Here is a 224,870-nt window from a genome sequence, read left to right as displayed (position 1 = left end):
CGTCCAGATCGACATGGGCTGACCCTTTGGTATTCGGCCCCCAGCTTAACCGCTGGCATCGGGGAAGTCAGGATGCAGTCAGCGTTTTTTGCATCAAGATGAGATCGAGCCATTGGCCATGTTTGCGCCCCACCTCGGGCATCCGCCCGACCTGCGCAAAGCCCAGTTTTTCATGGAACGTCACAGCGCCGGGATTGGCGCTGCTGATCGCTGCGACCATAGTATGACGGCCCTGCGCCGCTGCCGCCTCTATGGCCTGTGTCATCAGGTCGCGGCCCAGCCCCCGCCCCTGCGCCGCCTCGGAGAGAACGATGCTATGCTCCACCGTCGCGGCATAGCCCGGCCCGCCCCGAAAGCTGCCATAGGTGACAAAGCCCAGCACCGCGCCCTCCCCTTTGGCCACCCAAAAGGCATCGGCGCGGGCGGCGATCAGCGCCGCGATTTCCTCCGGTGTCTTTTCGTCGGTGGTGAAGGTCGACAGGCTGTCGCGGATCATGCCGTTCCACAGCGCCGCCACGGCGGCGGCATCCTGCGCCATGGCGGGGCGGATCACGCCGCCCTTCAGGGCGACGCTCCCGTCTTCTTGCATCACTTCCGCGTCTCGCGGATCAGCTTCAGGATGTCCTGCGCGGCGGTCGGGATATTGGTGCCGGGACCAAAGATCGCCTTCACGCCCGCGTCTTGCAGGAACTTATAGTCCTGCTGCGGGATCACCCCGCCGCAGATCACGAGGATATCCTCCGCCCCCGCGTCCTTCAGCGCCTGAATGAGCTGCGGCGCCAAAGTCTTGTGCCCCGCCGCTTGGCTGGAGATGCCGATGACATGCACGTCGTTGTCCACGGCGTCCTGCGCCGCCTCGGCGGGCGTCTGAAACAGCGGGCCCACGTCCACGTCAAAGCCGATGTCGGCAAAGGCAGTGGCGATCACCTTGGCACCGCGGTCGTGGCCGTCCTGACCCATCTTGACCACCAACATGCGCGGGCGACGGCCTTCGGCCTCCGCGAACTCATCGACCGATTTCTGAATGTCGGCAAAGCCCGCGTCGCCCTCATAGGCCGCGCCATAAACGCCCGAGAGTGTCTTGACCTCGGCCCGGTGCCGTCCAAATTCCTTTTCCATCGCCATGCTGATTTCCCCCACTGTGGCGCGTGCGCGCGCGGCCTCGACCGCGGCGTCGAGCAGGTTGCCGCCCTCGGCCGCCCGCCGTGTCAGTTCCGCCAAGGCCGCGGTGCATGCCTCTTCGTCGCGCTCGGCGCGGATGCGCTCCAGACGCGCCACCTGTCCTGCGCGCACCTTGACGTTGTCGACGTCGAGAATGTCGATCGGCTCTTCCTTGTCGCGGCGGTACTTGTTGACGCCCACGATCACTTCGGTCCCGCGGTCGATGCCCGCCTGTCGCTGGGCCGCGGCTTCCTCGATGCGGAGTTTCGGCATCCCCGAAGCCACGGCCTTGGTCATGCCGCCCATCTCCTCGACCTCCTCGATCAGCTTCCACGCCGCCTCGGCCAGATCGGCGGTCAGTTTCTCGACGTAGTAGCTGCCCGCCAGCGGGTCGACGACATTGGTGATGCCGGTCTCTTCCTGCAGGATCAGCTGGGTGTTGCGGGCAATGCGCGCCGAATGGTCGGTGGGCAGGCCGATTGCCTCGTCGAGCGAGTTGGTGTGCAGCGACTGGGTGCCGCCCAGCACCGCCGAGAGCGCCTCATAGGCCGTGCGCACCACGTTGTTGTAGGGGTCCTGTTCGGCAAGGCTCACGCCGGAAGTCTGGCAATGGGTGCGCAGCATCGAGGACTTAGGGTTCTTCGGCTCGAACTCCTCCATTACCCGCGACCACAGGAGGCGCGCGGCGCGCAGCTTGGCAGCCTCCATGAAGAAGTTCATGCCGATGGCGAAGAAGAACGACAGACGCGGCGCGAAGCGGTCCACGTCCATCCCCGCCGCAATCGCCGTGCGCACATATTCGCGCCCGTCGGCGATGGTGAAGGCCAGTTCCTGCACGAGGTTCGCCCCCGCCTCCTGCATGTGGTAGCCCGAGATCGAGATCGAATTGAACTTCGGCATGTGGTCCGAGGTATATTCGATGATGTCCCCGATGATCCGCATCGACGGCTCCGGCGGGTAGACATAGGTGTTGCGCACCATGAATTCCTTGAGGATGTCGTTCTGGATCGTGCCCGAAAGCTTGGCGCGGTCATGGCCCTGCTCTTCGCCCGCGACGATGAAATTGGCGAGGATCGGGATCACCGCGCCGTTCATCGTCATGGAGACCGAGACCTGATCAAGCGGGATGCCATCGAAGAGGATCTTCATGTCCTCGACGCTGTCGATGGCCACCCCCGCCTTGCCGACATCGCCCTCAACGCGGGGGTGATCACTGTCATAGCCGCGGTGGGTGGCGAGGTCGAAGGCCACCGAGACACCCTGCTGGCCCGCCGCCAAGGCGCGCCGGTAGAAGGCGTTGGATTCCTCGGCGGTGGAGAAGCCCGCATATTGCCGGATCGTCCAGGGACGGCCGGCGTACATCGTGGCCTTCACGCCGCGCGTAAACGGCGCCTCGCCGGGGATGCTACCCAAGTGCTCCAGCCCGTCCACGTCCTCGGCGGTGTAGAGCGGCTGAACGTCGATCCCCTCCAGCGTTTTCCACGTCAGATCGTCAAGGCTGCGCCCACGCAATTCGCCGGTAGCCAGTTCCTGCCAACGCGCCTTCGCGTCCTTTTGGTCGGATGTCATATGCTTGTCCTTCTCCCTTAGCGCCCGGCGGCAGGCATCGGCCTGCGCAACTGTGGCGGCTGAATTGTCAAAGGCCGCGCCCCTAGGGGGATAAATTCCCCCTGCGGCGCTTTGCCCTTCGCAAACTGGCACATGCCCCCTATATTTGAGGGGACAGGAGCCTTGATGAAACGTTTGATCTCACTAGTTTTTGCAGGATTGATGACCACGGCGGCCATCGCCCAAGGGGCCGATGCCCCGGTGGAGGATCCGTTGTTCCTGCCTGCTGATATGGCCGATCTCAGCACCTTCCAATGGACCAAGCGGCCCGTGCTGGTCTTTGCCAATTCCAAAAACGACCCCGCCTTCGTTGCGCAGATGGAATACCTGCGCAAGCGCGAGGATGAGCTGCGCCTGCGCGATGTCGTCGTGCTCACCGATACCGATCCCGCTGCGCAGAGCCCGCTGCGGATGCGGATGCGCCCGCGTGGTTTCATGCTGGTGCTGGTCGACAAGGAAGGCCAGATCGAACTGCGCAAACCCTTTCCATGGGACGTGCGCGAGATCACCCGCAGCATCGACAAGATGCCGCTCAGGCAGCGGGAGATCAGAGAGGCGAAGGAGCGCGACATCATCCGCTGATGCCCCGCCCCCTGCCCGCCATGATCGCCCCCGCGTCGCACCCTATTCGAACTCCATGATCACATCGTCCACCGCAAGGCTGTCGCCCGCACCGGCGTTGACCTTGCTGACGACGCCCTTCTTCTCAGCGCGCAGGATGTTTTCCATCTTCATCGCCTCGATGGTGCAGAGCGCTTGGCCCTCCTGAACCTCGTCACCCACTTCGACGTCGAGCTTCACCACCAGACCCGGCATCGGGCAGAGCAGCATCTTCGACGTGTCAGGCGGCAGCTTTTCGGGCATCAGGGCCGCCAGTTCCGCCTGACGCGGCGTGCGGACATGGACTTTCAGGTCTGCACCGCGGGTGCGGATGCGGAAGCCGCCTGAGATTTTGCCGACCTTCAGCACCAAAGGCGCGCCATCGACGGTCATCTCGGCCAGTTGGTCGCCCGGGGTCCAATCACCGCTGACCCGCATTTCGCTGCCGTCAGAGAAAGCCACCGTCGCCCCTTCGGGATCGGCCTTGGTGATCACATCAAAGTTCTCACTCTGAAGCTTCACGTTCCAGTCGCTGCCGACTTTGCGCTCGTGGTTGTCCATCCGGCCCGAGACGCGGGCGCGGCGGATTTCGCCAACCCGGTGCATGGCGGCACAGGCGGCGGCGATGCGGCGCAGCTCGCTCTCCGGCAGGGACACCCCTTCGAAACCATCGGGATATTCCTCGGCGATGAAGGCGGTGGTCATCTCGCCCGAGACGAACTTGGGGTGATCCATCACCGCGCTGAGGAACGGCAGGTTGTGCCCGATGCCCTCGACCTCGAAACTGTCGAGCGCCACGCGCATCTTCTCGATCGCCTCGGCGCGCGTCGGCGCCCAAGTGCAAAGCTTGGCGATCATCGGGTCGTAATACATCGAAATCTCGCCGCCCTCGTAGACGCCGGTATCGTTGCGCACGGCCATGTCGCCGGCGGGGGCGTCGCCCTGCCATGTGCCCTGCTCCAGAAGCGGCCCCGCGGCTACTTCCTGCGGCGGGCGGTAGCGGGTCAGGCGGCCGATGGAGGGAAGGAAGCCGCGGTAGGGATCCTCGGCATAAAGACGGTTTTCGATGGCCCAGCCGGTCAGGGTCACGTCGTCTTGGGTGATCGACAGCTTCTCGCCATTGGCCACGCGGATCATCTGCTCGACCAGATCGACGCCCGTGATCAGCTCGGTCACCGGGTGCTCCACCTGCAGGCGGGTGTTCATCTCGAGGAAGTAGAAGTTCTTGTCGCCGTCGACAATGAATTCCACCGTGCCCGCACTGGTGTAGCCCACGGCTTGGGCCAGCGCGACGGCCTGTTCACCCATCGCTTTACGGGTGGCTTCGTCAAGGAAAGGGCTCGGCGCCTCTTCGACGACCTTCTGGTTGCGGCGCTGGATTGAACATTCCCGCTCGCCCAGATAGATGCCGTTGCCGTGGGCATCGCAGAGCACCTGAATCTCAATGTGGCGCGGCTGCGTCACGAATTTCTCAATGAAGATACGGTCATCGCCGAAGGAATTAGCGGCCTCGTTCTTCGACGATTGGAAGCCCTCGCGCGCTTCTTCGTCGTTCCATGCGATCCGCATGCCTTTGCCGCCGCCACCGGCAGAGGCTTTGAGCATCACCGGATAGCCGATCTCATTGGAGATCTTCACGGCCTCTTCGGCGTCTTCGATCAATCCCATGTAGCCCGGCACGGTGGAAACACCGGCCTCTTTGGCGATCTTTTTGGATGTGATCTTGTCGCCCATCTTCTCGATGGCCCCTTTCGGCGGGCCGACGAAGGCCACGCCAGCGGCCTCCAGCGCCTCGGCGAACTTGCTGTTTTCGCTCAGGAAACCATAGCCCGGATGCACCGCCTGCGCGCCGGATTGCTTGACCGCCTCCATCACCTTGTCAATGACGATATAGGACTGGTTCGCGGGGGGCGGGCCGATGTGAATGGCCTCATCCGCCATTTCCGCATGCAGCGCCTGTGCGTCCGCATCGGAATAGATCGCCACGGTGGTCAGACCCATTTTCTTGGCGGTCTTGATCACGCGGCAGGCGATCTCGCCTCGGTTGGCAATGAGGATCTTGTCAAACATCAGCAGTTCCTTTGACGGTGACAGGCCACGCAAAATGCCGCGTCAGCCGGAGCTGCGCGGGTGCCTGTAGGGTAAGGTTGGAAAGGGGAGCCGCCCTGCCCGCGCGAATGGCGGGCAAAGCGGCTATTGCGGCGTGATCAGTTACACTTGCCGGGGTTGAGTTGGCAGTAGCCGACGTTGGCTGCAGCGCCAATGGCTGCGCCCTGCGCCAGCGACCCGCCTGTGACGGCTGCCGCACCTGCGCCGACGGCTGCGCCGCCCAGACCCTGCTCGCCGATGTTGTCACCGCATGCGGCCAGACCGGCTGTCGCGCCAAGCGCGAGAATGATGTTACGAATGGACATGTGCCTGTTCCTTCACTGCTGTCTACTATCCGACCAACGCCCTGCCGTTTGACAAGTTCCCGGTCGGTTTTTCGGTCTGCTGCCCTGTGGCGCGAAAACCACCCTTTCGAAAAGTCGGGCAGCCCCGCACAAGCGCGCGACTGCCCGATAGGGGAAGGGGTATGGTCTTCATGTCCAGCAGCACGAAGAACAAATGATGTGCCGCCAGCCATGGCAAGCTTGGCCCAAGCCCGCAGCGGCGCCAAGCCTGCGCCAGTCCCGAACGGAACTTCGGCAAAGCCATGCTGATCTGTGAACAGGCGCGGCGACATCATGCCGATCAATCCTCGAAAGCTTCGGGGAATGCGGCGCGGGCAGCAGGCACGTCGAGCACCAGCAGAGCTTCGTAATCGGCAGGATCGAAAGGATCGGTCGCGGGCAGAACCTCACGGCCAAAAAGCCAAGACAGACGGCCCGCATCCAGATTGCCACGCTCGAAAGGATGCTCGCCAAAGGCCTCCCAGAGGGCTTTGACAAAGGCGGTATCGGCACGGCGGTCCGGGGCGCGGCGGTCGGGGCGACGCTCACGCCGGGTGATGGGCGTGACCCCTTTGGGGTTCGGACGGCGAATTGTGAATTGGAAATCGGTGCCGGGCAGACGCCCGGGGAACCCGCGGTGTTTCAACATATAGGCGGGCATCAGACACCCCTCCCGGTTGCAGGGGTGGCTGGGATCAGGGCAGGCGCAAACGCCTGCCCTGCGACGGCATTACTTGTACTTGCCGGTGTAGACGGGCTCAACCGAGATGGGCTCGGGCTCAACCACGACGTACTCTTCTTCTTGCTGTGCGCAGGCCGAAACCGCTGCGACGAAACCGATAGCTGCCAGCAACTTGATGCTCTTGGACATGTATATCTCCTATTAATGTTAAATGAACCTGACACGACAACACGCCGGCCAAGCCCGGGTTCTGAGGTAAGGGATACGTGGGTATTCCTTGACCGCATCATATGCGATTCACATGGCAATGGATACGGTTGCAAGTGCAATCGGTCACGTTGTGACTCCAAAGCATCATTCCAATCCGAGGATCGGCGGATTCTTGCAAGATATTGCCTGCGCATCACAAACCCTCCCAAATGCAGGTGTCATCCTGCGCCCGGAAAGCTTCAAAATACTGGGTCGCTTCGGGGTCGGCCGCGCCGAATTCCACCGGACGGTCGGCGAGGGAGACGACAATCACCTGCCCCGCCAGCGCATGTTCGGTCATGTAAGGAAGTGCGACGACCGCGCAGAGATGTTCCATATCCGGCGCGGCGCGGTCATAGGCGATGGCCCCCGGCCCTTTGGCGATCTGCGGCGCGATAAAACGGAAGCGAAGCCAAGTCTCACCGCCGAGTTCCTCGACCAAGACCTCTTGCAGATCAACGGTTTGGCCAGAGGGGACATCAATGGCCCGCGCGGGGGCTGCAAGCCCGACCGCCAGCAGGGCTGGCAGCCAGGCCCGGCGCAGAAGAGCGCCTAGTGGTTGCGCAGCGCGTCGATCAGCGCGTCCTTGTCCATGTCCGAGCGCCCTTCGATCCCGAGCTCCTGCGCCCGGTCGTATAGATCGTTCTTGGTCCAATCCTCGTAGGGCGGCTGTTTGCCCCCCTTCTTGCCGGGGTGCTGGCTGTCGTTGGCCTGCGCATTGGCGATCCGGGCGGCTTTCTCCTTGCTCGCCCCATCTTCGCGCAGGGACTTGTAGGTCTCTTCGTCCTTGATGGATGAATTCGGCATGATCCGGTCCTCCTTTGCAAGGAAAACCACCCAGCCCGCCGAGGGTTCCGCGCGCGGCCCTCGTGGGATCGGTATTTGAGAAAGGATGAAGCTGCATGATGGCGCTCAGAGCGGGATGTTGTCGTGTTTCTTCCACGGGGTCTGCACTTTCTTGTTGCGCAGAGAGGCGAAGGCGCGGGCGACCCGTTTGCGGGTGCTGCGGGGCTGGATCACCTCGTCGATGAAGCCACGTTCGGCGGCGACGAAGGGATTGGCGAAACGATCCTCGTAATCCTTGGTGTGTTTGGCGATCTTTTCGGGGTCGTTCAGATCCTTGCGGTGAATGATCTCGGTTGCGCCTTTGGCGCCCATCACGGCGACTTCGGCGGTGGGCCAAGCGTAGTTGAAATCCGAGCGCAGGTGTTTCGAGGCCATCACGTCATAGGCGCCGCCATAGGCTTTGCGCGTGATGACGGTGACCATCGGCACCGTCGCCTCGCCATAGGCGAAGAGCAGTTTCGCGCCGTGTTTGATGACGCCGCCGAATTCCTGACCGGTGCCGGGCAGGAAGCCGGGCACGTCCACCAGCGTGAGGATCGGGATCTCGAAGGCGTCGCAGAAGCGCACGAAACGCGCCGCTTTGCGCGAACTGTCGATGTCGAGGCAGCCGGCCAGCACCATCGGCTGGTTGGCCACCACGCCAACGGTACGCCCCTCAAGACGGATGAAACCGGTGATGATGTTCTTGGCGAATTCCTCTTGGATTTCGTAAAAGTCGCCCTCATCCGCCAGTTTGAGGATCAATTCCTTCATGTCATAGGGGGTGTTGGCGTTCGACGGTACCAGCGTGTCGAGCGAGGGCTCGATCCGATTGGGATCGTCGAAGAAGGGGCGGACCGGTGGTTTCTCGCGGTTGTTGGCGGGCAGCAGATCGACGAGGCGGCGCACCTCGGCCAATGCCTCAACATCGTTCTCGAAGGCCGCGTCGGCGACGGAGGATTTGCGCGTGTGGGTCGTGGCGCCGCCCAGCTCTTCGGCGGTGACGACTTCGTTGGTGACGGTTTTCACCACGTCCGGACCGGTGACGAACATATAGGAGCTGTCTTTGACCATGAAGATGAAGTCGGTCATCGCGGGCGAATAGACTGCCCCGCCCGCGCAGGGGCCCATGATGACGCTGATCTGAGGGATCACGCCGGAGGCTTCGATGTTGCGCTGGAAGACCTCGGCATAGCCTGCAAGGCTGGCCACGCCTTCTTGGATCCGCGCTCCGCCGGAATCGTTGATGCCGATCACCGGGGCGCCGTTTTGCACTGCCATGTCCATGATCTTGCAGATTTTCTGAGCATGGGTTTCAGATAGGGAGCCGCCGAAGACGGTGAAATCCTGACTGAAGACATAGACGAGGCGGCCGTTGATCGTGCCCCAGCCGGTGACCACGCCATCGCCCGCGGGCTTTTGATCCTGCATGCCGAAATCGGTGCAGCGGTGGGTGACGAACATGTCGAATTCCTCGAAGGAGCCTTCGTCGAGCAGCAGATCGACACGCTCCCGCGCGGTGAGCTTGCCGCGGCCGTGCTGCGCATCAATCCGTGCCTGACCGCCGCCCAAACGCGCATCTTCGCGACGCCGCTCCAGTTGTTCGAGAATGTCTTTCATGACGCACCCCTATTGTGATTTCGACCAGTCTACCGGAGGAGCGCAACCGACCAAAGCGCAATTTTGCAAATTTGCAAAATCACTACAGGCGTTGCGAAGCAAAATGAAAAGTTGCAAAACAATCTAGTTAACATGGACATTTCCCATACCCGCGACTACTTGCATTTGCATGAGCGATATCCCCCTAGTCCGGTATTTAGACCGGACGACCCCGCCCCATATTTCAACGCTGATCCTGCTGGCCGGGCTTTCGGCCATGGTCATGAACATCTTTCTGCCCAGCCTGCCGAAGATGGCAGAGCATTTCGGCACGGATTATGCGGTGATCCAGCTTTCAGTGCCGCTCTACCTGTTCTTCAGCGGGATACTGCAAATCTTCATCGGGCCGATTTCGGACAACCTCGGGCGGCGGCGGGTGATGCTTTGGGGCTTGGGCGTCTTTTTCGTGGCCACGGTGGGCTGTCTGCTGGCGCCGAACATCGCCGTGTTTCTGGTATTCCGCATGGCGCAGGCTGTGATCGCCACGGGCATGGTCCTGAGCCGCGCGGTGATCCGCGATCTCTATACCCAAAACGAATCGGCCTCTATGATCGGCTATGTCACCATGGGCATGGCGCTGGTGCCGATGATCAGCCCAGCCTTGGGCGGGTTGCTGGAGCAGGGTTTCGGCTGGCAGGCTTCCTTCTGGGCGATGCTGATCCTTGGCGGGCTGGTCTTTTGGGTGGCTTGGGCGGATTTGGGCGAGACCGCCCGGGCCAGCGGCAAATCGCTGCGCCAGCAGTTCGGCGAATACCCCGAGCTGCTCCGCTCGCCGCGGTTTTGGGGCTATGCGCTGGCCACGGGCTTTTGCTCGGGCGCCTTCTTTGCCTATCTCGGCGGCGCGCCCTTCGTGGGGACCGTGGTCTTCGGGATGGAGCCTGCGGTGCTGGGCCTCTATTTCGGCGCGCCCGCGATTGGCTATTTCATCGGCAACTTCGTCACCGCGCGGACCGCGACCCGTTTCGGCGTCAATACGCTGGTGCTTTGGGGCTGCATCTCCAATGCCGTAGGTGGCACGGTGTCGCTGCTGATCTTCCTTGCGGGCTACGGCTCTCCACTCAGCTTTTTCGGGCTGATGACGCTGGTGGGCCTGGGCAACGGGCTCTGCATCCCCAATGCCACCGCCGGGATGCTGTCGGTGCGCCCGCATCTGGCGGGCACGGCCTCCGGGCTGGGCGGGGCAATCATGATTGTCGGCGGCGCGGCCTTGAGCGCGCTGGCGGGCGCCCTGCTCACCCCTGAGACCGGGGCCTATCCGCTGTTGTGGCTCATGTTGTTGACGGCCATCGCCTCGGTCGCCTCCATCTGGGTGGTGATCCGGCGTGAGAAAGCTTTGGGCCTCTAGGCCCACGCTCTCCGCGCTTGTGACCCCGGCTTTGCAAAGCTAGGCTGCACCCGACTGCAAAGTTGCAAAGGTGCGCGGATGGCGATCCAGAAACTCTATGCCGGTGTAAAACTGCGTGAGACCCGCACCCGCGCGGGGCTGACGCAGAAAGATTTCGCCGCTCGGCTGGGCGTGTCCTTGCCCTATCTCAACCAGATGGAGAACAACAACCGACCCGTCAGCACCAATGTCGTGCTGGCCTTGGCGTCGGAGTTCAGGCTGGATGTGACGGAGCTTTCCAGCGGCGATGGGGAGCGGTTGGTGAGCGATCTGCGTGAGGCGCTGGCCGATCCGGTTTTCGCTGGAAAGGCACCCCCGGTGGCTGATCTGCGCCTCACCGCCTCCAACGCGCCGGGGCTGGCACATGCCTTTCTTGCGCTGCATCAAAGCTACCGACAGGTGCATGAACGGCTGGCCTCGCTGGACGAAGCATTGGGCCGTGAGGATGCCCGCGCGATGCCCTCCCCTTGGGAAGAGGTGCGGGACTTCTTTCACTATTGCGACAATTACATCGATGCCGTCGACCGTGCGGCAGAGCATTTCGCGACCCGCGAAGGCAGTGGCAGTGACACGCGGGCGACCGCGGCGCGCGCGCTTGAGAGTGCCGGGGTGCGCGTGGTTTTTGAGGATGACGACCGGCTGCGCGCCTATGATCCCGCACGCAAGGTGCTGCATCTATCGGCCCGTGCAGCGCCTGAGACGCAGACCTTTCAGATGTTGTTGCAGGTGGCGCTGACCCAGCAGGATGCGCTGCTGGAGGCGACGCTGGACCTCGCCCGCTTCCACAGCGCCGCGGCGCGGGATATCGCAAAGATTGGGCTGGCCAATTACTTCGCGGGGGCGGCCCTGTTGCCCTATGGGCGGTTTTTGCAAAAGGCGCAGGATTGCCGCCATGATCTGGAGGTGCTGGCCGGGCATTTCGGTGCCTCAATCGAACAAGTGGCGCATCGGCTATCGACGATGCAGCGCCCCGGCGCGAAGGGGGTTCCCTTTTTCTTCGTCCGGGTCGATCAGGCAGGAACGATCACCAAACGCCATTCCGCGACCCGACTGCAATTCGCGCGTTTCGGCGGCGCCTGCCCGCTCTGGAACGTCCACCGCGCCTTTGAGACGCCGGGGCGGTTCCTGCGGCAACTGGCCGAGACGCCGGATGGGGTGCGCTATATCAGTTTGGCGCGGGACATCTCGAAACCGGCGGGGCGGTTTGGCGCCCCGGTGCGGCGCTACGCGATCTCACTCGGCTGCGAGGTGCGCCATGCGCCCGCGCTGGTCTACGCCGATGGGATGGACGTCACCCGCAGCGATGCCTTTGAACCGATTGGCATTTCCTGCCGGATTTGCGAACGCCGGGATTGCCATCAACGCTCCGTCCCGCCGCTGGAGCGGCAGTTGGTGGTCGACCCGCATCTGCGCGACACCCTGCCCTACCGGGTGGAGTGATCAGCGCCGCGCGCGCCGCCACCCCGCGCCGCGGGCCTCGGCTTCGGAACAGAACCAACGCTCGCCTTTGCGGGCGCTGATGCGGGTGCGGCTGTAAAACTCCTGCCCCGGCATATGGTAAATCTTGACCCCCTCGGCGCTGATATTGCCTTTGATCTGGCAGCTCCCCTCGGGCCGGGCAGGCTCGGACCCGCTGCGGCGGGTCACGCGGTAGCGGGCGGGGGAAACCGTCTTGAACCCGTGAATCCCACGGCCTGCGACAAAGGCGGCCTTCTCATCCAGATCATAGTCCATCGAATATTTACGATAAGCAAAGGCCAGCCCGTCACGCACCAGCGCCTGCCCCACGTCAACGTCGCCCACATGGCAGCGGGCGACGATGCGATCATAGCGGTCGCGGTCCAGTGCCTCACAATGCGCGTTGGCCCCTTGGTATCTGTCGCGCACCTCCCTCGTTGTCCAATCACCGCAGGCCCAAGCCTGCCCGCCATCGGTTTCGCAGGTCTGGCTTGCCTCAAGCGCGTCGATTCCGTGCAAGCGGATGCGCGTGCCGCCAAGATCGAAGGTATCCCCATCGATCACGCGCACCACACCCGACACGGTCTGCGCCCCAGCCGATACTGCTGCGAAACTCAGCGTGAGACTGAGGGCGAAAAGTGAACAAATCTTTAACATGGGGCAGGTATGACGCCCCGCCCCGCGGCCTTCAAGACAGGATGTTAAGGCAGGTTAACGATCAACGCTGCGCCACCTGCCAGTTCGGATGCAGCCAAGGTTCGTCATTCGCGCGCGGCAGCGGATCGCGGCCCAGAAGGAGGTCCGAGACCTTTTCGCCGACCATGATCGAAGGCGCATTAAGGTTGCCATTGGTGATCCGCGGGAAGATCGAACTGTCGGCCACGCGCAGCCCCTCGACCCCGATCACCCGCGCCTGCGGGTCCACCACGGCGTTCGGATCGTCCGCCGCCCCCATGCGGCAGGTGCCGCAGGGGTGATAGGCGCTTTCCGCGTGTTCGGCGATGAAGGCGTCAAGCTCCGCGTCCGATTGCAGCGCTTCACCGGGCTGGATCTCGTGTTTGACGAAGGGCTTGAAGGCGTCCTGCGCGAAAATCTCCCGCGTGAGGCGGATACAGGTGCGGAACTCCTCCCAATCGTCGGGATGCGACATGTAGTTGAAGCGGATGCGCGGTGCCTCGGCAGGATCGGCGGAGCGCAGGGTGATCTCGCCCCGTGATTTGGAGCGCATCGGCCCGGTATGGGCCTGAAAGCCATGCCCCTCGGCCGCCGCCTGCCCGTCGTAGCGCACGGCAATGGGCAGGAAATGGTATTGGATATCAGGGTATTCCACGCCGGGCTTCGAGCGGATGAAGGCCGCGGATTCGAACTGGTTCGAGGCCCCCATCCCGGTCTTGGTAAAGAGCCATTGCGCGCCGATGACGGCCTTCGACAAGAGGTTCCAGTGCTTGTAGAGCGTGATCGGCTGGCGCGAGGCCATCTGGATGTAGAGCTCCAAATGGTCCTGCAGGTTCTGACCCACCCCGGGGCGGTCGGCCAGCACCTCGATCCCGTGTTCGGCCAGATGCGCGGCGGGGCCGATCCCCGAAAGCATCAGCAGTTTGGGCGAGTTGATCGATGAGGCCGCCAGCACCACCTCGCGGCTGGCGCGGATCACCTCCGTCGCGCGGCCACGCTTGACCTCGACACCCACAGCACGGCCCTCTTCGATCACCACGCGCTGCGCCAACGCGCGGATCAGGGTGACGTTGCCGGTCTTCTGCGCCGGGCGCAGATAGGCATTGGCCGCCGACCAGCGCCGCCCGTTCCAGACGGTCTGCTCCATCGGGCCGAAACCCTCTTGCTGCTCGCCGTTATAGTCATGGGTCACCGGGTAGCCCGCCTGCGCCCCGGCCTGCACGAAGGCGTCGAAAAGCGGGTTCTCGCGCGGGCCGCGGCTGACGTGCAGCGGGCCGTCCTTGCCGCGCCATGCAGCATCGCCGCCGTGGCCGTTCTCGTGCCATGTTTCCATGCGTTTGTAGTAGGGCAGCACATCCGCGTAGGACCAGCCGCGCGCGCCGGACTCCTCCCAATGGTCGAAGTCCTTGGCGTGGCCGCGGACGTAGACCATGCCGTTGATCGACGACGAGCCGCCGATCACTTTACCGCGCGGGCAGACCAATTCGCGGTTGTTCAAATGCGGCTCGGGCTCGGATTTATAGCCCCAGTCGTAGCGCGGCATGTTCATCGGATAGCTGAGCGCCGCGGGCATCTGGATGAAAGGCCCGGCGTCGGTGCCACCATGTTCGATGACGATGACCTTGCGGCCCGCCTCGGCCAGACGGTAGGCCATGGCGCAGCCCGCGGAGCCCGCGCCGACGATGACAAATTCAGCTTCCATAGCTCTTCCTTCCGTGATTCCGCGCCGGGTCAAGGATGCGCAGCACCGCGCGAAGACGCGGCTTGTCCTTGAGGCGGTGGGGAATCGCTCCCCAGAATTGACGCGGTGACTTGAGGATCAGGCTGATCCCTCAAGCACCTCTCAGCAAATTCACCCCTTAGAAGGGCGCCTCGACATCACCCATGCGCACGTAAACCGACTTCACTTGGCTGTAGTGCTCGATCGCCGCCTTGGCGTTCTCGCGGCCCACGCCGGAGTTCTTCATGCCGCCGAAGGGCGCTTCGACCGGCGCGTCGTTGTAGCTGTTGATGTAGCAGGTCCCGGCCTCGAACCCCGCCGCCACGCGATGCGCGCGGGCAAGATCACGGGTGAAAACACCGGCGGCGAGGCCGAACTCGGTGGCATTGGCGCGGGCCATGACCTCGGCTTCGTCCTCGAAGTCGAGCACCGCCATGACGGGGCCGAAGATCTCCTCGCGGGCGATGATCATGTCGTCGGTCACATCGGCAAAGACGGTCGGCTGCATGTAGAAGCCATCACGCTCGATCCGCGCGCCGCCATAGACCAGCCGCGCGCCCTCGGCTTTGCCCTTCTCGACGTAGTCCAGCGCGATCTGCATCTGCCGCTCGCTGACCATCGGGCCAAAGCTGGTGTCGGGGTCCATCGGATCACCGATCACGGCGTTGTCCAGCCGCTCGGAAAGCCGCGCGAGGAACTTCTCCTTGATGTCGCGGTGCACGAAGACGCGGGTGCCGTTCGAGCAGATCTGGCCCGAGCTGTAGAAGTTGCCCAGGATCGCGCCGCCGACGGCATTGTCGATGTCCGCGTCCTCGAAGACGATCAGGGGCGACTTGCCGCCCAGTTCCATCGTCACATGTTTGATGCCCTCGGCAGCCGCGGCATAGACCTTGCGCCCCGTCGGCACGGAGCCGGTGAGCGAAACCTTGTCGACGCGGGTGTCGGTGACCAGCGACTGGCCGACCTCGCCCATGCCCTGCACCACGTTGAAGAGACCCGCGGGCAGCCCGGCCTCGATCAGGATCTCGGCGACCTTCAGGGCGCAGAGCGGCGTGGTCTCGGACGGTTTGAAGATCATCGCATTGCCGCAAGCCAGCGCGGGCGCGGCCTTCCAGCAGGCGATCTGGGTGGGGTAGTTCCATGCCCCGATGCCGACACAGACGCCCAAGGGCTCGCGGCGGGTATAGACCCAGTCCTCGCCCAGTTGGATATGTTCGCCCGTCAGGCTGCCGGCGAGACCGCCAAAATACTCCAGCGCGTCCGCGCCGCTGGTGGCATCGGCGACGGAGGTCTCCTGATAGGGTTTGCCGGTGTCTTGGGTTTCCAGCACCGACAGATCGTGGTTGCGGTCGCGGATCATGTCGGCGGCGCGGCGCAGGATGCGGCCCCGCTCGGTGCCGCTCATCGCGCCCCATGCGGCCTGCGCGCGGCGGGCCGAGGCGATGGCCTGTTCGACGATCTGAGGCGTGGCGGCATAGACCGTGGCGATCTTTTCGCCCGTGGCGGGATAGATCACCGGGATCGGCGTGCCGTTGGTGTCTTCGACATAGACGCCGTCGATAAAGTGGCTGGCGGTGGGTTGGGGATCATAGGACATCAAAGGGACTTTCTTGCCTGAGGCGAGGAGTGTTCAGAGAGGCGGAGCGCGGCGGTGCCGCCCGTCTCCGCGGTGTTCAACGGCCCGCTTTGAGCAGCAGGTCGAGTGTATAGAGCGCGCGAGTCATAGCCTCTGCCGCGCTGACGCCATCCGACAGCGCCGCGCGCAGGTAGAGCCCGTCGATCAACGCCGCCAAGGTTTCGGCGTCGCCTTCGGGCTGAGGGCTGATCGGGCGCAGCGCATGTGTGAGGTTGGACCGCAACCGGCTTTGGTAAGCCGTCAGCAGCCGCCGGGTTTCGGGGTTGGTGCGGGCATGGGCGTAGAGTGTCATCCACGCGCTGATCGTGCCGGGGTGAAAGCCGGTATCGTCGAAACTGGCGACGATGATTGCTGCCGCGCGGTCATGCGGCGTGCGGGCCGTGGCCAAGCGTTCGCGGACCCCGGCGGCATATTCCGACAAGATGTGCCGCATCGCCGCCAGAAAGATCTGGTTCTTACCGCCGAAGTAATGATGCGCCAGCGCGCTCGACATGCCTGCCCGCTTGGCGATCTGGCTCACCGTCACATCCAGCGACTGGGCCTCGCCGATCTCGGCGATGGTGGCTTTGACCAGCGCAGAGCGGCGAATGGGTTCCATTCCGACTTTGGGCATTGGATTCGGATCCTTGGGGCAGTGTTGACCGCCTCAGGATAGGGGAATCTTTATTGACTCGTCAATCAAGTACCAACCTACGGGGCGGAAGGTCAGAATTTCGTCGCATGCGAGGGGGGCGTGACCTGCCGTTTCAGCATCGCTTCGCGCCATGTGATAAAGGTGACAGAGCCCAAGATCACCGCCCCGCCCAGCACGACCCAGAGGTCCACCGGCTCGGCAAAGACCACCACGCCGAGGATCGTGGCCCAGACCAATTGCAGGAAAGTGACCGGCTGCGTCACCGTCACCGGGGCGGCGGCAAAAGCCAGCGTCATGGTGAAATGCCCCGCCGTTGCGAAAAAGGCGACCCCGGCGAGGATCAGCAGTTCCTGCGGTGTCGGCGTGATCCAGACGGCAAAGGCGAAGGGCGCCAGCCCGATGGTCACGAAGATCGACAGCATGGTCACGATCATCACCGGGCGCGCCTCATCCGCCAGCACCTTGGCCAAGAGGTAGGACCCGGCAAAGACCACCGCCGCCAGCAACATCGCCAAATGCCCGGTAGAGACTTCGCGAAAACCGGGCCGCAGGATGATCGCCGCCCCCGCCAGCCCCAGACAGACCGCCACGATGCGCCGTGCGGCCAGCTTCTCCCCCAGAAAGATCGCGGCACCCACGGTGACATAGATCGGCGCGAGGTAGTTCATCGCGGTCACCTCGGCGATGGGCAGGCGGGTCATGGCGTAGAACCACAGGATCACCCCGCCCGCGTGGCACAGGCCCCGCATGCCGAAAAGCCCCCATTGCCGCCGGCTCACCGGTGTGGCCAGCAGCGACCGCAGGACCGGCAGGACAAAGACCAACCCCATGGCGTAGCGCAGGAAAGCGGCTTCTGCCGAAGGCAGCCGCGGCCCCATGTATTTCACCAGCGCGGTCACGCCGATGAAACAGGCCCCCGTCACCAACATCCAAAAGACCCCGACAAGCGGGCGGTTGGGCGGAGCGGGAATGTCGGGGGTGGTGGCGGGAGAGTGTGTCATGCCGCGACCCTTTCCCAAAGCGCTGCCAAGGGCAAGATGGGCGCGGCATTTTTATTCACATCGCAAGCAATTTGATGGCAATCGCCCACATGGTCACGGCGATGATGGCGTCCAAGACCTGCCAACTGCGCGGTCTGGCAAAGAGCGGCGCCAGCAGCCGCGCGCCATAGCCCAGTGAAAAGAAGAAGACGAAGCTTGCCAGCACCGCCCCGATGCCAAAGCTGAGCCGGTCCGGATATTGCGCCGAGATCGAGCCGAGCAGCACCAAGGTGTCGAGGTAGACATGCGGGTTCAGCCACGTCAGCGCCAGCAGTGTTAGGATCGCCTTGCGCAGGCTGCGGGTGGATTGCCCCTCGGCCTCCAGCGCCTCCCCGCCCTGCCATGCGGAAACCGCGTTGCGCCAGCCGTACCACAGCAGGAAGGCCGCGCCGCCATAGCGCATCAGCGGGCCGAACCACGGGGCCGCCTCGGCCAGCGCGCCAAAGCCTGCGACCCCCGACATGATCAACACCGCGTCCGAGGCAGCGCAGACCAGCACCACCGGCAGCACATGTTCGCGGCGCAGCCCTTGGCGCAAGACAAAGGCGTTCTGCGCCCCGATGGCCATGATGAGGGTGAGGCTGAGGGCGAAGCCGGGAAGGAGAGAGGTGAACATTAAAGGCGTCCTATAACATGGGTTGCCTTTGCCTAACCCGGCGGTTCAGATTACTCAAATTCAATAGTCTATGTCAGGATTAGCAAAACTTATGCAGCTCGACAGCGCGCAGCTAACCGCCTTGGCCCATATCCTGCGGCTCGGCAGTTTTGATGCCGCGGCGGCGGTGCTGGGGGTGACCCCCTCGGCAATCTCGCAACGGGTAAAAGCGCTGGAGGATCGTGTGGGGGCCACCCTCGTTCTGCGCGGCCAGCCCTGCACCGGCACGCCCATGGGCCAGCGTCTTGCCAAACATGCGGAGGATGTGGCCCTGCTCGAAGCGCAGGCGCTTGGCGCGGGCGATGCCACCGCCCCGCCCCGGCTGCGCCTTGCCGTGCCTGCGGATGTCTTGGCCACATGGCTGATCCCGGCGCTGGCGCAGGTGCCCGACATGCTCTTCGATCTGATGATCGACGACCAAGACACCTCTGCCGATTGGCTGCGACGGGGGGAGGTCAGCGCGGCGGTGACGGGGCAAGCCCGCGCGGCACCGGGCTGCGATGTCCTGCCCTTGGGGGCGCTGCGCTATCATGCCACCGCCAGCCCCGCCTATCGCGAGACCTGGTTTGCCGAGGGCGTCACGACCGAGGCGCTGGCCCGCGCGCCGATGCTCACCTTCGATCATAAGGATCAACTGCAAGGGCGGTGGCTGATGCGAAAGACCGGGCAACGGCTGACCCCGCCGAGCCACCACCTCCCCTCAAGCCACGGCTTTGTCGCGGCGGCGCGGCAAGGGCTGGGCTGGGGGATGAACCCCGCGCCGCTGGTGGCCGAGGATATGGCGGCGGGGCGGCTCGTGTCACTTGACGACGCGCTGCCGCTGGATGTGCCGCTTTACTGGCAGGTGGCGCGGATCATGGCGCCCGCGCTGGCCCCGCTCACCGCCGCCATAAGGGCCGCGGCGCGCGAGGCGCTGGTGCAAATGCCGCGTTAAAGCTGCGACATAACCTCGTCGGAGGCCTCAAAGTTGGTGGTGACGCGCTGCACGTCGTCATCTTCCTCAAGCGCATCGATCAGCTTCATCAGCTTTTCCATGTTCTCAAGATCCATCTCGGTGGTGGTGGTCGGACGCCAGATCAGCTTGGTCGATTCCGACTCGCCCAATTCGGCCTCAAGCGCGGTCGACACGTCGTTGAGATCGGTGTCGGCGCAATAGATCACATGGCCTTCTTCGGAGCTTTCCACGTCTTCGGCGCCCGCTTCGATCGCGGCCATCATCACGGTGTCGGCGTCGCCCACGGAAGCCGGGTAGATCACCTCGCCCTTGCGCTCGAACATGAAGCCGACCGAACCGGTTTCGCCCAGATTGCCGCCGTTCTTGGTGAAGGTCGAGCGCACGGTCGAGGCGGTGCGGTTGCGGTTGTCGGTCATCGCCTCAACGATCACCGCCACGCCATTGGGGCCATAGCCCTCATAGCGGATTTCCTCGTAATCCTCGCCCTCACCGCCGACGGCCTTCTTAATGGCGCGTTCGATGTTGTCCTTGGGCATGGACTGGCCCTTGGCCTCTTTCACCGCCAGACGAAGACGCGGGTTCTTGTCCGGGTCGGGGTCGCCCATCTTGGCCGCGATGGTGATTTCCTTGGAGAGTTTGGAAAACACCTTGGCGCGCAGCTTGTCCTGACGGCCCTTGCGATGCTGGATGTTTGCCCATTTGGAGTGACCGGCCATGAATACCTCGTTCTGGCAATGCGTTTGCGCCACTCTATATGCCAGCATCACCGCTGGAACAAGCCACCCGGCCTGTGCTTAGCTTTCCGCCAATGGGGCAACCACGTTAGACCGGATTTATGACCACTGATCAGATCATCCTTTTCACCCTCTTCGGCGCGGTCTTTGGTCTGCTGCTCTGGGGGCGGTTTCGCTATGACATCGTGGCCTTCGGGGCGCTGATGCTCGGCGTGGTGCTGGGGGTGGTGCCCACGGAAAACGCTTTTGACGGTTTCGGCCATCCGGCCACGCTGATCGTGGCGCTGGTCTTGGTGGTTTCGGCTGGGTTGGTCCGTTCGGGCGCGGTGATGCTGATCACCCGCACGCTGGTCGACAGTTCGCGCAGCTTGGGCGCGCATATCACCATGATGGGCGCCGTGGGCGGGGTGCTGTCGGCCTTTATGAACAATGTCGCCGCCTTGGCCCTGCTGATGCCGGTCGACATCCAGACTGCACGCAAGGCGGGCCGCGCGCCGGGGCTGAGCCTGATGCCACTCAGTTTCGCCACCATCCTTGGCGGCATGGCCACGCTGATCGGCACGCCGCCCAATATCATCATCGCCTCCATCCGGCAGGAATCCTTGGGCGCGCCTTTCAAGATGTTCGATTTCGCCCCCGTGGGCGGGTTGGCCGCCATTGCGGGGCTGATCTTTGTCGCGCTGATCGGCTGGCGGCTGATCCCCGCCCGCGAAGACGCGATGATCGAGGCTGAGGACATCGCCCAATATATCGCCGAGCTAACCGTGCCCGAAGGCAACAAACAGATCGGCAAACGGCTGGCCGAGTTGCAAGAAGAGGCGCATCGCGCCGATGTGGCGATCTTGGGCCTGATGCGCGACGGCAAGCGGCGCTATGGCACGGCGCGCAACGTGGTGCTGCAAGCCGGAGACGCGATCGTGCTCGAGGCCACGCCCGACGCGCTGGACGAATTCCGCAGCACGCTGAACCTCGCGCTGGCCGACCGGGACCGCGAAGACCTGCTGCTGGCTGACGGTGACGGGGTCGAGATTGTCGAGGTCGTGGTGACCGATGGCTCGCGGCTCAACGGGCGCACGGCGCAGGCGGTGGGCCTGTCGTGGCGGCAGCGCACGGTGCTTCTGGGCCTGTCGCGACAGGGCCGCAAGATCACCTCGCAACTGCGCACGACTGAGCTGAAACCGGGGGATATCCTGTTGCTGCTGGTCCCGCGCGACACGGTGGCCCATGTCACCGACTGGCTGGGCGTGCTCCCGTTGGCCGACCGGGGGCTTGCGGTGACGCAAGACAGCAAGACATGGCTGGCCATTGCGATGTTCGCGGGGGCCGTGGCGGCGGCCTCTTTCGGGCTGATCTACCTGCCCATCGCGCTTGGAATCGTCGTGGTCGGCTATGTGCTGGCCAAGATCGTGCCGCTGTCGGAACTCTATACCCATATCGAATGGCCGGTCATCGTGCTGTTGGGCTCCATGATCCCGCTGGGCGCGGCCCTGGAGACCTCGGGCGGGACCGAATTGATCGCGGGCGCGCTGGTGGGGCTGACCGAGGGACTGCCCGCTTGGGTGGTCCTCACGGTTCTGATGGTGGTGACCATGTCGCTGTCGGATGTGCTCAACAACACCGCGACGACCATCGTCGCGGCGCCGGTGGGCATCCAGATGGCGCAGTCGCTCGGCGTTTCCCCCGATCCGTTCCTGATGGCGGTGGCGGTGGCGGCCTCCTCGGCTTTCCTCACGCCGATTGGGCATAAGAACAACACGCTGATCCTTGGCCCCGGCGGCTATTCCTTCGGCGACTATTGGCGCATGGGGCTGCCGCTGGAGATCATCGTGGTCGCCGTCTCGATCCCCGCGATCCTGTTTTTCTGGCCGCTGTAATCCCGGCATCCCCGCGCGTGACGCTTGCCAGAACGTATTTGCCGCCCCTAGGCTGATTTCCAGCTTTGGGGGGACAAATGGACATTCTAATCAACGTCGTACTGCCGCTGTCATTGGCGATCATCATGCTGTCACTGGGGGTGGGCCTCACGGTCCCAGACTTCACCCGCGTGGCGAAATACCCGCGCGCCTTTGCCTTGGGCGCGCTTTGCCAAGTGGTGCTGGTGCCCGCTGCCGCATGGGCGGTGGCCATGGCCTTTGGCCTGCGCGGAGAACTGGCCGTCGGGCTGATGATCCTCTCCTTCTGCCCGGCCGGCGTGACCTCGAATATGATCAGCAAATTCGCGCGGGGCGATGTGGCGCTTTCAGTGACTTTGACGGCGGTGGTCTCGCTTCTGAGCATCCTGACCGTGCCGGTCTTCACCGCCATCGCTGTGCGGCATTTCATGGGCGATGCCGCGCCGGATGTTTCGGTCGCGGCGCTGGCGGTCGCGATGTTCGTGATCACCACCCTGCCCGTGGCGCTTGGGCTTGCCCTGCGCCACCTCGCCCCCGGCTTTGCCGCGCGGATCGAGCCGGGTCTCTCCGCTCTCGCCGCGCTGCTCTTCGTGCTGATTGTCCTCGCCGCATTGGCCGGAAATTGGAGCGTTTTCACCGAGAATCTCGCCCGCCTTGGTCCCGCGCTCATCAGCATGAACGCGGCGCTGTTGTTGCTGGGGCTGGGCATTGCCGCAGCGGCCGGGCTGGCGTGGCAGACGCGCAAGACGATCTCGGTCGAAGTGGGCATCCAGAACGCGACGCTTGGCATCACCCTCGCCGGATTGATCTCGGGCCAAGCGTCGGGATTCAGCGCCTATGCTCTGCCCTCGGCGGTCTATGGCATCACGATGTATCTGGTGGCCCTGCCCTTCGTCCTTTGGATGCGCGGACGCTGAGGGCGACGCCCGCCAAGCAAAAGGCGCGCCCCGAGGGACGCGCCTTTCGTCTTTAGACTGACGGCCCCTTAGGCCATGTCGAAAGCGTCATCCTCGCAGGTGTCCACCCCTTCGTCTTCTTCCTCCGGCACGGAGGCGAGGGTCAGCGCGTCCATGAGGGCGCTCGTGGGGTCGGAGGTATCGGCCTCGGAGCCCTCCATGTCAGGGTCGACCATACCAGACACCTCAAGCACCTCGCCGCCGCTCTCATCCGAGTCCACCACGACACGCATGCCGCTCAGATCGATATCTTCGAAAGACAGCGAGCCGGGATAGGTCCAGAGGGTGAAGTTCGTGCTTGTGACCTCATCATCGGAACTGTCAGCGGTCGTGCCGAACTGCAGACCCACATCGAAGCTGCCCCCCGCTTGGGGACCACCCGCGAAACCCTCGACACCGTCATCCACGGCCTTCACATCCGTCAGGTGATAGCCTTCGGCGTTCACATCAGGGAAGAAGTTCAGTTCTTCGATTGCGCTGCCATCAGTCACATTGAAGAAAAGCCCGTTGATGTCAGCGTGGGATTCCGCTTCGGGATCAGTGGGCGAGAGGTTGAAGTGCAACTGCCCCTCCGGCGTTTCCGTGACGGCGATTGTGATCTCCCCACTCTCTCCCATCAGGAAATTAAGAACGGACTTATCGTCGCCACCGGTATCACCCCCTTGCGTACCACCCGAACCAGACCCCTTAGTGCCGCAAGAGCCGGAACCTTTGGTGCCGCCGGAGCCGGAGCCTTTAGTCCCGCCGGAGCCGGAGCCTTTCGTACCGCCAGAACCGGAACCCTTGGTGCCACCAGAACCGGAGCCCTTCGTGCCGCCAGAACCGGAGCCTTTCGTACCGCCGGAACCGGAACCCTTGGTGCCACCAGAACCGGAGCCCTTCGTGCCACCCGAGCCGGAGCCTTTCGTGCCACCCGAGCCGGAGCCCTTGGTCCCACCCGAGCCGGAGCCCTTCGTTCCGCCGGAACCGGAACCCTTAGTGCCACCCGAGCCGGAGCCTTTCGTGCCGCCAGAACCAGAACCCTTCGTGCCACCCGAGCCGGAGCCCTTGGTGCCACCAGAGCCGGAGCCCTTCGTACCGCCGGAGCCCGAACCTTTCGTGCCACCAGAACCGGAACCCTTGGTGCCGCCCGAGCCAGAGCCCTTCGTGCCGCCAGAGCCAGACCCCTTCGTGCCACCCGAACCGGAACCCTTTGTACCACCCGAGCCGGAACCTTTCGTGCCGCCAGAACCGGACCCCTTGGTCCCACCCGAACCAAAGCCTTTGCCGTCATCGTTCCCGTCGAACTTCCCGGCCAAGTGCTTGTCATACCACTTCGCGAAGGAGGAGCCCTCTACCCCGCCGTTGTGATAGGACTTCGTTCCGCTGGCATCGCAACCGCTGCCCGCTTCACCGCCAGTGGACCAGCTATTGTCCTTGCTGTTCCAACCCTTTGAGAATCTGTAACCCATGACGCCAATCCCTCATATGCATTTGCAGCCGCGGCCGCTTTGCAGCGCCGCATCCCCCACTGACCTGTGAAGCTAGCAGCGGCGCCTATTTCCGCCAAATTCTTTCCATTTTTTGGGTAAATTGGGCCGACAAAGCGTGATAAATCGAAACAGTGAGACACCCTGAGAGGGCATTGTTCTTTCGTGCAGGTCAAATGCGCTGATGGGGTGCGAATCACTCCCGTCGGGATAGGTGGAAATTGCCTTTGTTTTGCCCAAAACCCGCCGTACCCTCGTCAGCCAGCCGACCTAGACAGGCGAAAACACCAGCGGAGGCCCCATGGCACGACCCAAGGAACAAAGCGCTCAGGCCCAGATCGCCGCGGCGGCGCGCAAGCATTTCGGGCAAGATGTGGCGCGGGTATCGGCGCCGGGCGGCGAAAACCGGTCGAGCTTTCGGCTGCATCTGACCGACCGCACGGTGATCGCCACCCTGCGCCCGAACTTCCGCCGCACCCATCTCGAAGCCCATGTGCTGACCGAGCTTGGCCGCCACTGCAGCGACCTGCCCGAATGTCTGGGCGTTGTGGGAGAGATCATGTTCCAATCCGACGTCGGCAAACGCCGCCTCAACGTCGAGGTCGCGCGGGTGGAACGCGCCGAACAGCTTACCCTCGCAGCCGAGGCCGTCTCGGCCATCTTCCGCATCCACGGCGCCGCGCGCCAGACCGAGTTGAACGCGATCATGCCGCATCTGGGCAACAACCGCGACTGGGTGCTGAACTTCGTCGATGCGGTGGATTTTCTGAAAGACCTCGGCGGCGGCATCTCGGACCAGTTCGACCGCACCGCCGCCTATGAACGCATCAACGCCCCGGCGCGGCAATTCGTCAAATGGGACTGCCGCTCAGGCAATGCCGCGATTGGCGCGGATGACAAGCTGCGCTGGTTCGACTTTGAATATGCCGGTCTGCGCCACGGGGCCGAAGACATCGCTTGGCTGATCGGGGATGAGGCATGGCCCATCGCCCCGCCGGATATGGTGGATGTGGTGATCGACGCCTTCGATCCGACCTGCGGCATCGCCCTGCCCGACTACCTCGATTACCTCTCGGTCTACCTAACCTTCCACGCGGTGCAGCGGCTCAAACTGATCAGCAAAGAGGCCAAGAAGCGCGGCTGGCTGAGCAAGGACCGCATCCGACGCTATGACGACGCCGGGGTGCATCCTGAATTCGCGGCCCATATCTGTCGGGTCGGGGCCTATTTCTCGGACCAATCCGAACTCACCGCCCCGCTGACCCGTAACTTCCTTGAGGCGCAAGCGGGCTTTGACGCAATCGTCGCCCAGTCCGACGTGCCGCGCAGCGCCTAAGCTACCAAATGAGCGGGATCACCGCGCTGACCAGCACCGACATGCTCAGGTTCAGCGGGATCCCGATGCGCATGAAATCGGTGAAGCGATAGCCCCCCGGCCCGTAAACCAGCGTGTTGGTCTGATAGCCGATGGGCGTGGCAAAGGCGCAGGAGGCAGCGATCATCACCGCCACCACCAGCGGGCGCGGGTCCATGCCAAGCGCGGTGCTGAGGCTGATGGCAATCGGCGTCATAATCACCGCCACGGCATTGTTGCTGACGATCTCGGTCAGGATGGTGGTCAGCAGGAACACCGCCCAGATGATGAAAAACGGCGGCAATTGCGCCAGCCCCGGCGCGATATTGTCGACGATTAGCGTGATCGCGCCGGAATTCTGCAAGGCCGCGCCAACCGCCAACATGGCAAAGATTAGCGCCAGCAAACGCCCCTCCACGAAAGAGAAAGCCTCCTCCGCGTCGATACAGCCCGTCACCAGCACCACGGCCACGGCGATCACGGCCAGCAGGAGGATTGGCGCCACGTTGAAGGCCGCCAGCGCCACGATCCCCACGAGGGCGGCAATGGCGATCGGCGCATGCCCCCGGCGGAACGCCCGGGCCGAAGGTTGGGTCACATCGACAAGGTTCATCTCGCTCGCCAGCCGCTGGATGTCTTCGGCAGCCCCTTCCAGCAGCAGCGTATCGCCGACCTTGACGATCAACTGGTCAAGCTGCTGGCCGATGTTCTGGTTCCGCCGATGCACCGCCAGCGGATAGACCCCATAGCGCCGCCGCAGCCGCATTGAGCCCAAGCTGCGCCCCACCATCCGGCAACCCGGCGTGATCAGCACCTCGACGGTCGTGGTCTCCACTGCCGAAAGCTGGTCGACCCGGCGGAGTTCCTTGTTGTTTTGCAGACTGAGAAGCTCGGTCATCTGGGTGCGCAGCACGACACGGTCGCCGACCTGAAGCGCGACTCCTTTGAGGTTGCGACGCAATGAATCGTCGCCCCGCACCACGTCGATCAACCGCACGCCCTCGCGTTTAAAAAGCTGCACGTCCAGCACTTCACGGCCAATTAGGTTGCTTTCGGGCGGGATCACCGCCTCGGTAAAGAATTTCATCTTGGATCGGTCAGAGAGCATATTCGCCATGCTGTCGCGCGCGGGCAGCAGCCGGTCGGCGAGGAGCAGCATGTAAAGCAAGCCCCAAGCACAGACCACAAGGCCCACGGGCAGGATCTCGAAAATGCCGAAAGGGGCCATGCCCTGCGACCGCGCCACACCATCGACCAATAGGTTGGTGGAGGTGCCGATCAGCGTCAGAGAGCCGCCCATGATCGCGGCATAGCTGAGCGGTATCAACAGCTTGGAGGCCTTGGTGTTCAGCGTGCGGGTCAACTGTACCACCACCGGGATCATGACCACCACCACGGGCGTGTTGTTCATGATCGCACTGGCCGCCATGACCGACAGGATCACCCCCGCCACCGCCGTCTTGGGGTGGGTCTTGGCCGAGCGTTCGGCCAACCGCGTCAACACATCCAACGCCCCGGTGCGGACCAAGGCCCCCATGATGATGAACATCGCCGCGATGGTCCAAGGCGCGGGGTTTGAAAGCACCTCAAGCGCGTCATCATAGGGCAGCACGCCAAGGGCCAGCAGCAAGGCCGCCCCGGCGATGGCGACGACTTCGGTCGGAAAGGCTTCGCGCAGGAAAAGCACGAACATCATGCCGACAACCACGAGGGTAAGCACCGCCGTCTCCATCGGAGAGAAGCTGAAAAATTCCATCAAGAACCTGTCATTCGGGCAAAAGGCCGTTGTCCAGTTACGCCGATTGCAGCCCTCGGTGCAAGCGCGACGCACGGGCCGCGCCTTGCTGATCTTAAGGGGCGCTGGCCTGAAGGGCACCGCCCTCACGCACCGGGACGATCCGCGTGGCGCGGCCCGTGCGGTCGTCAGTCTCGATATAGACGCCCGACAGGGTTGCTTCGCCATTGGCGGGAGTAAAACGTTCGCGCGGCATGCCGGTGATGAAACGGCGCAGCGGCTCGGCCTTGTCCATGCCGATCACCGAATGATAATCGCCGCACATGCCGGCATCGCTCAGGTAGCCCGTCCCGCATGGCAGGATCATCGCATCCGCCGTGGGGACATGTGTATGGGTGCCGACCACAAGGCTCGCACGCCCGTCGCACCAATGGCCCATGGCCATCTTCTCACTCGTGGCTTCGCAGTGCATATCGACAATGATCGCCTGCGCCATGCCGCCCAAAGGATGGGTTTTCAGCACCGGCTCCAGCGCCGAGAAAGGGTCATCGAAGGGCCGCTTCATAAAGACCTGCCCGAGCGCTTGGGTGACCAGAACCTTCTTGCCGTTCTGCGCCGTGAACAGTTTAGCCCCCTTGCCCGGCGCGGATTTGGAGAAGTTCAGCGGGCGGATCACCCGCGGCTCCTGCTCGATAAAGCTGAGCATGTCTTTCTGGTCGAAAGCGTGATCGCCAAGGGTCAGACAATCGGCCCCAGCATCGAGGAGCGTCTTGGCATGTGCGCCCGAAAGCCCCATGCCGCCGGTCGCATTCTCGCCGTTGACCACAATGAAATCGAGCTTCCAGTCGCGCCGCAGCCGCGCCAGATTTTCGGTGATCGCCCGCCGTCCGGCCCGGCCCATCACATCGCCAAGAAACAAAATCTTCATAACTTATGGACTAGGACGCGCGCGGCTTGGCGGCAACCCTTATTCCGCGTGGGACGGAGGTTGGCCCGGCGTCACCTCGATCACCCCGGCTTCGGTCACGATCAGATCGAGCGGCGCGTCGGTGTCTTCTAGCGGAATGTCGTCCCACTCCTGCCCCGCGAAGGCAAAGCCGATGGCCAGCGTGGCCCGCCGCCTGCGCAGCATCGCCAGCGTACGGTCATAAAAGCCGCCGCCATAGCCCAGCCGCCCGCCCGCGCGGTTGAAGGCCAATAGCGGCACGATCACGATCTCGGGCTCAAAAAAGTCGGTTTCTGCGGGGATCATCGCGCCGAAGGTGCCCGGCACCATCGCTGTCTCGGGGGTCCAACGGGCAAAGGACAGCGGGTGGTTCGGCTTTTTGATCACTGGCACGCCGACGGGACCATGGGCGCAAGCCTCAGCCATGGCGGGGCGTGGATCAATCTCCGTTCGGATCGGCATGAAACCCGACAGCGGCACGCCGCGGCAGCCTGCCAAAACCTCGGAAAGATAGCCCGCCTGCGCCGCATTCGCCTGTTCGAACAAGGGCTTACGGCGGACAAAGGCCGCCTTTCGCGCCTCGGCCTTCCGGGCGGCGCAATCGCTCACAACAGCACCAAGGCGGCAAGGCCGAGGAAGGCGAAAAAGCCTACCACATCCGTCACCGTCGTCACAAACGCGCCTGAGGCAAGCGCCGGGTCCACCCCGAACCGCTCCAGCAAGATCGGGATGCCGGTGCCCGCAAGCCCCGCTACCACGAGGTTGATCACCATGGCCGTGGCGATGACATAGCCCAGCCCCGGCGAGCCGAACCAAAGCACGCCGACGATCCCCATGATCACCGCGAATATCAGCCCGTTGACCAGCCCCACCAAGACCTCACGCCGGATCACCCGCCAAACGTTGGAGCCGGTGAGGTCTTTGGTCGCGATGGCGCGCACCGCCACCGTCAAGCTCTGCGTGCCTGCGTTGCCACCCATGGAGGCCACAATCGGCATCAACACGGCCAGCGCCACGATCTGCGCAATCGCCGCCTCGAATTGCGAGATCACCACCGAAGCCGCAATCGCCGTCACAAGGTTCACCGCCAGCCACGGCAGCCGCTGCTTCGTCGTCTCCGTCACCCGGTCAGAGAGCGACCCCTCGCCCACACCCGCCAGTCGCAGGATGTCTTCTTCGTGTTCTTCGTCGAGCACGGCCATGGCATCGTCAATGGTGATGACCCCAATGAGCCGCCCCTCTTCATCGACCACGGGGGCCGAAATCAGGTGGTACTGGTTGAAGGCATAGGCCACATCGCCCTCATCGCGCATGGCAGGGATGATCTGAAAGGTCTCTTCCAGAATATCCGCCAGACGCGTCTCGCGGCGCGAGCGCATGAGCTTGCCTAAGGTCACATTGCCCACCGGGTGCAGGCGCGGGTCGACCATGACGATGTGATAAAACTGATCCGGCAGGTCTTCTTCCTTGGTGGCGCGCAGATGGTCGATGGCTTGGCCCACCGTCCAATGCTCTGGCGCCATGACAACCTCGCGCTGCATCAGACGACCGGCGGAATATTCGGGCCAGTTCAGCGCCTGTTCCACCGCGACGCGGTCGGTCTCTTCCAGCGCGTCGAGAATGGTTTCCTGCTGTGCGTCTTCCAGATCTTCGATCAGGTCGACCACATCGTCGCTGTCCAGCTCGCGCACCGCTTGGGTCAGAACCTGCGGCGTCAGGATGCTGATGACTTCCTCACGGACCGACTCGTCGAGTTCCGACAGGATCTCCCCGTCGAACTCCTGCCCGTAAAGCCGGATCAAGGCGGCGCGGTCGTCCTCGTCGATCTGCTCAAGAAGGTCGGCGATATCTGCCGCGTGTAGCGGCTCCATCAGTTGGGTCAGATGGGCCTGATCATTGGCCTCTACCGCCTCAAGGATCGCGGCCACCGCTTTGCGGTCCAGCACATAGGCCTCGGCACGCTCTTCAGGGGAGGCCGCCGGATCCAGCTCTTCGATCTGCTCTGACATCCGCTGCTCTCCGTCTCTGCGCCTTTGTTGAGAACGATAGTATGCGAGCGCCCAAACCGATACAACGGCACCAGCGACGCTTCGGTATTGTTCCCCGTCCCGCCCTCACCTAAACCACTGGCATGACAAATCAACGACTCCTTTTGGGCGCGACGCTCACCTATTCCGGCAACCCGATGCAAAGCGCTTGGGAGGATGCCGTGAAGATCGACACCCAAGGCGGTGTGCTGATCGAAAACGGCCGGATCGCCGCCGTCGGCAAGGGGGACGCGCTGCGCGCCGCGCATCCGCAGGCCGAGGTGACGCGCTACGCCGATGCGCTGATCTGCCCGGGTTTTGTCGATGCCCATGTGCACTACCCGCAGACCGCGATCATCGCCTCATGGGGCAAGCGGCTGATCGACTGGCTGAACACCTATACTTTCCCCGAGGAGATGCGCCTGTCGGATCCCGCCTACGCGGGCGAGATTGCCGCGCGCTATCTGGACCTGACGCTGGCCCATGGCACCACCACGGTCGCGTCCTATTGCACCATCCACCCCCATAGCGCCGATGCGCTGTTTCAGGCGGCGGCGGAGCGGGGCCAGCGGATCGTCGCGGGCAAGACCTGCATGGACCGCAACGCGCCCGAAGGGCTGCGCGACACGGTGCAATCGGCCTATGACGACAGCAAAGCGCTGATCGAGCGCTGGCACGGCAAGGGCCGCGCGACCTATGCGATCACGCCACGTTTCTCGCCCACCTCCACGCCCGAGCAGCTCTCCACCCTCGGCGCGCTTTGGGCCGAGCATCCGACCTGCCTGATGCAGACGCACCTCAGCGAGCAGACGGATGAGATCGAATGGGTCCGTGACCTGTTCCCAGAGGCGCGCGATTACCTTGATACCTATGAGGCCCACGGCCTGCTGGGCGAACGCGGCCTCTACGGCCATGCGATCCATCTGGAACCGCGCGAGATTGACCGGCTGGCGGAGGTCGGCGGTGCGCTGGTGCATTGCCCGACCTCAAACACCTTCATCGGCTCGGGGCTGTTCGACATGACCGGCCTTGCCGCGCGGGGCATCCCGCTGGCGCTGGCGACGGATACCGGCGGCGGCTCGTCCTTTTCGATGCTGCGCACCATGGCGGCGGCCTATGAGGTCGGCCAGCTGCGCGGCACGCCGCTGCATGCGGCACAGCTCATTTGGCTGGCCACCGCAGGCTCGGCCTGCAGCCTGCATTTGCAAGATCATGTGGGTTCACTGGCCGAAGGGATGGACGCCGACATCACCGTGCTGTCGCTCGACTCCACCCCCGCCATCGCGCAACGTCACGCGGCGGCCAAAGACATTTGGGAAAGCCTTTTCGCCACGATCATGATGGGCGACGACCGCGCGATTGCGGATGTTTGGGTGGCGGGCGCACGGCGGGGCGGCACGGCGTAACGCGCCTCCCGCCGAGGGCTGGGCTCAGCAGGGCGCGCCCAGCACCATGACCCAGACCGCGTCATCGGCCCGGACCAGCCCCATCTCCTCGGCCCGGGCGTCGACCATGTTGCGGTAATGCCCCGGCGAGTTGGTCCAGCCGGTCATGACCTCATCAAGCGACTGCTGCCCCTTGGCAATATTCTCGGCCACGAAACACCATTCATAGCCCGCCACCGCCGCGCGGCGGCCAACATCGGTGCCATCGCGGCCTTCGTGGCTGAAATAGTCATGCGCAGCCATGTCGCGGGCGTGGTCTTGCGCCGCCTGCTCCAGACGGCTGTCATAGCTCAGGGGCTGCAACCCCTTCACATCGCGCAGGGCGTTCACCCTGTCCAAGCCCATCGGGTCGGCCAAGGCGGGCATCCCCGCCAGTATCAGTATCGAGAGTAAAACCGGCTTCATTCAGCCAAGCCTTTCGCCAAATCATTCTGCCGCGCCACCTGAGCGGCCATGTCGATGGTGGTGATTTGACCATCGCGCACCACCTGTCGGCCTTCAACGAAAAGGTCGCGCACCGCCGTGGGACCGGCAAGAAGCAGCGCAGCCGGATCCCAACTGCCCGCGCTGTGCACGCCCGAGACATCCCAGATCGCCACATCTGCCCGTTTGCCGGGCATCAGCCGCCCGCAATCAGGCCGCCCCAACACATCCGCCCCGCCCCGCGTGGCCAGTTCGAGCGCCGCGCGCGGGCTCATCGCATCGGCACCGCGGGCCACCCGCTGCAACAGCATCGCCTGCCGCGCCTCGGCGGCCAGATTGCCGCTGTCGTTGCTGGCCGAGCCATCGACGCCCAGCCCCAGCGGCACGCCCGCATCCAGCATCGCCCGCACCGGCGCGATGCCCGAGCCAAGACGGCAGTTTGAGCAGGGACAATGCGCAACCCCCGTACGGGTCCGGGCAAAAAGGTCGATCTCGGCCCCGTCCAACTGTACGCAATGCGCGTGCCAAACATCATCGCCCAGCCAGCCGAGGCTTTCGGCATATTCCCCCGGGCTGCAGCCGAACCTCTCCTGTGAATAGGCCACATCCTCGGCATTCTCGGCCAGATGGGTGTGCAGCATCACGCCCTTGTCGCGCGCCAGCAGCGCCGTGTCGCGCATCAACTCCCGGCTGACCGAAAAAGGCGAACAGGGTGCCAGTCCGACCCGGCACATCGCCCCTTCGGCGGGGTCGTGAAAGGCGTCGACCACGCGGATGCAGTCTTCCAAAATGGCCGCCTCACGTTCCACCAGCGCATCGGGCGGCAGGCCGCCATCGCTTTCGCCGATGCTCATCGAGCCGCGGGTGGGATGAAAGCGCAGCCCAAGTTCGGCGGCGGCGTGAATCGTATCCTCCAGCCGCACGCCGTTCGGGTAGAGATAAAGGTGGTCCGAACTCAGGCTACAGCCCGAAAGCGCCAGTTCCGCCAGCCCAATCTGGGCCGAGACGAACATATGCTCTGGCCCCATGCGCGCCCAGATGGGGTAGAGCCGTTGCAGCCAGCCAAAGAGCAGCGCATCCTGCGCCCCCGGCACGGCACGGGTCATGCTTTGGTAAAGATGGTGGTGGGTGTTCACGAGGCCCGGCGTGACGACACAGCCCGTCGCCTCGACAATCTCACCCTTTGTCCGAAGGCCCTGCCCGATCTCGGCAATCATCCCGTCGCGCAGCAGCAGGTCCGCGCCTGCAAGCTCCCGCCGGGTGTCGTCCATCGTGATAAGGTAATCCGCGCCGCGGATGAGGGTCTCTGCCATAGGTCACACTTTCGCTATGCCCGTCTCATGCAAAGTGTGTGTGGCCGATGGAAAACGGGCGAGAGAACCGACCTTCTGGGGGATTTATCGCATCCCGCCGGGGCCGGTCAATCCGGGGCTTCCCGACAATTGGATCAATAGGCGGAAAGGATCGCAAGCGCTTGGGCGTGAATGTCGCGGTTGGCCGCGGCCAGCGCCCTGCCCCCTTCATGCACCGGGTTGCCCTGCCAATCGGTGACGATCCCGCCTGCGGCTTGGATCACCGCGATGGGCGCTTGGATGTCATAGGCGTTCAGCCCCGCTTCGATCACCAGATCGACCTGCCCCGCCGCGACCAGCGCATAGGCGTAGCAATCCATGCCATAGCGGGTCAGCAACGCCTGCGAGGCGACGGCGCGAAAGGCGCTGGCCTCCTCGCTGCTGCCGACCTCGGGGAATGTGGTGAATACGATGGCCTGACGCAAATCCCGCGCCGCACGTGTCTGCAAAGGGTGGCTGCCGTGCGGCCCGCTTAACAGCGCGCCATCCGGCGCCCCCTCGAACCGCTCCCCGATATAGGGCTGGTCGATGATGCCATAGAACGGGCCCGAGGCGTCGGAAACCGCGATCAGCACGCCCCAAGTCGGCGTACCGCTAAGAAAGCCGCGCGTCCCGTCGATGGGGTCGAGCACCCATGTCAGCCCCGACGTGCCGGGCTGCGCGCCATATTCCTCACCCAAGATGCCATCTGCAGGCCGCTCCGACGCCAAGATATCGCGCATCGCCCGTTCGGCGGCGCGGTCGGCTTCCGTCACCGGATCAAAACCGGTGCCGAGCTTGTTGTCGGCCTGCAGATCAAGCCTGCGGAAATAGGGCAGGATCACCTGCCGCGCCGCATCCGCCATCAGATGGGCGACGCGGCGGATATCGGGATCGAAGTCACTGGTGTTCATCATGGCGAAGACCTGACAGTTTGCGCCCCTCTGCGCAAGCCTGTCATGGCGTTAAAGCCGAGCCTTACCGCCGCGAAGGGGTGGGCTCAGGCCACGTCGCTCAAGACGCGGGCCAGTTCGAACAACCGGCGGCGCTGGTTCTCTGGGATGGCGTAGTAAGAGCGCACGAGTTCCATCGCTTCCTTGTCGGCCATCAGATCGGCAGGCAGCCCATCCATCGGCGCGCCCTCGCCGACTTCCTCATCCTTCAGCCCTTCGAAGAAAAAGGACACAGGCACCCCAAGCGCATCGGCGATATCCCACAGCCGGGACGCGCTGACGCGGTTCGCGCCGGTTTCATATTTCTGTATCTGCTGGAATTTGATCCCAACCAGTTCCGCCAGTTTTTGCTGGGTCATCCCCGTCAGCCAGCGGCGCTGTCGGATACGCTTACCTACATGTACATCTACCACATGCACCATATTCTCTAATCCTTATAGGGCACATGTGACCGTGCCAATCTCAGTTCCAAACAAGGACGAAGTGTGCCGTTGCCTCGCACGATACCGCAGGGGTTGCGCGAAAGTTCTACCTCCTATCATAGCGGTTGCGTTGAATTCGGCCAAGAAATTTCACGTGATGGTAAAATTCGGCCCTGTATCGACTGCAACCTCAGGCGGTGCACTGCCCCTCTCATTCTACGGCCGGCGGGCATAAAATCCCCAATTATCTTTGGGTCTGTCGGCTTCCCGCTCGGCAACCAATAGATGAACGCAAAGGATATCAATCGGTTCCCCTCGGAATGCCTCAAATGCCATGTTTCCGCAGTTGAGGCGGTGGGACAGCCCGCCGCGCGGACGCGCGCCTGCGCGAAACGCATCGGTGCTTTTCCGCCGACGGGCCAACTGCGAACGCGCCGGGCGCGGTGACCGCAGGCCATGCCGCCCCGCCCTGCGCTCCCCGAACAACTTACTCCCGCGAAACCCGCGATTATTGCCGTGATATCAGGCTGCAAGACACTTGAAATTCGCCCTCTCAGGCCCGATATTCAAAGCCAAGAACGTGTCGGCTTGGTTTTTGACACGCAACTTTGCCAATGGGAGTCACTAAATGGCTGACGTCAATTCAATTCGCTCTGCTGCCGGGTCGCGCGTCTCCGCGATCGACGAGGGTCTGCGCGCTCATATGAACAAGGTGTATGGCACCATGTCCATCGGCATGCTCATCACCTTCGCCGCGGCCTGGGCCATCTCGGGCCTTTCGGTCACTTCCGACCCTTCCGCAGCCGTGGCCCAACTCAGCCAGGATAAATACCTGACGCAATTGGGTTATGCGCTCTATGCCTCGCCGCTGAAATGGGTCGTGATGTTCGCCCCGCTGGCCTTTGTCTTCGGCTTTGGCGCGATGATCAACCGCATGTCCGCCGCCACGGCGCAGGTCGTTTTCTACGCCTTTGCCGCTGTCATGGGCATCTCGATCAGCTCGATCTTTCTGGTCTTCACCGGCTATTCCATCGCGCAGGTCTTCCTGATCACCTCCATCGCCTTCGCGGGTCTGTCGCTCTGGGGCTACACCACTAAGAAGGACATCTCCGGTTGGGGCAGCTTCCTGATCATGGGTGTGATTGGTCTGGTCGTCGCGTCGATCGTCAACATCTTCCTCGCCTCCTCGGCGCTGATGTTCGCGATCTCGGCAATCGGTGTTCTGATTTTCGCGGGTCTGACCGCCTATGACACCCAGAAGATCAAGACCGAGTATCTGGCCCACGCCCATCATGGCGACACCGAGTGGCTGGGCAAGGCCGCGATCATGGGCGCGCTGAGCCTCTATCTGGACTTCATCAACATGTTCATGATGTTGCTGTCGCTCTTCGGCAACCGCGAGTAATCGCATTGCCAACCGATACGAAAGGCCGGCTCCGAAGGGGGCCGGCCTTTTTCTTTGGTGCTATCTCAGCCTGCGGTCATCCAATTGCACCAAAGAGATGCCCGACCCCGGCGGTCACAGCCATCGCCAGCCCTCCCCAGCAAAGCACGCGCCCGATGGCGGGCCGCTTTGGCGCACCGCCCAGTTGCGCGCCGCCCGCGCCGAGCAGTATCAGCGCTAGCAACGCCACCAAGGCAATGGTCACGCCGCGCAGCCCCGCCGGGGCCAGAACCGCCGCAAACAGCGGCAGCCCGCCGCCCAGGGCAAAGGCCAATGCCGAAGCGCCCGCCGCCTGTAACGGATCGGCCTGACCGGCGAGGCCGAACATGCCCAACTCTTCGCGCGCATGGGCGCCGAGGGCGTCATGGTCGGTCATCTGGGTGGCGACCTCTAGAGCCAGGTCGCTTTGCACGCCCCGGTTCTCCAGCCCTTCGGCCAGTTCGCTGAGTTCATAGTCCGGGTCTTCGATCAGGGCGACGCGCTCGCGCTCCAGATCGGCCTTCTCCACATCCGCCTGCGCCGAGACCGAGACATATTCCCCCGCCGCCATCGAAAGCGCCCCGGCGGTAAGCCCCGCAAGCCCCGTCAGCAGGACGTTGCCCTGCGTCATGCCCGCCGCGCTCACCCCGACCAGCAGGCTGGCCGAGGAGACGATACCATCATTGGCCCCCAAAACGGCGGCGCGCAGCCAATTGCTGCGGTTGATGAAGTGACCTTCTTTGGGCATCTGACCCGCCTTGCGTCTACTGCGGCTGATACACCAACAGATGCGCCGGGAAGATGACCGGCCTGTCGCCGCCCACCCCGGTAAAGCCGACACTGCCGGTGGGCTCCGCCCGGCTCAACGGGGCGCAGGCCCCCAGTGTCAGCAGCAAGATCACGGCAGTCGATTTGGCAAACATAGCATTCCCCGGCAGTTCCTTCAGGTATCCCCCGTTCCGCCCCGGCGCGCAAGGCGTCGGGGCGGAGGAGGATCAGACGGTGATCGGCTGCATCACCTGCGGCTCCACCACATCGACGCCCGGAAGCCCGTCAATCAGCGTCTGCGCAGATTGCTCCAACGCGTCGAAGGTGCGGTAGTGGCAGGGAATGACGGTCTTGAAATCGAAATAGCGTTTGGCGGCATAGGCGGCCTGCGCCATGTCCATCGTGAAATGCCCGCCCGCCGAGAGAATGCCGATATCAGGTTTGTGGTAGTCGCCCATCCAATCCATATCCGCCATGATCGCCGTATCACCGGAATGGTAGATCGTATGCCCTTCGCCCGAGATCATGAAGCCGGTCTCCATCCCGGTGTAGATCGGGCCGTTCTCGCCATCTACCGATGAGGAGTGCGATGCCGGGACCATGGTGATCGCCACCTCGCCCGCGCGGATCGTCCCGCCTTTGTTGAAGCCCGTGGTCTGCTGCACGCCTTTGCTTTCCAGCCAGCCCATCAGCTCGACCATCCCCGCGACCGGAGCGTTGGTGCGGCTGGCGACGTCGGCGATATCTGCCGTGTGGTCGAAATGGCCATGGGTCACGAGGATCTGCGTGGCGCCTTTGATTGCATCGGCATGGTGCGCGTCGTCCAGCATGGGGTTTTCTTTGAGCCAAGGGTCGATCAGCAGCACTTGGTCTTCGATCTCGATGCGGAATGAGCCATGGCCGAGCCAGATGATGTTCATGGGGGTCCTCCTGATTGCGGTGGGTCTAACATCAGATTTGACCCTATGCTGCGCGGAATCAAGTAACCCCGAACATGCCACCCTAGCCCGGAATCAAGGGCGCATGCCCGCCGGGCTGCGCCAGTCCGGCCCGACGGGCTGGCGCTTGCGCAACCCGGACGCCATCCCGACATCACCGAATACCGCCGCGGCCATAAATTGCCCAACTGCCTCCGAGCAAAGCACCATCCCCCGGTCTGGCGCCGCCCGGCTCCGTTCCGAACCTCTCAAACCCTTGCGAGGCCCGCCCCCAAACGGTAGAGGAGCCTCAAAGAGATGGAGATGTTCATGTCGATCGACGAAAACACCGCCGCACGCGTGGCGAAACTGGCCCGGATCAAGGTTGAACCCGACGCGCTGCCGGCGCTGGCGGAAGAGTTCAACACCATCCTTGGCTTTATCGAACAGCTGTCCGAGGTGGATGTCGACGGCGTCGAGCCCATGACCTCCGTGACCCCGCAGCGCCTGAAACGGCGCGAAGACGTGGTCACCGATGGCGACCAGCAGGACCGCGTGCTGGCCAATGCCCCCGATGCCCGTGAAGGGTTCTTTGCCGTGCCGAAGGTGGTGGAATAATGACCGATCTGAACAAATTGAGCCTGGCCGAGGCCCGCGATGCCCTGCGCAAGGGTGAGACCACCTCGAAAGACCTGACCGAGGCCTGCATCCAAGCCATCGACGGCGCCGGCGCGCTTAATGCCTTCGTGCACCGCACGCCAGAGATCGCGATGGAACGGGCCGCCGAAGCCGACGCCCGCATCAAACAGGGCGACGCCCCCGCGATGTGCGGCCTGCCCATCGGCATCAAGGACCTTTTCTGCACCAAGGGCGTACCGAGCCAAGCGGGCAGCCGCATCCTCGAAGGTTTTTTGCCCGAGTATGAAAGCACCGTCAGCCAGAAGCTGCGCGACAGCGGCGCGGTGATGCTGGGCAAGCTCAACATGGACGAATTCGCCATGGGCTCGTCCAACGAAACTTCGGTCTACGGCAACGCGGTGAACCCGTGGCGTCGCGAAGGTGACACTGCAGAACTGACACCCGGCGGCTCCTCGGGCGGCTCTGCTGCCGCCGTGGCAGCCGACCTCTGCCTTGCCGCCACCGGCACCGACACCGGCGGCTCGATCCGCCAGCCCGCCGCCTTCACCGGCACCGTGGGGATCAAGCCGACCTATGGCCGCTGCTCGCGTTGGGGCATCGTGGCCTTCGCCTCCTCGCTCGATCAGGCCGGGCCGATGACCAAGACAGTGCGCGACGCGGCCATCATGTTGGAGGCCATGTGCGGCCATGACGCCAAGGACAGCACCAGCGCCGATCTGGCCGTGCCGGACTTCGAAGCGGCGCTGACCGGCGACATTCGCGGCAAGAAGATCGGCATCCCGCGCGAGTACCGCATGGATGGCATGCCCGAGGAGATTGAAAAGCTGTGGGCCGACGGCATCGCCATGATGAAGGACGCGGGCGCCGAGATCGTCGACATCTCGCTGCCGCACACCAAATACGCCCTGCCCGCCTATTACGTCATCGCGCCCGCCGAGGCGTCGTCGAACCTCGCGCGCTATGACGGCGTGCGCTTTGGCCACCGCGCCAAGCTTGACCACGGCGACGGCATCACCGAGATGTACGAAAAGACCCGCGCCGAGGGCTTCGGCCATGAGGTTCAGCGCCGCGTGATGGTCGGCACCTATGTGCTCTCCGCCGGTTTCTACGACGCCTATTACAACCGCGCCCGCAAGGTCCGCACGTTGATTAAGAAGGACTTCGAAGACGTCTTCGCCCAAGGCATCGACAGCATCCTGACCCCGGCAACCCCTTCCGCCGCCTTCGGTCTGGGTGAGATGAAGGACGCCGATCCGGTGGCGATGTATCTCAACGATGTCTTCACCGTGACGGTGAACCTCGCCGGTCTGCCCGGCGTGGCGCTGCCCACCGGGCAAAGCAGCACGGGTCTGCCGCTGGGTCTGCAACTGATCGGGCGCCCGTGGGAAGAGGCAGACCTGCTGTCCTCCGCCTATGCGCTGGAGAAGGCCGCCGGTTTTGTGGCCAAGCCTGAGAAATGGTGGTAAGCCGCAGAGCGGTGAACAAGAAGCGAGAGCGGGTCAGATGATCACACGGACACTTCTAGCGATGACGGCAGGCGGTCTTTTGGCAGCCTGCCAACCGGCGATCCCCGATTCCGGGAACGTCAACACCGGGCGCGGTGTCGGTTTTGGCGACGGCAGTTTCGAGGCCGAGCAGCGCGCGCGCGATGCCGCGCTGGCGGGCGACGGCAGCTACATGCCCGCCGCCTCAGAGGTGACCGCCCAGCCTTTGGATGACGGCTCTCCCGAAGCGACGGCGGCGGAAACCGCCCGCGTTCTCGCCGCCACCCGTCCGGGTGGGGCCAGCAACGGTCTGGGCAATGATGCGGCCACCAACTCGGGCGTGGCCCCGGTGAACGCCAGCCCGTCGAACCCGCCCCCCGCCGCGGTCAACGCCGTGGGCATCTCGAACGAGAACAACTTTGACGCCGTGTCGGGCCAGCGCAGCATTCAAGACGACGCCGCCCGCGTGGCCGCCAACCGCGCGCAATATGAGGTCGTCCAACCCGAGGCCCTGCCCGAGCGCCGCAATGTCGGCCCGAATATCGTCGCCTATGCGCTGCAAACCAATCAGTCGGTCGGTCAGCAGATTTATAGCCGCATCGGTTTCAACAAGGCCCGCAAGTTCGAACGCGCCTGCGCGCAATACGGCCACGCCGACCAAGCACAGATCGCCTTCCTAGAGGCCGGTGGCCCTGAGAAGGACCGCCTTGGCATGGACCCCGATGGCGATGGTTTCGCCTGCGACTGGGATCCCACCCCTTTCCGCCGGGCTGCACAGGGCTGATAGATGCCCGCCGCGCCTGACGTGACGGCGCATCCCTCGCCCAATTGCGGCCCGCGACGCGACGGGCTGCGGCCCCGGCTGATCGTCCTGCACTACACCGCCATGACCAGCGCCCAAGCGGCGCTGGATCGGCTGTGCGACCCCTCTGCCGAAGTCTCGGCCCATTACCTGATTTCAGGGCGCGGAGAGGTCATTCAGATGATCGAGGAAGAGCAACGCGCCTGGCATGCAGGCGCAGGCGAATGGGCGGGGTTGGAGGACATCAACTCACGCTCCATCGGGATCGAGTTGGACAACCGTGGCGACCACCCGTTTTCCGAGCCACAGATGCGGGCGCTGGAAACCCTCCTGCCCGGCATCATGGCGCGCCACGACATCCCGCCCGAAGGGGTGATCGGCCATTCCTGCATGGCACCGGGCCGCAAGATCGACCCCGGCCCCCGATTCGATTGGGCCCGGCTCGCAGGACGCGGACTGGCTCTGCCTGCGGGCGATGCCCCCCGCCCTGACAGCGTAACCACCGCAATCTTTCGCGCCGCCGCGCAGGCCGCAGGCTTCACCGCGCCCTGCGACGATGACACGCTGCTGGGCGCCGTTCGGATGCGGTTCAGGCCATGGGGGCGCGGCCCTCTCACCCCCGCAGACCTTGCCGCCCTGCCCGCCCCCATTGACGCGCCGCGCGGCGGCGTCTAGGGCGGGACTGCGCGGAAGGCTGGATGGCCGCTGCGTCGACTCGCGTCGCATGACCGACATCCGCTCTCGTCACACGCATGTTTGACATCCGCGGCGTCGCTTTTGCGAGGCAAAAGCGACGTAGAGGAAAGTCCGGACTCCAAGAAGAAACGGTGCCGGGTAACGCCCGGGCGGGGTAACCCGACGGAAAGCGCCACAGAAATGAAACCGCCCCTACGGTCCGGCTTGCCGGAACACCCGAGGGGTAAGGGTGAAACGGTGGGGTAAGAGCCCACCGCGGGGCTGGCAACAGCTCTGGCACGGCAAGCCCCACCGGGAGCAATGCCAAATAGGGACCGCGCGCCGATGATCTTCGGGTCAAAGGCGGGGCTCTTCTGCCCCAGCAGGTCCGGGTTGGCAGCTATAGCCGTACCGGCAACGGTGCGGTCAGAGGAATGGTCATCGCCTGTTTTCGGACAGGTACAAAATCCGGCTTATAGGCCTTCCGCGCATATTCCTGCTCTTTCGAGGCTGAAAGGCAGGTTTTTCGACGAAACCGGCGTCTTTCGGCACCGGGCGGGCAAATAGCGGTTGACTCGGGCGCGGGTCTGACTAGAACCCGAAATTCAGAATTCACGCAGGCCTGCGCGGCGCTGCAGCAGGAGAAGACACATGGCGAAGCCAACCACGATCAAGATCCGCCTGAACTCGTCCGCGGGCACAGGCCATTTCTACGTGACCAAGAAAAACGCACGCACCATGACCGAAAAGATGGTCATCAAGAAGTACGACCCCGTTGCGCGCAAGCACGTCGAATACAAAGAAGGCAAGATCAAGTAAGATCGCCTGACTTTTGAGTTTCAAAGGGCCACGCGGTTTCGCGTGGCCTTTTGCATTGTGCAGGGCTGGATCGCGCCCGACCCGAGGCCGATGGCCGTCTCGCAAAAGGTCCGGTGGACCTTTTGAGGCCAGCGGGTGCTTCAGCACCGGGGGCGCATAGCGCGCTCGCCCTGGGGGCGGGTCGGGCGCGATCCGGACGCGGGGCGTCCGGATAATCGTTGAGACGCCTGAATGCCATCCCCGGTCCGGCGCTGCCCGGCTAATGGCCTCGCTTCTCGCGGAAGAACCTCACGAGCACCTCTTCCGCCTCTCCCGCCGCGATCCCGTCGAACACCTCGGGCACATGGTGACATTGGGGATGCGAGAACACCCGCGCGCCCTGCGCCACGCCGCCTGATTTGGGGTCCGCCGCGCCGTAGTAGAGCCGCTCCACACGGGCGGCGGCGATGGCACCGGCGCACATGGCGCAGGGCTCCAGCGTGACGTAAAGCGCGTGACCGATCAACCGTTCCGAGCCGACGGCGGCGCAGGCGGCGCGCAGGGCCAGCATCTCGGCATGGGCGGTTGGGTCATTGCGGGCGCGGGTCTCATTGCCTGCGGCGGAAACGATCTGCCCTTTCGGAGAGACGACCACTGCCCCCACTGGCACTTCGCCGCGCGCGGCGGCGGCGCGGGCCTCGGCCAAGGCCTGTCCCATATACGAGCGAAACTCCATCCCGTCACATGGCCGCAAACGCCACCCTTTCGCAAGCCCGTGAAACAGGGTAAGCGCAGTGCATGAACGCAAAAACGCCCCCCTCCGGCTCCGGCCCGCAAAACTCTGACACCGATGCAAGTGCAGGCGCCCCCACCGGCGACCGCATCGCCAAGGTACTGTCGCGCGCGGGCATCGCCTCGCGCCGCGAGGCCGAGCGCATGATCGAAGCGGGCCGCGTGCGCGTGAACGGGGAGCAGATCACCTCGCCCGCGCTGAACGTCACGCCCGAGGATAAGATCACCGTTGACAACACCCCCGTCGGCGCGCCCGAACCGCCGCGCATTTGGCTGTATCACAAGCCTGCCGGACTGGTGACCACCGCCCGCGATGAAAAGGGCCGCGAGACGATCTTTGACGCCCTGCCCGAGGATATGCCCCGCGTGATGACCGTGGGCCGGCTCGACCTCAACTCCGAAGGGCTGTTGCTGCTGACCAATGACGGCGGGGTGAAGCGCAAGCTGGAACTGCCCAGCACCGGCTGGCTGCGCCGCTACCGCGCACGGGTGAATGGCCGCCCCACGGATGAGATGCTGGAGCCGCTGCGCAAAGGCATCACCGTGGAGGGCGAGAACTTTCAGCCGATGGACGTGACGCTCGACCGCCAACAAGGGGCCAATGCCTGGCTGACCGTCGGCCTGCGCGAAGGCCGCAACCGCGAGATTCGCCGCGCAATGGAGGCCGTGGGCCTGACCGTGAACCGGCTGATCCGCATCTCCTACGGCCCGTTCCAACTGGGCGAATTGAAGATCGGCGAAGTAGAAGAGCTGCGCCGCAAGGTCGTGCGCGATCAACTGGGGCTCGAGTTGGAAGACCCCAGCGGCACCGCCACCAAGAAACCCACCGGTCTGCGTCGCCCGCCGCGCCGCAAGCCCGGCGGTTTCGGCGGCGCGGGCCAACCGGGCCTGCCCGTGCAACGGGGCGAAGACGACGAACCGCCGCCCCGCCGTGGCGGCGGCAAGGCAAAGAACGCACCGCGTGGCAAGGCCGCGATGGGCAAGACGGCTGGCAAAGCAGGCGGCAAACCGGGGGCACGCCCCACGGGGCGACCGAACGGCAAACCGGGGCCAAAACCCACAGGCCGGGGGCCAAAACCCCGCCGCTGAACGGCCCTGCCCCGAGCTGCCCCTGCGCGTTTCCGGAACGCGGCCGACCTGCGTGCGTTGAATAGAGAACGGCAGGCAAGATCAGCGCGAAACCGCTGTCAGAAAAGGGCAATATGGCGCGAATAGTGATGTTTTTGGTGGCCTTAGCCGCGCTCGTGGTTATCATCCTCGGCGCAGCCTCGCTCGTGGGGCGCGCGGCTGACAGTGCCGGTACGGCGCTGCGCCCGATCTGGGGCAGCAAAAGGGGAAACATGATGGCGCCAACGACCTTTCAGAAAATCGCCTTTGCGGCGTTGCTGGTGCTGCTGCTTGGGCTCACCAGCGGTTTTCTCGGGGGGCTTTGACCTATGGCGCAGCGCTTTGGCGGCAAATATAGCCCTGACACCGACGCCACCCCCGGCAGCGCCCCGCGCAAAACCGCGCGCCTGCGCGTCGATCCGGCGGGCGGTCGGGTGAACCTGATGTTCTTGCCGCCGGTGCTCTTGGCGGCGACCTCGCTCATCGGGGGCGCGGGCACGCTGGTGCTTGGCCTTGGTGGCGCGTTCCTGCTGGCTTCGGGCGTCTGGTTGCTGCGCGATGGCTTGCTGGCCGAGGCGGAATACCACGAGCGCAAAGTCGCCCGCCGCCCCGTCCTGCCGCGCAAGATCCTCGCAGCTCTCTTGGCCGGTGCGGGCGCGGCCCTCGCCGCTTATAGCAACGATCCCACTCTCGCCGCGGCCCTGCTCTATGGCATCGCCGCCACTGCGCTGCACCTCGCCGCATTCGGCATCGACCCGCTACAGAACAAGGGCATGGAGGGCATCGACACCTTCCAGCAAGACCGCGTCGCCCGGGTGGTGGATGAGGCCGAAAAACTGCTCTCGGGCATGAGCCAAGCGATCCTGCGCGCGGGCGACCGCCGCGCCGAAGCGCGGCTGGCGGAGTTTCAAGAAACCGCCCGCCATTTGATCCGCACCGTCGAAGAAGACCCCCGCGACCTGACCGCCGCTCGCAAATACCTTGTCGTCTATCTGCGCGGGGCGCATGATGCGACGGTGAAATTCGCCGACCTCTATGCCCGCAACCAAGACACCCAAGCACGCGATGACTACCTCGCCTTGCTGGACGATCTGGATCAGAACTTTGCCGCGCGCACGGCCAAATCGCTGCTGGACGACCGCAGCGATCTGAACGTGGAAATCGACGTGCTGCGGGCGCGCCTCTCTCGCGAGGGGGTCCGACTGGAGCAACCCACCCCTGCAAATACTAAGGAAGATCAGTGATGACCGATGCCCTCCGTGACAAAGCTGCCCAATCGCAAGGGTTGGTGGAAGAAGTGAACGCAACCGTCTTGCCGGAACCGGCGGATGCCAATGCCATCGTGCCGCTGAACAAAGCCGATCCCGAACAGAGCGCGGAAATCCAAAAGCGCATGGCCGAGATCGACGTGACCGATACCCAGTCCATCGTCAGCTTCGGCTCTGCCGCGCAGGCCGAGTTGCAAGAGATCAGCCAATCCATGCTGGCGGATGTGCGCAACAAAGATGTCGGCCCCGCGGGTGATAGCCTGCGCACCATGGTCAGCGCGATCCGCGGCTTCTCGGTCTCGGAATTGGACGTGCGGCGCAAGCAAAGCTGGTGGGAGAAACTGCTGGGCCGCGCCACGCCCTTTGCCAAGTTCACCGCCCGTTTCGAAGAGGTGCAGGGCCAGATCGACCGGATCACCGACAACCTGCTGGCGCATGAGCATACGCTGTTGAAAGACATCAAATCGCTCGACCTGCTTTATGAAAAGACGCTGCAATTCTACGACGAACTGGCGCTCTATATCTCTGCTGGGGAGGCCAAGATCGAAGAGTTGGATCACAAGACCATCCCCGCCAAACAGACCGCGCTGGATAAGGCGGGCGAGGACGATCAGGTGATGCGCGCGCAGGAGCTGCGCGATCTGCGTGCCGCCCGTGATGATCTGGAGCGTCGGGTGCATGACCTGAAACTGACGCGGCAGGTCACCATGCAATCGCTGCCCTCGATCCGTCTGGTGCAGGAGAATGACAAAAGCCTTGTGACCAAGATCAACTCGACCTTGGTCAACACCGTGCCCCTGTGGGAGACGCAATTGGCGCAGGCCGTCACCATCCAGCGCAGCAGCGAGGCGGCAAATGCAGTGCGCGAGGCCAATGACCTGACCAATGAACTGCTCACCTCCAACGCCAAGAACCTGCGCGATAGCAACAAGGTGATCCGTCAAGAGATGGAGCGCGGCGTCTTCGACATCGAGGCGGTGAAACAGGCCAATGAAGACCTGATCGGCACCATTGAGGAATCCCTGCAAATCGCGGATGAGGGCAAGGCGAAACGCGCCAATGCCGAGAAAGAGTTGCAGGAGATGGAAGGCCGCCTGCGCGACACGCTCGCCGCCGCCAAGGCCCGCGAAACGGGGTTGGGCGATACCACCGGCAACGCGGTGCCAAGCTAAGACCGACGTGAGGGAACAGGCCATGCAAGGACGTCTGCGCAGAAATCTGCGCGCCGCAGGGGCGCTGGCGCTGAGCACGCTGCTCTTGGCCTGCGCCGAACCTGCGCCCGTCTTGCAAAAGGTCGCCAAACCGCAGGCCCGCCCTGCCGCCGCCTCGCCCTCCCCGGCAGCGGTGGCCAAACCGACCTCGCAAAAAAGCGCCATGCTGCGCAGCTATCTGCATCAGGTCGAAAAGGCGCAGTTGGGCCAAGATCTGCTGCGCCAAGACGGGGGCGGAGAGGACACGCCCTTTACCAGCGAAATGCTGGCGCGCAATTTCGAGCAGATCGCGCTATATAACGAATATGACGGCAATTTCTCAGGCCAAGGCGGCGCCAGCCCGCTGCGCCGTTGGGATGCCCCGGTGCGGATGCAGATCATCTTTGGCGACAGCGTGCCGCCCTCGCAGCGCCGGTCCGACACCGCTAAGATCAACGCCTTCGCCCGCCGTTTGGCGCGGGTGACCGGGCATTCGATCTCGATCGGCGATAGGCCCAATTTCATGGTGGTCGTGGCCTCGGAAGATGACCGCGTCGATGCGCTGGCTCAAGCGGCAGAAGAGGTCGCGGGCGTGAGCAAATCCTCGCTCCGGGCCATGCGCAACATGCGCCGCGACACCTATTGCGCCGTGGCCGCCTATGCCGCGGGGGACAACCCCAATGTCTATACCGCCGCCGTGGCCGTGATCCGCTCGGAAAACCCCGAATTGCTGCGGCTTTCCTGCATTCACGAGGAATTGGCGCAGGGCTTGGGCCTTGCCAATGACAGCCCCGCCGCGCGCCCGTCGATTTTTAACGACGACGACGAATTCGCCCTGCTTACCAAACATGACGAACTTCTGCTCAAGATGCTCTACGACCGGCGCCTGCGCCCCGGCATGACGGCAGAGCAGGTCAACCCGATCACCCGGATCATCGCGCGCGAGTTGACGGACGGCCCGGTGTAACGCAGCATTACGACGAAAGAATAAGGACCATCCCCATGGGCATTTTCGATTTCCTCTCTGGCCAGTTCATCGACGTCATCCATTGGACCGACGACACCCGCGATACGATGGTTTGGCGGTTCGAGCGTGAGGGTCATGAGATCAAATACGGCGCCAAGCTGACAGTGCGTGAGGGGCAAGCGGCGGTTTTCGTGCATGAGGGGCAGCTGGCGGATGTCTTCACCCCCGGTCTCTATATGCTTGAGACCAACAACATGCCGATCATGACGACCCTGCAACACTGGGATCACGGCTTTCGCAGCCCGTTCAAGTCTGAGATCTATTTCGTCAACACGACCCGCTTCAACGACCTAAAATGGGGCACCAAGAACCCGATCATCGCCCGCGACCCTGAGTTTGGCCCGGTGCGCCTGCGGGCCTATGGCACCTATTCCGTGCGGGTGAGCGACCCCGCGAAATTCCTGACCGAGATTGTCGGCACCGATGGTGAGTTCACCATGGACGAAATTTCGTTCCAGATCCGCAACATCATCGTTCAGGCTTTCTCGCGCACGCTCGCCTCCTCCGGCATCCCGGTGCTCGACATGGCCGCCAACACGCGCGAGTTGGGCCAGTTGGTGGGCAAGGATATCGCCGCCCAGATTGCGGAATACGGGCTGGCGATGCCCGAGCTTTACATCGAAAACATCTCCCTCCCGCCCGCGGTCGAGGCGGTGATGGACAAGCGCACTTCGATGGGCGTGGTCGGCAACCTCAACGAATACATGCAATTCCAAGCGGCTGAGGCACTTGGCCGCGAAGGTGCGGGCGGGGCCGCGATGCAAACGGGCCTCGGCGCGGGGCTGGGGATGAGCATGGCCCAAGCCGCCACCGCGCAGGCTGGCCCTTGGGGCGCGCGCCCTGCCCCCACCGCCGCCGCCCCAGTGCCGCCGCCCCCGCCGCCGGTCGAAAAGGTCTGGCATATCGCCAAGGATGGCGCGACTTCCGGCCCCTTCTCCAAAGCCGCGATGGGCCGCAAGGCGAGTGAGGGCAGCCTTACCCGCGATTCTCTGGTCTGGACACCGGGGCAGGATGGCTGGCAGCGGGCCGAGGACGTGGCCGAACTGGCGCAGCTTTTCACGGTGATGCCCCCGCCTCCGCCGCCCCCGGCCTGATCCGCAGGCGCGTGGGCCCACGCCCTTCGCGCGCGTCCCGCCCGTGGCCTCTCAGGTCCACGGGCCACCCCCATCCGCCCCGCCGCGATTGACCTTGCAAAGCACCCCATATGTCCGCCACCGATCTGCCCCCCGCCGCCCCGCTTGAAGAGCACCGTTTCCCCTGTGACACCTGCGGCTCGGACATGCGCTTTGACCCGGCGCAGGCGCTGCTGATCTGCGATCACTGCGGCAATGTGGAGCCGATCGACGGCAGCGGACGCCACGCCCATGCCATCGCCGAACAGGACTTTCGCGCCGGATTGCAGGCCGCCCTGCCCGCCGCCGAGATGGAAGAGACCCGCGTCACCACCTGTCCCAACTGCGCAGCGCAGGTGGAATTCGAACCCGGCAAACACGCCGCCGAATGCCCCTTCTGCGCGACGCCCGTCGTGATCGACACCGGCACCAACCGCCATATCAAACCCCGCGCCGTGCTGCCCTTCGCCCTGCCCGAAGAACGCGCCCGCGATGCGATGAAAGACTGGCTCGGCAGCCTTTGGTTCGCCCCCAACGGGCTGCAACAATATGCCCGCAAGGGCCGCCGGATGCAGGGCATCTATGTGCCCTTCTGGACCTATGACGCGCAAACGGCCTCAAGCTATCGCGGGGAGCGGGGCACGGTCTATTACGTCACGCGCACCGTCATGCGCAACGGCAAGCGGGTAAAGCAGCAGGTGCCGAAAGTCCGCTGGCGGGCGGCGTCGGGGCGGGTGGCACGCTTCTTTGACGATGTGCTGGTGCTGGCCTCCCGGTCGCTGCCCAAGAAACACACCGACGCGCTGCACCCTTGGGACCTCTCGGCGCTGGAGCCCTATGCGCCCGAATACCTCGCCGGTTTCCGGGCCGAGGCTTATGGCATCACGCTGGAGGAAGGCTTTGTTCAGGCCCGCGCCCATATGGACCGGGTGATCGAGCGGGACGTGAAGTTCGACATCGGCGGCGACCGCCAGCGGGTGCATGACATCAACACCCAAGTCAGCGATGTGACCTTCAAACATATCCTGCTGCCGGTCTGGCTTGCTGCCTATAAATACCGCGGCAAGACCTATCGTTTCGTGGTGAACGGCCATTCCGGCAAGGTGCAGGGCGAACGCCCCTATTCCGCCGTCAAAATCACCTTTGCCGTGGTGCTGGGGCTGATCGCCGCCGCCATCGTCGGCTATTTCATGGCCCAGCAATGACCCAGACTTACGACCAGCTCACCGATCTTTTGCAGGCGCGCTATTCCTGCCGCGCCTTTCGGCCCGATCCCGTCCCCAAAGAGAGCATCACTCAGATCGTCAGCGCCGCGCGCCATGTGCCCTCGTGGTGCAATGCGCAGCCGTGGCAGGTGACCATCACGCGCGGCGCGGGCACCGATGCCTTTCGCGCCGCACTCCTTGAAGCCGCCAGCGCCGACACCCCGGTCGCGCCAGACCTGCCATGGCCCGCGGGTTACTCCGGGGCCTATGCCGAACGCCGCCGCACCTGCGGCTTCCAGCTTTATGATGCGGTTGGCATCGCCAAATCCGACCGCGCCGCGCGTCGGGCGCAGATGCTGCGCAACTACGCGCTTTTCGACGCGCCGCATGTGGCCATCGTGACCGCCCCGGCCGAGCTTGGCCCCTATGGCGCGATGGACTGCGGCGGCTTCATCACCGCCTTCACCCTCGCCGCGACGGCCCTTGGCGTGGCCAGCATCCCGCAGGCCGCCATCGCCGCCTATGCGCCCTTGGTACGCGAGACGCTGGCGTTGCCCGAAGACCGGCTGGTGCTCTGCGCGATCTCCTTCGGCTATGCCGATGAGACGCATCCCGCGAACGCCTTTCGCACCGAGCGGGCCGCCCCTTCTGACATCATTGATTGGAAAGACTGACATGCGCGCATTGCTGCAACGGGTGACCGAGGCTTCGGTCACGGTCGAGGGCGAGGTTATCGGAGAAATCGGCCCCGGCCTCCTGATCCTCGTCTGCGCCATGCCCGAAGACACCGAAGAGACCGCCGAGAAACTGGCCCTAAAGATCTCCAAACTGCGGCTGTTCAAGGACGAAGGCGGCAAGATGAACCTGAGCCTAGCCCAGACCGCTGGCGGCGCCTTGGTGGTGAGCCAGTTCACCCTTGCTGCCGACACGTCGCGCGGCAACCGACCCGGCTTTTCCGGCGCAGCGAAGCCCGAGATGGCCGAGGCGCTCTATTCCCATTTCGCCCACAGCCTCGCCGGGCTCGACATCCCCGTGCAGACCGGACGGTTCGGCGCGGATATGGCCGTGGCGCTGGTCAACGACGGGCCGGTGACCCTCTGGCTCGATACGGCGACGCACTGATAATTCGGTGGAAAGCATGGGCCGGCAAGCTTGGGAGGAGGTAAGCTTGCCGGCCGGTATAACGGGTCCGGGAGGAGGAGGACCGTTAATATGCGGTGTCAGATCAACCCGGGAAGGAGCGGGGTCCGGCACCTGACAATGCAGCGCGTAAGGCGCGACATTGATGGCTGAGGGTCTAAAAGCGCGGCGGCTTAGAGACCGTCGTATTCTTCGGTCACCAGCGCTTGGGCGTGCTGGGGAATTTGGTTGCGGTCGATGCCCGCGCGCTCAAGCTGTGCGTCGCTCATGCTGTTGAGGACGGACTGCATGCGCGAGATCTGCATCTGAGTGACGCCGCGTGCCAGCAGGGAGCCGACTTTGCCCGCAGCGGTACCAAAGGCACCGAAAACCGGAGCGGTTGCATCACGCAGGGAGAAACCATGGGGGGCGGATAGGGTGTTGTCATACTTCATAGGTCTGTTCCTTTGAAAGTTCTTCCGACGCCACACGCCGGATCTCGCACCGTGCGATGCCGATATCGGACAGTTCGCGATCGCTCAGTACGTTGAGTTCTGTGAAAGTTCGGTTGTAAGCTGCGCGCCGGGCTTTGATCTGGGCCACGCGACGGCGCATGCCGTCAACGCTGTGATGAAGCCCATCGAGCGCGGAGCTCAGGGTAGTGCCACGTGAGATTGCCATCGTCATAAGCGCAACTCCTTTCAGAATGCTGCAAGTGCATTATCAATGCTGCAATGCAGAAGTAGTACGCTCTGACCCTATTTTGAACCCGCAGAATTTGCATAGGCGCTATGCCCGAAACGAAAGGCCGGGGGCTAACTACAGGTAAACAGCCTAAAATTTTTGCGCCGATACACAGGAAATGTGCATCGGCGCAACGCAGCGGGGCTGCAATCAGGGGATTTTGGGATGGGCGGCGGCGTGCCGCCCTTTCTTGCGTGAGTCGTTTAGCTGACCGGTTCCCAAGGGCGTGTGTAGACGCTGAGCACCTTTGACACCTCGTCATGGGTCGCGTCGTTCATCGTGACCTGCGCCACCAACCCGCGTTTCTTGTCGTCCACCACCTCGGTCACCCGCGCGGCACAGCCCGCCTTTTCAAGGCTGCCGTTATAGACCCGCGTGATCGCATCCTTGCGCAGATCGGGTTTGAAGATCTTGCCAACAGCCGTCTTGGGCAGCTCGTCCATGATCTTAAGGTGCTTGGGCTGGGCTGCGCGTTCGGCGACATGCTCGCGCGCATAGGCCAGCAGCTCCTCTTCGGTGACATTGGCACCCTCAACGAGTTCGACAAAGGCGCAGGGCACCTCGCCCGCGTGGGGGTCGGGCTGGCCGATGGCACCCGCAAAGGCGACGGCCTCATGGCCCAGCAGCGCCTCTTCGATCTCGGCAGGGTCAATATTATGACCGCCGCGAATGATCAGGTCCTTGGCGCGGCCCGTGATCCAGATATAGCCATCGCTGTCGATCCGGCCCAGATCGCCGGTGCGCAGGTATTTGCCGTGGTAGAAGAGGTCTTTGTTCTTGTCTTCCTCGACATAGGTATGGCCCGAGAAGACGCCGGGGTTCGACACGCAGATCTCGCCAATCTCATCCGTCTCCGCGTCGATCGGCCCATCCACAGGGCCCTTGATGATCCGCACGTCTGAATAGGGGAAGGCGATACCGATGGAGCCAACCTTCTTGATGCCGTCCGTCGGGTTGCAAGAGACAAGGCAGGTCGCCTCGGTCAGGCCGTAGCCTTCGACCAGCGTGACGCCCGTGGCCTTCTCAAACCGGCGGAAGAGTTCCAGCGGCAGCGGGGCGGAGCCGGAGAAGGCGGTTTTCACCGTGCTGACATCCGCATCAATCGGGCGCTGCATCTTGGCCGAAATCGCCGTAGGCACGGTGATGATAAAGGTGATCTTCCACCGCTCCACCAACTTCCAGAAGTTGTCAAAGACACCATCCCCGCGATAGCCCTGCGGCGTCGGGAAGACCACATGCGCGCCGGACGAGACGGCGGCCATCAGGATCACATGGCAGGCAAAGACGTGGAACAGCGGCAGCGGACACATGATATTGTCTTGCTCGCTGAACAGCAGCCGATGCCCCAGCCAGCCGTTGTAAATGAGGCCCGAATACTTGTGCTGCGCCACTTTGGGCATGCCGGTGGTGCCGCCAGTGTGGAAATAGCAGGCAACGCGATCTTCTTGCACATCCTCGAAGTTGAGCGAGGTGTTCTGCTTGGCGATCTCGGCGTTGAAGTTGAGGTATTTAGCTTGGTTGTTCACCATCCCCTTGGGCCGCACCAGCGGGACGATCCAGCTTTTCGGCGGGGTGAGATAGCGCACGAGATCAACTTCGAGCACCGTGTGCACCTTGGGCGCAAGCCGCACCGCTTCGGCGGTCTTTTGGGCCACATCCGTTTTGGGGAAAGGCCGCAGGGTGACGACGACGGAGGCGCCCACTTCGCGCAGGATGGCACCGATCTGTTCGGCGTCCAGCAGCGGGTTGATCGGGTTCACGATACCGGCCACGGCACCGCCCAGCAGGGTGATCGTCGTCTCGTTACAGTTGGGCAGCACATAGGCCACCACGTCCTTCTCACCCACGCCGAGGCTGCGGAAGAGGTTTGCCGCCTGCGTCACGCGGCCATGCAACTCTTTCCAAGACAGCGTTTCGGCCTTGTCCTTGGGGCCCGAGAAAATCTGATAGCTGACGGCATTGTGGTTGGGGAATTTCGCGGCCGTATTGCTCAGCATTCCGTAAAGCGTCTTGGCCACATCGCGGTCTTCCCACGGCATTTCCGCCGCGATGGCATTGCGGTCTTCGATCCCGGCGAATGTCATGGTGTCTCCTCCCCTGTGCCGGTGTTCCGGCTTATTCTCCTCGCGCCAGATTGCGGCGAAACGCGCCGTTTCGCAAGCAATCGGCGGCAACAAACGCGACGTCACACTAGGGTGACGTAACGCCGGACTTGCACTGTTCAAGGGCGGCTCAGGCCGCGGCGGCGGCCCCATCGGTGAACTGAAGCCGCGCCAGACGCGCATAAAGCCCGTCACTGGCGACCAATTCGTCATGGGTGCCGATGGCCGCGATGCGCCCGGCCTCCATCACCACGATGCGGTCGGCCTTTTTCACGGTGGCCAGCCGGTGCGCCACGATCAGCGTCGTGCGATCAGCACTCAGACGGTCGACGGCGGCCTGCACCAGCCCTTCACTTTCCGAATCCAGCGCGCTGGTTGCCTCATCCAGCAACAGAACCGGCGCATCGCGCAGAATAGCGCGGGCGATGGCGATGCGCTGTTTCTGCCCGCCCGACAGCATCACGCCGCGTTCGCCCAGATAGCTGTCATAGCCATCGGGCAGCGCCGTGATGAAGTCATGCGCGGCGGCGGCGCGGGCGGCTTCCTCGACCTCTGCGTCACTGGCATCGGGGCGTCCGAAGCGGATGTTCTCAGCCGCCGTGGCGGCAAAGATCACCGGGTCTTGCGGCACCAGCGCCACTGAACGGCGGAAGTGGTCCCGGGCCACATCGCGCAGGTCGACCCCATCCAAGGTGATCCGCCCCGACTGCGGGTCATAAAAGCGCAGGATCATCTGGATAATCGTCGTTTTCCCCGCGCCCGAGGGGCCGACAAAGGCCACCGTCTCGCCGGGGTTGATCTCAAGGTCGACACCATCAAGCGCCGCGACATCCGGGCGCGCGGGATAGGTGAACTGCACGTTCTCAAAGGCGATCCGGCCCGCTACAGGCTGCGGCAGGCTGCTCTGGCTTGCGGGCGCCGGGTCTTGCACCGTGTCCTCGCTTTGCAACAGGTCGATCAACCGTTCTGTGGCGCCCGCGGCGCGCTGCAACTCGCCCCAGATTTCTGACAGGGCAGCGACCGCGCCCGCGACCATGACCGCGTAGATCACGAATTGCACCAGCGCGCCTGCGCTCATCACATCCGCCCGCACGTCGCGCGCGCCGATCCACAGCACGCCCACCACGCCCGCGAAGACCAGAAAGATCACGATCATCGTCATCACGGCGCGGGTTTTGATCCGGCGCTGCGCAGCATCGAAAGAGGCTTCGGTCATCTGCGCGAATTGGCCCCGGCTTGCGGCCTCATGGGTAAAAGCCTGCACCGTTTGCACCGCGCCCAGCGTCTCAGAGGCATTACCCGAACTTGCCGCGATCCAATCTTGGTTCTCGCGGCTGAGCACCCGCAGGCGGCGGCCCAACGTCAGGATGGGGATCACCACGGCGGGCACGATCAGCAGCACCAGCCCGGTCAACTTGGCTGAGGTCAGCAGCATCAGCCCCAAGCCGCCCACAAAGATCAGCAGGTTGCGCAGCGCGATCGAGACCGAGGAGCCGATCACCGAGAGGATCAGCGTCGTGTCGGTGGTGATCCGGCTGAGCACTTCGCCAGTCATGATGCGCTCATAAAAGGCGGGGCTCATGCCCACGACACGGTCAAACACCGCGCGCCGGATATCGGCCACCACCCGTTCGCCCAACCGTGTCACCAGCGCATAGCGCAGCCCGGTGCCAAGGGCGAGCAGCCCCGCGATCAACAGCGCGGCGATGAAATAGAGGTCGAGCAATTCGCTCTCCCCCGTGCCGAAATTGTCGATCACCCGCCGCACGGCCAAGGGCAAGGTGAGCGAGATCATCGCGGTCAGCACCAGCGCCGCCCCGGCTGCGGCCATCAGCCAGCGATAGGGCGCCATGAAGGGCATCAGCGCCGCCAAAGCCCCGATCCGCCGCGACTTTTCGCGTTCGTCTTTGGCGCTTGGTGCGGGGGCTGGGGTGCGTGCCATGGGCTTTCCTTTGTCTTTCCACATCGGTCATGGCGCGGGGGCTGGGCGGGGTCAAGCAAGACCGCCCCGATAAGGACAATCTGCCGCCCCCGACAGACAGCGGCGGGCGCATCTATCCCGCGCGGCGGCGGTCATGAAAGCTTCGGGGAAAGAGTGGAGCGGGCGACGGGAATCGAACCCGTATCATCAGCTTGGAAGGCTGAGGTCTTACCATTACACAACGCCCGCGCTACGGCTCCTCTCCTATTTTATCGCTCCCTGAGCGTCAAGTGGAGCGATGCCCCTTTGGCAAGATCAATCACATGAGCCTGCTCTCGCCTGTGGCCCGTGATGAAGGTGGCAGCCCGGCCCAAGGGGCACTAGCTTAACCTCACGGGATGAAAACGAGGCATTGGAATGGACGCCAGACCGGCCCAAGACCAAAAGCGCGAGGTCGTCATGACCCACGGTGTTCTCAGCGAGGACCCCGAGGATCTGTTTCACGGCACCGGGTTGCGGGTGGTGCGGGCCGTTCTGCACGAAGCGGTGCTGCGGCTGTGGAGCGATGATGCTTTCGGCATGGCCGGAAACGTGGCCTTCCGCGCGCTGCTGGCGATTTTTCCGTTTCTGATCTTCACCAGTTCGCTCACTGCCTTTGTCGGCGACCGGTCGATGGCCGATGACCTGATCCATTTCCTGATCGCCATCGTCCCCCCTGCCCTGATCGAGCCGATCGTGTCGGAGGTGGAAAAGGTCATGACCGTGCCGCGCGGCGATCTGCTGAGCGTGGGTATCCTGCTGACCGTTTGGTTCGCCGTGGGCGGGGTCGATGGGGTGCGCGTGGGGTTAAACCGCGCCTATGGGCTGCGCGAGACGCGGTCGGTCTTCACGATCTACGCGGTGCAGGTGGCCATGGTGCTGCTGGCGAGCCTGATCCTCGTGATCGTGGGGTACCTGTTGGTGCTGGCTCCGCGTGCCGGGTCTTGGCTGCATATGCTGATGCCGGGCTTCGATCCGCGCTCAGTCACCGTGGGGCTGGTCCGTTTTCCCGCCTCGGCGACGATCCTGCTGGTCGCGCTTTTTGCCGCCCATGTGATCCTGCCCGCACGGCGGACGCGGTTTAACAACATCTGGCCCGGCGTCGTCGCCACCGCCGCCGCTTGGACGGTGCTGGCGGTGCTGTTTTCATCCTACCTGCGCAGCTTTGGCACCTATGCCAGCTATTACGCAGGCATGGCGGGGATCATCGCGGCGCTCTACTTCATGTATCTCGCGGCACTGGTGCTGATCTTTGGCGGTGAGTTGAACCGCGCGTTGCGCATCCGCAGATTGGCCCGCGCGATGAGCGATCAGCCCTGATCTCCTTCGCAGGGCGTGCCCGCAGCGCCCCAAACCGTCACCTCATGCACCAGCGCGTCGAGCGACCCTTCGGGCACCGACCGCCCCGCGCCGGGGGCGAACCCCCAATTCACGAAGGCCGAGTTTTGCAGGTGATCGACCAGTGACGCGATGTCGTGCCCGTCATTGGTCTCAGGATCGCGCAGCTGGGTGCAAACCTCTGCCGAGGTCTTGCCGAACCACGCCAGTTCCACGGGAGGCAACCGCCAAGCATCGTCGATATGCGGTGGCGCATGGGGCACGGTGTTCGCGGCGGCAGAGGTGACGTGGCAGGCGTCGCAAGGGATGCTCTCGGCCCCGATCCGGCTCTCGCCCGCGCGCACATTCATGCCGTGCTCCGCCTCCGGCCCATAGCCCAAGCCCTGCCACATCGGCTGCCCCTGTTCGCCGACATGGCAATTGGTGCAACGCGGATGCGCGGTGACGGTGAAAATCCGATCCCAAGCCGCCAGCCCTTCGGCGCGATCAGGCGCCTCCTGCGCAAAGACGGGGGCGGCCAGCATGAGTGCGGCGCAGATCGATAGATATCTCATGCGAAATCCACGGATCTGGAGAGGGGGAGTTCACGGATCCGCTGGCCCGTGGCGGCGAAGATTGCATTGGCCAGTGCGGGGGCGGCGGGCGGCACCCCCGGCTCACCAATGCCGCGCAGCTTGCCGCCATTCTCCAACCCGCGCACCTCGATCTTCGGCGTCTGATACAGCCGCAGCCCTTCGTAGAGGTGATAATTGTCCTGCTGCGGCACCCCGTCGCGATAGGTAAGCTCGCAGTTCATCGCATGGCCCAGACCCCAGATCACCGCGCCGGAGAGTTGCGCCTCGAAGTTCACCGGGTCCATCACGCGGCCCACTTCGGCGACAACGAAAACGCGGTCGATCTTGAGACCCGCGTCGGTCTGGCTGACCTCGACCACCTCGGCCACCGGCACGCCGAAGGACAGGCAGAACGCCAGCCCCCGGCCCCGCCCCGGCCCAAGGTCAGCGCCCCAATCCGCCATCTCGCCCACGGCCTCCAACACCCCGCGCGAGGGCGCATGGGTGCAGAGCCGCAACCGCTCCTCCAACGGATCGACGCCTGCAGCATGGCACATCTCATCCATGAAGCTTTCGTGCAGGAAACCGTTGCCCGACGCCCCGACCGAGCGCCACGAGCTTACCGGCACCATCGCGGGCACCCGGTGGCCGGTCACACGGTAGTCGGGGATCGCGAAGGGCTGATCCCATGCGCCCGCCACGATGGCGATGTCAGGGCCGAAGACCGGTTGGTTCAGCCGCGCCATCTGCGATTCCGCTGTCGAAGGTGCCGCGATGGCCAGATCATAGGCCTCGATCTGCCCGTCCGAGACCTTGCCACGCGCCCGCGCCATGGCCAGCGGGCGGGGGAAGTCATGGGTGAAATCCTCTTCGCGCGACCAGACCATCTTGATCGGCGTGCCGGGCAGTTGCATCGCCACTTCGACGGCGCGCAGGGTATAGTCATCCTCAAGCCGCCGCCCGAAACTACCGCCCGACATCAGCACATGGATATGCACGTTCTCGGCATCGATTCCGGTCAGCGCGGCCACATTGGCCTGCATGAAACGCGGGATCTGCGTGCCGGTCCAAATGTCGACGCGGCCCTTCTCAAGTTTCACCACCACGCTCATCGGCTCCAGCGGGGCGTGGGCTAGATAGGGGATGCGGTACTCGGCCTCCAGCACTTCCCCACCCGTCAAAGCGGCGCTCACATCGCCGTCATCGCGAAACCGGCTGTCCTGCCGGTCATCAGTGAAGGAGGCCGACACGGCTTTGAATTGATCCGCCGTGTCGCCGATATAGGGCGACGGGCCCCAATCACATTTCACCGCCTGCGCGGCCTGAAAGGCCCGCCAGGTGTTGTCGGCCACCACCGCGACACCGCCGGTGATGGGCAAGACCGCCTTCACACCGCGCATCTTTTCGGCGCTGCCTGCGTCAAAGCCCATGATCGCCCCGCCCTGCGCCGGGTTGGTGCGGGTCGTGGCGTGGAGCATCCCCTCCATCGCCATGTCGATGCCATAGGTCTGGGTGCCGGTGGATTTCGCCATGATATCCGTGCGCATCTGCGGCTTGCCAAGGTGCCGCCAGTCGCCGGGATCGCGCAATATCACCTCGGTCACCGGGTCGATCTCCGCCGCGGCGGCGGCGAGGTCTTGATAGGCCAGCCGCATGCCGTCGGGCAGCACCACCGCGCCCGCCTCGGTCTTGAACTGTTCGCGCTCCAACCCGGTCTGCGCCACGGCAGCGGCCAGCAGCGTTTCGCGCGCCACGGCCCCGGCCATACGCAGCCGGTCATACATATCCGGCACGGTCGAACTGCCGCCGGTCAATTGCAGGCCAAGCAGCTTTCCCGCCACATCCGAGGCGCCGCGCCCGGTCCGCGCCAGCAGCGTTTCCGAGGTCGCGGCAATCGGCATCGCCTCAACCCCGACCACGCCGTTGTAATAGACCGGCGAGGGCGGCCCGGGCGTGATCTGCACCGTGTCGAGGTCGACATCCAATTCCTCGGCAATCATATGGGCTTGGATCGAATAGGCCCCCTGCCCCACATCGGCGCGCGGGGTGATCAGGGTGACGCCGCTTGCATCAATCTTGACATAGGGCGTGATCGCCGCCGCACCGGGCGGTAAGCCTTCAAGCAGCGGGTTCTTCAGGTCACGTTTGTACAGATAGGTGCCAAAGGCCACGCCCCCGGCAATGGCGGCGGAGCCAACGATAAAGCTCCGGCGGGTGATGGTGCGCAGGCGCGACATGTCAGGCCCCCCGCAGCCGCGCGGCGGCGCTGTGAACAGCGGCACGAATGCGCGGATAGGTGCCGCAGCGGCAGAGGTTCCCGCTCATCGCGGCGTCGATCTGATCGTCGGTCGGCTCGGGGTTCAGATCCAGAAAAGAGGCCGCCTGCATGATCTGCCCCGATTGGCAGTAACCGCATTGCGCGACCTGATGCTCCACCCATGCCGCCTGCACCACATGCAGCGCTTCGGGCGTGCCCAAGCCTTCGATGGTGGTGACATCGCCGTTCACATCCGCCGCTCGCAATTGGCAAGATCGCACGGCCAGCCCGTCGACATGCACCGTGCAGGCACCGCATTGCGCGATGCCGCAGCCGTATTTCGGCCCGGTGATTCCCAACTCGTCGCGCAAAACCCAGAGCAGCGGCATGTCGTCTTCCACGTCCACCTCGTGGACCGTGCCGTTAACCGTCAATTCCATCGGTGATCCTTCCGCGCTGGTGCCCCCCAATGTAGCCGGCAGCGCCTATCGCGCAAGACCGCGCGAAGCGGGTCGCGCAGCGTCACCTTGGCGGGGCGGGCATGGTGGCGGGTGCCGCCGCTTCGCTTATTCGAGGTCTTGCGCCGTCAGCGCGCGGTGAATTTCGCGGCGGACCAATTTGCGTACATTGCGGGTGATCCGCTCGCCCAAGGCACCCTGAAGCTCGGCGCGGACGATCTCGGTCACCATGTCGCGCAGTGCTTCCTCGTCGAGGAACTGATCCTCACCCGCGCTGCCCGCCTCCTGCGCGGGGGCGGCATAGTCGAATTCCGGCGCGGTGGCGGCGGGATCGGCCACACGCGGGCCGCTGTCTGCGAAACGGCGCACCTGCTCTTCGAGCTGCGGTGTCGTGGGCTGCGGGCGGTTTGGGGCGGGCGTCTCAGCCTCTACCGTCGCCGTATCGGCAATCGGGGCCTCAGGCGCGTCAAGCTCCGCATCGTCTTTCCACTCCATCGCCGGAGGTTCGGTGCCGGAATAGTCATTATCGCCGGGCGCGTCCGGATCCCAATCATCAGAAATCTTGCCAATGGCCGTCTCAAGCGCCGCCAGCTTGTCGCTACGGCTGGCCCCGGTCGCCTTGGCCACGGCGTCGGAGACGGCGCGGGCCCGGGCCTCATCCGCGGTCTCCGGCGCGGGGGCGCGATAGTCCTCCGCATGCAGATCGCTCGGATCGTCATGCAGCATGTCATAGTCCAAGGGCGAGACCTTGGCCGGATCAACGGCAGCGGCCTTTGGGTGATCCTCGCCATCCGACGTGGCGACTCTAAGCGCGGGGGTCAGCACCAACCGGTCGCTCGACGCCGCGGGAACCTTCTCGGCAGGCGGGGTCGCGGGGTGACGGGCCGAGACGAATGGACGCTCTGCCTCATCGACACTGTCTTCCGCTTCGGTCTGCATGGCTTGGGTCAGGCTCAGCGGCTGCGGCGTGGCTTTGGATACTTCACCGACGCCCTCGTCAGAAGCGGGACGCGGCGTGCCGCCCGAGGCTGTGCGCAGCGACAGATGCGGGGTGAAATCCTCGGACGTGACGCTGTCCGATGTCGGCTCGTCCAATGCGCCCCGCATGCTTTTGAACGCGGCCCCGGTGTCATCAGCAGAATTGCCAGCCTCTGGCTTGGAAACCGGCGTAGGGTTGGACGTTTGCAGGGGACGCTTGTCTTCGGACACCAATCGGCGAATCGACGACAGGACGTCTTCCACCTCCGCGTTTGTGACGGGTTCGGACATATTTCTCTACCACTCTTGCCTCGCGGATAGCTTAACCGCGTGGGAGGATTCTCACAATGGGGCGGTGTAAAATGCCAAACGACCGCGCAAACCGTCAGTCTTTTTGCAGCGCGCGCAGCACGCGATCCAACGCTTGGCCCTCTTTGGAGTATTTAGCAGGGGCGTCCTTAACAAGGTTGTAATAGGCCCCCGCGTCATAGATCTGCACCGGCAGTTTCAGATCCTGAGCGGTCAGACGGCCCGTGGCAGCCAGCACGGAATAGGCCGCCACATAGAGATTGGCACGGGCCGATACGCGGGTCGATTCCGCATCGAGCAACGATTGCTCTGCATCCAGCACGTCCAAGGTGGTGCGCGCGCCGAGGGTGGCTTCCTCGCGGACGCCGCGGAAGGCGATACGCGCCGCCCGGATCTGCCGGTCGGAGGCTTCCAACTGCGCCCGCGCCGAGGCCAGCGCGGCATAGGCGTTGCCCACTTCCTGCTCGACGTCTTGGCGCACCACATGCAGGTTCGCGCGCTGCGCGTCCCGCTGCGCCATCGCGCTGCGCACGGCCGAGGACAGCGCTCCGCCCTGATAGATGGTCTGACCGACCTCGACCCCAACGCTGCCGCTGCGGGTATAGGCTTCGCTGTCGAAAGTCTCGTTCAGACCATATTGCCCGTTCAGCGTGATCCGCGGGGCCATGGCGGCCTCATTCGCTTCGACGCTCAGATCGGCTGCCGCCACCTGATGCTGTGCGGCGATGATCGACGGGTGAGTGCGCACAGCCAAAGCCTTGGCAGAGGCGAGATTGCCACCGACATTCGGCAGGCTCGGTGGTTGGCTGAGGTTGCCGGGCGCATGGCCCACGGCGTTGCGATATTCCTCGACCGCGCGCAGCAGCACGCCTTCGGCGCCCGCCAGTCCGCTGCGGGCATTGGCAAGCTGCGCTTCGGCCAAGGCCACATCGGTGCGGGTGACTTCGCCCACGTCGAAACGATCCCGCGCGGCGCGCAGCTCTTGGGTCAGCAGACGCAGGTTGTTGTTGCGCAGCTCAACCGTTTCCGAGGCTTCGATCACGCCCATATAGGCCGCAACCGCGCGCAGCAGCACCTGCTGCTCTAGGTTGACCAAGGTCTGGCGGGTGGCCAGCACGGCCTCTTTCGCCGCCTCCACCCGATAGGCGCTCGCGCCGAAATCATAGAGTAGCAATTCGCCAATCAGGCTGATCGACGCCTTGAGGCTTTCCGTCGACTGGGCTGGCAAAAGGGAGGAACTGCGCGTGGTGCCAAAGCTCTGCGTCAGCCCGGCGGCCCACCGCAACACGGGTTTCAGCGCCGATTTCGCCGCGGCCACATCCTCATCGGCGGCGCGCAAAAGCGCACGGTTCTGTTCCAGCAGACCGGAATGCTCATAGGCCCCCACCAGCGCATCGGCCAATGTCTCGGCGGCAGCCACACGCGGCAGGGCAGCGCCGCTGGCGAGGACAAGGCTCATCGGCACGGCGATGGCAAAACGTTTGAGGGATTTCGTGAAACTGTTCGCGCTCATGGCTCAATGCCCCTGAATGGCTTTTATAGACCTTTGGACCGGCCCGTAGGCCGATCGGGGCGGGTGCCCCTCCCCTGAAGGCGAAGTGGCGCGCGGTATGATCGGCGCGCCATCCTGTCGCTTACAGCTGGAATTCTGCCTGACGTTCAAAGCCACGCAGCACCGGCGCACCGGCGTTGAATTCGGGCCGCCAAGACACCTGACCGCCGCGTTTATAGCCCAGGCGTACCTCGCCCAGACCCCGATCCATAAAGAGACAAGCGATCCGCCCGCCCTCTTTCACCTGTTCCACCAGCGCTTCGGGCAGCTCACCTACCGCACCCTGGACGATGACTACATCATAGGGCCCATGCTGCGGCGCGCCTTCGGTCAGCGGGGCGACATGGACGATCACATTGTCTGCACCCGCCTGCGCCAGCGCCTCTTGCGCCTCGGCGGCCATGGCTTCGTCTTCCTCAACGGCGACGACGGCCTCAGCCATATGCGCGATCACGGCGCTGGAATAGCCCATGGCGCAGCCGATATCGAGCACGAGTTCTTCGTTGGTGATGTCGAGGTGATCGAGCATCTTGGCCAATGTCCGTGGGTCGAGCAGCACCCGGTCCTGCCCCAGATCGAGGTTTTCACCCAGATAGGCAGCCTCGCGCTGTGCCGCCGGCACGAAGTCTTCGCGCTGCACGGTCAGCATCGCGTCGATGATTGGAAACTTGGTCACATCCGAAGGACGAACCTGCGTATCTACCATGGTTACGCGGCGGGCGGCGAAATCACTCATCAGCTAAACTCATTCGTTCAGGGTGTCTGAAGAGTGATGTGCCACATTGCCGGGCCAGCGGCAACGCCCTGACCGCATTTTCGCGCGCATATGGGACTTGCGGCCTCCTTCGTGATCCGTTAGCAGTGCGCCAACCACCGGTCGGCGAGTTGGCGGAGTGGTTACGCAGCGGATTGCAAATCCGTGTACACCGGTTCGATTCCGGTACTCGCCTCCATTTCCTCCAGCATGAGCGGTTACGCGATACCGCCCCCCCCCGGCGAAACCACTATTCGCGCGCGCTCCTCTTAAAAGCCACCCAGGACCCCTCGTCATCAACGGCGCGGCCATGCCTCACCCCCCACCACCTTTCCCCGCCGCCGCCAAAACCTCGCGCAACTCATCCTCATTCCGATAGCCGATCAGAATACCCGCCGTCGCCTCGCCCATCGTGGCATCGCTGGCTGCAATCTTGGCGTCGGAAATGGTGGTGCGCTGAGCGGTGCGGCGCGTCCAGCGGAACAGCAGTTGCTCCAGCCGGGCGCGCTCAGGCGCATGGGCGGGGTTGGCCCCCAGATCGACCAGCTCATCGGGGTCGCTTTCAAGGTCGAACAGCATCGGGCGGAACCCTTCGGCAAAGACGTATTTCCACCGCCCGTCGAATAGCATCGTCAGCTTGGCGTCCCTCACCTCGACCCCCAAGCGTTTGCGCACGTCGCGCTGCGCGTAGTCGTATTCCGAGACCACGAAATCACGCAACCGCTCGGCCTTGCCATGTAACAGCGGCAAGAGGGATCGGCCCTCGATGATATGCGGCACGGCGGCGCCGCCGAAATAATCAAGAATGGTGGGCACCACGTCGATCGCCTCGACCAGTGCCGAGGATTTTGCGCCGCGGGTCGCATCGGCCTCGGGGCGGGGATCAACGACGATCATCGGAATGCGGGCGGAGGGGTCGTGAAAAAGCTCTTTCTCCCCCATCCAGTGGTCGCCAAGGTAATCGCCGTGATCCGAGGTGAAGACGATCATCGTATCATCCGCGACTCCCTCTTCGGTGAGAAACGCCATCAGCCGGCCGATCTGGTCGTCGAGCTGTTTGATCAGCCCCATATAGGCAGTCAGAACCCGGCCTCGGGTGGCATCATCGGAAAAGGCTTGGGAAACGCGCTCCTGCATGAATGCGCCATAGACGGGATGCGGATCGCGCTTCTCCGCCGCGCTTCGCACCGGGTCCAGATGGCTCTCGGGCCCATAGAGATCATGGTAGGGCGCGGGGACGATATAGGGCCAATGTGGTTTGATATAGCTCAGGTGCAGACACCACGGCTGATCGCCGGCCTCGCGGATGAAATCCATGGCGCGGCCCGTGATATAGGGTGTCTCACTCTCTTCATCCGCCGCGCGGGCCGGTTTGTCGGCGTGGTCCAAAAACCAACCACTCAGGATATTGCCCTCTGCATCTTCGGCGCTGTTGGCGACGGAATGCCAAGGGTTCTCATCCTGCCAACCGCGATCCTTCATATGCGCGTCATAGGCGGGGTTGCGGGCGTAGGGCCCGCCGTCGGGGTGCAGCCCGTCGTCACGCTCATAGGGCTCGAACCCGCATTCCGAAATCAGCACGCCAATCTCGCTGTCGGGCGCTAGGCCAAGGCGGCGCAGCCCTTCGATATCGGCGGCCATATGGGTCTTGCCGCAAAGCGCTGTGCGCACGCCCAAGGGGCGCAGATGGTCGCCCAGCGTCATCTCCCCCACTTTCAGCGGGATGCCATTCCAAGACGACCCATGCGAGCTGACATAGCGGCCCGTGTAGAACGACATGCGCGAGGGGCCGCAAATCGGCGATTGCACATAGGCGCGGTCAAAAAGCACCCCGCGCGCGGCCACCGCATCGATATGCGGCGTGTGCAGATGCGGATGGCCCGTGCAGGACAGATAATCCCAGCGAAGTTGGTCGCACATGATGAAAAGAACGTTCTTGGGCATGGGGCGCTTTCCCTGCGATGGTCCTTCGCGCAGCTTAGCCCGCGAAGCATTTCGTCTTGCTGTGATTTGATTTTTGGCCTGCCTGACAATGCCTTGCAGTTTCTAGCCCAAGTTTAACCAAATTTTTAGCATTCACCGCCCAACCTCTACCAGGACATTGGGAAAGGCAACTCAAGCCGGACCAGCGAGGATGCCAGAATGAACAGCACGCAAAGGATACTTGTCACCGGCACGGGCGGTTTCATCGGCTTTCACCTTGCCCGTTTGCTGCTGGCCGAGGGCGCGCGGGTGCAGGGCTATGACGGGATGACCGATTACTACGATGTCGCCCTGAAACAACGTCGCCACGCGATGTTGCTTCAGCATGAGCATTTCACCACCAAAGAAGCCCTGCTGGAAGACCGCGAGACCTTTGACGCGCTGGTTGATGACTTTGCCCCCGACATGATCGTGCACCTTGCCGCACAGGCGGGCGTGCGTCACAGCATCCACCACCCCCGCGCCTTTCTGGAGGCGAATATCACCGGCACCTTCAACGTGATGGAAGCCGCGCGGCGGTTGGAGGTGAAACACCTGCTCATGGCCTCCTCCTCGTCAATCTACGGGGCCAATACCGATATGCCTTTCGCCGAGACCGGGGCCACCGACCGGCCCCTGTCGATCTACGCCGCCACGAAAAAGGCGAATGAGGGGATGGCCCATGCCTATGCCCATCTCTGGGGTCTGCCGACGACGATGTTTCGGTTTTTCACCGTCTACGGGCCTTGGGGGCGGCCCGACCTTGCCTTGAGTAAATTCGTCGAAGCGATCCTCGATGGCCGCCCGATCGATATTTACAACCACGGCGAGATGTACCGCGATTTCACCTGCGTCGACGATCTGGTGCGCGCCATCCGGCTGCTGATGGATTGCGTCCCGCCGCAACCAGGCACGGCGCCACCGCCGCCGGACTGGGATTCGCTCTCTCCCGCGGCCCCCTACCGCGTGGTGAATATCGGCAATTCCGAAAAGGTACGCCTGCTGGATTTCGTCGAGGCGATCGAAGCCGCGCTCGGCAAGCGGGCGGTCCGCAATTACATGGGGATGCAGATGGGTGACGCCCCCGCCACATGGGCCGATGCGACCCTGCTACATAGGCTCACCGGCTACCGCCCACAGACCGACATTCACGAAGGCATCGCGCGTTTCGTCGCTTGGTTTCGGGATTATCACGGCAGATAGCCGCAGCGCTTAGTGCTGGTGTTGCTGGCGGACGTAGTCCATCACCGCGCCCCTGACCGACATCTCGCCCTGCTCTCGTGCGGCATGGATGACCGCGCGCACGTCATCAAGATTGCAACGCCGCAGCAGGCTTTTGACCGGCCCGATCGATGCCGGGCGCATCGACAGGGTCTTGAGCCCGATGGCCGCGAAACACAGCGCCTCGACCGGGCGGCCCGCATCCTCCCCGCAGAAAGACAGCGCAGTATCTGTTTCGGCGCAGCGTTCTACGATGCCCTCAAGGAAGGTCAGGAAAGAGACGTTCAGCGTGTCATAGCGCCGCCGCACCCGCTCATTCTCACGGTCGGCGGCGAAAAAGAACTGCTTCAGGTCATTGCCCCCAATCGACAGGAACTCGACCTCTTCAAAGAATTTCTTCGGCGCGAAGGCGAGGCTGGGCGTCTCTAGCATAGCGCCGACTTCCAGCTTTTCGGGCAGGACATGGCCCAGAATACGCTCACGCTCCATCGCCTTGTCGACCTCGGCGCGCGCGGCGCGGAATTCTTCGAACTGAGCGATAAAGGGAAACATTACCGCCAGCGGGCGGCCTGCGGCGGCGCGGATCAGGGCTTGCAACTGCATCCGCATGACACCGGGCTTGTCCAGCCCCACCCGGATCGCGCGCCAGCCCAAGGCCGGGTTCGGCTCATCATGGGGCTTCATATAGGGCAGCACCTTGTCCGACCCGATGTCGAGCGTGCGAAAGACCACGCGGCGGCCATGGGCGGCATCAAGCACGCGCGCGTAAAGCGCGGCAAGCTCGGTCCTGCGGGGCATCTGGTTGCGCACCAGAAACTGCAACTCGGTGCGGAAGAGCCCGACCCCTTCGGCCCCCGACCCTTCGAGCGAGGGCAGATCGGCCATCAGACCTGCGTTCATCTGTAGGCTGATGATCCGCCCGCATTTCGTCTCAGCCGGTTTGTCGCGGATAGAGGCATAGCGTTCCTGCGCCGCCGCCTGCATCGCGATCTTGTCACGAAAGGCCGTGGCCACGGTATCGTCGGGGCGCAGATGCACCACGCCCTGCTCACCATCGACCATGATGTGATCGCCGTTCAGCGCGTCATTGGTCACGCGGCTGGCATGGACGATCAGCGGAATCGCCAGTGCCCGCGCGACGACAGCGGCATGCGAGCCGACCGAGCCACCCTCCAGCACAATGCCGCGCAGCGACCGCCCGTAATCCAGCAGTTCCGCCGGGCCGATGTTGCGCGCCACGAGGATCGGATCGACCGGCATCTCGGCCCCGGTATCGCTGCCCTGCCCCGTCAAATTGCGCAGCAAGCGGTTCGACAGATCATCCAGATCCGACAACCGCTCGCGCAGGTAGGCATCATTGACCTGCCCCAGACGGGCGCGGGCCATGGATTGCTCTTTCTCGACCGCGGCCTCAGCACTCAGCCCGCTTTGAATATCCTCCACCATGCGCCGCATCCAGCCTTTGGAATTGGCGAACATGCGGTAGGCTTCGAGCACCTTCTGCTGCTCTTTGTCGGCGGTAAGGCTTAACAATTGGTCAACGCTGAGCCGCAATTGCTCGACCGCTTCGGTCAGCCGCTCCGTCTCACGTTCAGGATCGTCGGCAATGGGGTTGGAGACCACCACCCGCGGCTCATGCAGCCAGACGTGCCCCTCGGCCACGCCCTCCTGCCCCACGGTACCGCGCAGCAGCACCGGCTGGCTATGCCGGGCCGACATCGCAGCCCCCTCGCCGACAAAGGCGCCAAGCTCGGCCATTTCGGCCAGCACCATCGCCACGACCTCAAGCGCATAGACCTCATCGGCGGAGAACTCCCGCGCGACTTTGGACTGCACCACCAGCACGCCCAGCGTCTCACCCAGACGTTGCACCGGCACCCCAAGGAAGGAGGAATAAATCTCCTCCCCCGTCTCGGGCATGAAGCGGAAACCGGCGGCTTGGGGCGCATCGGGCGTGTTGATGACCGTGCGCCTCTTGGCGACCCGACCGACCAGACCTTCGCCCAGTTTCATGCGCGTTTCATGCACCGCCGCTTCGTTCAGACCTTCGGTGGCACAAAGCTCAAGCGTGTCTTCGTCGCGGAACAGATAGATCGAGCAGACTTCGCAGCCCATGGAATTGGCGATCAACTGGGTGATCTTGTCCAGCCGCGCTTGGCCCGCCACATCGCTGGCCATCGCATCACGCAGCCGCCCCAGCAGCTTGCGGCTTTCTGTCTCAACCCGTTCGGCCATATGATCCGGTCCCTGTCCCTCTGGAGCAGGGTTTAGCGCACTCGCGCAAGGATAGAAATGCTATTCGCGCCATACCCTACATCCTCAGCCAGCATATCGGCGGGATGCTGCAGATTTACGCAAGGGGTCACCTTGCGTAAAACCCGTGTCATCGCAGGTGTTTAGGCCGCTTTATCAAGCTCGAAAGCGTCGTGCAGCGCTTGCACGGCCAATTCCATATACTTGCGGTCGATCAACACGCTGATCTTGATCTCGGAGGTGGTGATCACCTTGATGTTGATCCCCTCGTCCGAGAGCACCTTAAACATCTTGGCGGCCACGCCGGTATGGCTGCGCATGCCGATCCCCACAACGGAAACCTTGGCCACGGCCTTGTCGGCGATCAATTCCTGATAGTTGATGATCCCCTCTTCATGGGCCTTTTCCATCGCCTTTTCGGCGCGGATCACCTGATCGACGGGGCAGGACCACGTCATATCGGTGCGCCCCTCTTCCGAGATGTTCTGAACGATCATATCGACGTTCACGCCGCCCTCGCTGAGCGCGGTAAAGATCGTCGCCGCGATGCCGGGGCGGTCCGCCACGGACACCAAGGTCATCTTTGCCTCATCACGGGAAAACGCGACCCCGGCCACCACATTGCTTTCCATGATTTCCTCCTCATCGCAGACGAGCGTCCCGGCGTCGTCAGATTGTTCTTCGAAACTGCTCAGCACCCGCAGTTTAACCTTGTAGCGCATCGCCAGTTCGACCGAACGGGTCTGCAAAACCTTCGCCCCGAGAGAGGCCAGTTCCAGCATCTCTTCAAAGGAAATCTTGTCAAGTTTGCGGGCCTTGGATTCGACCCGCGGGTCGGTGGTGTAGACACCATCGACGTCGGTATAGATATCGCAACGCTCCGCGCCAAAGGCGGCGGCAAAGGCGACGGCGGTCGTGTCAGACCCGCCCCGGCCCAGCGTGGTGATCCGGCCCTGCGGGCTGATGCCTTGGAAACCTGCGACCACGGCCACCTTCATGCCTTCGCCGAACTTGGCATTGATGTTGTCTGTGGGGATCTCTTCGATCCGCGCGGCGGAATGGGCATCGGTGGTGCGCACCGGCACCTGCCAGCCCTGCCAAGACCGCGCGGGCACGTCCATTTCCTGCAAGGTAAGCGCCATCAGGCCAGCGGTGACATTCTCCCCGCTCGACACGATGGCGTCATATTCGCGCGCATCATAGAGTGGCGAAGTCTCATTGACGAAGCCCACCAGCTTGTTCGTCTCACCCGACATGGCGGATACGATGACGATCACGTCATAGCCCTTGGCCACCTCGACGCCGACGCGCTTTGCCGCGCGGCGGATACGGTCCAAAGTGGCAACCGAAGTCCCACCGAATTTCATAACCAGAACAGGCATATTGTCCCCCGCGCAACAGTCCAGCGCGGTCTAAGCCCACGGCACGGCAAGGGCAAGCCTATTTAACATGACGTTATGTAGCGCCGCCTAGAACGGATGCGCGCGGCCGTCCCATGTCTCGAAGCAGCCCGTTTGAGCAAGGTCCAGCGTGGCGATCCGTTGTGCAAGACCTTGGGCAGACTCCGCCACGCTGATTTCGCCCTGATCACCGCCCATATCGGTGCGCACCCAGCCGGGGTGATAAATCCCCACCGCGATGCCCTCGGGCTTCAGGTCCACCGCCAGATTGCGCCCCAGATTGATCGCCGCCGCTTTGGAGGCGCGGTAGATATAGCTGCCCCCCGGCGCCCGCGTTTGCGACCCCATCTGCGAGGCGATGATCGCGATTTTCGCCCCCTGCGCCGCACGCAGGTTGGGCAGCAGGGATTGCACGGTGAGGAAAACCCCGGTCACATTGGTCGCGAAACTCTGCGCCCAGAGGTCGGGGCCAAAGCCGGTATCCAAGTCATCGCCCTTGTCCAGATACACACCCGCATTGCAGATCAGCAGGTCCAGCGGACGGTCTTGCAGGTTTGCGGCGAAGGACGCGTGGCTTGCCGGGTCGGTCACGTCCAGCACGGCCTGCGCGCCTGCGCCGCGTGCGGTGCCGATCACCTCTTCGCCCGCGTCTTTATACTGGCGGGCCAGCGCCGCGCCGATGCCGCGGCTGGCGCCTGTGATAACGATGGTCATGGGCGATCCTTTATGAAAATGGGCTTTTAGGAAAGTTGGCGTTTGGGTTTGAACGGGAGCGGCATCAGGGGCACGCCCTCGGCCACCAATTCCCGCGCCTGATCCAGCCGCGCCTCGCCATAGATCGGGCGCTCGGGGCTGCGCCCTGCGTGCATGTCCCGCGCCTCGCGCACGAAATTCTTGCCAACGTAATCGGAGGTGGATTCGACCTTTTTGCGCAGGGCCGTCAGTGCCTTTTCCACATCACTTGCCTGATTGGACAGGGCCGGGGCGGGTGTCTCGGCAGGCTTCGGTTTCTCCGCCGCTTCCGGCGCAGCCGGAGCGCTGCCGCCTGAGGTCACCCGCGGGGCCATCAGCGATTTGCTCACCTCCGTCGAGCCGCAGACCGCACAGCTCAGATGGCCCGCACGGGCGAGGCTGTCAAAGGCCGCCGCGGATTGGAACCAACTTTCGAAACCATGCCCGGCCTCGCATTTCAGTGCATAACGGATCATTCGCCCGGTCCTCAAACTCTCTGCTTTAAATGGGCTGCGGCGCAAAAGAGGTCAAGACAAGCGCGGGCGCGGCGCGGATCGCAACGCGGCGCGGTCAGCCCGCCAAACCACCGCTGCGCGGATCGAAATCACGGATCAGCCGCGCCAGATCGGGGGCCTCCACCAGCCGGGCGGCCTTGCGGCGCGAACACCACATCCGCTTGCGCTGTCCCTTCTCGGGGAAGTGTTTGGCCAGCGCCTTGACCTTTACCGGGTAGAGCATCGCCAGACAGGGCAAGGTCCCATCCGCGCCGGTTTTGGCATAGCTGTAGACGCCCAGACATTGCCCCCGCGCCTGCCCCACGACGCCGCCTTCCTCCCAAGCCTCGACCAAGGCCGAGGCGGCGGGGGTCTTGCCTTCCATCGGCCAACCCTTGGGAATGATCCAACGTTTGCTCCCGCGCGAAGTGATCAGCAGGATCTGCAACTTGCCCCGTTTACGACGCCAGCAAAGCGCCGCGAACTGAATGCGCAGCTCATCCTTCTGTCCGCCGTTCAAGGATATCGGAGCCTGTTTCACCATCCGTTGCAGCCGCGCCCCTTGGCAGGTTGTTTCCCCTTGACCCTAGCGCGGCGATCCCCGTCTGGCCATATCCCCTTGCCCCCTTTCATCGCATCAAAGATACTACCAAAATGATAAGATTTTCCGCTCTTCTGACAGTGCTTTGCAGCCTTGCCCTGCCCCTTCGGGCCGAAGCACCCGTGACGGTCTTTGCCGCCGCCAGCCTGCGCGGCGCGTTGGAGGAGGTCACGGCGGATTTCCACACGCCGGTGGTGCTGTCTTACGGCGGGTCGGGCACGATGGCACGGCAAGTCGCCTCCGGAGCGCCCGCCGATGTGGTCTTGCTGGCCAATAGCGACTGGATGACATGGCTCGCAGATGAAGGCGTGGAGGGGGCCGGGAATGCGCAGATCATCGCCCGCAACCGCCTCGTGCTGATTGCCCCCGCCGACAGCGCCCCACTTGCCGATCCCGCCGAGCTGCCCGCCCGGCTCGGCGCCGAAGGGCGGCTTGCCATAGGGCAACGCGACGCCGTTCCCGCAGGCAGCTATGCCCGTGCATGGCTCACCCATGCGGGGCTTTGGCAACGGCTGCAAAGCCGCTTGGCCGAGACCGACAATGTCCGTGCCGCACTGGCGCTGGTCGCGCGGGGCGATGCGCCACTTGGCGTGGTCTATGCCAGCGATGCGCAGGCCGAGCCGGAGGTGCAGACCATCTACGAGGTCCCTGCCGAGGCCCATGCCCCGATTACCTATCCTGCCGCGGCGCTGACGGCCAAGGGCAGGGCACTGGTCGATTTTCTGACCACCGACGCGGCTCAGGCGATCCTTGTGGACCACGGGTTCCTTCGGGCCGATCATGGATCTTGACGCCGCCGCTTGGGCCGCGCTCTTGCTGTCGCTGCGGGTGGCGAGCGTGGCGATGCTTTGTTCGCTGCCGCTGGCGCTCTGGGTCGCGTGGATTCTCGCCCGGAAAGAGTTTCGCGGCAAAGGCGTGCTGAGCGCGCTGGTCCATCTACCGCTGGTGCTGCCGCCGGTGGTGACGGGCTATCTGCTGCTGCTCAGCTTTGGCCGCAACGCCCCTTTGGGCCGCCTGTTGGAGAGCCTCGGCATCGGTCTTGCCTTTCACTGGACGGGCGCGGTGCTGGCGGCGCTGATCATGGGGTTCCCGCTGATGGTCCGCGCCATGCGGCTGGCGATCGAGGCGGTCGACCCCCGGATCGAAGACGCCGCCGCAACCCTCGGCGCGCCGCGCCTGAGCGTATTTTGCCGCGTCACCCTGCCGCTGATCTTTCCCGGCATCCTCGCCGGGGCAGTGATGGGCTTTGCCAAGGCGATGGGCGAATTCGGCGCCACGATCACCTTTGTCGCCAATATCCCCGGCCAGACCCAGACCCTGCCAAGCGCGATCTGGACGGCCTTGCAGGTGCCCGGCGGTGAAAACCGTGCACTGGCCATGGCCGGGCTGGCCGGGCTGGTGGCACTGGCCGCCGTGTTGCTGTCCGAAGCCTTGGCACGGCGGGTCGCCAAACGCATTTCGGGGGCGCGCTGATGCTTGAGGTCACGCTGCGCCATGGGTTCGACGGCTTCGATCTGGACCTGTCTTTCACCACCCAAGGCGGGATCACCGCGCTCTTTGGCCGCTCTGGCGCGGGCAAGACGACGGTGATCAATGCGCTTGCCGGATTGCTACGCCCCGATGTCGGGCGCGTGGTGCTGGACGGTGAGGTGCTTTTGAATACGCAGCGCGGCATCTGGGTGCCCCCGCATCGCCGCAGGCTGGGCTATGTCTTTCAAGACGCGCGGCTTTTCCCGCATCTGGACGTGCGGAGGAACCTAACCTTCGGCGCGCGCTATGCCCCGCGCGGCAGCCAAGGCGCGGGTTTTGCGGATGTCGTGGCGCTTCTGGGGCTATCGCCCCTGCTCGACCGAGCGCCGGCAACGCTTTCGGGCGGAGAAAAACAGCGCGTCGCCCTTGGCCGGGCGCTGCTGTGCCATCCGCGTATGCTGTTGATGGACGAACCGCTGGCCAGCCTCGACGGTCCGCGCAAGCAAGAGATCCTGCCCTATCTCGAACGGCTGCGCGACGGGGGGTTGGGCCTGCCGATCCTCTACGTCAGCCACGCGGTGGACGAGATCGCGCGCCTCGCAGATCGCTTGGTGCTGCTGCAGAACGGGCGGCTGAAGGCTCAAGGCGCGCTGTTCGACGTGATGGCCGACCCGGCAGCCGTGCCGCTGCTCGGCGTGCGCGAAGCGGGCGCGGTGCTGGAGGCCGATGTCATCGCTCATGCGAAAGATGGGCTCTCGACCCTCGCCGTGCGGGCGGGGCAGTTGGAGCTTCCCGGCGTGCAAGCGCCAGTGGGCGCGCGGGTGCGGCTGCGGGTCTTGGCGCAGGACGTGATCCTGTCGCGCGCGCGGCCCGAGGGGCTGTCTTCGGTCAACATCCTGCCCGTCCGGGTCGAGGCCGTGCATCCCGGCGACGGCCCCGGTGCGGCCATCGCGCTCAACGCTGGCGGAGACCGCCTTTTGGCGCGGGTGACGGCGCGGGCGGTGCGCGATCTTGATCTGCGCGAGGGCATGAGCTGCTATGCCATCCTCAAGGCCACCACCGTGGCCCCGGGCAGCATCGGGCGCTGATCACAGTTTGGGCGGCGTCCTGCCCATTTTCTTTCGTAGGCGGGCGACCAGTTCCTCTTGCGGGATATCCGCCTCTATCGCCAGTTTGCGCAGGCCGAAATGCACATGGGCCATGTCTTGGTAATAGCTGGTATAGGCATAGTTCGTCGCAGCCCCAGCCACTGCACCCAGCACCGGCACCGCCTGCGCGGCAAGCTTTTGCCCCAGCACCAGCGCCAGACGCGGCGCCACCCGGGCGATCACCGCATTCATCGCGCGGCCCGTGAGCGCCATGCGCACGGTAAGAAACCCCAGATCGGCGCTATCGTCATCCGCCAGCGGCCCGGCGGCGGTAAAGACATGCACGCAGTCGAATTGCACATTCTCCGCCGATGGATCGAACCCATGTTCCGCCGCCACCCCTTGGATGACCCGCAAAAGCAGCGTGGTGGTCACCGGCAGTTCGGCCAAGGCGGTCGGCAGCCCCCCGGCCCCGCCTGCGGCGCCCATCGCGGTCGAGACCGCTTGGTTCAGCCAACCCTGCTGGTCTTTCACATAGCTGCGGCTGGAATGGGCGGCCTGCATGGCATGGCCAAGCGCCTTCATCGTCGCTCCTTCGAGGTTGCGGCGCACCGCCCCCGGCAAACGGTCGATCAACCCATCCGCGCTGCCGCCGATAAGGTTGAGCACATGGATGCCCACGCCGCCCGCCTGTTTATAGCGGCGGGCGATCTCATCCAGCCGGGCATCGACATCAATGGTGCTGGGCAGGTTGCTTTCGATCTGCATGGGCGTCCCTCTTTGAGCTTAGGCTCAATGTGGGTCGCGGGCGGGGTAAAATCAATCGTGCCAGCGGCGAACCTTGCCCGTCACCCCGGCCCAAGCCCCCTCGGTCAAGGCGCGGCCCAAGATGCGCGCGGGGTTCGTGGGCGGCGGCATCTCGACCCCCTGCAACAGGGCAAAGCCGAAGCGATTGTAATAGGGCGCGTCGCCCACCAGCATCACCCGTTCCCACCCCAGCGGGGCCGCCTGCGCCAGCGAGGTCTCGATCAGCCCCGCGCCCAGCCCTTCGCCCTGCCTTGTGGGGTGCACCGCCACCGGCCCCAGCAAGAGCGCCTTCGCCGCGCCGATGCGCACGGGCCAATAGCGGATCGCCCCGGCCAGAATTCCGCCGCTGTCACGGGCCACATGGCTGAGCCCTGCCACCGGCGGCACGCCATCGCGCAGACGGTAAGACGACAGCGCCTCGCGTCCCGGCGCGAAACAGGTGTCATAGAGCGCTTCGACCTCCCAATGGTCGGCGGGCACCTCCGGGGTCATCTTGTAGGGCGTCTGATGCAAGGCCGGAGGCTTTCAGGAGCAATTGCGGGTGGCGCTGGACGTAGCATGAGGCTAGCCATGGGTGCAAACCATCAAGGAGTGTACATGTTCTATCGTCCCGAAGACGGCCATGGTCTGCCGCATAACCCGTTCAACGCCATCATCAGCCCACGCCCGATCGGCTGGATCTCTACCCGTGATGGCGCAGGCCGCGACAACCTCGCCCCCTATTCCTTTTTCAATGCCGTCGCCTATGTGCCGCCGCAGGTGATGTTCGCCTCGACCAGCGCCAAGGAAGACGTGGACGGCACCAAGGATTCCGTGGCCAATATTCGGGAAACCGGGGTGTTCTGCGTGAACGTGGTGGAATATGCGGCGCGTGACGTGATGAATGTGAGTTCTGCCATGCTGCCTCATGGCGAGGATGAATTCGCCCGTGCCGGGATCGACAAGGCCGAATGCGAACAGATCGCCTGCGCGCGGGTGGCCAATGCGCCCGCGAGCCTCGAGTGCAAGCTGACCCAGATCGTGCAACTGCCGGGCGAGGCGAATTTCGCGGTTTTCGGTGAGGTCGTAGGCGTGCATATGCGCGACGATTGCGTGGTCGATGGGCGGTTCGACGTGACCCGGTTCCAGCCGCTGTCGCGTTTGGGGTACCGCGATTACACGGTGGTGCGGGATGTGTTCGAGTTGAAGCGTCCGGATGATTGATAAGGGCCATCGCCTGCCCGCGGGTGGGTGATCCAACGCTCAGCTCGGGCCACTTTATTGCTCAGCCGTGATGTGCGTTCTCAGTGTCGCGCCTCGCCTCGCCGGATCGCCTACCCGTGGGGCGGGCAGGCGATGGCCCGGCGCCTGCGGCTTGTTCCGGGCCGGGTGGCAAACTTGACCAAGAAGTTGCTGACTAAGAAGGCTACAAATAACCCGGCACCTCTCGGCGCCGGGTTTTCCATTCAGTGCCCGCCCAGAACCCCGGTGCGCACATCGTAATCAACCGCCAATTCGTAATCGGGGTCGTCATCGCTATCGACCATCAGATGCCCCGCCTTGGTCAGCAAACGGTGGCAATCACGGCTCAGGTGACGCAGTTGCAAACGTTTGCCCGCAGCCTCGTATTTCGCGGCCATCGCCTCGATCGCCTGTAGCGCGGATTGGTCCACCACCCGGCTGTCGGCGAAGTCGACGATCACCACCTCGGGGTCGTTCTCCACATCGAAAAGCTCGGCAAAGCCGTCGGAAGAGCCGAAGAACAACGGCCCGTGGATCTCATAGACCTTGGCGCCCTTCTCGGTCACCGAGTCCCGCGTGGTCGCGTGGATACGGCGCGCGTTGTTCCACGCATAGGCCAGCGCCGAGACGATCACGCCGACAACCACCGCCACGGCGAGGTCTTCCATCACGGTCACCACGGTCACCAGAATGATGACGAAAGCATCCATCAGTGGCACTTTGCGCAGGATGGTGAGCGAGTTCCAAGCGAAGGTGCCGATCACCACCATGAACATCACACCGACAAGAGCGGCCAGCGGGATAAGCTCGATCACCGAGGAGCCGACGAGGATGAAGAGCAGCAAGAACACCGCCGCGGCGATCCCAGCGACACGGGTGCGACCGCCGGATTTCACGTTGATCATAGACTGACCGATCATCGCGCAGCCGCCCATGCCGCCGAAGAAACCGGTGACCGTATTGGCCACACCTTGGGCGATACACTCTTGGCTCGCGCCGCCACGTTTGCCGGTGAGGTCACCGACGAGGTTCAGGGTCAGCAGGCTTTCGATCAGACCGATGGCCGCGAGGATGACGGCGTAAGGCAGGATGATCTCAAAGGTCTCCCAAGTCAGCGGCACCATGGGGATATGCAAGCTCGGCAAGCCACCTTGAATCGACGCCAAGTCACCCACCCGCGGCACGTCGAGGCCGAAACCGATCACGAGGGCGGCAATCACGCCGATGCCCGCTAGCGGCGCGGGGATGACCTTGGTGATGCGCGGGGTGATCCAGATGATCGCCATGGTCGCCGCCACCAGCGTCAGCATGAGGTAGAGCGGCTGGCCCGAAAGCCATTCACCACCGCCCACGCCATGACCGGTGTCGACCATGGTGCCGGGCACTTTGAACTGACTCATCTGGGCGAGGAAAATCACGATGGCGAGGCCATTGACGAAGCCCAGCATCACCGGATGCGGCACCAACCGGATGAACTTGCCCCATTGCATGACGCCCGCGAAAATCTGCAACAGCCCCATCAACACGACGGTGGCAAAGAGGTATTCGACCCCGTGCTGCGCCACCAGCGCCACCATGACCACGGCGAGCGCCCCGGTCGCGCCAGAGATCATCCCGGGCCGACCACCGATCAGCGCGGTGATGAGGCCCACGAGAAAGGCGGCATAGAGCCCGACCAGCGGGTGCACCCCGGCGACGAAGGCAAAGGCCACCGCCTCGGGCACCAGCGCCAGCGCCACGGTCAGCCCTGACAGCAGTTCGATCCGCAGCCGACCGATGGAGAAACCGTCATCCGGCATCCAACGCAGATCGGTCACATCGAGGTTCTTGGCGAAATTGTGCAGCGTGGCGCGCATGGGGGCGTCCTTTGACTTTCGGAAAACGGATATAGCGCCCTGACCGCGGATGCGGGGCGCTTTTGGCTGCACCTAGAGGAATTTCGCCGCAAAGAAAAGCGTCTTGGCGACGGGGCCACGGAAGTTGCTGCAATGCAGAAACACTTTCACCCCCTCGCCTGACGCAGTCGTGTTTTGCCTCTCGGCAAAAACACTTGATCCCCGTGGCATTCTATGAGGTTCTTTGACCCTTACCCGCAACCATCCTAGGCACAGGCTTACCCCTCATGACAGATACGAAAATCGCCGTGATCGGCGGCTCCGGCATTTACGACATCGACGGGCTTCAGGATGCCGATTGGGTCACCGTGGAGACCCCATGGGGCGCGCCCTCGGATCAAGTGCTGACTGGCACGCTAGATGGGGTCGCCATGGTCTTTCTGCCGCGCCATGGCCGCGGGCATGTGCATACGCCGACCTCCGTCCCCTACCGCGCGAATATCGACGCGCTGAAACGGCTCGGCTGCACGGATGTGATCAGCGTCTCGGCCTGCGGGTCGTTCCGCGAGGAGATGGCCCCGGGCGATTTCGTCATCGTCGACCAATTCATCGACCGCACCATGGCGCGCGAAAAGAGCTTCTTCGGCCCCGGCTGCGTGGCCCATGTATCCATCGCCCATCCCACCTGCCCGCGGTTAAGCGACGCCTGCGAGACCGCCGCGCGGGAGGCGGGCATCAACGTCCACCGCGGCGGCACCTATCTGGCGATGGAGGGGCCGCAATTCTCGACGCTCGCGGAATCCAAGATGTACCGCGACAGCTGGGGGGCGGATGTGATCGGCATGACCAATATGCCCGAGGCGAAACTCGCCCGCGAGGCGGAGCTTTGCTATGCCAGTGTCGCGATGATCACCGATTACGACAGCTGGCACCCGGACCACGGCGAAGTGGATGTGACGCAGATCATCGCTACGCTGATGGGCAACGCCGACAAGGGCCGCGCCATGGTTTCGCGCCTGCCCGCGCTTCTGGGGGCCGAGCGCGCGCCCTGCCCGCACGGCTGTGACCGGGCGCTGGAATTTGCGATCCTGACCCAGCCGGATGCGCGGGATCCGGAATTGCTGGCCAAGCTGGATGCGGTGGCGGGGCGGATGCTTTGACCGCAGGCGGCGGCTTTGCTTGGCTGAGTGCGGAAGGTATTTAAGAAAGGATGAAGGGAGGGGGTTGGCGCCCCTTCTTGGATGTTGTGCGGTGGGCGCAGATGGGGGGTTCGCCCGGGCGGCGCGTTGCGCTAAGACGGGTCCGGTCAAACACGCGGAAGGGCGCCATGAAACAGGTTCAGGACTATATTCGCACGATCGTAGATTTTCCCCATGAGGGGATCATGTTTCGTGACGTGACAACGCTTTTCGCCGATCCGCGCGGGTTTCGCATGGCGATCGACCAGATGCTGCACCCCTATGCGGGAATTGCGATTGATAAGGTCGTGGGGCTGGAGGCGCGCGGTTTCATTCTTGGCGGGGCGATTGCGCATCAGCTGAGCGTGGGTTTCGTGCCGATCCGCAAGAAGGGCAAGCTGCCCGGCACGGTGATCAGTCAGGAATACCAGCTTGAATATGGCGAGGCCATTGTCGAGTTGCATGACGATGCGATCAAACCGGGCGAGAAGGTTTTGGTTGTGGATGATCTTTTGGCCACCGGCGGCACGGCGGAGGCCGGGATCAAACTGATCGAGCGTTTGGGGGGCGAGATCGTCTCCTGCGCCTTTATTATCGATCTGCCCGAACTGGGCGGGCGCAAGCGTTTGGAAGCGCTTGGCAAAGAGGTGCATGCGCTCTGCGCTTTTGACGGGCTTTAAGCCCTTAGGACGGCGCCGGGGTTCATGATGCCCTTGGGATCAAGGGCCGCTTTGATGGCGCGCATGGCGGTGAGTTTGGCGGGGTCGCCGTAGCGTTCGAGGTCATCGACCTTGACTCGGCCCACGCCATGTTCCGCGCTGAACGAACCGCCGAGGTCGTGGACGAGGTCATGGACCAGACGTTTCACCGCGTCGCGTTGGCCTTCGTAATCGGTGCGGTCTTTGCCCTTTGCGGGGAAGACGTTGTAGTGCAGGTTGCCGTCCCCGACATGGCCGAAACAGTTGATGCGGAAGTCGCCGAGGGCCGAGAGCGCATCGGTGGCGCGGGTGATGAATTCGGGGATCGCGCCGAGGGGCACCGAGATGTCGTGGCTGGAGACCGAGCCGATCAGGCGGTTGGCCTCGGGGATGGTTTCGCGGATGGTCCAGAAGTCTTGGGCCTGTTGGGCGTTCTGGGCGATGAGGCCGTCGGAGACGAGGCCGGCGTCGAGGGCTGCAGCGAATAGGGCCTCTAGGGCGGCGTCGGTATCGATCTCTCCGGGGGTGCCGATGTCGATCAGGACGCACCATTGCGGGGTTTCGGCGAAGGGTTGGCGGATGTTGGGCAGGGTTTCGTTTAGGAAATCGAAACCTCTTCGGTGCATCAATTCGAAAGCGCTGATCATTTCGCCCAAGTGATCGCGCGCGAGGGAGAGGAGCGCCAATGCGGCGGCGGGGCTCTCGATCACCATGAGTGCGGTACCACTGCGGGCGGGGCGCGCGTAGAGTTTGAGGGCCGCGGCGGTGATCACGCCGAGGGTGCCTTCGGCGCCGATCAGCAGGTTGCGCAGATCGTAGCCGGTGTTGTTTTTGCGCAGGCGGGTCAGGCCGTGCCAGATTTGGCCGTCAGGCAAGACGGCTTCGAGGCCGAGGCAGAGGTCGCGGGCGTTGCCGTAGCGCAGCACGCCGGTGCCGCCTGCGTTCGTCGAAAGCGTGCCGCCAATGCGCGCGGTGCCCTCGGCGGCGAGGGACAGGGGGAAGAGGCGGTTTACCTCTTCGGCGGCGGTTTGGACATCGGCGAGGATCGTGCCTGCTTCGGCGACCAGCACATTCTCTTCGGGCAGGACGGCCCGGATGCGGTTCATGCGTTCGAGGGAGAGGATGAGCGGTGCGGGACCATCGCTGCTGATCTGGCCGCCGACAAGTCCGGTGCCGCCGCCATAGGGCACGACCGGCACGCGGGCGGCATGGGCGGCGCGGATCAGGGTGGCGACCTCTTCGGTGCTGCGCGGCAGGGCCAAGACGCCCCCCTGCCCCGCGTAGCGGCCGCGGGGTTCTTCGAGGTAGCGCTGCTCGGGGTCGCGCAGCACATCGTCTGGCAGTTGCGCGCGCAGGGTGTCGATGAAGGCGGTGTCGGCGGGGTTCAGTGTCATGGGCCTTTGATCCTGCGCGGGGCGCGCAGATGCAAGGGCAAAGCGCCGGACCGGCGGGGAGAATGCGGGGCGTGAGGCGGGGCGATCATGCCCCGGCGATGCTTATGTTGTCAGCGAGGCGTTTCGCGTTGAGCCTTAGCCTACGTCCGTGCGGCCCCGCCGGTCTTTGCGGAGAGAAGCGTAGAGCACATGGGTCCGCCAGCGGCCATCGATCTGTAGATAGCTCTGCGCGACGCCCTCGTATTTGAAGCCCGCCTTTTCGAGCAGGCCGCGGGAGGCTTGGTTTTCAGGCAGGCAGGCGGCCTCGATGCGCGACAGGTCGAGGCGGGTGAAGGCCTGATGCACCGTCGCTTCGATCGCCTCGCGCATGTAGCCTTGGCGGGCAAAGGGTTCGCCCGTCCAATAGCCCAGGGTGCCGGATTGAGCCGGCCCGCGACGGATGTTGTCGAGGGTGATCGCACCGACGAGGTTTTGGTCGCTGCGCCGGATGAGAAAGAGCGGCATGGCGTTACCCGAGGAGACCGAGCGCTGCGCCCAGTAGACACGGTTTGTAAAAGCCTTGCGGGTCAAATGATCCTCGGCCCATGTCGGCTCCCACGGGCGCAGGTAGTCGTTGCTGGCGCGGCGCAGGGCCGCCCAGGCGCGGAAATCGGCGTGGATCGGCGGGCGCAGGGTCAGCCGTTCCGTCTCTATCCGCAGTTTGCGTCGCCCCAGCATCAGGCGGCGCGTCTGTTGTGAAGGTCGTCCAGCGTCGGGGCGGCGTCGACCGGACCGTAGAGCGCGAGAGCCGCAGGGGCTTGCGTGGCCATGCGTTCGGCGAAATCGCGCACGTCGCCAGTGGTGACCGCGTCGATCTGGGCGACGGTTTCTTCCAGCGGCGGTACACGGTCCCAAATCTGGATGAGCCGGGCAAGTCGTTCGGCACGGTTGGAGGGGCTTTCCAGCCCCATGAGCAGCCCGGCCTTCATCTGCGCGCGGGCGCGGGCGACTTCGGCAGGCGACATGTCAGAGGCCGCGCGCTTCATCTCGTCGATGGTGATATTGGCCAGTTCGGGCAGTTGCTCGGCGCTGGTGCCGGCGTAGATCGTGGTCATGCCCGTGTCGGCATAGGCGCCTGCTTGGGCGAAGATCGTGTAGCAAAGGCCGCGATTCTCACGAATCTCTTGGAACAGGCGGGAGGACATGCCGCCGCCCAGAGCTGAGGCGTAGATTTGGGCGATGTAGATGTCGTCGGAGCGGTACCCGGGGCTTTCAAAGCCAAGCGCGAAATGGGCCTGTTCCAGTTGTTTGACCTGTCGATATTCGCCGCCGCCGAAACGGGCGCTGTCGATCTGGTAGAGCGTCTTGGCGGGCATGTCGCCAAAGAGGCTTTCGGCGAGTTTGACGATTTTGTCGTGGTCCACCGCACCGGCAGCCGAAAGGATCATCTGCTCCGGCCCGTAGTGATCGGCGATGAAACGTTGCAGGTCGTCACGCGAGAAGGCCGAGACCCGCTCGCTTGGCCCAAGGATCGTGCGGCCGATGGGCTGATCCGGGTAGGCCTGCTCTTGCAGCCAGTCGAAAATCACATCGTCGGGCGTGTCGAGCGCTTGGCCGATCTCTTGCAGGATCACGCCGCGTTCGACCTCGACTTCCGAAGGGTCCAGCACCGGGTTGCGCAGAATGTCGGCGATCACGTCGAGGCCGAGCGCCACGTCATTTTCCAACACGCGGGCATAATAGGCCGTCACTTCGCGCGAGGTATAGGCGTTGATATAGCCGCCCACATCCTCAATCGCCTCGGCGATTTGCAGCGAAGAACGGGTCGCGGTGCCTTTGAACGCCATATGTTCGAGGAAATGCGCGATGCCATTTTGCTGCGGCGTCTCATGCCGCGCGCCTGCGTTGACCCAGACGCCGATGGCGGAGGAGGCAAGCCCTTCCATATGTTCGGTGACGATGCGAAAGCCGTTGGGCAATGTGGTCTGTTGTAGGCTCACGCGGAGAGGTTTCCTTTGATATGCGCTTTGAGCGCGTCGAGGTCGTTGGGCAGCCGGGTGAAACGTTCTTCCCGGTCGAAAAGGTCCGCCATGCGGGGCGGCAGGCCCGGGCGAATGCCGGTTGCGGCTTCGACCGCGTCGGGGAATTTTGCCGGATGGGCGGTGGCGAGGGTCACCATCGGGGTTGCCGGATCGCGCAGATCATCCGCGACTTTCACGCCGACAGCGGAGTGCGGGCAAAGCAGCTCACCCGTGGTCCGGCGACGGTCAGCGATGGTGGCGGTGGTTTCCTCTTCGGAGACGCGGCCCGAGCGGTAGATGTCTTGCAGCGCTTGCATCGCCCCTTGAGAGACGTCGAAACCGCCCTGCCCCAACTCGTCCATCAACTGCGCCACGGCACCGGCATCGCGATCATAGGCGTCAAAGAGGGCGCGTTCGAAGTTCGAGGAGACCTGAATGTCCATTGACGGGCTGATCGAGGGGGTCACGCTCCCCTTGTGATAGCCTTGGCCCGAGAGGCAGCGGTGCAGGATGTCGTTCTGGTTGGTGGCGACGACCAGATCAGCGATGGGCAGCCCCATGCGCTTGGCGATATAGCCCGCGAAGATGTCGCCGAAATTGCCGGTGGGCACGGTGAAGCTGATCTCACGCAGGGGCGCGCCGAGGCTCGTAGCGGCGGTGAAGTAATAGACCACCTGCGCCAGCACCCGGCCCCAGTTGATCGAATTCACCCCTGCCAGCCGCACGGTATCGCGGAAGTCGAAATCGTTGAACATGTCCTTAAGGCGGGCTTGGCAATCGTCGAAATCACCGTCGATGGCCAGCGCGTGCACGTTGGATTCCGCGGGCGTGGTCATCTGGCGGCGCTGCACGTCAGACACGCGCCCATGAGGGTAGAGGATGAAGACATCGACATTGTCGAGCCCCTTGAAGGCTTCGATCGCGGCGGAGCCGGTGTCACCCGAGGTGGCGCCCACGATGGTCACCCGCTCGCCCTTGCGGCCCAACGCGGCTTGGAACATCTGGCCGATAAGCTGCATGGCGAAGTCTTTGAATGCCAGTGTCGGCCCGTGGAACAGCTCAAGCAGGAAGTGGTTCGGGGCGAGTTGCACCATGGGCGCACGGGCGGCATGGCCGAAACCCTCATAGGCGCGGGCGATGATGGCGCGGAATTCTTCATCCGTAAAAGTGTCACCGATAAAGGGGCGCATGACGGTAAAGGCCACCTCTTCGTAGCTTTGGCCCTGCATGGCCGCGATCTGTTCCGCGCTCAACGTCGGGATCGTTTCGGGGACGTAGAGGCCGCCGTCACGGGCAAGGCCGGTCAGCATCGCCTCTTCGAAGGACAGAACAGGGGCGGAGCCACGGGTAGAGATATAGCGCATAGGGTCAGTCGACTTTCGGCGTTGCAGGGGCGCGGCGGCGGCGCAGGAAAAGGACGGTCATCGCCAGCCAGATGGCGGCGAGGGAAAACCAGGTGATCGCATATTGCAAGTGATCGTTGGGGATGCGGGCGGTATCGACGGGCAGCGGGGTGATCTTTGGGTCCGGCCCGGCGCCTTCGCGCATGACGATCAAAAGCGGTTCGGTGTCGAGTGTTTCGGCCATGACCTCAACATCGCGGGCGAACCAGATGTTGCGATCCATGTCGGCCTCGGGCGTGAAACTGTCGACCTCCTGAGGCCATTGCAGGTTGCCGGTCAGGGTGGCGGTGCCTGCGGGGGCGATAGCGTCTTTGTTCGATGTGGCGGTAAAGCCGAGGTCGATGAGCACGCGCCGTCCGCTCTCCAACGCCATGGGTGCAATGACGCGGTAACCTGCGCCTTTCTGCTTTTGGCTGACCAGCACATGCAGCGCCTGCTCCCCGATTTCTCCGCTGACGGTGACGGGCAGATAGGCGTCGGCTTCTGGATCGGGATCGGCGGGCAAGGCCACGGGTGTTGCGGCGATGCGGTTGTTGATGTCGGCTATGATCGCCTCTTTCCACGCCAGCCGCTGCACCTGCCAGACCCCGAGTGCGACGAGGATGGCTGCCCCGCCAAGGCCGACGATGATGAAGAACAGGCTGCGCCGCATTCGAATCTCTCTGGCTGAAACGACAAACGCGCGAAGAGGGCTTCGCGCGTTTGGGTTTTACGGGTGTGGGGCGCGGATGCAACCCCGCCCTATGTTCAGGGCTGGCCCCACATGTAGACGGCGAAGAAGAGGAACAGCCAGACCACGTCAACGAAGTGCCAGTACCACGCTGCCGCCTCGAAGCCGACGTGGCGTTCGGGGGTGAAGTGGCCGCGCATGGCGCGCAGCAGGCAGACGAAGAGGAAGATCGTGCCGATGATCACGTGGAAACCGTGGAAGCCGGTCGCCATGAAGAAGCTGGAGAAATACATGTCGCCGCCGAATGTCCAATCGTCATGGACCAGCAGTTCATAGTATTCGTAAGCCTGCAGCGCGGTGAAAAGCACGCCGAGGATCACCGCGATGGTCAGGCCCGAGATCAGGTCTTTGCGGTTGTTTTCATGGGCCAGCGCATGGTGCGCCCATGTCACGGCACAGCCCGACAGCAGCAGGACCAGCGTGTTGATCAGCGGCAGGTGGAAAGCGTCGACCGCGTGAATGTCGGGCTGGACGTATTCCGTGCCGACATATTCATACATCGGGTAAAGGGCCTGTTTGAAGAAGGACCAGAACCACGCGACGAAGAACATCACTTCGGACATGATGAAAAGGATGAAGCCATAGCGCAGGCCGATGCGCACCACGCCGGTGTGGTCGCCCACTTCGCTTTCCGAGACGACTTCGGCCCACCAGCCGAACATGACGTAGAGTGTGGCCACCAGACCGCCCAAGAAGACGAAGGGGGTCATCCCGTGCATCCACAGGACAGCGCCCGCCAGCATGACAAATCCGCCTACCGACCCCAGCAGCGGCCAGGTCGAGGGGGGGAGAATATGGTAGTCGTGGTTTTTTGCATGGGCCATGGTTGCGGGTCCCTCACCTTTGTTCAATCAGGTCGTTAATTGGTTGTTGTGGCGCTGTCCTGATCAAGGGCGGCATAGCCCTCGGGCAGGTCAATTTCGTAGAATGTATAGGACAGAGTGATGGTATGTACAAACTTCCCATCACGGTCTTCGACCATTTCCGGGTCGACGAAAAAGCTTACCGGCATCTGCACGCGCTCGCCTGGGGCCAGCACCTGTTCGGTAAAGCAAAAGCAGTCGATCTTCTCGAAGAAGGCCCCGGCGGTATACGGGGTGACGTTATAGCTCGCCTGCCCCGCCACCGGTTTGTCGGTCGGGTTGTACGCCTCGTAGAAAGCCAAACCGGTCTCGCCGATGCGGATCTCCATTTCGCGGACGACGGGTTTGAATTCCCACGGCATACCGTCGTTCAGGGAGCCGTCGAACCGCACCTTGACTGTCTGATCCAGCACATCGGCGCTGGCGGCAGAGACCTGACCCGGCGTGCCGCCAAAGCCGGTAACGCGGCAGAACCAGTCGTAGAACGGCACCGACGCCCAGGCGAGCCCGCCCATGAGCACCACCACGCCAACGGTTTGCATCACTGTTTTCTGAGGACCGGAAAGCGCCATTACTGTGTCACCTCGCGTTGCTCCGGGGGGAGTTCGAAATCGGTCTGGGTGATCTTGACGTAGGTCAACGCCATGATCAGTACCACGAAGGCGCCCAGCATCAGGCCCACGCCGATGTTGCGGCCGCGGCGGCGATTGTGAAGCTCATGCTCTGGTCGGATGCCCATTACCAGCCTCCCAAGCCAAAGGTGCGCAGGGCCGCTTCGCCCAGGATCGCGCCGAAGTGCAAGAAGAGATAGGCCAGCGACAGGCGGAAGAACTTGCGCTCTTCGTCATAGTCGTCACCCTCGGCCATGACCTCATCCCGCTTCCAGATGCGGTAGGCCCCCAAGAGGAAGGCCGCGTTCAGCACCAGCGCCACGGCGAAGTAGAAGATGCCGCCGATGGCAGTGAAGGCCGTGCCGATGGCCAGTGCAGCCAGAAGGACGGTGTAGACGAAGATATGCAGGCGCGTGGCCGGACGGCCATGGGTCACGGTCAGCATCGGCACCTTGGCGTCGTCGTAGTCCGAGCGCATGAAGAGCGCCAGCGCCCAGAAATGCGGCGGGGTCCACATGAAGATCAGCGCGAACATCAGCCATGCCTCGACCGAGAAGCTGCCCGTGGCCGCGACCCAGCCGATCACCGGCGGGAAAGCCCCCGCGGCACCGCCGATGACGATATTCTGCGGCGTCAGCCGTTTGAGCCACATGGTGTAGAAGACGGCGTAGAATAGGATGGTAAAGAGCAACATCCCCCCCGCCAGAAGGTTGGTCGCCAGCGCCAGCATCATCACCGACAGACCCGAGAGCGCCACGCCAAGCGTCAGCGCCTCTCCGGGTTGAACCCGGCCCGAGGGGATCGGGCGCCCGCGCGTGCGGCGCATCACCGCGTCGATATCGGCGTCCCACCACATGTTCAGCGCGCCCGAGGCTCCGCCGCCGATGGCGATGAACAAGATCGCGCAAAAGCCGATGACGGGATTGACCGAAACCGGCGCGGCCAACAGCCCTACGAAGGCCGTGAAGACGACCAACGACATGACGCGCGGTTTCAGCAGGGCGAAGTAATCCCCCAGCTGCGCGTCGTATTCACTTGTTGGCGTATTGGTGATGTCAGTCATCCCGAACCTTCCAAGGATAAACACGGGGCACGGGCCTGCGCCCTGCCCCGTGGCACTGGCTTACTTAGAGGCGACGGTCAGCGGCTGTTCGATGCCGGCATATTCCGCCTTGGCGTTGCCAAGCCATTCCGCATAGGCCTCTTCCGAAACCACTTTGACGGTGATCGGCATATAGGCGTGCGCCTGACCGCAAAGCTCGGAACACTGGCCGTAGTAGACGCCCTCCTGCTCGGCGGTGAACCACAGTTCGGCCAGACGGCCCGGCACGCCATCCTGTTTCACGCCGAAGGCGGGGATGGTCCAAGAGTGGATCACGTCGCTGGCGGTGACCTGCACGACGATGGTCTTACCCACGGGGATCACGACCGAAGTATCGGTGGCCAGCAGGAAGTCATCGCGGCTGTAGCCTTCGTCTTCAAGCTTGGCGACCATCGCGTCATTCAGCACGAAGGGTGTCACGTCCTCATCGCCATCGCCCAGCGTGGCCGGAGCGCCGATCATGTAGCTGTCAAAGGCGATCTCTTCGTCGACATATTCATAGGTCCAGTACCACTGGTTGCCGATGGCCTTGATCGTGATGTCCGCTTCGGGAATTTCCTGCTGACGGAACAGGATCGGCAGCGAATAGGCACCGATCAGCACAAGGATGAGAATCGGCCCGATGGTCCAAGCGATCTCGATCGGGGTGTGGTGGGTGAAGGACGAGGGGTTCGGGTTCCGCTTTTTGTTGTAGCGGATCATGACCCAGATGATCAGGCCGGTCACGAAGACGGTGATCGCGGCGATGATCACCAGAATCAGGTGATCCAAATCATGGATATCCCGCGCCAATTCGGTAACGGCGGGTTGAAAGCCTGTCTCGCCGTCAACAGGTCTGCCGATGACATCAAGCCCGTCAATGCGCAGGCTGTCCTGTGCCAATGCAGGCAGGGCGGCAAGGCTGGTCAAAAGACCGGAAAGGGGGAGTAGATGTTTCATATGTCGTCCTGATCTTGTGACCATTAAGAAGCCGATAAGCACCCCAAACCGCTGCTGCGATCCGGTGCCGTTGTAATCCTGGGTGCTTACAATCATATTCTGCCTACAAGATAAAGTCACATGCTTGCGTCATAGAGCCGCGCGAGACAGTTTTGTGACAGCAAGCAAGGATACCCCCGATGAGCCGCGCGCATTTCACCCCCTTCGAGGCCGATCTGGACCGAGAAACCGCTCTGAGCGTGCTGCGCGAGGCCGTGGCCGGTGCCGATGACGGCGAATTATTCCTCGAACGGCGCCGCTCTGAGGCGCTGGTTTTCGACGACGGACGCCTCAAAACCGCCAGCTATGACGCCGCCGAGGGCTTTGGCCTGCGCGCCGTGCGCGGCGAAGTCGCAGGCTACGCCCATTCGACCGAGATGAGCGAAGCGGCCCTACGCCGCGCGGCGGAAACGGCGCGGCTGGCAGTGGGCGATGGCGGTGGCACTTGGGCCGATGCCCCTCAGGCCAGCAACAAGCGGCTTTATACGGACGAAGACCCGATCGCAGGCCACGCCTTCCCGGTCAAGGTCGATACCCTGCGCGAGATCGACGCCTATGCCCGAAGCCTCGATCCCCGCGTAGTACAGGTGAGCGCCACGATCGCCGCCAGCATTCAGGAGGTCGAGATTCTTCGCCCCGAAGGGCATTCGGTGCGCGACGTGCGCCCCATGACGCGGGTCAATGTCTCGGTCATTGTCGAGCAGGATGGCCGCCGCGAGAGCGGCGGTGTCGGCGGCGGCGGGCGGATCGGGCTCGACGGTATGCTCGCCCCCGAAGACTGGCAGGCCAAGGTCCGCGAAGCCCTGCGCATCGCCTGCGTGAACCTTGAAGCCGTCCCTGCCCCCGCGGGCGTGATGGACGTGGTGCTTGGCCCCGGCTGGCCCGGCATCCTGCTCCACGAAGCCATCGGCCACGGGCTTGAGGGCGATTTCAACCGAAAGGGCTCCAGCGCCTTTGCCGGGTTGATGGGCCAACAGATCGCAGCCAAGGGCGTGACCGTGCTGGATGACGGCACGATCCCCGACCGGCGCGGCTCAATCTCTGTCGATGACGAGGGCACCCCCTCGGCGCGCAATGTGCTGATCGAAGATGGTAAGCTGGTCGGCTATATGCAGGACCGTCAGAATGGGCGGCTGATGGGCAGCGCCTCAACGGGCAACGGGCGGCGGCAGTCCTATGCGCATATCCCGATGCCGCGCATGACCAATACCTATATGCTGGGCGGCGAGGCGGCACCGGGCGATATCGTGGCTGACCTCAAGGACGGGATCTATGCCGTGGGTTTCGGCGGCGGTCAGGTCGATATCACCAATGGTAAATTCGTCTTCTCCTGCACCGAGGCCTACCGCGTGCAAAACGGCAAGATCGGCGCGCCGGTCAAAGGCGCCACGTTAATCGGCGATGGGGCCACGGCCTTGCAAAAGATCCGCGCCATCGGCAATGACCCGACGCTAGACCCCGGCATGGGCAACTGTGGCAAACAGGGGCAATGGGTGCCGGTGGGTGTGGGCCAGCCCACTTTGATGATCGGCGGGCTGACTGTCGGCGGCGCTGCGACCTGACGGCACGCTGGGGTTGAATCAAATACGCGGGGAAATGTTCATAGGTTGTTAAGCACTAAATCCTATACCTGATTCTGCAACGGACGGAGTTTCGGGATGACTGACAAGGACCTACATCCTTCTTCCACTCACCCCCCACTCCCACCCACCCAGGAAGATGAACAGTTTGCCCGGCTTCGTCTGTTGCGCTCTCGCCGCGTGGGTATTTCGACCTATCGGCGCCTGCTGGATGAACATGGCTCTGCCCAAGAGGCGCTGAAGGCGCTCCCGGAAGTCGCGCGTGCCGCCGGGATATCAGACTACCGCATCTGCCCCGAAGGGGTGGTTCAGGCGGAACTCAACGCCGCCCGCCGCGACGGGGCCCGGCTACTGGTCGAGGGGGAGGCACCCTACCCGCGCCTGCTCGGCGACCTCCCCGATGCGCCGCCCTTCCTATGGCTGATCGGCGACCCGGCATTGCTGGCCCGTCCGATGATCTCCCTCGTGGGCGCGCGAAACGCCTCTTCGCTTGGTCTACGCATGGCCCGCAGCCTCGCCGCCGAATTGGGGGAAGCTGATTTTGTCGTCGTCTCCGGACTAGCCCGGGGGATCGACGCGGCGGCGCATGAGGCCGCATTGCCCCGCGGCACCATCGCCGTGCAGGCGGGCGGGGTCGACATTATATACCCTAATGAGAACACTGCGCTGGCCCGTCAAATTGCCGCGCAGGGGCTGCGGCTGTCAGAGCAACCGATGGGGCTGCAACCGATGGCCCGGCACTTCCCCCGCCGCAATCGCATCATCTCGGGCCTGAGCCGCGCGACGGTGGTGGTTGAGGCGGCGGCCCGCTCGGGCAGTTTAATCACCGCTCGCGACGCTCTCGATCAGGGCCGTGACGTGCTGGCGGTCCCCGGCCACCCGATGGACGCCCGCGCGGCAGGCTGCAACATGCTGATCCGCGACGGCGCGGTGCTGGTGCGCTCTGCCGCGGATGTGTTGGAGGTTTTGCCGGATGAGAAAACTCAGCCCCCGCTACCCCGCAGCAAGCCCCCCGCGGCCCCGCGCCCGGAAACGCCGCCGCGAAACCAAAGCCCTGTCGCGAAGCTCCATGCGCAGATCCTCTCTCGTCTCGGCCATGCGCCGGTTGCGGAGGATCAATTGATCCGCGACCTGCAAGTGCCCAGCAGCGATGTCGCCCCCGCGCTCCTCGATCTTGAGATGGAGGGGGAAATTCAGCGCCAACCCGGCGGGCTGCTCAGCCGCTCTGCCTGATGCCGCGAAGGAGCGCGGCCCGGTCAAAGCGCCGCGAAACCCGGGACCAACCGCGCGGCACTTGGTCGGGCCAATCAAGCCTCGAATGCCGACCGTCAATGGCGCCGAAACGGCCCATCCGGCCCGCGAAACCGCTGCGCCGCAAACCCGTGATACGCAGCAGCTGCATTGACAAACACCCCTGCAATCCCACATGAGACAGCGCAAAGCCGCCCCCGTTTTTGATCTAAGGTGCCTGTATTTATGCCCGTCGTCGTCGTCGAATCCCCAGCCAAGGCCAAAACGATCAACAAATATCTGGGCGACGATTACACCGTTCTCGCCTCTTACGGCCACGTCCGCGACCTGCCGCCAAAAGACGGCTCGGTGGATACCGACGCCGATTTCGACATGAAATGGGAGGTCGCCAGCGACAGCAAGAAACACGTCAAAGCCATCGCCGATGCGCTGGCCCAAGACAACGCATTGATCCTCGCGACTGACCCCGACCGCGAGGGTGAGGCGATCAGCTGGCACCTGCAAGAGGCGCTGACCAAGCGCAAATCGATCAAGAAAGACACGCCCGTCAGCCGCGTGGTCTTCAACCAGATCACCCAGAAGGCGGTGACCGAGGCGATGCAGAACCCGCGTCAGGTCGACATGCCGCTGGTAGAGGCCTACCTCGCCCGACGCGCGCTGGACTATCTGGTGGGGTTCAACCTCTCCCCCGTGCTCTGGCGCAAGCTGCCGGGCGCCAAGTCTGCGGGCCGCGTGCAATCGGTCACCCTGCGCCTCATCGTCGAGCGCGAGATGGAGATCGAGGCTTTCCGCGCCCGTGAGTATTGGTCGGTAAAGGCGCTGCTCGCCACCCCGCGCGGGCAGGAGTTCGAAGCCCGCCTTATCTCGCTCGCCGGAAACAAGCTGGAACGCTTCGATCTCGCCGATGCCACGCAGGCCGAAATGGCGGTGCAGGCGATCACCTCCCGCGCGCTGAAGGTGATGAACGTCGAGGCGAAACCGGCGAGCCGCAACCCTTCGGCCCCCTTCATGACCTCGACCCTGCAACAGGAGGCCAGCCGCAAGTTTTCGATGGGCGCACGCCAGACCATGTCGACCGCACAGCGCCTCTATGAGGCCGGCCACATCACCTACATGCGAACCGACGGCATCGACATGGCGCCAGAGGCCGTCTCGATGGCGCGCGATGCGATCAAGGACCGGTTTGGCGCGGATTATGTCCCGAAAGAGCCGCGCATCTACAAGAACAAGGCGAAGAACGCGCAGGAAGCCCACGAATGTATCCGCCCGACGGATATGACCAAGGACGCCAAGGCGCTGAAGCTCGATGCCGATCAGGCGAAACTCTATGACCTGATCTGGAAACGCACGCTGGCATGCCAGATGGAAAGCGCGCGTCTTGAGCGCACCACCGTGGAGATCGGCAGCGATGACGCGCAGGTGGGTCTGCGTGCCAACGGTCAGGTCGTGTTGTTTGATGGCTTCCTGAAGGTCTACGAGGAAGGCCGCGACGATGTCGTCGACGAGGACGACAAACGCCTGCCCCAGATCAGCCAAGGCGACGCGATGGACAAGCGCAGCGTCACGCCCGAGCAACATTTCACCCAGCCCCCGCCGCGCTACACCGAGGCGACGCTGGTCAAGAAGATGGAAGAGCTCGGCATCGGCCGCCCCTCGACCTATGCCAGCATCGTCACCACGATTCAGGACCGCGAATATGTTCGCAAGGATGGCAACCGCCTGATCCCCGAGGACAAGGGCCGTCTGGTGACCGCCTTCCTTGAGAATTATTTCCGCCGCTACATCGGCTATGACTTCACCGCCGATCTGGAGGATCAACTCGACAAGGTCAGCGCCGGGGATGCCGCCTATAAAGAAGTGCTGCGCCGCTTCTGGCGCGATTTCTCGGCCGCCATCGCGGAGACGTCGGAGCTGCGCATCACCGAGGTGCTGGAAAAGATCAACGAGGTACTGGAGCCGCATCTCTTCCCGCCCACCGAAGACGGCAGTGACCCGCGGCTTTGCCCCAATTGCGAGATTGGCCGCCTGTCGATGCGCACCGCGCGCTCAGGCGGTGCCTTCATCGGCTGTTCGAACTACCCCGAATGCCGCTATACCCGCCCCTTCGGCCCACCAGACCCGGAGGCCGAAGCCTCCGCCATTCCGCCCGACGGCAAGCTGCTGGGTGAGGATCAGGGCGACGAAATTCGCGTTTTCAAGGGTCGCTTCGGGCCTTACGTCCAGCGCGGCCCGGTGACGGAAGAGAACAAGAAACCCCCGCGCCAGTCGATCCCCAAGGATTGGGTGCCCGAGGATCTGACGCTGGAACAGGGCGTGATGCTCCTGTCGCTCCCGCGTGAGATCGGCCCCCACCCCGAGGATGGCGTCATGGTCTGGGCCAACATCGGGCGCTATGGGCCTTACATCAAGCACGCCGAAAGCACCTCGCATCGGGGCGGCACCAATGCCAATCTCGAAGGCATCGATGAGGTTTGGACCGTCGGCATGAACCGCGCGGTGCAGTTGTTGGCCGAGAAAGTCGCCAGCCGCGGTGGCCGGGGCAAGGCCGCGAAACCGATCCGCGAGATGGGCGAGCACCCGGATATGGGCGGCGCGGTCAACGTCATGGAGGGCAAATACGGGCCTTATGTGAAATGGGAAAAGGTGAACGCCACGATCCCGAAAGAGATCGAACCGGCAGACCTGACCATGGAGCGCGCGGTGGAGCTGATCGAAGAGAAGCTCGCCAAATCCCCCGCCAAACGCAAAGCGGCGACGAAGAAGGCACCGGCCAAGAAGACGGCAGCCAAAAAGCCCGGGGCGAAAAAGACGGCCACCAAGAAGGCTCCGGCAAAAACGGAGGCCAAGAAACCCGCGGCCAAGAAAACAACCGCGAAAAAAGCCGACAGCGCGTAAGCCGCGCCTAGGCACAGCAACCGCGCCGGGGGATCGGCGCGGTTCCGCCTGTGGCCTGCCTTTATATCCAGCATCATGAATATGTGATTTGCCATTCCCCTTCGATTTTCGGATCAGGGGCGGCGGCAAGACCACTATGAAAGGCAGATCAATGTCAGGCATGAAATTCACCCGGCGCGGGCTGATCGCCGCAAGCGGCGCGGCGCTGATGACGCCGCAGATCCTGCGTGCGCAGGAACCCGGCCAAGCGCCCCGCGAATATTCCGCCGAACCTCCGGTGTCGCGCAACACGTCGAGCTTTGCCACCCAGCGTTGGCAGGACCATTTCGACAGCCTTGGCAAAGGCGCGATCGTGGCGGACACCACCAGCCGCGCCCTGCATTACTGGAGCGCGGACGGCCAGACCTACAAGGTCTACCCCACCTCGGTGCCCGCCACCGAAGAGTTGACCAAGCGCGGCTATACCGAAATTGTGCGCAAGAAAGTCGGCCCTGATTGGACGCCCACCGCCTCCATGATGGAGCGTTTCCCGCATTACAAATACATGCCGCCGGGCCCGGACAATCCGCTCGGCACCCATGCGATGTATCTTAGCTGGCCTGCCTATATCATCCACGGCACCCATGACACGCGCAAGATCGGGCGGCGGTCTTCGGACGGCTGCATCGGGCTTTACAACGAGAAGATCGAAGAGCTTTTCGGCCTCTGCCCCGTGGGCACGCAGGTGCGCATCATCTGACCTTCCGGGCGGCCTTTCCTGCGTAGCACCACGTAATTGACACTGCCACGACGCAGGGTCACATATGGCGCAGCGAAACTGTAGGGAGGTCGCCCGTGAACAAAATCTATGGATCCGCCGCCGAGGCGCTGGAAGGCGTTCTATCGGACGGCATGCTGATCGCCGCCGGGGGCTTTGGCCTTTGCGGCATTCCGGAATTGCTGTTGCAGGCGATCAAGGAAAACGGGGCCAAAGACCTCACCTTTGCGTCGAACAATGCGGGCGTCGATGACTTCGGCATCGGCATTCTGCTGCAATCGCGGCAGGTGAAAAAGATGATCTCCTCCTATGTGGGGGAGAATGCCGAATTCATGCGCCAGTATCTGTCGGGCGAACTGGAATTGGAATTCAACCCCCAGGGCACCTTGGCCGAGCGCATGCGCGCCGGTGGTGCGGGCATCCCCGGCTTCTACACCAAGACCGGCGTCGGCACCCAGATCGCCGAGGGCAAGGAAGTGAAACAGTTCCACGGTGAGGATTACATCCTCGAAGAGGGCATCTTTGCCGATCTGTCGATCGTGAAAGCGTGGAAGGCCGATGACACCGGCAACCTCGTCTTCCGCAAGACCGCGCGCAACTTCAACCCGCCGGCGGCCATGTGCGGCAAGGTCTGCATCGTCGAAGTCGAAGAGATCGTCCCCCGCGGCAGCCTCGACCCCGACCACATCCACCTGCCGGGCATCTATGTGCATCGCATCATTCAAGGCGAGCACGAAAAACGCATCGAGAAGGTCACGACACGCAAGCGGGAGGACGCATAATGCCTTGGGATAGAGATCAGATGGCGGCGCGGGCCGCAGAGGAACTCGAAGACGGCATGTATGTGAACCTCGGCATCGGTATTCCGACGCTGGTGGCGAATTACGTCGGCGACAAGGACATTACCCTTCAGTCCGAGAACGGCATGCTGGGCATGGGCCCCTTCCCCTACGAGGGCGAGGAAGACCCAGACCTGATCAACGCCGGCAAGCAGACCATCACCGAGCTGAGCCGCACCGCCTATTTCGACAGCGCCATGTCCTTCGGCATGATCCGCGGCGGCAAGATCGCGGCGGCGATCCTCGGCGCCATGGAAGTGGCTGAGAACGGCGATCTGGCGAACTGGATGATCCCCGGCAAGCTCGTCAAGGGCATGGGCGGCGCGATGGACCTCGTGGCCGGTGTCCGCAAGGTCATCGTCGTGATGGACCACCAGAACAAGGCCGGTGACTCGAAGGTCTTGAAAGAATGTACCCTGCCGCTGACCGGCAAGGGTGTGGTCGACCGGATCATCACCAACCTCGGTGTGCTCGATGTGGTCGAAGGTGGCTTGAAAATCGTCGAATGCGCCGATGGCGTGACCGAGGAAGAGCTGCGCGCCGCGACCCAAGCGACCATCGTATGAAAATTCAGCCCTCGGCGGCTTCCGCCGGGGGCATGCCCGTCGCGATCAGTTCATCGCGGCAAAGACGCAGCCATCGCTGATCAGTTCCGGCGGGGTCAGGCAAAGCCCCTGCGCCACTTGGAACGCCGCCAGCACCTTGGGCACATAGTCGCGCGTCTCAGCAAAAGGCGGCACGCCCGCATGCTTGCGCACCGACCCCTCACCCGCGTTATAACCCGCCAGCACGAGAATCGGATCGCGGTCGAACTCCCCCATCAGCCAGTCGAGGTATTTGACCCCGCCTGAGATATTCTCGGCCGCGATCATACTGTCGCGCACGCCAAAACGGGCGGCGGTATCGGGCATCAGTTGCATCAGGCCAGCCGCCCCCGCCCGGCTCACCGCATCGGCCCGGCCTGCTGATTCCACGCTGATCACCGCCAACACGAGCGCCGGAGAGACCTTGGTGCCCACGGTGGCGCGCAAGATGTCCACCCCATTGCTGCGCGCGATATCTTGCAAATGTTGCAGGCGCGGTGCGGGCACTTTGCCGTTGGAAAGTGCTGCCATCGCGGGGGCCAACCGCCCTGCCCCGCCCCTATCCGCCGCGGGAGAGACCTTTTCCCAGAACCAATCGAACTGCCCCGCGTTCAATGGCGCAATCGCACCGCTCGGCGTCGCAGCCACGGCGGGCCCTGCCTCCACCTCCGCAGCCGCGGCGGCGCGGGCTGCCGGATCAATTTGCACGGTGATGCGTTTGGCCCCCTTCTTGGGCGGGGCGACTCGCTTCGCGGAAAACTCAGGAAAGGGTTTCGGTCCCTCCGCCACGGCGGCAGGGGCCATGAGGGCCGTGACCAGCGAGATTGCCATTATGCGATACATGCCTGCTCTACCTTGCGTCTGACGCGCCTTTGATCGGCAATATCACATGAATCGCGGAATCGGACCAGCGTTCGGTGCGGGGATCATGGCGATTTCGCCGCAATTACGAAGTCCGGCGATGGAAAAGCGCCGCCGCAAGGTTCGGCGAAAGAATAAAACGCAATCTAAACAGTGCGTTAGTGAATTTTCACAAGAAAAGGGCGAAGGGTCTGAAAAAGGCACGTTTGCTGCCAAATTCGCGCCCCAATCTGACGGCTATATAGGGTCATACCAAGTCGGACAGCTTCAAATGAGAGAGCGAGGCAAACCGGACGGCGAGGTTAAGACCTTTTACTCAGTGATCCTTGGAGGGACATGACATGATGAACTTTATCAAAAACTTCCGCAAAGACGAAGACGGTGCCGTGACAGTTGACTGGGTCGTTCTGACCGCTGCGATCGTTGGCTTGGCTATTGTTGCGTTCAACACCATCGGCAACAGCGCACAAACAATGGCGAACAATATCTCTGACGACATCTCTGATTTCGAGACCACCGCTACGCGCACTTCCCAAGACTAATGTAGCTGCAAGAGGCTACATGCTTCTAATAGGGGCCGTCTTCTGTGAGAATGCGGCCCTTTTTCACGCCATAGGTCTGCGATCGGCAGGAGCTTCCAGTGTACAACTTCCTTAAGAGTTTCTCGAACGATCAGAGCGGTGCTATCAGCGTGGAATGGGTCGCCCTGACCGGCGGACTGGTGGGCCTAGCAATTTTGGTACTTGGGTTATTTTCCGATAGCATTGACGTGCTGCTCGAGTACATCCGGGTTAAACTCAGCACCTAGCGTCAAATCTGCCCCCCCATGCCAAACTCCTCCCCCTCGCCCCCGCACAGACCAATTCTCGCCATAATCGGCAGCTAATTTGCCGGGGTGATCAAAGCGAGCCGAGATTCGCTTCCATAGCAAAGAGGTAACATCATGCGAGCCGTATTTGGATTGGTTCTTTTGGTAGGTGTCGCACTTGCCGGCGGGGCCGTTTATCTGGCGAAAGACCGGATTTCACAGTATCAAGCCGCCAACGCGCAAGCCCAAGCCGCGCTGGCGCAGGTCGTGCCGACGAAAACTGTTTGGGTGGCCGACAAGCCTTTGAAATACGGACAGCCCCTTACCCGCGAAGACGTTCGCGCCGTGAAATGGCCAGAGAATGCCATTCCCGAAGGTACATTCTTCGAAGAAACCGTATTGTTCCCTGAGAACACCAAAGAACAACGCATCGTGCTGCGCAACATCGAGAAAGATGAAGCGATCATGGCCGTCAAGGTGACCGAGCCGGGCGAAGATTCCGGTCTCACCTCCCGTTTGGCCCGCGGCACGCGTGCCTTCACCATCAAAGTCGACGTCTCTAGCGGCGTTTCGGGCTTCCTGCGTCCCGGCGACCGGGTGGATGTCTATTGGACGGGCCGCGTGAACGTGGGTAACCAATCCAGCAACGGCGATGTGACCAAGCTGATCGAATCTGGCGTGCAACTGATCGCCATCGACCAGAGCGCCGATGCGCTGGTGATGGAAGAAGCCTCGATCGCCAAGACAGTGACAGTGGCCGTGAAGCCGCAACAGGTGGCCGCCCTCGCCCAAGCGCAATCGACCGGCAAACTCTCCCTCGCTCTCGTCGGCACGAATGACGACACCGTGGCCGAAGCCATCGAAGTCGACCAACGCTCGCTTCTGGGAATCGAGGCGCAAGAGACCATCGCCGAAGTAACCAAGGAAAAGGTTTGCACGATCCGCACCCGCCGCGGGGCCGAGGTGGTCGAACTGCCGATCCCTTGCACAAACTGACCTGAAAACAACCTCTTGCTAAGTTAATGAAGGCGCCGCACCCCCATGCGGCGTCTTTCCTTTTTGCAGCTATGTTGCGCATAGCCCACATGCACAGCGCCCGCGAAGAGCTTGATTCTTGCAATAAATTTGGAATTGCCGCAGAGTGTTGCCAAACGAGGGCAAAAAGACCCATCCCGAGGCGTGATCAAAAAGGCAGGTCACATGAAAATCGATAGATTTCTGAAAGCGGCCCTGCTGGGGCTGACACTGGGCGCAATGCCGATGGCATTGACCCTGCCCAGTTCAGCTGGCGCCGATACGCTGCGCGTTGTCAAACGCGGCACTAATTCCAGCCTCGACGTCCCGATGAACCGCGCCGTGGTGGTGGAAAGCGACATTCCCTTCGCGGAACTCAGCATCGCCAACCCCGGCATCGCGGATATTTCCTCTCTGTCTGACCGCACGATCTATGTGTTGGGCAAATCGCCGGGGCTGACCACGCTCACGCTGCTCGACGCGGCGGGACAGCTGATCACCAATGTCGATGTCCGCGTCGCGGCGGATGTCTCTGAATTCAAAGAACGGCTGCGTCAAATCCTGCCGGGTGAGAAGATCGAAGTGCGCACCGCCAATGACGGTATCGTGCTGTCGGGCATTGTCTCTTCCACACAGCGGCTGCAACGCGCGCTCGATCTGGCCGAACGCTACGCTCCCGAACGGGTCAGCAACCTGATGAGCGTGGGCGGCATTCAGCAGGTCATGATGAAGGTTCGTTTTGCCGAGATGCAGCGCAATGTGTCGAAATCGCTCGGCTCCTCGCTGGCAATCAACGGCGGCTCCGATTTCAGCGCGGGCACCGGCAGCACCAATACGTCAGGCGGGGTCGCGACATCGCTTGGTGGGTCGATCCCGTCGGCAAACCAGAACGCGGGCGCGGTGCTTTTCGGTTTCAACGCAGGCTCTACCCAAGTGGGCATCCTATTGGAAGCATTGGAAGAAAAAGGCGTCGTCCGGTTCTTGGCAGAGCCGAACCTCGTGGCGCTTTCGGGGCAAGAGGCCAAGTTCCTCGCCGGGGGCGAGTACCCGATCCCGGTCGCCCAAACCAGTGATACGGTGTCGGTGGAGTTCAAACCCTTCGGCGTAGAACTCGCCTTTATCCCGCGCGTCGTGGACAAGGATATCATCAACCTTGAGATGAACGCCGCCGTTTCGGCCATCGACGCAAGCAACAGCATTTCATTGGGCAACGGCATCGAGATTTCCGCCTTCACCCGGCGCGAAACCTCGACCACGGTCGAGATGCGTGACGGGGAAAGCTTTGCCATCGCGGGCCTTTTGACCGACGACTTCACCGACAGCACGCGGCAACTGCCGTGGATCGGCGATGTGCCGGTGCTGGGCGCGCTGTTCCGTTCGGCAGATTACCAGCGCAGCCAGACCGAACTGGTCATCATCGTCACCGCCCATCTGGTCACCCCGACCCGTGGCGAAGCGCTGGCCCTGCCCACGGACCGCATCAAGCCGCCCTCTGAGAAAGACCTGTTCCTGCACGGGCGCACGGCGGATGGCACCCGCACCCCCAGCCGGGGTGCTGCGGGTGAAGTGGCCAAGCAGGACTTCCGCGGTTCCTACGGTTATGTACTGGATTGATCCGATGACACGCAGACATATCACGTTGATCGCGGGCACCGCGGCCCTTGCCGGGCTCGCCGCCTGCGCCCCCAGCAACGATCCGGTCTATACGCAGTTCTACCGCGAGGCGGGGTCGATCGTGGACACGGGCCAATTCGGCAATGCCACATTGCACAACCGCCAAGTCATGACCGGCGAAAAGCGTGTGACCTTTGATCTGGCGAACCGTTTCTCGAACGAAGTCCGCTCGACCGTGACCTTCGCCTTCAACTCGGCCCGACTGGACGCGAATGCGAAAGCCATCCTGCGCCAGCAGGCCAGCTGGATTCGCCAATTCCCCGAGATTCGCTTCCGCGTCTATGGCCACACTGATCTGGTCGGCTCGCAGGCCTATAACCGCGGCTTGGGGCTGCGCCGGGCGCAGGCCGTGGTGCGCTATCTCTCGACCTTGGGAATCAGCCCCAGCCGTTTGGAAGCCGTTGTTTCCTTTGGCGAAACGCAGCCGCTGATCGTGACCCAGGGCCGCGAGCGCCGCAACCGGCGCACGGTGACCGAGGTCAGCGGCTTCGTCCAGGGCCACCCGATGCTGCTGGACGGCAAATATGCGCAGATCATCTACCGCGAATATGTAGCCAGCGCCGTGCCCCCCTCTCAGCTAAGCTCCGGTGCCACCGAGGCAGGCGGCGGCGGGGAGTAAGGGTAAGCCCTTCTTTCGCACGGATAATATTCCCCCGCGCCTTTGGGCCGCGGGGGTTTTCGTCTCTGAAAAGCCATGTCCAATCGGGCGCGAATGGACGTATCGTTTCAAGATACCCAACAATAGAGGCTTTTTGGCCCCAATCTCGCCCCAGTTGGGGGTGATATTCGACGCAGAAGGATAAATGTGCCCGGCTCAAGAGCCGCGCATAAGGCAGAGGTCAGAGCGTTCGCAGCGACAGAATATCGCCGCCCTCCGGCCAAACCGTTGATGTAAAGGACAAAAGGTCATGAGCAGCACTATGCCACAACCCGAAGCAGCGCCGATCGTTGCCTGCACAATCAGCCGTGATGTACAGAACTTCGACCTCTTGATCGAAGATATGGAAGCCACTTTGGGCGAAAGCTGGGGCGATCTGGGATTCGCCGAGGCGCTGGCATTCTTCAGCCAACCCGAAGCCGAGGCGATGGAATTCGTCGCCCTCGCCATGGATGAGACCGACGAGGACAATCTCGTTTTGATGAGTGAAATCATCACACAGGCCAAGGCGCGCGACATCCGGGTGATCCTGATCGCCGAAGACATGACCCCCGCCGCGTTGCATTCGCTGCTGCGGAAGGGGGCGGATGAGTTCGTCCCCTATCCGCTGCCCGAAGGCGAATTGGCACAGGCCATTGCCCGCGTCCGCGCCGGAGAGAATGCCCCCCCTGCCCCCGCAGCCGACAACAGTGCGCCGCAGTTGAAGGCCGGTGCGCAAAAGGATGGCGCACTGATCGTCGTGCATGGTTTGGCTGGCGGCACCGGGGCCACGACCCTTGCCGTAAACCTCGCTTGGGAACTGGCGAATGCCGACAAGAAAAACCCGCCCTCGGTCTGCCTGCTGGATTTCGACCTGCAATATGGCTCGGTCGCGACCTTCCTTGATCTGCAACGCCGCGAGGCAGTCTATGAGATGATGTCCGACACGGAATCCATGGACGAAGAGATCTTTGGCCAAGCGCTGCAAACCTTTGAAGACAAGCTGCATGTGCTGACCGCCCCGGCAGAGATGCTGCCGCTCGATATCGTGACCAACGAAGATATCGACCGCATCCTCAACATGGCGCGCAACCAGTTCGACTATGTCATCGTCGACATGCCCTCGACGCTGGTTCAATGGTCCGAGACGGTGCTGACCAGCGCGCATGTCTACTTTGCCATGCTGGAACTCGACATGCGCTCGGCCCAGAACGCGCTGCGCTTCAAACGGGCACTGCAGTCTGAGGAACTGCCCTTTGAAAAGCTGCGCTATGTGATGAACCGCGCGCCGAAATTCACCGATCTCAGCGCCAAGAGCCGGGTCAAGCGCATGGCCGAATCGCTGAGCATTTCGATCGACGTGCAGATGCCCGATGGCGGCAAGGCGGTGACCCAGGCCAATGACCACGGGCTGCCGCTGGCCAATTCCGCGCCGAAAAGCCCACTGCGCCGCGAAATCGCCAAACTGGCAAGCTCCATCCACGATCTCAAGGGCGAGCAGGCGCAAGCCGCCTGAGCCCCCTAGCGAAAGACCGTACCGATGTTCTCGAAATACAAGAAACCAGCCTCTGCCACCCCGAAAGCCGCCGCCCCCGCGCCGGCGCGTGAGGCCAAGCCAGCCAAAGCCGCCCAGCCCGCCCCCGCGGCACCTGCGCCCGCACCGGCAGCCAAACCGGTTTCAATGCGCCGCGCGGTCAAACCCGCCGCCGCTTCCCCCGAGGACCGTGAGGTCAAGCGCAAGCAGCGGATGAGTGAGATCAAGCTCGAACTGCACCGCGCGCTCTTGGACAACCTCAATCTCGCCGCGCTGGAACATGCCTCGGAAGCTGATTTGCGGCAGGAAATCAACGATATCGCCGTCGAGATCCTTTCCGAAAAGAGCATCGTGCTCAACCGCGAAGACCGCATGACGCTGAACTCCGAGCTTTATGACGAGGTCACCGGTCTTGGCCCCCTTGAGACGCTGCTGAAAGACGACAGCGTCAACGATATTCTGGTGAACGGCCCGCAGCAGATTTTCGTCGAACGCGACGGCAAGCTGCAATTGACCGACATCACCTTTAAAGACGAAAAACACCTGCTGCGGATCATCGACAAGATCGTCTCGGCGGTGGGGCGTCGGGTGGATGAAAGCAACCCTTACGTTGACGCGCGTCTCAAGGATGGCTCGCGTTTCAACGCCATGGTGCCCCCGGTGGCCGTCGATGGCTCGCTCGTGTCTATTCGTAAGTTCAAGAAAGACAAGCTGGGCATCGACGATCTGGTGAACTTCGGCGCCTTCTCGGAAGAGATGGCCGCCTATTTGCAGGCCGCCGTGGCCACGCGTCTCAACATCATCGTGTCGGGCGGTACGGGCTCGGGTAAGACCACCACGCTCAACGCGCTGTCGTCTTTCATCGACAATGCTGAACGCATTCTGACCATCGAAGACACCGCCGAATTGCAACTGCAACAGACCCATGTGGGCCGGATGGAAAGCCGCCCGCCCAATGTCGAAGGCAAGGGCGAAGTCTCGCCTCGCGACTGTCTGAAAAACGCCCTTCGGATGCGCCCCGACCGCATCATCGTCGGCGAGACGCGCGGCGAAGAGGTCATCGACATGTTGCAGGCGATGAACACTGGCCACGACGGTTCCATGACCACAATTCACGCCAACTCGGCCCGCGATGGCATCAGCCGTCTGGAAAACATGATCGCCATGGCCGGGATCGAAATGCCGCTCAAGGCGATGCGAAGCCAGATCTCCTCGGCTGTGAACCTGATCGTGCAGGCCAGCCGCTTGCAAGACGGCTCGCGCCGGATGACCTCGATCACCGAGATCACGGGCATGGAGGGCGAGGTCATCTCGATGCAAGAGATCTTCCGCTTCCAGCGCGTCGGCCTGACGCCCGAGAACAAGATCATCGGCCATTTCACCGCCACCGGCGTGCGCAGCCACTTCTCTGAGCGGTTCCGCATGTGGGGCTATGACCTGCCCGCCTCCATCTACGAACCCGTGGCGGCCCAGTAAGGATTGATGCAATGAGTGCCGAACCAATCATCTATGGCTTGATCTTCATCGGCGTTCTGGTGCTGGTCGAGGGGCTGTACCTTGTCGCATTCGGCAAATCCATCAGCCTCAACAGCCGCGTGAACCGCCGCCTTGAGATGCTGGAGAAAGGCGCGCGCCGCGAAGAGGTGCTCGATAAGCTGCGCAAGGAAATGCAGCAGCATATGAACGCCAAGTCGATCCCGCTCTACTCCCTGCTGTCAGAACGTGCGCAGAAGGCCGCGATTGCCTTCACGCCGCAGCAGTTGCTGATGATCATGGCCGGATTGGCCGCTTTGGCCTTTCTGGGGCTGACCATCGGCACCGATACCTCCGTGTCGGTGCGCGCGCTGATGTCCATCGCCATGGGCGTGGGCGCAGTGTTCTTTTGGGTGTCGCATAAGGCCAGCAAACGCATGGCGATGATCGAAGAACAGCTTCCCGATGCGGTGGAGCTGATGGTGCGCAGCCTGCGGGTGGGGCACCCTTTCTCCAACGCGATCTCCATCGTGTCGAAGGAAATCCAAGACCCGCTCGCCTCGGAATTCGGCGTGATCGCCGATGAAGCCGCCTATGGCCGCGATCTGGGCGAAGCGCTCAAGGATATGGCCGAACGGCTCGACATGCAGGATTTGCGCTTTCTCGCCGTCGCCGTGACCATTCAGCAGCAATCGGGCGGCAACTTGGCCGAGATCCTTGCCGGTCTTGCCAAGGTGATCCGCGCCCGCTTCCGCCTGTTCCGCCGTGTCAAAGCCATCACAGCCGAGGCGAAATGGTCGGGCAAGTTCCTGTCGGGCTTCCCGCTGGCCGCGCTGGTGGTGATCAACCTCGGCGATCCGCATTACTACGACGAGGTGCGCGATCACCCCTATTTCATTCCCGCCTGTTTCCTTGTGGGGATCTTCCTTGTGCTGAACCTTTTCGTGATGCGCATCCTTACCAATATCAAAGTCTGAGAGGCCGGGGATGGAATTTTTCAATCAGCTTAACGATCAGATCAACCAAGCCTTGGGGCCGATGGGGCTGATCATCATCATCGGCACTTTGGGCGTCGCCTTGGTGGCGACCACGCTGGTCTTGATGTTGCGCCAGCCCGAAGACCCGCTGACCAAGCTCAAGCGCACCAGCTCTGCCCCGACGGGCGACGGTTCGCGCGAGAAGCTGCGCCAATCGGATCAAAACGCGCAGTTGCAGAAATTCGCCAAGTTTCTTGAGCCTGAGGACGTGGCCGAACTCAGCGCCAAACAGTTGATGCTGCGCCAAGCTGGCTATCGTTCGCGCGATGCGGTGCGGCTTTATTACTTTGCCCAGTTTGCCCTTGGGATGCTCGGGCTGGTGGGCGGCCTGATCTATACCAATGTCTTGGGCGGCGGCGAAGGGATGACCACGCAGCAGACCATGATGTGGGCCATCGGCCCCGGTGCCATCGGGTATTACCTGCCCAAATACTGGGTCAAACGCCGAGTCGATTCCCGCAAAGAAGAGATCACCCGCGGCTTTCCCGACGCGCTGGATATGATGCTGGTCTGCGTCGAAGCCGGGCAATCGCTGGATCAATGCATCGTCCGCGTCGCGCGCGAGTTGCGCGCCTCCTACCGCGCCCTCTCCGAAGAGTTCGAGATGGTCGCCTATGAGATGAAAGCCGGTAAGGACAAAGTATCGGTGCTCAACGACATGGGCGAACGTTGCGGCGTGCAGGATGTCTCTTCTTTCGTGACCGTGCTGATCCAATCGGCGGCCTTCGGCACCTCCATCGCCGACGCCCTGCGCGTCTATGCCGCCGAGATGCGCGACAAACGCGTGATGCGGGCCGAGGAAGCGGCAAACAAGTTGCCAACCAAGATGACCCTTGCCACTATGGGCCTCACCGTACCGCCGCTGCTGATTATTCTGATCGGCCCCTCGGCACATGGCATCTCGCAACTGGGTCAGGTAGGGAATTAATGACGGGCAAAATTCGGCGCAGCCTCACCCGCGCCGTTTTCATCGGGCCGATCTTGGGCCTTGCTCTGGCCGCCTGTTCGACAGGCGGCTTTTCCGCGTTGCGCGGGGATCAGACACCGAAAAACCTCTATGCCCCCGGCGTGAACCAACGGGCCGAGGCGGTGGATGGGATCGAGGTGGGCCATAGGCTCATCGCGGCGGGGCAATATGAATTGGCCATCAAATCCTTCAACCGCGCCGCGCTGGAGCATGGGCTGACCGGGGAAATCCTCTCGGCCCTTGGCAGCGCCAACCTCGGGCTTGGGCGTTTGGGACAGGCCGAAACCCTGCTGCGCCGCGCCGTTGAGAAAGACGCCGCCGAGCCGGAAGTTTGGAACAACCTTGGCGTCGTGCTGATGGAAAGCGGCCAGACCGCCGAGGCCGAGCAGATTTTCCGCAAAGCCTATGCGCTCGACAATGGCGAAAGTGACGCAATTCGGGACAATCTGCGCTTGGCGCTCGCAAAAACGGAAAAATCTGTTATAACAGAAGTCAATGAAGATAATTACAAATTGGTGCGGCGCGGCAGCGGAGATTACCTGATCCGTCCGACACCATGACCCGGCAGAGCAGTAAGAGGACGCAAAATGCGCCATCCAATCATTCTGGCCGTCTGCATGGCAGGCGTCACCGCGCTTGCAGGCTGCGGTGAAAAAGACGCGAACGCCACCGTTGAACGGGCCTTCAAGGACGTCAATGTGGTGGATGAAACCAACCTTTCTGACGTGATGCTGACCGTGGCCGACCCCAATGAGGCGGTGAGCTATTTCGCGCGGTCCATCAAGGAAAGCCCCGACCGGATCGACCACCAGCGCGGGCTCGCTGCGTCACTGGTTCGCGCCAAACGCACGACCGAGGCCGTTTCCGAATGGGACAAGGTCACCAAGATGGAAGGTGCCACCCCCGAAGACAGCGTGCAATTGGCCGATGCGCTGATCCGCTCGGGCAACTGGGCGCGGGCCGAGACGGTCCTCAACGGCATCCCCCCCACCCATGAGACTTTTGCCCGCTACCGGCTTGAGGCCATGGTCGCCGACAGCAAGGAACAGTGGGACCGCGCCGACAGCTTTTACGAGATCGCCGTCGGCCTGACCACGACCCCCGCCGCCGTGATGAACAACTGGGGCTACTCCAAACTGACCCGCGGGGATTACCCCGAGGCCGAGCGTCTGTTCGGCGAGGCGATCCGCCAAGACAACACGCTTTTCACCGCCAAGAACAACCTCGTCATGGCCCGCGCCGCACAGCGCGACTATACCCTGCCCGTCATGCCGATGGAGCAATCTGAGCGCGCCCAGCTTTTGCACACGATGGCCCTGTCGGCGATCAAACGCGGCGATGTGGAGACCGGCAAGGGCCTGCTGCGCGAAGCGATTGACACGCACCCCCAGCATTTCGAAGCCGCCGTCCGCTCTTTGCGCGCATTGGAAAACGGCTGATCCATGGCGATCTCTGCCACGGCGGCCCTGTGGTTTCTGCCCTTCGTCCTGCCGATCTGCTTCTATGTCGCCTTCACCGACATGAAGCAGATGCGGATCACCAATCAGGCGGTCTTAGTGCTGACCGCGATCTTTGTGCTGCTGGGGCTGTTTCTGCTGCCCTTTGACACCTATCTCTGGCGTCTGCTGAGCCTTGTCGTGGTCCTAGTGGTCGGCATCGTCCTGAACGCCGCAGGGGTCATGGGGGCCGGTGACGCAAAGTTCGCCGCCGCCGCCGCGCCCTATATCGCATGGGGCGATATGCGATTGCTGATGATGCTTTTCATGGCCACCCTTCTCGCCGCCGCCGCCACGCATCGCGGGGTGAAATACACCCCCCTGCGCCGCCTCGCCCCCGATTGGCAAAGCTGGCAAGAAACCAAGAAATTCCCCATGGGTCTCGCCCTTGGCACCACGCTGGGGCTCTATCTGATCTTGGGAGCGCTCTTCGGGGTCTGACCGTCCCGCTGCAAACTCTTTTCATTGCGAAAAAGCGTCCACATTCACGCCATATTCAAGATTTACCCTCCAGTCTGACCGACAAGCCGCACCGCCGCATGACTTTCCAAGGAAGCCATTGATGAACGCCCCGACCAGCACCGTGCTTGCCCCGCCGCCCCCCAAGCGGTTGGAGGATATGAAGCTGCCCATCGTGATGATGCGCGATATCCTTCTGAAAACGATCTTTCGCAAGAACGTCGAGATGGTCAGCGATCTGGCCCAAGCGCTCTGCCTGCCGATCCCGGTCACGCAGGAGATGGTCGACCAAGCCCGCAGCCAACGCCTGATCGAAGCCACCGGCACGCTCAGCGCCACCAGCGGCAATGAGATGGGCTATCAGTTGACCGACGCGGGCAAGGCGCGCGCATTGGATGCGCTGGCGCAGTCGGAATATTTCGGCGCCATGCCCGTCCCGCTTGAGGTTTACCGCGAGCAGGTCAAACGCCAATCCGTGCGCAATCTGCAAATCACCCGTGACCAGTTGACCGGCGCCATGGGCCATTTGGTGCTGCCCGACAGCCTGCTGGATCACCTCGGCCCCGCCGTCTCTGCCGGGCGGTCGATCCTGATGTACGGCCCGCCGGGAAACGGTAAATCCAGCATTTCCAATGGCATACGCGACGCGCTTGGTGATCGGGTCTATGTCCCCCGCGCCATCGAATACGCAGGCCAGGTCATCACCGTCTATGACCCGATCGTTCATTCCGCCGCCGAGGCCGAGGTGCAAGACCCCACCTCCCTGCGCCGGATCACGCGCTATGACGCCCGCTATGTCTGCTGCGAGCGCCCGACGGTCATCACCGGTGGCGAACTGACGCTCGACATGCTTGATCTGGTCTACAACCCCACGGCCCGAACCTATCAGGCGCCGCTGCAACTCAAAGCCACTGGCGGCATCTTTATCGTCGACGACCTTGGCCGCCAGAAAGAGCCGCCGCAAAGCATCATCAACCGCTGGATCGTGCCGCTGGAGGAAAGCAAAGACATCCTCGCCCTGCAATCGGGCGAGAAATTCGAGGTGCCCTTCGACACGCTGGTGATCTTCTCTACCAACTTCCACCCGAATGAGATTTTCGACCAAGCTGCCCTGCGGCGTATCTTCTTCAAGATCAAGATCGACGGCCCGGACCAAGAGAACTTCCTCAAGATCTTTGCCATGGTTGCCCGGAAACGCGGCATGCCACTGGATGAGGCGACGCTGATCCATCTACTCAAGGTGAAATACCCGACCATCGACAATGTCTATGCGAATTACCAGCCGAATTTCCTGATCGACCAGATGATTGCAATCTGCGATTTCGAAGGCATCCCCTATCAGATGAACCCCGATCTGGTGGACCGGGCGTGGGCCAATATGTTCGTTCGCGATGAGGTGATCGTTAAATAACCTCCGCCGCTGGCACCGCGCCCTGCCGATACTACATTGGGTGTCATGCGCGCCCTACCCCCCAAATTCGCCGATTGGTTCGCCCAGAACGGCTGGTCTTTGCACCCGCACCAGCAAGAGATGCTGGACCGTGCCGAGGCTCCTGCCCTGCTGCTCATCGCCCCCACAGGAGGCGGCAAAACGCTGGCCGGTTTCCTGCCAACCCTCGTCGATCTGGCCGAAGAAGAGCACGAGGGGATGCACACGCTCTATATATCGCCGCTCAAGGCGCTGGCGGCGGACATCAAACGCAACCTCACACGCCCGGTCGAGGAGATGCGCCTGCCGATCCGCATCGAAGACCGCACCGGCGACACCTCGCAGTCGCGCCGCCGCCGCCAGCGTGCCGACCCGCCGCATATCCTGCTGACCACCCCCGAAAGCCTCGCCCTGCTGACCTCCTATGAGGACGCCGCGCGCACCTTTCGGGGCCTCAAACGCGTGGTGATCGACGAGATCCACGCCCTGGCCGAAAGCAAACGCGGCGACCAGCTGATGCTGGCCTTGACCCGGTTGCAAGCCCTCTGCCCCGACCTGAAACGCGTGGGCCTCTCGGCCACGGTCGAAGACCCCGCGGCCATCGCCCACCTGATGGCCCGCCACCCCGACCCCTGCGAAGTGCTCTTGGCCGATCCCGGCCCCGCCCCCGACATCCAGATGCTGCGCACAGAGGAGGCCCCGCCCTGGGCCGGCGGCGGCGCGGCCTATGCGATCCCCGCGGTCCTCGAACAGGTGCGCCAACACAAGACGACGCTCATCTTCCACAACACCCGCGCGCAGGCCGAGATCTTCTTCCACAAACTCTGGCTCGCCAACGAGGACGCCCTGCCCATCGCCATCCACCACGGCAGCCTCGACCGCGCGCAGCGCGAGAAGGTCGAGGCGGCGATGGTACGCGGCGATCTACGCGCCATCGTCTGCACAGGCACGCTTGATCTGGGGATCGACTGGGGCGACGTGGACCTCATCATCCAGATCGGCGCGCCGAAGAACGTGAAACGTCTGGTCCAGCGCATCGGCCGCGCCAACCACCGCTACAACGCCCCCTCCAAAGCGCTCCTGGTCCCCGCCAACCGCTTTGAAGTGGTGGAATGCGTGGCGGCGCTAGAGGCCGTGCTCGAAGGTGCACTCGATGGCGATCCGCGCGGGCAAGGCCCGCGCGACGTGCTCTGCCAGCACATCCTCATCGCTGCCTGCGCCGGCCCCTTCGACGCCGAGGACCTCTTTGCCCAAATCCGCACCGCCGGGGCCTATTCCAACCTGTCACGCGCCGCCTTCGACGCCTGCCTCGATTTCTGCGCCACGGGCGGCTACGCGCTGCGCGCCTACGACCGTTGGCAACGGCTGCTGCAACGCCCCGACGGGCAATGGCAACTGCGTGACCCCCGCGCCGCGCAACGCATCCGTATGAACATCGGCACCATTCAGGACACCGACAAGCTCAAGGTCCGCATGAAACGCAACCGCGGCGGCAAGCCCCTTGGCGAGATCGAAGAGGGCTTTGCCGCCACGCTCACCAAAGGCGATACCTTTCTGATCGGCGGGCAAATCGTGCGCTACGAAGGGCTGCGCGAAACCGTGGTCGAGGTCAGCCGCAACGCCGCGAAGAAGCCGAAAGTGGCGACCTTCGGCGGTACGAAATTCGCCACCTCCACCCAACTATCGGCCCGCGTGCAACAAATGTTCACCCAAGACAGCTGGCCCGAACTGCCCTCCCACACCGCCGAATGGCTCAGCCTGCAACGTGAGGTCAGCCAACTGCCGCAGCCCGGCACGCTGCTGGTGGAAAGCTTCCCCCATGACTTTGCCGAACAGACGGTGTTCTACGGCTTTGCCGGACGCAACGGCCAACAAACGCTCGGCCTTCTGCTCACCAAACGCATGGAAGACCTTGGCCTACGCCCTCTGGGCTTTGTTGCAACGGACTATGCCACGCTGATCTGGGGGCTCTCCCCCCTCGACGACCCGGCTCCGCTGCTTGATCCGGCGATGCTGCACGAAGGGCTCGACAGTTGGCTTGCGGGCAATGCCGTGATGAAACGCACGTTTCGCGCCGCCGCCACCATCGCCGGGCTGATCGAGCGCAACAGCCCGCAGGCGCGCAAATCCGGACGGCAAACGACCTTTTCTAGCGATATCCTCTACGACACGCTGCAGCGCTATGAACCGGACCACCTGATGCTCGACATCACCCGAGAAGAAGCCCTCAGCGGGTTGGTGGATTTCGGCAGAATCGAAGAAATGCTCGGGCGAATTGCCGGGCGGATCACCCATCGCAAGCTCTCCCGCGTAAGCCCCCTGGCCGCGCCGCTGTTTCTCGAAATGGGCCGCGTTCCGGTCGAAGGCGCCGGGCAGGATCGTCTGTTGGCAGAAGAGGCGGAACGTTTGATGGAAGCCTCCGGCCTCGCGCAACTCACCCCGCCGCCCTCGGATCAGCCGCCATGGCGGGATGGTCGTTGAACATGAGCGTTTCGCGGGCGGAGAGGTTCTGCAAGGTATTTGAAAAAGGATGAAGATGATTAAGGGTTCTTTAACCAAGGTGGCGCATCTTCCTCTCGCGGTACAGGCTGAGGAGCCGATGACCGCAAAGGATGAAGGCGCGTCTCCGGTCCGGTAACCACCCGATCGCGGGGCGCGCTTTCTGCAGTTCATCCTTTCTTAAATACCTCTGCGCTGACCTTTCCGTCTGCGCAACCTTCGCGTTTGGCCCCTTGCCAAATCAGTGCCGATCTCAGATGAACAAAGGATGAACGGACTTAAGTTTTCATTCGCCGGGGCGGGGCTGACTGCGCTTGGTTCTGGCGCGCTTTGGTGGCGCGAAAGGGATTTGCTTTGTGTGAGCGATCTTCACTTGGGCAAGTCGGAACGGATTGCGCGGCGCGGCGGGTCGGCGCTGCCGCCTTATGAGACGCGCGATACGTTGAAACGGTTGGCGGCGGACCTGTCTTACACTCAGGCGCGGCATGTAGTCTGCCTTGGCGATAGTTTTGATGACCTCGGGGCGGCGCAGGCGCTGCCAGAGGAAGAGCGGCTTTGGATTCTTGGCCTGCAGGCCGGGCGGCGGTGGGATTGGATCGAAGGCAATCACGACCCGGGCCCGGTTGGGTTGGGCGGTACCCATTTGGGTGAGTTGGCGCTCGGCCCGCTGACCTTTCGGCATATCGCGGCGGAGGGGACCGGCGGCGAGGTGTCGGGGCATTATCATCCCAAGGCATCGATCCGCGCGCGGGGCCGCAGCATCTCGCGTCCGGCGTTTTTGTTTGACAGCAAGCGGCTGATCCTGCCTGCATATGGCACCTATACCGGCGGGCTGCGCAGCCAGTCGCGGGTGCTTTGTGATTTGATGGGGCCAGAGGCCTGTGCGGTGCTGACCGGGCCGCAACCTGTGGCGATCCCCATGCCCGGAAAGAAGCGATGATGGATGATCAGATTGAACGCCGGGTGCGGGAGAGTTTTGCCAAGCAGACCATGATGCAGACCTTGGGGGCCGAGATCATCGAAGTGCAGTCGGGTCTGGTCAAGGTTGCGGCGCCGGTCCTGCCGGGCGCGATGCAGCAGCAGGGTTTTGGCCATGCGGGGCTGACCTTTTCCATTGGCGATTCCGCGGCGAGCTATGCGGCCTTGAGCATGTTGCCGCCGGAGGTCGATGTCGTAACCTCGGAGATCAAGATCAACCTTCTGGCTCCCGCCAGGGGAGACCGGCTGATTGCCACGGGCCGGGTGGTGAAACCGGGCCGGCGGCTTTGTGTGGTCACGGCAGAGGTGCATGCGGAAACGGATGGCGCCGCCAAGCTCATCGCCATCCTGCAGGGCACCATCGTGCCGGTGCCGGGCGCTTAGGCGGTCAGCCCTTCGGGTTCTGCCAACCCATTGGCGCGGCAACAGGCGGTGACCGTATTGGCCAGCAGGCAGGCGATGGTCATCGGCCCGACCCCGCCGGGCACCGGGGTGATGGCCCCGGCGCGCTGGCTGGCGCTGTCGAAGTCCACGTCGCCAACCAGTTTGGTTTTCCCGCCGGTCTCGATCCGGTTGATGCCCACGTCGATCACCGTCGCGCCCTCTTTGATCCAATCGCCGGGCACCATTTCGGGGCGGCCAACGGCGGCGACCACGATATCGGCGCGGCGCACCACTTCGGGCAGATCGCGGGTGCGGCTATGCGCGATGGTCACCGTGCAGCTATCGCCCAAGAGCAGCTGCGCCATCGGTTTGCCGACAATGTTGGAACGGCCAATGACCACCGCGTTCATACCCGTCAGATCGCCGTGATGGTCGCGCAGCATCATCAGGCAGCCCAGCGGGGTGCAGGGCACCATGCTTTTCTGCCCTGTGCCTAGCAGGCCGACGTTGGAAATGTGGAAGCCGTCCACGTCCTTGGCGGGCGAGACGGCGTTGACCACACGGCTTTCGTCCAGATGATCCGGCAGCGGCAGTTGCACGAGGATGCCGTGGATCTCGGGGTCGTTGTTCAACGCGTCGATCAACTTGAGCAACTCGCCCTGATCAACGGTCGCGGGCAGCTTGTGTTCGACCGATTTCATACCGACTTCGCGGGTCATCTTGCCCTTGGAGCGGACATAGACTTGGCTTGCCGGGTCTTCGCCCACCAGCACCACGGCGAGGCCGGGGGTGACACCGTGATCCGTCTTTAGCCGGTCGACATGGCCCGCGACCTTCTCACGCACCGTTGCTGCAAAGGCTTTACCATCGATGATTGTCGCTGCCATATCCGTCTCACTTTCGCTCGCTGCAGGTTGAACATGCTCTACATCACCGCGACGGCGGGTCATTGCAACCCGCCTTAGAACAATCCCTCCACATCGCCATCGGCGTTGAGCTTGATTGCCTCGGCAGAAGGCACCCGCGGCAGGCCCGGCATGGTCATGATCTCACCGCAGATGACGACAACGAAACCCGCCCCTGCTGAGAGGCGCACCTCGCGGATGGGGACGCTGAAACCAGTGGGCGCGCCGCGCAGGTCGGGATCGGTCGAGAAACTGTACTGGGTCTTGGCCATGCAGACCGGCAGATCGCCATAGCCCTGCGCCTCCCAATCCTTCAACTGGTTGCGCACCTTTTGGTCGGCCAGCACTTCGTCGGCACGGTAAACACGTTTGGCGATGGTCTCGATCTTTTCGAACAGCGGCATCTCGTCGGCATAGAGCGGGGCGAAATTCGCGTGATCGCCATCGGCGATCTCTGCCACGCGGGTGGCCAGATCGGCGGAGCCTTCCGAGCCCAACTCCCAGTGGCGCGAGAGGATCGCTTCGGCCCCTTGGGCCGCGACATAGTCCTTCACAGCCGCCACTTCGGCATCGGTATCGGTGACGAAATGGTTGACCGCCACGACCACGGGCACGCCAAAGGATTTCACGTTTTCGATGTGGCGGCCAAGGTTGGCGCAGCCCTGTTGCACTGCCTCGACATTCTCGGTCCCTAGGTCGGCTTTCGCCACGCCGCCGTTCATCTTCATCGCGCGCACCGTGGCGACGACGACCACCACCGAAGGCGCCAGCCCCGCCTTGCGGCATTTGATGTTCATAAATTTTTCGGCCCCGAGATCGGCGCCAAAGCCTGCCTCTGTCACCACATAATCTGCCAGTTTCAACGCTGTGGTCGTGGCGATGACCGAGTTGCAGCCATGGGCGATATTGGCGAAGGGCCCGCCGTGGACGAAGGCGGGGTTGTTCTCAAGCGTCTGCACGAGGTTCGGCTGCATCGCGTCTTTCAAAAGCACCGTCATGGCCCCATCCGCCTTGATGTCGCGGGCATAGACCGGACTACGGTCGCGGCGGTAGGCGACGATCATCGCGCCAAGGCGCTCTTGCAGATCGGTGAGGTTCTTGGCCAGACAGAGGATCGCCATGACCTCGGAGGCTACGGTGATGTCAAAGCCCGTCTCGCGCGGGAAACCGTTGGGCACACCGCCCAAGGAGGCGGTGATCTGGCGCAGGGCGCGGTCGTTCATGTCGACCACCCGGCGCCATGTGACGCGGCGGGTGTCGATCTCCAACTCGTTGCCCCAGTAGATGTGGTTGTCGATCATCGCCGCCAGCAGGTTGTGCGCGCTAGTGATGGCGTGGAAATCGCCGGTGAAATGAAGGTTCATCTCTTCCATCGGCACAACTTGGGCATAGCCGCCGCCCGCAGCGCCCCCCTTCATCCCGAAGTTCGGCCCGAGAGAGGCTTCGCGGATGCAGACCGCCGCCTTTTTGCCGATCTGGTTCAGCCCGTCGCCGAGCCCGACGGTGGTGGTGGTCTTGCCCTCCCCCGCCGGGGTTGGGTTGATCGCGGTGACGAGGATCAGCTTGCCGTTCGCGCGGTCCTGCACAGAGTCGATAAAGGATTGGCTCACCTTCGCCTTGTCATGGCCATAGGGCAGCAGGTCGTCGCTTGAGATGCCCAGCTTCGCGCCGATCTCTTGAATAGGGCGTTTCGCCGCTTCGCGGGCGATTTGAATGTCGGTTTTACAAGCCATGAGAATCCCCTGTTGCCGTTGGTGGCGATCTTTATTCTTTAGCCATAGCGCGACAAGCCCCCGACGGGGGGCCGTGTTTCCGACACTCAAAGTTCGCGAAACGGCGCGCGCTTAGCCCAGATGCGGCCAGACCGGCTGGTTCGGCACGAAAAGCCGCAGCGTGTCGCCCAAGCTCAACGGCCCCTCCCGCTCAACCCATGCGGTCACGCCGCGTTTGCCTTGGGCGGCGGCTTTAAAGGTTTTGCCATGGCCGGGGGCCTCCACCTCGATCTCACGGGCAGGGAGGTTGCAGGGGCCGTTTTCGATGTCCACGACCAAGGTGGTGCCATGCTCGTTTTGTAGCCGCGACCCCGGCGGGACGAGGGTGAAATCCGGGATCCCTTCAAGGATGATCGAAGCGCCCAGCAGGGTCGGGTCGAGCTTGGGAAGGTCGATGGCGGCGGCGATCTCGGCCATCTCTTCGGCGGAGAGGATGGAGAGTTGGCGCGTGTTGCGTATCTCTGTTCCCTTGGCATGCAGGTTGCGCACGCGCACGCAGGCCGGACGGGTCAGCCCTGCGTGAAAATCCCCTTCGATGCCCGCATAGGTCGCAAAGACCTGTTCCACCGCGACCGAGCGGATGTTTTCGCGGTCCTGAGGGACCATGCCCAGCCAAGTGATCCGGGCGGTATGGTCTGTCTTGCGCAGTTCGGGCATGGGGCGTCCTTTGACGTGGTTTGCTGTGGCATCCTATGCCTATTGCCGGACCAGATGTACCTTGAAACCGCCCCCACTCAATGAGGCTTTGGCAAGGGTGCCCGCTGTATAGACAAGCGCCATCCCGAAAGATTTGAGATAAAATGGCGAGACATAGCCCGGCCCCATGACTACACGAAAGGACATATCACAGAACACCGAAGCCCCTTCCTCTCGGCTGCTCTGCGTCACGATCTGCACCACGCGGCGCCCATCGTAGAGCGACAGCGGCGCGGGGCAGCTTTTGCCGGTGGCTAGCGCCGCGAAAAGCTCCGGCGGAAACAGGACACCGGGCGGCACCGCCTTGGCATCCGACATTTTCGTCATTTCCGATGACGGCGTGATCTTGACCGAGGTGACCTGCCGCCCCGCCCGTTCAATCGCGATATCGCGCGTCTCGCTCCCCCGGTTTGAACCGAGATAGCTGACCGCGTTCCCTTTCGCCTTGGAAACCGCGTTGAAACTGCCGTTCTTGATGCCGAATGGTGCGTTGTCGAGCGACAGCAAGAAAGCGGCGTTCCGGCTTTGGCCGTTGAACTGCAAAGTCCCCAACTGCCGCCCGCCCAAGGCCACGGCGTAGGTTTGCGGATCGGCCAAAGCGCGTCCGGCGTTGACGGCCATAAGAAGGGCAAGGGCAGAAAGGATGCGTCGCATGGGACCCCGGCTTGTCGAGAATTCCGCCTCTATGTAACGCGACGGCGGCTGCGACGCGATAGTGGAATTCCCGCCCCTCAACGAATGCCCCCCCAAAATGAAAAGACCCCGCCGAAGCAGGGTCTTTCAAATGTCGTAGGTCGGATCAGACCGAAGGTTCAGGTTCCATCCCGCCATCCTTCGGCGGGGTTTTCTTGCCCTTCGCCTTGGGGATCGCGGTGACGCTCGGCGCGCTGCCGGTGTCGGAGTTGTCGTCGTCGGAATCCTCTGCTGGCGGCAGGCCGTCCATGACGCGTTTGATCTCATCGCCGGTCAGGGTCTCATACTCCAGCAGACCTTGGGCCAGACGCTCGAACTCCACCTCTTTCTCGGTGATGATCTTCATCGCGCGATCATAGCCGTCTTGGATGAACTGCTGCACCTCTTTCTCGACCAACTCCTTGGTATTGGCTGAGACGGAGAAGCCCGCAGTGTTGCCCTGATAGCCCTGCGCGGCTTCGGAATAGTCGATATTGCCGACCTTATCCGACATGCCCCATTGCAGCACCATCGCACGCGCCAGCGCAGACGCTTGCTGGATGTCGCCCGCCGGACCGTTGGAGACCGAATCCGGCCCGTATTTGTGGATTTCCGCCGCCTTGCCCGCCATGGCCATGGCCAGACGCTGGTGGCATTCGTCCTTGAACATGTTCAGCCGGTCGATCTCAGGCAGGCTCATCACCATGCCGAGCGCGCCGCCGCGCGGGATGATCGTGGCCTTGTAGACCGGGTCGCATTTGGGCAGCGTCATGCCCACCAGCGCGTGACCGGCCTCATGATAGGCGGTCATTTCCTTCTGCTCGGCGGTCATCACCATCGACCGGCGCTCGGGGCCCATCATCACCTTGTCCTTGGCCTGCTCGAAATCGACCATAGTGACGAAACGCCGGCCGACACGGGCGGCCATCAGCGCGGCCTCGTTCACGAGGTTCGCCAAATCCGCACCCGAGAAGCCCGGCGTGCCGCGCGCGATGATGCGCAGATCGACGTCCGGCCCCAGCGGGGTCTTGCGGGCGTGGACCGAGAGAATCTTTTCGCGGCCCTTGATGTCGGGGTTGGGCACGGTGACCTGACGGTCGAAACGGCCCGGACGCAGCAGCGCGGGGTCGAGCACGTCGCGACGGTTGGTCGCGGCGAGGATAATGACGCCTTCGTTGGACTCGAAGCCGTCCATCTCGACCAGAAGCTGGTTCAGCGTCTGTTCACGCTCGTCGTTGCCGCCGCCGTAGCCGGCGCCACGATGACGGCCCACGGCGTCAATCTCGTCGATGAAAACGATACAGGGGGCGTTCTTCTTGGCCTGTTCGAACATGTCGCGGACACGGGATGCACCGACGCCGACGAACATCTCGACGAAGTCGGAGCCCGAAATGGTGAAGAAGGGCACGCCAGCCTCGCCCGCAATGGCGCGGGCCAGCAGGGTCTTACCGGTGCCCGGAGGGCCCACCAGCAGCGCGCCCTTGGGGATCTTGCCGCCGAGGCGCGAGAACTTCTGCGGGTTGCGCAGGAATTCGACGATTTCTTCGAGTTCTTCCTTGGCCTCGTCGATGCCCGCCACGTCGTCAAAGGTCACGCGGCCGTGCTTTTCGGTCAGCATTTTGGCCTTGGATTTGCCAAAGCCCATGGCCCCGCCCTTGCCGCCGCCCTGCATGCGGTTCATGAAGTAAATCCACACGCCGATCAGCAGCGCGATGGGCAAGAGCGACATCAGGAAGGTCTGGAAACCAGACTGTTGCTGGGGGCGCGCTTTGACAGGGATGTCGTTGTCGATCAAAAGCTGGGTCAGCTCGGCATCGCCGGGTTTGATCGTCAAGTAGTCGGCACCATCCGCTTGGCGGAATCGCACTTGCTCACCATCCAATGTCACATTTCGGACATCCCCATCCTGTACGGAGGTGACGAATTCGGAATAGCTGACTTCGTTGTTTTGCAGCGACCCGCTGGACCCGCTGAACAGGTTGAACAGCGCCAGCACAAGCAACATCAGGACAACCCAGAAGGCGAGGTTACGAACATTTCCCAAGGGAATTCTCCTAAATTCACATGGCCGCGGGCAAGTCCCGCAACCCAAGGGGCGCCCGTTCGGGCAACCACCATACTAAGATAGACATGATGCGCTCATGTTCAATGCGATAATGGCGCTGTTTTGTTCCATTCCGCGCCGCTTTCGCGCCGGACATGCCATTTCTGGTCCAGCCCGGCAAGGGGCGCGGCAAGCAGCCGCGGGCCCTGCCAGATGGCCGGGGTCGACAGCAAGGCGGCACGGGGTCGCCCAAGGCTGCGCCAATCGGGGCATTGGGCCAGCCCCTCTGGGCCAAGCGCGCGCAATTCGGCCTCCGGCGGCAGCCCTTCGGGGGGGATCGCACGCCAGCGTCCGTCCCAAAGCTGATCCGCAGGCACGCGCAGATCGCGCACCGCGTTATACTCGCGAAAGATCCAGATTTCACCGCGCCGGAGCAGTGCCTGACACCCCGCCAGCGTGGCCGCCTGCCCTTCCGCTAGCCCCGCGATCAAAGCGGCCACGGGGCCGCGGCGCGGGGGGTATGCGCCGCCGTTGATCTGCCCAATTGCCCGGAGCATCAGGCGGCGGCGGATCTCGTTCGGCTCGGCGAAAAAGGCATCGGCCTGCATCACCTGCGCGCCCGCCTCCATACGCAGAATATCGCCCGCGGCGCGATCGGTTTGGACGTCCAACGCCGCCCGGGCGGTGGCCATGTTGCGCGCGACCTCGGCCAAAGTCTCTACATCGATGCCAAGCGGCGCGAGGGCATCGAGGCTTTGGCGGGTTCTGATCCGGGCATAGCGCGGGTCATCGTTGCCGGGGTCTTCGACCCAGTGCAGCCCCGCCCGCTGCAGATGATCGCGCAGGGCCGCGCGCCGGGCAAAAAGCAGCGGGCGCAGCCATGTGACACCGAACCTTTCGCTGCGCGGCGCCATCGCCGCAAGCCCATCGACCCCCGACCGGCGCGCCAAGCGCATCAGCACCGTCTCGGCCTGATCGTCCGCCGTATGGCCAAGGGCCACGACGGGTAGCCCGCGCCGCGCGGCCCAACCGGCCATCAGGCGATAACGCGCCTCCCGCGCGGCGTTTTGGAGATTGCCCTGCCCGTCCCAATCGCGCCAGTGCAGGGTTTCATGGGCCAACCCCAGTCGGGCGGCATGGCGCGCGACCATGGCGGCCTCTTCCGCCGCTTCTGGGCGCAGTCCATGGTCGACGGTCACGGTCTCAAGATGGCTGCGCGTCGCCGTCGCCAACCCATGCAGAAGCGACAGCAGCGCCATGGAATCGCCCCCGCCCGAGACGGCGACGCCAAGGCGGGGCGGCAGCGCGCCGCCCAAGCCAGAAAGCAACCCCTCGGTCAGCGCTGCATCAGCCGTTGCGGCGGGTGCAGTCATCTGCGGTCAGGAACAACCCAGCGTCTGGCGCTGCGCCTCGGCTTGGCTGACCTGCGGGGCGTTCGGGAAGCGCACGCCGACTTCCGAAAGGGTCACGCAGGCCTCTTGGGTCTGCTCCAACACGCCAAGGGCGCGGCCTAGTTCAAAGAGCGACCGCGGGGCCACCGGCCCTTCGGGATCGGTACTGAAGGCCGCGAGATAGGCGCGCGCCGCTTCACGGTTGTCGCCCAGACCGGTCAGGGCTTCGCCCCGGCGCATCTCGGCCTCGGCGGCTAGCGGACCGCCGGGGTAGGTCGTATTGAAGGACGCAAAGAGATCGGCGGCGCTGCGAAAGTCACCCGATGCGAGCGCCTCCTGCGCCCGCTCGAAATCGGCCTTCTCGCTGACCGCCAGCTCTGCTTCGTTGATGGGGGTGATGATGCCGCCAGATGTACCTGCGCCACCGCTGCCGGGGGTCACTTCGACAACCTCGCGATCTGCGTCGGGAGCGGGGGCTGCCACGGCGGGCGCCTCCCCTCCGCCGAGGGTCGACGTCTCACCCAAAGCGCCCAGATCGCCGCCTTCAAGCTCAACCAGACGGTATTCCAGATCGCCGATCCGGTTGGTGCCATCGGCGACGATCCGGTTGATGCGGTTCTCCATCTCCTCGGTCTTGGAGGTGAGGCGCTGCAACTCGCTCTCCATGGTGCTGACCCGCTCCAACACCGAATTGCCGCCGGTCTCGACCGAGGCGCCGCCGGTGGTCGACAATTCGCGGCGCAGCTTTTGCACCTCGACGTTGAGCACGGTCAGCTGCTGGCGAATGTCCGCCAGCGTTTGATCGTTGTCCTGCGCCATAAGCGCGGCGGGGGCGGTCATCAGCCCCATCACGGCCACGAAGATATATCGCTTCAGCACATCGGCCTCCTTGGATTGGTCATTGCTTGGGCAGTTGCCGCGATCAGCTGGTCAGCGCGCCGCCAGCCAGCACGGTCACCGCGCGGCGGTTCTTGGCATAGCAAGCCTCGGCCGAGCAAATCTCGATCGGGCGCTCCTTGCCGTAGCTGATGGTCTTGAGCCGCGAGGCCGCGATCCCGCGTGAGATCATGTATTCGCGCACCGCGTTGGCGCGGCGACCGCCAAGGGCAATGTTGTATTCGCGTGTGCCCTGCTCATCGGCGTGGCCTTCGATCACGGCTTGGTAGTCGGAATTGGCCTGAAGCCATGCGACCTGCCCGTCAAGCGTGGCGCGGCCTTCGTCGGTCAGGGTGGATTGGTCCACAAGGAACAGCACCCGGTCGCCCACGGCCTGCTGGAAATAGGCGGTGGAGGTCGGGTCATTCGCGCTGCCCGGCACCACGCCGGCGTTGACCCCGGCCCCTGCATTTGCCCCGCCCATGCCATCGGCACCAAAGCGGTCAGGGTTGGTACAGGCCGACACGGCCAATGCGGAAATCAAAAGCGTGCTGGTCAGAATGCGTTTCATGGGGTCTGCCTTCTATGTGGTGGCGTTATCGTTGCTGGTATTAACACAGGCGCGGGATCATTGGAATTGCCCGCACCCGTGGGTGGCATGTGGAAACCTTAGTCTTGCAGCGGTGACCACGAGGGGTCAGAGCCGCCTTCGGGCGTGCGCACAGGCTTGAGGTTGCGCCCCGAAATATCGACGGAATAGAGCGAGGAAGACCCGCCCGCCCCTTGGGTTTCGCGCGCGAACATGATGACCCGCCCGTTGGGGGCCCAAGTCGGACCCTCATCAAGGAAAGAAGCGGTCAGCAGACGCTCTTCCGAGCCATCCAGCCGCATGACACCGATGTGGAAGCGGCCCTTGTTCTGCTTGGTGAAGGCCACCAGATCCCCGCGCGGCGACCAGACGGGCGTGCCGTAGCGCCCCTCGCCAAAGGAAATCCGCGTCGCCTCGCCCCCGGTGGCGGGCATGACATAAAGCTGCGGGCTGCCGGAACGGTCACTTTCAAAAACGATCTTGCTGCCATCGGGCGAGAAGCTCGGCGCCGTCTCGATCGCGGGGGTGTTGGTCAGGCGCACCGACTGGCCGCTGTTGATGTCCATCGAGTAGATATCCGTGTTGCCGCCTTGGCTCAGCGAATAGACGACCGTCTGACCGCTGGGCGAGAACCGCGGCGCGAAGGCCATGGAGCCTTCGGCGCTTTGCAGCGCGCGGCGTTGGACGGTGCCGATGTCGAGCACATAAATGCGCGGGAAGCCGCTTTCATAGCTGGTGTAGAGCACACGGTCCCCGCTGGGCGAAAAACGCGGCGCCAGCACGATAGAGCCGGATTCGGTGAGGTATTTCAGGTTCGCCCCGTCATAGTCCATCACGGCCAGACGTTTCTGGCGATTGTCCTTCGGCCCGGTCTCGGAGACGAAAACCACGCGGCTGTCGAAATAGCCGCCCTCGCCGGTGATCCGGCTGTAAACCGCATCGGCCACCTTATGCGCCATGCGGCGCCAGCCGTCGACGGTGCCGCTAAATTGCAAACCGCCCTGCCCGCTGGCATCCAGCAGCTCTTCACCCGAGAAGACGTCATAGACGCGAAATTTCACGTTCACGCTATTGCCGGTGACATTGACCGCCCCGGTGATCAGCGCCTGCGCGTTGATCGCCTTCCAATCGGCATATTCCACCGGCGCATTGAAGTCGCTCACGGTAGAAATATAGGCGCTGGCCGGAATCTCGCGGAACAGGCCAGTGCCGGTCAGATCGTCCGAGACGACGCGGGCGATGTCGACGGCCAATTGCCCCGCCTCACCGCTTTCGGGCTGAAAGCTGGGGACGGCAAAGGGCAAGGGTTCGATGGTCGGGTCGTCGATCACGATGCGCAACGGCTCGGCGCGCGCGGTGTCCGGGGCTGCCGCGAAGACGGTCGCGGCCCCCAGTGCCAGAAGTCCCAGAAGTCTCGTCAGCATGTTATCGGCTCCTCATTGGATCGAATGTCATCTCGATGTCTTGCCACTGGCTGTATTTTTCTTGTGGCAGGTCGTAGCCGCGGCTGCCGCAGCGGATGATTGCACGTTTGGCCGCCTCGAAGGCCTGCCTTGCTGCGGCATCGCCACCGCCCGAGGCGCTGAGCATCCGGATCGACCCGATTACCGGCGTGCCGTCCTGATTCATCTGCAGCCCCACGATCACCGTGGTCCGCGCCGCTTCGGTCGACAGCGCGCCGATGTTCCAGCAGGCGGAAACCGCGACGCGCAGGCTCTCGCGCTCGCCCGACGACAGCGGCGGGCCGCTCGGCACCGGGGCTTCGGCCTCCGGCTGGCCGAGGACTTCGCTCAGCGCATCGGCGATGGCGTCTTCGGTCGTGTCCTGCGCAGGTTCCTCGGCGGGCTCCGGTGTCGGTTCGGGGGCGGCTTCCTCCTCGGGTTCCTCCGGGGCCTCGGCCACCTCGACGGGCGGCGGCGGGGCCGGACGGCGACCGGGCGGACGGGCCGAGGCCGCCGGGGCCTGATCGGCCTCGGTCACGATCTCGGTCGTGCTGTCCTCAGGCGTCTGCGCCTCTTGCGGCTCTTCTTCGACGGCAACTTCCGGCTCGGCCTCGGGCTCGGGCGCGACGGCGGGCTGTTCGTCAAGGTCGGGGCGCGCTTCGGGCTCGGGCGGGGCCACGGGCTCGGGCGCCACGCGCGGGGCCTCGCGGGGGCGGGCCTCGGGGGCGATCTCGGGCACCAGAACGGCGGTGTCGCCGATGGGCTCGTTCAGTTCGGGCGCGCTGTCGTCCACTTCGGTCTGCGGCGGCAGTTCCAGCTCGGTCACCTCGGGCGGCCTGTCCTCGGGCGGGGTCTCGGTCTGCACCGGCTCGGGCTGTTCGATCTCGGCATCCGGCTCGGCGCTGACATCGGGCGCCTCCTCGCTCGGTGCGGGCAATGCGGGCTGGGCCACCTCGGTAGTCGAAGCGGGCGGCTGCTGGGCCGCGACGAGCGCGTCATATTCCGCCGCCGAGATCACCGAGACCTCGGTCATCTCGACCGGGTCCGGCTCGGAGGTGAAGATATTCCCGAACAAAAGCCAGCCGATAAGACCCAGATGCCCGGCACCTGATATGTAATGCCCGGTATGCACCGCTCAGCCACCCGACGTGTCGCTGCCGTCCATCGCCGGGCCGCCGATGTCGGTCACTAGACCGATGTTGGAAAATCCGCCCGCGTTGAGCGCGCCCATGACCTCCATGACCTGCGCATAGGGCACCGCGCCATCGGCGCGCAGGAAGACCCGGTCGCTGGCCCGCTCGGCCGCGATGGCGCGCAGCTTGGTCACCAGCTGGTCGCGTGGCGTGTCGGTGGTCTGGATCTGCACCGCGCCTTGGGCGGTGACGGTGACGGTCAGCGGCTCTTCCTGCTCGGCTGGCAGGGCCGTGGCGGCGGTCTTGGGCAGTTCCACCGGCACGCCGACGGTGAGGAGCGGGGCCGCGACCATGAAGATGATCAGCAGCACCAGCATCACGTCCACGAAGGGCGTGACGTTGATCTCGGCCATCGGCTGGGCGCGGCCGCGCCGCCGCCCCTTGCCGCCTTGCTTTTTCATGACACCCGCACCCATGGCTTAGCTGTCCAACTGGCGGCTGAGGATGGTCGCGAATTCGTCCGAGAAGGCCTCGTAGGTGCCGAGGATCCGGTCACTGTCGGCGCTCAGCTTGTTGTAGAAGACCACCGCCGGGATCGCGGCGAGAAGGCCGATGCCGGTCGCCAGAAGCGCCTCGGCGATGCCCGGGGCCACAACGGCGAGGTTGGTGTTCTGCTGGGCCGCGATCTCGATGAAGGAGTTCATGATGCCGAAGACGGTGCCGAACAGCCCGACGAAGGGCGCGGTGGAGCCCACGGTCGCCAGCACCGGCAGCCCCTTTTGCAGGCGCTCGGCCTCCTTGGCGATGGCCACGTCCATCGACCGGTCGATGCGCGCGGTGGCGCCGGGAATGAGCGCCCCGTCCTCGCGGTGGGAGCGGCGCCATTCCGACATGCCGGCGGCGAAGATCTTCTCCGACGGGCCGTCGGGATCGGCGCCAATCGTGTCAAAGAGACCGTCCAAAGGCTCACCCGACCAGAAGGCCCGATCGAACTGCGCCGCCTCTGCACGGGCTTTGCGGTATTGGATGGTTTTCTGAATGATGATCGACCAAGACCAGAAAGAGGCCCCGATCAGCATGATCATTACAAGTTTGACCGTGACCGTCGCCTTCGCGAACAGACCCCACAGGGAGAAATCGATCCCCTGTGCCAATGCCAGCGTCTCTGCTTCCATTTAACTATGCTCTTTTACTGCCGCCCCTTCGGGGCATTCTGCCTCTGGGTTCTATCTCTGGGCCCTATTTTCCGGCCTCAATTTGGAGCAAAGCTAACGGACTGCAACCTAGATTGCCAGAATTATGGTATCACCGCGCCGGATCGCCGTCCGACAAGCGGAGTTTCGCTGGCAGCCGCGTGGGTTTTCCGCCCGTTGTCATGCAAACGGCGGTAACTTTGGCGCGAAAGATGACCTTGCCATCGCGCAGCACGTCTTGGTCGAACACCCAACGCACCGGCCCTTCGGCCTGATGGGTCGTCTGCACCTCCAGCCGGTCGCCAAAGCGCGCGGCGCCGAGGTAATCCGCCTCCACCCGCGTCACGACAAAGACCAGCCCCTCGTCGCGCATGGCGCGTTGATCAAGGCCGATCTGTTCGACAATGTCCGACCGCGCCCGTTCGATATAGCGCAGGTAGTTGGCGTAATAGACGACACCCGCCATATCGGTGTCTTCATAGAAGATGCGGACCGGGAAGCTATGGCTCATGACGCCACCTGCACCCGCGCGGCAAGGCGCAGCGCGTGGCTAGCATCATTGGCGGCGGGGGGCATCACCGGGTCATAGGCGGCGCGGATCACATCCGCCACCTCGGGGCGCAGCACCAGCGCGTCATCGGCCATCGCCAGCGGGGATTGCTCCTGAAAGGCATCCTCGGACCACAAAAGGATGACCTGCACCGCTTGGCTCAGCGCCAGCACCTGCGCGGACATGTCTTGCAGGCTCTCGTCCATGCGCAGGAAGACGAAAGCCGCCTTGATCGCGCCGTTCTCGTCGAAACGGAAGAAACGGTACTGGTTCGCCCCCGCGGCCTGCAGCCGCTCGACCTGCGCCGCGAGGTCGGGCACCAGCCCATCCATACCCGGCACGTCCAAAAGCTCCGCCCAATCGGCGAAGAAGAACATCATCAGGTTGCTGCCCAACTCCGGGTCGGTTTCGGCCATGTCGTGACCGGCAAGCGTGGCCACCGCTTCGAGCGCGCCTTTCACCACCGGCAGCGCCTCTTCCTCGATCCCGAAAGCCACGGGGGCGATGGGACGGCCCCAGCGGGCAAAGGCGAACTGCCCGTCGCGGCGGGTGAAAAGGGTCTCGATCTGCTCTGCGGTCATCGTCATCTGGTCTACCTTCGCTCCGAAACGTCAGCCAAAAAGGTCGCTCTGCCCTCTGGGCGCGGCAAGCCCGAGATGGCTCCACGCCTTGGCGGCCAACATCCTGCCGCGCGGGGTACGCTGGATCAGCCCCTGCTGCAACAGGAACGGCTCGATGACCTCCTCCAGCGCATCGCGGCTTTCCGAAAGCGCGGCGGAAAGCGTCTCGATCCCCACCGGGCCGCCCTGGTAATTCTCGGCCATCAGGCGCAGGTAGCGCCGGTCGGCCCCATCGAGGCCGAGGTGATCGACCCCGAGCCGGGTCAGCGCCATATCCGCCAACTCGCGCGTCACGCGGCCATCGCCTTCGACCACGGCGAAATCCACCACCCGGCGCAACAGCCGCCCGGCGATACGCGGCGTGCCGCGGGCGCGTTTGGCGATCTCGCGCGCGCCGCCTTCGTCCGCCGGGGCGCCGAGCTTGCGGGCGTTGCGGTCGACGATGATGTAAAGCTCGTCCTCGGTGTAGAACTGCAGCCGCGTCGGAATGCCGAAACGGTCGCGCAGCGGCGTCGTCAGAAGCCCCATGCGGGTGGTGGCGCCCACCAGCGTGAAGGGCTGCAACTCGATCCGCACGGTGCGCGCGGCGGGGCCTTCGCCGATCACCAGATCAAGCTCGAAATCCTCCATCGCCGGGTAGAGCACCTCTTCGACCGAGGCGTTCAGTCGGTGGATCTCGTCGATGAAAAGCACGTCGCGCGCCTCGAGATTGGTGAGGATCGCGGCAAGGTCACCGGCTTTGGCCAGCACCGGGCCGGAAGTCATGCGAAAGCCCACGCCAAGCTCGCGCGCCATGATCTGCGCCAGTGTCGTCTTGCCCAAGCCCGGCGGCCCGTGGAACAGCGTGTGATCCATCGCCTCGCCGCGCTGGCGGGCCGACTGGATGAAGACCGACAGGTTCGCCCGCGCCTCCGCCTGCCCAACGAATTCGCTGAGCATTTGTGGCCGCAGCGCGCGGTCGGTGTCTTCGGGCAGCGGGTCGGGCCGCACGGTTGGGTCGATGTCGGTCATAGGGCCTCGTTATGCCGTAGGGTGCGTGGTTCTTCCAGCGGAAGGTTCACGCACCAGCCGCCGCGCGCATTCATGCTCACCCCTTCGGCGCCAGCAGTTTCAGCGCCGCGCGAATGAGCGCCTTGGTATCGGCCTCGGGCGTCTCGCCTGCCGCCTGCGCCACGGCGCCCGCCGCATCGCCCGGGGCATAGCCGAGGTTACCGAGCGCCGAAAGCGCCTCGGACTGGGCAGAGGCATTGGGGGCGGCAGGTTTCGGCGCGGGGCGCGGGGCGGCAGCTTCAATCACCGCCTCGTCGGCGGCGGCCTCAGTCTCGCCCATGGCGTCGGCCACGGTGCCGGTCATCGCCATGACGCCGGGCGCCTTGTCCTTGAGGTCAAGCACCACGCGTTGGGCGATCTTGGGCCCGATGCCCTTCGCGGCCTTCACCGCGTTCCAGTCACCAAGCGCGATGGCGCGGCTCACGCCATCCGGCCCCAGCGTGCCGAGGATCGCGAGCGAGGCCTTGGCCCCCACCCCCTGCACCGAGGTCAGCAGCCGGTGCCACTCCTTCTCCACCAGCGTCTGGAAGCCGAGAAGCTGCATCAAGTCCTCGCGCACCACGAGGTCGGTATAAAGCGCCACCGCCTCGCCCACGCCCGGGAGTGCTGCCATGGTTCGGTCGGAGACATAGACGAGGTAACCCACCCCGCGCACGTCGATCAGCACATGATCCGTAGCGCGGTAGTCGATGCGGCCCGAAAGCTTGCCGATCATGCGCTTGCCCTCGCCACCGCCTGCGCCAGCGTGCTCGCCCCGCCGTGATGCGCGTGGCAGATCGCGATGGCCAGCGCGTCGGCGGCATCCGGCCCCGCAATCTCGATCCCCGGCATCTGCATCTTAACCATATGCGCCACCTGTCCCTTATCCGCATGGCCGACGCCGACCACGGTTTTCTTGACCTTGTTGGGGGCATATTCGCCCACCGTCAAACCAAACTGCGCGGGCACCAGCATGGCGATGCCCCGCGCCTGCCCCAGCTTCAACGTCCCGGCGCCATCCTTGTTCACGAAGGTCTGCTCAACCGCTGCCGCTTGGGGCCGCCATGCCGTCAGCACGCGCGTAAGCTGCCCATGCAAGGACAAGAGCCGCGCGCCAAGGTCGTCGCCTTCGGAGTGACAGATGCCATTGGCCACATGGGCGATTCGGCTGCCCGAGACATCGATCACGCCCCAGCCCAGATTGCGCAGCCCCGGATCTATGCCGATCACCCGTATCATCTCTGCCCCTCGATAAAATTGTTGCTTTTTTGGTGCACTAGCACGAAAGGCGAACATCGCAAAGCCCTGAAGCGTGGCGGGCGCTTTGCGACAGGCGCTCTGTCGCTTTTAAACCGCGGTGTCGAATTGCGCCTCTCCATGGTTCAAAACCGACATGCCGGGCGGTGAATTTTTCCCGTAATGAGAGTGGGTTAACCCTGTTTTCGACCCATGCAAAAAACGCAGGCCTCACTGTCGTTTTTGAGGGATTGCGCGGGGCGAATTTCGGGCATACTTGCCAAAAATTCCGTTCGGTAAGGAAGGCCATCCTGCCCTCCTGCCGGCGCAACCTGAGATCAAACAAAGGACGGCCCCATGGCAGCTTTCGACACCACCCGCACCGCTTACGGCTCCCCCTCGGCCGTCACACGTATCCTTGGCTTTTTCGGCGCCTTCTTCGCTGCGGTTGAGGCTTGGCAAGACAGCCGCGCCACCCGCAAGGCGCTGTCGGACCTGACCGATCTCGAATTGCAAGACATCGGCTTGATCCGGGGCGACATTGACCTTGTGGCGCAGAACCACTTCGTGCGTTGACCCTACGGGATAAACATCAGCCCCATTAGAAAAGCCGTAGCGGAGAGCCTCCGCTACGGCTTTTTCTTTACGCAAGGGGCGGTGCCACGTTACCGCATGATCGGGCCGGTCAGCTCGGACAATGTCTGGGTCACCGGGTCGATGGCCATCATCTTGGCGCCGATCTGCTCAAGGTTCGACCCATTGGCGAGGCGCGAAAGGCGTTCGTTATAGGTCACCGGGCCGATCGCGGCGAGGGTGAAGGCTTTGAAGCCGAAAAACACCAGAACGATCAGGAAAAGCCCTGTCATCGGGAACCCCCGGCGGGCGCGTTTCGGCAAGACGGAGATCAGCCCGTCGCGTCCGACGCGGGTGACATGTCCTCGTTCCAGCTTCCGATGCTTGCGCCCCAGAAGTTCGATCCGTTTCGCGAATTGAGCGTGTCCTTCAGCCATCACAGCCTCCGTAGCAATCCGGCCCCCACCGTTTGCTGCCAATTTGAATAAAGTCCAAATGTGGCAACAAAGCGGCAAAAGGCTCGAATGCAACGAAAATGAGGCGTGAATTATACTTTCGTTTGAAGCGTCAGTGTCGTCCAGTCACCAATGCTCTCGCGGTGGGTCAGATTGATGCCAGATCGTGCATAAACCTCGATCACCTCTTCCGCCTGTTCGTTCAGCAGGCCGGAGAGAATCGCATAGCCGCCGGGTTGGAGCGCCGCCGCCATGTCGGGGGCCAGCGCCACCAGCGGTCCTTTGAGGATATTGGCAAAGACCAGATCGAAAGGCGCGGCTTCGGCCAGCGCGGGGTGGTCGAAGCCCGCCGCTTCCACGCAGGTCACGCGGCCCGTTAGCCCGTTGGCATCGACATTGGCCTGCGCCACTTCGACCGCGACCTCGTCGATGTCGCTGGCCAGCACGGTTTCCGGCCAGATGCGCGCGGCGGCCATGGCCAGCACCGCGGTGCCGCAGCCGATGTCGGCGACGTTGCGGCCGTGGAACCCCTCGTTCGCCAGCCGGTCCAGCGCCTTGAGACAGCCCAAGGTGGTGCCGTGATGCCCGGTGCCGAAGGCCATGGCGGCCTCGATCAGCAGCGGCTCGCAGTCTTCGGGCACCTTGTCCGCGTCATGGCTGCCGTAGACGAAGAAGCGGCCCGCCTCCACCGGCGCCAATTCGCGCCGGACATGGGCGACCCAGTCGGTCTCGGGCAGTTCGGAGACGGTGAATTCCTTGGCGCCCATGGCCTTGGCCAGCACGGCAAGTGCTGCGGTATCGGGCGCTTCTTCGAAGTAGCCGCCGACTTCCCACAGGCCCGAGCCGTCCTCGACCTCGAAAACACCCACGCCGGTGGGCTCAGGGGTCAGCCGCTCCATCGCCTCGCCCAGAGCATAGGCGGGGTCGCGGCCTTCAAGGGTGGTCAGGGCGGTGAAAGTGGGCATGGCGCGGTCCTTTGCTGCGGTGCGGTTGCGTTTCGCCTAGGGCCACGCGCGCGCCGGGTCAAGCCATGCCGGGTTTTGCCCGTTACTCGGCGGCCTGCGCCACGACAGGTTGAAAGATCGTCTCATGCCCCGGCGCGGGGTGGCGCGGGATCAGCAGCGATAACATCAAAGACACCGCCGCCATCCCTGCCGCAAGGAAGAACACTGCCGCCGGAGAGGCCAGCCACAGAAGCCCCAAGAGTACCGGCAGGAAGACCGCGGCGATATGGTTGATGGTGAAAGCCACCGCCGCCGTGGGCGCGATATCCGCCGGATCGGCGATCTTCTGGAAGTAGGTCTTCAGCGCCAATGCGAGGGCAAAGAACATGTGGTCAATGACATAGAGCGCCGCCGCGATCACCACGCCCCAGCCGAGGTAATAGACCCCGCCATAGGCCAGAAAGACCAAGATCAGTCCGATGTATTCCACCGCCAAGGTCCGGCGTTCGCCGAAATGGCCCACCGCGCGGCCCATCAGCGGGGCAAAGAGCATATTGGCGACAAGGTTGATGAGGTACAACATGGTGATCTCATGCACCTCAAAGCCGAAGCGCTCGACCATCATGAAGCCCGCGAAGACCACGAAGATCTGCCGCCGCGCGCCGGACATGAATTGCAGCGCGTAATAAAGCCAGTAGCGGCGGCGCAGCACCATTTTCTTGTTCTGCACCGTGGGCGCCTCGAACTGCGGATAGGCCAGCATGGCGGTGATCGCGATAGCGACGGTGACACCGCCACCGATCATATAGACGATGCTGTAGCTCAGGCTCAGCGTCTCCCACAGCGCCATGATCGCCAGATAGGCCACCAACGTGGCCAGCGAGCCCGCGGCCATGAGCCAGCCGATCATCCGCGGGGCGTCCTCGATCTTCAGCCATTGTAGTTGCAGCGACTGGTTCACCGTCTCGTAGTAGTGAAAGCCGATGGAGCTGAGCATGGTGATCGTCAGGATACCGCCCATGGAGGGGAAATAGGCCGTGACCGCCGTGGCCGCGCCCAGAAGCGCGAGCGAGACCAGCCCCAGCACCTGTTCGCGCATGAAGAGCAGGATGGCGATGACACCGATGGCGAAGAAGCCCGGGATCTCGCGCACCGTATGCAGCAGCCCGATGTCGGACCCGTCGAAATCCGCGACCTCGATGACGAAGTTATTGAGCAGCGCCGACCATGTATTGAAGGCAATCGGCATGGCCAGCGCCATGAGGAACAGCAGGGCCACGGGACGGCGCCAGAACGGCAGGCGCTTGGCCTCTTCGAGGGTGATAAAACGGGTCATGGCAATTCATTACGCCCAAGGCCCGGGGATGGCGAGAGAAAAGGACGATCCGGCTCAGGAGCCGGGCAGTGCCAGACCGGGGGCTGGCGCACACGAACTTTCAGGTGGGCACTTTATGGCAGCAACTCATATGAAACATGCGCAAGCCGCCACTCCGATAGCAAAAGCGCCAGACCATGGGCCGGTCTGGCGCTGCCCGGCGGCCTTCGGCCTTGATTCCGGGCTGTTTTGTTCGATGCAGATGCCCTGCCAGCCAGCCTCAATAAAAACTCTGCGGATCGATATCCACCGCCAGCCGCAAGTCCCCCTTGAGCCGCAGCCCGCCGACCCAGCGGCCCAGCGCCTCCTGCAACGCCACGCCTTTATCCGCCTTCACCAACAACCGCACCCGATGCCGCCCACGCACCCGCGCGATCGGCGCGGGCGCCGGGCCGAAGACCTGCGCCCCCACGGCACGCAAAGGCGCATCATGCCGCGCCAGATGGTTGCCCAGATCGAAGACCGCCGCCGCATCGCTGCCGCTCAGGATGATCCCCGCCATGCGCCCATAGGGCGGCACCCCGGCTTGCCGCCGTTCCCCGGCCTCGGCGGCCCAGAAGGCCTCCTCCTCACCCGCCAAGATCGCCCGGATCACCGGGTGCTCGGGCTGATAGGTCTGCAACAGCGCCGCGCCCGGCGCCTCGGCCCGGCCCGCACGCCCCGCCACCTGCCGCATCAGTTGGAACGTCCGCTCCGCTGCGCGCAGGTCCGACCCGGTGAGCCCGAGATCGGCGTCGATCACCCCCACCAGCGTCAGCTTGGGAAAGTTATGCCCCTTGGCCACCAGCTGCGTGCCGATGATGATATCCGCCGCCCCCTCGGCGATGCCTGCGATCTCGGCCTTGAGCGCGCGGGCCGAGCCGTACATGTCAGAACTCAGCGTCGCGATCCGCGCCTCGGGCCAGAGCGCTGCCGCTTCTTCGCCCAGACGCTCCACCCCCGGCCCCACGGGCGCGAGCTTGCCCTCGACCTCGCAAGAGGGGCAGGCCTCGGGCATCGGCTTGCTCTCACCGCATTGATGGCAGACGAGGCGTTTCAGGAACCGGTGTTCAACCATCCGCGCATCGCATTGGTCGCAGCCGATCTGCTCGCCACAGGCACGGCAAAGCGTGACCGGCGCATAGCCGCGGCGGTTGATGAAGAGCATCGCCTGTTCGCCGCGCGCCAGCCGCGCGTCGACCTCGCGCTTCATCTCGCCCGAAATCCATTTATCCCCCGGCAGCCCCGCCTGCCGCATGTCGATCGCGCCCATCTGCGGCATCACCGCCGGGCCGAAACGCGAGGTCAACTCCAGCCGCCGGTACTTCCCGGCCTCGGCATTGGCCCATGTCTCGAGGCTCGGCGTGGCGCTTGCGAGCACCACCTGCGCGCCGCAGATTGAGGCCCGCAGCACCGCCATGTCCCGCGCGTTGTAGAGCACGCCGTCTTCCTGCTTGTAGGAGGTGTCATGTTCCTCATCCACGACGATCAGCCCGAGGTTCTGGAACGGCAGGAACAGCGCCGAACGTGCGCCGATCACCAGTTGCGCATTGCCCTGCCCCACCATGCGCCAGATGCGGCGCCGCTCCGTCATGGTCACGCCCGAGTGCCATTCGGCGGGCTTGGCGCCGAAACGCTCTTCGACACGCTCCAAAAACTGTTCGGTGAGCGCGATCTCGGGCAGCAGCACCAGCGCCTGCCGCCCGGCCTGCACCGCCGCCGCCACGGCTTCGAGATAGACCTCCGTCTTGCCCGAACCGGTGACCCCGCGCAAAAGCGTGGTGCCGTAGGTCTCGGACTTGATCCCCTCGCGCAGCACTGCCGCCGCCTTGGCCTGATCCTCGGTCAGCGCCTTGCCCGGCAGCGAGGGATCGAGCGGGCGGAACGGCAGGTCGCGGGGGCTTTCCTCCTCGCGCACGGCGCCTTGGTCGACCAGCCCTTTCACGACCGAGGACGTCACCCCGGCCATCTCAGAAAGCTCCTTCAGCGTGAAAGCCAGATCGCCATATTCCTCCAGCACCGCCATGACCCGCTGGCGCGCATCGGTCATGCGCGACGGCACGCCCTCACCGGCCCGGTAGATTTTGCGCATCGAGGGCGGATCGCCCAGCCCCGGCGCACGGGTTGCCAACCGCAGCATGGCGGGCAGCGGGGTCAGCGTATAGGCTGCGGACCGTAGCAGAAACTCGCGCATCTCCTCGCGCATCGGCGGCGCGTCGAGCACCCGGATCACATGGCGCACCTTGTTGATGTCGTAATCCCCAGCCCCCGGCCCCCAGACCACACCCATCACCTTGCGCGGCCCCAGCGGCACCTCGACAAAGGCCCCTGCATGGCAACCGCCCTCGGGCGCGCGATAATCCAGCGCGCGGCCCAAAGGCTGGGTGGTCATCACCGACAACAACTCACCATGGTGGTAGAATTCAGCCATACCTGCTGCATGCTCCGTGTCGCTTGGGGGAATTGAGGCTTTAAGCATCGCAGATCATGCGGTAAAGCCAAGGCAACGAATTGACCCGATAGCGATCACATTCCAACCCGGAAGGAAAGCCCATGAAATTCTTCGTAGATACAGCCGAGATCGACGCCATCGCCGAACTCAACGACCTTGGCATGGTTGACGGCGTGACCACCAACCCCTCCCTGATCCTGAAATCGGGCCGCAACATCCTTGAAGTCACCAAAGAGATTTGTGACCTCGTCGATGGCCCCGTCTCCGCCGAAGTCGTGGCGCTGGAAGCCGACGCGATGATCGCCGAGGGCCGCAAACTGGCCGAGATCGCCGACAACATCACCATCAAACTGCCGCTGACATGGGACGGGCTGAAAGCCTGTAAGGTTCTGTCGGGCGAAGGTCACATGATCAACGTAACACTCTGCTTCTCGGCGAACCAAGCGCTGATCGCGGCCAAGGCGGGCGCGACTTTCATCTCGCCCTTCATCGGGCGTCTCGACGACATCAACCTCGATGGCATGGACCTGATCCAAGACATCCGCACCATCTATGACAACTACGGTTTCGAGACGCAGATCCTCGCCGCCTCCATCCGCAGCGTGAACCACATTCTGGACGCCGCACGCATCGGTGCCGACGTGATGACCGCGCCGCCAGAGGTGATCAAGAAACTGGCCGCGCATCCGCTGACCGACAAGGGGCTGGAGCAGTTCATGGCCGATTGGAAAAAGACCGGTCAGAACATCCTCTGATCCGGCCTTAACGCGCGAACATCAAACCCCTTCCGCCCGTGGCGGAGGGGGTTTTTCTTTGCCTTAGGCCGCACTCCCTTCGACCGTCAGGTGATCGCCCGACCACAGGCCCGGACGCACCTCGGCCTCGGCCGCGCCTGCGCGGATGCGGCGGCATTGCCCCACGGGGATCGCCGGGGCTTGCAAGACCAGATCCATGCCCTGCGCCGCCGTCTGGGGCGGCAGGGCCGCATGCATCCCGTCCAATGCCACCGACACATCGCAGGGCAGATAGACGCTCGCCCCGCCCACGCCGGTATCCTCTTGCCATGGGGTCAGCGGCGCGCCGACGGCGCCGACACAGCAGACGGCGGTTTGCAATTCGATCGCCCGCGCCCGCGCACAGCTGAACACACGGTTATAGCCGGTGATCATATCGGTCTTGGCGGGAATGATCACCAGATCGAGGTTCAGCTCCCCCAGTTTTGACCAGAGCGCGGTATATTCCGCATCAAGACAGATCGCGATGACACAGCGCAAACCGTTCCACTCGAACAGGTTGATCCCCGTGCCCGCGATGGTCACGCCGCTGGCGCCATTCGCCTCAAGCGGGGTCAGGCTCAGCTTGTTCTGCACTTGCAGCCCGCCATCGGGGGTTAGAAACCACGCTTGATTAAGGTAACCTTCGGGTGCATCGACCGAAGGGAAGGCCACGGGAAAGGTGCCGGGCAGCAGGGCCACGCCGGCTTGCTCAACCATGCGCCGCATCGGGTCGAGCGCCAGCGTGGCGGTCTGCGCGAGCCAGCCAAGCTGCTCTTCCGCAGGTAAGTCGGCGGGGGCGAAACTCAGCCACTGCGCGCAGCAGAACTCGGGCATCACCAAAAGCTGCGCCTCGCGCGCGGCGGCCTGCTGCAACCGCGTCTCGACACTGGCGAGCCAGCTTTGCAGCGAGTCCGGCGCGACCTGAAGGTTGGCGGCCCAAAGATCGACAGAGACATGTTCCATGTAAGATTTCCTCTCCCGGCAAAGACCTGTTCCACCGCATCCGGGGATATGCGGCAGGCTTCGATCAGCTACGCGCGGCCCTACGGCTGAAATCCGCGCGTCGACCGGGGCTAACACGTCTGCGCCGCTTTTGTTCCGCCGGGCTTCGTTCTACATCCCGGCTTGACGCAATGCGGCAACAAAGATCGCAGGCGGCAGCACCCGTGACCAATTGGGGGCAGATCTTGACGCCCCAGCATGCTATGACACCGCAAATCAAAAAGAGACGCCCATGAGCAGCAGCCCCAAAATCGACGACGCCCTGCGGGAGGCGATCATCTCAGCGCCTGACGTCATTCTTGACGACAGCGACGTGATGCAGGCGCTGATCGCGGCCAATGAAAAGGCCATGGGCGGCAATATCGTCGATCTGCGCGGCATCGCGATGGAGCGGCTGGAAACCCGTCTTGACCGGCTGGAGGACACCCACCGCAGCGTGATCGCGGCGGCCTATGAGAACCTCGCCGGGACCAACCAGATCCACCGTGCCATCCTGCGCATGCTCGACCCGGTGGAGTTCGAGACCTTCCTGCGCAACCTCGGCGGCGAAGTGGCCGATATCCTGCGCGTCGATGCGGTGCGGCTGGTGTTGGAATCTACTCAGAACGACAATGACCCGGCGGTGCAGCGCTTGGGCGATGTGCTCAGCGTGGCCGAACCGGGGTTCATCGACGACTACCTGAGCCAAGGGCGCGGCGGCATGGTGCGGCAGGTGACCCTGCGCGCGCTGCAAGATGGGTCCGAAGCGCTTTATGGCAGCAAGGCGGGGTGGATCCGCTCGGAAGCCTGTCTCAAGCTTGATTTCGGCCCCGGTCGGCTGCCCGGCCTGTTGGTCATGGGCGCCGAAGACCCGCATATGTTCGGCCCGCAACAGGGCACCGATCTGCTCACCTTCTTTACCGGCGTGCTGGAGCGATCCATGCGCCGCTGGCTGTCTTGAGCGAGAAGGCAAATCCGCTGCTGATCAGCCCCGCCGCGCGGGACGCGCTTCAGACGTGGTTGGAACACCAAAGCGCGCTGAAGGATGCGGCCGAAAATACGATCATCGCCTACCGGGGCGATGTGACCGAATTTCTTACCTTCATGACGCTGCATAAGGGCGACACCCAAGGTCTGGGGGCGTTGGCGAAAATCACCATCAGCGATATGCGCGCATGGATGGCCAGCACCCGCAGCGGCGGGGCGGGGTCACGCTCTGTCGCGCGCAAACTCTCGGCGGTGAAAGCCTTTTACCGCTGGCTGGCCGAGCGGGAGGGGTTCGAGCCCACTGCGGTCCTCCTCGCCCGGTCGCCCAAGTTCACCAAGAAACTGCCCCGCCCGCTGGCCGAAGACGCCGCCCGCGCGCTGATCGACTGTGTCGAGACCCAAGCCCGCGCGCCATGGGTCGCGGCGCGTGACGTGGCGGTGCTGACCCTGCTCTGGGGCTGCGGACTGCGGATTTCCGAAGCGCTGGCGCTGAAAGGCGGCGATGCGCCCCTGCCCGCCAGCCTGCGCATCCTTGGCAAAGGCGGGAAGGAACGGGTCGTGCCGGTCTTGCCCGCCGCCCGCGCCGCGGTCGCAGACTACCTCGCCCTCTGCCCGCACCCGCGTGAGGCGCAGGCCCCGCTGTTCCGCGCCATCCGCGGCGGTGGTTTGGGCGCGCGCGCCGTGGCGCAGGTGATGGCCGATGCGCGGATGCAACTGGGCCTGCCCGCCAGCGCCACGCCCCACGCCATGCGCCACAGCTTTGCCACCCATCTGCTCGACGCGGGCGGTGATCTGCGCGCCATTCAGGAGCTTCTGGGCCATGCCTCCCTCTCGACCACGCAGGCCTATACCGCCGTCGATACCGCGCGGCTGATGGAGGTCTATAACAACGCCCATCCCAAGGCGGGCCGCTGAGCCCCTTGCACCCCGCGCGTCAATCGCCATATTGGCCCCAAGCGAGGACGACCTCCCCCATTTGGGCAGCCACTCGGGACGACCCGACCAATACCGGGACCACCCCATGCGCAGCACCGCAGACCGCATCCGCCACGCCCTTAGTTTTGAGATCATCGCCCTGCTGATCGTCACCCCCGCCAGTGCTTGGCTCTTTGACAAGCCCATCGGCCATATCGGCGTCGTCGCCGTGGTCAGCGCCAGCATCGCGACGGGGTGGAACTATCTCTACAACCTCGGCTTCGACCACGCCCTGCGCCGGTTGCGCGGCACGGTGAAAAAGACGGTGCCGATCCGCGTGCTTCATGCCGTGAGTTTCGAGATCGGGCTGCTCTTCGTGCTCTTGCCCTTCATCGCGTGGTATCTAGAGATTTCTCTGCGCGAAGCCTTCTTGATCGACGTGTCCCTGGCGGTGTTTTACCTGATCTACGCCTTCGTGTTTAACTGGATCTACGACGTGCTCTTCCCCGTCTCGGAACCCGCAAACGCGTCTTAATCTGCCCTGAGGCGGCGAACGAATTCCGCCGCCGCTTCCGCCGGATCACGCGCCCCATCGGCCACGGCATCGCTGAGCCGCGTCAGATCGTCCTTGGCCTGCGGGGTCTCAAGCTGCGCCAAAAGCCGCTGCTTCACGTCCTGCTCAAACCAATAGCGCGCCTGTGCGGCGCGGGTGCGGTCCCAGAACCCGTTTTCGCGGCGCCAGTCGGTCAGTTCCTGCAAGGCGGCCCAAGTCTCCTCTAGCCCGTTTTCTTCCAGCGCAGAGACGGCGGTGGCACGCGGAAAGCCCTCGGGGTCTTGCGGGCGCTTGCGCAACAGGCGCAGGGCACCGGCATAGTCAGCGCGGGTGCGCGCGGCGGTGGATTTCAGATCGCCGTCGGCCTTGTTGATGACGATAAGGTCGGCAATCTCCATGATGCCGCGTTTCACGCCCTGCAACTCGTCCCCGCCAGCGGGGGCCAGAAGCAGCACGAAGGCATCCGACATCTCGGCCACGACAGTCTCCGACTGGCCCACGCCCACGGTCTCGATCAGCACCACGTCAAAGCCCGCCGCCTCGCAGAGCCGCACCGCCTCGCGCGAGCGGCGCGCGACGCCGCCCAGGTGGGTCTGGCTGGGCGAAGGGCGGATGAAGGCATTGGGGTCGCGGCTCAGCCGGTCCATCCGCGTCTTGTCGCCGAGGATCGAGCCGCCGGTGCGCGCCGAACTGGGGTCCACCGCAAGCACCGCCACGCGTTTGCCCTGCCCGGTCAGCATCATGCCGAAGCTTTCGATGAAGGTGGATTTGCCCACACCGGGCGTGCCCGAAAGCCCGATGCGCAGCGCCTGCCGGTCGGTGGGCAGCTTCGCCAACAGCTCCGCCGCCGCCGCGCGGTGATCGGCGCGGCCCGATTCCACCAAGGTGATCGCCCGTGCCAATGCGCGGCGCTCTCCTGCTATGATGCCTTCGGCCAATGTCTCGATATCCATGGGGCAACTTTTGCGGGGGCGGCGTGGAATTGTCCATCCCCACCCTTGGCGCGGCGACGGCTTTGCCCGATAACCGCGCCATGTCCAACGCTGATTTCGCCCTGCCCATCGACGCCGTTCTGCCGGATGTGATCGCCGCCCTGCGCAACACGGGCCGCGTCGTGCTGCAAGCGCCCCCCGGCGCGGGCAAGACGACGCGGGTGCCGCTGGCGATGCTGGAGGCCGGGCTGACCCAAGGCCGCATCCTGATGCTGGAGCCGCGCCGCCTTGCCGCCCGCGCTGCCGCTGCGCGCATGGCCCAAAGCCTCGGCGAGGAGACCGGCCAGACCGTGGGTTTTCGCGTACGCGGCGCCTCGGCGGTGTCCAAGGCCACGCGCATCGAAGTAGTCACCGAGGGTATTCTGACCCGCATGTTGCAGGACAACCCCGACCTGCCGGGCGTCGGCGCGGTGATCTTCGACGAATTTCACGAACGCTCGCTCAACGCCGATCTTGGCCTCGCGCTGGCGCTCGAAGTCGCGGGCGCGCTGCGCGACGACCTGATGCTGGTGGCCATGTCCGCCACGCTCGACGCCGCCCCGGTGGCCGCGCTGATGGAGGCGCCGATCGTGACCTCCGAGGGGCGCAGTTTCGAGGTTGAACCGCGCTGGCTCGACAAGCCCATGGGCAAACAACGGCTAGAGAACGCCGTGGCTGACCTCACGCTGAAGGCGCTTTCGGAATCGCCCGGCTCCGCGCTGGTCTTCCTGCCCGGCGAGGGGGAGATTCGCCGGGTCGAGGCGCTTTTGCGCCCCGCCCTGCCAGCAGATTGCACCCTCGCCCCGCTTTTTGGCGCGCTTGATTTCAAGGCGCAGCAGGCCGCCATCGCGCCCGCGCCCTCGGGCCGCAAGGTCGTGCTGGCGACCTCCATCGCCGAGACCTCCCTGACCATCGAAGGCATCCGCATTGTCGTCGACGCGGGCCGCGCGCGGCGCGCGCTCTTCGATCCCGCCTCGGGCATGTCCCGGCTGGTGACCGAGCGGGTGACCCGCGCCGAGGCGACGCAGCGCGCGGGCCGGGCCGGGCGGCTTGATACCGGGGTGGCCTACAAGCTCTGGACCCGGGGCGAAGAAGGGGCGCTGGCGGCCTTTCCCCCGGCCGAGATCGAGGCTGGCGACCTCACCGGTTTCGCCTTGGAACTGGCGCTCTGGGGCGCGCAGGCGAGCGATCTGAGCTTCGTCACCCCGCCCCACGCAGGCCGTCTGGCCGAGGCGCAATCGGTGCTCCAGATGCTGGGCGCGCTGGACGCTGCGGGGCGCATCACCGAACATGGCCGCACCTTGGCAAAACTCCCCCTGCACCCACGATTGGCGCATATGGTGGCCCGCGGCGGCCCTCGCGCGCCGATTCTGGCGGCCCTTCTGGCCGAGCGTGACCCGATGCGCGGCGCACCCGTCGACCTTGCGCAGCGGATGGACGCGCTGGCCGGCAAACGCACTGCCACGCCGCCCCATGCGCCCACGCTAGCGCGCATCAAGGCCGAGGCGAAACGCCTTGCACGCGGCGCGAAGGGCGACGGGCCGGACTCCTTGGGCGTGCTGGCGGCCCTCGCCTACCCCGACCGCGTCGGGCTGCGCCGCAAGGGCGAGGCACCGCGTTATGTGCTCTCGGGCGGCAAGGGCGCGGTGCTGCCAGAGGCCGACCCGATGGCGGGCGCGCGGCTCTTGGTGGCCACGGACCTCGACGGCGACCCGCGCGAGGCGCGCATCCGGCAGGCGGCGCTGATCTCGGACGCCGAGCTGCGCGCTACCTTCGCCGATCAAATCCGCTGGCAGGATGTCTGCCTATGGTCGCGCCGTGAGGGGCGTGTGCTGACCCGCAAGCAAGAGGTCTTTGGCGCGCTGGTTCTAGAGGACCGCACATGGCCCGATGCGCCCGCCGATGCAGTGGCAGTCGCGATGCTGGACGGGGTGCGGCAATTGGGGCTGAACCCCGGCAAGACGGCGGCGCTGTTTCTGGCCCGCGCCCGGCTGATGCCCGCGCCCTTCCCCGATTTCACCGAAGCGCATCTGATGGAGACGCTGGAAGACTGGCTGCTGCCGCATCTCACGGGCGTGCGCAGCAGCGCCGATTGGAAAGGGTTCGACATCACCCCGGCGCTCAAAGCCCGGCTGAGTTGGGAGCAGCAACAAGAGTTGGACCGCTCGGCCCCTGCCCATTTTGAAACCCCGCTCGGGCGGCGCGTGGCCATCGACTACAGCGGAGAGACCCCCGGCATCGCGCTGCGTTTGCAAGAGATGTTCGGCGTAACACGGCACCCGACGGTGGGCGGTCAGCCATTGCAGGTCACCCTGCTGTCGCCTGCACAGCGCCCGGTGCAGGTCACGATGGATATCCCCGGCTTTTGGGCAAGCTCCTATGCCGATGTGCGAAAGGACATGCGCGGGCGGTATCCGCGTCACCCGTGGCCCGACGACCCCACGGTGGCGGACCCGACCCTGCGCGCCAAACCGCGCGGCACCTGACAAGACAACGCGCGCCGAAAGCGGCGCGCGATCCGTTCGGGTGAGACGTACCTGTTAAGCCGCGACGAACTTCAACGAGACGCCGTTGATGCAATGCCGCTTGCCCGTGGGCTCTGGCCCGTCATCAAAGATATGGCCCAGATGGCTGCCGCAGCGGTCGCAATGCACCTCGGTCCGGCGCATGAAGAAACTGTTGTCGGCCATGGTCTCGACCGCATTGTCGAGCGGCTGATAAAAGCTCGGCCAGCCGGTGCCGCTTTTGAACTTGGTCGCCGCATCATAAAGCGGCTGATCACAGCCCTTGCAGATGAAGGTGCCGGGGCGTTTCTCGTCGTTCAGCGGGCTGGTAAAGGCGCGCTCCGTGTCGCCTTCGCGCATGACCGCATATTCCAGATCGCTCAGCATCGCGCGCCACTCGGCCTCGCTGCGGGTAACCTCGAAGTCGCCCTCGACATAGGCCGCCGATGCCCCGCGCGCGCCCAACCCGATGGCGGTGGCGCCCAGAAAGGTCGATGTCAGAAAATGACGTCTGTTCATGGTGTTACTCCTCGCGTTCGGATGGGATGGCGGCGGGCCAGCATGGGGGTACTGGCCCGGCCACATCATGCAGGTTGCCTATTACTTGGGCACCAGCACGCTGTTTACAACGTGGATCACCCCGTTGGACTGGTTCACATCTGCGATAGTCACGCGCGAGGCATTGCCGCTTTCGTCGATGATATAGACGTTGCGGCCCTTCACCTGCGCCGACAGCGCATCGCCGGAGACGGCGTTGAAGTGGTAGAACCCATCGCTGGAGGCGCGGGCCTTGGCGGCGATGTCGGCGGCGGACCATTTACCGGCCACCACATGGGCGGTCAGCACTTTGGTCAGCATGTCCTTGTTCTCGGGCTTGAGCAGGGTCTCGACAGTGCCCGCAGGCAGCGCGTCAAAGGCGGAGTTGACCGGGGCGAAAACGGTGAACGGCCCTTCGGAGGCCAGCGTGTCGACCAGACCGGCGGCCTTCACGGCGGCGACCAGCGTGGTGTGATCGGCGGAGTTCACGGCGTTTTCGACGATGTTCTTATTCTCGAACATGGGCGCGCCGCCCACTTCGGGATTGGCGGCGATGGCACCGGTGGCCAGCAGAGCGGCAGTGGCGGTGGCGGCGGCGAATGTCTTGAGCGTCTTCATTGGGTTTCCTCCCTTGAATGCCCCCCGTTGTGGGCGGCGATACTGGACCCACGGGGCAGACGTGAGAGGAGTTTCAGAATGGTTCAGAAAATTCGCAACAAAGTTATAACGCGTTGTAAGGGGGGTGAAAAATGAAACGCCCTGCTCGGTCAAAGCAGGGCGTTTCGGGGTTTAGAGCTCCGCCACAGCACCAGCGGCCATGACCTCCCCGGTGGGGACACCGCCGGGTGCGCCGCCGGGCGGCTCATCGGTGATGGCCAGCGTGATCTGCGCCGCCTCGGGCGCCAGATCGGCGGGCAAGGCCACGCGGTTGACCTCCCCCTCAGGCAGCACGCCCAAAGAGATCGGCGCGCGGTCCGGCAGGATTGCCCAAAGCTCTAACACGCGACCCGCGGGCGCGTCGCCCGAGACACGGCGCAGCGCGATATCGCCGCGCGACATATCCATGACGGCCAGCAATTCCAGCGCGCTGTCCTCGGCGGCCATGCGGGTGGCATAGACCTCTGCCGGGGGCCGCATCTGCGGCTCGCGCAGCATCGGCAGGGCAAGGAAGGCCACAGTGGCCAGTGCTGCCACCGAAACCCCCTGCCACAGCCAGAGCCGCTGCAACAGCGGTACCTGCCGCGCGGGGAAAAGCCGCGCCATCAGCGCGCGGCACAGCTTCGCGGGCGGGGCGACGGGGGCGATATCGTCGGTCATCGCCACGAAACGCTCCTGCCAATCGGCCACGCTGCGGGCAAATTCACGGTCTTGCATCAGGCGGGCGCGTGCCGCGGCACGGTCTTCGCCTTCCAAAAGGCCCAAGGCCATTTCGGCGGCCAGCAGATCGTCGTCTTCGGGCGGGGTGATGGGGGTGTCGCTCATACGCTCATACACTCCCGCAGGGCCATCAAACCGCGGCGCAGCCAAGTGCGCATGGTATTGAGCGGCACGTTGAAACGTTGCGCCAGATCGGCATAGCTGTCGCCGTCGAGGTAGGCGCCCCGCACCGCCGCACCGCGATCCGCTTCGAGATCATCCAGACAATTGGTCAGGCGCTTGGCCTCTGACGCGGCCACGGCGGATTGTTCGGGGCTCGGTCCCGGCGCGGCAAGCTCCAACCCCGGCGTGTCGATGTCCTGATGGCCCTTACGGGTGGCGCGCAAACGGTCGATCGCGGTATTGCGCGCAATGGTGATCAGCCACGTCATCGGCGACAGACCATTGGCCTGATAGCGGTCGGAATTATTCCAGATTTTGACGAAACTGTCCTGCATGGCATCCTCTGCTGCGGCGCGTGTATCCAACACACGCAGGCAGACCCCGAATAGTTTCGCCGACACCCGATCATAAAGCGCCTCAAAGGCGGCACGATCCCCCAATGCGACCTGCGCAATCAGACGTTCAATCTCTTCACGGTCGCTGTCCAAGGGCCACTCCTTCGGGCGGTCATGTCTTTCGCGACACGTCGATCATGGTGCGACGGCCGCTGCAAAAGTCAACGATGCAATAGAAGCGCATCTTTCGAATGCCACCCTGCCCCATCCTTGGGCAGTCGCGCAACCCATCGCGGGAAAACGAAAATTCGCGCCACCGTTCACAGAGATTGCAGGCTTTGAAAGCTTAGGCTACCCACGATTCAGAGGGGAATGCGCAAAGGGAGACTGTGCATGCAAAACGCGCTTGAGACATCCTATGACGTGGTGATCGTGGGCGGGGCCATCTATGGCTCGGCTTTGGCTTGGTGGTTGACCAACACGCCGGGGTTCGACGGCGAGGTGCTGGTGGTCGAGCGTGATCCAACCTATGAATTCGCCTCGACCAGCCATACGAATTCCTGCATCCGCCAGCAGTTCAGCGCCCCCGTGAACATCCAGATTTCGCAATTCGGGGCCGAGTTCATCAAAAACTTCCGCCACTTCATGCATGACGATCCCGAGGTGCCGGAACTGGCGCTGCAAAGCTTTGGCTACCTCTATCTTGCCGACACGCCCGAGTTTGCCCAGACCCTGCGCGAGGCGCAGGGCATCCAGACCTCCATGGGCGCCCATACCCAGCATATGACCAAGGATGAGATCGCCGCGCGCTATCCCTTCTACATGCTCGACGATGTGATCGCTGCCAATCACAATACGGTGAATGAGGGCTATTTCGACGGCGGCACGATGTTCGACTGGTTCAAACGCATGGCCAAGCGCCGCGGCGTGACCTTTGTGCATGACGAGGTGACCGGCATGGTGCTGAACCCCGCGGGCAGTGCGGTGGATGCGGTGACGCTGAAGTCCGGCGCGACGGTCTCCTGCGGGACGGTGGTCAATGCCTCTGGCCCTCGCGCGGCGGCGACGGCGCAGATGGCCGGGATCACCCTGCCCGTGGTGCCGCGCAAACGCTACACCTTCATCTTTGACGCCGCCGAGCCGCTGGAAATGGACCTGCCGCTGACCATCGACCCCAGCGGCGTGCATATGCGCCAAGAGGGCAAATATTACATGGCCGGCTGCCCGCCAGAGGATGACTATGACGCGGCCTATGATGATTTCACCTTCGTCCATTCGATCTGGGAAGAGAAGGTCTGGCCCATCATCGCTACCCGCGTTCCGGCCTTTGAGCGGGTCAAGGTGATCAACGAATGGGTCGGCCACTACGCCTATAACACCGTCGACCAGAACGCGATTCTGGGTCGGCACGACAAGGTCGCGAACTTCGTCTTCATGAACGGCTTTTCCGGCCACGGCTTGCAACAGGCCCCCGCCATCGGGCGCGGCACGGCAGAGTTGATCACCCATGGCGGCTACCGCACGCTCGACCTAACCCCGCTAGACTACGCGCGGATCGTGCGTTCCGAGAAATTCGTCGAAAGGGCTGTGATATGAAATTGCGCGAGAACAGCTTCCTCACGGCCATTCGCGCCGGTCAAAAGCAGCTTGGCCTCTGGGTCTCCCTCTCCAACGGTTATGCCGCCGAGGTGGTGGCCCATGCGGGCTATGACTGGGTGATGCTGGATATGGAGCATGCGCCCAGCGACATGGCCTCAGCCCTCGGGCAGCTACAGGCGTTCTCGGGCAGTGAGACCACGGCAATGGTGCGGCCCGACTGGAACGATGCGGTCAAGGTCAAACGGCTGATGGACCTCGGCGCGCCGGGCCTGCTGTTTCCCATGGTGCAGACCCCTGATGAGGCCCGCGCCGCCGTGGCCGCCTGCCGCTACCCGCCGCGCGGTATCCGGGGGGTGGCCGGGCTGAACCGCGCCAATCAATTTGGCCGGGTCGCGGATTACAACGCCGAGGTCGAGAATCAGACCGCCATCCTGATCCAGCTTGAAACCCGCGCCGCCGTCGAAAACGCCGCCGCCTTTGCCGAGGTTGAGGGGATCGACGGCATCTTCTTTGGCCCCGCCGATATCGCCGCCGACATGGGCCATCTGGGCCAGACCCTGCACCCCGAGGTCTGGGAGGTCATCCGCCCCGCGGCCAAACTCTTGATGGACAAGGGCATTCCCGTGGGCACGCTGGTCACCGACCCCGATTTCGCCGCCCAACTGCTGAACGAAGGCTTCACCTTTGTCGCCTGCGGCACGGATGTGGGCCTTTTGGCCCAAGGGGCCGATGCGCTGCGCGCGAAGGTGCGCGACAAGATTTCTGAGACGTGAAAGGAAGATGTTATGAAATTTAAGAAACTGGTCCTGACGGGCGCCGCCGGGCGCCTCGGCTCCTACCTGCGTGAGCCGCTAGCCGGCATGTGTGAGGAACTGGTCAGCTCCGACATCGCCGAGGACATTGGCAAGCTTTACGACGGTGAGCGTTATCAAAAGGCCGATCTGGCGGAATACGACCAAGTCGCGGCCCTGATGGAGGGCGCCGACATGGTGGTGCATTTCGGGGCCATCGTGGACGAAAAACCCTTTATGGAACTGCTCGGCCCGAACTTCGTCGGCTCTTACAACGTATGGGAAGCGGCCTATCAGGCGGGCGCACGGCGCGTCGTCTATGCCTCGTCGATCCATGCGGTGGGGATGCACAAAAAGGCCGATTTCATCGGCATCGATGCGCCTCACAAGCCCGACACTTTCTACGGCCTCGCCAAATGCTTCACCGAAGACCTCGGCTCCATGTATTGGGACAAACGCCAACTTGAATCCGTACATCTGCGCATCCTCAGCGCGGCACAGGTCAACAACTCCCGCGCGCTCGGCTCTTGGCTCAGCTATGACGACCTGATCCAACTGGTGACCCGCGCGGTGGACACGCCCTCGGTCGGATTCTCGGTGATCTACGGCGTGTCGAACAACGACCGCGCCCCGGTGGACAACTCGAAAGCCTCCTTCCTCGGCTACCGGCCTAAGGACAATGCCGAGCAATTCGCCGAAAAAGTGCTGGCCGAGGAAGGCCCCGTGGACATCACCGACCCCGGCCAGATGTGCCACGGCGGCCCCTTCGCCAAGGTCGATCTGGGCGAAAGCGGCATCGCGCAGATGACCATCGTCGACGACAAGAAAGAGACCTAAGCGGCCAAACGAAAGGGACCGTCATGAAACTGCAAGACCTCGATATCATCGTGACGGCCCCGCCCGCCCCCGGCTGGGGCGGGCGCTATTGGATATTGGTCAAGGTGACCACCGACGCCGGCGTAACCGGCTGGGGCGAATGCTATGCCGCCAGCGTCGGGCCCGACGCGATGCGCGCGGTGATCGAAGATGTCTTTGCCCGTCATATGCAGGGCGAAAACCCCGAGAATATCGAGTTGATGTTCCGCCGTGCCTATTCCGCAGGCTTCACCCAGCGGCCAGACCTGACCGTGATGGGCGCGTTTTCGGGGCTTGAGATCGCCTGTTGGGACATCTTGGGCAAGGACCGTGACCGCCCGGTGCATGCGCTGATCGGCGGGCGCACCAATGACCGGGTGCGCGGCTATACCTACCTCTACCCCCTGCCGCATCACAGCATGGCGGATTTCTGGACCTCGCCCGAGATGGCGGCGGAATCGGCGGCGGATTGCGTGGCGCGCGGCTATACGGCGGTGAAATTCGACCCCGCTGGCCCCTATACGCTGCGCGGCGGGCATATGCCTGCAATGTCGGACATCAGCACCTCAGCGGCGTTCTGCAAGGCCATCCGAGAGGCGGTGGGCGACCGCGCCGACCTGCTGTTTGGCACTCACGGGCAATTCACCACCGCGGGCGCAATCCGGCTGGGCCAAGCGATCGAACCCTATAGCCCGCTGTGGTACGAAGAGCCGATCCCGCCAGACGCGCCTGAGCAGATGGCCAAGGTCGCGCGCGGCGTGCGCGTCCCTGTGGCCACGGGCGAGCGGCTGACCACCAAGGCCGAGTTCGCGCCGCTGTTGCGGGCGGGCGCGGCGGAGATCCTGCAACCGGCCCTTGGCCGTGTGGGCGGCATCGCGGAGGCCAAGAAGATCGCCACCATGGCCGAGGTGTACAACGCGCAAGTGGCGCCGCATCTCTATGCCGGGTCGGTGGAATGGGCCGCGAATGTGCAGCTTGCCACCGCGATCCCGAACATCCTGATGTGCGAATGTATTGAGACGCCATTTCATGACCAATTGATCAAAGGGTCGATCCGGGTGGAGGACGGCTTCATCACCGCCCCCAAAGCGCCCGGTCTGGGGATCGAAGTTGATGAGGAACTCGCCCGCGCGCATCCCTATACCGGCGACGGGCTGCATCTGGAGATGCGCGAAGAGCCTTGCGACTATGTGAACGGGAATAATTTTCAGGGCGGTGCGCCAGCGGATAGCCACTAGGCGCGCGTACCCGGCCCGGATTCAAGCCGCAGGCGCCGGGCCATCGCCTGCCCGCCCCCCCCCCGGGTCGGCGCTGGCCCTCAGCTACCCCAACAGCTTCCGCGCCGCCGCGACGATCCCCTCGCGTGAGGGCAGCGTCGCCGCATAGGCCGGACCCGTTGCGATGAAACTGTCCTCCGCCGTCAGCCGCGCGAAACGCTTCACACCGCGCTCGGCCATCAGCGCCATCAGCGCCTCCGCCTGCCCGCCAGTGCGGCGGCATTCGTCGACGATCAGCACAGGCCGATCCCCGATGGCCGCAATCAGCGCCTGCTCCGGCATGGGGGCCAACCAACGCAGGTCGATCACCCGCACATCGACGCCCGCCTCTGCCAAATCCCGCGCCGCCTGCTGGCTCAGATAATGCCCGTTGCCATAGCTCACGATCGCCAGTTCCGCGCCCTCGCCCGTGACGCCGACCTCGCCCAGTCCGATCCGCCGGTCCGGCGCCGGATAGCTGCGCATCCAGCCGCCATCCCCGGCCTCCATCAAATCGCGCATTGGGTAGAGCGCGATGGGCTCGACAAAGACCACAACGCGCTGCTCCTCCCGCGCCAAACGGTGCGCCTCCCGCAGCATCATCGCCGCGTCGTCCCCCGCCGAGGGGCAGGCGATGATAATGCCGGGAATGTCGCGCAGCACGGCCAGCGAATTGTCGTTATGGAAATGCCCGCCGAACCCTTTCTGATAGCCCAGCCCCGCGATGCGCAGCACCATCGGGTTGCTCCACTGCCCGTCCGAGAAGAAGGGCAAAGTCGCCGCCTCGCCGCGCAGCTGGTCCTCGGCATTGTGCAGATAGGCGAGGAACTGGATCTCCGGCATCGGCACGAAACCATTGTGCGCCATCCCGATGGCAAGGCCCAGAATGCTCTGCTCGTCCAGCAGCGTGTCGATCACCCGCCCCGGGCCGAAACGGTTCTGCAACTTCTGCGTGACGCCGTAGACCCCACCCTTGCGGCCCACGTCCTCGCCCATCAGCATGGTCTCGGGATGGGACAGCATCAGGTCGTGCAGCGCCCAGTTGATCAGCCGCGACATGGGCTGGGGGTTATCCATCTGCCCCATGTCGCTGCCAAAGGTCTCGGCCCGCGCCTCGGCGCTCGGCCCGTTGCTGGGCGCGCAGTCGCGCTTGGGCGGCACGAGGCTCGCCATGACGTCCGACGCCGCCTTCAGCCGGGGGCGTTTCACCACCTCGTCAGCCGCCTTCGCGACCGCCTCTTGCGTATCGCGGTAAATCGCCAGCGCTTCCTCGGCAGACGCCCCAGCCTCCACCAGCAGCCGCGCGGAATGCAGCAGCGGATCGTTGGCCTCATCCGCCTCCACCTCGGCGCGGGGCAGATAGGAGGTCGCCACATCCGCCCCGGCATGGCCATAGAGCCGCACCGTGCGCAGGTGCAGGAAAGCCGGCTTACGGTGCACGCGCACGTAATCCGCCGCCTCCTTCGCCGCCGCATAGGCCGCGTGAAGATCAAGCCCGTCGCCCTCGAAATACTTCAGCCCCGGTCGGGCAGACATCGACGCCTTGATCCAGCCCGTCGGCGTCTTGGTCGAGATGCCGATGCCGTTGTCCTCACAGACAAACAGCAGCGGCAGCGGCACGCCCTGCACGGCGGTCCAGCAGGCGGCGTTGATCGCGCCCTGCGCGGTGGAGTGATTGGCCGAGGCGTCGCCGAAACTGCACATGGCGATGCCGTCGCGCGGCAGGATCGCGTGCTCGGGCCGGTGCCGCCGCGCCATGCCGATGGAATGCGCCGCCCCCACCGCCTTGGGCAGATGGCTGGCGATGGTCGAGGTCTGCGGCGGGATCATCAGTGGGCGCGAGCCCAAGACCTTGTGCCGCCCGCCGCTGGTCGGATCCTCCGCCGAACAGGCAAAACTAAGCAGCATGTCGCGCATCATGTCCTGCCCGCCCGCCTGATCGGCCCGGGCGATCTGGAAGGCCGCATCGCGGTAATGCAGGAAAGCGATGTCATCGACGCGCAGCGCCGCCGCCACCGCTGCCATCCCCTCGTGGCCGGAGGAACCGATGGTGTAGAACCCCTGCCCCTCCTTCTGCATGACGCGGCTTTGCAGGTCGAGCGCCCGGCTCAGCACCTGCGCGCGGTAGAGCTGCTCCAACTGGTCGCGCTCCAGCGCCTTTTCGGAATGGGTGGAATCGGGAAAATCCCCCGCCGCAACGCGACGGAGGAAGTTCTCATGAACGATGGCAACGCGGTCCATGGGGCCTCTTGAAATAGAAATTAATCGCCCTCGGCGAAAGCATGTCGGCCAGAAAGAAAGGCGCCGCCCCTCTTTCTGGCCATAAGTATTTTGGATGGCTGGGGGAGGTTCCCCCGATGCCGGTGTTTAGAAGAACGCCTGCAGGCCGGTCTGGGCGCGGCCCAGGATCAGCGCGTGCACGTCATGGGTGCCCTCATAGGTGTTCACCGTCTCAAGGTTCATCATGTGGCGGATCACTTGGAATTCGCCCGAGATGCCGTTGCCGCCGTGCATGTCACGCGACATGCGCGCCACGTCGAGCGCCTTGCCGCAGTTGTTGCGCTTGACGATAGAGATCATCTCGGGCGCGGCGTTGGCGGCATCCATCAGACGGCCCACTTGCAGCGAGCCCTGAAGGCCGAGCGAGATTTCGGTCATCATGTCCGCGAGTTTCTTCTGGAACAGCTGCGTTTGCGCCAGCGGCTTGTTGAACTGCTTGCGGTCCAGCCCGTATTGCAGCGCGGCGTGCCAGCAGAACTCGGCGGCACCCATCGCGCCCCAAGAAATGCCGTAGCGGGCGCGGTTGAGGCAGCCGAAGGGGCCTTTCAGACCCTGCACATTCGGCAGCAGCGCATTTTCGCCGACTTCAACACCGTCCATCACGATCTCACCGGTGATCGAGGCGCGCAAGCTGAGCTTGTTGCCGACCTTGGGCGCGCTCAGACCCTTCATGCCTTTTTCCAGCACGAAGCCGCGGATTTTGCCGTCATGCGCCTCGGACTTGGCCCAGACCACAAAGACATCGGCGATGGGGGAGTTCGAGATCCACATCTTGGAGCCGGTCAGCTTGTAGCCCGTGTCGGTCTTCACGGCGCGGGTCTTCATGCCCGCGGGGTCGGAACCCGCATCGGGCTCGGTCAGGCCAAAGCAGCCGATCCATTCGCCCGAGCAGAGCTTGGGCAGGTACTTCTGGCGCTGCTCTTCGGAGCCATAGGCATAGATGGGGTACATGACGAGGCTCGCCTGAACCGACATCATCGAGCGGTAGCCGCTGTCGACACGCTCAACCTCACGCGCGACGAGACCGTAGGACACATAGCTGCCGCCGAGACCGCCGTATTCCTCGGGGATGGTGACGCCGAGAAGGCCCATCTCGCCCATCTCGCGGAAGATCTCGGGGTCGGTCTTTTCCTCGGCAAAGGCTTCGATAACACGCGGTTGCAGCTTTTCCTGCGCATAGGCGCGGGCGGAATCGCGGATCATGCGCTCGTCTTCGGTCAATTGGCTGTCGAGGCGGAAGGGATCCTGCCAATCGAAGGTACCAAGATCGGGTTTGTCCTTGGCGCGCAGCTTGGGGGCGTCAGCGGTCATGATGCATCCTTTCGGGTGATGTGATTTGCGGCAGTATTGCAAATCGGCGGCGCGAACTCTATCGCTGCTTTGTCCTGAGTTCATGAGAAAAAGTCATATGATCGCGCCGCGCCGCTTCCTGCCTTCGATCTCGGCTCTGCTGTCTTTTGAGGCGGTCGTGCGGCTGGGCACCGCCACGGCGGCGGCGCAGGAATTGAACCTCACGCAGAGCGCGGTGAGCCGTCAGATCAAGACGCTGGAGGAACAGCTGGGCGTGACGCTGATGATCCGGCAGGGCCGCCGTCTGACCCCGACGCAGGCCGGGTTGGATTATGTAACGCAGGTGCGCGACATCCTGAACCGGCTGGCGCAGGCCTCGGTCTCGGCCCGGACGAACCCTACGGGGGGCACGCTTAATCTGGCGATCCTGCCTGCCTTCGGGATGCATTGGCTGGCCCCGCGCCTGCGCGATTTCGCGCGTGACCACCCGGAGGTGACGGTGAACCTATCGACTCGGCTGCGGCCCTTCGCCTTTGCGGGCAGCCGATTCGACGCCGCCATTCATTTCGGTCATGAAGATTGGCTCGGCGTGCGCTACCTGCCGCTTTTGCCGGAAACGGTGGTGGCGGTCTGCGCGCCCGATCTGCTGCCCGCACCCTTGGAGGATGCACGCGACGTGCGCCATCTGCCGCTGCTTCATCTGGAGACCCGCCCGCGCGGATGGGCGCGCTGGCTGTCCTCGCTCGGCGTGACGGATGAGCCGCCCGGCGGCATGATGTTCGACCAATTCTCGACCATGGCGCAGGCGGCCATTCACGGGCTGGGGGTGGCGCTGCTGCCGACCTTCTTCGCCCGCCCCTACCTGCGCGACGGGCAATTGGTGCTGGCCGCTTCACCGACCACGCAAAGCATCGGGAACTACTACCTCGTCTGGCCCGACGACCGCGATGAGACGGCGGCGCTTGCGTCATTCCGCGGCTGGCTGGCCCAACAGGCGGAGCCTGCGACGGCGGGGTGAGCCGCGCAAGGCTGGCCCAAGTTATGCCGCATTTACCTTGTAAGAAACCGGCTAACCCGCCCGCATCGGGCGTTCCAAAGGAGCAGATGATGCTAAGTTCATACCGCAAAAGCACCGGCGCTCTGGCCCTTGCCCTGAGCCTCTGCGCCGCTGGCGCCATGGCCGAAAGCCGCAACGTGCTGATCGTCGACGGCGCCTACTTCCCATCGCTGTCCCATGTGCAGCCGGGCGATCAGGTGGTCTTTACCAACAACGCCACCGGCAGTCATACGATCACCGGCGAGGACGAGGCATGGACCAGCGGGCCGATCCCCGTGAACGGCAGCTACACGCTCGACATCACCGCACAGACCCCGACGCGTTTCAGCGGGCAGACTTTGGAAGAGCCTGCTTTCGAAGGGGCGATCAGCTTCGACTGAGCCCGCACCGGTTTCAGCCCTTCAAAGCCCCGCTTGCGACAGCGGGGCTTTGTCGTTTCAGCGCTTGACCTTATTGGGCAAAAACGCGGTCCATATCGGCGAAACCCTTGACCTCGATCGGATTGCCCGACGGGTCGCGGAAGAACATGGTCGCTTGCTCGCCCGGCTCCCCTTCGAAACGCAGCGAGGGTTCGATCACGAAGTCGACCTCTGCGCCCTTCAGCCGCTCCGCCAGCGCCTTCCAATCCTCCATCCGCAGGACGACGCCCAGATGCGGCATCGGCACCATATGCTCACCGACCTTGCCGGTGGCCTCTGTCTTGAAAGGCTCGCCCAGATGCATGGAGATCTGGTGGCCGAAGAAGGAATAATCGACCCAAGTTTCGGTCGAACGGCCTTCGGTGCAGCCCAGCACATCGCCGTAGAAGGCGCGGGTCTCATCAAGGTCGCGGACGTTATAGGCAAGGTGGAAGGGGGTGAGCATAGCGGTCTCCTGTTTGGTTACCGCATGTGTATCCCTTGGCGGGAGAGGTGCAAGGGGCTGGCTTGCGGGGGGGGGGGGGGACGCGCAGCTTAGGCAACAGCCCGGAAACAAGGGCGTAGGCCCGGCTACTCGTAAACAAAAAGGGCGCGCCCCGCTGGACGCGCCCTCTCGCTAAGGCCCGAGACCCTTACTTCATCTTGATGCGGCCATCGGTGTAGGGCTTGTAGCTGCCGTTCTTCGCCAGATACTCCGCCGTCACATCCGCCAGATCGGGGCCGAAGTCATAGGCATTCTCGGCGTCCTTGAACATCGCATAGCCGTCGCCGCCATTGCGGACATAGTTGTTGGACACGGCGCCATAGGTCTTTTCGGGATCAATCGGTTCGTCACCCACCATCACATCGCTGATGCGGCTGCCGGGCTCGGCCTTGGGATCAAAGGTGTAGGACATGCCCGCCACCTGCGGGAAGCGGCCCGCGCCGTCTTCCAATTGGCTGACACCGTTCTCCAGCGCCTCGATCAAAGTCGCACCGCTGATCTGGAAGGTCGAGAGCGTGTTCTGGAACGGCAGCACGGTCAGCACTTCGCCCATGGTCACCTCGCCTGCGTCGATCGAGGCGCGCAGGCCGCCCGCGTTGGAGATCGCCACGTCGATACCTTGATCCTTCACCCGGTCCAGCATGGCGTCGGAGACAAGGTTGCCCATTGCGCATTCCTGCGCGCGGCAGACATCACGGCTGCCTTCGATGGTCTCCGAAGTCTCGGCCACGACCTTCTGGCGCAACTCCTCCAGCGGGGCGGCGCGTTCGGCAACCAGATCAACCGTGGCCTGATCCTCTTCGACAGAAGCGTCAAGCAGGATCGGATCGCCTGAGATCGAGGTCACCTCGCCCGCATCATCGAAGGTGACATTCACCTCGCCCAGATACTTGCTGTAGGCATAGGCCTGCACGATCGGCACGTCGTTGACCATGGTCGGATAAGCGCCCTCGGCCCGTTCCTCGCTGTTGCTCAGAAGCGTGTGGGAATGGCCGCCGACGATCAGGTCGACGCCGGTCAACTCCTCGGCCAGCCGCTTGTCGGCGGCAAGCCCCACATGTGTGAGCAGGATGATCTTGTTAACCCCGTCCTCGGTCAGCGCGTCGATCTCGGCCTGCGCCGCATCCGCTGCGGGGGAGAAGATCACCTCCGCCCCGGGCGAGGAGGTTTCGGGCGTATCTTCGGCAAGGACGGAAACGATGCCGATACGCTCTCCACCAACCTCAACCACGGTGGATTTGCCGATCTCGCCCTCCAGCCCCTCGACACCGCTCACGTCGATATTGGCCGAGAGCACCGGGAAATCGACCTGTGCCACGAAATCGGCCAGCCCCTCGGGGCCGTCGTCAAACTCGTGGTTGCCCACGGCCATCACGTCATAGTCGAGCTCTGACATGAACTCGGCCGCCATGTCGCCCTTGTAGCGCGTGTAGAAAAGCGAGCCTTGGAACCAGTCGCCTGCATCCAGCAGCAGGTGGTTCTCGCCCGCGCGTTCGCGTGCGGCTTCGATTGCGGTGACCATGCGCGCGACGCCGCCAAAGCATTTTCCCTCGGCGTTATCCTCGGCGCTGCAGGGGCCGTCATATTTGCTGATCGGCTCGAACCGGTCATGGAAATCATTGGTATGCAGAATGGTCAGATTATACTCGGCCGCCGCCATGCCGCTGGTCAAAGCCAGCGCAGCGGTCGCGGTCAGGAATCGTTTCATGATAGTTCCCCTGTTGCTTGTTATGCCGGTATCGTGGCGCGGGGTTTGGCCCGTGTCAAAGGTCATATGACCTGCCCTATGGTCACCCGCGGGTCTTGACCCCGCCCCGCCCGGCGGGCATCAGAAGCCATGCTGATTTTCAAGATATTCCGCGCAGACGAATGGGCTGCGCTGCGCAAGAACGGGGTCTCGGACGGGGCGCCGATCGATGTCACCGATGGCTATGTGCATTTCTCCACCGCCGAACAGGCGGCGGAAACCGCTGCCAAACATTTCAAGGGGGAGGACGGTCTCTTCCTGCTCGCGCTTGAGGCCGACGCTCTGGGCGATGCGCTGAAATGGGAGCCCTCGCGCGGCGGCGCGCTTTTCCCCCATCTCTACCGCCCGCTCAAGATCGAAGACGTGGTCTGGGCGCAGCCCCTGCCGCTGGTGGATGGCGTGCATGAATTCCCCGCAGGTCTCGGCGAGGCCAGCAAATGACGCCGCTCTTGGAAAGGCTGGGCCTGCGGGCGCTGCACCGGGTCGATCCCGAAGCGGCCCATGGTTTGGCGATCCGCGCGCTGCGCGCAGGGCTTGCCCCCGCGCCGGGGCCGCAGACTTCGGCGCGGCTGCACACCACGCTTGCGGGGCTGGACCTGCCGAACCCTGTTGGGCTGGCGGCGGGGTTTGACAAGAACGCCACTGCAATCGCCCCCCTCTCCCGCGCCGGGTTTGGCTTTGTCGAAGTGGGGGCCGCCACGCCCCTGCCCCAGCCCGGCAATCCGCGCCCGCGCCTGTTTCGCCTGACCGAGGATCGCGCCGCGATCAACCGTTTCGGCTTTAACAACGAGGGGATGGAGGCGATCTGCGCCCGGCTTTCGCGCCGGGGTACGGGGGTGCCGGTGGGGTTGAACCTCGGCGCGAACAAGACCAGCAAGGACCGTGCTGCCGACTTTGCCCGCGTGATGACCGCCGCACGCAACCACGTCGATTTCGCGACGGTCAATGTCTCGTCCCCCAATACCGAAAAGCTGCGCGACCTTCAGGGCAAGGCGGCGCTGTCGGCCCTGCTCGAAGGGGTGATGGATGTGCGCGGCGCCACGCCGGTTTTCCTGAAAATCGCCCCCGATCTTAGCGAATCCGAGATTGAGGATGTCGCCGAGGTTGCCCAAAATTCGGGCGTTGCTGCCATCATCGCGACCAATACCACGCTTGACCGGACTGGCCTTGCCAGCGCCCATGCGGGCGAAGCGGGTGGTCTGTCCGGTGCGCCGCTGTTCGAACGCTCGACCCGCGTCTTGGCGCGGCTGGCGGGGCTGACGGATATTCCGCTGATCGGCGTCGGCGGGGTGTCGGACGCGCAGACCGCCTATGCCAAGATCTGCGCCGGGGCCTCTGCCCTGCAACTTTACACCGCGCTGGTCTTCGGCGGCCTCGGACTGGTGCGAGAGATCACCACCGGGCTGGATGCGCTCTTGGCTCGCGACGGTTTTGCCAGCGTGGCCGAGGCCGTGGGCAGCAAACGCGAGGACTGGCTATGATCACCCTATGGCATAACCCGCGCTGTTCGAAATCGCGGCAGACGCTGGCGCTGATCGAAGCGGCGGGGGTGGAAGTAACACTCCGCCGCTACCTCGAAGACGCGCCGACACGGGATGAGATCATCGCCGCCCGCGACGCCCTTGGCCTGCCTGCGATCAAGATGATGCGGACAGGCGAGACGCTGTTCAAAGAGTTGGGCCTGACCAAGGACAGCCCCGAAGAGGCTCTGATCGACGCCATGGCCGCCCATCCGATCCTGATCGAGCGCCCCATCGCCTTTAGCACTGGCCGCGCAGTGATCGGCCGCCCGCCCGAAGCGGTGCAGGCGCTGCTCTAGCCCGCCGCGCGCTCCAACGCCGGATAGCGCAGCGCCAAGGTGATGCCGCGCACCACGAAGGACACCAGAAGCGATATCCAAAGCCCGTGATTGCCCAGGCTTGGCACCAATGCCAGCGCGGTCACGGCATAGATCAGAAACGACACAAGCATCATATTGCGCATGTCGCGCGACCGCGTGGCGCCGATGAAAATACCGTCGAACATATAGGCCGCACAGCCCAGCAGCGGCGCCGCGACCATATAGGGCAGATAGACCCGGGCGAGCTCTTGCACCTGCGGGGCCTTGGCCATCAGGTCGATAATCGCGCCACCGCTGACGGCAAAGACCACCGCCAACAGCAGGCTGACCAACAGCGCCCAAGCGGAGGTCAGCACCGCCCCGCGCCGCAGCACATCGCGCTGCCCCGCGCCGTAGGCCCGGCCAATGATCGCCTCGGCGGCGAAGGCGAAACCGTCCAGCCCGTAGGAGGTGATCATCAGGAATTGCAGCAGCACCTGATTGGCCGCCAAGGTCACATCGCCCAAGCCCGACCCCATGAAGAGGAAGGAGACAAAGATCGCCTGCAACAAAAGCGAGCGGATCAGGATATCGGTGTTCACCTGCATCATGCGCGTCCAGCGAGGCCCGTCAAAGACCTGCGCCCAATCGCGCCACGCCACCCCTGCGAAAGCCGCGCGGCAGAACCACAGGCCCAAGGCCGCCCCGCTCCACTCTGCAAGGAAGGTGGCGATGGCGACGCCTTCGACACCCCAACCGAGGCCCAGCACAAACCACAGGTCCAGCAGGATATTCAGCCCGTTCATCCAGACCTGCAACACCAGCACGGCGCGGCTGCGCTCCTGCGCGATGAGCCAGCCGGTGATCGCATAGATCGAGATCGCGGCGGGGGCAGACCAGATGCGGATCGCCATATATTGCCGCGCCAGCCCCTCGACCTCGGGCGATCCGGGGGCGATCTGGAACGAGGCCCAGAAAAGCGGCCATTGCAGCGCCATCAAGGCCAGCCCCGCCCCCGCGCCGATCAAAAGCCCGCGCGTCAGCAGCGCGGCGACCTCGCCCTCTTCGCCATTGCCCGCCGCCTGCGCGGTCAGCCCCACGGTACCCATCCGCAGAAAGCCGAAAATCCAGTAAAGCGCCGAGAGGATGATCGCCCCCAGCCCCACCGCGCCGATGGGGGCGGCGGCGCCCATCTGCCCCACCACCCCGGTGTCGACCGCGCCGAGGATCGGCACGGTGGCGTTGGAGATGACAATGGGAACCGCGATCTTGAGCACACGGCGGTGGGTCACCACATCCCGCGCCGCCAGCGTACCACGCTCAACCGCGCGCACCTCTGCCTCGGTCAGCGGCTCTGTCTCTGATTGCGGCTCAGCCACGCCGTTGCGGCATCAGGAAATGGCCCGTGGCCTGCGCGAAAATACGGCTGCGGTTGTCCTGCCATGCCTCGACATGGACGCTGGCATAGCGCCGCCCCGAGCGGTTGATACGCGCCCGCGCATAGGCATCGCGCGGCAGGCCCGACCGCAGGTAATCCACGGTGAAATCGATCGTCTTGGGCAGCCGCGGCAAGTGGTCGGCATCCAGATTGTCCAGATCGAGCGCGCCGCTTTCCATATCTTCCCAGATCAGCCCCCAGCTGAGGGTGATGATCGCGGTCGCCTCAAGAAAGGCCGCCGTGGCCCCGCCATGCAGGGCGGGCAGGATCGGGTTGCCGATCAGTTGCTCGGAAAACGGCATGATGCCGGTTAGCTCATCGCCACGGCGCTCGAACTCGATGCCCAGAAAACGGATATAGGGCACGCCTTCGACCATGGCGCGCAGCACCCCGTCGCGGCGTTGTTTGATGACCTGAACTGGCTCCGGCTTGCGACGTGTGGTCATGTGTGCCCCTCCACGGTGAAAGTGCCGGTTGCCGTGGCGACAAGGTTGTCGGCGTCCTCATCCGTCGTCGTGGCCCGCACGAAGGCCACCGAACGGGTGACGTGATAGCAGGTCGCGCGGGTGATGATCGTCTGCCCCGGTGTGGCGGCACGCAGATATTCGATCCGCAGGTCCATCGTGGCAGTGGCCGCCGGGTTGCTGGGGTGGCTCATCACCGCAGCGCCGCAACAGGTGTCCATCAGCGCCGAGACCGCCCCGCCGCTGATCACCCCGGTCTGCGGGTCACCGATCAACTTGTCGTCATAGGGCATGGTGATCACGGCAGAGCCATCGCCCAACTCCTGCAACTCCATCCCCAGAGCCAAGGAATGGGGCAGCGCCTGAATGAACTGTCGCGCCAGCTTTAATTTGTCGGACATGCAACCCAACCCTCTGCCTCTGGTTTTGTCCTTTATCAGGGCGAGATAGCCAAAGGGCAAGACCGCCTGTTGCGCATCCCCGCGCGTGACCATAGTTTGCCGGAAGGGAGAAGATGCTTTGGACGATGAACGCCTGACATTCAAAGAGATGTGCGCGGCTTTTGACGTGACGCCACGCACGTTGCGCTATTACGAGTATATCGAATTGCTGCAACCGCACCGCGAGGGGCGCTCGCGTTTCTATGGCCCACGCGAACGGGCGCGGATGAAGCTGATCCTGCGCGGCCGCAAGTTTGGCTTCGCGTTGGAGGACATCCGCCAGTGGCTGTTGATCTACGAAAAAGAGGGGACCGAGGCGCAGATGCGCACTTGGGTCACCATGGCCGATGGGCAGTTGGAAGAACTGGCCGAGCAGCGCCGCCAGTTGGACGAAGCCATGGCGGAATTGCAAAAGCTGCGCGACGACACCGCCGCGGCCATCGCCTCGGACAAGGGCTGAGCGGCTGGCTGAGCGGCGGGCTCAGCGGCTGTTGCGCTGCGCCAACTGCCCGATAAGCATCTGCAAATCCGCCGTGATGCGGATGAGATCGGACACCACATCCGCGCTCGCGTCTCCGGCCAGATCGAATGCGCCGTTTTCGATGGTCTCGGACGCGCCTTTCAGCTCTGCAACCACGCGCGCGCGCGTTTCTGCCACGGAACCGTTTTTAGCCCCGCTACCTGTCTGCTCTTGTTTTTCTGACATGCCTGGTGCCTCTTTAGGTCGAGCGCCCGCACCTACAGCCCCCACGACGTGGGGTCATGTCACGCAGTCACGCGACAGCGACGCGAGGTCAACCTTGCCCTAGGGCGCGCCCTCTTTCGGGCGGCGCAGCAGCCCCGCCCCCAGCCCGCGAATGGCCGCGGTCGTGCGGTCATTCACCTCAAGCTTGGAGAAAATCCGCCGCACGATCGTATCGACCGTATGAGGCGAAATCCCAAGTATCTCGGCAATGACCCCATTGCTCTTGCCGGTTGCGATCCACTCCAACACCTCGACCTCGCGCGGGGACAGGCCGAAATCCCGCGGCGATTGGCTTTCGGCCAAGACGCAATAGCGCAGATGCGCGATCTGGGCGGCGCTGAGAAGTTTGTACAACGCCTCCGGCGACAGACGCGCCTGTTTGGCGGCAAACCCCAGTCCTACCACGGCGGAATCCCTGCCCGGGCCATGCACCCTAAGCGAAATGCCGTCATTCGGGTAGCGCCGCATCAATCCTTTCATATAGAGGCCTTCCGCAGAGGTAAGCCGCGCCGTGCGGGCCACATCCGACCAGTAAATCGGCATCACCTGTTGCCGGGCCAGCGCCTCCACCGGGCTTGCGCGCAGCTTCTCTATGTCCAGAAACTGCGAATGCCACTGCGGTCCATCTGTCCCACTGCTGTCGAACTGATAGAGGATCGCAGGCGCGCCGGGGCTGTCCCCGTGATAGCTGACCAGATCAATTCCAAGACCTTGATAATAGGCAAGACCGCAGGCCAGAAGCCGCGCCGCGGAGGTGGCGTTCTGCGCGCAGTGAACCAATCCGTCCAGCGTCTTCGGCCCGCTTTGTTCGAGGTTTGCCATCTCCCACCCGTTTTGCTGCCCAGCGCCATGGCGGCGGCGCACGCCCATCATCCTTTCAAACCTAAAGGAAATTACACTGCGCATAAAGTGACGCAACGTATCACTTACGTCAACGTCAACTCCCATTGTATCAGAAATGCCAGCCCCCAACTGAAGTCATGAAACGACGATTGGAGAGTGATGAGATGACCGCCGACACGCTGACCATTCGCCAGATGTGCGACGCTTTCGAAGTGACCCCCCGCACCCTGCGGTTCTACGAAGCGAAAGAGCTGCTCTTCCCATTGCGCGAGGGCCAGAAACGCCTATTCACCAAAAGCGATCGCGCCCGGCTCAAGCTGATCCTGCGTGGCAAGCGCTTTGGCTTCAGCCTCGAAGAAATCCGCCAGCTGCTCGACCTTTATCATATGGGCGACCAGCAGCAGACGCAGATCGCTGCCGCCTATGAGATCGCCCGCGCCCGTCTGGCCGACCTCGAGTCGCGCCGCGAAGAGCTGAACGAGGCCATCGAAGACCTCAAGGACCAGTTGAAATGGGGGGAAAAGATGATCGCCTCCATGAACCAACCCCGCCGCGCCGCCGAATAACCCCGGCGACGCCGCCCCTCACATCCATAAAAAGACGACCCGGAGAGCAAAGATGCCCAGTTACACAGCCCCCACCAAAGACCTGCAATTCGTTCTGCACGACGTGCTGAAGGTGACCGAAAGCAAGACCCCCGGCTATGATGAGCTGGAGCCCGATTTCACCTCCGCCATCCTCGAAGAGGCGGGCAAGCTCACCTCCGAAGTGCTCGCCCCGCTGAACGTCGTGGGCGACAAGGAAGGCTGCCGTTTGGAAAACGGCGTCGTCTACACGCCCAAAGGTTTCAAGGAAGCCTTTGAAAAGGTGAAAGAAGGCGGCTGGGCCGGCCTCGACATGCCCGAAGCCTATGGCGGGCAGAACATGCCCTACGTCCTCGGCACCGCCGTGGGCGAGATGTTCTCCGCCGCGAACCAAGCTTTCACCATGTATCAAGGTCTGACCCACGGCGCGGCCTCCGCGATCCTCGCCCATGGCACCGACGCGCAGAAAGACACCTACCTGCCCAAGATGGTCTCGTGCGAATGGACCGGCACCATGAACCTGACCGAGCCGCATTGCGGCACCGATCTGGGCCTGATGCGCACCAAAGCCGCCCCGCAGGACGACGGCAGCTATAAAATCTCCGGCCAGAAGATCTTCATCTCCTCAGGCGAGCATGACATGGCCGACAACATCATCCATCTGGTGCTGGCCAAGATCGAAGGCGGCCCCGAGGGCATCAAGGGCGTATCGCTCTTCATCGTGCCGAAGTTCATGGTGAACGAAGACGGCTCCTTGGGGGAGCGTAACGGCGTCTCCGTCGGCTCCATCGAAGAGAAAATGGGCATCCACGGCAACTCGACCTGCGTGATGAACTACGACGGCGCCACCGGCTATCTGCTGGGGACCGAACACAAGGGCATGCGCGCCATGTTCACTATGATGAACGAAGCCCGCGTCGGCGTCGGCATGCAGGGTCTGGCACAGGCCGAAGTGGCCTATCAAAACGCGCTGGAATACGCCAAGGACCGCCTGCAAGGTCGTGCCGTCACCGGTGCCGTCGCCCCCGAAAAGCCCGCCGACCCGCTGATCGTGCACCCCGACATCCGCCGTTCGCTGATGGACCAGAAAAGCTTTGTCGAAGCCGCCCGTGCCTTCATCCTCTGGGGGGCCACGATGATCGACGCGGCGCACCGCGCCGAGGATAAGGACGCCGATGGCCTCGTCTCGCTGCTCACCCCGGTCATCAAGGGCTTCCTCACGGACCAAGGCTACGACATGACCGTGAAGGCGCAGCAGGTCTACGGCGGCCACGGCTATATCGAGGAATGGGGCATGTCCCAATTCACCCGTGACGCCCGCATCGCACAGATCTACGAAGGCGCCAATGGCGTGCAGGCGCTTGACCTCGTGGGCCGCAAACTGGCGCAGGACGGCGGCAAGCACGTCATGGCCTTCTTCGACCTCGTAAAGGGCTTCATCAAGGACAACGCGGGCCAAGACGCCGAATTCGACGCGGCATTTCTTGAGCCCCTGAAGGCGGCCAGCAAGGACCTGCAATCGGCGGGCATGTACTTCATGCAGAACGGCATGAAGAACCCCAACAACGCGCTCGCCGGGTCCAATGACTTCATGCATATGTTCGGTCATGTCTGCCTTGGCCTGATGTGGGCCAAGATGGGTCTGGCGGCGAAAGAAGCATTGAAGAACGGCAGCGGCGACGCCACCTTCTACGAGACCAAGCTGGCCACCGGCCGCTACTATATGGCGCGCCAACTGCCCGCCACGGCCTTGCACCTGACCCGCATCCAATCGGGCGCGGATACGGTCATGGCGCTGGAGGCCGCAAACTTCTAAAACGGGGGGTGGGGGCAAGCCCCCCACCCTGCCCAACACCCGGAGAGACCATGCCCAAACGCTTCCGCCTGACCCGCCGCTTCCCCGTCGCCATGACCGAGGAGGGCTACCGCAGGCTAAAGAAGTTCAGCACCGACGCAGGTCTTGATGAGGGGGAAGCGCTGTCGTTCCTGTTCGAGAATTTCAACTCGGTCATGAACGAGGAAAACCTGATCGCGCGGCTGCGCCTGTTCAACGCCGAACTGGACGCCCGCAAACGCTGAACCCTTGGGGAGGGGGCCAGAAGATGCAGACCAAAACATCCAGCTGGATGACCGAAGAACACCAGATGATCGCCGACATGACGGCGCAGTTCATCAACACCGAATGGGCGCCGCATTTCGAGAAATGGCGCAAACAGGGCCAGATGGACCGCGACACATGGGCACAGGCCGGAGAGCTCGGCCTGCTCTGCCCCTCGGTGCCCGAAGAATACGGCGGCGCTGGTGGCGACTTCGGCCATGAGGCCGCGATCCTCATCGAAGGCTCCCGCGCCAACCTCGCCTCCTGGGGTCACGGCATCCACTCCGGCATCGTGGCGCATTACATCCTCGCCTATGGCACCGAGGACCAGAAAAAACGCTGGCTGCCCAAGATGGTCTCGGGCGAGTTGGTCGGCGCGCTGGCGATGACCGAACCCTCCACCGGCTCGGACGTGCAGCGCATCAAGACCAAGGCGATCCGCGAGGGCAATGCCTACCGCCTGTCGGGTCAGAAAACCTTCATCACCAACGGCCAGCACGCCAACCTGATCATCGTGGCGGCCAAGACCGACCCCAAGGAAGGCTCCAAGGGCGTCAGCCTCGTCGTCGTGGAAACCGACAAGGCCGAAGGTTTCCAGCGCGGCCGCAACCTCGACAAGATCGGCCTGCATGCCGCCGACACTTCCGAGCTCTTCTTCGACAATGTCGAGATCCCGCCTGAGAACATCCTCGGCCAAGACGAGGGCCAGGGCTTCTACCAGATGATGCAGCAACTGCCGCAGGAACGCTTGATCATCGGCTGCGGCGCGGTGGGCGCCATGGAAGGCGCAGTGGCGCGCACGGTACAATACTGCAAGGAACGCGAGGCTTTCGGCGGCCCGCTGACCCAGTTCCAGAACACCCGCTTCCAACTCGCCGAGGTCAAAACCAAGACCGCGGTGGCCCGCGCCTTCCTCGACGAATGTATCGCGGAACACCTGCGCGGCGAGCTCAGCGTCGATAAGGCGGCAATGCAGAAATACTGGCTCACCGACACTCAAGGCGAGGTGCTGGATGTCTGCTTGCAGATGCACGGCGGCTACGGCTTCATGCAGGAATATGCCGTGGGCGAAATGTGGGCCGATGCGCGGGTGCAGCGCATTTACGGCGGCACCAATGAGATCATGAAGGAACTGATCGCGCGCAACCTCTAGCCGTGCGCGGGTTGAAACTCCGGCGCAGAGGTATTTGAAAAAGGATGAAGATAAGGCGCCCCCTGCCCCCTTCATCCTTTCACAAATACCTTCCGACATTTCAGCGGGCGCCGAAAGAAGAGGAGGAATGACAGGTGACCATACAGCTTTATTGCTTTGGCGAATCGGGCAACGCCTACAAGGCGGCGCTTGCGCTCGAATTGTCCGGGCTCGACTGGGAGCCGGTGAAGGTGGACTTCTTCGGTGGCCAGACGCGCCAGCCCGACTACCGCGCGCAGATCAACAACATGGGCGAGGCGCCGGTGATGATCGACGGCGATCTGCGGCTTACCCAATCGGGCGTGATTCAGGATTACGTCGCGGAAAAGACGGGCAAATTCGGCGGCCGCGACGCGACGGAACGGCGCGAAATCCTGCGGTGGGTGCTATGGGACAACCACAAGCTTAGCTCCGTTGCCGGGATGACCCGTTTTCTGATGAACTTCCTGCCCGAAGACAAACGGCCCGCCGAGGTCATCGCCTTTAATCAAGGCCGGCTCAAGGCGGCCTATAGCGTGCTGAACGACCATCTCGACGGCCGCGCCTGGATCGTGGGCGACGACATCACCAACGCGGACCTCAGCTGCTGCGGGTATCTTTATTACCCCGAGCCTTTCGGTTTCGACCGCAGCGACTGGCCCCATATCGACGCGTGGCTTACGCGTCTGAGCGAAACACCGGGCTGGAAAGCCCCCTATGATTTGATGCCCGGCAGCCCTGCTGACCGCGCCTGACCCGGAGGACATGACATGACCCAAGACGTTTACATCTACGACGCCCTGCGCACCCCGCGCGGCAAGGGCCGCAAGGACGGCGCCCTGCACGAGGTGACCTCGCTGCGGCTTTCCGCCCAGACCCTGAACGCCGTGAAGGAGCGCAACAACCTCGAAGGCCATGCCGTCGAGGACGTGATCTGGGGCAACGTCACCCAGGTGATGGAACAGGGCGGCTGCCTGGCCCGCTCGGCGGTGCTGGCCTCGGACCTTGATGAGCGCATCCCGGGTCTGGCCATCAACCGTTTCTGCGCGTCGGGCATGGAAGCGGTGAACCTCGCCGCGAACCAAGTCAAAGGCGGCGCGGGCAACGGCTATATCGCCGGTGGTGTCGAGATGATGGGCCGCGTGGCCATGGGCAGCGATGGGGCGGCCATCGCCGTGGACCCGACGCTGGCGATGGAGAAATACTTCGTGCCCCAAGGCATCTCGGCGGACATCATCGCCACCGAGTTCGGCTTTTCGCGCGACGAGGCCGACCAACTGGCCATGCAGTCCCAGCAGCGCGCCGCGCGGGCCTGGGAAGAGGGCCGCTTCGACAAGTCCGTCATCACCGTGCGTGACCAGAACGGCCTCGCGATCCTCGACCGCGACGAATACATGCGCCCGCAGACCGATATGCAGAGCCTTGGCGGCTTGAACCCCGCCTTTCAGCAGATGGGCGAGGTCATGCCCGGCTTCGACAAGGTCGCGCTGATGAAATACCCGCATCTTGAGCGGATCAACCACATCCACCACGCGGGCAACTCGTCGGGCATCGTCGACGGCGCCGCCGCCGTGCTGATCGGTAACAAGGAGTTTGGCGAGCAGCATGGGCTGAAGCCCCGCGCCCGCATCCGCGCCACCGCCAAGATCGGCACCGATCCCACCATCATGCTGACCGGCCCGGTGCCGGTGACCGAGAAAATCCTCAAGGACAACGGCATGACCATCGGCGACATCGATCTGTTCGAGGTCAATGAGGCCTTCGCCGCCGTGGTGCTGCGCTTCATGCAGGCCTTCGACGTGGATGACAGCAAGGTCAACGTGAACGGCGGCGGCATCGCCATGGGGCACCCCCTGGGCGCCACCGGTGCCATGATCATCGGCATCCTGCTTGATGAGATGGAGCGCGCCGACAAGGAAGTGGGGCTGGCCACGCTCTGCATCGCGTCCGGCATGGGTGCCGCCACCATCATCGAGCGCGTGTGAGCCGCGAAGGGAGCAAAAGAATGACCGATTTCACCATGAACAAGGATGCCGAGGGCATCGCCACCATCACCTGGGACGTGCCGGGCAAGAGCATGAACGTCATGTCCTTCGACGGCCTGCGCGATCTGGAAAAGCATATCGACGACGCGCTGGCCGATGAAGCCGTCAAAGGCATCGTCATCACCTCCGGCAAGGAAGGCTCCTTTGCCGGGGGCATGGACCTGAACCTGCTGGCGAAGATGAAGGAAGACGCAGGCGACGATCCGGCCAAGGGGCTTTTCGAGGGCACGATGCAGATGCACGCCCTGCTGCGCAAGATCGAGCGCGCGGGCATGGACCCCAAGACCAACAAGGGCGGCAAGCCCGTGGCCTGCGTGATCCCCGGCACCGCCGCGGGCATCGGGCTGGAACTGCCACTGGCCACGCATCGCACCTTTGCCGCCGACAACCCCAAGGCGCGCATCGGCCTGCCGGAGATCCTCGTGGGCATCTTCCCGGGTGCGGGCGGCACCACGCGAATGGTGCGCAAGCTCGGCGCCATGGCGGCCTCGCCCTTCCTTCTGGAAGGCAAGATGGTTGCTCCCGCCGCCGCGCAGAAGGCCGGGATCATCGACGAGGTCAGCGAAGACCCGATGGCCGCAGCCCGCGACTGGGTGCTGAACGCCAAGGACGCCGATCTGGTCAAGCCGTGGGATGCCAAGGGCTACAAGATGCCCGGCGGCGCGCCTTACCACCCGGCGGGCTTCATGACCTTCGTCGGCGCCAACGCCATGGTCAACGGCAAGACCCAGGGCGTCTATCCGGCGGCCAAGGCGCTCTTGTCGGCGGTTTACGAAGGCGCGCTCGTGCCTTTCGACACCGCACTGAAGGTCGAGGCGCGCTGGTTCACCAACGTGCTGATGAATCCGTCGTCGGGCAACATGATCCGCTCGCTCTTCCTCAACAAGGAAGCGCTGGAGAAAGGCGCCGTGCGGCCCGAAGGCGTGCTGGACCAGCGCGTGAAGAAGCTGGGCGTTCTGGGCGCGGGCATGATGGGTGCCGGCATCACGCTGGTCTCGGCGCAGGCCGGGATCGAGGTGGTGCTGATCGACCAGACGCAGGAGGCCGCGGACCGCGGCAAGGCCTATACCGAGGGCTATTTCGACAAGGGCATCGCCCGTAAGAAAGCCACGCCCGAGAAGAAGGCCAAGGTGCTCGATCTGATCACCGCCACCACCGATCTGGAGGCGCTGAAAGGCTGCGACCTGATCATCGAAGCGGTCTTCGAGGACCCGAAGGTGAAGGCCGAGATGACCCAGAAGGTCGAAGCCGTGATCCCCGAAGATTGCATCTTTGCCTCCAACACCTCGACCTTGCCGATCACCGATCTGGCCAAAGCGTCGAGCCGCGATGAGCAGTTCATCGGCATCCACTTCTTCTCGCCCGTCGAGAAGATGCTGCTGGTGGAGATCATCAAGGGCCAAGAGACCGGTGACCGGGCCGTGGCGAAAGCGCTCGACTACGTGCGCCAGATCCGCAAGACCCCGATCGTGGTCAATGACGCGCGCTTCTTCTATGCCAACCGCTGCATCATTCCCTATATCAACGAGGGTGTGCGCATGGTGCAGGAGGGTGTCGAGCCGGCGCTGATCGAGAATGCGGCCAAGCTGGTCGGCATGCCCTTGGGCCCGCTGCAGCTGATGGACGAGACCTCGATCGATCTGGGCGCGAAGATCGCCCGGGCGACCAAGGCGGCGATGGGCGATGCCTATCCGAACGACGACATCGACCCGCTGGTGTTCTGGATGGAGGAAGAAGGCCGTCTGGGCCGCAAGGCCAACGCCGGTTTCTACAGCTACGACGCCAAGGGCAAGCGCGAGGGTCTGTGGCAGGGCATGGGGGACAAGTACCCCGTGGCCGACGAGCAGCCCGAGTTGATCGAGGTGCAGCACCGCTTGCTGTTCTCGCAGACGCTGGAAGCCGTGCGCGCGCTGGAGGAAGGTGTCTTGATGGACATCCGCGAGGGCGACGTTGGCGCGATCCTCGGCTGGGGTTTCGCGCCCTGGTCCGGCGGTCCGCTGAGCTGGCTCGACATGATCGGCGCGCCTTATGCGGCGGAGCGTTGTGACGAGTTGACCGAGAAATACGGTGAGCGCTTTGCCTGCCCGGATCTGCTGCGCGATATGGCGCAGAAGAACCAGAGTTTCTACGGACGGTTCAACCCGGACGCCAAAGCGGCGTGAGGGGGAGAGGGGCGCTTCGGCGCCCCTTTTTATTTGACGCTCCTGCTGCCACCCGGCCCGGAATCAAGCCGCAGGCGCCGGGCCATTGCCTGCCCGTCCCCCGGGTAGGCGATTTGGTGAGGCTGAGCGTGACCCCGCGAGGGCACATCACGGTTGAACCATAAAGTGGCAACAACACTGCGCGGGTCGCCAACCCACGGGCAGGCGCTGGCCCTAGTGCTCTTGGTAAACGTAACCGAACCGCGCGATGTCCTCGGCGCAGATCTCCGACACCAAATCGCGCAACTCGGGCGTATAGGCCGCCTGCCCCTCCGAGGCATTCACCCGCGGCAAGTCCAATTCAAACCCAAGATGCTCAAACAATGGCGCCGCATCCTGCGCAAAATGCTCCAGCCGAATATAAAGATCGCAACGCTCCCGCCCCGCCGCATCCTGCATATACCGCCGCGCAGGCCATGCGCGCAGACTGGCTTGCGTCTGCGGATGCCGCAGGAACCCGGCGAAATCCGTCGCCTTCGCCAAAGCCACCGCCGGATGATCGAACCCCTGCCCCCGCAGCCAGCGATAGTAGCTCGCCACCCGATCCCACGGGTTGCGCACCAGCGTGAAGCAGAACAGATCGTCCAATTCCTCAGCGCGCACCAGCCCATCGATGTCCGCCAGTGTCGAGTGCTTCCACAGCCGCCCCGCCGCCTGCGCGCCCTGCACCCGCCGCCGCCGCTTGCGCGCTTTCGGCGTATCGCCCAGCATCACATCGTCTTTCATCGCGCGATCTTCAAGCGCCAGCGCTAGTGAGGTGCCCCCGGTCTTGGGGATATGAACGAAGACGTAACGCCGACCGCGACTGATGATCACTCCACCGCCTCCGGCGCGCGCAGGGTCGAAGGCTCATCGCTGCGTAGGGCGATCACCGCCCCGGCCAGTGCGATCAACGCCATGCCCGCGAATCCCAAGGGCGGCACCTCTTGATCCCAAAGGATATAGGCCCAGAAACTGGCGAAGATCAGCAGCGAGTACTCGAAAATCGCCACATGCCCGGCCTCTCCCAGTTGGTAGCCGCGCACCAGAAAGCCGATGCCGATGAGCGAGCCCACCGCCTGCACCGCGATCCAGAACCACATCGCGCCGTCGAGCGGGCCCCATGTGCGGCTGACGAAACCTTCGGCCCCCGCCACCTCCGCCCCCGGCAGGACCAAGACACCGATGCCGCCCATAACAGCCAACATGCCGAAGAAGCCTGCGGTCATCACCATCGTGCTCTCCCCCTCGCACCACGCCCGCGTCGCCACGGCACCGATGGCATAGAGCGCCCCGGCCAGCAGCGGGAGGAAGGCCACGGGGTCAAGATCGCTCGGGTCCGGGCGGATCACCATCAAGGCCCCGGCAAAGCCCACGGCCACGGCCCCCCACCGCCACGGGCCGACGCGTTTGCCCTGAAACAGGGCCGAGATCATCAGCACGAAAAGCGGCGAGGTGAACAGCCCGGCCACCACCACCCCGATGGGCAGAAAAGCCAGACAGCCGAAATAGATCAACATCGCCCCGGCCTGAAACAGGCTGCGCCCGGCCACGGCCCAGAACCGCCGCGGGCGCAAAATGCCGAAACCCAAGGCCGCGAGCACCATCAGGATCGCCACCGCCATAAGCCCGCGCAGGAAGTGAAACTGCCAGAGCGACCCGCGCTCGGTGATGAAGGGGACGAAATTGTCCGTCAGCCCCAAAGCCGCCATACCGCTTACCGCGCAAAGCGCCGCCAGCCCCGATTTTACCGCTATGTCCTGCATCTGCCCTCCTTTTCCCTCCTGACCTCTTTTCAAAGTCACGTCCGGGCAGCAATACTCAACCCCAAATCGCAACCAATGCCTTGGGAGGGGTCGCATGGGGTGGATGACGGATGAAAGCGGGCTTGAGAAATGCGCGGCGAATTTCGTGCCGCTCACGCCCTTGTCGCATTTGGCCCGCGCCGCAGAGGTTTTCCCGAACCAGACGGCAGTGATCCACGGCGTGCATCGCGTCACCTATGCCCAGTACCATGACCGCTGCACCCGCCTCGCCGCGCTACTGGCCGAGATCGGCGTGACCCCGGGCGATGTGGTCGCCACCCTTATCCCCAACTTGCCCGCGCAGGCCGAGGCGCATTTCGGCGTGCCCGCCTGCGGGGCCGTGCTCAACACCATCAACATTCGCCTCGATCCCGACACGGTGGCCTATATCCTCGACCACGGCGGCGCCAAGGTGCTTTTGGTCGATACCGAGTTCCTGCCGCTCGCCGAAGACGCCTGCGCGCGGATGGAGGGCACCTGCCCCGCGATCATCGAAGTGCCCGACCCTGCCGCCGGTTTCCCTACCAGCGGGCGGCACCCGCAATACGAAGACCTTCTGGCCGAAGCCAATCCGAATTTTCACTGGATCATGCCCGAAGATGAATGGGAGAGCCTCGCGCTCAACTACACCTCCGGCACCACCGGGCGGCCCAAGGGCGTGGTCTATCACCACCGCGGCGCCTACCTGATGACCATGGGCACGGTGATCTCTTGGCAGATGGTGCTGCGCCCGGTCTTCATGCAGATCGTGCCGCTGTTTCACTGCAACGGCTGGAATCACACTTGGATGATGCCGCTTTTGGGCGGCACGCTGGTCTGTTGCCGCGACATCACCGCCGCCGCGATCTATGACGCCATCGCCGATCACGGCGTCACCCATTTCGGCGGCGCGCCCATCGTGCTGAACATGCTGGTCAACGCGGACGCAGAAGACCGCCGCGCCTTCGATCACCGGGTCGAGGTTTTCACCGCGGGCGCGCCCCCGGCCCCCGCGACCCTGTCGAAGATCGAAAAGCTGGGGTTCAACGTCACGCAGGTCTATGGGCTGACCGAGACCTTTGGCCATGTCACCGAATGTCTCTGGCAAGGCGAATGGGACGGGCTGCCCGAACCCGAACGCGCCGGGATCAAAGCGCGCCAAGGTGTCGCCATGCCGATGATGGAAGAGATCACCGTGATGGACGCCGAGATGGCCCAAACCCCGCGCGATGGCGCGGCACAGGGCGAGATCATGATCCGCGGCAATGCGGTGATGAAAGGCTACCTCAAGAACCCCGAGGCCACGGCCGAAGCCTTTGCAGGCGGCTACTTCCACTCCGGCGACATCGCGGTGCAGCACCCCGATGGCTACATCCAGATCGCCGACCGCGCCAAGGACATCATCATTTCGGGTGGAGAGAATATTTCGAGCGTCGAGGTCGAGGGCGTGTTGATGGGCCACGGCGCGGTCAACCTCGCCGCCGTGGTGGCGCAACCGGATGAGAAATGGGGCGAGGTGCCCTGCGCCTTTGTCGAGTTGAAACCGGGGGCGGAGGCCAGCGAAGAGGCGCTGATCGCCTTCGCCCGCGCGCGCCTTGCCGGGTTCAAAACGCCCAAGCGCGTGGTCTTTGGCGAATTGCCCAAAACCTCCACCGGGAAAATCCAGAAGTTCGCGTTGCGCAAACAGGCGGCGTGCCTCTAAGGCGGGGCATTATGTCACCTGCCATTGCTGATCCCGCAGCGCGTGGTAGAGTGGCGAAAACTGACAGGCCCGCAGCAGAACCCCATGACCGCCTTGACAAAATACGCCCGGCTCGAAGCGACGGGCCTTTGGCGCGCCACGCCCGATGCGCAGCGGCGCGAGGTGATCGTCTCTATCGGTGACGCGACGCTGGTGATCAGCGATCTCAAGGATCAGGCGCTGACCCATTGGTCGCTGGCCGCCGTCGACAGGGCCAACCCCGGCCAGACCCCCGCGCTCTATCATCCAGACGGCGATCCGGGCGAGACGCTGGAACTGCCCGACAATGAAACCGAGATGATCGAGGCCATCGAAAAGCTGCGCCGCGCGATCAATCGCAGCCGTCCCAAGCCGGGGCGTTTGCGGTCGGTCGGCATGTTGGCCTCCGTCGCGGTGGTGGCGGCGCTGGCGGTCTTTTGGATGCCCGGCGCGCTGCGCGATCATGCGATCAAAGTGGTCCCAGAGGTCAAGCGCGTCTCATTGGGCACGGCGCTGCTGAAGCGGCTTGAACGGGTGTCCGGCCCCGCCTGCGAAAGCCCCGGCGGCAGTGCCGCGCTGGCGCGGCTCACCAAACGGTTGGAGGTCGGGCGCGTGGCGATCCTGCCCGATATGACCCGCGCCAGCCTGCATCTGCCGGGCCGTCTCATCGTGCTCGACCGCGCGGTGCTGGAGGATTACGAAGAGCCCGATGTCGCCGCGGGCTATGTGCTGACCGAGGATGTGGCGCGCCGGGAACATGACCCGCTGCGCGCGCTTTTGGAGGCCGTGGGCCTGCGCGAGAATTTCCGCCTGCTGACCACCGGCGATATCTCTTCCGAGGCGCTGGATGCCTATGCCGAGCAACTGCTGATGCGCCCCGCCGCGACCCCGACGGTCGAGGCTCAACTGGCGCGATTTGCCAAGGCCGAGCTGCGCAGCAAACCCTATGCCTTTGCGCGTGACATCACCGGCGAAAGCACCCTGCCCCTGATCGAAGGTGACCCGATGAACGGCAAGCTAACCGCGCCGCTGATGTCGGATGCCGATTGGCTGAGATTGCAAAGCATCTGCGGCGGCTGACGGATTGGCCCAAGAAAAAGGCCAGCCGGGGAACACCGCGGCTGGCCTTTTTCCTTCATCGCATAACGCTTAGCGCCGCAGATAGGCGTCCCGGTATCCCGCCCGGCGCAATTGGCCAAGCGCCGCTTGGGCAGAGCCGCCCGCAATGGGGCCTGCCTGAACGCTGTGATAGGTCTTGCCGCCCCGTGTCTGTTTGCCGATGCGGGCGGGCAGGCCCAAGGCCGCGATCTGCCGCGCCGCGCGCTGCGCATTGGCGGGGCTGCCGAAGACACCGACCTGCACATAGCCCGCTTTGGTGCTGGGCTGGGCTGTCGGGGCCGAGCGGCTGGAATAGACGGGGGCCTTCTTGATCGGGCGGGCATCCCGATGGATCGGCGCGGCGTTGCGGTAGCGCAGCACCCGTTTCACGATTTGGCCGTCCCGCTCGACAATCTTGACCCGTCCCAGCTTGCGGCGCTGCGTTTCGATATCAAGATAAGGGTAGATCAGCGGCACTTTGGCGGTCACATCTTCGCCGGTGGCTTTGTTCACCAAACGGCGCGGTAGGGTCTGGGTCCAGACCAACAGCATGTCGGCGCGGCCTTCCAAGGTCTGCTCCGCCCGGTGCGGGTTCAGACGGTCGTCCTCCCAAACCTTCCGGTATCCTTTCGGGACTTTCACATTGGTCGTGTTCACCCGGTTGATCGCCACATGTTTCGGCACGATCCGCGTCTGCGTGCCCACGGCGCGGGTGGGTTTGGCGCTGACCACCGGCGCGGCGACGGCGGCAGGGGCCACGATCCGCGCGGGTGCAGCGGCAACGCCGGGCATCATACTCGCGCTGCGGTAGGGCTGCGGTGCGGTGCCGCGCTGTGGGCTCGAAGGGGCAAGACGCCCTGTCACAATCGGCTCCGCCTGCGGACCGCAGCGCACGCTATACCCATCCCCGCGCCGCATATAGCGCTGCGACAGGGGCGAAGCGCCGGGGCAGGCGGTGGCGAAGCCAGCCGGTGCCGGGGCGGCCAGCGCGACAGGTTTGCTGGGCACCACGGGCACGGGGCGCGGCGCGGTCTCGCGCACGACTTTGGGGGCAGCGCTCCGCGCCGGGGCTGGCGCGACACGGCGCACCACCTTCCGCGGCGCGGGCCGGGCCACGGGGGCTTTCGGCTTCGCCTTGGGCGCGGGCGCCCCGGCGACACGAGCCGGGGGCCTCTTGGCCGGGGCGGGATCGACTTTGGTCTGCGCCGCCTCAACCTTTGCCTCTGCCACTTTCACGCCGTTTGTGGGCTGGAAACCGCAGATTTGCTGGCGCGCACGGCTCATGCGGGGCACCCATGACACATTGCCGTCGATGCCCGCGCGGATGAACACACATCCCGCGCTGTCGACATATTGCTTGCCCTTGTAAGAGGACGGCGGAAACTCTGCCGGTTGGCTGCGGCTGTCCTGCGCTTGGGTCTGCGATCCGCCGACGCCCAAGGCTGCGACGATCATCGCCATGGCAATACTTCTGGTAAGTGTCATCTAATGCCCCCACACTATCTGGTAGAACGATGCATCAGCGCGCGGCCTGAGTAAAGCACCGCGCGCCGATTAGCGAAACTTACCCGATCACTTGGTGCCGAACATCCGGTCGCCCGCGTCGCCCAAACCGGGGATGATATAGCCCTTCTCGTTGAGGGACTCGTCCAGCGAGGCCGTGACGATGCGCACGTCCGGATGCGCCGCTTTCATCGTGGCGACCCCCTCGGGCGAGGCCAACAGGCAGAGGAAGATGATATTGGTGGCGCCTGCCTCTTTCAGCAGGTTGATCGCCGCGACCGAAGAATTGCCGGTGGCCAGCATCGGGTCCACGGCGATGACCAGACGGTCTTCCATCGCCTCGGGCACTTTGAAGTAATACTGCACCGGCTGGAGGGTCTCTTCGTCACGGTAGAGACCGACAAAGCCGACCCGCGCCGAGGGGATCAATTCGAGCACCCCATCCATCAGCCCGTTGCCCGCCCGCAGGATCGAAATCAGCGCCAGTTTCTTGCCGTCGAGCGTCGGCGCGTCCATCTCTTGCATCGGGGTCTCGACCCGTTTGGTCGTCATCGGCAGGCCGCGCGTCACCTCATAGGCCAAAAGCTGGCTGATCTCGCGCAGCAACTGCCGGAAGACGGCGGTCGAAGTGGCTTTGTCGCGCATGATGGTCAGCTTGTGCTGCACCAGCGGATGGTCGACGATCGTCAGGTGATTGGGGGTATCGGTCATGCGGCAGGCTCCTTTATTTGCCCTGCTTCTAGCCGCACAAGCGCCCCGCTCGCAAGCAAAGGCTGCGCGGCTACTGCGGCACCTCTACCCCCAGATGCCCGGCGACGAGGGCTGCGACATCGGTAAAGCCGATATGCCCCAATGCCCCTGCCCCGGTCCCGGCGACCAGCACCGGCACCCTTTCCCGGGTGTGATCGCTGCCCGCCCATGTCGGATCATTGCCATGGTCCGCCGTGACCACCAGCATGTCGCCCTCGCGCAGCGCCGCGATCACCTTGCCGATCTCGGCGTCGAACCACTCCAACGCGCGGGCATAGCCCGAGACATCGCGGCGGTGCCCGTAAAGGCTGTCGAACTCCACGAAATTGGCGAAGGTCAGGCTGCCCTCTTCGGCTTCACCCACCAGATCATGCAGATGATCCATCAGCTTGGCATCCGGCCCTTTGCGCAGCTCGTCGATGCCCTGCATGGTGAAAATATCGCCGATCTTGCCCACCGCATAGACCCGCCCTCCGGCGTTCTGCACCCAGTTGGTCAGCACGGGTTTGGGCGGCGTGATGGCATAGTCGCGCCGGTTCGCGGTGCGCTCAAAGGCGCCCACTTCCCCGGTGAAGGGCCGCGCGATGACACGGCCCACCTTCATCTCATGCAGCCGCGGTGCGATGTCTTGGCAAAGCTTCAAAAGGCGGTCGAGGCCAAAGGTCTCTTCATGCGCGGCGATCTGGAACACGCTGTCGGCAGAGGTATAGCAGATCGGCCAGCCGCTTTCGCAATGCTCCGCCCCCAGCCGTTCGATGATCGCCGTGCCAGAGGCGTGGCAATTGCCCAAAATGCCATCGGTGCCCGCCAACTGCGCGACTTCTGCGGTCAGGGCGGCGGGAAAGGCAGGCGTCTCATCCGGGAAGTAATGCCATGCCCAAGGCACCGGCAGCCCGGCCAATTCCCAATGGCCCGAGGGGGTGTCTTTGCCCTGCGAAACCTCCGTCGCAGCACCCCAGCGGCCTTCGGGCGCAGCACCCAGCCCCGGTGCCTCCATCCCGCTGGCGAGCTTCAGCGCGGCACCCAGACCCAACCGGTCGAGATTGGGCAGCGCAAGCGGCCCGCTCCGCCCCTCTTCGGCCTTCCCCGCGGCACAGGCCTGCGCGATATGGCCAAGCGTATTGGCCCCGGTGTCCGGCAGATCGCCGTTAAAGAAATCCCCCGCGTCCGGCGCGCCGCCGATGCCCACGGAGTCGATCACGACCAAGAATGCACGTCCCATCAGCCGATCCTTTCCAAGATCAAATCCGGCGTTTCAACCGCCCTGTCACCAAGCGTGATCGCCGCCAGAACCGCCGCCTCTGCCGCATCCGCAGCCACGTCCTCCGCCGCATGGATCAGTGCCAAGGGCTGGCCCGCACGGACCTCATCGCCCAAGCGCAGCACTTCCGACAGGCCCACTGCCGGGTCGATCTGGTCCGCCTCAACCACCCGGCCTCCGCCGAGATTGACCACCGCCATGCCGAGTGCCGCGCCGTCGATCGCGCTAACGTAGCCACCGCGCGGCGCGGGGACTGCGCGGATCACGGGGGCTTTGGGTAGAATACGCTCCCAGTTTTCGGCGAAATCAGCGGGTGCGCCCATGGCGCTGAGCATCCGGGTGAAACGCTCCAACGCGCGGCCATCGCGGACCGCCGCGCGCAGGGCTTCGGCCCCCGCCTCAGCCGTCGCGGCCAAACCGCCATTGGCAAGAAGCCCGCCGCCCGATTCTGCCGCCACATCAAGGATCGGCCCCGTCGCCGCCCCGGTCAGCACCCGCATCACCTCGGCCACTTCCAACGCGTTGCCAAGGCTCGGCACCAGCGGCTGGTTCATGTCACTAATCACCGCCGTCGTCGGGCAGCCCGCCGCCGTGGCGGTGCCGCTCAGCGCTTCGGCCAAGGCGCGGGCTTGCACGAGATCCTTCATGAAGGCGCCCGAGCCCACCTTTACGTCAAGCACCAGCCCATCCAGCCCGGCGGCGAGCTTTTTCGACAGGATCGACGCGGTGATCAGGTCGAGCGAATCCACGGTCGAGGTCACATCCCGCACCGCATAAAGCCGCCGATCTGCCGGTGCGATGTCGCCGCTGGCGCTAACAATGGCGCAACCCACCTCCCGCACCACGTCGCGAAACCGCGCCTCTTCCAACTGCGTGCTGACGCCGGGGATCGCCTCAAGCTTGTCGAGCGTGCCGCCCGTATGCCCCAGCCCCCGACCCGAGATCATCGGCACATAGGCCCCGCAGGCGGCCAGCGCGGGGGCGAGGATCAGTGAGACGCAATCGCCCACCCCGCCGGTCGAATGTTTGTCGAGCACGGGGCCATCCAAATCCCAGTCCAACACCTGCCCCGAATCGCGCATCGCGAGGGTCAGCGCCACGCGGCCCTGCTGGTCCAAGCCATTAAGGCAAATGCCCATGGCAAAGGCCCCGGCCTGCGCGTCACTGACACGGCCATCGGCCAGCGCCCCGGCCATCCAGGTCAGCGCCTCTGCATCCAATGCCTCACCATGGCGCAGCCGCGCCAGAATGTCCCGCGCGCTCATGCGGTTAACCCTGCATATGGGCGGCGCCAAAGGCCCCCGGCAGCAAGTCGCCCATGGTGGTCTGCTGTTCCTTGCCCGCCACGGTCGCCATGGTCACGGATACATCCCCGCCCGAGAATTCCGCGAGTTTCTGGCGGCAACCGCCGCAAGGCGTCACCGGCATATCGCTGCCCGCCACGACATAGACCTCGGCGATCTCACGCTCGCCCGCCGCCACCATGGCGGCAATCGCGCCCGCCTCGGCGCAGGTGCCCTGCGGGTAAGCGACGTTTTCGACATTGCAGCCACTGAACACCGCGCCCGAGGCGGTGCGGATCGCCGCGCCGACCTTGAAATTCGAATAGGGCGCATGGGCGTTTTCCCGCACCAACACAGCCGCGTCGCGCAAATCAGTCATTAGGCTCTCCCTTTTCTCGGACTATAGAAAATTGCCCCGCCCTGTGCGATGCAAAACCACATGTCCCCTCAATCGCCTCTTAAAGCCCGCGCAAAATGACCTGCAAGGGCGACGCTGGGGCAAAGCCATCCGGCACCTAGACCGCCCCCGCCAAAAGCCGCTTTGCTTGCGCGCGAAAATTAGTTTAACGCTAAACCATTATTCGGGAGAAGCATAAAAGATGTCCGACACCCCCAACCTGCGCCAAGCTGCATTGGATTACCACGAACACCCCCGGCCCGGGAAACTGGAGATCCGCGCGACCAAACCGCTGGCCAATGGCCGCGATCTGGCGCGGGCCTATTCACCGGGCGTGGCCGAGGCCTGCATCGAAATCAAAAACGACCCCGACACCGCCGCCCGCTATACCTCGCGCGGCAATCTGGTGGCCGTGGTCAGCAATGGCACGGCAGTGCTGGGGCTGGGCAATATTGGCGCGCTGGCCTCGAAACCGGTGATGGAGGGCAAGGCCGTGCTCTTCAAGAAATTCGCCAACATCGATTGCTTCGACATCGAGCTCGATCAATCCGACCCCGAAAAACTGGCCGAGATCGTCTGCGCAATGGAGCCGAGCTTTGGCGCGATCAACCTCGAAGACATCAAGGCGCCCGACTGTTTCGTAGTCGAGAAGATCTGCCGCGAGCGCATGAACATCCCCGTTTTCCATGATGACCAGCACGGCACCGCCATCGTCGTCGGCGCTGCGGCCAAGAACGCGCTGCATGTGGCGGGCAAACGTTTCGAGGACATCAAGATCGTCTCCACCGGGGGCGGGGCTGCGGGCATCGCCTGCCTCAATATGCTGCTGAAACTCGGCGTGAAGCGCGAGAACGTCTGGCTCTGCGACATCAACGGGCTGGTCTATGAGGGCCGGACCGAGGATATGAACCCCAGCAAAGCCGAATATGCGCAGAAATCCGATCTGCGCACGCTGGATGATGTGATCGACGGGGCCGACCTCTTCCTCGGCCTCTCCGGCCCCGGTGTGCTCTCGCCCGAGATGGTGGCGAAGATGGCCAAACGCCCGATCATCTTTGCGTTGGCGAACCCCACGCCGGAAATCCTGCCCGATGTGGCCCGCGCTGTGGCACCGGATGCGATCATCGCCACAGGGCGCAGCGATTTTCCCAATCAGGTCAACAACGTGCTCTGCTTCCCCTTCATCTTCCGGGGCGCGCTGGACGTGGGTGCGACCACGATCAACGACGAGATGAAGATCGCCTGTATCGACGGCATCGCAGCCCTCGCCCGCGCCACGACAAGCGCGGAGGCGGCAGCGGCCTATCAGGGCGAACAGCTGACTTTTGGCGCGGAATATCTGATCCCGAAACCTTTTGATCCGCGTCTCATCGGCGTCGTCTCCTCCGCCGTGGCCAAGGCCGCGATGGAGACGGGCGTCGCGGCGCGGCCCATCGAAGACCTCGATGCCTATAAACGCAAACTCGATGGGTCGGTCTTCAAATCAGCGCTGATCATGCGCCCGGTCTTCGAATCCGCCCGCTCCTCCCCCCGCCGTCTGGTCTTTGCCGAGGGTGAGGACGAACGCGTGCTGCGCGCCGCGCAAGCGATCATCGAAGAGACGGTGGAGCGGCCCATCCTCATTGGCCGCCCCGAGGTGATCGAACGGCGCATCGAAAAGGCGGGTCTGAACCTGCAACTGGGCCAAAACGTCGATCTGGTGAACCCCGAGAACGACCCCCGCTACCGCGATTACTGGGAGACCTATCACAGCCTGATGTGCCGCCGCGGCGTCAGCCCCGACATCGCGCGGGCGATCATGCGCACCAACACCACCGCCATTGGCGCCGTCATGGTGCATCGTGGTGAGGCCGACAGCCTGATCTGCGGCACCTTTGGCGAATTTGGCTGGCACCTCAATTACGTCAACCAAGTGCTGGGCCGCGACGGTTTCCGCCCGCATGGCGCGCTTTCGATGATGATCCTCGAAGACGGGCCGCTTTTCATCGCGGATACCCAAGTGAACCTGCACCCCACCCCCGAACAGATCGCCGAGATCGCCATCGGGGCCGCCCGCCACGTCCGCCGCTTTGGCATCGAGCCGAAAGTGGCGCTCTGCTCACAAAGCCAGTTCGGCAATCAGGGCGAAGGGTCGGGCAAACGTCTGCGCGCGGCGCTGGAAATCCTCGACGCGGGCAATCATGATTTCGTCTACGAAGGTGAGATGAACATTGACACCGCGCTTGATGCCGAACTGCGCGCGCGGCTGCTGCCCTGCAACCGGATGGAAGGGGCCGCCAATGTGCTGGTCTTTGCCCATGCCGATGCTGCCTCGGGCGTGCGCAACATCCTGAAAATGAAGGGCGACGGGCTCGAGGTCGGACCGATCCTGATGGGCATGGGCAACCGGGCGCATATCGTGTCGCCCTCGATCACCGCGCGCGGGCTGCTGAACGTGGGCGCCATCGCGGGCACGCCGGTCGCGCATTACGGCTAAGACAAGACAAAGCGCCGCCCCGAAAGGGCGGCGCAAAGCCGTTTAGAACCGCCAAGTAAAGGCGCGGCTGACGCCAATGCGCATGGTCCATTGATCCTCTGACCCGGCCTGCGTGATCGGGCTGTCGGCGGCGTCATTCAGCAGGCGTTGATAGGCCACGGCCCCTTCCAGCGCCCAAGCGTCATCCAAACGATAGGTCGCCTCAACCTCGACACCAGCGCCGAGCAGACCGCCACCGGCCTCATAAGCGGCGAAGTTCGTGGTGGCGGTGTCGACGCCGTAATAGGTGTCAGCATAGGTGTCGTTGCCAAGGCTGAAACGCGGGCCTGCGGTGATGGTCCAGCGCTCATCGGGGCGGAAGATTACATCGGCACCGATGTCGCCGGTCACGCCTTCATGGCCGCCAAAGCCACGGCGCACCTTGCCGAAGACCTGCCAGTTCAGCTCGCGGTAGACCACGCCAAAGCCCAGTTCGACCGCCGCGTCGATATCCTCAAGCCCCGCAAGCTCCGCGTGATCGGAACTGTCACGCTCACCCAGATAGCGGAACGCGCCAGTGAAGCCGAAACCGGTCTTGGGCGCTTCGCCAATGTTGGTGCCGATCTTGCGCCCGCCCCATTCCAGCGAACCGAAGGTAAAGGCCAGATCCGGCGTCGCGCGATAGCTACTGGCGCCCGGATAATCCGGCGCCGCCCCGACACCGCCGCGCAGGGCGAAGTTGATGCTACGGTCCTGCGCCGCCGCAGGCAGCGCGGCAACAATGGCAAGGCAGGATGCAAGAGGCAAAGAAAGGGCGAGACGCATAATGGCAGGCTCCGGAAAAAACATTCGATTTCGACGCAATCTAGCATGACGCGCCACGACTGACAGGAACAATAGCGTTCCGCTTGCCGAAATCTTTCTAAGCGGCCAGAGTGACTGGAAATAATTGCGCGACAGTGCACCTATACCCGGCCCGCGGGTTTGCCGCACAGCGCAACAGGAGGAGGAACACCATGGGATATCGCGACACCTACGACCGCTGGAAGGCCGACCCGGAAGCCTATTGGCTTGAGCAAGCCGAGGCGATCGACTGGGACATCGCGCCGACGCGCGCGCTGTTTGACCGGGGCGACCATATCTATGAATGGTTCGCGGATGCCAGTGTGAACACCTGCTACAACGCCGTCGACCGCCATGTCGACCAAGGCAATGGCAAACGCGTGGCGATCATCCATGACAGCCCGATCACCGGCAGCAAATCCACCCTGACCTATGGGGAGTTGCAGGCCCATGTCGCCTCGCTCGCCGGGGCGTTGGTGGCGCAGGGCGTCGAGAAGGGCGACCGCGTGGTGATCTATATGCCCATGGTCCCCGAAGCGGTGGAGGCGATGCTGGCCTGCGCGCGCATCGGCGCGATCCATTCGGTGGTCTTTGGCGGTTTTGCCTCTAGCGAATTGGCGGTGCGGATCGACGATTGCAAACCCAAGGCGATCATCGCCGCCTCCTGCGGAGTGGAGCCCTCGCGGGTGGTTGATTACAAACCGCTGCTTGACGGAGCCATCGAACAGGCCAGCCACAAGCCCGACACCTGCATCATCCTGCAACGCGGCCAGAAACCCTGCGAGTTGAACCCCGAGCGGGACATCGACTGGTACGCCGCCCAAGACGGCGTGCGCCCGGCGCCCTGCGTGCCCGTGGAGGGGAACCACCCGGCCTATATCCTCTACACATCCGGCACGACCGGCGCGCCCAAGGGCGTGGTGCGGCCCACGGCGGGGCATCTGGTGGCGCTGAACTGGACCATGAAAAATGTCTATAACGTCGAACCGGGAGAGGTCTTTTGGGCCGCCTCGGACGTAGGATGGGTCGTGGGGCACAGCTATATCTGCTACGCCCCGCTGATCGCCGGGAACACCACCGTCGTATTCGAAGGCAAGCCCGTCGGCACGCCCGATGCGGGCACCTTCTGGCGGGTGATTGAGGAACATGGCGTGGCGAGCTTCTTTACCGCCCCCACCGCCATCCGCGCCGTGAAACGCGAAGACCCCGAGGGCGAAGAGATCAAGAAATACGACCTGTCGAGCCTGCGTGCGCTCTATCTCGCGGGGGAGCGGGCGGATCCCGATACCGTCGAATGGGCGCAGGAGAAACTGGGCAAGCCCGTCTACGATCACTGGTGGCAGACCGAGACAGGCTATACCATCGTCGGCAATCCGGCGGGGCTTGAGGCGCTGCCGGTCAAGGTCGGCTCCCCAACCGTGCCGATGCCGGGCTATGACGTGCAGATTTTGGATGAGCACGGTGACCCCCTGCCCGCCGGAGAGTTGGGCGCCATCGCCATCAAGCTGCCCCTGCCCCCCGGCACCCTGCCGGGGCTCTGGAACGCCGAAGACCGTTTTCGCAAATCCTACCTCAGCACCTTCCCCGGCTATTATGAGACCGGCGATGCGGGCCGGATCGACGAGGACGGCTATGTCTGGATCATGGCGCGTACCGATGACGTGATCAACGTCGCGGGCCACCGCCTCTCGACCGGCGCGATGGAAGAGGTCTTGGCCGGTCACCCCGACGTGGCGGAATGCGCCGTTGTGGGGGTGAGCGATGAGCTCAAAGGGCAGATGCCCATCGGCTTTTTGTGCCTCACGAAAGGCGTAGACCGCCCGCATGAGGAAATCGTCGCTGAATGTGTCACCCGGATGCGGGAGCAGATCGGTCCGGTTGCGGCGTTCAAACAGGCCGTGGTGGTGGACCGGCTGCCCAAGACCCGCTCGGGCAAGATCCTGCGCGCAACGATGGTGAAGATCGCGGATGGAGAGGACTTCAAGACCCCCGCCACCATCGATGATCCGGCGATTTTGGACGAAATCCGCGAGGCGTTGAAGGGCATCGGCTACCCGCAGAGCTAACCAAAAATCACATGGCGGTGGACCTTTGCCCGTCCGGCGCTACACTCAGCCCCACAGAAACGCGCGCGCAGCCCAGCCCGCGCGTTTTTTACAATTGCGTTGCTTGCGCAAAATATGCGAAGCGCCCCCGGAAATGCCCCCCGGCGGGGCCAACCACGACAGCACATTCAGTGGGTCTTTTCCCTCCCGGAGCTTGCCCTCCGGCCGCGCAGAAAGGTTTTCGACGTGCAGACACCCTATTACCTGATCGACAAGGCCAATCTCCGCGACAATATGGAAAAGATCGCCCGCCTGCGCGCGCTGTCGGGCGCGCGTTGCCTGCTGGCGCTAAAGTGTTTCGCCACATGGTCGGTTTTCGATTTCATGTCGGAGTATATGGACGGCTCGACCTCGTCGTCGCTCTACGAAGTGCGGCTCGGGGCCGAGAAATTCCCCGGTGAGACCCATGCCTATTCGGTGGCCTATGCCGAGCATGAGATCGACGAGGTGTTGGGCCATGCCGACAAGATCATCTTCAACTCCATCGGCCAGCTCGACAAGTTCGATGCGCAATCGCAGGGCCATATCCGCGGGCTGCGGGTGAACCCCGGCGTCTCCACCTCGGACTTTGATCTCGCCGACCCCGCCCGCCCCTTCAGCCGTCTGGGCGAGCATGATCCAGCAGCGATCGACGCGGTCGCCGAACGAATCAGCGGGCTGATGTTCCACAACAATTGCGAGAATGACGACTTCGCCCGTTTCGACGAGATGCTCACCCTGATCGAGGGGCGCTTCGGCGCGGTGCTGCATAAGATGGAGTGGATCAGCCTTGGCGGCGGCATCCACTTCACCGGCGAGGGCTATCCGCTCGACGATCTGGCCCTGCGCCTCAAAGCCTTTGCCGACCGGTTCGGCGTGCAGGTCTACCTTGAGCCCGGGGAGGCCGCGATCACCGGGGCGGCGACGCTGGAGGTCACCGTGCTCGACACGATGTTCAACGGTAAGAACCTTGCCATCGTCGACAGTTCCATCGAGGCGCATATGCTCGATCTGCTGATCTACCGCGAGCCCGCGAAGGTGAGCCCCGACAGCGGTGACCACGAATGGATGATCTGCGGCAAGTCCTGCCTTGCGGGCGATATCTTTGGCGAGTTCCGCTTCGATGCGCCGCTGAAGGCGGGCGACCGGCTCTCGTTCCAGGACGCCGCCGGTTACACGATGGTCAAGAAAAACTGGTTCAACGGCGTCAAGATGCCCGACATCGCGGTGCGCGAGTTGGACGGAACCACCCGAATGGTGCGCGATTTCGACTATGACGATTTCGCCGCCGCCCTGTCGTGACAAGGAAAGAGGTCAACACTATGAAACGCAATGTTCTTATCATCGGCGCGGGCGGCGTCGCACAGGTCGTGGCGCATAAATGCGCGCAGAATAATGACCGTTTGGGTGACTTGCATATCGCCAGCCGCACCCTCTCCAAATGCGAGGCGATCATCGCCAGCGTGCATGAGAAAAGCGCGATGAAGCAGGATGGCGTCTTCAAGGCGCATGCCGTTGACGGGATGGACACCGATGCCGTGGCCGCCCTGATCAAGGAGACCGGCTGCCAAATCGTCATCAACGTGGGCTCGCCTTTCGTGAACATGACCGTGCTTCAAGCCTGCATCGACACCGGTGCTGCCTATATCGACACGGCGATCCACGAAGACCCGACCAAAATTTGCGAGACCCCGCCGTGGTACGGCAACTACGAGTGGAAGCGCCGCGAGGCCTGCGCCGAAGCGGGGGTGACCGCGATCTTGGGCGCTGGCTTCGATCCGGGCATGGTCAACGCCTTCGCGCGTTTCGCGGTGGACGCGTTCATGGATGAGGTCAAATCCATCGACATCGTCGACATCAACGCGGGCAACCACGGCAAGTATTTCTCGACCAACTTTGACCCTGAGATCAACTTCCGCGAATTCACCGGCACGGTCTACAGCTGGCAGGAAGGCGCGTGGCAAGAGAACAAGATGTTCGAAGTGGGCCGCGAATGGGATCTGCCCGTGGTCGGCAAGCAGAAGGCCTATCTGTCGGGCCATGACGAGGTGCATTCGCTGTCGGCGAACTACCCGCAGGCCGACGTGCGCTTCTGGATGGGCTTTGGCGATCACTACATCAACGTCTTTACCGTGCTGCAGAACCTCGGGCTGCTGTCCGAACAGCCGGTGACCACCGCCGAGGGGCTGGAAGTGGTGCCGCTGAAAGTGGTGAAAGCCGTGCTGCCCGACCCGTCGAGCCTTGCGCCCAACTACACCGGCAAGACCTGCATCGGTGACTTAGTGAAAGGCGTGAAGGACGGCGACGAGGTCGAGGTCTTTGTCTATAACGTCGCCGATCACAAAGACGCCTATAACGAAGTGGGCAGCCAAGGCATTTCCTACACCGCGGGCGTGCCCCCGGTGGCCTTTGCGATTCTGATCGCCGATGGCACCTATGACACCGCCACCATGGTCAATGTCGAAGAGTTGGACCCCAAGCCCCTCTTTGGTTTGCTCGACGACATCGGCCTGCCCACCCGTGTCAAAGACGACAAGGGCGACCGCGCGTGGCACGAGGCTTAAGCCTCTCTTGAAACGCAAAAGGCGACCCTCAAAGGGTCGCCTTTTCTAATTCTGCCGACGAAACTCAGTATTTCGCGGCGAAGTCATCGACTTGACGCTCGGCCTCGTCTTTGGCGATGCCATAGCGTTCTTGAATCTTACCCACCAGCTGCTCGCGATTGCCACGGGCTTCGGCGATTTCGTCATCGGTCAGATCGCCCCATTGCGATTTCACCGCGCCGGTCATCTGGTTCCAATTGCCTTCGATACGGTCCCAATTCATCTCAGGTCTCCTTTCTTCGGCTGTTAAGACGCGGGAGGATACCGCTCTTGCAGGCTCAACGCAGGCGCGAAGTCAGGGTTCCGGCGGGCGCGAGGTGCGGCGGAAAGGCGCCGCCCTTCCCGGTCAGTTGAACTGTTCCGAGATCAACCGCTCTTCCAGCCCATGACCGGGATCGAAGAGGATCCGGTGGCTGACGCTGGGGTCCGAGGAAACTTCAACCGTCGTGACATCGCGGTGCGACTGGCCGTCGGCATCGGCCATCACGGGGCGTTTTTGCGGTTCTTGCACATCGAAACGCACCGTGGCCCGTTTCGGCAACAAGGCCCCACGCCAGCGGCGCGGGCGGAAGGCGGCAATCGGGGTCAGGGCCAAAACGTCAGAACCGATGGGCAGGATCGGCCCATGGGCCGAGTAGTTATAGGCGGTGGAGCCCGCAGGGGTCGCCACAAGTGCCCCGTCGCAAACCAGTTCCTCCATCCGCTGACGCCCGTCTATCGTGATGCGCAGCTTGGCCGCCTGCGGCCCCGCGCGCAGCAAAGACACCTCGTTGATCGCCAGCGCGGTCGAAATCGTCCCGTCGATATGGGTGGCGCGCATGACCAAAGGGTTAATCACCGCCTCTTCCGCCGCCGCCAACCGTGCTTGCAGGTCGCCCTCGCGGTAGGCGTTCATCAAAAAGCCGATGGTGCCCCGGTTCATCCCATAGACCGGCGCGTCCATGTCTTGGGTGCTGTGCAGCGTGTGCAGCATGAACCCGTCGCCCCCAAGCGCCACGATCACCTCGGCCTGACGCAGTGGCACATCGCCATACCGCCCGATCAAAGCGGCCCGCGCCGTCTGTGCCACGCTGGCCCGGCTGGCCACAAAAGCGATCTTTAAGGACATGTCAGCAGGCTCATTCCGGCGAAGTTTCCGATCATCGGCGTTTGGGGCCAAAACAATCACATTATTCCGTGCGCCACCAGTGTTGACGCACATATCTTGCAACCTGTCGGTTTACAGCCTTCACCTCAGGCCGGGTTTCCGATAGGCAACACGCGAAACCAGCTCCAATGAGGATCCCCTGATGTCCGATTTCTTCACCAAATCTCTCGCTGATTCCGACCCCGCCCTCGCCGCTGCGATCGATGCCGAACTGGGCCGCCAGCGCGACGAGATCGAGTTGATCGCCAGCGAGAACATCGTTTCGGCTGCGGTGCTTGAGGCGCAGGGCAGCATCATGACCAACAAATACGCCGAAGGCTATCCGGGGCGCCGCTACTATGGCGGCTGTGAGCATGTCGACGTGGCCGAGAACCTCGCCATCGAACGCGCCTGCGCGCTGTTCGATTGCCAGTTCGCCAATGTGCAGCCGAACTCCGGCAGCCAAGCGAACCAAGGTGTCTTCACAGCGCTGCTGCAACCGGGCGACACCATTCTGGGGATGAGCCTTGATGCCGGCGGCCACCTGACCCACGGGGCCAAGCCGAACCAGTCGGGCAAATGGTTCAACGCCGTGCAATACGGTGTGCGCAAACAGGACAACATACTGGACTACGATCAAGTCGCCGAACTGGCGAAAGAGCATCAGCCCAAGATGATCATCGCCGGTGGCTCCGCCATCCCGCGTCAGATCGACTTTGCCAAGATGCGCGAGATTGCCGACAGCGTGGGTGCCTATCTGCTCGTCGACATGGCGCATTTCGCGGGCCTCGTGGCAGCGGGTGAGCATCCCTCCCCCTTCCCCCATGCGCATGTGGCGACGACCACGACCCACAAGACCCTGCGCGGCCCGCGCGGCGGCATGATCCTGACCAATGACGAGGCGATCTCGAAAAAGATCAACTCCGCCATCTTCCCCGGCATTCAGGGCGGCCCCCTGATGCATGTGATCGCGGCCAAGGCTGTGGCCTTTGGCGAAGCGCAGCAGCCTGAGTTCAAAGCCTATGCCAAACAGGTCATCGCCAATGCGCAGGCGCTGTCGGATCAGTTGATCAAAGGTGGCCTCGACACCGTGACCCACGGCACCGACACCCATGTTGTGCTGGTCGATCTGCGCCCGAAAGGCGTGAAGGGCAACGACACCGAGAAGGCTCTGGGCCGCGCGCATATCACCTGCAACAAGAACGGCGTGCCGTTTGACCCGGAAAAGCCGATGGTGACAAGCGGCATCCGTCTCGGCTCCCCTGCGGGCACGACACGCGGCTTTGGTGAGGCCGAGTTCCGCCAGATCGCCGATTGGATCATCGAAGTGGTCGATGGGCTGGCGGCCAATGGTGCCGATGGCAATGCCGAGGTCGAGGCCAAGGTGAAAGCCGAGGTCGAAGCGCTGTGCCAGCGTTTCCCGATGTATCCGAACCTGTAAGCTCTCTGGCCCTCGCAGCGGTGCGGGGGCCACTTTACCCTCCGGCCGGGCGGCGCCCGACCGCGGTTGGGCATCGCAACCTGCGTTCCTACCGCTTTATTTCTCAACCATGATGTGCGGCCAAGGTGATGTGCCCGGCAGCAAAAGCGCCCGCCCATGGGGCGGTCGGGCGCTGCCCGGCGGCGCAAAGCGCCTTGATTCCGGGCGATCATCGCCGGACAGCCCCCTTGCCGATCCCCCCTCCCCGCGCCACATTCTCCTGCAAAGGAGAACCGCATGATCATTCACCCCAAGGGCAGCCGCCCCTCTGAACCCGGCCCTGACGATTACTTCACCGGAGAGGTCGAGATGACCCCGCTGATCTCGGCCCCGGCCCCTGCCCGCCTCCGCGGGGTGACGGTGACCTTTCAGCCCGGCGCGCGCACGGCGTGGCATGTCCACCCTCTGGGCCAGACCCTGATTGTTACCGAAGGCACAGGCCGCGCCCAGACCGAAGGCAGCCCGGTGCAGACGCTGAACAAAGGCGATGTCGTCTGGTTCGGCCCCGGTGAGAAACACTGGCACGGGGCCGCGCCCGACAGCGCCATGACCCATATCGCCCTGCAAGAGGCACAGGTCGGTGAGGCGGTCGAATGGATGGAAAAGGTAACGGACGCGGATTACGACCCCGCCTGAGCCCTTGGGCGCGGCGGCTTAGACGTAGCCGCGCCACCAAAGCCAGATCACGAAGCCCACGATAACCACAAGGATGTTGAAGGCCACCCCGGCCAAACGGTCAAGGATGATGCCGCACCGCCGGGCTTTGGGGTCGATCTCTTTCAAATGCGCTGCAACCCGGTTGAAGGCGGCCCAAACCGGGGCATCTTCCAACTGTCGGGCGATATGGGGATTGGCGACCAGATGCTCGGTCTTGCTGAGCAACACCCCGTCACCACGAATGCCGCGTGGCAGTTCTGGTCCGGCGCGGTGAAACGCCTCGCGTAGGTCACGGGCCTTGATGCGCAGACGGTCCTCGAACAGGGGGCGCAGCGCCTCGGCGCGGGTGTTGAAATCTTGCCGGTCAATCATGGGCGCATCTAATCGCTCTGGTCCCCGGGCTGCAATGCCCGTAATTTGCCCGCATGTTGAATTACACCGAATATGGCGAAGCCACCGCCGACCGCCCGACCCTGCTTATTGTCCATGGCCTCTATGGCTCTGGCCGCAACTGGGGCGTGATCGCCAAACGCCTCGCGGACGCGCGTCATGTCGTCACCGTCGACATGCGCAACCACGGCAGCAGCCCGCATCACGATACCCACAGCTACCCCGAAATGGCGCAGGATCTGGCCGAGGTGATCATGCATCTGGGCGGCCCGGTGGACATCTGCGGCCACTCGATGGGCGGCAAGGCGGTGATGATGCTGGCGCTGACCCGGCCCAAGCTGCTGCGCCGCGTGATCGTCGCCGACATCGCGCCCGTCGCTTACGGCCACACGCAGCAAATGTTCATCGACGCCATGCGCGGCGTGGACCTAAGCGAAGTCGAGCGCCGCTCGGACGCCGAGGCGCAACTGGCCTCAGCAGGGGTCGAGCGTGCGTTGCAGAGCTTCTTCACCCAATCGCTCGACCTGCCCGGCAAACGCTGGCGGCTGAACCTTGACGCGCTTGAGGCAGAGATGCCCAAGATCGTCGGCTGGCCCGAAGACGTCGATGGCCAGTTCACGGGGCCGACCCTGTTCCTCTCGGGCGGCGCCTCGGACTATGTGCAGCCCAAACACCGCGAGCCGATCAAGGCGCTGTTCCCACAAGCGCGCTTTGCCAAAATCCCCGGCGCGGGGCATTGGCTGCACGCAGAGAAACCGCGCGAGTTCGAAGCCACGCTGCGCATCTTTCTAAACGCCGAAGGGGCCGCGCCCGTGGGCTGACCCCTTCCGCCCCGGCGGATCGCCCCTGCATAGCGCCCGCAAAGGTTGAACAGACGGCCCCGCCCTTATTTCTGGGGCCGTCAAAGCCATTCCCCCCTTGCAGCCCGTGCCGCCATCCCTATAAGGCAGGACAATTTGCAAAATTAGGGGGCCGCCATGCCGAAACGTACCGACATCCAGTCGATCATGATCATTGGTGCGGGGCCGATTGTCATCGGACAAGCCTGCGAGTTCGACTATTCCGGCGCCCAAGCCTGTAAAGCGCTGAAAGAGGAAGGCTACCGCGTCATCCTCGTCAACTCCAACCCGGCCACGATCATGACCGATCCCGGGCTCGCCGATGCCACCTATATCGAGCCCATCACGCCCGAAATCGTCGCTAAAATCATCGAGAAAGAGCGCCCCGATGCGCTGCTGCCCACCATGGGCGGGCAGACGGGCCTCAACACCTCGCTCGCGCTCGAAGAAATGGGCGTGCTAGAAAAATTCGGCGTCGAGATGATCGGGGCCAAGCGCGAGGCCATCGAGATGGCCGAAGACCGCAAGCTGTTCCGCGAAGCGATGGACCGTCTGGGCATCGAAAACCCCAAGGCCACCATCGTCACCGCGCCCAAGCGCGAAGACGGTAAGAAAGACCTCGCCGCCGGCGTGAACCTCGCGCTCGAAGCGCTGGAATACGTGGGCCTTCCGGCGATCATCCGCCCCGCCTTCACCATGGGCGGCACCGGCGGCGGCGTGGCCTACAACCGCGAGGATTACGAGTTCTACTGCCGCTCGGGCATGGATGCCTCGCCGATGGGCCAGATCCTCGTCGACGAGTCGCTGCTGGGCTGGAAGGAATACGAGATGGAGGTGGTGCGCGACACCGCCGACAACGCCATCATCGTCTGCTCGATCGAGAACATTGATCCGATGGGCGTGCACACCGGCGACAGCATCACCGTGGCCCCCGCGCTGACGCTGACGGACAAAGAATACCAGATCATGCGCAACCACTCCATCGCGGTGCTGCGCGAGATCGGGGTGGAAACCGGCGGCTCCAACGTACAATGGGCGGTGAACCCCGCCGATGGCCGCATGGTGGTGATTGAGATGAACCCGCGCGTCAGCCGCTCCTCGGCGCTGGCGTCCAAGGCCACGGGTTTCCCCATCGCCAAGATCGCCGCGAAGCTCGCCGTGGGCTTCACGCTAGATGAGCTCGACAACGACATCACCGGCGTCACCCCCGCCTCCTTCGAGCCAACCATCGACTATGTGGTCACCAAGATCCCCAAATTCGCCTTCGAGAAATTCCCCGGGGCCGAGCCCAACCTGACCACCGCGATGAAATCGGTGGGTGAGACCATGGCCATTGGCCGCACCATCCACGAGAGCCTGCAAAAGGCGCTGGCCTCGATGGAATCGGGCCTCACAGGCTTTGACGAAGTCGAAATCGCCGGGCTCAACAGCGACCTGCTCGGCGACGCGCCTGAGAATATGGCGGCGCTTATCAAAGCCGTGTCGGCGCCCACGCCCGACCGGATGCGCACCATCGCCCAAGCGATGCGGCACGGCATGTCCGACGACGATCTACACGCGCACACCATGTTCGACCCATGGTTCCTTGCCCGCATCCGTGAGATTGTCGAGGCCGAGGAAGGCGTTCGCGCAAACGGCTTGCCAAGCGATGCCGATACCTTCCGCGAGTTGAAAATGATGGGCTTCACCGACGCCCGCCTCGCCATGCTGACCGACAGCCGTGAGGCACAGGTCCGCGACGCGCGGCTCGCGCTTGGCGTCAAGGCCGTGTTCAAACGCATCGACACCTGCGCCGCCGAGTTCGAGGCGCAGACGCCCTACATGTACTCCACCTATGAAACCCCGCTGATGGGTGAGGCGGAATGCGAGGCGCGGCCTTCGGACCGCAAGAAGGTCGTCATCCTCGGCGGTGGCCCGAACCGGATCGGTCAGGGCATCGAGTTCGACTATTGCTGCTGCCACGCCTGCTATGCGCTGACGGATGCGGGCTATGAGACCATCATGGTCAACTGCAACCCCGAGACGGTTTCGACCGACTATGACACCTCGGACCGCCTGTATTTCGAGCCGCTTACCTTTGAGCATGTCATGGAGATCCTGCGCGTCGAGCAGGAGAACGGCACGCTGCACGGCGTCATCGTCCAGTTCGGCGGCCAGACCCCGCTGAAGCTCGCCAATGGTTTGCAAGAAGCGGGCATTCCGATCCTCGGCACCACGCCCGACATGATCGATCTGGCCGAAGACCGTGAGCGTTTCCAGCAGCTTGTGCTGAACCTTGGCCTGAAACAGCCGCGCAATGGCATCGCCCATTCCGATGCAGAGGCGATGGAGATCGCCAAGGAAATCGGCTTCCCGCTGGTGATCCGCCCCTCCTACGTTCTGGGCGGTCGCGCCATGGAGATCGTGCGCGATCAAGCCAGCCTTGAGCGCTATATCACCACCGCCGTCGTCGTCTCGGGCGACAGCCCGGTGCTGCTCGACAGCTATCTCTCGGGCGCGGTGGAGCTTGATGTCGACGCGCTCTGCGACGGCGAGAATGTCCATGTGGCGGGCATCATGCAGCACATCGAAGAGGCGGGCGTCCACTCCGGCGACAGCGCCTGTTCGCTGCCGCCCTATTCTTTGCCGCGCGAGGTGATCGAAGAGGTCGAAGAGCAGACCCGCGCGCTGGCCAAGGCGCTTAACGTCGTAGGCTTGATGAACATCCAGTTCGCGGTGAAGGACGGCGAGATTTACCTCATCGAGGTGAACCCCCGTGCCTCGCGCACCGTGCCCTTCGTGGCCAAGGCGACCGACAGCGCCATCGCCTCCATCGCCGCGCGGATCATGGCCGGTGAGCCGCTGAGCAACTTCCCGCAGCGCCCGCCCTACCCCGATCAGGCCGCTTATGAAGACACGCTGCCCTTGGGCGATCCGATGACGCTGGCCGACCCCGATATGCCTTGGTTCTCGGTCAAAGAGGCGGTGCTGCCCTTTGCCCGCTTCCCCGGCGTCGACACGCTGCTGGGGCCAGAAATGCGCTCCACCGGTGAGGTCATGGGCTGGGACCGCGACTTCCCCCGCGCCTTCCTCAAAGCGCAGATGGGCGCGGGCAACCCGCTGCCGCGCAAGGGCTGCGCCTTCCTGTCGGTCAAGGATGCGGATAAGGGCCAGAACATGCTGGATGCGGCGAAGATCCTGCTGGACCAAGGCTTTACCCTCATCGGCACCCGTGGCACGGCGGAATGGCTCACCGCCAATGGCCATGCCTGCGATGTGGTGAACAAGGTCTACGAGGGGCGCCCCGACATCACCGATATGATGAAGAACGGCGAGGTGCATCTGGTGATGAACACCACCGAAGGCGCACAGGCGGTCGAAGACAGCAAGTCGATCCGCTCTATCGCGCTTTACGACAAGATCCCCTATTTCACCACCGCCGCAGGCGCCCATGCCGCCGCATTGGCAATCAAGGCGCAGGCCGAGGATGCGATCGGCGTGAAAGCGCTTCAGGGATAAGAAAAAGGGGCTGCCCATCGGGCAGCCCCTTTCGCATTTGGGCATCGGTGCCCGCTTAGCTGATGATGCACCGGATCCAGCAAAGCTGAGGTGCGAAACGCATCCGCGTGGCATGCGAGACGTTGACCTCCGTGCCCTCCAAGCCGATCTGCGCAATCGGCTCGTGCATGAAAGAAGTCTCCACCAGCACCAGACGGTCACCATTGGCCATCAGCGGCACCCGTTCACGCGAAAGCCCCGCGATAAAGTCGATGTCGAGCAGGCTGTCCAGCCCTATGCCTTGCGAGAAATCCACCGCCAAAATCCGGCGGTCCAGACTGTCGCAATTCAGAATGCACCGCACCTGCGTGACGCGCAGAGAGACTTCGTAACCGGTGAGTTGCTCCGCGACCGACTGCAGGCCCAAGAGATCAGCGGCGTTGATCGGCGTCGTCTGCCGCGACAGGCTGTCGGCGATGACGGCGGTGGCATCGGTCGCCATCCCGCGGACCCGAAAGGCATCGGTAAAGGTCAGCATCGCCATGATCGACCAGACCAACAACGGCAGCAGAACCAGAAAGGCAATCGTCTGGCTGCCCTCTTCCGACTGGACGAAACGTTTGAATACGATCCCCCTCATCCGCGCGGCTCCGTCACGAAAGCGGTGGTGACCCGCACGCCATATGTGCCATCCGACCCTTCGGGCAATTTCCGGCCCAAGCCTGTCCCCGGCAAAAGCGGATCGAACAAACGACAGACCCGCATCATCATCAGGTTGTTCTGCTGACCCGGCAGAAAACCATTTGCCGGGTCGAAATCCTCATCCCGGTCGACACAGGGGGCAGCCCCGCTCAGATCAGCCCAATCGGCAATCGGCATGGCGCGCATCTCGATCCGGATATTCTCGATGCAGCCCGCATCGAAAACCGACCGCTCACAAATCAGCGCCTTCATCGCGTCATAGCCTGGCACAGAACCGGTGGCCAAACGCACGTCCCGCACGGCCAAATTCGTGGCCCGGCGCAGCATGATCTCACGCGCGCTCCACAACCCCGTCTCAAGCGCGAGGAAGAAAAAGTAAAAGACGAGCGGCAAAAGGATGACGAACTCGATGGTGACCCCGCCCGCCTCGGACCGGCGAAAGCGGTCTTTGACGAAGCGGATCATTTCGTCAGCCTCAACATAGAGATGGACGCCGCGATCATGTCGAAGGCGGTTTGGATTTCGAGACCCTGAACGTCGAAGTAATGGGCCTCGGAAGAGGCGCAGTCTTTCAGAAGGCTGAGGGAGTTGGTGCTGTCGACATCCATGCCGATGGAATAGACCACGACGCCAGCCGTGTTCGCGACGCCGCAGATTTGGCGCAGGCGGCGGTCTTTCTCGCTCGCGCTGATGGTGTCGTGCATGTTGTTCCAAAAACTGTTCGCGCGGGAACTCCAAGTCTGCGATCCGCCCCACCAGTTCGTCGTCCGCCGCCGGCCATAGAGATTATATCCGTAATAGTAAGGGGACATCTCGGCCCAAACCTCGGGCCATTCGAGCCGTTCTTCCTGCCCTTGATCCCTATAGTCCCGTAGACTGGGGTGGTTGAGCAGCGTGTAATCATCCCACCTACGATCAGAGCCCCAAGGGTGGGTCGCATAAAAGTAGTCTTCAGGATAGGAATTATCCCCGTCGTATTCGTTGGAGCGTTCGGCAGAATCCACTGTATAGAACACCACCGACCCGTAATCGGTGCGGATCACATCCGACTCGCCAGAGGCATACTCAGGCTCAAGACGGTATTCCGGAAAGTTCTCACCATCCGTCATCAGCACCAGAACCTTCATGCTGTTATCAGCCCCGTGTGGGTGCGGACGGCCTTGAAACTCCTGCGGGACCAGACCGGCGTCGATCAACCCGCTCACCGGCCCCTGTGCGGAGGGGTCAAGCAAGGCCAGCCCCCACTTCGCACCAACGTCGATCGACGTCGACCCTTCGGCGGTCAAAGCGAGGATTTGCGATCTCAGCGCCGCGACCGAGTCTGACAGAGGAGTAATTTCAAAACCTGCGTCTTTACGGCAAACCCATTGGCCCCTTTCCTGGTCGGAACTCGACATGCTCTGGAACTGGAAGTGCCCTGTCCGTTGCATCTGTTGTTGGGGGTCGATCGCCAAGGAACCATAGTCATTCCCATCGAAATCCACGCAGTGGGAATAGCTATGTTCGGTGGTTGTCGAATATTGGCCCAGCAGGGCTTCTCCCGCATTTACCTTGGTCGAATAGGGAATGATCGAAATCGATACGCGTCCCTCTTCGGTATCGCTTAGGATCGTATCGACAAAGTCGATGGCCGCATTCTTCAGCAGGGTCAACTTGATCCCGCTCCGGTCGCTGGTCCTCTCCCCCATCGACCCCGACACATCCAACACCAGCGAAATCTCGATGTCCTCAACCCGTTCGGTCGCCTCAGAACTGATCGTCATCCCGAGTGAATCGATGTCGAAAAACCGGAAGAAATAGGTGTTCAGCCCGGCAGGGAGCGAGGCTTCGACGGTGCGCCCCACCAGAATGCCGCCGATCTTTTCTTCGCTCGAGTCGATCACCACCTCGGACGGATCGAGCCCCGCTGAGGTAAGATAGCTGCGCACGACCTCTTCTGGGTCGAGGTCTTGTGACAGGCTCGCCGCGGCCAGCACGGCATTGTCCAGGTGGGTCTGAAAGGTGGTCCGCGTCCGCTCGTGGTTCGCCAGATCCACGGCCAGCCCGCCAAAGATCGTGATCCCGAAAAACACGACCAACATGAGGACCAGCATACCGCCGCCCTCGTCCTTGCGAAAACGCTTTGCCCGCTCGCAAAGCATTCGACTGATAATACTGCGCCTCATGACACCTCTCTTTTTCGGAGGTTGAATCCGTAAGCAAATTCTGTGCTTTAGGCTGCGGCATTCGCGGATGGTGGACCTGTAAATCACGCGCCGGAGGGGCCGCTGCCTCAAAAAAACCCTGACTGTTCTCGTTCAATTAATGATTGCTAATGCTCAATCACTGCGCGCTTCCGGTTGCATAGTCAAGCCAGCGCGCGGGGGCCGGGGCGATCAAAATTCGCAACTGTAGCGGCATTCACACGTCTGCCCCGTCAAAGCCGTGGCAAGTCCTGCGCGGTTTCGCTAGAGTATGGAACCTGCACCTTGCTGCCCCCTGCATCAAAGTGCACCGACATGACAACGGCCCTTGCAATTCGCCCGGGGCTGCTCAGCTTTATCAGACCAGCCATGCCGTTGGAGAGAAAGGGATCACACCGATGTATCAAGCCGCCATCACCGGTACGGGCGTTTTCACGCCGCAGCAAACCATCACCAACGCCGAACTGGTCGAAGCCTTCAACGCCTATGCCGACCTCTACAACGCCGAAAATGCCGAGGCGATCGAAGCGGGCACCCTAGAGGCCAAGGCGCATTCTTCGGAAGAGTTCATCGTCAAAGCCAGCGGCATCGAACAGCGCTATGTCATGGATAAATCCGGCGTGCTGGACCCCAATGTGATGCACCCCCTGCTGCGCCAGCGCGCGGATGAGGAACCTTCCCTCATGGCCGAAATGGCCATTGATGCCGCGCAGAAGGCACTCGCCGCCGCTGGAAAGAGTGCCGAGGATGTGGACGCGGTGATCTGCGCCGCCTCCAACCTCGAGCGCGCCTATCCTGCCGTGGCCATTGAGATTCAGGAGCTTCTGGGCGTAAAGGGCTTTGCCTTCGATATGAACGTCGCCTGTTCTTCGGCCACTTTCGGCATTCAGGCGGCGGCGGATATGATCCGCTCCGGCTCCATCCGCTCCGCCCTCGTGGTGAACCCCGAGATTTGCTCAGCCCACCTCGAATGGCGTGATCGCGATTGCCACTTCATCTTTGGTGACGTGGCCACCGCCACGCTGCTGGAACGGGCCGAAGATGTCGACGGCCCCTGTTTCGACGTCATCTCCACCCGCTGCGCGACCGAATATTCCAACAACATCCGCAACAACAACGGCTTCCTCCGCCGCTCCCGCCCCGATGGGCTGAGCGACCGGCGCGATATGCAGTTCATGCAGAATGGGCGCAAAGTGTTTAAGGAAGTGTTACCCATGGTGGCCGACCATATCGGTGGGCATATGTCCGACAACGGGTTGGAATCCGCCGATCTCAAGCGCATCTGGCTGCATCAGGCAAATAAGTCGATGAACGATTTCATCGGGCGCAAAGTGCTGGGGCGGGAACCCGAGCCGGGCGAACAGCCCAACATTCTGCAAGACTACGCCAACACCTCCTCCGCCGGGTCGATCATCGCTTTCGCCAAGAACTCCGACGATCTGGAAGACGGCGACACTGGGCTGATCTGCTCCTTCGGGGCGGGCTATTCCGTAGGCTCCGTCATCGTCAAAAAGCGCGGCTAACCCGCGGCGCCCGGCCCTAAGATCAGGGCGGGGTTTGCATCTTGATCCGCTGTCATGGGCGGCGTAACACCCTGCACATGGCAAAGCTCTACTTCAATTACTCCACCATGAACGCCGGTAAATCCACGGTGCTGCTTCAAGCGGCGCATAACTATATGGAACGCGGCATGGTGCCCTTTTTGCTCACCGCGCAGTTCGACAACCGCGCGGGCGAAGGGCGCATCGCCTCCCGTATCGGCATTGGGCAAGAGGCCGATACTTTCGCCCCGGGCGAAGACCTTTTGGCCAAGATCGAAGCTCGGTTGGAGCAAGGCCCCTGCGCCTGTATCTTTGTCGATGAGGCGCAGTTTCTGGAGGTCGAGCAGGTCTGGCAACTGGCCCGTGCGGTGGATGATCTGGGCGTGCCGATCATGTGTTTTGGCCTTCGCGTCGATTTCCGGGGTGAGCTTTTCCCCGGCTCCGCCACCCTGCTGGCGCTGGCCGATGAGATGCGCGAAGTGCGCACCATTTGCCATTGCGGCAAGAAGGCCACGATGGTCGTGCGCCGCGACGCCGAAGGGCAAGCGATGCGGGACGGCGCGCAGGTGCAGATCGGCGGGAACGAGACCTATGTCTCGCTCTGCCGCAAACACTGGCGCGCCGCCGTGGGCGACGGTTAAACCCGGTTTGGCGGGGTCTCTCCGTCGATGAAGGCTCGTAGATTGGCAACGGCCATCAGCCCCATATCGACACGGACTTCATGCGCCGCCGTGCCGAGATGCGGCAACAGCACAACGTTGTCGAGATCGCGCAGCGCCTGCGGCACCTTGGGCTCGAACTCATAGACATCCAAACCCGCACCGCCAATGCGCCCCGCTTGCAGGGCTTTGATCAACGCGGCCTCCTGCACCACATCGCCGCGGGCGATGTTGATCAGATGGGCATGGGGCTGCATCGCGCCGAGAACGGCTTCATCGATCAGATGCCGGGTCTCGCCGCCGCCGGGCACGGCGATGACAAGCACATCCACGGCTTCAGCCAGCGCGGTCAGGCTCTCGACACGGGTAGCGGGAAAATCGAGGTCTTTCTCACTGCGGTTGAAATAGCTGACCTGCATTTCGAACCCATAGTGGCAGCGCCGCGCGATGGCCTGCCCGATCCGCCCCATGCCAACGATGCCGACCCGTTTGCCTGTCAGATGCAGGCCCAGCATCTGCGTCGGGTGCCAGCCCGCCCATCCGCCGGAGCGGACCAGCCGCTCCCCTTCGGCAGCGCGGCGGGCGGACATCAGCATGAGCGTCATGGCGACATCCGCCGTGGCATCGGTGACGGCGCCGGGGGTGTTGGTCACCTCCACCCCCGCCGCGCGCGCCGCTGCCGCGTCGATGTGGTTATAACCGACGCCGAAATTGGCGAGGATCTTGCAGCGCGGCTCGGGCACATCGGCGAAAACCTCGGCCGAGAAAGCATCCCCCAGGGTCGGCATCACTCCGTCATAGTCGCGCAGCGCGGCGCGCATTTCTTCGCCCGAAAGCGGCGCAGTTTCCTCGCGCACCGTCACTTCGCAGCCCTTTAACGCTTCGGTGACTTCTTTGGGCAAGGGTCTGGCAATCAATATCTTTTTCAATGCATCCGCCCTCCTTCGGGCACTTTTTGATCGGGCGACAAAAGCACGATCTCTCCGTCCTTGTCGGGCAGGCCGAGCACCAGCACCTCGGACATGAAAGGCCCGATCTGACGGGCGGGGAAGTTAACCACGGCCACGACCTGCCGTCCCACCAGCGTCTCCGGCGTATAATGCGCGGTGATCTGGGCCGAGGTCTTACGCTCGCCGATCTCCTCGCCGAAATCTACCCAGAGTTTGATCGCCGGTTTGCGTGCTTCCGGAAAGGCTTCGGCCCGGGTCACGGTGCCGACGCGAATATCGACTTTCAGGAAATCGTCGAAAGTGATCTCAGCCATTGGCCAGCTCCCGCGATCTGTCCGCCGCGGCGGCGACTGCGCGCTTGAGAAGGGGCGGGAAGCCTTGGGCCTCGTCCATCAAAACCTCAAGCGCCGCTTGGGTCGTGCCATTGGGGCTGGTGACGTTGACGCGCAACTGCGCCGGTTCCTCTTCAGCCTGCATCGCCAGCGCCCCTGCCCCGGCAACGGTTGCCTTGGCCAATTGCATCGCCAATTCTTCGGGCAAGCCTTGGGCCACACCAGCGGCGGCCATGCATTCGATCATGTGAAAGACATAGGCCGGACCGGAGCCGCTGACCCCCGTGACCGCGTCGATCTGCGCCTCTTCGGTCAGACGGACGACCTCGCCCACCGCGCTCAGCAGGGTCTCAGCTTCATCCAGCGACCGGCTGCCCGCTTTGGCGTTGCCGACAATGGCGGTGATCCCTTTAGAGATGGCAGCAGGGGTATTGGGCATGGCCCGCACGATAGGCGTGTCGCCGCCAAGGATGCTTTCGAAGTAACCGATGGTCGTTCCCGCCGCGACGCTGACAAAAAGCGTCTCGCCATTGCCCATCGCCTGAAGCGTCGGCAGTGCGTCCGCCATCATCTGCGGTTTGACCGCCACCAGCACCACCGCTGGCGCGGCAGGCAGGTCGGCGTTCAGGTTCACGCCGGTGCCTTGCAGCCAATCGGACGGTTTCGGGTCCACGACCCAGACCGCGCTTGCCGGCAGCCCCTGCGCCAGCCAGCCTTCCAACATGGCCGATCCCATTTTGCCACAGCCCAGCAAAACCAGACCGTCGCGTGCTACTCTCCCGTCTTTCATCCTATCCCCCGAAGTTGTTCGGGGACTTTGTTACGCCCGGCCGTAAGCCTCTGCAATGGCGACGTCCATCGCGGCCTTTGGGGATTGATCGCCCCAGACGAGCAATTGCAGCGCAGGATAGTAGCGTTCCGCGCTCATGACGGCGGCCCCGATCATCGTGTCGATCTGCTCTGGCCCCGCGACCTGTCCGCCCGCCAAAACCAGCCCGTAGCGGTAGACCATCAACTGCTGATCGGCCCAAAAGCTGAAGGCCCCCGCCCAGCATTGATCGTTGACGAGGTTTAACAATTCGTAAAGTTCCGGCAGTTTTTCAGCCGGAGGCTCCATCTCGAAGGTGCAGATCAGCCGCAGCGTTTCATCGTAAGCCGACCATGCCAGCGTGATGGAATAGGTCCGCCACTGCCCCTCGACCGCCATGGCGATCTGGTCATCCGCCACGCGGTCGAATTCCCAATCGTGATGGGCCGCGAGATTTTCAACGATATCAATGGGGTGGATTTCTTCTTCAAGGTAATGCTCGGACAGGGCCATTTCGCCACCTCTCAATCTGTTCCACGGGGCGGGACTTGGCCCACCATGCATGGAAGCCTGCACAAATAGGCGTGTAGGTTCACATCACCTATACAAGATATGGTGCTTGCGGCGGAACAGTCTGGCAAGTTTTTTCTTGGGGATAACCACAATTGATAGGGGATAACCGCAATAACTTGTGGGTAAATCGCGGAAATCGTCTATAAATTGGAGAAAGAGGGCGCGAGGGGCCGCAAACGGCCCCTGTCCACGCGGGGGATCGCCGCCCCGGCCCGGGGCGGCTGATCGAATTCTATCGGGTTCAGTCTTTGGCTTCGAGCTTGTCGAGCCGCGCTTTCAGCGCTTCGTTCTCTTCGCGTGCCTTCTGCGCCATGGCGCGCACCGCGTCGAACTCCTCACGGGTGACGAAATCACGGTCAGCGAGCCAACGGTCGAGCATGCCCTTGAAGGCGGTCTCGGCCTCGTCCTTAGCGCCTTGGGCGACGCCCATCGCGTTTGTCATCATCTGTGAAACATCATCGAAAAACTTGTTGCGGGTCTGCATGTCTGGCCTCCGGAGGTTTGTTAGCCTCTATATGGGGCGCGACGCCCTTGCTCGCAAGGTTGACTTCCCCGCGCGGCCTTGCTCAATCAGCAGCATGATAGCCATGCTCCCCTTCCCCGATATCGCGCCGGAAATCTTTTCGGTGACCCTGTTTGGTTCCACCTTCGCGCTGCGCTGGTATGCGCTGGCCTATATCGTGGGCATTCTGCTGGGCTGGCGCATCGCCACCGCGGCGGTCAAACGCCCCCAACTGTGGAAGAACGACACGCCGGTGATGAAACCCGGTCAGGTCGAGGATCTGCTCTTTTGGGTCATTCTGGGCGTGATCCTTGGCGGGCGGCTGGGCTATGTCCTGTTTTATCAGCCGGCCTATTACCTGTCGAACCCTGCGGCCATCTTGCAGCTTTGGGAAGGCGGCATGTCCTTTCACGGCGGGGCGCTCGGGGTCATTCTGGCCGGGCTTTTCTATACATGGCGGCACCGCATCCCGGTAATCTCGACCGGGGATATGGTCTGTCTGGGGCTGGCGCCGGGGCTGTTTCTGGGGCGTCTGGCGAATTTCATCAATGCCGAGCTTTGGGGCCGCCCGACCGATCTGCCTTGGGGCGTGGCCTTCCCCGGTGAAGCGGCGCAGTTCTGCCCCGATGTGGCGGGCATCTGCGCGCGCCATCCCTCGCAGCTCTATGAGGCGCTGCTGGAGGGGCTGCTCTTGGGCGGCGTCCTGATCTGGATGGCGTGGAAACGCGGCGCGCTCAAAATGCCGGGGCTGATCGGTGGCACTTTCCTTGCGGGCTATGGCGCGGCACGGTTCGCGGTGGAGTTCCTGCGCCAGCCCGACGCGCAATTCGTCACCCCCGGCAACCCGCTGGGGCTGGCTTGGCATATCGGCGGCTGGGGGCTGACCATGGGGCAAATCCTATCGCTGCCGATGATTGCCGTGGGCGTCTTCCTCATCATCCGAGCGCGGCGGCAGGCATGAGCCTGAAGGACCATCTGCTCACACGGATCGCACTGGAAGGGCCGATGCGGCTGGACGCCTATATGCAGTCCTGCCTGCTGCATCCCGACTGGGGGTACTATACCACCCGGGCGCCTTTCGGCCCGGAGGGGGATTTCATCACCGCCCCCGAGATCAGCCAAATGTTTGGCGAGTTGATCGGCCTGTCGCTGGCGCAAAGCTGGCTGGATCAGGGCGCGCCCTCCCCCTTCACACTGGCCGAGCTTGGGCCGGGCCGGGGGACATTGATGGCCGATATCCTGCGCGCCACGGCGCGGGTGCCGGGGTTTCAGGACGCGGCGCAGGTCACGCTGGTCGAAGCCTCTCCTTCTTTACGCGAGGTGCAGCGCGAGACGTTGCGAGGGGCCGAGGTCACTTGGGCCGAGAGTGCCGCTGACCTGCCAGATGCGCCGCTGTTCCTCGTCGCCAATGAGTTTTTCGACGCGCTGCCGATCCGGCAATTCATCCGCCAAGGCGCAGGCTGGGCCGAGCGCCGGGTGGGCGCGGCAGAGGGGGCGCTGACCTTTGGCCTCGGCCCCGTGACCCCACAGCCTGCCCTTGCCCATCGGCTGGAGGATACGAAAGACGGCGACCTTGTTGAGCTTTGCGCTCCGGCGGCGGAGATCATGCAAGAGATCGGCAAACGTATCGCGGCCCATGGCGGGGCGGGGCTGATCATCGACTATGGCGATTGGCGCGCCTTGGGCGACACGCTGCAAGCGCTGGAAAACCACAGCCCTGCCGATCCGCTCGCCAATCCCGGGCAGGCCGATCTGACCGCCCATGTCGATTTCGAGGCGCTCGCCCGCGCCTGCCCCTGCCCCCATAGCCGCGTGGTCACCCAAGGCGTTTTTCTGGAGCGGTTGGGCATCACCCCCCGCGCGCAGAAACTGGCCGAGGCGCTGACCGGTGACGCGCTCAGCAACCATATTGCCGCACATCGACGGTTGACGCACCCGGCGGAAATGGGAAACCTGTTCAAAGTGATGGGGCTCTACCAAAAAGGTCAGACCCCGCCCCCGGGGACAGAAGTATGACGCTCGAAATTCTGACATCCGATGCGCTTGCCCCTTTGCGGCACGGGTTTTTCACCCGCCGTGGCGGCGCGTCATCGGGGGTGTTTTCCGGGCTGAACTGCGGCAGCGGCAGCTCGGACCAATCCGAAATCGTGCGCATCAACCGCGCCCGCGCCGCCGAGGCGATGGGCCTCCCCGCCGACCATCTTGTCGGGGTGCATCAGGTCCACTCTGCCACCGTCGTCACCGTGACGGAACCGCGCGACGACAAGCCCCGCGCCGATGCGCTGGTGACCCAAACCCCCGGCATCGCCCTGTCGATCCTGACCGCTGACTGCCAGCCCGTGCTCTTTGCGGATGCGCAGGCCGGTGTGGTCGGCGCGGCCCATGCAGGCTGGCGCGGCGCACTTGATGGGATACTCGAGGCGACGGTCGACGCGATGGTCGATCTCGGCGCTACCCGCGAAAAGATCACCGCGGTGATCGGCCCCTCCATCAGCCAGCGCGCCTATGAGGTCGGGCCGGAGTTTCTGGACAACTTCATGAATGCCGACCCCGAGTTTGCCCGCTACTTTGCCCAAGGCGAAGGCGACCGCCTGCATTTCGACCTGCCCGGCTTTGGCCTGAACCGGCTGCGCGCGGCAGGGGTGGGCCATGCGGAATGGACGCGGCATTGCACCTACGCCGATGCCGCGCGATTCTATTCCTACCGGCGCACGACCCACGCCAAGGAAGCGGACTATGGCCGCTTGCTCTCGGCGATCACCCTCTGAACGGGGCGGGATTGCGGCAAAGCCTGCCCGTTTCGCGCCGCATTGCTGTCGCGAAACTTAGCACAATCAGCCCCTTGCGACCCCATTGTTTCCAGCACCCCCTGCAAACCACCGAAAATTAACACTTTTCGAAGTATGGCAAAGGCGCCCAAGACCGCCCTTCGAACCCGCCAAATTCCCACAAGTTTCTCGCCCACGGTCAAAAACCGGCCCGATTGCACTGCGATAGTGGATGCAACGATGCCCGCGTGACCCGAAGAGGAACAAAGCCATGAAAAAGAACCCGCGCTTCATCAAATCCGTTGTCGAGACAGCGGCCAAGACCGACACCGTCATGCCATGGGCCCGCGGTGTGCGCCGCGCCGCTTTCATAGCCAAACGCTCCGGCAATGCCCCGGTCCGCAAGACCGCCTGAGAAGTTTCCCCCGGTACCGGTGCCACGTGCCCGGTATAGCAGACCGCCCCTCGTGACGTTGATTCGTTGCGAGGGGCGTTTTCATGCGAATATGGCGATCACGCACCCGGCCCGGAAACAGCCCCCCCGCATTCAGCCGAGATTGGCGCGCAAAGCGCAGCGCTCAGGCCGGATATTTTGACAAATCCCGCAGAACATGGCGCAGTATCCGTCAGCCCGAGCCGGTGCATGCCGCCCACGGCAGCGCTGTGCCGGGCCGACAAAGGGTTTTGCATGACTCAGACCGCCACCAAAGCCGAAGGCCCACCGCCCGCGCCGATGCGCAGCTATGAAGTCGCCGCGCTCCGCGCCGACGGGTCGCTCTATATCGGGCAAGACACCGCCCCCACTGCGCCACTTTTCGAAGCCGCTTTCGCGGCCTTCGCCCGCGGGACGCCAATCCAAACGGTGCAGGGCGACATCGCCATCGAAGATCTCCAGCCCGGCGACATGATCCACACGAGTCCCGGAGGTCCGGCGCAGTTGATCTGGATCGGGTCGAGCCGTTTCATCCCGGCGGACAGTGGGCGGCTGCCCCTCATCCGCATCATGCCCGACAGTTTCGGCGAGGGGCGCCCCAGTTCGTTCCTCACTCTCGGCCCCGCCGCACGGGTGCTCCAGACGCCGCCCGACCTGCGGGCCGAGGCGGAGGGCAGCCGCCTGCTCACCCCGCTGCGCGAATTTGTGGATGGGGTCAATGTGATCGAGGTCACCCCGCCAACCCCGGTGCGCCTGTTTCATATCTGTCTGTCGCGCCATGCGGTGATCAAGGCAGGCGGGCTAGAGATGGAGACCTTTCACCCCGGCGCTCAAGCGCTGCGTGACGCAACGCCCGGCCTGCGGGATCGCTTTCTATCCATGTTTCCGCAGATCGCGCATGGGCGTGATTTCGGCCCCCTCGCCCATCCCCGCGCGCCTGAAGCGGCAGAAGACCGCGCCGACAGCTGATCTCAAGGCGCTGTCGACAGCCGCGCTTCCAACACGTCGAAAGGCACGCCCGGCTCATCCTTGGCTCCGCGGATCACGAGGCTGGTCTTCACGCTTTCCACATTGGGCGTGGTCAGCAATTGTCCGGTCAGGAAACTTTGAAAGCTCGACAGATCCGGTGCCACGCATTTCAGGATGAAATCGACCTCACCGTTCAGCATATGGCACTCGCGCACCAGCGGCCAACCACGGCATTTCTCTTCAAACGCACTCAAATCAGCCTCGGCCTGACTGGCCAGCCCGACCATGGCGAAGACCTGCACCTCAAAGCCCAGTTCGCGCGCATCGACATCCGCATGATAGCCTTTGATATAGCCCTGCTCTTCCAAGGTACGCACGCGCCGCAAACAGGGCGGCGCAGAGATGCCGACGCGTTTGGCCAGTTCGACATTCGTCATCCGGCCATCAGATTGCAACTCGGCCAAGATCATCCGGTCTATCGGATCAAGTCGTGTACCCGCCATAACATCCTCAGTGAATTTTCGATTCTTATAGCAGCCTGCGTGGTGCGCGCAATAAAGTTTCACACAAGCGCAATATTCTTTATCACGGCCCTTGAGACCAGCCGCCCGTCCGTTCACGCAAGCGTAATGACGGGGCGGTGACGGCAGGGGTTTAACGGCTTCGCGGCTATCGCTATATGAGGCGGGCAATATCAATGACAGCCCGGGGGCGCCAGATGGCCGAGACACGTAAAACCAAGGTACTGATCATCGGCTCCGGCCCTGCGGGTTATACCGCCGGGGTCTACGCAAGCCGCGCCATGCTGGAGCCGATCCTCGTGCAGGGGATCGAGCCGGGCGGCCAGCTGACCACCACCACCGAGGTCGAGAACTGGCCCGGCGACAGCGAGGTGCAGGGCCCCGACCTGATGATCCGCATGCAGGACCACGCCAAGGCCATGGGGACCGAGATCATCGGCGACATCATCACCGACCTCGACCTGTCGAGCCGTCCGTTCCACGCCAAGGGCGACAGCGGCACGACTTACGTCGCCGATTCCGTGATCCTCGCCACCGGGGCGCGGGCCAAGTGGCTCGGGCTGGAGAGCGAAGAAAAGTTCAAGGGCTTCGGCGTCTCGGCCTGTGCCACCTGCGATGGGTTCTTCTACCGCGGTCAGGAGATCGTGGTCATCGGCGGCGGCAACACCGCCGTGGAAGAGGCGCTGTTCCTTACCAACTTCGCCTCCAAGGTCACGCTGATCCACCGCCGGGACGAGCTGCGCGCCGAGAAGATCCTGATCGACCGTCTGATGAAGAACCCCAAGATCGAGCCGCTGTGGTTCCACGAGTTGCACGAGGTCTACGGCACCGACAACCCGCTCGGCGTCGAGGGCGTGAAGGTCAAACACACCAAGACCGGCGAAATTACCGACATCCCCGCCAAGGGTGTCTTTGTCGCCATCGGCCATGCGCCCGCCAACGAGTTGGTCAAGGACACGCTGGAGACCCACATGGGCGGCTACGTCGTGACCAAACCCGACAGCACCGAAACCTCGATCCCCGGTGTCTTCGCCGCGGGTGACCTGACCGACCACAAGTACCGCCAAGCGGTGACCAGCGCTGGCATGGGCTGCATGGCTGCACTCGAAGCCGAGCGTTTCCTTGCCGAAGTGGGCGACGATGACGGCAAAGATACCTCCCTCCCGCTCGGCTATGGGGCCGAGGTGAAGAAAGACGTTTAAGTCAGACGAAGGCGCGGCGGAGATAATTCCGGTTTCCGCCGCCCCTCAGCACCCGAATTGCAGGCCACCCTCGGATCATGGGATTTCGGCCTTTAACGGGGCGACACCCCTTAGTTCTATAGACTTTTCACATATTTTGCAGCTATGGCAGCCGGGACCAAAGCCGCCTGTTCCCTGAAGAAAAGTGATAGTCATGATGCCCAGCAACCTCACGCCGATCCCCGAACTCTACGTCTCTTACGAGTCTTCGCAAAAGCTGAAGGTGGAGGCGGGCAATCTGGTGAGCCTCGACCTCACCCCGCGCCAGATCTGCGATCTGGAACTCTTGATGAACGGTGGCTTCAACCCGCTGAAAGGGTTCTTGGGCGAAGAGGACTACGACAGCGTGGTCGAGAATATGCGTCTGGCGGATGGCTCGCTCTGGCCGATGCCCATCACCCTCGACGTGACCGAGGCTTTCGCCGAGCAGCTCGAAGTAGGGCAGGACATCGCCCTGCGCGACCAAGAGGGCGTGATCCTCGCGACCATGACCGTGACCGACCGCTGGACCCCGAACAAATCGCGCGAGGCCGAGAAGGTCTTTGGCGCCGATGACGAGGCGCATCCGGCGGTGAATTACCTGCACAACCAAGCGGGCAACGTCTATCTGGGCGGCCCCGTGACCGGCATCCAGCAGCCGGTGCACTACGACTTCCGCGCCCGCCGCGACACGCCCAACGAGCTGCGCGCCTATTTCCGCAAGCTGGGTTGGCGCCGCGTCGTGGCCTTTCAAACCCGCAACCCGCTGCACCGCGCACATCAGGAACTCACCTTCCGCGCCGCCCGTGAAGCGCAGGCCAACCTGCTGATCCACCCGGTTGTCGGCATGACCAAACCGGGCGACGTGGATCACTTCACCCGCGTGCGCTGCTACGAGGCGGTGCTCGACAAATACCCTGCCGCCACGACCTCCATGTCGCTCCTGAACCTCGCCATGCGCATGGCTGGCCCGCGCGAGGCCGTCTGGCACGGGCTGATCCGCAAGAACCACGGCTGCACCCATTTCATTGTCGGCCGCGACCACGCTGGCCCCGGCAAGAACTCCGCCGGTGAGGATTTCTATGGCCCCTATGACGCGCAGGAATTGTTCCGCGCGCATCAGGAGGAGATGGGCATCGAAATGGTCGATTTCAAACATATGGTCTGGGTGCAGGAACGCGCCCAATATGAGGCCATGGATGAGATTGAGGACAAGGACAGCGTCACCATCCTGAACATCTCGGGCACCGAGCTGCGCCGCCGCCTGCGGGAAGGTTTGGAGATCCCTGAGTGGTTCTCCTTCCCCGAGGTCGTGAAGGAGCTGCGCCGCACCTCCCCGCCGCGCTCGAAGCAGGGGTTCACCGTCTTCTTCACCGGCTTCTCCGGTTCGGGCAAATCCACCATCGCCAACGCGCTGATGGTCAAGCTGATGGAGATGGGCGGCCGCCCGGTGACGCTGCTGGACGGTGACATCGTGCGCAAGAACCTTAGCTCGGAACTCGGCTTCTCGAAAGAGCACCGCGATCTGAACATCCGCCGCATCGGCTATGTCGCGTCTGAGATCACCAAGAACGGCGGCATCGCCATCTGCGCGCCGATCGCGCCCTACGCGGCCACCCGCCGCGCGGTGCGTGAGGATGTGGAGAACTTCGGCGCCTTTGTCGAAGTGCATGTCGCGACTTCAATTGAGGAATGCGAACGCCGCGACCGCAAAGGGCTCTACAAGCTGGCGCGCGAAGGCAAGATCAAGGAATTCACTGGCATCTCCGACCCTTACGATGTGCCGCAGAACGCCGAACTGGTGCTGGAGACCGAGAATGTCGAGGTCGACAACTGCGCCCATCAGGTGTTGCTGAAGCTTGAGAACATGGGGCTGATTGCGGATTGAACCGCGCAGTTTTCGTTAAAGAGCAACGCAGCCCCTCGGGGCTTCGTTTTGCGTTTAGGGCCAGGTCACCTCGGGCATGAAAACCTGCCCCGACATCACCACACGCCCCTGCCCCGCCACGCGGACACCGGTGATCGCATCGCGGCGGCCAAGCACCTCGACCTCCGCCCGCCCCGGACGGCCCATGAGATGCCCCTGCTCGGCCACGAAGTTCGGGCTCTCGATCAACCCGCGCGCCCAGAGGTAGGCCGCCATGGCACCCGTCGCCGATCCGGTGAAAGGGTCTTCGGCGGGGCTGGGCGGGGCCAGCAGCAGCCGCGCATAGGTATTGCCCGCAGCGGTCGCGCCTTCGAGGGTGACCCAGAAAGGCTCCATCATATCGCTGCCCTGCCCCAGATGGGCGTTATAGGCCCCGAGCGCCTTGGGGTTGAGCTTCAGCCCTTCCAAGGCGGCGCGGCTGCGCAGAACAGTGATACAGAACGGGAGCCCGGTGGAGACCACCTGCGGCGGCGCGATGATATCTCCCGGGGCCACGCCGCCCACCTTGGCGACGAGATCGGCAGGCACTTCTTCCCCGAAAACCGGCGCGATCTGGGTCATGGCAATTTGAGAGCCGCGTACCTCGACCTCAACGATCCCCGCGCCAGTCTCCAACCGCAGCGGCCCTTCGCCGATCAACCCGCGATGGCGCAGCGCTGCGACGGTGGCGATGGTGGGGTGGCCCGCAAAGGGTATCTCACGACTGGCGAGGTAGTATTTCACCCTGAAATCCGCGACCTCCGACGGGCCGGTAAAGGTGCATTCCACGAGGGATGTTTCGCGCACATAGGCCATGCATAGCTCATCCGGCAGCCCTGCCCCGCCATGCACCACGGCGCAGCCATTGCCGCCAAAGACTTGGTCGGTGAAGGCGTCTACCCAGTCGAAATCGAAATCCATAAGACCGCTCCCAATAAAAAAGGCCGCAGCGGACTGCGGCCTTGCATCGGGCTTAGCGTATCGTCGTGCCGCGCGGCGTCAATGCACCATCACTGGCCGGTAGTCATGCTCTCGCGCCAGCGAGAAAGCGAGTTTCTGATCGCCGACCAGCGCAAGCTGCTGCCCTTCGGCATCGTGAACGGCATAGAGAAGCTCAAGCCCCTCGGCCTGATCGCGCACCTCGCGCGGCAGATCGGCGACAGCGATGGTTTTGACATAGACCATACGGTCGTTTCCGTGGGTGATTGCGTCTTGCATGATGTTACCCCTTCTTGATCTTGATGGTTTGAACCACCGTTTCAGGCTTGGCGCGGGTCAGGTCGACATGCAGCAGACCATTCTCCATAACCGCCTCGCCCACATCGACCCCATCGGCCAGTACGAACGAGCGTTGGAATTGACGCGCAGCGATTCCACGGTGCAGAAACACCCGGTCTTCGCCATCGTCGGACTGACGCCCACGGATCACGAGCTGTCTATCCTCAACGGTTATCGACAGATCCTGTTCCGAAAAACCCGCTACCGCCAGCGTGATGCGATAGCTGTAGTCCGAGGTTTGCTCGATGTTGAACGGCGGATAACCTTCGTTTCCGGCTTTGGCGCTGCGTTCGAGCACCCGTTCTAATTGTTCAAACCCAAGCATATGCGGGTAAGAGGCAAGCGTTAATTTCGTCATGCGACACGTCCTTATCAGGTCAAGCGACAGTGTTTCACAGGCCCCGCAACCGGCAGCCCGTTGCATTGAATATGGGGGGGCTTGGGCAGGGGCGCAAGGGCTATGCCAAATGATCTCAACCGCTTATATTCAAGGTTCAGATGCCCAACGGAATCACCTGCCTATGAATGCCCCTACCGATCTGTCGATGAAAACGGACGAAGTGCTGCGTGTCGAGCTTGAGGTCTTTCGACGGGAACATCGCGATCTGGATGACGCCATCCATGCGCTGGTCGAACGCGGCACGGGGGATCAACTGACCCTGCAACGGCTCAAGAAACGCAAACTGCGTCTCAAGGATTTGATCGCCCAGATCGAAGACCGGCTGACGCCCGATATCATCGCCTAACCCATTATCCCCATGGCCCGCGGCAATCGGCGTTGCCAGATGGGCCGTGATGGGTATAGTGCGCGCTCTGATCCACCAAGAGAAGGCCCGCAGCAATGACCACGCCCCCGGTTGGCATCATCATGGGGTCCCAGTCCGACTGGGCCACCATGCGCGAAGCAGCAACCCTGCTGGACGAGCTTAACATCCCCTTCGAGGCGCGCATCGTTTCGGCCCATCGCACGCCGGACCGGCTCTGGGACTATGGCAAGACGGCGGTGGACCGGGGTTTGCAAGTCATCATCGCGGGCGCAGGCGGGGCGGCGCATTTGCCGGGCATGATGGCCTCCAAAACCCGCGTGCCGGTGATCGGTGTGCCGGTGCAGACCAAGGCGTTGTCGGGTGTGGATTCGCTTTATTCCATCCTGCAAATGCCACGCGGCTTCCCGGTCGCGACCATGGCCATCGGTGCTGCAGGCGCGGCCAATGCCGCCCTGATGGCGGCAGGCATCCTTGCGCTGCAAGACCCGGAATTGGCCAAACGGCTAGACGATTGGCGCGATGCGCTCAGCGCTTCGATCCCCGAGGTGCCGCATGACTGAACCCCTGCAAACCGGCGCCACCATCGGCATTCTGGGCGGCGGCCAATTGGGCCGCATGCTTTCTGTCGCCGCAGCACGGCTTGGCTTTCGCACCCATATCTTCGAGCCGGGCGCCAACCCGCCCGCCGCCGATGTGGCCCATGCGGTGACCACCGCCCCCTATGACGACCACAAGGCGCTGGAGGCTTTCGCCCGCGCCTGTGACATCGTCACCTTCGAGTTTGAAAACATCCCCACCGAAGCGCTCGACGTGGTCGAGGCGATCACCCCGCTGCGCCCGGGCCGAGAGGCGCTGCGCATTTCCCAAGACCGGCTGACCGAGAAGACCTTCCTCGGCGATCTTGGCCTGCGCGTGGCCCCTTTCGCCGATGTGAGCGACGCGGCCAGCCTCAAGGCCGCCGTGGCCCAGATCGGCACGCCTGCGATCCTCAAAACCCGCCGTTTCGGCTATGACGGAAAGGGCCAAGCGCGGCTGAAAGACGATGCCGACCTCGACGCCGCTTGGGCCGAGATGAACGGCGCGCCTTCCGTGCTCGAAGGTTTCGTGAACTTCAGCGCCGAAATCTCTGTCATCGCCGCGCGCAGTGCCACGGGAGAGGTCGCCTGTTTCGACCCTGGTGAGAATGTCCACCGCGATGGCATCCTGCACACCACCACCGTGCCCGCCAAGATCAGCAATGCACAGCGCACCGACGCGGTGCTGCTTGCCGGTCGCGTGCTGAACGCACTGGATTACGTCGGCGTCATGGGCGTCGAGCTTTTCGTCACGCCGCAGGGGCTGATCGTGAATGAGATCGCCCCGCGGGTGCATAACTCTGGCCATTGGACCCAGAACGGCTGCACCATCGATCAATTCGAGCAGCATATCCGCGCCGTGGCCGGGTGGCCCTTGGGCGATGGGCAGCGCTATGCAGATGTGGTGATGACCAACCTCATCGGCGATGACATGGACCGCGTGCCCGAACTGGCCCGCGCCCGCGACACGGCGCTGCATCTCTACGGCAAGGCCGAGGTCAAACCGGGCCGCAAGATGGGTCATGTAAACCAGATCACCCGCGGCTGAGGTCAGCCGAAGAACCGATCCGCAACCGCGCCGGACATGAAGCTCACCCGCCCCGCCGCGAAAGTGGCGGCGACCCGGCCCGTGGCCTTGTCCAAGACGACGATATCGGCGCGTTTGCCCGGCGCGAGCGTGCCGCGATCCGTAAGCCCCAAGACCTGCGCCGGCCCGGATGAGACCAACGCCCAAGCGCCCGCAAGGTCCAGCAATCCGCTCTGCGCCAGCATCAAGGCGGCGCGGCGCGGCGAGGGGTAATGGTAATCCGACGCCAGCGCGTGACAACGCCCCATGGTGATCAGGTCCAGCGCCGAAAGGTTGCCGTTATGCGACCCGCCGCGCACCACATTGGGCGCGCCCATGATGACCGCATCCCCCGCTCCATGCGCGGCCTCGGCGGCCTCCTGCGTCTCGGGGAATTCCGCCAGTGTCACGCCCCGCGCCCGCCAAAGGGCGCGGCCCTCGGCGGTCTGGTCATCATGGCTGCCCATTTTAACGCCACGCTGCGCCAGTTCCGCGCAAAGCCCGTCCAGCGCCGCGGGCACCTCATCGCGCCGCGCGTGCATCTCCTGCATCTGTGCCAAATGGCTCTCCGGGCTGCGCCCGGCCTTCAGCGCCTGCCCGACCAGCCGTTTCGGGGTCTTGCCCGCCGCCAAACGGTCATGCGGCAGGTGATCGTTGAACACCACATAGCCCACGCCCCAATCCGCCATGCGCTGCGGCAGACTGTCGTAGAGGTCGAGCATATGGGTCTCGAACCGAAGCTGCGGGCGGATGTCGGTGACCAATTCCGGCGCGGTATCGCGGATGCCGCTAAAGACCTGATCGGCGAACGCCAGCCCCCGCAGCCCGCCTTCCCAACTGACGAATTGCGCCAAAACCGCGGTGGTCATGCCATTGGCCGCGAGCTCGGCCTCCGCTGCGACCAACCCTTCAGACAGTTGTTTCATCGCCCCGCGGCGCGGAGCCAGATGCCGCTCGAACGCGTCGCCATGCAGATCGACGATCCCCGGCATGACTCGAAAGCCGGTCAGATCGACAGGCCGCCCGACCGGGGCATCGGCAATCACCCCGTCGGCAAATGAGAGCGGCGCGCGGCTCAGCCCCTCGGGGTGAAGCACCTCCACATTGACGAGATTAAGGTTTGGCATCGTCCCCTCCCACCCCCGGCAGGCAGCCCGCTTCCGGGCAGCCGATCGCATTCAGGACCCCGTCGATGAAGGTCATCGACCGATCAAAACTGCCGGTTTTCAGAAAGGCCATAGTTTGGGCGATGACGCGCGGGTTGTTCATCATGAAGGTATGGGTCACCGGCAAGACGATATGATCTTTCATCCCCGCCACACGGGTCGAAGCGACCGAGACTTTTCCATCATCCGGCCCCGGCAAAAGGCTCGAAAAATAGGGGTTGAGCGACTGTGAGCCGGCAATCACGCCCAGCTCGAAAGGGACCGGCGGCAATTGGTTCGGCAAGGCCGCGTCATCGGTGCCGATCTCGGCCCCGGCGGGCCCGTTCAACCATTCGAACGCAGGGTTCTCGACCAATTCGTCCACCACCTCGCTGCCGTGATTGGGCGGCCCCAGCATCACCACGCGCCCGACCCGGTCGGCCCCGGCCTCGGCCACCCATTTGCGCACCAAAATACCGCCCATGGAATGGGTCACGAAATCGATCCGCGCGGTGCCGCAGGCCTCAATCGCGCGCGGCAGGGTCTGTTTCGCCAATTCCGCGATATTGGCCTCAGTCGAAGGGTAGCCCGGGCGCACCACGCGGTAGCCTTCGGCGGCCAAGGCGGCTTCCATCACGGCAAAAGACATCTCGGTCCGGGCCAGCCCATGCAGCAAAACAACACAGCGCCCCGCCGCGTTTTCGGCCGCGGCAGGCAGGGGGATCGCCAAGGAAATCGCGGCAATCAGCAGGGTGAAAAATCTCATCATGCCCTCCAGATAGACTGATTGCCCCGACTGTGAAATGGTCTTGGCGCGTTACCTGACGAAAGTATGCCGATGCCCCGACCCTGCCCTCGATTGGCCGCCCGCGCCGTGCTGCTGCACGAAGGCCGGCTGCTGCTGGTCAACGCCTATGCCGATGATCGGCTGGGCCTGATGTGCGCCCCCGGCGGTGGCGTGGAGGCCGGCGCCTCCCTTCCCGACAACCTGCGCCGCGAGGTCTTTGAGGAAACGGGCCTCACGATCTCTGTCGGCGCGCCCTGTTTGGTCAATGAGTTCCACGACCCCGGCGGCGAGTTCCATCAGGTGGATATCTATTTCAGATGCCACATCCTCGGATCCGCCCAAATCGCCCCCGATTGGCAAGACCGAGAGGCCATCGTCACGCGGCATCGATGGGTCACCCAAGCGGAACTGGCACAAGTCCCCCACAAGCCCGATAGCCTCGGCACAGTTGCCTTTGGCCCGACGGAGGCGGCGATCACCTACGATCCTTTGGAGCCGATTTTGCGCTGATCGCCCAAGCGATCCCGCCCAGAACCAAGGCCGTCGCGATGATCAGCGTCAGGCTCAGCGGCTCACCCAAAAGCAGCGCCCCGGCGAGGATGGCGATGATCGGCACGCTTAGCTGCGCCACCGCCGCCGTGCCCCCGTCGATCCGCGTCAGCACCGCATACCACAGGGCATAGCCAAGGCCCGAAGTCAGCCCGCCGCAAAGCGCGCCCAACAAAAGCCCCGTCAGGCTGAACTGCGCCCCCGCAACAGCGGGCAGGATGAGCATGAACGGCAAACAGAGCAAAAAGTTCGCCGAAGTCGCCGCCAGCGGATCGCCCGATGTGCGACCGATGATCGTATAGGCGGCCCAGCCGATCCCCGCCAGAACCATCAACCCGGCGCCGATTGGATCCGTGGAACCCTGCCCATCCGGCCAGAGGACCAAAACCAAGCCCGCAAAAGCCGCCGCAGCCCCTGTAATCTGACGCGCGGTGGGCGCCGCCCCAGTTAAAGCGGCGTAGGTGAACATGGTAATCTGCACCACGCCAAAAAGGATGAGCGCCCCGAGCCCCGCATCCAACGTCAGATACGCCAGACTGAACCCGATCATATAGACAGCGAGACTCACGGCCCCGCCGATCCTGTTGCGCCGCAAAAGCGGCAACCGCCCACCCCGCAGCGCAACCAAGATGGCCAAAACCAATGCCCCCGCACCGACCCGCACAAGGGCAAAGCCCGCCGGATCGATATGCCCGCCGTCCACCGCCATCCGGGTCAAAATTGAGTTCGCCGCAAAGGCGCACATGGTGAGGGCGGAAAGAAGGAAAAGCTGCATGACCTCCCGCTTAGCCTCACTCTCCAGCCGCGCCAAGCGCGGAATGCCTTTTGCACAAGGTTCTAACTGTGACGTGATGATCCCCTCGTTCGCAGTGAATGCTGTGATAAGATAAGGCGGTACGCGCGCTGCAATTCGATAGTGGTGCCAGAGGGGTTCCATGGCTCTCTAGGGTTTCACCTATGCTATGTCATAGCCACGCCCTCGAAACGCACGGATACAGTCGTACCACGCTCATTACAGGTGGATACCAAACAGGCATGGCCCCCATAGGCCGCCGCGACTTTGCGAACCAAGGCCAACCCCAAGCCCGACCCTTCAACCTCATCGCGCGACCGCAAAGTGGTCATCGGCTGGAAGACACGCTCATGATAACGCGGCGGTATTCCCGGCCCATCATCGGAAACGGTCAGCATCATGGCCTCCCCTTCGTTTTTTACCACTACCTCGACCCGCCCGGAAAACCGATCATGATGCTTGATCGCGTTTCCAATCAACGCCACGAAAAGCGAGTGCAGGTCCTGATCGTCAACGACGAAAGAGTCGCACCCGAAGTAATGATCAACCCGGAAACCACCGGGCGGCCCGACTTCCTCCAACGCGGCATCAAAGGCCTGACGAAGCTCAAGCACGGTCGCATTGCGCCTCCTTCCGGCGCGCGAGTATTGAAGCAGGTCGACTAACATCCGATCCAACCGCCGCGTGTGCCGCTTCATCAAGGCGATGGAACTGTGGACCGAAGCGCTTACCTCCAGTCCCGCCTCCTCAATATCCTCGGCGATCCATTCAGGCAGTTCCAACAGCGCGCGAATGGAGCCGCGCAGATCGTGACTTACCAGATGGATAAACTCCTCTGCATCAGGGCCGGCAGGCTGCGGCTCTTCGCGCGAAGGTAGCTCATGGTCGGCAGGTAACTTTATCAGCCGCTGCGTCATATCGCGACCTTCCTGCGATCAGCGCATGAGCAAAACGCCCTGCTAACCCGAATTAAAACTAAAGGTTCCATCAAGCGATATCCCGTAGCAATCGACGCGCATCGGGGGAATATTTCGCTCGCAGGCGCGCCCACCTTTGTATTTGCCTTTCGCGTCCGACCCGGCTTGTGATCAACTGCCATTGCTGTGCCACCCGGGTCAGGGCCATTTTCGGCGAAACCTCACCCTGAAGGGCCTTATCCAATCCCCTCCCCAATGTTTGGAAATACTCTGATTGCCCTTTCAAATAGAAATCGGGAATCGCCCCTTTAAGCGCCGCGCGGTGCACCTTCAGAAAGGGCTTTGAATAGGCCGCCTCCACTCCCGGGTCACTGTAGTGCTCATTACGAAAAGGGTCGAAAAACCCATCCGGCTGCCGAACGGCAAGTGTCGACATTGCTGGCGTGACCGCGAAGAGGGCGAATAGATAGGCGAGTTCTTTCTGGGTCGATGCCGCGCTGATGACAAAGCTCCACCCCCAGTTGAAATAGGGGATTTCAAGCAGTTCCTCCCCCACCTGCCCTCCGGGGGTTGGCCCGTAAACCATCCGTCCGCGCATCAATGATCGACGAGAGTTAAGGTATTTCTGCGTTCCGCCCCAGCCGATATTGCAATAGACATCACCCTTCGCGTAACGCGCCCAATTTCCAAACAGCCCCAGGCTCGAGGTTTCGGGGGCAAGGCAGTCCGTGATCGCAATCAACTCTTCCAGCGCCGCGACACCCGGATCATCTGCAATCTGCGGCGTCATATCGGGGGACAGAGGCCAATAGCCCTTGGCGTGAAACCGCACCCACCATTCCCATGCCAGATACCCCGGCGTGCGGAACAACAATCCGCCATATCGACCGGTCTCTGGTGCATGAAAGAACCGGATTTGCCGGTCCAGTTCCTGCCAAGTTTCTGGCTGAACAAGTGGATAGCCGAAACGATCAGCGTAGCGCGCTTGGTCATCCGGATCGCGCAGCATCTCGCGATGGTAGAACATCAAATAGGCGTCACCATCCGTTTGAAAACCATAGGTTTTACCGTCGAACCTATCCCCTTCTTGATAAAGCATAGGGTCGCGAAACCCCGGCGTTTCATAGCGTGCGGCGAGGCCATCCAAAGCATGGACCGCCCCCGCGGCCACCAGATCTGCGACACCAAAAGTCGCGGGCAAAGCGACGTCATATCGCGCGTCACCGAGTACACTATTGAGCATCAGTTCCGCGTTGATGTGATCTACATGCACTTCTTGTAGGTCGACCGCGACCCCGGTCCGTTCTGTAAAGGCTTTTGCAACCGGCGCGAGATTGGCCCGCGACCCTTCAGGCAACAGCACCGAAAGCGTCTTGACGTTTCCCCCCAATTCGCGGGCCTGCGCGGCCACCTTTATGTCGATCGCCTCACCGAATGCCGGGGCGGCGATCAGCGTGCTCAAACCGGCGCCCAATCCGATTGAAACCGTTCGTCTTGTCAACCTGCGGCCGCCTGACACGATTCGACCCTCCAATACGCCGGGGCAGGAACCCCTCCTGCTGTCATGGCGCTGGTTTTAGGGCGACGGCGATTAACATTGCGTTAATCGGTCACGGCTATTCACAAGGCATGAAAACGATGCCCCCCCCTTGGCGCCTCCTGCAGCTTTTCGGCAGCCGCATCAGCACCCGTCTCCGGGCCGCTTTTCTGCTCGTCGCGGGCATCATCGGCCTAGCGGGGTGGGTTGCTACGGGGCAAATGCGCGCTGTGTTGGCCAGTCATGCTCATTTAAGCCAATCAGCGCTACCGATGTTGGGCGTTTCCCAGCAGATTGAGCGGTCTTTGAATGGTGTGTTCCTTTCGATTGAGCAGTTAAATCAGGGTTGTGTCCCAACCCGTGGTGTATGAGGCCGCGCGCGAAGCCTTCGGCTTAGCGCAGCGCGCGGCCGGGCTGGCGG

General features: G+C 63.6%; 224 protein-coding genes, 2 tRNA genes and 1 other RNA gene (1 of these 227 running past the window's edge). 102 read left to right on the top strand and 125 right to left on the bottom strand.

The window, feature by feature from the left end; genetic code table 11:
• The 3 genes in view from ACGYLD_RS09255 to scpA are tightly spaced (at most 52 nt apart) and all read right to left on the bottom strand, a layout consistent with a single transcriptional unit that may run on beyond the window.
• Positions 1–15, bottom strand: the start of a protein-coding gene (locus ACGYLD_RS09255; protein WP_067261634.1) for a molecular chaperone DjiA. It extends 666 nt beyond the left edge of the window; 15 of the gene's 681 nt are visible here — the first part of the coding sequence; the start codon lies at positions 13–15; its stop codon lies beyond the left edge, outside the window.
• A gap of 52 nt (positions 16–67) precedes the next feature.
• The gene (locus ACGYLD_RS09250; protein WP_271693244.1) at positions 68–589 is read right to left on the bottom strand and encodes a GNAT family N-acetyltransferase; all 522 of its coding nucleotides are present in this window, start codon (positions 587–589) and stop codon (positions 68–70) included.
• Positions 589–2,730 carry a methylmalonyl-CoA mutase gene (gene scpA / locus ACGYLD_RS09245; protein ID WP_209219048.1) on the bottom strand — a complete coding sequence of 714 codons (2,142 nt, stop codon included), beginning with the start codon at positions 2,728–2,730 and terminating at the stop codon, positions 589–591. Before scpA ends, ACGYLD_RS09250 begins: the two co-directional genes overlap by 1 nt.
• Positions 2,731–2,895: 165 nt before the next feature.
• Between scpA and ACGYLD_RS09240 the strand changes: the two genes are divergently transcribed.
• Positions 2,896–3,351, top strand: a complete 456-nt coding sequence (locus ACGYLD_RS09240) for a DUF4174 domain-containing protein (RefSeq protein WP_394402239.1) — start codon at positions 2,896–2,898, stop codon at positions 3,349–3,351.
• Positions 3,352–3,393: 42 nt separating this feature from the next.
• Here ACGYLD_RS09240 and ACGYLD_RS09235 read toward each other — a convergent pair whose 3' ends face one another.
• From ACGYLD_RS09235 to ACGYLD_RS09205, 7 genes are all read right to left on the bottom strand, one after another.
• Positions 3,394–5,439 (bottom strand): acetyl/propionyl/methylcrotonyl-CoA carboxylase subunit alpha, encoded by a 2,046-nt coding sequence (locus ACGYLD_RS09235; RefSeq protein ID WP_271693242.1) that lies wholly within the window; start codon positions 5,437–5,439, stop codon positions 3,394–3,396.
• A gap of 137 nt (positions 5,440–5,576) precedes the next feature.
• Positions 5,577–5,783, bottom strand: a complete 207-nt coding sequence (locus ACGYLD_RS09230) for a hypothetical protein (protein WP_067261646.1) — start codon at positions 5,781–5,783, stop codon at positions 5,577–5,579.
• Positions 5,784–6,102: 319 nt separating this feature from the next.
• Positions 6,103–6,450 carry a hypothetical protein gene (locus ACGYLD_RS09225; protein ID WP_271693800.1) on the bottom strand — a complete coding sequence of 116 codons (348 nt, stop codon included), beginning with the start codon at positions 6,448–6,450 and terminating at the stop codon, positions 6,103–6,105.
• Positions 6,451–6,531: 81 nt separating this feature from the next.
• The gene (locus ACGYLD_RS09220; RefSeq protein WP_168613065.1) at positions 6,532–6,672 is read right to left on the bottom strand and encodes a hypothetical protein; all 141 of its coding nucleotides are present in this window, start codon (positions 6,670–6,672) and stop codon (positions 6,532–6,534) included.
• A 214-nt stretch (positions 6,673–6,886) separates the two neighbouring features.
• Complete coding sequence (locus ACGYLD_RS09215; protein ID WP_276153848.1) at positions 6,887–7,387, bottom strand: DUF6497 family protein; 501 nt, start codon at positions 7,385–7,387, stop codon at positions 6,887–6,889.
• The gene (locus tag ACGYLD_RS09210) at positions 7,285–7,539 is read right to left on the bottom strand and encodes a Rho termination factor (RefSeq protein WP_271693241.1); all 255 of its coding nucleotides are present in this window, start codon (positions 7,537–7,539) and stop codon (positions 7,285–7,287) included. Before ACGYLD_RS09210 ends, ACGYLD_RS09215 begins: the two co-directional genes overlap by 103 nt.
• Before the next feature lie 105 nt (positions 7,540–7,644).
• The gene (locus tag ACGYLD_RS09205; RefSeq protein WP_168612268.1) at positions 7,645–9,177 is read right to left on the bottom strand and encodes an acyl-CoA carboxylase subunit beta; all 1,533 of its coding nucleotides are present in this window, start codon (positions 9,175–9,177) and stop codon (positions 7,645–7,647) included.
• 169 nt (positions 9,178–9,346) lie between these two features.
• Between ACGYLD_RS09205 and ACGYLD_RS09200 the strand changes: the two genes are divergently transcribed.
• On the top strand, positions 9,347–10,561 hold the full coding sequence (locus ACGYLD_RS09200) for a multidrug effflux MFS transporter (protein ID WP_394402234.1): 1,215 nt from the start codon (positions 9,347–9,349) through the stop codon (positions 10,559–10,561).
• Positions 10,562–10,639: 78 nt separating this feature from the next.
• On the top strand, positions 10,640–12,040 hold the full coding sequence (locus ACGYLD_RS09195; protein ID WP_271693239.1) for a short-chain fatty acyl-CoA regulator family protein: 1,401 nt from the start codon (positions 10,640–10,642) through the stop codon (positions 12,038–12,040).
• Here ACGYLD_RS09195 and ACGYLD_RS09190 read toward each other — a convergent pair whose 3' ends face one another.
• From ACGYLD_RS09190 to ACGYLD_RS09165, 6 genes are all read right to left on the bottom strand, one after another.
• Positions 12,041–12,715, bottom strand: a complete 675-nt coding sequence (locus ACGYLD_RS09190) for a thermonuclease family protein (RefSeq protein WP_394402231.1) — start codon at positions 12,713–12,715, stop codon at positions 12,041–12,043. It lies immediately after the preceding gene.
• 61 nt (positions 12,716–12,776) lie between these two features.
• A complete protein-coding gene (gene betA / locus ACGYLD_RS09185; RefSeq protein ID WP_394402229.1) occupies positions 12,777–14,435 on the bottom strand; it encodes a choline dehydrogenase in 1,659 nt (552 codons plus the stop codon).
• A gap of 157 nt (positions 14,436–14,592) precedes the next feature.
• Complete coding sequence (gene betB, locus ACGYLD_RS09180) at positions 14,593–16,050, bottom strand: betaine-aldehyde dehydrogenase (RefSeq protein WP_271693236.1); 1,458 nt, start codon at positions 16,048–16,050, stop codon at positions 14,593–14,595.
• 76 nt (positions 16,051–16,126) lie between these two features.
• Positions 16,127–16,702, bottom strand: a complete 576-nt coding sequence (betI, locus tag ACGYLD_RS09175) for a choline-responsive transcriptional repressor BetI (protein ID WP_209219056.1) — start codon at positions 16,700–16,702, stop codon at positions 16,127–16,129.
• A 92-nt stretch (positions 16,703–16,794) separates the two neighbouring features.
• A complete protein-coding gene (locus ACGYLD_RS09170; RefSeq protein WP_136720479.1) occupies positions 16,795–17,724 on the bottom strand; it encodes a DMT family transporter in 930 nt (309 codons plus the stop codon).
• A 55-nt stretch (positions 17,725–17,779) separates the two neighbouring features.
• A complete protein-coding gene (locus tag ACGYLD_RS09165) occupies positions 17,780–18,379 on the bottom strand; it encodes a LysE/ArgO family amino acid transporter (protein WP_209219057.1) in 600 nt (199 codons plus the stop codon).
• Between the two features lie 91 nt (positions 18,380–18,470).
• On the opposite strand from ACGYLD_RS09165, the gene ACGYLD_RS09160 reads away from it, so the two are divergent.
• Complete coding sequence (locus ACGYLD_RS09160; protein ID WP_394402226.1) at positions 18,471–19,352, top strand: LysR family transcriptional regulator ArgP; 882 nt, start codon at positions 18,471–18,473, stop codon at positions 19,350–19,352.
• Here the strand turns inward: ACGYLD_RS09160 and ACGYLD_RS09155 are convergent.
• Entirely contained in the window at positions 19,349–20,089 is a 741-nt protein-coding gene (locus ACGYLD_RS09155) for a YebC/PmpR family DNA-binding transcriptional regulator (protein WP_394402223.1), read from the bottom strand. The two genes, ACGYLD_RS09160 and ACGYLD_RS09155, sit on opposite strands and share 4 nt — an antisense overlap.
• 119 nt (positions 20,090–20,208) lie before the next feature.
• On the opposite strand from ACGYLD_RS09155, the gene ACGYLD_RS09150 reads away from it, so the two are divergent.
• Both ACGYLD_RS09150 and ACGYLD_RS09145 read left to right on the top strand, forming a co-directional pair.
• Entirely contained in the window at positions 20,209–21,981 is a 1,773-nt protein-coding gene (locus ACGYLD_RS09150) for an SLC13 family permease (protein ID WP_322328161.1), read from the top strand.
• Between the two features lie 65 nt (positions 21,982–22,046).
• On the top strand, positions 22,047–22,916 hold the full coding sequence (locus tag ACGYLD_RS09145; protein WP_394402220.1) for a bile acid:sodium symporter family protein: 870 nt from the start codon (positions 22,047–22,049) through the stop codon (positions 22,914–22,916).
• Between the two features lie 68 nt (positions 22,917–22,984).
• On the opposite strand, the gene ACGYLD_RS09140 is transcribed toward ACGYLD_RS09145, so the two are convergent.
• Positions 22,985–24,406 carry a hypothetical protein gene (locus ACGYLD_RS09140; RefSeq protein WP_394402217.1) on the bottom strand — a complete coding sequence of 474 codons (1,422 nt, stop codon included), beginning with the start codon at positions 24,404–24,406 and terminating at the stop codon, positions 22,985–22,987.
• Positions 24,407–24,725: 319 nt separating this feature from the next.
• On the opposite strand from ACGYLD_RS09140, the gene ACGYLD_RS09135 reads away from it, so the two are divergent.
• Entirely contained in the window at positions 24,726–25,760 is a 1,035-nt protein-coding gene (locus ACGYLD_RS09135; RefSeq protein WP_271693230.1) for a hypothetical protein, read from the top strand.
• 1 nt (position 25,761) lies between these two features.
• On the opposite strand, the gene ACGYLD_RS09130 is transcribed toward ACGYLD_RS09135, so the two are convergent.
• From ACGYLD_RS09130 to mgtE, 4 genes are all read right to left on the bottom strand, one after another.
• Entirely contained in the window at positions 25,762–27,534 is a 1,773-nt protein-coding gene (locus ACGYLD_RS09130) for an SLC13 family permease (protein ID WP_271693229.1), read from the bottom strand.
• 94 nt (positions 27,535–27,628) lie between these two features.
• Positions 27,629–28,441, bottom strand: a complete 813-nt coding sequence (locus ACGYLD_RS09125; protein WP_271693228.1) for a TIGR00282 family metallophosphoesterase — start codon at positions 28,439–28,441, stop codon at positions 27,629–27,631.
• Between the two features lie 39 nt (positions 28,442–28,480).
• The gene (locus ACGYLD_RS09120) at positions 28,481–29,068 is read right to left on the bottom strand and encodes a 5-formyltetrahydrofolate cyclo-ligase (protein WP_394402212.1); all 588 of its coding nucleotides are present in this window, start codon (positions 29,066–29,068) and stop codon (positions 28,481–28,483) included.
• On the bottom strand, positions 29,065–30,468 hold the full coding sequence (gene mgtE, locus ACGYLD_RS09115; protein ID WP_168612242.1) for a magnesium transporter: 1,404 nt from the start codon (positions 30,466–30,468) through the stop codon (positions 29,065–29,067). The genes ACGYLD_RS09120 and mgtE overlap by 4 nt, the downstream gene beginning before the upstream one ends.
• Before the next feature lie 122 nt (positions 30,469–30,590).
• Here mgtE and guaD point away from each other — a divergent pair, with 122 nt between their 5' ends.
• A complete protein-coding gene (guaD, locus tag ACGYLD_RS09110; protein ID WP_394402208.1) occupies positions 30,591–31,892 on the top strand; it encodes a guanine deaminase in 1,302 nt (433 codons plus the stop codon).
• A 24-nt stretch (positions 31,893–31,916) separates the two neighbouring features.
• Here guaD and ACGYLD_RS09105 read toward each other — a convergent pair whose 3' ends face one another.
• From ACGYLD_RS09105 to ACGYLD_RS09090, 4 genes are all read right to left on the bottom strand, one after another.
• Positions 31,917–32,336: a CAP domain-containing protein gene (locus tag ACGYLD_RS09105; protein ID WP_394402205.1), complete on the bottom strand. Its 420-nt coding sequence runs from the start codon at positions 32,334–32,336 to the stop codon at positions 31,917–31,919.
• Positions 32,333–33,667 carry an 8-oxoguanine deaminase gene (locus tag ACGYLD_RS09100; RefSeq protein WP_394402203.1) on the bottom strand — a complete coding sequence of 445 codons (1,335 nt, stop codon included), beginning with the start codon at positions 33,665–33,667 and terminating at the stop codon, positions 32,333–32,335. Before ACGYLD_RS09100 ends, ACGYLD_RS09105 begins: the two co-directional genes overlap by 4 nt.
• 134 nt (positions 33,668–33,801) lie before the next feature.
• A complete protein-coding gene (hisN, locus tag ACGYLD_RS09095; protein WP_394402200.1) occupies positions 33,802–34,602 on the bottom strand; it encodes a histidinol-phosphatase in 801 nt (266 codons plus the stop codon).
• 83 nt (positions 34,603–34,685) lie between these two features.
• Complete coding sequence (locus ACGYLD_RS09090; RefSeq protein ID WP_394400268.1) at positions 34,686–35,060, bottom strand: helix-turn-helix domain-containing protein; 375 nt, start codon at positions 35,058–35,060, stop codon at positions 34,686–34,688.
• Positions 35,061–35,688: 628 nt separating this feature from the next.
• Here ACGYLD_RS09090 and ACGYLD_RS09085 point away from each other — a divergent pair.
• Positions 35,689–36,465 carry a Bax inhibitor-1 family protein gene (locus tag ACGYLD_RS09085; protein WP_394400270.1) on the top strand — a complete coding sequence of 259 codons (777 nt, stop codon included), beginning with the start codon at positions 35,689–35,691 and terminating at the stop codon, positions 36,463–36,465.
• A 76-nt stretch (positions 36,466–36,541) separates the two neighbouring features.
• On the opposite strand, the gene ACGYLD_RS09080 is transcribed toward ACGYLD_RS09085, so the two are convergent.
• The 3 genes from ACGYLD_RS09080 to ACGYLD_RS09070 all read right to left on the bottom strand — a co-directional run bounded on the left by ACGYLD_RS09080 (position 36,542) and on the right by ACGYLD_RS09070 (position 38,171).
• Positions 36,542–37,231, bottom strand: coding sequence for a VIT family protein (locus tag ACGYLD_RS09080; RefSeq protein WP_271693220.1), 690 nt, complete (start codon positions 37,229–37,231; stop codon positions 36,542–36,544).
• Positions 37,232–37,247: 16 nt separating this feature from the next.
• Positions 37,248–37,406: a hypothetical protein gene (locus ACGYLD_RS09075; RefSeq protein ID WP_156505794.1), complete on the bottom strand. Its 159-nt coding sequence runs from the start codon at positions 37,404–37,406 to the stop codon at positions 37,248–37,250.
• A gap of 72 nt (positions 37,407–37,478) precedes the next feature.
• The gene (locus tag ACGYLD_RS09070; protein WP_271693219.1) at positions 37,479–38,171 is read right to left on the bottom strand and encodes a metal-dependent hydrolase; all 693 of its coding nucleotides are present in this window, start codon (positions 38,169–38,171) and stop codon (positions 37,479–37,481) included.
• 327 nt (positions 38,172–38,498) lie between these two features.
• On the opposite strand from ACGYLD_RS09070, the gene gatC reads away from it, so the two are divergent.
• The 6 genes from gatC (at position 38,499) to rpmG (ending at position 42,587) form a co-directional block, all read left to right on the top strand.
• A complete protein-coding gene (gatC, locus tag ACGYLD_RS09065; RefSeq protein WP_209219074.1) occupies positions 38,499–38,786 on the top strand; it encodes an Asp-tRNA(Asn)/Glu-tRNA(Gln) amidotransferase subunit GatC in 288 nt (95 codons plus the stop codon).
• Positions 38,786–40,273 carry an Asp-tRNA(Asn)/Glu-tRNA(Gln) amidotransferase subunit GatA gene (gene gatA, locus ACGYLD_RS09060; RefSeq protein ID WP_271693218.1) on the top strand — a complete coding sequence of 496 codons (1,488 nt, stop codon included), beginning with the start codon at positions 38,786–38,788 and terminating at the stop codon, positions 40,271–40,273. The genes gatC and gatA overlap by 1 nt, the downstream gene beginning before the upstream one ends.
• A 37-nt stretch (positions 40,274–40,310) precedes the next feature.
• Positions 40,311–41,075, top strand: coding sequence for a hypothetical protein (locus ACGYLD_RS09055; RefSeq protein WP_271693217.1), 765 nt, complete (start codon positions 40,311–40,313; stop codon positions 41,073–41,075).
• Between the two features lie 3 nt (positions 41,076–41,078).
• Positions 41,079–41,768, top strand: coding sequence for an N-acetylmuramoyl-L-alanine amidase (locus ACGYLD_RS09050; RefSeq protein ID WP_394402195.1), 690 nt, complete (start codon positions 41,079–41,081; stop codon positions 41,766–41,768).
• Between the two features lie 11 nt (positions 41,769–41,779).
• Positions 41,780–42,260, top strand: an RNA gene (gene rnpB, locus ACGYLD_RS09045) — RNase P RNA component class A.
• Positions 42,261–42,419: 159 nt separating this feature from the next.
• On the top strand, positions 42,420–42,587 hold the full coding sequence (rpmG, locus tag ACGYLD_RS09040) for a 50S ribosomal protein L33 (RefSeq protein WP_007119221.1): 168 nt from the start codon (positions 42,420–42,422) through the stop codon (positions 42,585–42,587).
• A gap of 259 nt (positions 42,588–42,846) precedes the next feature.
• Here the strand turns inward: rpmG and ACGYLD_RS09035 are convergent, their stop codons facing one another.
• Positions 42,847–43,302 (bottom strand): nucleoside deaminase, encoded by a 456-nt coding sequence (locus ACGYLD_RS09035; RefSeq protein WP_394402192.1) that lies wholly within the window; start codon positions 43,300–43,302, stop codon positions 42,847–42,849.
• 62 nt (positions 43,303–43,364) lie between these two features.
• Here ACGYLD_RS09035 and ACGYLD_RS09030 point away from each other — a divergent pair, with 62 nt between their 5' ends.
• The 9 genes from ACGYLD_RS09030 to dtd all read left to right on the top strand — a co-directional run bounded on the left by ACGYLD_RS09030 (position 43,365) and on the right by dtd (position 51,389).
• Positions 43,365–44,447: a pseudouridine synthase gene (locus ACGYLD_RS09030; protein ID WP_394402190.1), complete on the top strand. Its 1,083-nt coding sequence runs from the start codon at positions 43,365–43,367 to the stop codon at positions 44,445–44,447.
• Positions 44,448–44,575: 128 nt separating this feature from the next.
• Positions 44,576–44,791, top strand: a complete 216-nt coding sequence (locus ACGYLD_RS09025; RefSeq protein ID WP_394402189.1) for a hypothetical protein — start codon at positions 44,576–44,578, stop codon at positions 44,789–44,791.
• 3 nt (positions 44,792–44,794) lie between these two features.
• Positions 44,795–45,709, top strand: coding sequence for a 5-bromo-4-chloroindolyl phosphate hydrolysis family protein (locus tag ACGYLD_RS09020; protein WP_394402186.1), 915 nt, complete (start codon positions 44,795–44,797; stop codon positions 45,707–45,709).
• Complete coding sequence (locus tag ACGYLD_RS09015; RefSeq protein WP_394402183.1) at positions 45,709–46,905, top strand: toxic anion resistance protein; 1,197 nt, start codon at positions 45,709–45,711, stop codon at positions 46,903–46,905. The genes ACGYLD_RS09020 and ACGYLD_RS09015 overlap by 1 nt, the downstream gene beginning before the upstream one ends.
• A 22-nt stretch (positions 46,906–46,927) precedes the next feature.
• Positions 46,928–47,890 carry a DUF2927 domain-containing protein gene (locus tag ACGYLD_RS09010; RefSeq protein ID WP_271693211.1) on the top strand — a complete coding sequence of 321 codons (963 nt, stop codon included), beginning with the start codon at positions 46,928–46,930 and terminating at the stop codon, positions 47,888–47,890.
• A 35-nt stretch (positions 47,891–47,925) separates the two neighbouring features.
• Positions 47,926–49,044 (top strand): SPFH domain-containing protein, encoded by a 1,119-nt coding sequence (locus ACGYLD_RS09005; RefSeq protein WP_394402179.1) that lies wholly within the window; start codon positions 47,926–47,928, stop codon positions 49,042–49,044.
• Positions 49,045–49,154: 110 nt separating this feature from the next.
• Complete coding sequence (locus ACGYLD_RS09000) at positions 49,155–50,267, top strand: primosomal protein N' (replication factor Y) - superfamily II helicase (RefSeq protein WP_394402176.1); 1,113 nt, start codon at positions 49,155–49,157, stop codon at positions 50,265–50,267.
• The gene (locus ACGYLD_RS08995) at positions 50,264–50,941 is read left to right on the top strand and encodes a nitroreductase (protein ID WP_394402173.1); all 678 of its coding nucleotides are present in this window, start codon (positions 50,264–50,266) and stop codon (positions 50,939–50,941) included. Before ACGYLD_RS09000 ends, ACGYLD_RS08995 begins: the two co-directional genes overlap by 4 nt.
• A 1-nt stretch (position 50,942) precedes the next feature.
• Entirely contained in the window at positions 50,943–51,389 is a 447-nt protein-coding gene (dtd, locus tag ACGYLD_RS08990; RefSeq protein WP_394402170.1) for a D-aminoacyl-tRNA deacylase, read from the top strand.
• 191 nt (positions 51,390–51,580) lie between these two features.
• Here dtd and ACGYLD_RS08985 read toward each other — a convergent pair whose 3' ends face one another.
• The 5 genes from ACGYLD_RS08985 to ACGYLD_RS08965 form a co-directional block, all read right to left on the bottom strand.
• Complete coding sequence (locus ACGYLD_RS08985; protein ID WP_394402168.1) at positions 51,581–51,841, bottom strand: hypothetical protein; 261 nt, start codon at positions 51,839–51,841, stop codon at positions 51,581–51,583.
• Positions 51,831–52,073, bottom strand: a complete 243-nt coding sequence (locus ACGYLD_RS08980) for a DUF1127 domain-containing protein (RefSeq protein WP_067267708.1) — start codon at positions 52,071–52,073, stop codon at positions 51,831–51,833. Before ACGYLD_RS08980 ends, ACGYLD_RS08985 begins: the two co-directional genes overlap by 11 nt.
• A gap of 260 nt (positions 52,074–52,333) precedes the next feature.
• Positions 52,334–54,214, bottom strand: a complete 1,881-nt coding sequence (locus ACGYLD_RS08975) for an acyl-CoA synthetase (protein ID WP_394402165.1) — start codon at positions 54,212–54,214, stop codon at positions 52,334–52,336.
• A gap of 148 nt (positions 54,215–54,362) precedes the next feature.
• Positions 54,363–56,174 carry an ABC transporter transmembrane domain-containing protein gene (locus tag ACGYLD_RS08970; RefSeq protein WP_394402162.1) on the bottom strand — a complete coding sequence of 604 codons (1,812 nt, stop codon included), beginning with the start codon at positions 56,172–56,174 and terminating at the stop codon, positions 54,363–54,365.
• Positions 56,175–56,328: 154 nt separating this feature from the next.
• Positions 56,329–56,402: transfer RNA gene (locus tag ACGYLD_RS08965), tRNA-Gly, on the bottom strand.
• Between the two features lie 168 nt (positions 56,403–56,570).
• Here ACGYLD_RS08965 and ACGYLD_RS08960 point away from each other — a divergent pair.
• Positions 56,571–57,512, top strand: a complete 942-nt coding sequence (locus ACGYLD_RS08960) for a YihY/virulence factor BrkB family protein (RefSeq protein WP_067267703.1) — start codon at positions 56,571–56,573, stop codon at positions 57,510–57,512.
• Here the strand turns inward: ACGYLD_RS08960 and ACGYLD_RS08955 are convergent.
• The 6 genes from ACGYLD_RS08955 to ACGYLD_RS08930 form a co-directional block, all read right to left on the bottom strand.
• Complete coding sequence (locus ACGYLD_RS08955) at positions 57,503–58,084, bottom strand: hypothetical protein (RefSeq protein ID WP_271693203.1); 582 nt, start codon at positions 58,082–58,084, stop codon at positions 57,503–57,505. The genes ACGYLD_RS08960 and ACGYLD_RS08955 overlap by 10 nt on opposite strands.
• Complete coding sequence (locus ACGYLD_RS08950; RefSeq protein ID WP_271693202.1) at positions 58,081–60,321, bottom strand: xanthine dehydrogenase family protein molybdopterin-binding subunit; 2,241 nt, start codon at positions 60,319–60,321, stop codon at positions 58,081–58,083. The genes ACGYLD_RS08955 and ACGYLD_RS08950 overlap by 4 nt, the downstream gene beginning before the upstream one ends.
• A 1-nt stretch (position 60,322) precedes the next feature.
• The gene (locus ACGYLD_RS08945) at positions 60,323–60,781 is read right to left on the bottom strand and encodes a (2Fe-2S)-binding protein (protein ID WP_271693201.1); all 459 of its coding nucleotides are present in this window, start codon (positions 60,779–60,781) and stop codon (positions 60,323–60,325) included.
• 126 nt (positions 60,782–60,907) lie between these two features.
• The gene (locus ACGYLD_RS08940; RefSeq protein WP_271693200.1) at positions 60,908–62,068 is read right to left on the bottom strand and encodes a hypothetical protein; all 1,161 of its coding nucleotides are present in this window, start codon (positions 62,066–62,068) and stop codon (positions 60,908–60,910) included.
• 94 nt (positions 62,069–62,162) lie between these two features.
• Positions 62,163–63,599, bottom strand: a complete 1,437-nt coding sequence (locus ACGYLD_RS08935; RefSeq protein ID WP_271693199.1) for a TolC family outer membrane protein — start codon at positions 63,597–63,599, stop codon at positions 62,163–62,165.
• Positions 63,600–63,720: 121 nt separating this feature from the next.
• Positions 63,721–64,374 carry a protein-L-isoaspartate O-methyltransferase gene (locus ACGYLD_RS08930; RefSeq protein WP_067267693.1) on the bottom strand — a complete coding sequence of 218 codons (654 nt, stop codon included), beginning with the start codon at positions 64,372–64,374 and terminating at the stop codon, positions 63,721–63,723.
• 143 nt (positions 64,375–64,517) lie between these two features.
• Here ACGYLD_RS08930 and ACGYLD_RS08925 point away from each other — a divergent pair.
• Positions 64,518–64,591, top strand: a tRNA-Cys gene (locus tag ACGYLD_RS08925).
• Between the two features lie 116 nt (positions 64,592–64,707).
• Here ACGYLD_RS08925 and ACGYLD_RS08920 read toward each other — a convergent pair.
• Positions 64,708–66,336 (bottom strand): alkaline phosphatase family protein, encoded by a 1,629-nt coding sequence (locus ACGYLD_RS08920; protein WP_394402157.1) that lies wholly within the window; start codon positions 66,334–66,336, stop codon positions 64,708–64,710.
• A 198-nt stretch (positions 66,337–66,534) separates the two neighbouring features.
• On the opposite strand from ACGYLD_RS08920, the gene ACGYLD_RS08915 reads away from it, so the two are divergent.
• Positions 66,535–67,557, top strand: a complete 1,023-nt coding sequence (locus tag ACGYLD_RS08915) for an NAD-dependent epimerase/dehydratase family protein (protein WP_394402154.1) — start codon at positions 66,535–66,537, stop codon at positions 67,555–67,557.
• A gap of 9 nt (positions 67,558–67,566) precedes the next feature.
• Here the strand turns inward: ACGYLD_RS08915 and ptsP are convergent, their stop codons facing one another.
• From ptsP to ACGYLD_RS08890, 5 genes are all read right to left on the bottom strand, one after another.
• A complete protein-coding gene (ptsP, locus tag ACGYLD_RS08910) occupies positions 67,567–69,810 on the bottom strand; it encodes a phosphoenolpyruvate--protein phosphotransferase (RefSeq protein WP_067263814.1) in 2,244 nt (747 codons plus the stop codon).
• A 161-nt stretch (positions 69,811–69,971) separates the two neighbouring features.
• Positions 69,972–71,210 (bottom strand): aspartate kinase, encoded by a 1,239-nt coding sequence (locus ACGYLD_RS08905; protein ID WP_136720516.1) that lies wholly within the window; start codon positions 71,208–71,210, stop codon positions 69,972–69,974.
• Positions 71,211–71,297: 87 nt separating this feature from the next.
• A complete protein-coding gene (locus tag ACGYLD_RS08900) occupies positions 71,298–71,942 on the bottom strand; it encodes an SDR family oxidoreductase (RefSeq protein WP_271693195.1) in 645 nt (214 codons plus the stop codon).
• 26 nt (positions 71,943–71,968) lie between these two features.
• Positions 71,969–72,436, bottom strand: coding sequence for a DUF1178 family protein (locus tag ACGYLD_RS08895; RefSeq protein ID WP_271693194.1), 468 nt, complete (start codon positions 72,434–72,436; stop codon positions 71,969–71,971).
• A gap of 94 nt (positions 72,437–72,530) precedes the next feature.
• On the bottom strand, positions 72,531–72,998 hold the full coding sequence (locus ACGYLD_RS08890; protein WP_067267814.1) for an NUDIX hydrolase: 468 nt from the start codon (positions 72,996–72,998) through the stop codon (positions 72,531–72,533).
• Between the two features lie 110 nt (positions 72,999–73,108).
• On the opposite strand from ACGYLD_RS08890, the gene modA reads away from it, so the two are divergent.
• The 3 genes from modA to modC are packed head-to-tail and all read left to right on the top strand — an operon-like array spanning position 73,109 to position 75,613.
• Entirely contained in the window at positions 73,109–73,846 is a 738-nt protein-coding gene (modA, locus tag ACGYLD_RS08885; RefSeq protein WP_394402151.1) for a molybdate ABC transporter substrate-binding protein, read from the top strand.
• On the top strand, positions 73,836–74,528 hold the full coding sequence (gene modB, locus ACGYLD_RS08880) for a molybdate ABC transporter permease subunit (RefSeq protein ID WP_394402148.1): 693 nt from the start codon (positions 73,836–73,838) through the stop codon (positions 74,526–74,528). Before modA ends, modB begins: the two co-directional genes overlap by 11 nt.
• Complete coding sequence (gene modC, locus ACGYLD_RS08875; protein ID WP_394402145.1) at positions 74,528–75,613, top strand: molybdenum ABC transporter ATP-binding protein; 1,086 nt, start codon at positions 74,528–74,530, stop codon at positions 75,611–75,613. The genes modB and modC overlap by 1 nt, the downstream gene beginning before the upstream one ends.
• Here modC and ACGYLD_RS08870 read toward each other — a convergent pair whose 3' ends face one another.
• Both ACGYLD_RS08870 and ACGYLD_RS08865 read right to left on the bottom strand, forming a co-directional pair.
• On the bottom strand, positions 75,614–76,381 hold the full coding sequence (locus ACGYLD_RS08870; protein ID WP_271693191.1) for an EcsC family protein: 768 nt from the start codon (positions 76,379–76,381) through the stop codon (positions 75,614–75,616). It lies immediately after the preceding gene.
• Positions 76,382–76,432: 51 nt separating this feature from the next.
• Positions 76,433–76,912 carry a GNAT family N-acetyltransferase gene (locus tag ACGYLD_RS08865; RefSeq protein ID WP_271693190.1) on the bottom strand — a complete coding sequence of 160 codons (480 nt, stop codon included), beginning with the start codon at positions 76,910–76,912 and terminating at the stop codon, positions 76,433–76,435.
• 105 nt (positions 76,913–77,017) lie between these two features.
• On the opposite strand from ACGYLD_RS08865, the gene ACGYLD_RS08860 reads away from it, so the two are divergent.
• A complete protein-coding gene (locus tag ACGYLD_RS08860; protein WP_067267806.1) occupies positions 77,018–77,623 on the top strand; it encodes a flavin reductase family protein in 606 nt (201 codons plus the stop codon).
• Between the two features lie 242 nt (positions 77,624–77,865).
• Here the strand turns inward: ACGYLD_RS08860 and ACGYLD_RS08855 are convergent, their stop codons facing one another.
• Complete coding sequence (locus ACGYLD_RS08855; protein ID WP_271693188.1) at positions 77,866–79,497, bottom strand: SulP family inorganic anion transporter; 1,632 nt, start codon at positions 79,495–79,497, stop codon at positions 77,866–77,868.
• Between the two features lie 266 nt (positions 79,498–79,763).
• Between ACGYLD_RS08855 and ACGYLD_RS08850 the strand changes: the two genes are divergently transcribed.
• Positions 79,764–80,636 carry an S-methyl-5'-thioadenosine phosphorylase gene (locus tag ACGYLD_RS08850; RefSeq protein WP_271693187.1) on the top strand — a complete coding sequence of 291 codons (873 nt, stop codon included), beginning with the start codon at positions 79,764–79,766 and terminating at the stop codon, positions 80,634–80,636.
• 167 nt (positions 80,637–80,803) lie between these two features.
• A complete protein-coding gene (locus ACGYLD_RS08845) occupies positions 80,804–81,334 on the top strand; it encodes an adenine phosphoribosyltransferase (RefSeq protein ID WP_271693186.1) in 531 nt (176 codons plus the stop codon).
• Here ACGYLD_RS08845 and ACGYLD_RS08840 read toward each other — a convergent pair.
• The 10 genes from ACGYLD_RS08840 to coxB all read right to left on the bottom strand — a co-directional run bounded on the left by ACGYLD_RS08840 (position 81,331) and on the right by coxB (position 90,394).
• Entirely contained in the window at positions 81,331–82,746 is a 1,416-nt protein-coding gene (locus ACGYLD_RS08840; RefSeq protein WP_271693185.1) for an FAD-binding oxidoreductase, read from the bottom strand. The genes ACGYLD_RS08845 and ACGYLD_RS08840 overlap by 4 nt on opposite strands.
• Positions 82,747–82,881: 135 nt before the next feature.
• Positions 82,882–83,466: a GNAT family N-acetyltransferase gene (locus ACGYLD_RS08835; protein WP_067267819.1), complete on the bottom strand. Its 585-nt coding sequence runs from the start codon at positions 83,464–83,466 to the stop codon at positions 82,882–82,884.
• On the bottom strand, positions 83,463–84,725 hold the full coding sequence (locus tag ACGYLD_RS08830; protein WP_271693184.1) for a pitrilysin family protein: 1,263 nt from the start codon (positions 84,723–84,725) through the stop codon (positions 83,463–83,465). The genes ACGYLD_RS08835 and ACGYLD_RS08830 overlap by 4 nt, the downstream gene beginning before the upstream one ends.
• Positions 84,722–86,110 carry a threonine synthase gene (gene thrC, locus ACGYLD_RS08825; RefSeq protein ID WP_271693183.1) on the bottom strand — a complete coding sequence of 463 codons (1,389 nt, stop codon included), beginning with the start codon at positions 86,108–86,110 and terminating at the stop codon, positions 84,722–84,724. Before thrC ends, ACGYLD_RS08830 begins: the two co-directional genes overlap by 4 nt.
• 4 nt (positions 86,111–86,114) lie before the next feature.
• Positions 86,115–86,801, bottom strand: coding sequence for an SURF1 family protein (locus ACGYLD_RS08820; RefSeq protein ID WP_271693182.1), 687 nt, complete (start codon positions 86,799–86,801; stop codon positions 86,115–86,117).
• 95 nt (positions 86,802–86,896) lie between these two features.
• On the bottom strand, positions 86,897–87,703 hold the full coding sequence (locus ACGYLD_RS08815) for a cytochrome c oxidase subunit 3 (protein ID WP_271688018.1): 807 nt from the start codon (positions 87,701–87,703) through the stop codon (positions 86,897–86,899).
• A 35-nt stretch (positions 87,704–87,738) separates the two neighbouring features.
• On the bottom strand, positions 87,739–88,314 hold the full coding sequence (locus ACGYLD_RS08810) for a cytochrome c oxidase assembly protein (RefSeq protein WP_271693181.1): 576 nt from the start codon (positions 88,312–88,314) through the stop codon (positions 87,739–87,741).
• A complete protein-coding gene (locus ACGYLD_RS08805) occupies positions 88,314–88,481 on the bottom strand; it encodes a cytochrome C oxidase assembly protein (protein WP_271688021.1) in 168 nt (55 codons plus the stop codon). Before ACGYLD_RS08805 ends, ACGYLD_RS08810 begins: the two co-directional genes overlap by 1 nt.
• The gene (gene cyoE / locus ACGYLD_RS08800; RefSeq protein WP_271693180.1) at positions 88,481–89,416 is read right to left on the bottom strand and encodes a heme o synthase; all 936 of its coding nucleotides are present in this window, start codon (positions 89,414–89,416) and stop codon (positions 88,481–88,483) included. The genes ACGYLD_RS08805 and cyoE overlap by 1 nt, the downstream gene beginning before the upstream one ends.
• A gap of 60 nt (positions 89,417–89,476) precedes the next feature.
• Positions 89,477–90,394: a cytochrome c oxidase subunit II gene (coxB, locus tag ACGYLD_RS08795; RefSeq protein WP_276153844.1), complete on the bottom strand. Its 918-nt coding sequence runs from the start codon at positions 90,392–90,394 to the stop codon at positions 89,477–89,479.
• A 179-nt stretch (positions 90,395–90,573) separates the two neighbouring features.
• Between coxB and tldD the strand changes: the two genes are divergently transcribed.
• The 6 genes from tldD (at position 90,574) to ACGYLD_RS08765 (ending at position 98,321) form a co-directional block, all read left to right on the top strand.
• Entirely contained in the window at positions 90,574–91,995 is a 1,422-nt protein-coding gene (tldD, locus tag ACGYLD_RS08790; protein WP_271693176.1) for a metalloprotease TldD, read from the top strand.
• Positions 91,996–92,091: 96 nt separating this feature from the next.
• Positions 92,092–93,246, top strand: coding sequence for a DNA-processing protein DprA (gene dprA / locus ACGYLD_RS08785; protein WP_271693174.1), 1,155 nt, complete (start codon positions 92,092–92,094; stop codon positions 93,244–93,246).
• A 243-nt stretch (positions 93,247–93,489) separates the two neighbouring features.
• Positions 93,490–96,159, top strand: a complete 2,670-nt coding sequence (topA, locus tag ACGYLD_RS08780; RefSeq protein ID WP_271693797.1) for a type I DNA topoisomerase — start codon at positions 93,490–93,492, stop codon at positions 96,157–96,159.
• A 151-nt stretch (positions 96,160–96,310) separates the two neighbouring features.
• Positions 96,311–96,898, top strand: coding sequence for a L,D-transpeptidase (locus tag ACGYLD_RS08775; RefSeq protein WP_271693172.1), 588 nt, complete (start codon positions 96,311–96,313; stop codon positions 96,896–96,898).
• Positions 96,899–96,993: 95 nt separating this feature from the next.
• Positions 96,994–97,698, top strand: coding sequence for a CoA transferase subunit A (locus ACGYLD_RS08770; RefSeq protein ID WP_067267259.1), 705 nt, complete (start codon positions 96,994–96,996; stop codon positions 97,696–97,698).
• Positions 97,698–98,321 (top strand): CoA transferase subunit B, encoded by a 624-nt coding sequence (locus tag ACGYLD_RS08765; protein ID WP_271688030.1) that lies wholly within the window; start codon positions 97,698–97,700, stop codon positions 98,319–98,321. The genes ACGYLD_RS08770 and ACGYLD_RS08765 overlap by 1 nt, the downstream gene beginning before the upstream one ends.
• A gap of 45 nt (positions 98,322–98,366) precedes the next feature.
• On the opposite strand, the gene ACGYLD_RS08760 is transcribed toward ACGYLD_RS08765, so the two are convergent.
• Positions 98,367–99,170, bottom strand: a complete 804-nt coding sequence (locus ACGYLD_RS08760; protein ID WP_271693796.1) for a lytic transglycosylase domain-containing protein — start codon at positions 99,168–99,170, stop codon at positions 98,367–98,369.
• Between the two features lie 58 nt (positions 99,171–99,228).
• On the opposite strand from ACGYLD_RS08760, the gene ACGYLD_RS08755 reads away from it, so the two are divergent.
• The 17 genes from ACGYLD_RS08755 to ACGYLD_RS08675 all read left to right on the top strand — a co-directional run bounded on the left by ACGYLD_RS08755 (position 99,229) and on the right by ACGYLD_RS08675 (position 115,589).
• On the top strand, positions 99,229–99,540 hold the full coding sequence (locus ACGYLD_RS08755) for a hypothetical protein (RefSeq protein WP_271693170.1): 312 nt from the start codon (positions 99,229–99,231) through the stop codon (positions 99,538–99,540).
• A 1-nt stretch (position 99,541) separates the two neighbouring features.
• Positions 99,542–99,742, top strand: a complete 201-nt coding sequence (locus ACGYLD_RS08750; RefSeq protein WP_271693169.1) for a Flp family type IVb pilin — start codon at positions 99,542–99,544, stop codon at positions 99,740–99,742.
• Positions 99,743–99,840: 98 nt separating this feature from the next.
• Complete coding sequence (locus ACGYLD_RS08745; RefSeq protein WP_276153843.1) at positions 99,841–100,008, top strand: Flp family type IVb pilin; 168 nt, start codon at positions 99,841–99,843, stop codon at positions 100,006–100,008.
• A gap of 135 nt (positions 100,009–100,143) precedes the next feature.
• A complete protein-coding gene (gene cpaB, locus ACGYLD_RS08740; RefSeq protein ID WP_271688033.1) occupies positions 100,144–101,004 on the top strand; it encodes a Flp pilus assembly protein CpaB in 861 nt (286 codons plus the stop codon).
• Positions 101,005–101,208: 204 nt separating this feature from the next.
• Positions 101,209–102,636: a type II and III secretion system protein family protein gene (locus tag ACGYLD_RS08735; RefSeq protein WP_067267251.1), complete on the top strand. Its 1,428-nt coding sequence runs from the start codon at positions 101,209–101,211 to the stop codon at positions 102,634–102,636.
• Positions 102,637–102,640: 4 nt separating this feature from the next.
• On the top strand, positions 102,641–103,315 hold the full coding sequence (locus ACGYLD_RS08730) for an OmpA family protein (RefSeq protein ID WP_271693168.1): 675 nt from the start codon (positions 102,641–102,643) through the stop codon (positions 103,313–103,315).
• 289 nt (positions 103,316–103,604) lie between these two features.
• Positions 103,605–104,849: an AAA family ATPase gene (locus ACGYLD_RS08725; RefSeq protein WP_271693167.1), complete on the top strand. Its 1,245-nt coding sequence runs from the start codon at positions 103,605–103,607 to the stop codon at positions 104,847–104,849.
• Positions 104,850–104,873: 24 nt separating this feature from the next.
• Positions 104,874–106,343, top strand: a complete 1,470-nt coding sequence (locus ACGYLD_RS08720) for a CpaF family protein (protein ID WP_271688036.1) — start codon at positions 104,874–104,876, stop codon at positions 106,341–106,343.
• A gap of 11 nt (positions 106,344–106,354) precedes the next feature.
• Positions 106,355–107,317 carry a type II secretion system F family protein gene (locus tag ACGYLD_RS08715; RefSeq protein ID WP_271693166.1) on the top strand — a complete coding sequence of 321 codons (963 nt, stop codon included), beginning with the start codon at positions 106,355–106,357 and terminating at the stop codon, positions 107,315–107,317.
• Positions 107,318–107,327: 10 nt separating this feature from the next.
• Positions 107,328–108,305, top strand: a complete 978-nt coding sequence (locus tag ACGYLD_RS08710) for a type II secretion system F family protein (RefSeq protein WP_271693165.1) — start codon at positions 107,328–107,330, stop codon at positions 108,303–108,305.
• A complete protein-coding gene (locus ACGYLD_RS08705) occupies positions 108,305–108,904 on the top strand; it encodes a tetratricopeptide repeat protein (protein ID WP_271693163.1) in 600 nt (199 codons plus the stop codon). Before ACGYLD_RS08710 ends, ACGYLD_RS08705 begins: the two co-directional genes overlap by 1 nt.
• A gap of 27 nt (positions 108,905–108,931) precedes the next feature.
• Positions 108,932–109,783: a lipopolysaccharide assembly protein LapB gene (locus ACGYLD_RS08700; protein ID WP_271693161.1), complete on the top strand. Its 852-nt coding sequence runs from the start codon at positions 108,932–108,934 to the stop codon at positions 109,781–109,783.
• 3 nt (positions 109,784–109,786) lie between these two features.
• Complete coding sequence (locus ACGYLD_RS08695; RefSeq protein WP_271693160.1) at positions 109,787–110,281, top strand: prepilin peptidase; 495 nt, start codon at positions 109,787–109,789, stop codon at positions 110,279–110,281.
• Positions 110,282–110,402: 121 nt separating this feature from the next.
• Entirely contained in the window at positions 110,403–111,710 is a 1,308-nt protein-coding gene (locus ACGYLD_RS08690) for an ATPase (protein ID WP_271693158.1), read from the top strand.
• Between the two features lie 45 nt (positions 111,711–111,755).
• Positions 111,756–114,209, top strand: a complete 2,454-nt coding sequence (locus tag ACGYLD_RS08685; RefSeq protein ID WP_276153842.1) for a ligase-associated DNA damage response DEXH box helicase — start codon at positions 111,756–111,758, stop codon at positions 114,207–114,209.
• 286 nt (positions 114,210–114,495) lie between these two features.
• Positions 114,496–115,167, top strand: coding sequence for a ligase-associated DNA damage response endonuclease PdeM (gene pdeM, locus ACGYLD_RS08680; RefSeq protein ID WP_271693156.1), 672 nt, complete (start codon positions 114,496–114,498; stop codon positions 115,165–115,167).
• Positions 115,167–115,589, top strand: coding sequence for a PaaI family thioesterase (locus ACGYLD_RS08675; protein ID WP_394402128.1), 423 nt, complete (start codon positions 115,167–115,169; stop codon positions 115,587–115,589). Before pdeM ends, ACGYLD_RS08675 begins: the two co-directional genes overlap by 1 nt.
• Here the strand turns inward: ACGYLD_RS08675 and folD are convergent.
• The 17 genes from folD to ruvC all read right to left on the bottom strand — a co-directional run bounded on the left by folD (position 115,586) and on the right by ruvC (position 131,740).
• Positions 115,586–116,476, bottom strand: coding sequence for a bifunctional methylenetetrahydrofolate dehydrogenase/methenyltetrahydrofolate cyclohydrolase FolD (gene folD / locus ACGYLD_RS08670; protein WP_271693795.1), 891 nt, complete (start codon positions 116,474–116,476; stop codon positions 115,586–115,588). The genes ACGYLD_RS08675 and folD overlap by 4 nt on opposite strands.
• 74 nt (positions 116,477–116,550) lie before the next feature.
• Complete coding sequence (locus tag ACGYLD_RS08665) at positions 116,551–118,227, bottom strand: formate--tetrahydrofolate ligase (RefSeq protein WP_271693154.1); 1,677 nt, start codon at positions 118,225–118,227, stop codon at positions 116,551–116,553.
• Between the two features lie 111 nt (positions 118,228–118,338).
• Positions 118,339–118,923 carry an MOSC domain-containing protein gene (locus ACGYLD_RS08660; protein ID WP_271693153.1) on the bottom strand — a complete coding sequence of 195 codons (585 nt, stop codon included), beginning with the start codon at positions 118,921–118,923 and terminating at the stop codon, positions 118,339–118,341.
• A gap of 39 nt (positions 118,924–118,962) precedes the next feature.
• A complete protein-coding gene (locus tag ACGYLD_RS08655) occupies positions 118,963–119,616 on the bottom strand; it encodes a hypothetical protein (protein ID WP_271693152.1) in 654 nt (217 codons plus the stop codon).
• 145 nt (positions 119,617–119,761) lie between these two features.
• Entirely contained in the window at positions 119,762–121,678 is a 1,917-nt protein-coding gene (ftsH, locus tag ACGYLD_RS08650) for an ATP-dependent zinc metalloprotease FtsH (RefSeq protein WP_067262909.1), read from the bottom strand.
• A 101-nt stretch (positions 121,679–121,779) separates the two neighbouring features.
• Complete coding sequence (gene tilS, locus ACGYLD_RS08645; RefSeq protein WP_271693151.1) at positions 121,780–123,051, bottom strand: tRNA lysidine(34) synthetase TilS; 1,272 nt, start codon at positions 123,049–123,051, stop codon at positions 121,780–121,782.
• Between the two features lie 6 nt (positions 123,052–123,057).
• Positions 123,058–123,918 carry a tol-pal system protein YbgF gene (gene ybgF / locus ACGYLD_RS08640; RefSeq protein ID WP_271693793.1) on the bottom strand — a complete coding sequence of 287 codons (861 nt, stop codon included), beginning with the start codon at positions 123,916–123,918 and terminating at the stop codon, positions 123,058–123,060.
• Positions 123,919–123,991: 73 nt separating this feature from the next.
• Positions 123,992–124,516 carry a peptidoglycan-associated lipoprotein Pal gene (gene pal, locus ACGYLD_RS08635; protein WP_067262930.1) on the bottom strand — a complete coding sequence of 175 codons (525 nt, stop codon included), beginning with the start codon at positions 124,514–124,516 and terminating at the stop codon, positions 123,992–123,994.
• A gap of 98 nt (positions 124,517–124,614) precedes the next feature.
• Positions 124,615–125,958, bottom strand: a complete 1,344-nt coding sequence (gene tolB / locus ACGYLD_RS08630) for a Tol-Pal system beta propeller repeat protein TolB (protein ID WP_271688056.1) — start codon at positions 125,956–125,958, stop codon at positions 124,615–124,617.
• A 1-nt stretch (position 125,959) separates the two neighbouring features.
• Positions 125,960–127,108 (bottom strand): energy transducer TonB, encoded by a 1,149-nt coding sequence (locus ACGYLD_RS08625; RefSeq protein ID WP_271693150.1) that lies wholly within the window; start codon positions 127,106–127,108, stop codon positions 125,960–125,962.
• A 3-nt stretch (positions 127,109–127,111) separates the two neighbouring features.
• Positions 127,112–127,585: a protein TolR gene (tolR, locus tag ACGYLD_RS08620; protein ID WP_209218187.1), complete on the bottom strand. Its 474-nt coding sequence runs from the start codon at positions 127,583–127,585 to the stop codon at positions 127,112–127,114.
• Between the two features lie 3 nt (positions 127,586–127,588).
• Entirely contained in the window at positions 127,589–128,284 is a 696-nt protein-coding gene (tolQ, locus tag ACGYLD_RS08615; RefSeq protein ID WP_271688060.1) for a protein TolQ, read from the bottom strand.
• 130 nt (positions 128,285–128,414) lie between these two features.
• Positions 128,415–128,813: a YbgC/FadM family acyl-CoA thioesterase gene (locus tag ACGYLD_RS08610; protein WP_209218189.1), complete on the bottom strand. Its 399-nt coding sequence runs from the start codon at positions 128,811–128,813 to the stop codon at positions 128,415–128,417.
• On the bottom strand, positions 128,810–129,433 hold the full coding sequence (locus ACGYLD_RS08605; protein WP_271693792.1) for a hypothetical protein: 624 nt from the start codon (positions 129,431–129,433) through the stop codon (positions 128,810–128,812). The genes ACGYLD_RS08610 and ACGYLD_RS08605 overlap by 4 nt, the downstream gene beginning before the upstream one ends.
• Positions 129,434–129,463: 30 nt before the next feature.
• Positions 129,464–130,483, bottom strand: coding sequence for a Holliday junction branch migration DNA helicase RuvB (gene ruvB, locus ACGYLD_RS08600; RefSeq protein ID WP_271693148.1), 1,020 nt, complete (start codon positions 130,481–130,483; stop codon positions 129,464–129,466).
• Between the two features lie 76 nt (positions 130,484–130,559).
• Positions 130,560–131,237, bottom strand: coding sequence for a Holliday junction branch migration protein RuvA (gene ruvA, locus ACGYLD_RS08595; RefSeq protein WP_271693147.1), 678 nt, complete (start codon positions 131,235–131,237; stop codon positions 130,560–130,562).
• Positions 131,234–131,740, bottom strand: a complete 507-nt coding sequence (gene ruvC / locus ACGYLD_RS08590; protein ID WP_067263543.1) for a crossover junction endodeoxyribonuclease RuvC — start codon at positions 131,738–131,740, stop codon at positions 131,234–131,236. The genes ruvA and ruvC overlap by 4 nt, the downstream gene beginning before the upstream one ends.
• A 354-nt stretch (positions 131,741–132,094) precedes the next feature.
• On the opposite strand from ruvC, the gene ACGYLD_RS08585 reads away from it, so the two are divergent.
• Entirely contained in the window at positions 132,095–132,313 is a 219-nt protein-coding gene (locus ACGYLD_RS08585) for a DUF1127 domain-containing protein (protein WP_209218191.1), read from the top strand.
• Between the two features lie 89 nt (positions 132,314–132,402).
• Here ACGYLD_RS08585 and ACGYLD_RS08580 read toward each other — a convergent pair whose 3' ends face one another.
• The 4 genes from ACGYLD_RS08580 to ACGYLD_RS08565 form a co-directional block, all read right to left on the bottom strand.
• Positions 132,403–132,747: a hypothetical protein gene (locus ACGYLD_RS08580; RefSeq protein ID WP_271693144.1), complete on the bottom strand. Its 345-nt coding sequence runs from the start codon at positions 132,745–132,747 to the stop codon at positions 132,403–132,405.
• A 110-nt stretch (positions 132,748–132,857) separates the two neighbouring features.
• On the bottom strand, positions 132,858–133,730 hold the full coding sequence (locus ACGYLD_RS08575) for a 50S ribosomal protein L11 methyltransferase (protein ID WP_271688066.1): 873 nt from the start codon (positions 133,728–133,730) through the stop codon (positions 132,858–132,860).
• An 82-nt stretch (positions 133,731–133,812) separates the two neighbouring features.
• On the bottom strand, positions 133,813–135,045 hold the full coding sequence (locus ACGYLD_RS08570) for an MFS transporter (protein WP_271693143.1): 1,233 nt from the start codon (positions 135,043–135,045) through the stop codon (positions 133,813–133,815).
• 259 nt (positions 135,046–135,304) lie between these two features.
• On the bottom strand, positions 135,305–137,494 hold the full coding sequence (locus ACGYLD_RS08565) for a primosomal protein N' (RefSeq protein WP_271693141.1): 2,190 nt from the start codon (positions 137,492–137,494) through the stop codon (positions 135,305–135,307).
• Between the two features lie 122 nt (positions 137,495–137,616).
• Between ACGYLD_RS08565 and fsa the strand changes: the two genes are divergently transcribed.
• Positions 137,617–138,270, top strand: a complete 654-nt coding sequence (gene fsa / locus ACGYLD_RS08560) for a fructose-6-phosphate aldolase (RefSeq protein ID WP_067263530.1) — start codon at positions 137,617–137,619, stop codon at positions 138,268–138,270.
• Between the two features lie 63 nt (positions 138,271–138,333).
• On the opposite strand, the gene ACGYLD_RS08555 is transcribed toward fsa, so the two are convergent.
• Complete coding sequence (locus ACGYLD_RS08555) at positions 138,334–139,254, bottom strand: nitrilase-related carbon-nitrogen hydrolase (RefSeq protein WP_271693140.1); 921 nt, start codon at positions 139,252–139,254, stop codon at positions 138,334–138,336.
• A gap of 271 nt (positions 139,255–139,525) precedes the next feature.
• Here ACGYLD_RS08555 and ACGYLD_RS08550 point away from each other — a divergent pair, with 271 nt between their 5' ends.
• From ACGYLD_RS08550 to ACGYLD_RS08540, 3 genes are all read left to right on the top strand, one after another.
• A complete protein-coding gene (locus ACGYLD_RS08550; RefSeq protein WP_271693139.1) occupies positions 139,526–140,233 on the top strand; it encodes a DUF484 family protein in 708 nt (235 codons plus the stop codon).
• Complete coding sequence (locus ACGYLD_RS08545) at positions 140,230–141,174, top strand: tyrosine recombinase XerC (protein WP_271688070.1); 945 nt, start codon at positions 140,230–140,232, stop codon at positions 141,172–141,174. The genes ACGYLD_RS08550 and ACGYLD_RS08545 overlap by 4 nt, the downstream gene beginning before the upstream one ends.
• 106 nt (positions 141,175–141,280) lie before the next feature.
• A complete protein-coding gene (locus tag ACGYLD_RS08540; RefSeq protein ID WP_271693136.1) occupies positions 141,281–141,709 on the top strand; it encodes a PACE efflux transporter in 429 nt (142 codons plus the stop codon).
• Here ACGYLD_RS08540 and meaB read toward each other — a convergent pair.
• The gene (gene meaB, locus ACGYLD_RS08535; protein WP_271693134.1) at positions 141,706–142,680 is read right to left on the bottom strand and encodes a methylmalonyl Co-A mutase-associated GTPase MeaB; all 975 of its coding nucleotides are present in this window, start codon (positions 142,678–142,680) and stop codon (positions 141,706–141,708) included. The genes ACGYLD_RS08540 and meaB overlap by 4 nt on opposite strands.
• Positions 142,681–142,760: 80 nt before the next feature.
• Between meaB and hrpB the strand changes: the two genes are divergently transcribed.
• Positions 142,761–145,184 carry an ATP-dependent helicase HrpB gene (gene hrpB, locus ACGYLD_RS08530; RefSeq protein ID WP_271693791.1) on the top strand — a complete coding sequence of 808 codons (2,424 nt, stop codon included), beginning with the start codon at positions 142,761–142,763 and terminating at the stop codon, positions 145,182–145,184.
• 54 nt (positions 145,185–145,238) lie between these two features.
• On the opposite strand, the gene msrB is transcribed toward hrpB, so the two are convergent.
• The 4 genes from msrB to ACGYLD_RS08510 all read right to left on the bottom strand — a co-directional run bounded on the left by msrB (position 145,239) and on the right by ACGYLD_RS08510 (position 147,766).
• Positions 145,239–145,721, bottom strand: coding sequence for a peptide-methionine (R)-S-oxide reductase MsrB (gene msrB, locus ACGYLD_RS08525; RefSeq protein WP_271693133.1), 483 nt, complete (start codon positions 145,719–145,721; stop codon positions 145,239–145,241).
• An 81-nt stretch (positions 145,722–145,802) separates the two neighbouring features.
• Positions 145,803–146,357, bottom strand: a complete 555-nt coding sequence (locus tag ACGYLD_RS08520; protein ID WP_067268384.1) for a fasciclin domain-containing protein — start codon at positions 146,355–146,357, stop codon at positions 145,803–145,805.
• Positions 146,358–146,528: 171 nt separating this feature from the next.
• On the bottom strand, positions 146,529–147,221 hold the full coding sequence (locus ACGYLD_RS08515; RefSeq protein ID WP_394402118.1) for an anti-sigma factor domain-containing protein: 693 nt from the start codon (positions 147,219–147,221) through the stop codon (positions 146,529–146,531).
• On the bottom strand, positions 147,218–147,766 hold the full coding sequence (locus ACGYLD_RS08510) for a sigma-70 family RNA polymerase sigma factor (protein ID WP_271693131.1): 549 nt from the start codon (positions 147,764–147,766) through the stop codon (positions 147,218–147,220). Before ACGYLD_RS08510 ends, ACGYLD_RS08515 begins: the two co-directional genes overlap by 4 nt.
• Before the next feature lie 240 nt (positions 147,767–148,006).
• Here ACGYLD_RS08510 and ACGYLD_RS08505 point away from each other — a divergent pair, with 240 nt between their 5' ends.
• Genes ACGYLD_RS08505 through ACGYLD_RS08490 form a run of 4 tightly spaced genes read left to right on the top strand, consistent with a single transcriptional unit; the run spans position 148,007 to position 152,096 of the window.
• Positions 148,007–149,209, top strand: a complete 1,203-nt coding sequence (locus tag ACGYLD_RS08505; protein ID WP_271693130.1) for an FAD-binding oxidoreductase — start codon at positions 148,007–148,009, stop codon at positions 149,207–149,209.
• Complete coding sequence (locus ACGYLD_RS08500) at positions 149,206–149,985, top strand: HpcH/HpaI aldolase/citrate lyase family protein (protein ID WP_271693129.1); 780 nt, start codon at positions 149,206–149,208, stop codon at positions 149,983–149,985. The genes ACGYLD_RS08505 and ACGYLD_RS08500 overlap by 4 nt, the downstream gene beginning before the upstream one ends.
• A gap of 12 nt (positions 149,986–149,997) precedes the next feature.
• Positions 149,998–150,840, top strand: a complete 843-nt coding sequence (locus ACGYLD_RS08495; RefSeq protein WP_271693128.1) for an NAD(P)-dependent oxidoreductase — start codon at positions 149,998–150,000, stop codon at positions 150,838–150,840.
• A gap of 23 nt (positions 150,841–150,863) precedes the next feature.
• Positions 150,864–152,096: a mandelate racemase/muconate lactonizing enzyme family protein gene (locus tag ACGYLD_RS08490; protein WP_271693127.1), complete on the top strand. Its 1,233-nt coding sequence runs from the start codon at positions 150,864–150,866 to the stop codon at positions 152,094–152,096.
• A gap of 84 nt (positions 152,097–152,180) precedes the next feature.
• On the opposite strand, the gene ACGYLD_RS08485 is transcribed toward ACGYLD_RS08490, so the two are convergent.
• Positions 152,181–154,355 carry a thiamine pyrophosphate-dependent enzyme gene (locus tag ACGYLD_RS08485; protein ID WP_394402114.1) on the bottom strand — a complete coding sequence of 725 codons (2,175 nt, stop codon included), beginning with the start codon at positions 154,353–154,355 and terminating at the stop codon, positions 152,181–152,183.
• Between the two features lie 126 nt (positions 154,356–154,481).
• On the bottom strand, positions 154,482–155,705 hold the full coding sequence (locus ACGYLD_RS08480; protein WP_271693125.1) for an acyl-CoA dehydrogenase: 1,224 nt from the start codon (positions 155,703–155,705) through the stop codon (positions 154,482–154,484).
• A 97-nt stretch (positions 155,706–155,802) separates the two neighbouring features.
• Between ACGYLD_RS08480 and ACGYLD_RS08475 the strand changes: the two genes are divergently transcribed.
• Together ACGYLD_RS08475 and ACGYLD_RS08470 are read left to right on the top strand one after the other, a co-directional pair.
• Positions 155,803–156,702: a LysR substrate-binding domain-containing protein gene (locus ACGYLD_RS08475; protein WP_271693124.1), complete on the top strand. Its 900-nt coding sequence runs from the start codon at positions 155,803–155,805 to the stop codon at positions 156,700–156,702.
• Positions 156,703–156,791: 89 nt separating this feature from the next.
• Complete coding sequence (locus tag ACGYLD_RS08470) at positions 156,792–157,121, top strand: hypothetical protein (protein WP_276153840.1); 330 nt, start codon at positions 156,792–156,794, stop codon at positions 157,119–157,121.
• A gap of 70 nt (positions 157,122–157,191) precedes the next feature.
• Here ACGYLD_RS08470 and ACGYLD_RS08465 read toward each other — a convergent pair whose 3' ends face one another.
• Both ACGYLD_RS08465 and ACGYLD_RS08460 read right to left on the bottom strand, forming a co-directional pair.
• Complete coding sequence (locus ACGYLD_RS08465) at positions 157,192–157,605, bottom strand: VOC family protein (protein ID WP_271688085.1); 414 nt, start codon at positions 157,603–157,605, stop codon at positions 157,192–157,194.
• Between the two features lie 187 nt (positions 157,606–157,792).
• A complete protein-coding gene (locus tag ACGYLD_RS08460; RefSeq protein WP_394402111.1) occupies positions 157,793–159,352 on the bottom strand; it encodes a bifunctional metallophosphatase/5'-nucleotidase in 1,560 nt (519 codons plus the stop codon).
• 129 nt (positions 159,353–159,481) lie between these two features.
• Between ACGYLD_RS08460 and ACGYLD_RS08455 the strand changes: the two genes are divergently transcribed.
• Genes ACGYLD_RS08455 through arsC form a run of 3 tightly spaced genes read left to right on the top strand, consistent with a single transcriptional unit; the run spans position 159,482 to position 161,210 of the window.
• On the top strand, positions 159,482–159,832 hold the full coding sequence (locus ACGYLD_RS08455) for a DUF952 domain-containing protein (protein ID WP_271693120.1): 351 nt from the start codon (positions 159,482–159,484) through the stop codon (positions 159,830–159,832).
• On the top strand, positions 159,829–160,872 hold the full coding sequence (locus ACGYLD_RS08450) for a quinone-dependent dihydroorotate dehydrogenase (RefSeq protein ID WP_394402108.1): 1,044 nt from the start codon (positions 159,829–159,831) through the stop codon (positions 160,870–160,872). Before ACGYLD_RS08455 ends, ACGYLD_RS08450 begins: the two co-directional genes overlap by 4 nt.
• Entirely contained in the window at positions 160,869–161,210 is a 342-nt protein-coding gene (gene arsC, locus ACGYLD_RS08445) for an arsenate reductase (glutaredoxin) (RefSeq protein ID WP_271693118.1), read from the top strand. Before ACGYLD_RS08450 ends, arsC begins: the two co-directional genes overlap by 4 nt.
• Here arsC and ACGYLD_RS08440 read toward each other — a convergent pair.
• The 3 genes from ACGYLD_RS08440 to ACGYLD_RS08430 are packed head-to-tail and all read right to left on the bottom strand — an operon-like array spanning position 161,207 to position 163,513.
• Positions 161,207–162,559, bottom strand: a complete 1,353-nt coding sequence (locus ACGYLD_RS08440; protein WP_394374280.1) for an MATE family efflux transporter — start codon at positions 162,557–162,559, stop codon at positions 161,207–161,209. The two genes, arsC and ACGYLD_RS08440, sit on opposite strands and share 4 nt — an antisense overlap.
• Before the next feature lie 22 nt (positions 162,560–162,581).
• Positions 162,582–163,094 (bottom strand): PaaI family thioesterase, encoded by a 513-nt coding sequence (locus tag ACGYLD_RS08435; RefSeq protein ID WP_209218213.1) that lies wholly within the window; start codon positions 163,092–163,094, stop codon positions 162,582–162,584.
• Positions 163,091–163,513 carry a PaaI family thioesterase gene (locus tag ACGYLD_RS08430; protein ID WP_209218214.1) on the bottom strand — a complete coding sequence of 141 codons (423 nt, stop codon included), beginning with the start codon at positions 163,511–163,513 and terminating at the stop codon, positions 163,091–163,093. The genes ACGYLD_RS08435 and ACGYLD_RS08430 overlap by 4 nt, the downstream gene beginning before the upstream one ends.
• Positions 163,514–163,631: 118 nt before the next feature.
• Here ACGYLD_RS08430 and ACGYLD_RS08425 point away from each other — a divergent pair, with 118 nt between their 5' ends.
• Entirely contained in the window at positions 163,632–164,012 is a 381-nt protein-coding gene (locus ACGYLD_RS08425; RefSeq protein ID WP_067261191.1) for a MerR family DNA-binding transcriptional regulator, read from the top strand.
• A 21-nt stretch (positions 164,013–164,033) separates the two neighbouring features.
• Here the strand turns inward: ACGYLD_RS08425 and ACGYLD_RS08420 are convergent, their stop codons facing one another.
• Positions 164,034–164,258: a hypothetical protein gene (locus tag ACGYLD_RS08420; protein ID WP_067261192.1), complete on the bottom strand. Its 225-nt coding sequence runs from the start codon at positions 164,256–164,258 to the stop codon at positions 164,034–164,036.
• Positions 164,259–164,357: 99 nt separating this feature from the next.
• Complete coding sequence (locus ACGYLD_RS08415) at positions 164,358–165,119, bottom strand: LuxR family transcriptional regulator (RefSeq protein WP_271693117.1); 762 nt, start codon at positions 165,117–165,119, stop codon at positions 164,358–164,360.
• A gap of 185 nt (positions 165,120–165,304) precedes the next feature.
• Here ACGYLD_RS08415 and ACGYLD_RS08410 point away from each other — a divergent pair, with 185 nt between their 5' ends.
• The 7 genes from ACGYLD_RS08410 (at position 165,305) to ACGYLD_RS08380 (ending at position 173,200) form a co-directional block, all read left to right on the top strand.
• Positions 165,305–165,706 carry a MerR family DNA-binding transcriptional regulator gene (locus ACGYLD_RS08410; protein ID WP_067261195.1) on the top strand — a complete coding sequence of 134 codons (402 nt, stop codon included), beginning with the start codon at positions 165,305–165,307 and terminating at the stop codon, positions 165,704–165,706.
• Between the two features lie 52 nt (positions 165,707–165,758).
• Entirely contained in the window at positions 165,759–167,540 is a 1,782-nt protein-coding gene (locus ACGYLD_RS08405; RefSeq protein WP_271693116.1) for an acyl-CoA dehydrogenase C-terminal domain-containing protein, read from the top strand.
• Positions 167,541–167,590: 50 nt separating this feature from the next.
• A complete protein-coding gene (locus ACGYLD_RS08400; RefSeq protein ID WP_067261198.1) occupies positions 167,591–167,803 on the top strand; it encodes a hypothetical protein in 213 nt (70 codons plus the stop codon).
• Between the two features lie 23 nt (positions 167,804–167,826).
• Positions 167,827–168,975 carry an acyl-CoA dehydrogenase family protein gene (locus tag ACGYLD_RS08395; protein WP_276153839.1) on the top strand — a complete coding sequence of 383 codons (1,149 nt, stop codon included), beginning with the start codon at positions 167,827–167,829 and terminating at the stop codon, positions 168,973–168,975.
• 134 nt (positions 168,976–169,109) lie between these two features.
• Positions 169,110–169,748, top strand: a complete 639-nt coding sequence (locus ACGYLD_RS08390; RefSeq protein ID WP_271693114.1) for a glutathione S-transferase family protein — start codon at positions 169,110–169,112, stop codon at positions 169,746–169,748.
• Positions 169,749–169,763: 15 nt separating this feature from the next.
• Entirely contained in the window at positions 169,764–170,978 is a 1,215-nt protein-coding gene (locus tag ACGYLD_RS08385; protein WP_209218222.1) for an acetyl-CoA C-acetyltransferase, read from the top strand.
• 20 nt (positions 170,979–170,998) lie between these two features.
• Positions 170,999–173,200, top strand: a complete 2,202-nt coding sequence (locus ACGYLD_RS08380; protein WP_271693113.1) for a 3-hydroxyacyl-CoA dehydrogenase NAD-binding domain-containing protein — start codon at positions 170,999–171,001, stop codon at positions 173,198–173,200.
• 213 nt (positions 173,201–173,413) lie between these two features.
• Here the strand turns inward: ACGYLD_RS08380 and ACGYLD_RS08375 are convergent, their stop codons facing one another.
• A complete protein-coding gene (locus ACGYLD_RS08375) occupies positions 173,414–174,055 on the bottom strand; it encodes a sulfotransferase family 2 domain-containing protein (protein WP_271693112.1) in 642 nt (213 codons plus the stop codon).
• Positions 174,052–174,984, bottom strand: coding sequence for a DMT family transporter (locus ACGYLD_RS08370; protein WP_271693110.1), 933 nt, complete (start codon positions 174,982–174,984; stop codon positions 174,052–174,054). Before ACGYLD_RS08370 ends, ACGYLD_RS08375 begins: the two co-directional genes overlap by 4 nt.
• Before the next feature lie 94 nt (positions 174,985–175,078).
• Here ACGYLD_RS08370 and ACGYLD_RS08365 point away from each other — a divergent pair, with 94 nt between their 5' ends.
• Both ACGYLD_RS08365 and ACGYLD_RS08360 read left to right on the top strand, forming a co-directional pair.
• Positions 175,079–176,704: an AMP-binding protein gene (locus ACGYLD_RS08365; RefSeq protein ID WP_394402101.1), complete on the top strand. Its 1,626-nt coding sequence runs from the start codon at positions 175,079–175,081 to the stop codon at positions 176,702–176,704.
• A gap of 84 nt (positions 176,705–176,788) precedes the next feature.
• Positions 176,789–177,802 (top strand): hypothetical protein, encoded by a 1,014-nt coding sequence (locus tag ACGYLD_RS08360; protein ID WP_394402098.1) that lies wholly within the window; start codon positions 176,789–176,791, stop codon positions 177,800–177,802.
• 69 nt (positions 177,803–177,871) lie between these two features.
• On the opposite strand, the gene ACGYLD_RS08355 is transcribed toward ACGYLD_RS08360, so the two are convergent.
• From ACGYLD_RS08355 to ACGYLD_RS08335, 5 genes are all read right to left on the bottom strand, one after another.
• Positions 177,872–179,305, bottom strand: a complete 1,434-nt coding sequence (locus ACGYLD_RS08355) for an SPOR domain-containing protein (protein WP_394402095.1) — start codon at positions 179,303–179,305, stop codon at positions 177,872–177,874.
• An 87-nt stretch (positions 179,306–179,392) separates the two neighbouring features.
• On the bottom strand, positions 179,393–180,034 hold the full coding sequence (upp, locus tag ACGYLD_RS08350) for a uracil phosphoribosyltransferase (RefSeq protein WP_067263778.1): 642 nt from the start codon (positions 180,032–180,034) through the stop codon (positions 179,393–179,395).
• Between the two features lie 70 nt (positions 180,035–180,104).
• Entirely contained in the window at positions 180,105–181,295 is a 1,191-nt protein-coding gene (locus ACGYLD_RS08345) for a phosphopentomutase (RefSeq protein WP_271693105.1), read from the bottom strand.
• Entirely contained in the window at positions 181,295–182,599 is a 1,305-nt protein-coding gene (locus tag ACGYLD_RS08340; RefSeq protein WP_271693104.1) for a thymidine phosphorylase, read from the bottom strand. The genes ACGYLD_RS08345 and ACGYLD_RS08340 overlap by 1 nt, the downstream gene beginning before the upstream one ends.
• 4 nt (positions 182,600–182,603) lie before the next feature.
• A complete protein-coding gene (locus tag ACGYLD_RS08335) occupies positions 182,604–182,996 on the bottom strand; it encodes a cytidine deaminase (protein ID WP_067267269.1) in 393 nt (130 codons plus the stop codon).
• A gap of 220 nt (positions 182,997–183,216) precedes the next feature.
• Here ACGYLD_RS08335 and ACGYLD_RS08330 point away from each other — a divergent pair, with 220 nt between their 5' ends.
• Positions 183,217–185,490 (top strand): NADP-dependent malic enzyme, encoded by a 2,274-nt coding sequence (locus ACGYLD_RS08330; RefSeq protein WP_271693103.1) that lies wholly within the window; start codon positions 183,217–183,219, stop codon positions 185,488–185,490.
• Positions 185,491–185,532: 42 nt separating this feature from the next.
• On the opposite strand, the gene ACGYLD_RS08325 is transcribed toward ACGYLD_RS08330, so the two are convergent.
• Complete coding sequence (locus tag ACGYLD_RS08325; RefSeq protein WP_271693101.1) at positions 185,533–186,276, bottom strand: MipA/OmpV family protein; 744 nt, start codon at positions 186,274–186,276, stop codon at positions 185,533–185,535.
• A gap of 209 nt (positions 186,277–186,485) precedes the next feature.
• Here ACGYLD_RS08325 and ACGYLD_RS08320 point away from each other — a divergent pair, with 209 nt between their 5' ends.
• From ACGYLD_RS08320 to ACGYLD_RS08310, 3 genes are all read left to right on the top strand, one after another.
• Positions 186,486–188,378 (top strand): propionyl-CoA synthetase, encoded by a 1,893-nt coding sequence (locus ACGYLD_RS08320; RefSeq protein ID WP_394402091.1) that lies wholly within the window; start codon positions 186,486–186,488, stop codon positions 188,376–188,378.
• 225 nt (positions 188,379–188,603) lie between these two features.
• Positions 188,604–189,698 carry a carboxynorspermidine decarboxylase gene (locus ACGYLD_RS08315; RefSeq protein WP_271693098.1) on the top strand — a complete coding sequence of 365 codons (1,095 nt, stop codon included), beginning with the start codon at positions 188,604–188,606 and terminating at the stop codon, positions 189,696–189,698.
• Positions 189,699–189,718: 20 nt separating this feature from the next.
• Positions 189,719–190,960, top strand: coding sequence for a saccharopine dehydrogenase family protein (locus ACGYLD_RS08310; protein WP_271693097.1), 1,242 nt, complete (start codon positions 189,719–189,721; stop codon positions 190,958–190,960).
• Positions 190,961–191,024: 64 nt separating this feature from the next.
• Here ACGYLD_RS08310 and ACGYLD_RS08305 read toward each other — a convergent pair whose 3' ends face one another.
• A complete protein-coding gene (locus ACGYLD_RS08305; protein ID WP_067267282.1) occupies positions 191,025–191,222 on the bottom strand; it encodes a CsbD family protein in 198 nt (65 codons plus the stop codon).
• Positions 191,223–191,345: 123 nt separating this feature from the next.
• Complete coding sequence (locus ACGYLD_RS08300) at positions 191,346–192,107, bottom strand: NAD kinase (protein ID WP_067267283.1); 762 nt, start codon at positions 192,105–192,107, stop codon at positions 191,346–191,348.
• A gap of 181 nt (positions 192,108–192,288) precedes the next feature.
• Here ACGYLD_RS08300 and glyA point away from each other — a divergent pair, with 181 nt between their 5' ends.
• Both glyA and ACGYLD_RS08290 read left to right on the top strand, forming a co-directional pair.
• The gene (gene glyA, locus ACGYLD_RS08295; RefSeq protein ID WP_271693096.1) at positions 192,289–193,566 is read left to right on the top strand and encodes a serine hydroxymethyltransferase; all 1,278 of its coding nucleotides are present in this window, start codon (positions 192,289–192,291) and stop codon (positions 193,564–193,566) included.
• 276 nt (positions 193,567–193,842) lie between these two features.
• Positions 193,843–194,241, top strand: coding sequence for a cupin domain-containing protein (locus ACGYLD_RS08290; RefSeq protein WP_271693095.1), 399 nt, complete (start codon positions 193,843–193,845; stop codon positions 194,239–194,241).
• A gap of 18 nt (positions 194,242–194,259) precedes the next feature.
• On the opposite strand, the gene ACGYLD_RS08285 is transcribed toward ACGYLD_RS08290, so the two are convergent.
• Positions 194,260–194,634, bottom strand: a complete 375-nt coding sequence (locus ACGYLD_RS08285) for a hypothetical protein (protein WP_271693094.1) — start codon at positions 194,632–194,634, stop codon at positions 194,260–194,262.
• Positions 194,635–194,687: 53 nt separating this feature from the next.
• Here ACGYLD_RS08285 and ACGYLD_RS08280 point away from each other — a divergent pair, with 53 nt between their 5' ends.
• On the top strand, positions 194,688–195,473 hold the full coding sequence (locus ACGYLD_RS08280; RefSeq protein ID WP_271693093.1) for an alpha/beta fold hydrolase: 786 nt from the start codon (positions 194,688–194,690) through the stop codon (positions 195,471–195,473).
• A 156-nt stretch (positions 195,474–195,629) separates the two neighbouring features.
• The gene (gene carB / locus ACGYLD_RS08275; RefSeq protein ID WP_271693092.1) at positions 195,630–198,989 is read left to right on the top strand and encodes a carbamoyl-phosphate synthase large subunit; all 3,360 of its coding nucleotides are present in this window, start codon (positions 195,630–195,632) and stop codon (positions 198,987–198,989) included.
• A 55-nt stretch (positions 198,990–199,044) separates the two neighbouring features.
• Here the strand turns inward: carB and ACGYLD_RS08270 are convergent, their stop codons facing one another.
• The 3 genes from ACGYLD_RS08270 to ACGYLD_RS08260 are packed head-to-tail and all read right to left on the bottom strand — an operon-like array spanning position 199,045 to position 201,835.
• Entirely contained in the window at positions 199,045–199,608 is a 564-nt protein-coding gene (locus ACGYLD_RS08270; protein ID WP_271693091.1) for a TadE/TadG family type IV pilus assembly protein, read from the bottom strand.
• Positions 199,605–200,135 carry a TadE/TadG family type IV pilus assembly protein gene (locus ACGYLD_RS08265; protein ID WP_067267295.1) on the bottom strand — a complete coding sequence of 177 codons (531 nt, stop codon included), beginning with the start codon at positions 200,133–200,135 and terminating at the stop codon, positions 199,605–199,607. The genes ACGYLD_RS08270 and ACGYLD_RS08265 overlap by 4 nt, the downstream gene beginning before the upstream one ends.
• A complete protein-coding gene (locus ACGYLD_RS08260; RefSeq protein ID WP_271693090.1) occupies positions 200,132–201,835 on the bottom strand; it encodes a TadE/TadG family type IV pilus assembly protein in 1,704 nt (567 codons plus the stop codon). Before ACGYLD_RS08260 ends, ACGYLD_RS08265 begins: the two co-directional genes overlap by 4 nt.
• 416 nt (positions 201,836–202,251) lie before the next feature.
• Here ACGYLD_RS08260 and ACGYLD_RS08255 point away from each other — a divergent pair, with 416 nt between their 5' ends.
• Complete coding sequence (locus ACGYLD_RS08255) at positions 202,252–203,376, top strand: beta-ketoacyl-ACP synthase III (RefSeq protein WP_067267298.1); 1,125 nt, start codon at positions 202,252–202,254, stop codon at positions 203,374–203,376.
• A gap of 77 nt (positions 203,377–203,453) precedes the next feature.
• Entirely contained in the window at positions 203,454–204,035 is a 582-nt protein-coding gene (locus tag ACGYLD_RS08250) for a thymidine kinase (protein WP_271693089.1), read from the top strand.
• Here the strand turns inward: ACGYLD_RS08250 and ACGYLD_RS08245 are convergent.
• The 5 genes from ACGYLD_RS08245 to ACGYLD_RS08225 all read right to left on the bottom strand — a co-directional run bounded on the left by ACGYLD_RS08245 (position 204,032) and on the right by ACGYLD_RS08225 (position 207,200).
• On the bottom strand, positions 204,032–204,982 hold the full coding sequence (locus ACGYLD_RS08245; RefSeq protein ID WP_271693088.1) for a D-glycerate dehydrogenase: 951 nt from the start codon (positions 204,980–204,982) through the stop codon (positions 204,032–204,034). The genes ACGYLD_RS08250 and ACGYLD_RS08245 overlap by 4 nt on opposite strands.
• Positions 204,979–205,317: a tRNA-binding protein gene (locus tag ACGYLD_RS08240; protein WP_209218245.1), complete on the bottom strand. Its 339-nt coding sequence runs from the start codon at positions 205,315–205,317 to the stop codon at positions 204,979–204,981. Before ACGYLD_RS08240 ends, ACGYLD_RS08245 begins: the two co-directional genes overlap by 4 nt.
• Positions 205,310–206,125 (bottom strand): pyrroline-5-carboxylate reductase, encoded by an 816-nt coding sequence (gene proC / locus ACGYLD_RS08235; RefSeq protein WP_271693086.1) that lies wholly within the window; start codon positions 206,123–206,125, stop codon positions 205,310–205,312. The genes ACGYLD_RS08240 and proC overlap by 8 nt, the downstream gene beginning before the upstream one ends.
• Positions 206,126–206,155: 30 nt before the next feature.
• Positions 206,156–206,656: a YbjN domain-containing protein gene (locus ACGYLD_RS08230; protein WP_271688136.1), complete on the bottom strand. Its 501-nt coding sequence runs from the start codon at positions 206,654–206,656 to the stop codon at positions 206,156–206,158.
• Positions 206,657–206,957: 301 nt separating this feature from the next.
• The gene (locus ACGYLD_RS08225) at positions 206,958–207,200 is read right to left on the bottom strand and encodes an accessory factor UbiK family protein (protein ID WP_067267308.1); all 243 of its coding nucleotides are present in this window, start codon (positions 207,198–207,200) and stop codon (positions 206,958–206,960) included.
• A 94-nt stretch (positions 207,201–207,294) separates the two neighbouring features.
• Here ACGYLD_RS08225 and lgt point away from each other — a divergent pair, with 94 nt between their 5' ends.
• The 5 genes from lgt (at position 207,295) to ACGYLD_RS08200 (ending at position 211,388) form a co-directional block, all read left to right on the top strand.
• On the top strand, positions 207,295–208,179 hold the full coding sequence (lgt, locus tag ACGYLD_RS08220) for a prolipoprotein diacylglyceryl transferase (RefSeq protein WP_271693085.1): 885 nt from the start codon (positions 207,295–207,297) through the stop codon (positions 208,177–208,179).
• A complete protein-coding gene (locus tag ACGYLD_RS08215) occupies positions 208,176–209,234 on the top strand; it encodes a class I SAM-dependent methyltransferase (RefSeq protein WP_271693084.1) in 1,059 nt (352 codons plus the stop codon). The genes lgt and ACGYLD_RS08215 overlap by 4 nt, the downstream gene beginning before the upstream one ends.
• Positions 209,231–209,986, top strand: a complete 756-nt coding sequence (gene pgeF / locus ACGYLD_RS08210) for a peptidoglycan editing factor PgeF (RefSeq protein WP_271693083.1) — start codon at positions 209,231–209,233, stop codon at positions 209,984–209,986. Before ACGYLD_RS08215 ends, pgeF begins: the two co-directional genes overlap by 4 nt.
• A gap of 271 nt (positions 209,987–210,257) precedes the next feature.
• On the top strand, positions 210,258–210,401 hold the full coding sequence (locus ACGYLD_RS08205; protein ID WP_271693082.1) for a hypothetical protein: 144 nt from the start codon (positions 210,258–210,260) through the stop codon (positions 210,399–210,401).
• Between the two features lie 273 nt (positions 210,402–210,674).
• Positions 210,675–211,388 (top strand): Hint domain-containing protein, encoded by a 714-nt coding sequence (locus ACGYLD_RS08200; RefSeq protein WP_271693081.1) that lies wholly within the window; start codon positions 210,675–210,677, stop codon positions 211,386–211,388.
• A gap of 2 nt (positions 211,389–211,390) precedes the next feature.
• Here the strand turns inward: ACGYLD_RS08200 and ACGYLD_RS08195 are convergent, their stop codons facing one another.
• Positions 211,391–211,891: an Lrp/AsnC family transcriptional regulator gene (locus tag ACGYLD_RS08195; RefSeq protein WP_067267317.1), complete on the bottom strand. Its 501-nt coding sequence runs from the start codon at positions 211,889–211,891 to the stop codon at positions 211,391–211,393.
• A 215-nt stretch (positions 211,892–212,106) separates the two neighbouring features.
• Between ACGYLD_RS08195 and trxB the strand changes: the two genes are divergently transcribed.
• On the top strand, positions 212,107–213,111 hold the full coding sequence (gene trxB, locus ACGYLD_RS08190; protein WP_394402078.1) for a thioredoxin-disulfide reductase: 1,005 nt from the start codon (positions 212,107–212,109) through the stop codon (positions 213,109–213,111).
• Between the two features lie 193 nt (positions 213,112–213,304).
• On the top strand, positions 213,305–215,017 hold the full coding sequence (locus ACGYLD_RS08185) for a bifunctional sulfate adenylyltransferase/adenylylsulfate kinase (RefSeq protein WP_394402075.1): 1,713 nt from the start codon (positions 213,305–213,307) through the stop codon (positions 215,015–215,017).
• A gap of 54 nt (positions 215,018–215,071) precedes the next feature.
• Here ACGYLD_RS08185 and ACGYLD_RS08180 read toward each other — a convergent pair whose 3' ends face one another.
• The 3 genes from ACGYLD_RS08180 to ACGYLD_RS08170 form a co-directional block, all read right to left on the bottom strand.
• Entirely contained in the window at positions 215,072–215,956 is an 885-nt protein-coding gene (locus ACGYLD_RS08180) for a PhzF family phenazine biosynthesis protein (RefSeq protein ID WP_394402072.1), read from the bottom strand.
• 78 nt (positions 215,957–216,034) lie between these two features.
• Entirely contained in the window at positions 216,035–216,253 is a 219-nt protein-coding gene (locus tag ACGYLD_RS08175; RefSeq protein ID WP_007119022.1) for a DUF1150 family protein, read from the bottom strand.
• Between the two features lie 4 nt (positions 216,254–216,257).
• Positions 216,258–216,671, bottom strand: coding sequence for an Hsp20 family protein (locus ACGYLD_RS08170; protein WP_067267324.1), 414 nt, complete (start codon positions 216,669–216,671; stop codon positions 216,258–216,260).
• Positions 216,672–216,834: 163 nt separating this feature from the next.
• On the opposite strand from ACGYLD_RS08170, the gene ACGYLD_RS08165 reads away from it, so the two are divergent.
• From ACGYLD_RS08165 to ACGYLD_RS08155, 3 genes are all read left to right on the top strand, one after another.
• Positions 216,835–217,059 (top strand): YdcH family protein, encoded by a 225-nt coding sequence (locus tag ACGYLD_RS08165; protein ID WP_067267347.1) that lies wholly within the window; start codon positions 216,835–216,837, stop codon positions 217,057–217,059.
• Positions 217,060–217,154: 95 nt separating this feature from the next.
• On the top strand, positions 217,155–217,640 hold the full coding sequence (gene purE, locus ACGYLD_RS08160; protein WP_209218256.1) for a 5-(carboxyamino)imidazole ribonucleotide mutase: 486 nt from the start codon (positions 217,155–217,157) through the stop codon (positions 217,638–217,640).
• Positions 217,633–218,703, top strand: coding sequence for a 5-(carboxyamino)imidazole ribonucleotide synthase (locus ACGYLD_RS08155; RefSeq protein WP_271693077.1), 1,071 nt, complete (start codon positions 217,633–217,635; stop codon positions 218,701–218,703). Before purE ends, ACGYLD_RS08155 begins: the two co-directional genes overlap by 8 nt.
• Before the next feature lie 2 nt (positions 218,704–218,705).
• On the opposite strand, the gene ACGYLD_RS08150 is transcribed toward ACGYLD_RS08155, so the two are convergent.
• Positions 218,706–219,848, bottom strand: a complete 1,143-nt coding sequence (locus tag ACGYLD_RS08150; protein WP_271693076.1) for an alpha-D-ribose 1-methylphosphonate 5-triphosphate diphosphatase — start codon at positions 219,846–219,848, stop codon at positions 218,706–218,708.
• Complete coding sequence (locus ACGYLD_RS08145; protein WP_394402068.1) at positions 219,835–220,632, bottom strand: esterase/lipase family protein; 798 nt, start codon at positions 220,630–220,632, stop codon at positions 219,835–219,837. The genes ACGYLD_RS08150 and ACGYLD_RS08145 overlap by 14 nt, the downstream gene beginning before the upstream one ends.
• Positions 220,633–220,698: 66 nt before the next feature.
• Here ACGYLD_RS08145 and ACGYLD_RS08140 point away from each other — a divergent pair, with 66 nt between their 5' ends.
• Positions 220,699–221,163 (top strand): NUDIX domain-containing protein, encoded by a 465-nt coding sequence (locus ACGYLD_RS08140; protein ID WP_271693074.1) that lies wholly within the window; start codon positions 220,699–220,701, stop codon positions 221,161–221,163.
• Here ACGYLD_RS08140 and ACGYLD_RS08135 read toward each other — a convergent pair.
• From ACGYLD_RS08135 to ACGYLD_RS08125, 3 genes are all read right to left on the bottom strand, one after another.
• Complete coding sequence (locus ACGYLD_RS08135) at positions 221,129–221,977, bottom strand: DMT family transporter (protein WP_271693073.1); 849 nt, start codon at positions 221,975–221,977, stop codon at positions 221,129–221,131. The genes ACGYLD_RS08140 and ACGYLD_RS08135 overlap by 35 nt on opposite strands.
• Before the next feature lie 185 nt (positions 221,978–222,162).
• Complete coding sequence (locus ACGYLD_RS08130; protein ID WP_394402064.1) at positions 222,163–222,912, bottom strand: ATP-binding protein; 750 nt, start codon at positions 222,910–222,912, stop codon at positions 222,163–222,165.
• 70 nt (positions 222,913–222,982) lie between these two features.
• Complete coding sequence (locus ACGYLD_RS08125; protein WP_271693071.1) at positions 222,983–224,374, bottom strand: extracellular solute-binding protein; 1,392 nt, start codon at positions 224,372–224,374, stop codon at positions 222,983–222,985.
• Positions 224,375–224,870 lie beyond the last annotated feature (496 nt).

Source organism: Sulfitobacter sp. 1A12056 (assembly GCF_043558125.1).
Taxonomy (GTDB): domain Bacteria; phylum Pseudomonadota; class Alphaproteobacteria; order Rhodobacterales; family Rhodobacteraceae; genus Sulfitobacter; species Sulfitobacter faviae.
Note: the sequence above shows the minus strand (reverse complement) of the source record. Positions and strands in the feature narration are given on the sequence as shown.

Coding starts and splice junctions, on each gene's coding strand:
- tolB (WP_271688056.1), bottom strand. CDS start 125,958: ATGCTGACGAGACTTCTGGGACTTCTGGCACTGGGGGCCGCGACCGTC.
- ACGYLD_RS08775 (WP_271693172.1), top strand. CDS start 96,311: ATGTCAGGCATGAAATTCACCCGGCGCGGGCTGATCGCCGCAAGCGGC.
- ACGYLD_RS08330 (WP_271693103.1), top strand. CDS start 183,217: ATGTCCGACACCCCCAACCTGCGCCAAGCTGCATTGGATTACCACGAA.
- ACGYLD_RS09090 (WP_394400268.1), bottom strand. CDS start 35,060: ATGGTGCATGTGGTAGATGTACATGTAGGTAAGCGTATCCGACAGCGC.
- ACGYLD_RS08285 (WP_271693094.1), bottom strand. CDS start 194,634: ATGATTGACCGGCAAGATTTCAACACCCGCGCCGAGGCGCTGCGCCCC.
- ACGYLD_RS08920 (WP_394402157.1), bottom strand. CDS start 66,336: ATGCCCAAGAACGTTCTTTTCATCATGTGCGACCAACTTCGCTGGGAT.
- ACGYLD_RS08860 (WP_067267806.1), top strand. CDS start 77,018: ATGTTCTATCGTCCCGAAGACGGCCATGGTCTGCCGCATAACCCGTTC.
- ACGYLD_RS09105 (WP_394402205.1), bottom strand. CDS start 32,336: ATGAAGCCGGTTTTACTCTCGATACTGATACTGGCGGGGATGCCCGCC.
- ACGYLD_RS09210 (WP_271693241.1), bottom strand. CDS start 7,539: ATGCCGAATTCATCCATCAAGGACGAAGAGACCTACAAGTCCCTGCGC.
- ACGYLD_RS08905 (WP_136720516.1), bottom strand. CDS start 71,210: ATGCCTGTTCTGGTTATGAAATTCGGTGGGACTTCGGTTGCCACTTTG.
- ruvB (WP_271693148.1), bottom strand. CDS start 130,483: ATGACCGACATCGACCCAACCGTGCGGCCCGACCCGCTGCCCGAAGAC.
- ptsP (WP_067263814.1), bottom strand. CDS start 69,810: ATGGCCGAACGGGTTGAGACAGAAAGCCGCAAGCTGCTGGGGCGGCTG.
- ACGYLD_RS09140 (WP_394402217.1), bottom strand. CDS start 24,406: ATGGGTTACAGATTCTCAAAGGGTTGGAACAGCAAGGACAATAGCTGG.
- ACGYLD_RS08290 (WP_271693095.1), top strand. CDS start 193,843: ATGATCATTCACCCCAAGGGCAGCCGCCCCTCTGAACCCGGCCCTGAC.
- ACGYLD_RS08995 (WP_394402173.1), top strand. CDS start 50,264: ATGACCCAGACTTACGACCAGCTCACCGATCTTTTGCAGGCGCGCTAT.
- ACGYLD_RS08475 (WP_271693124.1), top strand. CDS start 155,803: ATGATCGCGCCGCGCCGCTTCCTGCCTTCGATCTCGGCTCTGCTGTCT.
- hrpB (WP_271693791.1), top strand. CDS start 142,761: ATGTCCAACGCTGATTTCGCCCTGCCCATCGACGCCGTTCTGCCGGAT.
- ACGYLD_RS08255 (WP_067267298.1), top strand. CDS start 202,252: ATGTATCAAGCCGCCATCACCGGTACGGGCGTTTTCACGCCGCAGCAA.
- ACGYLD_RS09125 (WP_271693228.1), bottom strand. CDS start 28,441: ATGAAGATTTTGTTTCTTGGCGATGTGATGGGCCGGGCCGGACGGCGG.
- ACGYLD_RS08355 (WP_394402095.1), bottom strand. CDS start 179,305: ATGACACTTACCAGAAGTATTGCCATGGCGATGATCGTCGCAGCCTTG.
- ACGYLD_RS08565 (WP_271693141.1), bottom strand. CDS start 137,494: ATGGCTGAATTCTACCACCATGGTGAGTTGTTGTCGGTGATGACCACC.
- ACGYLD_RS09075 (WP_156505794.1), bottom strand. CDS start 37,406: ATGTTTGCCAAATCGACTGCCGTGATCTTGCTGCTGACACTGGGGGCC.
- gatC (WP_209219074.1), top strand. CDS start 38,499: ATGTCGATCGACGAAAACACCGCCGCACGCGTGGCGAAACTGGCCCGG.
- ACGYLD_RS08710 (WP_271693165.1), top strand. CDS start 107,328: ATGGAATTTTTCAATCAGCTTAACGATCAGATCAACCAAGCCTTGGGG.
- ACGYLD_RS08980 (WP_067267708.1), bottom strand. CDS start 52,073: ATGACGATGGCAATCTCACGTGGCACTACCCTGAGCTCCGCGCTCGAT.
- ACGYLD_RS08145 (WP_394402068.1), bottom strand. CDS start 220,632: ATGAGATTTTTCACCCTGCTGATTGCCGCGATTTCCTTGGCGATCCCC.
- ACGYLD_RS08185 (WP_394402075.1), top strand. CDS start 213,305: ATGATGCCCAGCAACCTCACGCCGATCCCCGAACTCTACGTCTCTTAC.
- ACGYLD_RS08345 (WP_271693105.1), bottom strand. CDS start 181,295: ATGGGACGTGCATTCTTGGTCGTGATCGACTCCGTGGGCATCGGCGGC.
- ACGYLD_RS08300 (WP_067267283.1), bottom strand. CDS start 192,107: ATGTCCTTAAAGATCGCTTTTGTGGCCAGCCGGGCCAGCGTGGCACAG.
- ACGYLD_RS08555 (WP_271693140.1), bottom strand. CDS start 139,254: ATGGAACATGTCTCTGTCGATCTTTGGGCCGCCAACCTTCAGGTCGCG.
- ACGYLD_RS08500 (WP_271693129.1), top strand. CDS start 149,206: ATGAAATTGCGCGAGAACAGCTTCCTCACGGCCATTCGCGCCGGTCAA.
- ACGYLD_RS08420 (WP_067261192.1), bottom strand. CDS start 164,258: ATGTCAGAAAAACAAGAGCAGACAGGTAGCGGGGCTAAAAACGGTTCC.
- ACGYLD_RS09020 (WP_394402186.1), top strand. CDS start 44,795: ATGGCGCAGCGCTTTGGCGGCAAATATAGCCCTGACACCGACGCCACC.
- ACGYLD_RS08585 (WP_209218191.1), top strand. CDS start 132,095: ATGGCAGCTTTCGACACCACCCGCACCGCTTACGGCTCCCCCTCGGCC.
- ACGYLD_RS08580 (WP_271693144.1), bottom strand. CDS start 132,747: ATGGCTGAAGGACACGCTCAATTCGCGAAACGGATCGAACTTCTGGGG.
- glyA (WP_271693096.1), top strand. CDS start 192,289: ATGTCCGATTTCTTCACCAAATCTCTCGCTGATTCCGACCCCGCCCTC.
- tilS (WP_271693151.1), bottom strand. CDS start 123,051: ATGACTGCACCCGCCGCAACGGCTGATGCAGCGCTGACCGAGGGGTTG.
- proC (WP_271693086.1), bottom strand. CDS start 206,125: ATGAAAGACGGGAGAGTAGCACGCGACGGTCTGGTTTTGCTGGGCTGT.
- ACGYLD_RS08870 (WP_271693191.1), bottom strand. CDS start 76,381: ATGCAGATCGAAAGCAACCTGCCCAGCACCATTGATGTCGATGCCCGG.
- ACGYLD_RS09015 (WP_394402183.1), top strand. CDS start 45,709: ATGACCGATGCCCTCCGTGACAAAGCTGCCCAATCGCAAGGGTTGGTG.
- ACGYLD_RS08985 (WP_394402168.1), bottom strand. CDS start 51,841: ATGAAGTATGACAACACCCTATCCGCCCCCCATGGTTTCTCCCTGCGT.
- ACGYLD_RS08975 (WP_394402165.1), bottom strand. CDS start 54,214: ATGACATTCGCCGGGATCGAAGACCGCAATGCCATCGCGGCGGAAATG.
- tolQ (WP_271688060.1), bottom strand. CDS start 128,284: ATGGAAGCAGAGACGCTGGCATTGGCACAGGGGATCGATTTCTCCCTG.
- ACGYLD_RS08765 (WP_271688030.1), top strand. CDS start 97,698: ATGCCTTGGGATAGAGATCAGATGGCGGCGCGGGCCGCAGAGGAACTC.
- ACGYLD_RS09230 (WP_067261646.1), bottom strand. CDS start 5,783: ATGTCCATTCGTAACATCATTCTCGCGCTTGGCGCGACAGCCGGTCTG.
- ACGYLD_RS09205 (WP_168612268.1), bottom strand. CDS start 9,177: ATGAAAGACATTCTCGAACAACTGGAGCGGCGTCGCGAAGATGCGCGT.
- ACGYLD_RS09200 (WP_394402234.1), top strand. CDS start 9,347: ATGAGCGATATCCCCCTAGTCCGGTATTTAGACCGGACGACCCCGCCC.
- ACGYLD_RS09070 (WP_271693219.1), bottom strand. CDS start 38,171: ATGAACATCATCTGGCTCGGCCATGGCTCATTCCGCATCGAGATCGAA.
- ACGYLD_RS08320 (WP_394402091.1), top strand. CDS start 186,486: ATGGGATATCGCGACACCTACGACCGCTGGAAGGCCGACCCGGAAGCC.
- ACGYLD_RS08180 (WP_394402072.1), bottom strand. CDS start 215,956: ATGGATTTCGATTTCGACTGGGTAGACGCCTTCACCGACCAAGTCTTT.
- upp (WP_067263778.1), bottom strand. CDS start 180,034: ATGACCGATACCCCCAATCACCTGACGATCGTCGACCATCCGCTGGTG.
- ybgF (WP_271693793.1), bottom strand. CDS start 123,918: ATGGGGCTGATGACCGCCCCCGCCGCGCTTATGGCGCAGGACAACGAT.
- ACGYLD_RS08335 (WP_067267269.1), bottom strand. CDS start 182,996: ATGACTGATTTGCGCGACGCGGCTGTGTTGGTGCGGGAAAACGCCCAT.
- ACGYLD_RS09025 (WP_394402189.1), top strand. CDS start 44,576: ATGTTTTTGGTGGCCTTAGCCGCGCTCGTGGTTATCATCCTCGGCGCA.
- ACGYLD_RS08340 (WP_271693104.1), bottom strand. CDS start 182,599: ATGAGCGCGCGGGACATTCTGGCGCGGCTGCGCCATGGTGAGGCATTG.
- ACGYLD_RS08435 (WP_209218213.1), bottom strand. CDS start 163,094: ATGACCACACGTCGCAAGCCGGAGCCAGTTCAGGTCATCAAACAACGC.
- hisN (WP_394402200.1), bottom strand. CDS start 34,602: ATGATGAACACCAGTGACTTCGATCCCGATATCCGCCGCGTCGCCCAT.
- ACGYLD_RS08260 (WP_271693090.1), bottom strand. CDS start 201,835: ATGAGGCGCAGTATTATCAGTCGAATGCTTTGCGAGCGGGCAAAGCGT.
- cpaB (WP_271688033.1), top strand. CDS start 100,144: ATGCGAGCCGTATTTGGATTGGTTCTTTTGGTAGGTGTCGCACTTGCC.
- ACGYLD_RS08215 (WP_271693084.1), top strand. CDS start 208,176: ATGAGCCTGAAGGACCATCTGCTCACACGGATCGCACTGGAAGGGCCG.
- modC (WP_394402145.1), top strand. CDS start 74,528: ATGCTTGAGGTCACGCTGCGCCATGGGTTCGACGGCTTCGATCTGGAC.
- ACGYLD_RS08430 (WP_209218214.1), bottom strand. CDS start 163,513: ATGTCCGACAAATTAAAGCTGGCGCGACAGTTCATTCAGGCGCTGCCC.
- ACGYLD_RS09195 (WP_271693239.1), top strand. CDS start 10,640: ATGGCGATCCAGAAACTCTATGCCGGTGTAAAACTGCGTGAGACCCGC.
- ACGYLD_RS08405 (WP_271693116.1), top strand. CDS start 165,759: ATGCCCAGTTACACAGCCCCCACCAAAGACCTGCAATTCGTTCTGCAC.
- ACGYLD_RS08760 (WP_271693796.1), bottom strand. CDS start 99,170: ATGGCAATCTCGCTGGTCACGGCCCTCATGGCCCCTGCCGCCGTGGCG.
- ACGYLD_RS08955 (WP_271693203.1), bottom strand. CDS start 58,084: ATGAGATATCTATCGATCTGCGCCGCACTCATGCTGGCCGCCCCCGTC.
- ACGYLD_RS09235 (WP_271693242.1), bottom strand. CDS start 5,439: ATGTTTGACAAGATCCTCATTGCCAACCGAGGCGAGATCGCCTGCCGC.
- ACGYLD_RS08700 (WP_271693161.1), top strand. CDS start 108,932: ATGCGCCATCCAATCATTCTGGCCGTCTGCATGGCAGGCGTCACCGCG.
- dtd (WP_394402170.1), top strand. CDS start 50,943: ATGCGCGCATTGCTGCAACGGGTGACCGAGGCTTCGGTCACGGTCGAG.
- ACGYLD_RS08815 (WP_271688018.1), bottom strand. CDS start 87,703: ATGGCCCATGCAAAAAACCACGACTACCATATTCTCCCCCCCTCGACC.
- ACGYLD_RS08735 (WP_067267251.1), top strand. CDS start 101,209: ATGAAAATCGATAGATTTCTGAAAGCGGCCCTGCTGGGGCTGACACTG.
- ACGYLD_RS08460 (WP_394402111.1), bottom strand. CDS start 159,352: ATGAAACGATTCCTGACCGCGACCGCTGCGCTGGCTTTGACCAGCGGC.
- ACGYLD_RS08200 (WP_271693081.1), top strand. CDS start 210,675: ATGACTCAGACCGCCACCAAAGCCGAAGGCCCACCGCCCGCGCCGATG.
- ACGYLD_RS08470 (WP_276153840.1), top strand. CDS start 156,792: ATGCTAAGTTCATACCGCAAAAGCACCGGCGCTCTGGCCCTTGCCCTG.
- ACGYLD_RS08840 (WP_271693185.1), bottom strand. CDS start 82,746: ATGACACTGAACCCCGCCGACACCGCCTTCATCGACACCCTGCGCGCG.
- ACGYLD_RS08895 (WP_271693194.1), bottom strand. CDS start 72,436: ATGATCCGTTATGCACTGAAATGCGAGGCCGGGCATGGTTTCGAAAGT.
- ACGYLD_RS08810 (WP_271693181.1), bottom strand. CDS start 88,314: ATGGCGCTTTCCGGTCCTCAGAAAACAGTGATGCAAACCGTTGGCGTG.
- tolR (WP_209218187.1), bottom strand. CDS start 127,585: ATGGGTGCGGGTGTCATGAAAAAGCAAGGCGGCAAGGGGCGGCGGCGC.
- ACGYLD_RS08195 (WP_067267317.1), bottom strand. CDS start 211,891: ATGGCGGGTACACGACTTGATCCGATAGACCGGATGATCTTGGCCGAG.
- ACGYLD_RS08945 (WP_271693201.1), bottom strand. CDS start 60,781: ATGGAATTGACGGTTAACGGCACGGTCCACGAGGTGGACGTGGAAGAC.
- ACGYLD_RS08865 (WP_271693190.1), bottom strand. CDS start 76,912: ATGACCCCGGAGGTGCCCGCCGACCATTGGGAGGTCGAAGCGCTCTAT.
- ACGYLD_RS08505 (WP_271693130.1), top strand. CDS start 148,007: ATGCAAAACGCGCTTGAGACATCCTATGACGTGGTGATCGTGGGCGGG.
- ACGYLD_RS08610 (WP_209218189.1), bottom strand. CDS start 128,813: ATGAGCCATAGCTTCCCGGTCCGCATCTTCTATGAAGACACCGATATG.
- dprA (WP_271693174.1), top strand. CDS start 92,092: ATGACTGACAAGGACCTACATCCTTCTTCCACTCACCCCCCACTCCCA.
- ruvC (WP_067263543.1), bottom strand. CDS start 131,740: ATGATACGGGTGATCGGCATAGATCCGGGGCTGCGCAATCTGGGCTGG.
- modA (WP_394402151.1), top strand. CDS start 73,109: ATGATAAGATTTTCCGCTCTTCTGACAGTGCTTTGCAGCCTTGCCCTG.
- ACGYLD_RS08935 (WP_271693199.1), bottom strand. CDS start 63,599: ATGAGCGCGAACAGTTTCACGAAATCCCTCAAACGTTTTGCCATCGCC.
- ACGYLD_RS08380 (WP_271693113.1), top strand. CDS start 170,999: ATGACCGATTTCACCATGAACAAGGATGCCGAGGGCATCGCCACCATC.
- tldD (WP_271693176.1), top strand. CDS start 90,574: ATGAGCCGCGCGCATTTCACCCCCTTCGAGGCCGATCTGGACCGAGAA.
- ACGYLD_RS08715 (WP_271693166.1), top strand. CDS start 106,355: ATGAGTGCCGAACCAATCATCTATGGCTTGATCTTCATCGGCGTTCTG.
- ACGYLD_RS08410 (WP_067261195.1), top strand. CDS start 165,305: ATGACCGCCGACACGCTGACCATTCGCCAGATGTGCGACGCTTTCGAA.
- topA (WP_271693797.1), top strand. CDS start 93,490: ATGCCCGTCGTCGTCGTCGAATCCCCAGCCAAGGCCAAAACGATCAAC.
- ACGYLD_RS09155 (WP_394402223.1), bottom strand. CDS start 20,089: ATGGCCGGTCACTCCAAATGGGCAAACATCCAGCATCGCAAGGGCCGT.
- thrC (WP_271693183.1), bottom strand. CDS start 86,110: ATGCGCTATATCTCTACCCGTGGCTCCGCCCCTGTTCTGTCCTTCGAA.
- ACGYLD_RS08570 (WP_271693143.1), bottom strand. CDS start 135,045: ATGACCCGTTTTATCACCCTCGAAGAGGCCAAGCGCCTGCCGTTCTGG.
- ACGYLD_RS08305 (WP_067267282.1), bottom strand. CDS start 191,222: ATGAATTGGGACCGTATCGAAGGCAATTGGAACCAGATGACCGGCGCG.
- rpmG (WP_007119221.1), top strand. CDS start 42,420: ATGGCGAAGCCAACCACGATCAAGATCCGCCTGAACTCGTCCGCGGGC.
- ACGYLD_RS08265 (WP_067267295.1), bottom strand. CDS start 200,135: ATGATCCGCTTCGTCAAAGACCGCTTTCGCCGGTCCGAGGCGGGCGGG.
- carB (WP_271693092.1), top strand. CDS start 195,630: ATGCCGAAACGTACCGACATCCAGTCGATCATGATCATTGGTGCGGGG.
- ACGYLD_RS08270 (WP_271693091.1), bottom strand. CDS start 199,608: ATGAGGGGGATCGTATTCAAACGTTTCGTCCAGTCGGAAGAGGGCAGC.
- ACGYLD_RS08970 (WP_394402162.1), bottom strand. CDS start 56,174: ATGGCACGCACCCCAGCCCCCGCACCAAGCGCCAAAGACGAACGCGAA.
- ACGYLD_RS08170 (WP_067267324.1), bottom strand. CDS start 216,671: ATGACGAAATTAACGCTTGCCTCTTACCCGCATATGCTTGGGTTTGAA.
- ACGYLD_RS08605 (WP_271693792.1), bottom strand. CDS start 129,433: ATGACCGCAGAGCAGATCGAGACCCTTTTCACCCGCCGCGACGGGCAG.
- ACGYLD_RS08240 (WP_209218245.1), bottom strand. CDS start 205,317: ATGGCTGAGATCACTTTCGACGATTTCCTGAAAGTCGATATTCGCGTC.
- ACGYLD_RS08750 (WP_271693169.1), top strand. CDS start 99,542: ATGATGAACTTTATCAAAAACTTCCGCAAAGACGAAGACGGTGCCGTG.
- ACGYLD_RS08575 (WP_271688066.1), bottom strand. CDS start 133,730: ATGCCCACTTTCACCGCCCTGACCACCCTTGAAGGCCGCGACCCCGCC.
- ACGYLD_RS08395 (WP_276153839.1), top strand. CDS start 167,827: ATGCAGACCAAAACATCCAGCTGGATGACCGAAGAACACCAGATGATC.
- ACGYLD_RS08855 (WP_271693188.1), bottom strand. CDS start 79,497: ATGCGCGCCACGCTGCACAATTTCGCCAAGAACCTCGATGTGACCGAT.
- ACGYLD_RS08730 (WP_271693168.1), top strand. CDS start 102,641: ATGACACGCAGACATATCACGTTGATCGCGGGCACCGCGGCCCTTGCC.
- ruvA (WP_271693147.1), bottom strand. CDS start 131,237: ATGATCGGCAAGCTTTCGGGCCGCATCGACTACCGCGCTACGGATCAT.
- ACGYLD_RS08225 (WP_067267308.1), bottom strand. CDS start 207,200: ATGCAGACCCGCAACAAGTTTTTCGATGATGTTTCACAGATGATGACA.
- ACGYLD_RS08845 (WP_271693186.1), top strand. CDS start 80,804: ATGAAACAGGTTCAGGACTATATTCGCACGATCGTAGATTTTCCCCAT.
- ACGYLD_RS08540 (WP_271693136.1), top strand. CDS start 141,281: ATGCGCAGCACCGCAGACCGCATCCGCCACGCCCTTAGTTTTGAGATC.
- ACGYLD_RS08550 (WP_271693139.1), top strand. CDS start 139,526: ATGAGCAGCAGCCCCAAAATCGACGACGCCCTGCGGGAGGCGATCATC.
- ACGYLD_RS08960 (WP_067267703.1), top strand. CDS start 56,571: ATGGACGCCAGACCGGCCCAAGACCAAAAGCGCGAGGTCGTCATGACC.
- folD (WP_271693795.1), bottom strand. CDS start 116,476: ATGGCAGCGACAATCATCGATGGTAAAGCCTTTGCAGCAACGGTGCGT.
- ACGYLD_RS08415 (WP_271693117.1), bottom strand. CDS start 165,119: ATGGCAAACCTCGAACAAAGCGGGCCGAAGACGCTGGACGGATTGGTT.
- ACGYLD_RS08850 (WP_271693187.1), top strand. CDS start 79,764: ATGACAGATACGAAAATCGCCGTGATCGGCGGCTCCGGCATTTACGAC.
- ACGYLD_RS09055 (WP_271693217.1), top strand. CDS start 40,311: ATGATCACACGGACACTTCTAGCGATGACGGCAGGCGGTCTTTTGGCA.
- ACGYLD_RS08150 (WP_271693076.1), bottom strand. CDS start 219,848: ATGCCAAACCTTAATCTCGTCAATGTGGAGGTGCTTCACCCCGAGGGG.
- mgtE (WP_168612242.1), bottom strand. CDS start 30,468: ATGTCAGAGCAGATCGAAGAGCTGGATCCGGCGGCCTCCCCTGAAGAG.
- ACGYLD_RS09100 (WP_394402203.1), bottom strand. CDS start 33,667: ATGGCAGAGACCCTCATCCGCGGCGCGGATTACCTTATCACGATGGAC.
- ACGYLD_RS09035 (WP_394402192.1), bottom strand. CDS start 43,302: ATGGAGTTTCGCTCGTATATGGGACAGGCCTTGGCCGAGGCCCGCGCC.
- ACGYLD_RS08130 (WP_394402064.1), bottom strand. CDS start 222,912: ATGACGCAGCGGCTGATAAAGTTACCTGCCGACCATGAGCTACCTTCG.
- ACGYLD_RS09130 (WP_271693229.1), bottom strand. CDS start 27,534: ATGGAATTTTTCAGCTTCTCTCCGATGGAGACGGCGGTGCTTACCCTC.
- ACGYLD_RS08685 (WP_276153842.1), top strand. CDS start 111,756: ATGCGCGCCCTACCCCCCAAATTCGCCGATTGGTTCGCCCAGAACGGC.
- ACGYLD_RS08820 (WP_271693182.1), bottom strand. CDS start 86,801: ATGCGGCGCAGCCTGTTCTTCATCATCGTCGGCCTTGGCGGGGCAGCC.
- ACGYLD_RS08230 (WP_271688136.1), bottom strand. CDS start 206,656: ATGGCCCTGTCCGAGCATTACCTTGAAGAAGAAATCCACCCCATTGAT.
- gatA (WP_271693218.1), top strand. CDS start 38,786: ATGACCGATCTGAACAAATTGAGCCTGGCCGAGGCCCGCGATGCCCTG.
- ACGYLD_RS08280 (WP_271693093.1), top strand. CDS start 194,688: ATGTTGAATTACACCGAATATGGCGAAGCCACCGCCGACCGCCCGACC.
- betI (WP_209219056.1), bottom strand. CDS start 16,702: ATGCCCAAAGTCGGAATGGAACCCATTCGCCGCTCTGCGCTGGTCAAA.
- ACGYLD_RS08250 (WP_271693089.1), top strand. CDS start 203,454: ATGGCAAAGCTCTACTTCAATTACTCCACCATGAACGCCGGTAAATCC.
- ACGYLD_RS08155 (WP_271693077.1), top strand. CDS start 217,633: ATGACTGAACCCCTGCAAACCGGCGCCACCATCGGCATTCTGGGCGGC.
- ACGYLD_RS09005 (WP_394402179.1), top strand. CDS start 47,926: ATGGGCATTTTCGATTTCCTCTCTGGCCAGTTCATCGACGTCATCCAT.
- ACGYLD_RS09220 (WP_168613065.1), bottom strand. CDS start 6,672: ATGTCCAAGAGCATCAAGTTGCTGGCAGCTATCGGTTTCGTCGCAGCG.
- scpA (WP_209219048.1), bottom strand. CDS start 2,730: ATGACATCCGACCAAAAGGACGCGAAGGCGCGTTGGCAGGAACTGGCT.
- ACGYLD_RS08480 (WP_271693125.1), bottom strand. CDS start 155,705: ATGACCGCTGACGCCCCCAAGCTGCGCGCCAAGGACAAACCCGATCTT.
- ACGYLD_RS08665 (WP_271693154.1), bottom strand. CDS start 118,227: ATGGCTTGTAAAACCGACATTCAAATCGCCCGCGAAGCGGCGAAACGC.
- ACGYLD_RS08515 (WP_394402118.1), bottom strand. CDS start 147,221: ATGAGCGACACCCCCATCACCCCGCCCGAAGACGACGATCTGCTGGCC.
- ACGYLD_RS08485 (WP_394402114.1), bottom strand. CDS start 154,355: ATGGACCGCGTTGCCATCGTTCATGAGAACTTCCTCCGTCGCGTTGCG.
- ACGYLD_RS08690 (WP_271693158.1), top strand. CDS start 110,403: ATGAACGCCCCGACCAGCACCGTGCTTGCCCCGCCGCCCCCCAAGCGG.
- ACGYLD_RS08705 (WP_271693163.1), top strand. CDS start 108,305: ATGACGGGCAAAATTCGGCGCAGCCTCACCCGCGCCGTTTTCATCGGG.
- ACGYLD_RS09080 (WP_271693220.1), bottom strand. CDS start 37,231: ATGCCCAAAGAAGGTCACTTCATCAACCGCAGCAATTGGCTGCGCGCC.
- ACGYLD_RS08660 (WP_271693153.1), bottom strand. CDS start 118,923: ATGCCCGAACTGCGCAAGACAGACCATACCGCCCGGATCACTTGGCTG.
- ACGYLD_RS08385 (WP_209218222.1), top strand. CDS start 169,764: ATGACCCAAGACGTTTACATCTACGACGCCCTGCGCACCCCGCGCGGC.
- fsa (WP_067263530.1), top strand. CDS start 137,617: ATGAAATTCTTCGTAGATACAGCCGAGATCGACGCCATCGCCGAACTC.
- ACGYLD_RS08755 (WP_271693170.1), top strand. CDS start 99,229: ATGAATCGCGGAATCGGACCAGCGTTCGGTGCGGGGATCATGGCGATT.
- ACGYLD_RS09030 (WP_394402190.1), top strand. CDS start 43,365: ATGAACGCAAAAACGCCCCCCTCCGGCTCCGGCCCGCAAAACTCTGAC.
- ACGYLD_RS08695 (WP_271693160.1), top strand. CDS start 109,787: ATGGCGATCTCTGCCACGGCGGCCCTGTGGTTTCTGCCCTTCGTCCTG.
- ACGYLD_RS08310 (WP_271693097.1), top strand. CDS start 189,719: ATGAAACGCAATGTTCTTATCATCGGCGCGGGCGGCGTCGCACAGGTC.
- ACGYLD_RS09085 (WP_394400270.1), top strand. CDS start 35,689: ATGGCTGACGTCAATTCAATTCGCTCTGCTGCCGGGTCGCGCGTCTCC.
- ACGYLD_RS08950 (WP_271693202.1), bottom strand. CDS start 60,321: ATGTCGCGCCTGCGCACCATCACCCGCCGGAGCTTTATCGTTGGCTCC.
- ACGYLD_RS08365 (WP_394402101.1), top strand. CDS start 175,079: ATGGGGTGGATGACGGATGAAAGCGGGCTTGAGAAATGCGCGGCGAAT.
- lgt (WP_271693085.1), top strand. CDS start 207,295: ATGATAGCCATGCTCCCCTTCCCCGATATCGCGCCGGAAATCTTTTCG.
- ACGYLD_RS09190 (WP_394402231.1), bottom strand. CDS start 12,715: ATGTTAAAGATTTGTTCACTTTTCGCCCTCAGTCTCACGCTGAGTTTC.
- purE (WP_209218256.1), top strand. CDS start 217,155: ATGACCACGCCCCCGGTTGGCATCATCATGGGGTCCCAGTCCGACTGG.
- ACGYLD_RS08890 (WP_067267814.1), bottom strand. CDS start 72,998: ATGGTGAAACAGGCTCCGATATCCTTGAACGGCGGACAGAAGGATGAG.
- ACGYLD_RS09050 (WP_394402195.1), top strand. CDS start 41,079: ATGCCCGCCGCGCCTGACGTGACGGCGCATCCCTCGCCCAATTGCGGC.
- pdeM (WP_271693156.1), top strand. CDS start 114,496: ATGAACGGACTTAAGTTTTCATTCGCCGGGGCGGGGCTGACTGCGCTT.
- ACGYLD_RS08175 (WP_007119022.1), bottom strand. CDS start 216,253: ATGCAAGACGCAATCACCCACGGAAACGACCGTATGGTCTATGTCAAA.
- modB (WP_394402148.1), top strand. CDS start 73,836: ATGGATCTTGACGCCGCCGCTTGGGCCGCGCTCTTGCTGTCGCTGCGG.
- ACGYLD_RS08930 (WP_067267693.1), bottom strand. CDS start 64,374: ATGAGTGATTTCGCCGCCCGCCGCGTAACCATGGTAGATACGCAGGTT.
- meaB (WP_271693134.1), bottom strand. CDS start 142,680: ATGGATATCGAGACATTGGCCGAAGGCATCATAGCAGGAGAGCGCCGC.
- msrB (WP_271693133.1), bottom strand. CDS start 145,721: ATGAACAGACGTCATTTTCTGACATCGACCTTTCTGGGCGCCACCGCC.
- ACGYLD_RS08400 (WP_067261198.1), top strand. CDS start 167,591: ATGCCCAAACGCTTCCGCCTGACCCGCCGCTTCCCCGTCGCCATGACC.
- ACGYLD_RS09225 (WP_271693800.1), bottom strand. CDS start 6,450: ATGTTGAAACACCGCGGGTTCCCCGGGCGTCTGCCCGGCACCGATTTC.
- ACGYLD_RS09170 (WP_136720479.1), bottom strand. CDS start 17,724: ATGACACACTCTCCCGCCACCACCCCCGACATTCCCGCTCCGCCCAAC.
- ACGYLD_RS08805 (WP_271688021.1), bottom strand. CDS start 88,481: ATGGGCATCCGACCAGAGCATGAGCTTCACAATCGCCGCCGCGGCCGC.
- ACGYLD_RS08465 (WP_271688085.1), bottom strand. CDS start 157,605: ATGCTCACCCCCTTCCACCTTGCCTATAACGTCCGCGACCTTGATGAG.
- ACGYLD_RS08490 (WP_271693127.1), top strand. CDS start 150,864: ATGAAACTGCAAGACCTCGATATCATCGTGACGGCCCCGCCCGCCCCC.
- ACGYLD_RS08520 (WP_067268384.1), bottom strand. CDS start 146,357: ATGAAGACGCTCAAGACATTCGCCGCCGCCACCGCCACTGCCGCTCTG.
- ACGYLD_RS08720 (WP_271688036.1), top strand. CDS start 104,874: ATGTTCTCGAAATACAAGAAACCAGCCTCTGCCACCCCGAAAGCCGCC.
- ACGYLD_RS08495 (WP_271693128.1), top strand. CDS start 149,998: ATGAAATTTAAGAAACTGGTCCTGACGGGCGCCGCCGGGCGCCTCGGC.
- ACGYLD_RS09135 (WP_271693230.1), top strand. CDS start 24,726: ATGGCACGACCCAAGGAACAAAGCGCTCAGGCCCAGATCGCCGCGGCG.
- ACGYLD_RS09150 (WP_322328161.1), top strand. CDS start 20,209: ATGACCACTGATCAGATCATCCTTTTCACCCTCTTCGGCGCGGTCTTT.
- ACGYLD_RS08135 (WP_271693073.1), bottom strand. CDS start 221,977: ATGCAGCTTTTCCTTCTTTCCGCCCTCACCATGTGCGCCTTTGCGGCG.
- ACGYLD_RS08455 (WP_271693120.1), top strand. CDS start 159,482: ATGCTGATTTTCAAGATATTCCGCGCAGACGAATGGGCTGCGCTGCGC.
- coxB (WP_276153844.1), bottom strand. CDS start 90,394: ATGAAACATCTACTCCCCCTTTCCGGTCTTTTGACCAGCCTTGCCGCC.
- cyoE (WP_271693180.1), bottom strand. CDS start 89,416: ATGACTGACATCACCAATACGCCAACAAGTGAATACGACGCGCAGCTG.
- ACGYLD_RS08655 (WP_271693152.1), bottom strand. CDS start 119,616: ATGCGACGCATCCTTTCTGCCCTTGCCCTTCTTATGGCCGTCAACGCC.
- pgeF (WP_271693083.1), top strand. CDS start 209,231: ATGACGCTCGAAATTCTGACATCCGATGCGCTTGCCCCTTTGCGGCAC.
- ACGYLD_RS08940 (WP_271693200.1), bottom strand. CDS start 62,068: ATGTCCGAACCCGTCACAAACGCGGAGGTGGAAGACGTCCTGTCGTCG.
- arsC (WP_271693118.1), top strand. CDS start 160,869: ATGATCACCCTATGGCATAACCCGCGCTGTTCGAAATCGCGGCAGACG.
- ACGYLD_RS09165 (WP_209219057.1), bottom strand. CDS start 18,379: ATGTTCACCTCTCTCCTTCCCGGCTTCGCCCTCAGCCTCACCCTCATC.
- ACGYLD_RS08360 (WP_394402098.1), top strand. CDS start 176,789: ATGACCGCCTTGACAAAATACGCCCGGCTCGAAGCGACGGGCCTTTGG.
- ACGYLD_RS08165 (WP_067267347.1), top strand. CDS start 216,835: ATGAATGCCCCTACCGATCTGTCGATGAAAACGGACGAAGTGCTGCGT.
- ACGYLD_RS08450 (WP_394402108.1), top strand. CDS start 159,829: ATGACGCCGCTCTTGGAAAGGCTGGGCCTGCGGGCGCTGCACCGGGTC.
- ACGYLD_RS08900 (WP_271693195.1), bottom strand. CDS start 71,942: ATGACCATCGTTATCACAGGCGCCAGCCGCGGCATCGGCGCGGCGCTG.
- ACGYLD_RS09240 (WP_394402239.1), top strand. CDS start 2,896: ATGAAACGTTTGATCTCACTAGTTTTTGCAGGATTGATGACCACGGCG.
- ACGYLD_RS08725 (WP_271693167.1), top strand. CDS start 103,605: ATGAGCAGCACTATGCCACAACCCGAAGCAGCGCCGATCGTTGCCTGC.
- pal (WP_067262930.1), bottom strand. CDS start 124,516: ATGAAACGCATTCTGACCAGCACGCTTTTGATTTCCGCATTGGCCGTG.
- ACGYLD_RS08675 (WP_394402128.1), top strand. CDS start 115,167: ATGGATGATCAGATTGAACGCCGGGTGCGGGAGAGTTTTGCCAAGCAG.
- guaD (WP_394402208.1), top strand. CDS start 30,591: ATGACAAATCAACGACTCCTTTTGGGCGCGACGCTCACCTATTCCGGC.
- ACGYLD_RS08140 (WP_271693074.1), top strand. CDS start 220,699: ATGCCGATGCCCCGACCCTGCCCTCGATTGGCCGCCCGCGCCGTGCTG.
- ACGYLD_RS08915 (WP_394402154.1), top strand. CDS start 66,535: ATGAACAGCACGCAAAGGATACTTGTCACCGGCACGGGCGGTTTCATC.
- ACGYLD_RS09000 (WP_394402176.1), top strand. CDS start 49,155: ATGTCCGCCACCGATCTGCCCCCCGCCGCCCCGCTTGAAGAGCACCGT.
- ACGYLD_RS09010 (WP_271693211.1), top strand. CDS start 46,928: ATGCAAGGACGTCTGCGCAGAAATCTGCGCGCCGCAGGGGCGCTGGCG.
- ACGYLD_RS09160 (WP_394402226.1), top strand. CDS start 18,471: ATGCAGCTCGACAGCGCGCAGCTAACCGCCTTGGCCCATATCCTGCGG.
- trxB (WP_394402078.1), top strand. CDS start 212,107: ATGGCCGAGACACGTAAAACCAAGGTACTGATCATCGGCTCCGGCCCT.
- betA (WP_394402229.1), bottom strand. CDS start 14,435: ATGGAAGCTGAATTTGTCATCGTCGGCGCGGGCTCCGCGGGCTGCGCC.
- betB (WP_271693236.1), bottom strand. CDS start 16,050: ATGTCCTATGATCCCCAACCCACCGCCAGCCACTTTATCGACGGCGTC.
- ACGYLD_RS09250 (WP_271693244.1), bottom strand. CDS start 589: ATGCAAGAAGACGGGAGCGTCGCCCTGAAGGGCGGCGTGATCCGCCCC.
- ACGYLD_RS08370 (WP_271693110.1), bottom strand. CDS start 174,984: ATGCAGGACATAGCGGTAAAATCGGGGCTGGCGGCGCTTTGCGCGGTA.
- ACGYLD_RS08205 (WP_271693082.1), top strand. CDS start 210,258: ATGAAAAAGAACCCGCGCTTCATCAAATCCGTTGTCGAGACAGCGGCC.